This window comes from Reinekea sp., from assembly GCF_046710285.1.
In the GTDB taxonomy this organism is placed as follows: Bacteria; Pseudomonadota; Gammaproteobacteria; order Pseudomonadales; family Natronospirillaceae; genus Reinekea.
On the sequence record NZ_JBKEGY010000005.1, the window covers coordinates 1 to 193,744 of the forward strand.

Sequence of the window (193,744 nt, forward strand, 5' to 3'; positions counted from 1 at the left end):
AAGTTACTGATAGAAAGCCGCAATGCGCTTGACGAGTTAACACGCATAACAGGTGTGGGTTCTATTTATCCATTCCAACGCTAGTTAAGCTACGGGTTGTTACGGGCCACCCAAAGGGTTTGTTTTTAACAAGTCGTTCAAGCACATCCATGTGTCACTCCACAGCGAGATCCCTCTCGCTGAGGCTTGTTAAAAATAAACCCTTTGGGTAACCCTTATTTCGTGGAGGGGTTATAGCTGTGATTCTAAGTGGGTACAAATTAAGAGCCCACGCACTGATAGACTCTTTCGAAAATAAAGTTTATTCAACAATTCGAGTTGTCACTTGATTTTTGCCCTGCGATTTACTGTCGTAACAGGCAATGTCTGCCTCACGAAGCAGGCGAGAGAAACCTATATTCTTATCTGCTTTAAATACTAAGCCAATGCTACTCGTCACTTTTTGGACTTCATCTTGGCTATTGATCTGACGAGCTATATCAGTGCATATTTCATTGGCAATTCGTTGCGCTATAGATATGTCATCTAACGCAAGAAGAACGACAAATTCATCACCCCCTAAACGTGCAGCGACATCATCATTACGAATGTATGTACGAATAGTGTTGGCGGCGGTAATGAGCGCATCATCTCCAGCTTCATGACCATGGGTATCATTGAGCGACTTAAAGTTATCTAAATCTATAAACATCATCGCCAAACCATGATTAGTAGTTGCGACCATTTGTTCAAATTGCTGCTCGAATTCGCTTCGATTAAATAGGCCAACTAACGGATCATGGGTTGCACGGTATTTCATTGAATAGGTTAGTTCAAAATTCATTTTCATCGTTGAGCAAGTTTGATCAGAAGCTCTCTCAACAACCAGTAGAAATAAGATCATCAAGCCCGACATGACTTTGTAATCGGACTCTGGCTGAAAAAATAGTACCAGCATTGTACTGACAATGATGGTCACAGAAAATAATCGGAACGTGAGTTTATCAACACCATGGGTCGCTACGGCTGCAGAAGTCACACCAACAACAATAAACATGATGATAACCTGGAAGGTAGGCGCGACTTTTACAAAAAATAGGTAAACTAAGGCGGTATAAAGCAGTCCAGATAAAAAGGTTAATATTCGGTAGCTATTTAACCAAAATACATAATCAATATTTTCAGTCTTCTGATGAAACTGATGTAAGTGAATTAAACGCACAAAAGCGAGCAACACGCCGAAGATTATCCAGCTAATATACTTTAGATCAGAAAACACCAGTTCAGCCTGAGAATAGCTAAAGACCATCAAGACAATAATACTGCTTATAATAGAAAAGGCGGCATTCGATAGTAAGAACTGTACTTTAGTTTTTAACAGCCAATGCGACTGCTCATCCAAATTTTTTTCCACAATATTTATATTTATTAGAGCTTAGTGTCAGTTTAGCTCAAATTTTCAATTTGAATAGTAAAGAAAGAGCCAACATTACATTTCGGCTCTTTCTTCCTAATTTTTTACTTTACCTACCCATTAAGGGTGAGTGCATTGCGCTACCCAGCCATTGTCGATATTAAAACAACCATCAGCATCTCGGAAAAGGTCGGCGGTTTGATTGCCTGCGCCATCATTAAATATTAAATTGGCCGCAGCCACACCCTCTTCAAAGGTATAGCTGAACCAACCGTCTCCCAGAGACGTCATCCCAACACCTGGCCAGGCCACCGCGGGGGCTGGTGCAGAGTTCCAATGGTATATATTGATACTCTCAGCCCAACCCGCAGGTTGTTCAAAGTACAGCGTCAACTGAACTTGAGGCAAATCACAGCTCTCAGTCCAAGTGTTACTCGCTATATCGTAGCAACCATCACCTTCTCGATAGAGATTTTCAGTTTGCGTGCCGCTACCGTCATTAAAAATGATATTAGCCGCCGTTGTTCCTTCTGAAAATTCATAGCTGTACCAGCCTTCACCCAAATCTGTCATGGCGATTCCTGGCCACTCTGGGCTCGGTGTTGTCGCTGCCTCCCAAAAATACACATTCACGGTTGACCAGCTATCTGGCTTTTTGAAGTACACTTTAAAACCGGGTTCAACTTCACTGACAAAGTCGGAACTCACCGTTAGTGATTCATCGTACACATAGTTGAAGCTATAGTTTGCCGACTCTACAGCCGATAAATTTATGTTGGCACCCGACGCTATGACGGGTTCTGCAACATCAAGATCTACTTGGCCGTCTACAATCACACGCTCCCAAGACCAATCATCATTGGCAAGCTTAAAGTTGTAACTGCCTGCCGCTAAAGGCAGTGTCGTGGTGTAGCTATTGTCGCCCATATAGGTAAGCGCATCGGTGCTACTCCAACCGTTCATATCGCCTTTAACATAGAGCGTCTCACCAACAGGCCCCAACTCTTGGTCAATAAAGTGCAGAATAACGGGTTGGCCGTCTAGCTCTGTCGATATCAAATAGAAGCTATATAAAGCCGTTTCCGGAAAGTTATGCGTTAAATTGCCTGGGTTAGAGCCAAGAACAAGCCCGTTCGCGGTAACCTGCCCACCAATATTCACCGGCGACCAATTACTATCCGCGTACTTAAACTCAACATCGCCTTGATCAACAACACGCGTAAGTTTATAGGTTTGATTCCCCACATAGGTCATTGCATCTGCACTCCAGCCGTTAAGACCACCGCGCACATTTATATCCTCTCCATAAGGTGCCGGCGCCATTGGGGCTAACGGTAATTCAACTGCAGACAAACCGGTATCGTTGTCTTGGTTATCTACTTTGCCACTGTTATTGATAAATAAGGAGGCATCTAAACCACCCTCGGCATTCTCGCTAGAAAGCGCAACAATGGTTGAACGACCAATCTGCACCGGCTTATCAATGGCAAAGGTATCATCGGTTTTATCGACAAAGTAAAGCAACTGGCTATCACTATCTTCATTCCATGAGAACGAAAAGCTATTGTTTATTGCTCTAATTGGACCTTGTAAGCCACCGTTTTGATCTGCAACATATAAATAATCTCGTTGATTCCCATTTTCGTAATCAACGACGACAGATTCGGGCACTCGGGAGTCTATGACCAATGAAACTTGCTGCTGAGTTGCTTTACTCCGGCCATTCTCAAGCGTGGCGCGAACAATGACATTGGTTCCATCAGCAAGATCATCAGTATGCCAAAACAACTGATAAGGCGCCGTTCGATCCGTTGCTAATAATTCAAAGCTAGAACCATTATTCAAAGAAACCTCAAAGGTGGCTTCGTAGGTTGGCAATATGGTTAACGGCTCCATGAGCTCAAGTGCAATATCAACGCGACCGGCAACGGCCGAACCATCACCAACTCCCTCAATGGTGAACTCAGATTTAGGCGACCACTTTGCTGCCTGAGACGCCTGATAGATGACAAAATCAAAAGGTGCGACATCAATGGTGATATTGCCTGCGTTGTCACGTTTTAATGTATCTTCACCGACAATGGGGAAATATTTTGCTGCACTGGCTTCTAGCGTTAAAGAACGTGAACTGGCTTCAGAGTTAAACACAACCATGTATTCACGCTGGCTTTCATCAACACGAGAGAACGCATACAAACCACCATCCGTTTCAGAATATCGATTAATATGTTCACCATAGCGTAAGCCTTCATGTTGCTTATAAATATCAGCGTACTCAGAAATTGCTACAAACAGCGGGTGCGTGGGGTCAAAATTATCATCCGCAATACTGGCCGCAGAACCAATCAGGTTATTATCGTTATATTCATCAACCAATGAAGGGAACATATCTTCGCGAGCATCTTTATCGCCACCGTCACCGGTAAAGCCCTGCTCATCACCGTAGTAGATGACCGGGATGCCACGAGCAAAAAACATAAACGCATTAAACAATTTTGCGCGCGCTAGCTTTTCATCGTCAGTGGCATTGGGTTGGCTGTTTTGAATAAACATCCCAATACGGCCCATATCGTGATTACCACCGAAGTTCATCAGCAAAGACGCATCTGAATCGGCATCGGAGTAAACATCGTCTTGAGCAAACAAGGTGGCAAGCGCTTGTGAACTGCCATTACCTGCGAATACAGAGCTGGCCGCGCCTTGGATACCGAAATCTAACACCGAGGGTAACTTGCCCACCGTGGTAAATTGGCTCAAATACTGAGGGTTACCATCGTAGACCTCGCCAAACATAAAGAAGTTAGGAATACCTTCGCTTTTTGCATGCTCGATAATCGCAGGCGAGAACTCTTGCCAAAACTCAATATTGACATGCTTCACCGTATCAATACGGAAGCCATCTGGCTTAAACTCCGAGACGATATTTTTAAAAATATCGATCATGCCGGTCACAACTTCAGGCTGATGTGTGTCTAAATCATCAAGGCCGCTAAAATCGCCATATTCAGAGTTTTCACCCGAAAAAGTAGAATCACCCTGATTATTATAGTATTGAGTGTCATTTAGCCAAGCAGGCACCTTAACGTTTTCCATCCCCTCAGGAATAAACGGCGTTAAACCATTACCCGCCGCCTTTTCAGCTAACGAAACATAGCTGCACGGCTCGCCATTACTGGTACCATCGGCGTTATGGCATTCTTCATATTTAATGACATCGGCCGTATGGTTCGTAATGATGTCAAAGTAGACCTTCATGTTTCGATCATGCGCCGCATCGATCAACGACTGCAGATCATCATTACTGCCCAAGTGTGGATCGATCTGGGTGAAATCAAGCGTCCAATAACCGTGATACGCCGCACTATCACCCTGCATAGCCTGATTCTTCAAAATCGGCGTCATCCAAATTGCAGTAATACCTAAATCTTTTAAGTAATCTAAACGAGACTCAAGACCCGCCATATCACCACCGTGATACATGCCCTTATCAAACAGGTCAAAGCCGTGAATCATCTTATCGCCGCCTAGCCCACCCATATCATTACTCAGATCACCATTTTCAAAGCGATCCGGCATAACGAAGTAAAAAACGTCATCACGAACATCGCGTTCTAAGTAAGGGGTTTCGAGAAAACAGCCAGTTAACGCGACAGTAGAGGCTAAAGCACAGCCCACCGCGAGCTTCCGCATCATTGCATTCATATCATCACTCCATCTTTATTGTTTTTAGAAAAGCTATGACCTTGCCGAGACAACATTCCTTCGAGTCAATCCAGCCCAACTTAAGCAGTATAAATTGTAACCAGTTAATGGCATGGTTGAACGTGAGTGGGCAAGGGTTGAAAAGGTGGGGTAGTGGAAAATCGGTTTTGGGCTACGGGCTGCGAGCTTCGGGTAAAGGAAAAACTGATAAACCCGTGAGCTATACCCTGTCAGCGCAGTTTTTCTTGATTTTGCTGAAAGCTGACAGCTTCCGCCGTATCTTTTGACCTTACCCGCAGCCAGCAGCTCGCAGCCTTAAACAAGGCAGTTCAGATGCTGGCGTGGGTGAGGGGGTGAATTTAAAAGTGAATGATTGTTTGAGCGAAGCGAGTTGTTATGGACGGCTGATAAGCTGCAAGTGAAACCGATAGTGGCCATCGCGCCTGCGCAAGCTTCGGTCGCTCCTACGGGTTTGCTATGGGATATTGAGTCTGGGTTTACTTTGTCGTATCAGATGCTGGCGTGGGTGAGGGGGTGAATTTAAAAGTGAATGACTGTTTGAGCGCAGCGAGTTGTTATGAACGGCTTAAATTTACACCGGAATCCAAAAGCCAGCATCGTGCCACCGCATAATAAACACGGTGGCTAACTATCGCGCCTGCGCAAGCTTCGGTCGCTCCTACAGTTTACACCGGAACCCAAAAGCCAGCATCGAGCCACAATAGAATAAAGCTGCAATCAAAAACCCAGAAACAAGTTCAACCTTGTTTCTGGATAAGTGGGCAATTATTTATTTTATTCGCCGTTGTTATTAGGGCCCTCGAGTGAGGATACCGTAAGTAACGATGCCCTCACTTTTTGGCGCGTGATCTTTGTTACGTATTTCTTTGTGAATGTAATCAAGTCCAAGATCTTTGCGCATATGAGCGTTTAAATCGCCAACGTGCATAGTCGGACGCTTGGTTACATTGAATAAAACTTTTATTCGAGCAAAAGCCGTTAGTAAGTTCATTAGTTTTCTCCATTGAGATGAGTAATGAACCGCAAATAAAAAGTGATTTGTAATTTTGGACTTGCAAGATACCAAACCGCTTTTATTCGCGGTTCGGTTTAGCGGTTAAGCTAATTGAATCGCGTTTTTGCTGAATTAATTTCAGGCACGAAGGAGCCCTGACCATTATTTGCGGTCAGCCACATTGCATTGGTGTTTCGATGCATTAAATTCATGTGGTACTACTCCAAGTAACGCGATAATTCGCTGGTATATATGTTGACAAAGCCAACGAGAGATAGAATAACAAGCTGAGCGATTCTGGCAAGCCTTCAACTACAAAAATTTCGAACAATATTAAATTATGTGATCGGTCTTACAATTAATCTGAGCACCGGCTTTAACAAATGAACCTATGACAGATGAATGCTAGGCCTATCGGTAAAAATCACCTCATTGATTGGCACTTGTAATAGCCCAAAACCAACGTAATATCATGCTACACTTTGGGTTTTACTAAGCGGGTGCATTCATGCTGTATACCTACCCTTCCAATAAACTTGAAAACCTTGTTTTGGTGCTCGATGAATTATTGAAAGTTCCTCATGATCAGCCGCTGCAACCCGACACAATACTCGTGCAACACCCTGGTATGCAGCATTGGTTGAGCATGGCGTTAGCTAACTTACCCAGCCGCCAACTGTGCATGAATGCGGTCTATCCATTACCGGTACGTTATTTTTGGGATTTGATCCGCAACATTCTTGGGCCAGATATTGTCCCGGATAGATCAGTTTATAGCCGAGAAATATTAGCTTGGCGTATTTATCATTTGCTGGGTACGCAAGCGATTATTGACCAACCTATCATGGCAGAGCCGACTCGCTATTGGCAAAAGCAACTCAGTAATTCGCAGGCGAATCGCCGTTTTCAACTCAGTGAACAAATAGCTGACTTGTTTGAGCAATACTTAATGTTTCGACCCGACTGGATAGAACAATGGGAAGCGGGTGAAACGCCTCATTGGCAAGCTTACCTGTGGCAACAACTTGTCGCTCAAGATGCAAAGCACCCACTTGTTTTAATGAAAGCCGCCAGCCAAAAAATACAAGTACCTGCTGAACCCCTACCCAGTACTTTCTATGTTTTTGGGATAAACGCCCTCGCACCCATTTGGTTGGAGTTTTTAACTGACGTGACCAACAAAGCGGGCGTTGATATTCACCTGCTCTATTTAAACCCCAGTGATGACTATTGGGACGGCCTTGTATCGGAAAAGCAGCAAGCTAAAGCCCGTGCAAAATGGATTCACCAAGCCTCAGAAGATGAAGAGCTCGCCACGTTAACCGAAGTAGGCAACCCACTACTGTCAAGTTTAGGCCGCCAAGGACAAACCTTTGTTCGTATGTTATCTGATAAAGCCCATTTTGATATTCCCGCCTTTAGCGAACCAGAAGGTGAAACATTTTTATCAAGACTGCAACGCGATATTCTAACCTTGAATGACGCTCGTGAATTACCAATAGCCAATGCGATTGACGATACCATCACCATTGCCAGCGCACACAGTGCCTTCCGTGAAGTCCAAGGCCTGCACGATTGGCTGCTGCACCAATTTAATAACGATGCCAGCTTAACACCCAAAGATGTATTGGTGATGTGCCCGAATGTTGAAGATTACGCACCCTTTGTGCAAGCTGTCTTCGCACGCAGTTTTGCCCAACTTGATGACTCCGTACCACCATTGCCCTGTTCTATTGCTGACCGAAACCTAAAAGATTCGGACCCTACCGTCGCTGCTTTTTTACAATTGTTACAACTACCCGATGCTCGCTTTGAAGTGAACCAATTAATGAGCTGGCTACGTGTTCCCGCGATTGCCGATAAATTTACGCTGTCGGCCAATGATCTCGCTATCATTCAACAATGGTTAGAACTGGCGCACGTCCACTGGGGTTTAAATGCACAGCACAAACAACAATGGGTGAAAGGCGAACAGACAGATCATTTTACTTGGCAACAAGGGCTCGACCGCCTGTTGCTGGGTTTTGCTTACGCCGATGAGAATATCTTTATAAATGACACACTATTGCTGCCTCCGGTAGAAGGCGCGCAGGCACAGCTTTTGGGTAAGCTGATTCAAATTATCGAGCAACTGCAAAATGCACGTGGTGCCTTAGCGAAACCAAGAACACCAACACAATGGCAAAAATACTTAATTGATCAATTACAAATTGCTTTGTTATCAAGCGATGATATTTTTGCTCGCAGCAACCATTACATTTTAACCGCGGTCAATGATTTTACCGAATACGCCAACAAAGCCAACCTTGTCGACGAGTTAATCCCTTTATCTGTCGTGCGCTCCGTGCTCGAAAATGCCTTTGCCAGCGCAGAACAAACCGGTAGCCAATTTATGACCGGCCAAATTACCGTTTGCTCAATGGTACCAATGCGTTCTATTCCGTTTAAAGTGGTCGCCATTTTAGGTTTAAACGATGGTGAGTTCCCACGCGCGCGACCGCCTTTGGGATTTGATTTAATGGCACATACGCCAGCCCGTTTGGGTGACCGGTCTCGACGTGGCGATGACCGCTACTTATTTTTAGAAGCTATTCTGTCTTCGCGACATGCCTTGTATTTAAGCTATCAAGGTTTTGACATCAGTAAAAATGAAGCGCAACCGCCTTCGCTGGTTCTTGATGAGCTAATCGACTACCTAAAGCAAGGTTACCAATTCAGTGAAGACCATATTCATCAATTACCCTTGCAGCCGTATCACTGGCGTAACTACCAAGGCAAGTTCGCTTCCTTTGACCCCAATTGGTTAGCGGTAGCACAGCAGCAAGAAGCTGATGAAAAATCAAACCAGCTAGCCCCAGTTGAACTCGAAAAACAATGGCAGGTGAAACAGTGGATCGCTTATTTTAGCCACCCAGCCAAATACTTTGCTGAGCAACGGTTAGGTTTGTATTTTAATACCTATGATGAAAACAACCTTGAAGATAACGAACCCTTTAGCTTATCGCATTTAGATCGTTACTTTATTCAGGCGCAGACCATCGAACAGGCACTCTTTAACGCTCACGATGACTCTGCTCCAAGTATTTACCAGCTTAAATTAGCAGCTAGCGAAATACCCACACATGCACTCGTGAAAGATGAAATAGCCAACTGGCAACAACAAGCCGTTGAGTTCACAACATTATTGAAAAGCCTTGGCGCAGACACCATTGAAAAGGTTCACCATGTAACAACAACGGACCCTTTTACAGTAAGCGCCGACTTACCCATGACCCGCAGTAAACAACTACTGTTTTGGCGGCTGGCAAATTGTAAAGGCAAAGACTTGGCAACCTTATGGATGAATCACTTGGTCGCCAATAACTTACAACCTACAGAAACAATCGGCTTGTTCCGTGGACCAAAAGATACCTATGAGTTAATTCGTTGCGAACCGTTAACACAATCACCGAATACATTACTCAACCATTTCTATAATTTACTAAAGGCAGGTCACCAAACCGCCTACTTTATTAATGCTGACCTTGCCCTAAGTATATGTCGTGGAAAATTTGATGAACGCAGCTTCGCAAATGATTGGCAAAGCGGATTCAACGCCCAAGGCTATGTTTACGACCCTTATATTTATCACTTTTGGCAGCAGCGACCAAATTTTGAAGCCACTGAACAAGCGGTTCTCGATGCTTATGGCAGCCTGATAGATTGCACATCAATAGAGAAAATTGAAAGCAGCCAGCTCAACGTGGAGGATGTGTAATGGAAATTCTCGATAGCACCACCCTGCCACTGCAAGGCTCACACCTAATAGAAGCAAGTGCAGGCACCGGTAAAACGCATAATATATTACGCATCTATTTGCGTTTACTGGTCGAAAAAAAGCTACCCGTCGATAAAATATTAGTGATGACTTTTACCAAAGCAGCGACCGCTGAACTGCGCAACCGATTGAATCACTTTTTACGTCTAGCCCATGCAACTTGGTTAACCAGTGAAGATATAGACATTAAAGCGCTTAGCCAAAGGGTGCCCGAAAAACAAGCCAAGCTGATACTCGAAAACGCCATACTGCAACTCGATGAAGCAGCTATTTATACCATTCATGGTTTTTGTAAGCGCGCCTTAACCCAACATGCGTTCTTTAGCGGTATTAGCTTTAATGCGAATATGGAAGCCGACACCAGCGAACTAACATTGGCAGCGGCACAAGATTGGTATCGCGAATTTCAATCTGATGATCGCTTTGAAATACTTTATGAAGCCTGGCCTACGCCTCAATCCTTTATCAATCATTGGTCCAATGCCATTCAAGCCAGCGAACCACTGCCCAAGCCGGTAATGCATGACTTAGATCAGCTTGTTCAAGGGCTTGCGACCAGTTGGCAAGATGAACGAACCGCTTTTGATAAACATAACTTGAGCGGTAGTCGTGCAAAGCCGGAAACCAAAGCCCTGAACCAATCTGATATCGATACTCTCGATGCCATTTGTGAGGGCAAACTATCACCGAACCAAGCTTACTTTGCCAGCGATACCGTTAAGCGCTGTTTCAATACCGACAAGAAAAAAATAGCTATGCCAACGGCCATTGCATTGGTGCAAGCCATACAGAGTAACGAGAAAGCAACGTTAATTCTTATCGCCTTAGGCGGCGTCGAGTTTATTCAAGCGCACATTAATAAAAACAAAGACCGACTCGATCAGCTTGATTTTAATGACCTAATTATTCAGCTTAAACAAGGTCTGGTCGGTGACAACGGCGAAGAACTAGCCAAAGCCTTACGTGAACAGTTCCCAGCTGCGTTAGTCGATGAGTTTCAAGACACAGACCCTGATCAGTACACCATTTTAAAAGAAATATATAAGCAAACTGATGAGTCATTTGTTTGTATGATTGGCGACCCTAAACAGGCCATTTATGGTTTCCGGGGTGGGGATGTATTTGCTTATTTACAAGCAGGCCAACATGTTAAGCATCGTTGGACCATGAACACCAACTATCGCTCTAGCCCATCGGTGATTGAAGGCTGTAATAAAATATTTTTAGGCGACCAAGCCGATCTCAATACCGACACCTTTGGCTTTGGTATTGATTATCGTCAAGTATTACCCGCACCGAAAAAAACTAACCCTATTGCTAGTGACGCAAGCACTCGCAGCCCTGTGCAATGGGTAAACTTAGTACCCGACTCTGATAAACCTGCAACTAAGGCCTTTCAATCGGTCATTGCCGATTGGTGTATCGCAGAAATTATCAACCTAGTCAGCACCGTAACGCTTGATACTAAACCGGTTGTTCCGGGTGATATTGCCCTATTGGTTCGCGGCTATCATGAAGCAGAGCTACTGCAAACCAAGTTACAAGCTGCGGGTTTAAATTCGGTTTACCTCAGTGCCCGTGCCAACGTATTGCAGTCTAACGAAGCAGCCTCATTATTCAGTTTGCTCACGGGTATCTGGCAGTTTGAAAACGACCGCAAGTTTATAGCGGCACTGGCCAGTGATTGGATAAAACTCTCTGACTATGAACTCGATCAAATTCAACAAAATGAACACTTTTGGGCAAGGTGGCAAGCGCAGTTTGAACAATGGCGTGAAGATTGGCAGCAACGCGGCCTTATGAGCATGCTGCTGAGTATTATGCAAAAGCATTTTAAGTCGACACAGTCAGATACAGATCGACAATTAACAAATATGATTCACTTGTCAGAGCTGTTGCAACAAGAAAGTAGTCAGTACAAAACACCCGATGCTTTGCTACATTGGTTTAGCCAAGCTCGCGAACAAGAAAGCAGTAGCTATGCACAACAGCTACGCTTAGAAAGCGACGATGACTTAATTAAAATAGTCACCATGCACGGAGCGAAAGGTTTGGAATATCCGATCGTCTTTATTCCTTTTTCTGCTTATCATGCAAAACCTAAAAAAGCACCGGCGCTGTATCGCTACCACGATAGAAGCACATTCGAAGCCAAGCTAACGGTCACCCCAACCGATGAGCAAATTTACTTTACCGCCGAAGAAGATAAAGCCGAACGCATTCGCCTTTTCTATGTCGCCGCTACGCGCGCTATTAATCGGCTGTATGTTTGTGTGGCTTCTTTTGCTTCGTTTTCAGATTCTGCGATCGCCGCAACGTTAAAATGCCAAACGTTCGAAACCGAAGAAATTACTGGTAAAGTTTCAGCCCAACAACATGCGAGCGTGCTTACCGTTAGTGAGCCTGAAGTAATACCTCGCGCCATAGCGACTGAACAAAGCGTACCTACATCAACACCACAAAAATTTAACGGCCATATTGAACGTGATTGGTGGTTAAGCTCTTTCTCTGCGCTCACGCGTCACGTAAATCATAGCGGCCATAGCACGCCCGACCGAGATGACATAGAGAAGGTTGAAACCCGACCCGAAGACTTACCATTACGCTTTCGCTTAACAAAAGGTGCCGAAGCAGGTAACTTATTACACGATGCATTTGAACATGCAGACTTCACCGCACCCGATACCCTATTGCTCTATCAACAAGCGAAAGATCGCTACAGCAGCCTAGCTGAAAGCTTCGAACACGATGAGTTTGCCGACTGGCTGAATGACATGCTCAAAGCACCCTTTACCCATGGCGGCTCATTGGCAGAATTAACCAACGCCCAAACCCTACGAGAAAGTGAGTTTTATTTCCCGATGAAAGGCGCACCCGTTAGTCAACTTGCAGGCATCGTCAGCCAAAACCGAGGCTACGACGTTCAGCTCCCCGATAGACACAAACTCAAAGGCATGATGCATGGCTTTATTGATTTAATTTTTGAATACGAGGGCAAGTACTTCGTTGCCGATTATAAATCAACTCATCTGGGCGATCAGTTAAGTGATTATAGTGTCAGCGCCATGCAACAAAACGTTCAAGATGCCTATTATGATGTGCAGTATTTACTCTACGCATTGGCACTGCACCGCTATTTAAAATTGCGCTTACCTAACTACAGTTTTGAAAAGCATTTTGGTGGCGTGTACTATTTTTATTTGCGCGGCATGAGCGCAACGACTTCAACGGGCGTTTACTTTGATGCGCTATCAAGCGAAATTTTACAAGCACTCGATGCGGTTTTCAGCCACCAGGGCAATGAGGAGCTGATTTAAATGGATACAAGAACCTCACCCTTCCAGCCGATAGACATTGCCTTAGCAAAACGTATCGGTGAATGGCATGACACTGAAGACGCTTTATTGTTGCAAACAGTTTTAGCCACCAGCTTTGCGCTGCAACAAGGGCATACCTGCTTATCACTTGAAGATTGCCTCAGCGAATCACCTTATAACGAGATGAACCAATTTGGTTATGAAGAATTTCCGAAGGTTTCCGAATGGCTCACAAAGCTACAAGCCTTTGACCTCAGTGCAACCGGGACATCGCCTATTGTTTTACACAATAAACGTGTTTACTTGCGTCGATACTTTCAATTTGAAACCGAACTTGTCACGTTTTATGCCCAGCGGCGACTAGAACGCCACACCCTCTCAAACAAACAAGTTAAACAAGCAAGTATTTATTTAGACCAGTACTTCCCTCGCTCTGAGCAAATTGATTGGCAACGTGCCGCCGCAATCAACGCCCTATATTCGTCACTCAATATTATTACTGGCGGACCAGGCACCGGCAAAACCCATACCGTGACTCGAATACTGGCAACGCTTGCTGGCATCTCTGAACAAAAACCGATTATTAAACTCGCCGCGCCCACCGGCAAAGCAGCACAACGCCTAGCAGAATCAATCCGGCAAGCAAAGCAGTCAATGCAGCTGGATATGTTGACCAGTGACGCCATTCCCAATGAAGCCTACACCTTGCATCGATTACTGGGCGTTATTCCCAATTCAATTCACTTTCGTCATAACGAGAACAACCCAATTGACGCTGATATTTTACTAATCGATGAAGCCTCAATGATTGACCTCCCGTTAATGACCCGTCTGGTTCGCGCTATTAAACCCAACACACGACTCATTATTTTAGGCGATGCCGATCAGTTACCTTCAGTGGCCGCAGGCAGTGTATTAACCGATTTAATTGAACGCCCGCACCCTGGTTACAGTGTCGAACGCATTAAGCAGCTAAAAGAACTCGGCATAAATATCGAGAGCCGCCCAGCCACAAGTGAATTAACCTCCCGCAACGACCTAACAGAACTTTCATTCAGCCGTCGCTTTGCTGGCGGCAGTGGCATCGGCAAACTCGCGAGCTGCGTGATCAACGGCGAGGCAAAGCCTAGCATTCAATTATTTGAATCTGAAGATGATTTAGAGTGGCTACCCAATACCCCCATTCAAAAAGTATTGCGCGAATGGACCAGCAAGTATTATCGAGACATAGCCAAACAACCATCACTAGCAGAAGCCTTTGAACAGCTAAAACAATTCCGAATTCTTTGCGCCCATCGCGAAGGCGATTTAGGCGTAGAAGCCATCAATGAGTTCATCCTCAATCTACTCAACCACAATCGAACACCTTTTTACCAAGGCCAGCCGATTATGGTGACGCAAAACCATTACGGCTTAAAACTATTCAATGGCGATATTGGCTTAGTCTGGCCGAACGAACATGGCCAATTAATGGTCTGGTTCGAAGCAGAGAAAGAACCCAGAGCCATAACCCCAGGACGCCTGCCCAGCCATGAAACAGTCTATGCCATGACTATTCATAAAACCCAAGGCTCAGAGTTTTCACACGTTGCCATGGTACTACCAGAAAACACCTCAGCAATCGTCACCCGAGAACTAATTTACACCGGCCTAACTCGAGCCAAAACAGCCTTTACCTTAATGGCTAACGAACTGGTATGGAAAAAAGGCATTACCAGCCAAGTCACCCGCTGGGCAGGTTTATCGAATCGATTAAACATTCACGAGGAAGAAAAATGAAATTCCAATTTGTAGAACAATTCACCGTCCGCGATTACGAATGCGACTCACAAGGCATCGTCAATAATGCGGTCTATCTAAACTACTTAGAGCATGCCCGTCATGTCTTCATGCTAACGAAAGGCGTAGATGTTCCCGCACTGGCAAAACAAGGCCTCGACTTAGTCGTCATACGCGCAGAGCTGGATTACAAAAAATCTTTAGTGAGCAACGACAAGTTTTACGTAGGCATAAACTTCTCAATGAAAGACAGAGTCCGCTTCCAATTTCACCAATCTATATTTCGCAGTCACGATGATGCATTAATGGTCGAAGCCGTTGTGTTAGGAACGGGCGTAAACGAACGCGGCCGCCCGAAAGTACCTAGGGAGATTGTGGAGAAGTTGATGTCTTGAACGAAGGTAAAGCTGTCAGCGAAATGAGGAGATGTTCTGGGCTGCGGGCTGCGGGCTGCGGGTAAAAAAATAACTGACTAAACCCGGGAACCATACTCTGCCAACGTACTATTTCTTTGCTTTTTCTGAAAGCTGACAGCTAACAGCTGAAAGCTTTTTTATCTTTCGCCCTCACCCGCAGCCAGAAGCCCGCAGCCAATAACCGATTTTACTGTCCCCCAAAGCGATACCCTAGGGCAACCCCAAACAAATGGCTGATCGAATTGGCATCCTTCGTTTGACCTATGTGCTTATCGAAACCATAACGTCCAGTTAGAACAATTGTATCAAAAACAACCTTTATGGCTTGGACTTCAACGCCAATACTGTTGGTACTTAATGCTAATAGCTGTTGCCGATACTGACCTAACTTAGCCGTTGCCAAAACCGCATAGCTAACGTCTGAATATTTTTCAGACTCAAAAGAGGCACCCAAACCCATAGCCGCGGCATAAACAGGAGTGGAGAAATCAGGCCACTCGTTTTGCCCTAAGACGGTCAGCTCAGATTGAAAAACTAAACCTTTGCCATCTTGTAAGGGTTTATTCAGAAGGTAGAGCGCATTGTAGCCTTGTAGCGTTTGTGAGGTATCAAATGCATCTTTCGTAAACTGATAAGAAGCCCCAACTGATACGGCCGCAGTTGATTGCGATGTTGAACGCTTGACCACTACCGGCTTTTTAGCTTCAACCTGCGGGGTTGCTCCGGTCGTCTCTTGCTTAGATTCTCCTAGCGCAAATTGATTTAAACATGCACTGGCATTTGCAGATAAAAAGTCACTCAGAACTTTACCGTTATTAGCAGAGAAAGCGGCCAGCTGCTGAGACTTCTTCGCATCGTCAAACCTGCATTGATCTTCAATAACGACTTTCGCTTTTTTAGCATCTATTACCGACAATTGGTAAGTACCACTTGGATAAAAACGCGAGCGTGATTGATCAGGGACCAAGGTAAGCTGCACAAGCCTTACATCCAACACATAACGCCCTTTTTTAAGGGCACGCTGCAAGTAGTCTGGAGATATATTTCGAATCGTACCTTTAGCAATAAAGCGAACTTGATATTTTTTTTGATAGTATTGCGCCAAACTCGAAACAATGGCGCTGCTTGAGTCGGCAAGCGTTATTGACTGAGATAAACTCCTATTACCCTGATGCAGATTAGCGACAGTTGCTTGATCTGCCTCTGGCACTAAACTCAAAACGGTGTTGGCGGAGTTGTTTGCTGTAAACAACAGGCTGAAATCAACCACCTTAGCGCCATTTGAAAGCACAAAGTCTTCACCCGCTAATTTAGCAAGCTTATCACTATTAGATTTATTACCGGTTAGCGCACAGCCTTGAACTAGTATTGTAAAAGCAATGACAACAACTAACTTAGAACTGAATAACTTCAACCATTTACCTTTCACTGATCAACCCCTTAAAAAGTTAGCAGCACAAGGCTTAATTGAATAGAACTAATATCTTCAGAAACGTCTGGGTCAGGGTCAATTGCAATTTCTTTAAACGTTAGCGACTGAAGCGAGACTTCAACTGAAAGTCGCTCTGTAATGCCCTTGCCAAAACCAAGCATGTAGCCAAAGCCCGTTGCCATTTCTGCGGTAGAAAAGCGATTCTTCATTGCTAGGCCAGCGCCAGCTTTTAGGTAGGTATTATAAAAACCAATAGGAGAGTAGGTGGTATTTATGCCAAGTAGCCCCGAGGTGACCACCATTGAACCGGCATCAACATACCAATTATGGCTGACCATAACGGCGACTCTATATTCACTGTTAAAGCTATAGCCGGTAGATAAATGCGTGTGTATCGGCAGAGTGGTCAGCCCACCCGTTAACTGATCGTTTTTAATTTGTTCTTCAATATATATAGGCGACAGACCTATTCCGACGGAATAGCTCGGACCTTGCTGGTCGGCTTTGGCAGTGGGTACAAGCAAAAGAAGTGTTGTAAAAAGGGCTAAACAGACAATCCATGTTTTCATAATAAAGGGCGTTACTTAAGAGTTTCCATTGCCCCATACCCTATTCTCATGCCTATATCACGTCAACCACTGTTTAAAGATTTTCTAAAGCAGTCAGCAATATCATTAAATGTAATTAGCCAGCTTGATAGAAAAGGGAATTATCTTGCAGGTTTTGCACTTGGGCAAGCGAATGATTAACTATGTCGCGTGTGGTTAAACCACATTTACCACATTGTGATGCTGTTCCTAAGATTGCATTGACTTCTCTCAAGCTAGACGCGCCATTAGCAACAACCTGTCTAATTTGGCTATCTGTTACACCGCGGCATAAGCATACGTACATATTGGCAAACCTAAGAAAAGTTAAGATGTACGGATATTAAACCAAATGACACTCATTCTCAATAGAGAATAAGTGTCATTTCAATGAAATCTACAATTGAGACTGAATATAGTTACCAAGCCCAATTTTTTCGATCAACCCAAGCTGCTTTTCTAACCACCAGGCGTGGTCTACTTCAGTATCATCAAGCAGTTTTTCAAGTATTTCACGAGTGTGATAATCTTGCTCTACTTCGCATAACTTAATGGTATCGACAAGCGCAGTGCGAACTTCGTATTCAACTTGAAGGTCATTATTGAGCATATCAGGTACGGTTTGGCCTATCTTAAGGGGTTGCCTTGTAACCATATCGGGGAAGCCCTCCAAAAACAGAATTCGCTCAATAAGTGCCTTTGCATGGCCTTTTTCATCATCAAATTCATGCGAGATACGCTCGTATAGCTTTGTTATGCCCCAGTCCGCATACATCTCAGAGTGTATAAAATATTGATCCATTGCAGTCAATTCTAGAGCTAAGACTGTATTTAACGCCTCGATAATTTTATTATTACCTTTCATATCTGCTCTCCTTCCTAATTTGAAGCCATTTGGGATTGTAAGTAATTTTGAATGCCCGAATGTTGAATTAAATATTGTTGCGATTCTATCCAGTCTACATAGTCTTCCTCATAGCCTAAGATGTCCTCAAGCAGTTCGCGCGAGACATAGTCACCTTCTTGCTCGCATAGGTTGATCGCTGCCTTAAGTGTCACTATATACTCCAATTCGACACTCATATCACAGGCAAGCATTTCCTCGGTATGCTCGCCAATTTTCAATTTTCCCAAGGCTTGTAGGTTCGGCAGCCCCTCTAAAAACAAGATGCGCCCTATCAACGCATCCGCTTGTTTCATGTCTTTAATCGACTTTTTATAAGCCTTTTCATTCAAAGCTTCTAAGCCCCAGTTTTTAAACATGCGGGCGTGCAGGAAAAATTGATTTATTGAGGTGAGCTCATTCATCAAAACTCTATTTAATTCTGTAATAACTAAGCGACTGCCTTGCATTTAGACTTCCCCCTTTCATTAATTGCCTCCAAAATAGGCGAATTTAAAGTATTTTACAAAGAATCCGTTGTTTATCACCTTTAAATGATAATGATTGCTGTTTACATTCAATAGGCATTCTCATATTATGCCGTCGATCTTAAGAAACGGCACAGCGGTATGAGCGCGATATATATACAAGTAAAACAGACAACAACAATTGCACATAAACTACGGCGAATAACCTTTTTCAGCCCTGACTTTACAGCCATCCCTGATTTATTTGCTGGGTTACATATCAAGCTTTTCTTCAAAAAAGAGAATCAACCAGCGCTCACGCTGCCAACGAAAGAAAAGGGCCGAGTGCGATGGCCCGAGCCGCATTTGAAGCCAATTGCTCGCACCTATTCTATTTATCACTTTGACGCGCTCAAAAAAGAACTCACTGTCGATTTCGTACTGCATGATGCCGCCGGTCCTGCCTGTGATTTTGCACGCAACGCGAAAATAGGTGATGAAATAGGCTTCGCAGGGCCCGGCCCGGTGAGTCTTGTGAATCGACAATGTGAGCATTTTATCTTTGCGGCCGATTTGTCAGCCCTACCTGCCATTAGCAGTGTGATCGACTCATTAGGCGCGCAGCCTCACCTTCAGGTGTTTTTAGAATTAGAAGAACCAACTTCAGCTGCCGCATTAATCGCTGAGTACCTGCCTAACCACGCCAAAAACATCACGATTACCCAGCAAACATTTATGCCGACAAACACGCTATTAGACACCGTGATGAGCTCAATTACAGCGCTCAAGATTGAGCAAACCAGCATAACCATTGCGGGTGAGCATGAAAGCGTTGTAACACTACGTGATGCAGTCAGACAGCTTGGCGCACCTAAAGATAATGTATACGCCGTTCCCTATTGGCGGCACAACCAAGATGAAGAAACCTACCACCAAACCCGTCACAATGTGATGGACAGCTAATACTGTCAAATCAAAAGGACAAACCTATGTTAATAAATCCAAAAGCCATTTTAATTAGTTGTTGTGCATTAATGACGTACACCGTTGCAGATACATTAATGGATGCACAGGGTAAATTTGAAATAAATAAAACGCCAAAAACTATTGTCACCTTTGACCTAGCGCCGCTTGATACTTTCGATACGCTAGGCGTCAAAGTTACTGGCGTTACTAAGCCACACACCATCGGCTACTTATCTAAATTCAAATCTGATGATTACACCGATGTTGGTAGTTTTTTTGAGCCCGATGTTGAGATGACAGCAGCAATTGAGCCCGACCTAATTGTGTTGGGTCCGAGAACTGCTAATTTTAAAGACCAATTTTCTGACATTGCGCCAACGTTCGATTCTTCTGTTTGGGGCGAAGGGTTTTTAGACCAGTTCTATACCATGACAGAAACACTAGCAACCTTAGTCGATAAAGAAGCCGAAGCACAAGTAAAACTCGACAACATTAAAACTAAGGTAAATGAAATACAAGCAGCCGCACCTTCAGCGGGAACAGTACTCTATATACTAACTAATGGCGGTAAAGTCTCTGCATTCGGTCCTGGCTCACGTTACGGCTGGGTTCATGATGACTTAGGTCTCATTCCAGCAGTCGACGATGTCGAAGAAGCCACTCATGGCGAGCCAATTTCATTTGAATTCATCAAAGACGCGAACCCTGACTGGCTTATTGTTTTAGATCGTGATTCTGCCATTGGTACTGGCGAAGGTGGTGCACAAGCACTACTCGACAATGAAATAATAAAGTCGATGGACCTTTATAAGAACGACCAAATAATTTATGTTGATGGTGTGTCTTGGTATCTAGTTTCTTACGGTCTAACCGCTGTGAACACTGCCGTCAGCCAAATACACAGCGCCATTGTTAAATAGTCGATAAATGTTACGTATAACCTTTGCAGTCTTACTGGTCATAGCGCTGGCTATGATCAGTTTGTTTATAGGTGTCATAGACATTACGGCGAGTGATGAAAACTTTGCCATGCTAACCTTGACGCGCATCCCGAGAACCATTGCCGTCTTACTCACTGGCATGTCGCTCGCTGTTGCCGGTGTTATTATGCAAATACTAGCTCGCAACAAGTTTGTCGAACCAACAACAACCGGCACAGTCGAGTGGGCAACGCTCGGTATTTTGCTGATTATTATCTACGCACCTCACGCTAGTATGATGACCAAACTGATTGTGGCGTCTTTGTTTTCCGTTATCGGCTCCGCAAGTTTTCTATTTTTATTAAGCCGAATAAAATTACGTTCTACTGTCATTGTGCCACTCGTTGGTATTATTTATGGCGGTATCATTTCATCAATTGTGATGTTTATAGCCTTTAAATACGACCTAGTGCAATCCATCTGGACCTGGGTTCAAGGCGACTTTTCGATGATATTAAAAGGTCGTTACGAGCTCCTTTGGATCAGCGCCCTCTTATGTGTTCTCGCTTATATGACCGCTAACCAATTTACCCTTGTCGGTCTCGGTAAAAGCATGTCAACTAACTTGGGGCTGAACTATAAATGGTATATGGCTTGGGGGGTTTTAATAGTCTCGCTGATTTCAGGCATTACCGTGGTAACCGCCGGTATTATTCCGTTTCTGGGTTTGGTTATTCCTAACTTAGTCAGTGCGGTACTTGGAGATAGCTTAAAGAAAACACTACCCTGGATTGCAATACTAGGCGCATTACTGGTACTCGTTTGCGATATAGCCGCCCGTGTTATTCGCTTCCCCTATGAGATTCCTATCGGGATTATCATGGGCGTTATTGGCAGTCTAATCTTTTTATCCTTTATCATGAAAGCCAACAAACGCTATGCATAAACACCCAATGACAATCGGTCAACTCATACGATCGCCGGCGATGCGGCTCCTCTTTCTAATCACGTTATTGATCATTGCTATTGCGTTGTACTTAACGTGGGACATGAAAGCAAGCTTAGCTTTTACTTTAAAATATCGCAGTAAAAAACTAGCGACCCTACTCATTGTTGGAACGGCGGTAGCCATCTCTACCGTTTTATTTCAAACCTTAACGGAGAATAAAATTCTAACGCCGGGTATTATGGGCTTTGATTCATTGTATGTCTTAGTTCAAGGGCTCTTGGTTCTAACGTTGGGAGTTTCTGGGTTCAACTCATTCAACCCCTATGTTAAATGGGTCGCCGAAACCAGTTTAATGATTGCTTGTACGGCTCTACTCTACCGAATGTTCTTTCGGCAAAGTAGTCAATCTTTGCAGTTTTTATTATTGGCAGGGATTGTATTGGGCATTTTATTTAGCAGCGCCAGCGGCCTTGTTTTTAGGCTACTCGATCCGACGGAATTCAGTGTTTTACAAGATTCATTGTTTGCAAGCTTTAGCATGGTCGATCCTACGATGCTGGCTATATCAATTGTCGTCATCGCTACGCTAGTGTTTTATATTTGGCGAAAACATGCCATTTTGGATGTCATGCTGTTAGGGCGTCATTGCGCAACCAACTTAGGCGTTAACCTGAATCGAATGACAAAAGAGCTACTAGTCATCGTGGCGATACTCGTTAGCGTTTCAACCGCCCTTGTTGGGCCGATAACCTTTTTTGGCCTACTGGTTGCTCACCTCGCTTATCGACTAGCCGCTACCTACCAACATAAATTTTTATTACCCTCCGCTGCTTTACTAGGCATGCTGGTATTAGTCGTGGGTGACTTTAGCTTGCAACATATTTTCAGCTTCAGTACTCAGCTGAGTATTATTATTGAATTGTTTGGCGGAATTTGTTTTCTGGCCCTCATTATGTATCGAGAAAAAACATGATAGAACTCAAAAACATTTGTTTGTCTTATGATCGGTCGCCTGTACTAAAAGACATTAACATATCCTTGAAAGATCGCGGCCTAACCTCCATAATCGGCCCAAACGGAGCAGGGAAGTCTTCACTGCTATCCGTTGCTAGCGCTCAAGTAGATGCATCCGAAGGCAGTATTACATTTGATGGACAACCCCTTGCGTCTATTCCAAGAGAAGTATTATCAACGCAATTAGCCTACCTTCGTCAAGACAATCAAATAGGTGCACGCATATCTGTTTTAGACTTAATATGCTTTGGGCGCTTTCCTTATCATCGTGGCCGACCAAGCACAGATGATTGGAAAAAAATTAACGACACTGTAGAGTATTTTCAGCTTGGTGAAATTCAACATCGATATTTGGATCAACTTTCAGGAGGGCAGCGTCAGCGCGCTTTTATTGCCATGGTATGGGCCCAAGACACACAATACATATTCTTAGACGAGCCGCTGAACAATCTAGACATGAAGCACAGCGCCAGCATTATGAAATATCTAAAGCAGGCCAGTTACGATTTTAAAAAGAGCATTGTGGTTGTATTGCACGACATTAATTTTGCCTCGCATTACAGCGATGAGATAATTGCCATGCGCAATGGCCAAATTTACCAATCGGGCACATCGAATACAATCATGAACAGTGAATGCTTATCCCCGCTCTATGACATGCCGATTCAGATGGCGAATGTTGAAAACACGCCAGTGTGTTTATATTTTAAATAAGTAGCTGCACTACAATAGTATGGATCCGATATTAGACATGACTATAGTAGTGCAAACTGGCTCAAAACCGGTTTACTGCAGACTATTCTCATTGTATATAACTGGCATCTTACCTTGCCACTCCTTCCAGACTGCATCATTTGACATAAGCTGAGTCATAAACTCTGCAACGTTAATTCGACTTATAAAATCTGAACTAAATATGGGCCCACGCTGAGCAGATGCGAAAACTTTAATTGGGCTCACTTCAAGCTCATCAATTAACCCTACAGGCCTAACGATACACCATTGCACTTTTTGATCGTTTTGGTTTATTAAATACTCTGCTGCAAGTTCGTTATCGCGATGCGGCGGCAGTATATATCGCAACGCAGTGAGCACGGCTCGATCTGCGCATTTGTTTTGATCTTGGCCATCTGGATGAATAACGCCATTACTCCCCATCAATACAAAGCGGACTGGTTTGTCGACATTGCTCTTCTCTAATGCTAAGCGATACATGCGCTTCACTATATCTAATACTAATCTTCGTGGATGCCCCCAAATACCCTTAGCCGATAAGTTATGACCAAGACAACAACCGATCGCATCGCAGCCTTCCAGCAAGCTTACTAATTCACTATCTGGAATGTCGCCAATACTGCCAATCTTTAACGATAACTCAGGGTGTTCCAATAGCGCTTTAGTCAATAAGCCCTGACTACGTGCAATGGCCACAACTGTGTGTCCTCTTTGCAATAACTGTTGCGCTAAGCGCCGCCCTGTTGCACCTGTAATGCCCGCTATAAATACTTTCATATTCACCTACTTTAGTTGCTTCAAACAATTGAGCAGACTATATTCATACACTAACCAAACAAAAAGACCCCAAAGTGCATGAAAGACATACAAATTGGTATAGGTTGGAACTCCATTGATTTTGATTGGAATCGTGCTAGAACGTTTTTAATCGTTGCGGAAGCGGGTTCTTTGTCTGCAGCGGCGAAGCTCACGGGACAAAACCAACCCACGCTAAGCCGGCAGCTTGCTGCCTTAGAATCTGAACTCAAAATTACACTTTTTGAACGTGTTGGTCGTGGCATACAACTGACCGAAAGTGGTGAACACCTATTGCAATATGTACGCTCAATGGCAGAAGCTGCAGGTCAGTTTTCCTTGAGAGCTTCAGGCCAATCTGAATCTCTCGCGGGAAAAGTTATCATTACTGCGAGTGAAGTGGATGCCGCTTATCGGTTACCGCCTGTCATACAACGAATTAGGAAGTTAGCTCCAGAAATACAGTTGGAAATCTCGGTAACCAATCAAATCGCCAACCTACAACAACGCGAAGCTGACATTGCGATTAGGAACAAACGCCCACAGCAACCAGAATTGATCGCACGGAAACTGACCGAAGAAAGCGTTGGTTTATTTGGTCATGCAAACTATATAGAGCACCTTCAGAAAACAAATTTTACCGATGTTGAAATTATTGGCTTCGAGGATATTCCCGCAATGATTCAAGTTCTCAAAATTTTCGGTTGGCCATTGAGCAAGGAAAATTTTCCTGTGGTCACTCAATTTCAGTGGTTACAAATTCAATTGGCAACGCAAGGTAATGGACTGACTCTATTGCCAGTGGATATTGGCAACCAGATAGGATTAATACAAGTTTTACCAAACTTAGGGGCTATTATGGAGTTGCCACTGTGGCTAGTTAGTCACAGAGAGCTACGCACTAACCCCCGTATTAAGTTTGTATATGACCATATCGCTGAGTTTATTCAGGCCTAGATTTAGAGTAGCCCAACTACCTATTCATTCCTGTATCAATGCGTATTCGCAGTCGCTATTTTACTTATTCAATTGTTTTAATGGTAACACCCGCGTACTCACTCAAACGTGGTACCAACTTATCACCAAGTAACTTTGCTGGCGTCCAAAAACCACCCGGTTGATCGGCTGCTATTTCTGTTGCTAAAACAGTCGCCGCTTGGGTTAACATTTTAGCGGTTGAGCCGTAACCTGGGTCTTGATCGCCATGCACTTCCACTGCGATGCGCTTTCCTGAAGATGTTTTTCCATAATGCACAATCGTAAAATAGCCATCTACCTGCGCTTGCTCTGAAGGGCCCGTTCCGGGTTTCGGCAACACAAATTTTTCCAACACCCAGCGTATAGGGGCAACTGCTGAACCTATGGCGACAAAACCTAAGCCACGTGCCATGTTTTTAGCACGCTTTTTAGCTTTTGACCCTTCGCCCATGTGCATCGCTTCACTGTACATGAAGTTCTCGGGAAATAATGAAGGTAACTGCATTGCACTGCGTAACACTACCTTGGTATTTATGCTTGCCATCATAAACGGTGCTAGCCAACCCTTGGTAACATCGTCTTCTACAACTTTGGTTAGGAATTTCTGTTTGACCTTGGTAAGCGAAGGCGCAATAGCGTATGGGTTCATCAGTGTTTTTCGCAGGTCTTTATCAACTTTGGCTTTTTTCACAATATTAATCATGCTCGCCATGGTGCCGCCCGACAAAGTACCTTGCATTCTATTCACACGCATATCAATTTCGAGGCAAGGCTCACCAAACTTCTCTATTGATTGCTGCTGCAGATAGTAAGCGCCTAAATCTGAAGGTAAGGAATCAAACCCACAACAATGCACAATACAAGCACCGCTGTTTTGCGCCACTGTTTCATATTTCGCCAGCATATCGGCAATAAAGTTTGGCTCACCGGTTAAGTCACAATAGTGAGTACCATTTTCAGCACAGGCTTTGACTAACCGTTCACCGTATTGATCGAAAGGCCCGACTGTTGAAATAACAACATTCGCAGACTGAGCCAACCCTTGCATATCGGCCTCGGTCATTGAGTCGGCCACAATCATTGGCGTATCGAGTTTAAGATTTAGACGTTTGGAAACCTCGGCTTGCACTGAAGTCAATTTAGCAAGTGAACGCCCTGCAACAGCAATGCTAAGCTCTGGAGCATGGTTATTAATGTATTCGGCTAACCGGCGATAAGTTATTTGACCGACAAAACTGGTCGCACCCATTAAAACGATATCGTATTTTTTGCTCATAAGAGTTCTCTGAAGCTGAGGTTGAATTCTAGTTAGGGAGAACAGTGCCAGAAAATACCTGAGGTATCTAGCTAAGAGTCCAAACAACGTGCCATTGCAGGTTTGAGTATGGGTATTTTTGGAATTGTTACGTTGGGGTGGCGGGTGATACGAACAATCGCGTCTTCACTCCGTTTCGAACGCTCCTACATAGAATTCGGCTGCAGCACCGGTTAATATCAATTTTTCTGTAGGAGCCGTCGGAGCAAAGCGGAGAGGCGACAGCTAGCCCGATGAATATCAGGCTAACTCAGTTCTAATCTTTAACCCGAAGCCCGCAGCCAAAAACAGCCCTACTCAACCGTAACCGATTTGGCTAGATTACGAGGCTGATCAACATCGGTCCCTTTGATAATTGCCACGTAATAACTCAACAACTGCAAAGGAATGGTATACAAAATTGGTGCGAGTGCGTCGTCAATGTGGTCTAGCTCAATAAGCTTGAACCCTTCACCCGCTTCAAAGTGTGCGTTCTTATCGGCGAAGACATAGAGCTGGCCGCCGCGTGCGCGCACTTCTTCCATATTGCTGCTTAGCTTTTCTAATAAGTCGTTATTAGGTGCTACAACAATTACCGGCATATCATTATCGATCAACGCTAAGGGTCCGTGCTTGAGTTCGCCTGCTGCGTAGGCTTCTGCATGAATATAGCTAATTTCTTTTAGCTTTAATGCACCTTCCATTGCAATTGGGTACTGTGCGCCGCGACCTAAAAATAAAGCATGGTGTTTATCGGCAAAATCTTCTGCTAGTGCTTCAATGACCGGCTCTAAGGTTAGCGATTGTTGTATCTGCGCTGGTAGTTCACGCAAGCCTTTCACGATTTTAGCTATAACAGATTGATCAACTCCACGATGTTTGGCAATGCTTAGCACCAATAACATCAAACCCACCAGCTGCACGGTAAAGGCTTTACTTGATGCCACGCCAATTTCAACGCCTGCGCGCATCATGTAGGCTAAATCTGATTCACGCACTAAGCTTGAGCCTGGTACGTTACAAATTGCAAGCGTAGAAGCATAACCTTGTGATTTCGCTTTAGTTAATGCCGCCAAGGTATCAGCTGTTTCGCCCGATTGTGAGAGCGTTACGAATAAAGAATTTTTCGGAACTACCGAAGTACGGTAACGGTACTCAGAGGCAATTTCTACCTGACAAGACACCCCCGCAATTTCTTCAAACCAATAGCGCGCCACCATGCCAGAGTTGTAAGAAGTTCCGCAGGCAACAATTTGTACATGATCAATACCAGATAATAACTCGTTGGCACCCGCTCCGAATGTTTCAGTGACAACACCCGTTTCGGTTATACGACCTTCTAAGGTATTGGTGATGGCCGTTGGCTGCTCATGAATTTCTTTCATCATGAAATGTTTGAACGGGCCTTTGTCACCCGCATCATGGGTGACATCACTGACTTTTGCTTCGCGCGTTACTTCTGCATCGTTAATATCAACAATACGAACTGAACGGCGGGTAATTTCAGCAACATCGCCTTCTTCTAAATAAATAAAGTTTTGTGTCACTGGCAACAAGGCCAATTGGTCAGAGGCAATAAAGTTTTCACCAATGCCTAATCCAATCACCAAGGGTGAACCAGAACGTGCAACAACCATACGCGAAGGATCACGACGATCAATCACAACCGTGCCATAGGCACCTTCTAACTGCTTACGTGTTTTTTGCACGGCTTCTAATAGCGAGTCCGAAGTTTGTAACTCAAGCTCAATTAGATGCGCGATCACTTCTGTATCGGTATCTGAAGCAAATACGTAGCCTGCTTCTTGCAGGCGCTTACGCAATGGGCCATGGTTTTCAATAATACCGTTGTGAACAACCGCAATGTTTTCACCCGAAACATGTGGGTGTGCGTTTTTTTCATTCGGCTCGCCATGTGTTGCCCAACGGGTGTGAGCAATACCTGTTCCGCCCAGTACCGGAGTATCTGCAATGGCATTGGTCAATTCACTCACTTTACCCACACGACGAACACGGTTTAATTCTTCACCATTAATAATAGCAATACCGGCTGAATCGTAACCACGGTATTCTAAACGTCGTAACCCTTCGACCAAAATTTCAGCCACATCACGTTGCGCCACTGCGCCAACTATTCCACACATATTTTATATCCTTATTAAATTTATTTAGTCTGCTTGGTCGGCTTTTGCCAATGACTGAGTGTCACTTGGCGCGCTCTACCTACAGTTAACTGATTAGCCGTTGCAGTTTTAGTAATCACAGAACCTGCACCAACAAAAGCACCATCTTCAATCACAACCGGTGCAATGAGTGTTGAGTTAGATCCAACAAAGGCACGCGATCCTATTTGGGTTTTAAATTTATTTACACCATCGTAATTACAGGTGATGGTGCCCGCGCCAATGTTAGATTGTTCACCTATTTCGGTATCACCAATATAGCTCAGGTGATTCACTTTACTGCCGCGGCCAATTTTTGATTTTTTAGTTTCAACGAAATTGCCAACCTTGGTGCCATCGGCTAATTCTGTGCCTGGACGAATACGAGCAAAGGGCCCAATGGTGGCACCTTCACCGATAACTGAATCGTCGATCATGGTGTTCGCTTCAATAACCGTGCCTTCACCAATGGTGGTATTTTTTATAACGCAATTTGGGCCAACTACAACGTTTTGGGCTAAGTTAACCTTGCCTTCAAAAACGCAGTTTACATCGATGATGCAATCTTGCCCTATGGTCAGCTCGCCACGTACGTCTATGCGGTTTGGGTCTAATACGGTGACGCCTTCTTCCATTAAAGACTTGGCAATTTGTAACTGGTGCCAGCGCTCTAATTCGGCCAACTGCAATCGGTTATTAACACCTAAGGTTTCTTCTTCGTGAACTGGGTGAACTGTTTTAACGCTCACGCCTTTCGCAACGGCCATTTCAATAAGATCAGTTAAATAGTACTCGCCTTGGGCGTTGTTGGTTCTTAATAGCGGTAGCCAATCGTGCAGAGCCCATGCAGGTACAGCAATAATGCCGCTGTTCACTTCATTAATTTTCAGCTGTGCTGGGTTGGCATCTTTGTGCTCAACAATGGCGCTGATTAGACCGTGCTGATCACGAACAATGCGGCCATAGCCTGTCGGGTCTTTAACTAAAACAGATAGCAAGCCCATGCTGGTGTCTGATACTTGATTGATCAATGCCTGCAATGTATCTGGTTTAGTTAAAGGCACATCGCCATACAACACCAACACAACACCTTCTTTAGACAAGTTTGGCAGTGCTTGCGCAACCGCATGGCCAGTGCCTAATTGTTCTGCTTGGGTGCAAAATTTGACGCTTTGGTCAGCAAAGTGTTCTTTAACTAACTCTGCACCATGGCCGACAACCATGTTGATGTCATTCGAAAATTGACGCGCAGTATTGACCACATGGGCACAAAGTGGCTGGCCTGCAAGCTTATGCAGCACCTTGGGTAATGATGATTTCATTCGTGAGCCTTGTCCAGCGGCTAACACTACAACACTGACATCCATATCAATCTCCTAATAATGATGAATATAACAAAAAATAAGTTGCAGCATTGTAGTGCCTGAAAATGTGAGTGCAAGACAACTTTTGTCAATATTTTCCTGACGTAAAGCCACCAAATACGACTATTAACCCCAACAATATTTTTGGGTTTAGCCGCTGGCTAGAAAAAACCAACCTTTGCCCTAGAAACTGGGCGTATTTAGCCGATTCACGCGTCAAAATTTAGGTAGGCGCATATTCTTTCAAAATCACTTTGATTCGAACAGCGTATTCGTCACTAAAACGACTAACAACAGCCGCCGCTGCGCCAAAAACCCGCCAAATGGCGCTATTTCGCAACGAAAAGTACCCTTTGAACCCCGTCACACGTCTAAAAGAGGGTTTTACATACCATAGCCTCATCAAATCAAACGAAGAACCATTAGGTAAAACATTATGAACATTCAACTTACTTTATTAGCCTCTGTTTTAACTCTCGCTTTATCGGGCTGCCAAGTTGAAGGATTAGCAACGCAAGGAAATGCAGCCGATGATACAGACACAACGGTAACGGTAACCAAACCAAATTCAAATACGCCTCCGGAAGCTGAGCCAACAGATCCGGACGTTGGAAATAACGACCCAATAGCCACAGCAAGCGTTACCCTGTATTGGTCTGCGCCGCTAGAGCGTGTTAATGGTCAAAGTATGGATATGACTGAAGTCGGTGGCTATGAAATTCGCTACAAGCAAGACAGCGACGACAGCTACACCAACGTGGTTATTGATGACAAATATACAGATCAATACACGTTCATAGACCTTAGCGATGCAGATGCATATCAATTCGAAGTGGCGGTGTTTGATTCAGATGGTATCTATTCAGATTTCGTCATAGCCATGGCGAATTAATCTACAGTATCCAAACGGATGTGCCTCGAAAAACTCGAGGTGCATCACACATCGCCCGCCTGCCTTGTCACACTGTTGAAATAAAGTTCAACTTTTCCCCAAAAAACGAATATCATCACAGTACTGCCCGTAAAATGGGTTAGAATTCATTAGAATTAGTACAGAGGTGCATAACACGTTGTTTAGATTTCTTTCAGCTTTCATTCTTATATCAGCCCTAACCGGGTGCGATGTGAGCGCCTTTGGCACTCAATCGGGTGATGTATCGCTATATTGGCAAGCGCCTACTCAGCGCGCTAACGGCGTTAAAATGGAACTTAGCGATATTGGCGGCTATGAAATTCGTTATAAGCACATTAAAGACAACAGCTACAGTACAATTGTCATTCGTGGCAATGCTCAATCTAACTTTGTAATTTCTAACGTCCCCGTCCCAGAAAACTACGTTTTTGAAGTAGCTGTATTCGATACCAATGGAATATACAGTGACTTTGTAGTAGCTAGGTAATAACCCAAAAATAAAAATACCGACACTTTCTCAATTAAATGTAAAAAAAGCCGTCACTCGTAATGAACATGCCTTCTAGCTGATATATACTCCAACCACTTACATGGATTAAACGTCTTACGTTTTGTAATGAGACCGTATTAATGGATTATTTAACGGTTAGCCAAACAGCCTTTCTTTCTGCTTGTCTAGCAACCCTAATATTATGCTTAATCACGCTTTACCAAGCGCTTAAAGACCCTTGGAAAGGCATTTTATTGATTGGCTTGTTTGGGCAGTTGTTTTGGGCAGCCGCGTTATTTTTTAGTTATTTAAATGAATTTGTTGACCCAACTCGATTACTCATTGCTGAGTATTCACGTTACACCCTATGGTTAGTCACCCTCGGACTATTTATACGCAAACGAGCCGCCTTTCGGCTTTGGCCTAAACAACTCATTGCTCTGTTTGCGACTATTTTGGTGGTTAACGCCATAACGGCGGTTCAAATTCTTTATCCTGGCAGCAATTCCAGCACACTGCTGAACTTATGCTTCTTGTTTTTATCAATGTCTGGGTTAGTGTTAACCGAGCAAGTCATACGCAACTTGAATACCCATCGTTACTTAAAGCTACTTGGCCTATGCCTAGCCCTGTTGTTCATCTTTGATTTATTTGCCTATGGCCATCGGCTCGTTAACGGGTCTATTCCAGCTTATGTCTGGCAAACGCGTGCAGCTTTAGCGCTTGTTGCCTCTATTGCATTAAGCATTGGCAGCTTAATTTTTAAATTACATACATCGACCAGAGCACTGTTTTCAGTGTCACGCCCTGCGGCTTTCTTTTCATCGGCGGCGTTAACCTCAATTATACTGGTACTAATGGGGTCATTGGGGAGCTATTACGTTAAGCAGCAAGGGTTTTTAGCTAGCTACCTGTTTACGTTGTTTTTAATAGTCGGTGTTGCAATTATTATTGCACTGCTAATTTCAAAACAGTTTCGGCAACAGTTCGATGTATTTGTGAGTAAGAATTTCTTTTCTTTAAAGTACGACTACCGCTTAGAATGGCTATCTGCTATTCGCAAACTCAGTGACCTTAACGCAGCCGATGCCGACAACTACTATGCAAAGTTATTAAGGATATTATGCTCCGCACTGAAAGCAAACAAGGGCGCACTCTGGATCAGTAATGGCCAGATGATTACGCTACAAACATCGAACTTATCTTTTGATATCCCGGTCACTGAAATATCGGTTAGCGAACCCTTTGTAAAGGCAATGCTAAAAGATAATTGGATTTTTGTACCTCAGTCACGCACACCCAGTATGGCTGAAAACAATGCCTTACTACCCGATTGGGCAATGGAAAGTGAAAAAATTTGGGCCATTACACCATTGATAGTGCAAATGAAAATGATTGGTTTTGCCATCATTGAGCGCCCATTAGGCAATATAGATATAACCTATGAAGACCGTGATTTAATGACCAACCTATCTACACAGCTTTCAAGCCATATACTACTTCATCAACAAGAAAGCCAAATACTCGAAACTAAACAATTAGAAACTTATGACCGGCTCTCTTCGTTTATCATGCACGATGTCAACAACGTCATTGCACAGCTTGCCCTAATTGGTAAAAACGCTGAAAAACACAAAGATAACCCGGCATTTATTAACGACATGATTAAAACTGTTGATAACTCCGTCTTGCGTATGCGCAACCTCATTCAAAAATTCAACCCAACAAGCTTGTTAAATAATGAATCACTAAGTTTACAAGCCATAGTCATAGACGTTGTAGAGTCTTGCTCAGATAAGAAGCCAGTACCTACACTAGAACTCAATGCTGATATTCAAGTATTAGCTGACAAACAAAAACTGACGCTGTCTATTAAAAACTTAGTCCGCAATGCACAAGAAGCATCGGCCGACGACCAAGACGTAATTGTTAGAATTACCAACAATAAACTACAAATTATAGATTCCGGCGAAGGCATGAGCCAACAATTCATCAACGAAGTATTATTCAAACCTTTCCAAACAACTAAAAGCGAAAACGGCATGGGTATTGGCGCGCATCTTACCAAAAGTTATTTAGAGCATATCGGTGCCACCCTAGACGTAAAAAGTGAACAGAGCAAAGGCAGTTGCTTTACCGTTACCTTTGCAGGAGCAGAACATGACCAGCTTTGATAAAACAATTTTAATCATCGAAGACGATGAAGGCTTACAAAGCCAGTTAAAATGGCATTTCGATGATTTCGATTCAACTATTGTCACCGCTAGTTCATTAACCGAGGCCATTGCTGCCGTGCGTTTGTACGAACCCAGTGTTGTTATTCAAGATTTGGGCTTGCCCCCTGACGAAGAAGGCGTAACAGAAGGTTTTAAATGCATACGAGAAATATTAAGTATAAGGCCAAGTACAAAAATAATAGTACTGACCGGCAAAAACGACCATAGCAACGCATTGCGCTCTATTGAACTGGGCGCCTTTGATTTTTATCTAAAACCTGTCGACACCGACATGCTCGATAAAGTAGTCGCTCAAGCGTTCCGGCTAGCCAAATTAGAGTGGGAAAATAATCAAGAAATACCCGATGCAGAACCTATACAGGGTGTGATTACCGCCGATACCAAAATGAAAAATATTTGCCGCATGGTGCTAAAAATTGCCAGCTCGAATATAACCGCAACACTATTGGGTGAAAGCGGAACAGGCAAAGAAGTATTAGCCCGTGGTATTCATAGCAATAGTGGCCAGGCCGATCAGGAATTCGTCGCCATAAACTGTGCCGCCGTACCCGAAAATTTAATGGAAAGTGAGTTGTTTGGCTATGAAAAAGGTGCTTTTACCGGTGCAGCGAAACAAACCATTGGTAAAATTGAACAAGCTGATGGCGGCACGTTATTTTTAGACGAAATTGGTGATATGCCGCTACAGCTACAAGCCAAGCTACTGCGCTTTTTACAACAGCGTACCATTGAGCGCGTAGGTGGCCGTAAAGAAATACCAGTCAACTTAAGAATTGTGTGCGCCACCAATAAAGATTTAGATGCCATGGTAAAAGAAGGCACCTTCCGCGAAGACTTGTATTACCGTATTTGTGAAATAGAGGTGAAAATACCTCCCTTGCGTGACCGCGGTTCCGATGCGTGCCTTATCGCTAACCATCTAGTCGACAAGCATTCGCAAGGTTACGCAAAGAAATCACTCAAATTAAGCGACGATGCCCTAGTGGCCATTAACGATTATTCATGGCCAGGTAATATTCGCGAGCTTGAAAACAAAATAAAGCGCGCGCTGGTACTCAGCGACGGAAAAATGATTTCAGCATTTGATCTAGATTTGAACATAAACAATGAAGCCCCTAGAGCAGATTTAATAAACCTTAAAGAAGCTCGAAAGCATGCAGAAGTATCGGCCATTACTTCGGCCTTAGAGATTAGCCAGCAAAATGTTTCTGCAGCAGCGAAATTGCTCGGGGTAACCCGGCCAACGTTATACGACATGATGAAAAAGTATAACTTCACAACGGATAATAATTAGAAGGAAGTTTTGATGTACTTTAAGAATATTGGAATTTTATTCGCTTTGACTCTGACGCTAGTTTTGAGCGCCTGTAACTCAGAGAATGCCACTGAAAAAGCAGATGGCTTCATAAAACGAAGTATTGCCTATGAAAAACAAGGCCAATACCGAGCGACGTTAATTGAAATACGCAACGCCATTCAAGCCGAACCTGAAAACTTAGACCACATTCAGCGTTACGCTGAAGTGCTAATAAAGATTGGCAGCGTACTTCAAGCCGAGAGCTTATTAGTAAGCGTGAACAACAGAACCGAGGCACTGAACTTACTATTGGCTAATGCCCTACTTAAACAAGGTAAGTATATTTCTGCCGCTGCTATACTTGGGCAGCTACCCGCTACTGTTGCCGATCAAACGTCAAAAGAACACTTAGAAGCACTTGTCGCCTATTTTTCTGGTGATCAAGCAACGGCGTTCAACAGTTTTAGAGCCCTTGCTGGGCAACAAGACACACCGGTAGACGTTGTATACGAGTTTATAAATTTATTAATTCAAAACCGACAGTTTGCTGAAGCAAAACAATGGTCTGATCAAATTTTAGCGAGCAACCCAAATGACGCAAACGCGCTTTATTACAGTGCAAAACTCGCCTACGAAAGCAATCAGCTTACGGCGGCAGAATCTCTGTTAACTAAAGCCCTCATTCAGCTACGTGAAACCGACGTATTGTTACAAGAGCGAGTACAGGTACTTGAACTACTCTCTACAACTTTAACCGCCTTAGGCCGGTCAACCGAAGCATTTGTGTACCAAAAAATAATTCGTGAAGCCAATCCTGAAGCCTTTGCTGCACAGCAACAATATAAAGATGCATTAGCCGCAGCCAGCCAAGGTGATTTAGCCGCAGCCAAAACTGCCTTTGAAGATATATTAACGCAGTTTCCGAATAACCAACAAGCCGCCTTACTTTTGGGTTTAATTCACCTAGAAGAAGGCGACACTGCAACGGCTGAAGGCTTGTTAAGTGAAAACCTAGACGCAGAAACAGCACCAGTCTCACTCATTCGAGCCACTGCATTGGCGCAATCTGAGCAAGGTAAGTCTGAAGAAGCGCTGGCGGTATTAGAGCGCGCTCTACTGGTAAGACCAGACGACTCAACATTGCTTGCCCTGTTCGGCATTATTTCTATTAATAGCGGTGAAGAGCGTCAAGGTTTAGCTTCCGTTAGCAAGGCCTTACAGTTAGAGCCCGATAGAACTCGCTTACATTTATTGCTCGCTCAATATTATGTAGATCAAGATCAAACAGATTTAGCCTTGGGCCATTTGCGCCAAGCCTATGCTAAAAACCCAAAAGATTGGTCAACCAGCGGTTATTACCTAGCAACCTTACTTGAAAGTAGAGAGCAAGCTGAGGCCGTTAGTGTTCGCGACAGCCTTTATCAACAATTCCCGAATGACCCAGCAAGCTTGTGGCTTGTTGCCATGACAGATTATAAAATGGGTAAGCTAGACAATGCTAAAAGCAATCTAAAAGCGCTGCTAGCCATCGACTCTAAAAATCTCAATGCTCTCAATGCCCTGGCGGGAATGTATCAACAATCAAACGAATATGATATGGCTGCAGACTTCTGGCTAAAAGCCCTGCAAGTTAACCCCGGCAACCCAAGTTACTTACAATCTCTCGTGCAAAATAAAGCACGCACCCACAGTTTTGCTGAGCTTACTGCTTGGATAAGTAAACAAGCGAACACGCACAAAGACATTGCCTTGCCTTTGAACTCAGTTTTGGTTGAGCTTTATGTTAACTCAAAAAACATGGACCAAGCGCAAGCAATTGCCGACCAGTATAAAAATACCGACCAACCTTATGCCCGTGGCATGCAAGCCAACTTATTACGCGGTCATGCTCTTTTAGCTGCAGAGAAGCAAGAGTGGACTGCAGCCGTTGGCCATTTAGACGAAGCACTCAAAATACTTCCGAACGACACCAAACTCACTCTACTGGCTGCGCAATTTGAATTCAGTAACAGCCAAGGTGACCTCGCTTTAACGCGTATCGACGAACTGCTCAAACTAAATGAGCGCAACTATCCAGCCGTGATTGTGAAAACTCAAATCATTGAAAAGTTAGAGAATTTAAGCCAAGCCTTTGGTTATATTGATGACCTCTGGCAAGCCCAGCCTCATGGCGCCATATTAAATGCTTATCTGTATTACTTAAAAAAGGAGCAACCTAATAACGTTGAACGTGAGCTAAAACGCTTAGTCGCCATGGAGCCTAATAACGATAAAGCCCATGTATTAATCGCAGATTCCTATTTATCACAAGGCAAGCATGTGGAAGCCATCGCCTCTTATGAACTGGCATTGGTTAGTAATCCGCAATCGATTCCGGCTTTGAATAACCTAGCTTGGCTACTAAAAGAAAACAAAGTAGACCGAGCATTAGACTACGCAACCAAAGCTGCGCAACTAGCACCAAACTCAGCTAACGTGCTTGATACCTTAGCTTGGGTATTACACTTGCAAGGCAATAAACAGCAAGCGTTAGACGCAATAAACAAAGCACTAACGCTAGAACCAGACAACACCGAGTTACAGCAGCATAAAGCGCAGATTCTGGGGAAATAGGTTTTTTAGTTTGTAGTTAAAAGTTTGTAGTTAGAAGTTTTTAGATTAGAGCTTTAGAGTTAGCACAGTTGGGTTACCTAGCTGTGCTTTTTTATTAGGTTTGCTATGGCGGTTAAATCTTTCTCTTGTACTGAGTCATGTACGGGTAGTGTGAAAAACCGGCTTGCGAAGCTGTTCGCGTTAGGCAGCTTGCTTTCACTGTGCCACATAGAGGTGCGAACCCCATCCACTAATGGTAAGGCAGTAGCGTACATTTTACTGGCACCGTAAGGCTTTAATGCTTTTATTAGGGTTTCTTTTTGCTCTGCAGATTCGCAAACAACTGGGTAGCGCAGTAAACGCCCTCTTCTTTCACTGGTCATGGCTTTAAAACCATTCACCGGGCCTAGGCAATTATCAAGTACCTGTTCTGCCAGCGCAATGCGTTGCTGATATGCCTGCAAATTAACATTGAAAACGGCATGGTTTTCAAATGGAAAACCCGCCAGTTCGGTCAGTTCATGGTACTGAGTATGGCCAAGCTTTAAAAAAGAGAGCTTAGACAACCAGTAATACACATTAGGGTGTGCCAGGCGATTTATTAGCTTAGCTTTCACCCGCCAACGAGTAGAATCACTGCTGGCACTTTTCACCGGTATTTCAACTACCGGTAAAGAAGCTTTTACCGCAACCATGCCCCCACCCAATAAACTCACCGCCTTGCCACGACCAAACGAAAAACAAACGTAATCACTGCTAAAATTGGCTTCGTTGTTTGAACAAGGGAACCACTGAGCGTTATCTTCAATAATAGACACTTGGAGGCAGGTACTCAGTGCAGACCGTATCTCTGCTAAGCGCTCTTTAATACCCATAAAATTAATACAGATAACCGCCAACGTATTAGTCGAAAGCGCACTGGTTAATTCTGCCAAGTTGTAGCTCGGATCATTTTCGGCAATATCAACAATCACAGGCGTATAACCCGCAAATAACGCCGCCGAGATAAGGTCAGGACAGCAATAGCCAGGGATAATCACTTCCGGTTTTGCAATGTTCACGTGCTGCGCTTTTTTATGCAGCAGCGCATACGCTAACGCCGCCGTACCCGATTGCAACCAATGCAAGTTATAACCCGGCCAATTAAGGTTGTGCTGAGTCTCCACACCTGCGGTATGGGTCATTATTTTGCTGCCAGCAGGCGGCAATATTCTTAACATCATCTTGCGGAAGGCTTCCATGTTGTCATGCGGGTGCCGGTTGCGAACTTCAACATCGAGTCCATTAAGGCAATATTGACCTGCACAAAGAAGTAAACCAGTTTAATAGGCCCAACACTTTGTAACTTGGGGCTCAAATGCGCCAACAGCGCCGTCACATAAAACAAAATTTGCCCTACAAGCGCCATTTGATACACCCAACCGTGATGCACCACAAAAGAAGTCACGATCAACAGCGCCATTAAAAACCACGGCACTCCCCAACGCATGAGTTTATGGCTAAAGACTTGCAAAGAGAACAAACCAAATTTGAACGGGTTTAGTACATCTAGGTGGCGCGAAAGCCCGGTAATGCCGCGCAGTACGGTTCTGACCTTGCGCGCATACTCTTTAGAAGGGTCTTTTAAATCTTCATAAAAACCCAGTACATCGGGTGCTGATATACTCTGTTTACCTGCACGGGCGCAATTTAGAGCGGTGTTAAAATCTGAAGGTGAGTGAATATCCCAATCGGCGCAAATTTCAGTACGTGCCGCAAAAAAAGAGCCACTTAAACCTACTAAGCCAGCCAGCTTGCTCTCTTTATTGCGCAGCCACATTTCGTATTTCACGTAAGCGCCTTCACCAGCCACCTCACCCGACTTACTGACAAAACGGTCTTCACTGGATACCGCGCCAATATTTTCATTTTGGAAATGGCCATCCAGCTTGGTTAAGGCATTCGGCTCCATAATGGTGGCTACATCGGAAAATACCAAAACTGAGCCTTTTGCGGCTTTTATGGCCGTGAGCTGAGCGTTCTCTTTACCTAGACGCTCGGTCGCGCGCACAAGCCGCACACCTTTAGATTCGTATTTGCGCACTATGTCATCGGTGCCGTCGTCACTAGAATCGGAAGCGATAATAAGCTCGTATTGGTCTTTATCGAACTCTAAAGATAATAAGTTTTCAAGCTTCTGCTTAATACGATGCTTTTCGTTATAAACGGTCACAATAAGGGAGTAAAAATGCGGGGCTTGTACATCGTCAACAGATTGCGACGGCTTGACTGATTTAGTTAAAAGATGCAAAACAACCGGATAAAAGAAATAGCTATAGAGCGAACAGACTAAAAGGACCCAAAATAGGAAAACCAACATAGTAAACTCCTTGTTACTGAATAAATCCATTTCGAAGGGGTACCCATAAGCCCCCTTCATAAGGCATAATAGCGCAATTATATATAAACACGGATGTTGTTTACATGACTAATTCTAGTCCATTGCAAAGGAAGCGAGTACTCCACGTAATATCTGGCGATTTATGGGCCGGCGCGGAAGCTCAAGCCGCCACACTTCTCAAACACCTAAAGCCCTTATGCGATGTTTCTGCCGTGTTGTTAAACGAAGGTGAGCTGGCCAATAGGCTTCGCGGTTACAATATACCCGTAACCATACTAAACGAGAAAACGCTTTCAAGCTGGCGCATATTTCTAGCCCTACGCCAGCACATAAAGCAGCTAAAGCCCGATGTAATTCACACCCACCGACAAAAAGAAAACATACTCGGCGCACTCGCCAATAGCACAACAGTAAAAGCACGCTGCGTACGCACAGTACACGGCGCACCCGAGTTTATCGGCAGCTTTAAAACCCAAATACAGCGCAGCTTCGATAGCTGGGTAGGCAACCACCTACAAGATGTCATCATTGCGGTATCAGATGAGCTAAAAACAAACCTCACAGGCACCTACCCAGAACAAAAAATACAAGTCGTCATGAATGGTGTTGATGTAGAAGAGCTCAAAGCAAACGCAGGCATTACAGATTTTAAAAAAGCAGAACCTGATAAAATACATATTGGTATTATTGGCCGTTTAGTGCCTGTAAAGCGTGTCGATATATTTTTAGAAACTGCGGCGTTGTTTAAAAAAGAGAATAGGACAGAATACCATTTTCATGTAGTGGGTGATGGGCCATTGGAAAACCAGTTAAAAGAACAAGCCACATCGTTAGATATAGATAACATAGTAACCTTTCACGGGCATCGAATTGATGTGCCCAGCTATATAAATTCTTTAGATGCGGTGGTTATGTGTTCTGATCATGAGGGGTTGCCAATGGTGGCGTTAGAAACATTGGCATTGGATAAAAAATTAATAGCTCATGCTATCGGCGGACTGGCAGAGCTAAAAAGCTACGCTCACGTCTTTTTCGTCACTCAAAATACAGCTAATTATTATCACGCTGTAATAACAAAGAAATCGTCGAATATAGTGCACAAAGTATTTACACATACATCAATAGAAACTAGCACTAAAACAAATAGTTTGTATATTTAATTCTGGAGAACAAATGAATAAACCAAAAATCTTAATGCTATCTGACATTACGGGCCTTGGGCCAGACTACCATGTTGGTGATGAAGCAATGGCAGAAGTAGCTATTGACAGATTAAAAGCCCTAGTTGGCGCTGAAAATTTAATACTAGGGTGTGCTAGCCCAGAAAAAGTACCAACTACATATGGTATTAGAGCCTTTTCTTTTTATCACACGCCCTCAAAAGAATTCAAAGCACTACTATTTAAAAAACCTCTTTCATTTTTTAAAGCTATCTTCACTAATATATACCAAGTCATAAAATGCGATAAGGTGGTTATATGTGGAGGCGGCAACATGACAAGTGAATGGCCTGGAGTGTTAGAGGCTCGACTACGACTATTAAAAGTTGCCAATTTTTTCAAAAAGGACGTTTACTTTGTAAGCCAAACAGTTGGTCCATTTACTAACAACCATAGAAAGCAAGTCGATGCAATTTATGCTCCCGCAAAATGGATAGGAGTCAGGGACAAAAACTTTTCGCATACACAAGTTAGTCACAAAGTCAGTTTTGCATTGGACGATGCGTGCTTCCTCGAAAAAAAGCACAATGAGTATACAAAAGACATCAGCAATAAAAACACTAACTATGCCTGTGTAGCGATGAGAAAATTTGGCCCTATGAGTGATGATGACACTCGAAAAATTGGCTCATGTATCCAACAAGTAATTAGTAAAGACAGCCTAAATACAGTTTTCATTCCGCATCACGCCCCAGAAGGCACGGAAGGAGACATTAAACTTATAAATAGCATAGAAGATTTATGGGAGGAAAACACCCTTCATATTGTCAATCCCATTCCATTGGCGTCATCACTTAAAGCACTTACCGCAGACAGCGAGTATGTTATTTCAATGCGCTACCACCAACTAATATTTGCACTATCAATAGGTGTGCCTTGTATTGGTATATATGTTAACGAATACACAAAGGCTAAACTCACGGGCTCATTTGAGTCTCTAGGGCTAGAGCCTCTGGTGACTCATTACAACGACGTAGAATCCAATTTACCCATGCTTGTTCAAAGAGCCAAGGCCAATAGGCATTCCTTTGAAAGTGCAGCAAACTCTTTTTTGCAGAATATGACTGCCGATAGCATGAAACCATATGAGCTCCTTGCAGCAGAGGTATCCTAACTGTGCTTGTTACTAATCATAATGGTGTATTATGTCTGGTTTTTTAGTTCTTTTTCATTGCGAGTCTAACCCTGGATTCGCAGCATCTAGCCATGAGCATACATTTCTCAAAGTCGCACTTCACTTTGTAAAAGAAATGGAACATGTTCATTATGCTTATAAGACGTTAAAAGATGGAATGTCCCCATCGCTTCCCGACGATCTAACTAATGTTATTGAACTCAATACTTCCTCTAATGACCAGAAAGATAAGGACTTCATTTTTCAATATATTAAAAAGCATAACGTTGAATTTGTACTGGGATTCGATCAGCAAGTTGATCGGCCACTTTACAAAGTTATGCGGCAAGCAGGAGTTAAGCACTTTGTATCATACTGGGGTGCTCCTATTAGTTCGATAAATTCGCCACTGAAGCTTATTTTCAAAAAAATAGAGGTTGCGTTAAAAAGCAAAGGGCCAGATCACTATGTATTCCAATCTGATGACATGCGTAAAACAGCATTTCTTGGGCGGGGCATTCCAAAGCATAAAACCTCTGTAATTCGCACTGGAATAGATACTGAAAAATACAAACCCGATATCGCGCAAAGTAACTATGTTTTCGACCAGTTCAATATACCCGCCGAGCGCAAAATAGTGTTTTTCTCAGGCCATATGGAACGACGCAAAGGTGTCCACATTATTTTACAAGCTGCAGATACTCTTATTAACCATACAGGCTTTGGGGATGTTCACTTCCTTATTTTAGGAAATAAACCGGGACAAGAAAAAGCATTTGAAGAGTACTTGTTAGCACCCAACGTCAAAAACCATGTTACTTTCGGAGGTTATAGGAAAGACATTCCCAACCTGTTAAAAGGTGTGTCGGTAGGAATGATTGCATCAACTGGCTGGGATTCATTCCCTATGTCATCTTTAGAGATTGCTGCCACACAAGTTCCTTTATTAGTTTCCGACCTAGACGGGATCAGAGAAACAGTGACAGCCGAAACTGGCCTAAGGTTTACCGCTGGCGACTCTGATGATGCTGCTAAAAAACTAAGAGTCTTGCTCACAGATGATAATCTGAGGGAAAATTTAGGCAGAAATGGGCGTATGCGAGTTATCAGTAATTTTTCTCAACAGAAACAGGCAAATGAGTTGATTGCCGTATTCAAAAACCTAAAGAGCGAACGATAATTGTCTTCATCTAAACAAATTTTTACGCATTCTTCAATTTACGCAATAGGTAATATTAGTAGACAGCTAATTAGCTTTGTCATGCTGCCTATCTATACTAATTACTTAACTCCTGAAGACTATGGTGCGGTCGCCTTACTTATTTTCTTAGTGAGCCTGATAGAAATTATTTTTGGCGGTCAGCTCTTTCAAGCGGTTCCAAAGTATTACCATCAAAGTAAAACAACAGATGAGAAAAGAGCAGTGGTTAGTACAGCGCTGCTTCTAACTACTTTTTTTAGTTCATTTGCATTTATTATTATTGCTGTTTTCCGAGAGCCTACCTCTACATTTTTATTTGGCACCAACAACTACTCGATTTATGTAGGTCTTTTTTCTTCTCTAATTCTATTGCATGCATTTGAGCAATATGGTCTAACCTTTATTCGCATCCTAAAAAAGCCGTGGTTATTTCTTTGGCTAAGCATGGCTAAATTAGTAACCCAGCTTAGCTTGAATATATTACTCATTGTTTATTTTGATCTTGGCCTTCTTGGTATCGTCACTAGCAGCATTATATCTTCAATATTAATTAGCGCTGTACTAGTCGGGTTCATAATCAGAAAATGTGGTTTTGACTTCAACCAAAAAATCGGCAAGACAATGATAAAATTCAGCTGGCCTTTATGGTTATCTGGATTAATTGGCTTATATATCGGTAGCTCTAATCGCTATTTTCTAAGAATTTTTAGTGATCTAACTGAAGTCGGGTTATTTGAACTGGCTGTTAAGTTTTCGGCGATAATATCATCCCTAATATGGCTGCCATTCTCTCAGTATTGGCAGACTGAACGATTTCAGATTGCCAAAACAGATGCGGCTTACACCACATACAATAATGTTTTTAAAAGTGTAAGCGTGCTGCTATTTTCATCTGCAATAGGAATTGCATTGTTTACTCCAATCGTCATCGAGTTCATGAGCTCAGAGCTGTTTCACCCTGCAGCGAAGGCTGTACCCTATTTAGCTTTGGCCGCGGTGTTCGGTTCTCTTACTATTTTCCATAACTTCAGTTTCATTCAAAATGAAAACACTATCGAGATTACTAAGAACAATACCTTTGCTGCGATAATACTGACTTTTTCGATGTTCATATTTGTCCCGACATATGGGTTTGTCGGGGCCGCAATTGGAGCAATGATTACATCTATACTGCATTTTGTTGCGACAGCCTATAGAAGTAGGTTTTATTACGACCTGAAACTTAAATACAATTTTCTATCTATAGCGCTTGCAGGCTACTGGGCTACTATTTTACTGAGTGATTACTTTACACCAACATCCATACTTCATAGTCTATTAGTAAATGCTGTACTATTCGTTGTATCGTCAGGTATTTTTGCTTTTTCAATCTTAAGTCGCAGCAATAAAAGCTTTATTGCAAATAAAATCAGAGGCATATTGGGGTAGTAGACTCTTGGCTAAATTGGGAATATTCCTACTCAACCGAACAAGGTCCATATTAGGTAACACTCTGAGCCAGCTAAATGTGTCAATTTATTGGCTCAAACCATCAATCTGGGGTCTATTATTATACTTGCATCACATTTCCACTGACCTTTCTTTGCGTAGCACTTGTTACTGGCTACAATATAGCGACACCAGTTAAGATGAGCCCGCCAATGAATACTTTTACTGCACCCTCTCTAGTTGTTCTTTCAATATTGCTTATGCCTTCCGCAGGAGCGGTAACACGAATAGCAGGTACTCCAGATTTCTCGTTTACAGATAGTTTTGAGACTGACGCTAAGCCGACTTTTTGGTCCGATTCTACATATGCCTACAGGAACTCGGCTTGCCCAGGATCATCAACATATGGTAACTCTTTATTATTCAAATACTATCCAGATACTCCAGAAAAAAACTCTAGTTTCGCCGAGCAACGGTTCGATATACCCAACTCTGTTCAACTCGAAATTAGCTACTCCATATATGTTCCTGAGAACTATGTTACGTCCACTCGAAATCACAAAAATTTCTTTTTATGGTCAGGAGCGTACGGGGTCTCAAATTCCAACATTTCCTTAGGCAGCGAAAGTTGGCCAAATAGTAACGGAGCATCACCTTCGCTATATATAGGCGAAGATGGAAACAATTATGGACATGCAATGAATAGTTACAAGGAGAATTTATATACCAACAATGCAGGGCAGTGGATCGACGTTCATATTTATGCGGAACTAGCCGATGAAGAAGGAGACTACGGAGTGTTCAACATTTCTAAAAACGGTTACCTGATTAACGGTACCGCACATCCGAACGTCAATGAAAATTATGGAGCACCAGATATATCCAATCAAGTAGCTTACTCCTCAAGAGGGAACTACATTTCGAGTGGCTATTTACTGGGTTGGGCGAATGGAGGCTTTAGTGAACTTACTGAGTTCTGTATCGACAATTTTTCTATAAAGGCTAACGAGACAATCAAAGCTACTGTTGGCCAACCTGAAGTCGCAAGCAAACCAATACTAATTGACAGTTCGGTAATAAAAGTCATAGGCGACTAGGCTGTAAGTTTCACTTTATTTTTAATGGTAATCTGGCGGCAAGCTGCCTAGCCAGACTATCATTTAACTAAATATCATCGTCTTAGACTAGTTTCAAAATATCTCCGCTTTGAATCACCTACTGTAAATCTGTCTATAAAAACTACTGTTATCGATATTGATTCACCAAAATACTTGAACGCCTCTTTCTCAATATAGCGTTGAATGTCAGGATCATTTACACCCTCGACGTCAATAATCAACTGACCTATAACTTCTTGTCTAGCTTTGTAGTTAATTAATATTGACTCTCTTTCGGCAATATTTTTAAAAATATAGTAAATAGTCAGAGCAGGAAACTCTGCTCCGCGACCGATGACTTTGAGGCCTACTCTCCCTTCGATCTCTCGTATTATTCCATGGTTTAATCCACAGCTACAACCGCTGCTGTCAAAGCGCACAGAATCACCCAATCGGTATCTAATAATCGGGAAAGACTTTGACTTCAAATTAGTAACTAAAAGAGCCCCATCGACATCTTCCTCCAAAATCAAATTCTCCTCCATTATGTGCAACTTCCCCTCTACACATTCAAAAGCAATTAGACCTGCTTCCGCAGCACCATATTCTGATACCATTTTGCCACCAAATGCCTTTATAATTTCAGGTTGATAGGCATCAAAGATCATCTCCGATGTCCCCTTTACCATCTTGATAGCCGCAAGACTGGATGAGTTATGAGTATTATAAGTTTTGGCAATTTCATAAATCATCGAAGAATAACCTTCTATATATCGAATACGCTTCCTGTTAGAAAATAGTTCATTGATACTATTAACACTATACGAAAAAAGTCGAGTGCGATTTGATAGCTTATCTAAAAGGCTTACTCTAATCCGTTTTAGCCCTTTAATATCGAAGCCCCAGAAATACAAACTACTCTCCCAAGGCTTAACCCCATACCAATCATAGCATCTCATTTGACTAGCCCTATTGCAGGAATCCCACTCCTCATCGCGAGGAAACTCAAGTGACTCTCCAGAAGTGCCAGACGTCTCTGCCATAAATATTTTTTTAAATCTAAAGTCACTACGAATCAGTTTATTTTTTTCAAGTAGATCTCGTTTTTCTGTGATAGGTAATTTTGATAAATCGGTAAAATCATCGATTTCATTTGGGATAAAGCCGACTTCATCGAATTTTTGACGATAATATGGTGAATAATCATATACAAAAGAAAAGAACTCACGGGCATTATAGTTTTTCACTTCTTTCAACTCATCAGCAGTAAACATCTCCGTTTTTTTTAAGCTCTTATAAATCTTAAATAACGATGGATTTCGAAGCTTAGCGCCCAGAATAAATATTAATTTATAAATCATTTTTAAACCTATCAAAAAACTAGTTTAAGAGTTATTCCTCGGTATATTTCCTAACAGTTCAACACATGAACCAAATTTTTCGCCAATTTTTCTATAGCTATAATATTTATCGATTAAATCAATTCCGTTTTGAGACAATTTCTCCCCTAAGCCCTTCTCATTTATGATTCTATTAATCTGCTTGGCAAACTCTATAGGTGTTGAAGCAAAAAGGACATCCTTCCCATCGGTAACATTTATACCCTCGCAAGCAACAGGATGTGCAACTAAAGGAACACCCATAGCTAATGCATCTAGAACTTTTAGTTTTGTACCGCCACCATCCCGTATTGGACAAACATAAACAGAAGCTTTCTCCATAAATGGAAGTATATCGTCTACGAAACCATGTGCTTTAACGCTCTTATTCGAACTAGCCAATCGACTTAGACCGTTAACGGTACCCCTACCTATTATATCTACTTTAATTTCACCAATACTTTCCGCTATTACAGGATATATGTCACTTGCAAACCATTCCATCGCATCCGCATTCGGATACCAATCGAGGCCGCCGATAAAGATAATGCCTTCAACTTCAGATATGTCATAACACGAAGTACGTTTAAAATAAGACATATCAACCCCATTTGGTATACATTCAGCTTTACATGCTGCGATTTTTTGAAGTCTTTTAGAATCAAGCTCCGAACAAGTTATATTCAGCTGAACACTGGGCGCATACTTTCTCTCAATTCGTTTCATTTTCATAGCTTCCAGAGAGTATATAAGCTTCCCAATAATACCGGCTTTTGATGCCCGACGACTTAACATCTCAGACTCAATATTGTGGTGATTTAAAATCACCGGTAAACCAACGTTAGGTATTGATCTCATTAATCCGACTGTATCAACATAAATTACGTCATAAGAATTCTGGGAAAGAGACTCTTTTATGGCTGCACTAAATATTGGATGACTATAAAAAAGTTCATCATATGCTTTAAATTGAAGGGTTGAACGAATTACATTAATAAATTTATTTAATTTCCGCGCTCTTGCTCCTATTATAGAAATAGACTTAACCGTTACAAACTGATTTAGGGCTGTAGTAACTTCCGCGACTCCTTTTTGCTCAGATTGATAAGTGGATAGCAGAGTGGATTTGCTTGCCAAAGATACGAAATCGATATCGTGGTATTTAGAAAGTTCTCGTAGCATGTTGAAAGACCTTTGAAATGCCCCTCCTTTTGCAGGGTACGGCGAGAAATGGCTCACCCATAATACTTTCATCAAAACTCCTTGTTTTTGAATAAACGCTAGGCAGAATCAACTGCGTAGTTTTTTACTAGACTTCAAATCATGTCTCATTTCTGTCATGCGTTTTATTAACATTTTTAATATTCTTATGCGCTGCCATGACTGCATAAGAAACCCATAAAAATGGGTAGTATGCGACACTTACAAACTGGCCAGCAATAACAAAAGCTAGCACTCCTTTACTTAGACCATCTCTGATATTATCAAAAACTGGATCTTCTTTCTTTTTTGGAATGATACAAAAAATTATAAACAGGCAGTAGATTAATAGAGCGGGTATACCACCATCTGTACCAACTTGTACAAAAATATTATGGGGTAACTCTGCGACACGTTCACCACGTTGGTTAGTAAAGTTAATATCATCAGGGTAAACATCAGTGTAGTAAGGTATAAAGTTATATAGACCAACACCAGTGAATGGATGCTCTTTAATCATCTCTATACCATTTTCCCAGTACAGTAGTCTTTGTACAGATGTGCCATCTTCACCCATATTTGAAAAACGATCTTTTTGCTCGTCTGGCAACAAAAAAAGTAAAGCAGAAAATAAAAACGCAATAATGGCTAATACTTTTGGACTGTAGAGTCGTCTCCAGTAAAAAATAAACAACAATATACCTAATGCCAGCTGGCTACCTCGGCTACTAGCGCCCATTATTGTCATTATCGGTGTGATAAACATAAGAGCCAATATAAACTTTTCCCATCGATTACTGTTCGACCAAAATACCTTAATAAGGTAGAAACCCAGTGCAACAAGCAAAAGCATCTGTATAGCTAGCTCACCAGAGTTTTGAAAATATCCTTGCGGCCCCATTAAGCCCCAGCTAGTAAAACCAAAACCTCGCATAGCCCAATTTTTTGATGTACCGATACTTATTTTTAGCGTACAGAGCAAAAAAATTATTATAAAAATATAGAACCGCTCTCTTGTTGTTACTGTAATAGTTACAACAAAGAATACAATAATCCATTGAAAAAACTGAATATGGTTCTTACTTGACCATTCAGGGTAATAGGCGAAAAATCGAGATAATTCAATTTGAAGAAAAAATAAAACAATGAGTACCGTAGGGTAGTTTATTTTAAAAAATGATTTCTTATCAAGGATGGACAACCCTAACGCACCCAAAATAAACAATTGGGACCAAGGTAAAATATCAATAGCCGGGTAAATAGTTTGTGGGCGAAAGTATTCAAAAAACAAAAAACCACAAGCACACCAAAACGCTGGATGCTCACTCCAAAAATAGCGCCACATGGTTTTTATTTTTAAAAAGTAGAAATCTTCTACTTTAAAATCTTCAGGCTTAGCTTTTGCCATAACGCACCAGAATTTTTGTAAATTCTACAACCAACGCCTCGACCTTTTTAAAAAACACATCATTTGTACAATAAGGGTCGTGAATAAAAGGCTTCTTGTTATTATTACTCATCCCTAATAACACAATAGGAACGTCTACCGCCGTCAAGTGATACATTGCTATATGCTTTGGCTCCATCGCAACAATAACATCTCCTTTTTCTGGGATATATTTAGAAGCTTTGGTTGTATTATGCTTTGTTAAATCCAGTTGAACACTACTGGCAAATTCAATTGCTCTTGGGTCTGCAGGGTCTCCCCCTCTAGTATCTAAGCCAAACGAAATACTATTTACCCCAGCATTTTTTGCTACAACTTCCGCCAACGGGCTTCGGCAAATATTACCGGCGCACACAAATACATATCGGTTAGGTATAAAATCCAAATTATCAATCGAGTACTTATTGTAAAAGCCCAATATCTGCAGCACTTTGTGATAGTAATATTTTAAGAAGCCTTTTTTAGATCCATAGTTGTCATCTAAATAGCTTTCTATAAAACTGGGAAGCCAAATTCTCACTGCTGCTGTTTCTCCAAAGCTATATAGTGCTTACGCAGATTGCGCTGTATTTTTTTATGAGCACTTGCTCGTTAAATTGTGTTTCTACTTTTTGGAATGCTTTATTCACTCGAGCTTCACTGTCTTTAGCTGCGTTTAGTATTGCCGTCGCTAACTGCTCAGGCGAACCTACCTCAACCATAAGCCCGTCAACGTTGGGTTCAATAATTTCTTCTGGGCCGCCACACTGGGTAACAACTATGGGCAGCTTTGCCGCCATGGCCTCTAAGGTAGATATCGAGAAACCTTCTTCTTTTGAAGATAAAGTAAATACATCTAGCTGTGCTAAAAACTCTGGGGTGTTGTCTAAAAAGCCTAAAAAATGAATATGTTTTTCTAGGTTTAATTTGGTAACAAGTTCATCAAGTTCAGTTTGCAAAGGCTTTTTAGAATGCCCTGCTATTAAAAAATGTGTGTTTGGGTTTTCTGCTACAACCAGTGCCGCTGCTTTAATTAGGTTTTGGTAGTCTTTTGCGGGGCGAATATTGCCTATGCTTCCAACTAAGATTGCCTCTTTTGGCCAGCCATATTGCTTTCTGAGTTGGCCGGAATCTTCTACGTTGTAGCGTGCTACGTTAATACCATTATGTATAACGCTGAGTTGTTGTCTGGAAAATAGGTTGCGGTTGGCTAAGTAGTCTGCCAATTGCCCGCTAACTGCTATCACTTTGCGTAAGCCTTTTTTAAGTAGCCAGCGCTTAGTGCCTATAAAGCGTTCATTGGGGTTTACATCAACTTGCCCATGCAAGGTTGCAACAACAGGAGTACCTGTTACTAAACTGAGAATAGCAAACGTTAACGCAGAACCCAATAAGTGCGCTTGCACATACACAACGTTCTCATGTTTTAGCAACTTGGCTAGCTTTAAATAATAAGGAAGTGACAAAAAGCCGTATGGCTTAATAACTTGAAAAGGAATGCTTCTAGCTTGTAATTGGTTTTGTACCCAACCCGGGCCTTTTATGAGTGCTAAATTTTGGTGCCCTTCAATATGCATTTTTTCAGCTAAGTCTAAAAATACAGTCTCAGCCCCACCCGGGCCAGTTGTATCTATAACATGCAGTATTGTAGGTTTTTGCTTAACGCTGGTCATTCCATTGATCCAGTTATTGTAGAACGGGTATTTTACCTACACTAATCTGGCCTGTCTATGAACAAACACCCATATCACTGCTGCACTTCAAAACCTCTATAGTGTAGAATTGCTTTAGTTTTTAGTGAACACCTTATCGAATGGAATCGAAAATGCGCAAAATATTGGTCTTAGATGCCGCTCAACGCAGTGCCCTTGCTGTTACTCGCTCAGTTGGCAAGCTAGATGATGTACATATCACCACGGCCGACAGCACCCCCGAAGCCTTAGCTGGGTATTCCAAATACTCTCAACGTTACATTCAAGTGCCATGCTCTAAAGAGAATGCTATTGGCTTTATAGAATGGGTACAAAATAACTGTCTTGATGGTCAGTTTGATTTAATAATGCCGGTGACTGAAATTACCAGCCAGCTTTTGCTCATGCAAAATTTTAGCTCTGAGCAATTGCCCATGGCTTTCCCAAGCTATAACACGGTGATGCAGCTAGCCGATAAAGCCAATTTAGTGCGCCAAGCCAGTCAAGCAAACATTGCCGTACCAGAAACGCTCTTTTACCAAAACGCTAAAACGCTAGACACCAAAACCGTTAGCTACCCTATTGTGCTCAAGCCTGCGCAATCAAAAATCTATGACCAAAATAAGTGGATAAGCACCACGGTTCGTATTTTACGGTCAGAGCAAGACTTACTCGCTGCATTAGAAGCAGATACCTACCTAACCGAGCACCCCTTCATGTTACAAAGCTTTATACCTGGCCACGGTGCCGGTGTATTTTGCCTTTACCATCATGGTAAGCCGGTAAGCTACTTTGCCCACCAACGCTTACGTGAAAAGCCCCCTGAAGGTGGGGTTTCAGTTTTAAGCCAAAGCGTGGCGGTGCCCGAAAACTTAAAACAAGCCTCAGAAAGCCTACTCTCCAGTGTCAATTGGCATGGTGTGGCCATGGTGGAGTACCGCATTGACCCGCAAGGCAAGGCTTACTTAATGGAAGTGAACACTCGCTTTTGGGGATCGTTGCAGTTAGCCGTAGATGCTGGAGTAAATTTCCCTGCCTTGTTAGTGAAAATGCATTTTGGTGAACCCGTGTGTAAAACAACCCATTTTAAGATAGGTCAAAAGCTGCGTTGGCTTTTGGGAGATGTAGACAGCCTCTATATATTTTTAAAGCGTAAAAATAGTTTGATGCAGAAAATTGCCCGCATTGGGCTGTTTTTAAAGCCTACTTTTTTTAACCAACGGCATGAAGTGAACCGCTTTGGTGATTTTAAACCCGCTTGGTTTGAATTTAAGCTCTACATCAAATCGCTTAAGGGGTAATTTATGATTAATACATTAAAAGCAACCGTAAAAGCTGCCCGTAACTGGGTTAAAGCCAATTACGGGGCACACACTAAAACCATGGACGACCCACGCCTTTGGGTGCTGATGTACCACCGCATTTTGCCAACAACGGACCCTCGGTTTAACTTAGAAGAGCCTGGCATGATAGTCACACCAGAAACCTTTGAAATGCACATTCTTGAACTTAAAAAACACTTTGATTTAATAAGCTTAAGCAGCTGGGTTGCTAAACAGCAAGCAAATGAACCACTGCCCCAAAAAGCTTGCGCCATTACATTTGATGATGGCTGGGCCGATAACTACGAGTTTGCACTGCCCATTCTAAAAAAACATAACATCAGCGCTACTTTGTTTGCCGTTAGCGATAAAATAGGTACTCCATTCCGGTTTTGGCCAAACATTGTCAGTGAGCTCATTGCCTTAAAAGCACCTGAGTTAAACTCGCAACCATTATTGCAGCCAGCGTACCAATTAAGCTTAGAAGCCTTTTCAAAAGAAAAGAACGCCCAATGCATTGATAATTTGAAGCTATATTCAGAGGCTGAAATTTTTGCAGCGCTTAATGCCATTAACTGGCAAAGCCTGTTACAAAACAGCACGCATAGAGCGCTGATGAATTGGCAAGAACTCAAAGAGTGCGATGAATCTGGTTTTATGAAAGTTGAAAGCCATACCTGCACGCATCAGCGGTTAGATAAGGGTTTAAGTACCGAAGCCTTGCAAGTCGAAATTATTAATAGCCGCCAAACATTAGAGTCTAAGCTGGATAAAAGCATTGAGCTTTTCTGCTTCCCCAATGGCGATTACAACCAAGAAGCGCTTAATTTAGTTAAACAAAACTACTTAGCCGCAGTGACCACTAAAAATGGTATTAACTCTTCCAGCAACTTTAATAGGCATGAAATAACACGCATCGCCATTCATGATGATGCCAGCAATAGCCGCATCAAATTTTTAGCTCGGCTTGCTGGTTAGTTTTGCTTTAAAAATAACGGCAACCACGCTTCTTTATTGGCTTGCAGGGCTAGTTTTTCACTTTCGCAATACTGGGTTTGGCAGGTTCGGGTTAAATAAACAAGGGCTACATCGGTGCGGCCATTTAAATACCCCATAAATTGCGCATGTTTTGCGGCCATTGCGGCCACTTCCATGTTACCGGCAATGCGGTAACCCCATACAACCAACCTAGCCTTTGAACCATTTTGGATGACACTAAAAACCAATGGGGTGGCATCAAGCTGAATCACATCTGAATATTGTTTAACTTTGTCGTTGGCTAACACGTTTTGATCGCTCACCAGCTCTTTACCTTGATGTTGAGCGTAATAAGCAAGCTGTGAATACTGCCAAGTGCTACCGTCAATTAATTGGGTTGAATGAGTTATTGCATCCATGCCCGTGTAGTGCGGCAACCAAGCTTCAAACCCTACTTCAGCTTCATATTCTGCATTCACAACTTCGCTCGGCGCTAAGTTATTTTGATAGTTCATATAAAGTGGTAAAGACAACAAAACCAGCACACTTGCCACCAGGGCCGCCAATGGGTTTGCGTTTTTTGTTTGTTGGGTTGGTTTCACTGAATAGTTTTCGGAACTGTTGGTTTTTTCTGGGAAATTGCGTATCAGCATTAAGTAAACAAAAAATATAGCCGCAAAAATGTACCAACCAAAACTACCATGGTCATAAACAAGGCTATTTTGCATTTTGGAATAGTAGGCGATCATAATAAGTGCCGTTACTCGTAGCCAGTTACCCACCACCGCTAGCGCCACCAAAATTAACATGCTTATTACGGCATATTTAGCGGGCAACCGACGGTAAAATGCATTGATGCCTGATAAACTCAGCGCCATCATAAAAAAGGCTAAACCAGAGCAACTGCCGGCTATGACGACCGTTCCGTAGGGCAGCGTAAATGAAAACTCATCGATGTAAGCAGTTATACCTACTAGCCTAACTAAAAAGGTTGAGGCCTCTGTTGTTAAAAATCTCAGCAGCGGGTTCACTAGATCCCAAATTGGAATAGAAAGCGACATCAGCAAAAACACGGGAATTAATCGCAAAGCTAGTCGTATTCCTACAATAGGTAATGCCAGGGTAAAAATAGCGATAGGCCAGGAAACTTGCTGCAGCACTTGAATTTGCGTGGCACCCCCATAACCCCAAAGTACTGCAGGCAGTAAAGCAAACAAGGCATAAGTTTTACGGGGTCGCCAGCTTGCTGATTGCTGGTACATTTGCGTGCAACAATAGTAGAGCGATATTAAAAACAACGGGTAACCATGGGAATAGGCTGCATCCCACTGGGTCCATTTAACATGCAACGATGTTAATGTATCTAGATATAAGCTGAAAGCTAAAGCAGTTATTGCCACCAAAAATAGTAGCATGCTCATGGCAGGCCGATAAACGGGTTTCATAGTGTGGTCCATCACATTAGGCGCTTCTTTCTGAAGGCGAATTCTGTATAATTCGCCCAGTCTACTAAAGAAATTTAATTTAGTCAGCAATCACGGATTGATTAAGCACTCAACTTACGAGTAAGCGCTCTACCCCAGGTAAAATGGAATTATGCCGACACAAGCAAATCTAAAATCTCAAATTAAAGCACTCAAAAAAACCAAGGGCGCTATTTCTAGCCAATTTAAAACGGCAAAAGAGAACCCAAGCCTATTGGCTCAGCTTAAAACACAAATGCAGGCTATAAGTAGCCAGATAGCAGAGCTAGAAACGCAATACAAAGCTCAAATATCTAACCCCAACTCCTCTACAGATGTTGAAAACAATGCGCCTTGCTTTCCTAGCCAGTTTACTGCGCCCGAGCAAGATTTAAACGCCCCCTTTATTATTGAAACCTTAACGCAAGAGCAATGGCCACGCTGGCAACATTTTTGCCAGCAAGCACTGGCGACATCTTTGTGTCACGAAACCACACTCTATGCAGCCATTGAACAAGCATTTGGCCATAAAACCGATATTTTGGTGGCTATATGTGACGGTGAAATTGTAGGTGGACTACCGCTCACAAAATTAAGCAGCCGTTTGTTCGGTACCTTTTTAGTATCTACCCCTTACTTTAATTATGGTGGCCCCCTAACAAGCTACGTGAATGTATTTGAGGCGCTTATTAAGCACAGCAAACAGCTGTTAGATGGCCATAAAGCCTCACACGCAGAAGTTCGTACTACGGTTGCCAACATAGACCTTCCTTTTGCCGATAAAAAAGCTTCAATGATCTTAGCACTACCTAAAACAGCCGAAGAACTCGATGCCAAAGTAGGCAGCAAAGTTAGGGCTCAGGTGAATAAAGCAAATGAACACAACCCTAGCGTTGCTTTTGGACACCATGACTTACTAGATGATTTTTATAAGGTTTTTGCTCGCAACATGCGAGATTTAGGAACCCCAGTTTATTCGAAACAGTGGTTTGCTACCTTGTTAGATCAACTGCAATACAACGCGACCATTATTGTGGCTTACGTGAATAATAAGCCGGTCGGCACTGCTTTTTTAACTGGTCACCGAGATATGCTAGAAGTGCCTTGGGCTTCTACAATAAAAAGCGCCAATGCCATGAACATAAATATGTGGATGTACCGTCAAATATTGGGTTTTGCGATTAAAAAAGGGTTTATGTATTTTGACTTTGGTCGGTCTACTATAGATGCAGGCACTTACAAATTTAAGAAGCAATGGGGTGCTCAACCTGTTGCTCACTATTGGTACTATGCATCAAAAAACGGCAATGACATTGCGCAAACCAACCCAGATAACCCTAAATTTAAGCTATTAATAGCTATTTGGAAACGCCTACCCATTTGGTTTGCAAACCTTATTGGGCCACGGGTTATTAAAAATATACCTTAAAAATTATATTCTTATAATAAATCGCCTAATTTGGTAGTTATTACTTCAAATTGGGTAGTTTATGTGACAGAGTTAGCATACGTTTAAATTGAATTGACGGTTAGAATGTTACGGACAACACTCACGGATCTGACAGTAAGGATACTGGCCAGCCGCCCTATTAGCGCGGTAATGGCACCTTTGCGTGCCAATGTTATTCCTGTATTCATGCTGCACCGTATAGAAAACAAAGACCTCGGTATTTCTGGCCACTCTGTTGAAAGCATTGAAACAGCCCTTCGCTTCATTAACGAGCACGGTTATCAAGGTGTTTCTATTGAGCAAATTAGTGATGCTCTCGCTAATAACATTCCACTACCTAAAAACTCCGTTGCTTTTACCTTAGACGATGGCTTTGCGGAACAAGCCGAAGTTGCCTTACCTCTTTTTGAAAAACATAAAATACCCGTCACGCTTTTCTTAGCCACAGATATGCTAGACAAAAAAAGCTGGTCATGGGATTACAAGCTAGAGTACATAATTCAACACACCAAACATAAACAAGTGAAAACCATTCTTGCAGGCCAACCCTTTACGGCCGATATAGCTAGCTATGACCAAAAGCGTAGCTTTACAAGGAAAATCCGTTGGTTTTTAAAAGCTTATTCCATTGGTGAAACACATAAGTCTGTACAGCACTTGGCGCACAGCTTAGACGTACAGGTGCCTATAGAAGCGCCAGCCCAATACAGATCAATGACTTGGCAGCAAGCCAAACAAGCGGAATCAAATTACGTGCAGTTTGGACCTCATACCTGTGCACACAACGTGCTTTCACAATTAAGCGGCGAAGAAGCCAAGCAAGAAATTGAGCGTAGTTGGCAACGCATACAAGAAGAGCTTAGCAATCCATGCCCAGTGTTTTGTTACCCAACAGGCCGCCCTAATGTAGATTTTGGCATGCGTGAAAAACAAATTGTGGCTAACGCGGGGTTTAAATCTGCACTTTCAGCTGAGTCAGGCTACATTGACATTAAAAACAAACATAAAAACGACATATATTCACTAAATCGCTTTGCATTTCCAAATACATTGACCGATTTCAAACAATACTGCAGTTGGATAGAACGCGCTAAAAACTTAGCCTTGTTTCGCTAATCGCCGAAAAATAGAAAGCCGATAACCCATGACCTATCAATTTAAAATTATCGACAACTTAGAACAAAACCCCCAGTTAATTGAACAATGGGCTCAATTACAAGAGGGCTGCTATGACCAAAACTTTTATCACGATTGGCGCTGGAATAATGGTTTAAAAAAGCACCTACTACCCGAGCTTCGCTGGATAGTTTGTCTAAAAAAGGAAGCGCTCATTGCAGTACTACCGTTTGAATATAATCAAGAAACCAACGTAATTTCGCTACCAGTACATTCGCAAATAGATCTTGTTGATTTAGTCATAAAGCCTACACACTGCACGCCCAATTGGTTTAGTTCGTTATTAAGTTTTTTTGATGACAACTTTATAGGTTGGTGCCAATTTAGTATACGACCTGCTTTAGAAAGCTCGGCCATTTTTAAGCTACATACCCAACACCGGGGTTTAAAGCACTTTGATCCCTACTTAAAAAATGCCAGTTTTGATGTATGTGAAAGCATTTCGTTAAAGATGATATCTAAAAAACATTTAAAAAATGTTGGCCGATTACAGCGTAAACTAGAAAAAGAACAGGGCGAGTTGCGCTTTAGCCATGGTATTTACTCTGATCAAGATGTGACTTGTATCTTAGAAATTGAAAATAAAAGTTGGAAAGGCGCTCAAGGCGAGAATACCAGCGTTTTACTCGACCCAAATTTAGAAGCTTTTTACCGCTTTATAGCAGCCGAATTTTCAACCACTGACGATTGCTATTTAAGCCTTTGTAGATTAGGCGATGAAACCATTGCAGGACAATTTGCTTTGCGCAGCAGTAACCGTCTCAGCTTAGTTAAAATCTCTTATGACCCCGACTATCAAAACTACGCGCCTGGTAATATATTGTTGAGCGATACCTTAGCCTATACCGCTCATGGACCTCTTAATGAAGTTAATTTGGTGACCGGCCCCGATTGGGCCGACCGTTGGCATCCTCAAGTACAGATGGTACATTGGTTAACGTTTTATCGGGCCAATACTTCGGGCTATGTTGCGTGGTTAAAAGCACAAACAAAAGATAGTTTTAGACCCATATTGGCCAAGTTTAAAAATAAGGCAGCACACTCATGAATATTCGTTCCATTAGGCCCATTCGAACTTTTATTTTCAGTGGGTTACTTGCTGGCGTATGCCTAGCAACACTTATAGCCTTTGATTACCGCTTTGGCAGTCAGGAAATTGTGTATCAACTTACTTATGGCTCTAAAAAAGAACTACTTATGCAGCTAGTAGAGAACGGGCTTTATATATTTTTTCTTATGTTCGGTACAGCCCTTATTACTCAGCTACTTTACCGAGTTAGCCAAAGTTTGGGCCGCATTACGATATTTTTCAGTTTGATTCTTGCTGTTTTTATATTGCACTACAGCCCCTTATTGGCCATTGTGTTCTGTATTTGCTGGCTACTTAATTTAATGCTTATACGAGGAGCTCGTTTGTGAAAAATTCTAAACTCGCATTAGCTTGTCTCGCGCTGGTTATTATTGCCAACTTCAGTGCAGCTGAGAATAACGCTTTACTGTTTGGTGGCGGCCCGAACCCTCAAAATTCCCAATTTTCAATTGAATCGAATGTTATTTGGTTTGACCAAGTGCTCAAAGAAAGCAATTTCGACAAGGTAATTACTCAGTTTGGCAGCAATAAATCTAATCCATTTGAAATAAGCTACACCGAACCTCAGCAACAAAATAGAAATAACTTATTAGACTTAGTTTTTAATTCTGATACAGATGAGCAAACGCGCTACAGACGCGCCTACATTGGCAGCAACAATCAGCGCACTATGGAAAAGAAAGACTTAGTTGCCACCTTAAACGAGCAAGTAGCTTCATTAACAGACAATGACAGCCTATTTTTAACCTACAGTGGTCATGGTGGTCGCAATCAGGGCGGGTTAAATAACTTTCTTTATTTGTGGAACAACACTGAACTTTCTGTTGTTGAGATGGGCGAAGCTTTTGAACAAGCAGATTCAAACAGCACTATTAGATACGTTTTACCACAGTGCTATTCTGGTGGCTTTAACCGTTTGGCCTTCACAAACTTCAACGCTAAGCAGGGTCTAAAAGTAGGTGCATTGGTTTGTGGCTTTACCGCCGTCGCAGATGATCAACTTTCAGAAGGTTGCACCGAGAGCATTAACACCGAAGATTATCGTGATTACGCCTCATACTTTTATGCTGCCCTCACTGGCAGTAACCGCAACGGCACGCCTGTCACAGAATCTACAGACATTGACCAAGATGGAACAGTATCGCTTAGTGAAGCCCACATATATGCTTACCGTTATGGACGTAGCTCAGACATTCCCCGATCAACCAGCGAAGACTTCCTGTTAGCAAATGAACACTGGAGTGAGCGTTGGTCTTCTGCTTACAGTGCATCATCCGATAACGAGTTCGACCAAACAGCCGCCATATTAGCCTTCGATTTTGAAAGCCAAATAGGCACTCAAAACTTTTTAACGGAAACCGCGCAAAAATTAAAAGCAGCTCAAAATCAAGCTGATGCGGTTCACCGTGAGTTCAAATCTGTAAGCAGTAAAATGAGTCAGGCCCGTGCAGCATTATTGCCGGATCTTGTTTTACGATGGCCACAACTCAACAACGCTAAAACTGAGCAATATCACCAAACACTCAGTGATGAAAAGCTCAATATTAATCAATGGCTTGCCTCGCAAGAAAGCATGTTAACGCTGATACAGTTAGAGAAAGAGCGAGTTGAATTGGTCAATCAAAATATAGATACCATGCGTGAACTGGCAAGATTTCAGCGTATTCAACGAATGTTGAAGTTGAGTCGATTATATAACCGGCTGAAGAACAGTGATAATCAGCAATGGGAAGAGTACCAAACTTTATTAGCTTGTGAGCAGTGGGTTCCGCCAATTCACTAATACTCTGGCTTTTAGTATTTTTTAATATCGAGGTTAGAAATGCTGCGACGAAACGCAATAAAAACGTTAACAGTTTTAGGCTCCTGTCTATCTGCAGCTCCTAACCTATTGGCTTTCTCGCCAAAGTCTAAAAAATTTGATGATAGTCACAATTCAATTGGTTTAGCAGCACTAAACAAATTAGGTCTTGCGTCTGTCGTAGAAGGTATGAATTTCTATACGACCAAGAACAATGAAATTAATTTTAAATTGATAGAAGAGACAAATACTAAACAAGAGCAGAGCGGCGAGCTTATAAATATAGACGGTTGGTGGTTAACCAGAATTGAAGCTATGGTAATTGCTTATAGCTTTGTGGTGCATCGAGGTATCTTATGATTACCGATATAGACAGCATCAAAAAGTTTGGTGAACATCTGTTCGATTTTTGCATTATTGGTGCCGGTGCCGCGGGTATAACCTTAGCGATGGAACTTAAAGATAAAGGGTTTAGTATCGCCTTACTCGAAAGCGGCAATAACCTTCTCGAGTGGGAAACTCAACAACTTTATGAGACCGAAACCACAGGCATCCCTAGACAACCTCAAATAAGCACCCGTTTAAGATTTTTTGGTGGTACAACCAACCACTGGGATGGACGTTGTGGCCCACTTTCTGAATCTGACTTTTCAGAAAGAGATTGGGTGCCACATTCAGGTTGGCCGATTACGCGAACTGAACTTGACCCCTACTACAAGCGCGCTACTCAATACATTGATATTAATTCTGAAAGCTTTGATTACACTTCGCTTAAAGAAAAGAACATACCACTACCCACATTAGGTGATGACTGGAATTTCCATGTTTGGCAGTACAGCGCGCCCACTCGCTTTGGCCTAAAATACGTACAACCCCTTAAAGAAGCGAACAACGTTCATGTGTATTTTAACGCTAACGTAACCAATATACTGCTCAACAATCAAGGGACTGAAGTGTCTACGGTAAAGGTCGCTTCACTTAAGGGTTTTAGTCGTGAGTTAAGGGCCAAAAAATTCATACTCAGTTGCGGTGGTATTGAAAACGCAAGAATTCTGTTAAATGCTAATTCGCAAATGAGTGAAGGGCTTGGAAATCAAAATGACTTAGTCGGTCGTTATTTTATGGAGCATTTACGAACTAAATTAGTGGCTGACGTTACAGGGAACCCCTACGCCCTTAACCAAACGTATAATGAGTACACGTGGCAGAATCGCCGATATTTATTAGGGTTAGAAGCTACGCCTAAGCTCCTACAAGAAAAAGAAATTTTGAATTCAGGCTGCTGGATGGAGTACGTACCTAATACCTACTCACCTACACGTTCATTCACTCATATTGTCGGTGGTAACACGAGCGGTTCTTCATTTTTTTTACACGCGAAAGAAGCGCTAATGGGCGCTCAAGATATCTACTTGAATATTCGGCGCAAGCTAATTGCTCCGGGAGCACCCATGATTGATAAGTCATCAAATACAATAGTCATTGAAACGGAGCAAGCCCCCAACCCTAATAGTAGAATCACACTAACAAACACGATAGATGCACTTGGCCAAGCGGTCGCAAATATCCATTGGGAAGTAACCGGCCTCGATTTAGAAACCTCACGAAAAGCTTCGCTTGCCATTGCACAGAAATTCACAAAAGATCATGGCATTCGTATAAAAACACCTGAGTGGATGAACAATGTAAACGATGACGCAAAGCCCAGCTTTACTGATGTTGCTCACCACATGGGAACAACTCGTATGTCGCGCAACCCTCAACAAGGAGTGGTAGACGCACAGTGCAAAGTATTTGGTATAAATAACTTATATATTGCTGGAAGTTCAGTATTCCCGACCTCTGGCCATGTTAACCCGACAATGACCATCGTAGCACTCGCCATACGACTCTCCGATCACCTTACTTTAAACGGAATAGGCTAATGTTTATTGTCGTAGAGGCTATATTACTTTCTATAGTAGAAATTTTTCTAGTCAAATGGTGCTTTAGATCTTTAAGGATTAACCCTTCAAAATCTCTATTTTTGGGCTTGGCTACATTTATAGTGGCCCTTTATATCGTTCTAAATGTATTAGGATATTCACAGCAATCAAGTTCGTATACGTTTACCTTCCAACTTACCTATCTTAGTTTCTATGCCGCAATTTTAGTGAGTGGACTTAATAAATTAATCTCTCTATGCTACAAAAAAAGTGATGTGGAGAAGCAACGATGAGCGAGCTGTATTTCTCTATCGTCATCCCTTCCTATAACCGTCCAGATTTGGCATTAAGAGCGATCAAGAGTGCGCAAGCAAATATGATTGAGGGAGATGAGCTCTGGATCATTAACGATGGCTCAACAATCGATTATAATGCCGTTTCGGTTTATTGTGATCAGCAAAGTTCATTGCACTATGTATTAGTTGAAAATGGTGGTGTCTCTCATGCTCGCAACATTGGAATCGAAAACGCCAAAAACGCCCATATAGCACTACTAGATGACGATGATGAATGGATAACTGGCCATCTTGCTGCTCATCGTGCTGCATACAAAGCAAACTTATCATTAGTAGCGGCATTTTCTGATTTCTTTAACGGCCCTAATGATGACCAGCTACTGCCAAATGGAATTAGTCGATGGTCTACACATAAAAGGGATCATCGAAATGCTTTGTCATTATTAGAGGTAAGCAGCACCCGCTATTCAGTTTACTATGGGGACTTATATCTTGATCAGCTACAGGCTGATCATATTCTCCCTTCTGCGATGTCATTTAATAAACAGCTGATTGGCAGTGAATTACGATTTGAATTGGGATTGAAACGCAACGAAAGTTGGCTATTTAGTTCTAGTTGCTGCAAAAAAGGCCATGTCGCCTTTGTCGACGCATCACTTGCAATACAGCATGCTCCTGAAATTCATCGAGCAACAAATATAAGCGCAGAAGAGACCATGCTTTCTCGTATCTATGTCATGGAAAAGCTCTGGGGTCGAGATGAAGATTTTCTAATGGGAAACCTAAAAGATTATAATCGCTGGTACTTCAATGACTTTTATGGCGTATTTAGGGGAGCACTCTCAACCCTAAAATTATCTTTGCTTTGGCGTGCGTATCGGATCATGGGCATCAAGAGGTTCTTATTTCTTTCTTTCGAATCATGCATTGCGATACTAAAAGGTAAAAAGCCAATTACTAGAAATTCTTAGTAGTACGTAAATTTCAAAAAATCATAACTTGAAAATATATGTTTATAAAATCACTAATCATAACAGTTCTAATTAAGTATCAAGACGCTTGAATCTAAATCTTTTTATAGCTAGTCTAATTTTTCGTAAAAACTTATCATAACTAAGATACAAAAATTTTAATATTGGGCTTTTTATCCATTTCATCGTATTAATTTTTATATTCTCTACTGCTATTCGCTCCTTATAATTTTTATACTTACCTTGACCTTCAAGAAAGTCAAATAAGTTTACTTTATGGTCTTTAAAAGCACTTTCAAGCACATAACCTATGTGAAGCGTTCCCAGGGAGATCCGCTTGTCGTAATTATCGATAAACCCTATTTGTATATTGTAGACAGCGTTATCAATACGTACATTTATCATGACGGATAGTGGCTTTTTGTCTAATACAAGCATGCTACTGTAGCTAAAATCTAAACTAGAATTTTCAGATACAAGTGACTTCAAGAATAAATAACTTTTTCCACTGAATGCATCATGGCCCCAACGTTGTTGATGCCACCGATTAATCTCTTCAACGTATTCATCGAGATCACTAGGTAACAACCACTTTAATTCAACATGGCCTTTCGATTCTAAGAGCTTTCGTCTATTTAAAAGCTTCAATCTAGTGTGCTTTCCTAAAGATGCACAATATTGTTCAAAATCTCCACTACTATCAATCGCATATGAAGAACCACCATACTCTAATCGCCCATAGCATTTTCTTGCTTCCAACCATTTAGAAACCACACTATTCTCTGCTGACTCATAGTCTATATCTTCACGATACCATTCATCCCACTCAATATGCATATCAATAAAAGATAGGATGCTTTTAACAACCTCCTCCCAAATATCACTTTTCAGAATAAAACTAAGATACTCAGCACGAATTCCTGAGCCTCCTCTGACACTTTTCCCCATGTATTGAAGACAATTCGAGCGCAATAATCCTTTAAAGTATCTAATAGATTCAACATAGAGTGGCGCAATACCGACTAACTTCCCGTCCTGATAGACAGCAATAATATTTAGCTTTGATCTTTCTGTTTTACGTAGCTTCCACCAATTGGCCATCCAATACCAAGACATGAATAAGGGGTCGGCATTCGAGTCATTAAGCAAGTTTTGCCATTCCTGTTCAGCCTGGAAGAATTTCTCTTCACTCCACGCTTCAGTGCGAAGCTTCGTTTCAGGTTTGACAGCCTCACTAATATTCATTTTCAAACTCGCCTGACAAATATAGTGCTGTATCTATTCAATTTGTTCGACGTTAAAAATGAATAAGGCTCCATTCCGTAATAGTACTTCCACCAGTCATCTGGCACATGCCTACGCGCATACTCATGTATTTCTTTAACTCTATAATTAAGCGGCACCATTTTATTCCGCTCGACTAACTTTCCGCGCATGTCTAGTGACATGCCATCTATAAAGACAACCGAGCTCTCTTTTGCCGTTTTAAGGCCATTTTCAAAAGCTTGCTCTGCTTGTTCGTCGTCCAAATGAAATAAAACATTCTGCATTAGGACAATATCGGCTTTGGGGTACATTGCCTCTAAATCATCGGTCACGATATTTGCAGGAAAGAAGGTTATTTTTTCTTTCAGTTCAGGTTTAACAAAATATTCATTGTTCTCACGATTGAACGTTTTGTTAATAAAAGTATCTGTCACACCTAATCCGTGGACTTCTTGTTTTGTATATCGCCCACTTTTGCTACGCGCAATTGTTTCCTCATGCAGATCACAGCAATGAATATGAAAACTCAAGTTTGGAAACCTTGACGCCAGTGTCGATGAAACCGTATACGCTTCGGCGCCGATAGAACCTGCAAGAATGTTAATTTGCAAGGTACTACCTTGGTCTAAGCCTCTTAGTACCTCCATGACCGGCCCGCATAAGGCATCGAGCTGCCCCGGTGACCTGTTAAAGGCGGTATAAGTATGCTTTTGGCTACGCTGAGTTAGCTTGTTGATATTTGCATGTTTTTTCTTGGCAAAGGGAACATATAAAGTGTTGAAGTATAAAACTCTTCGTAAGTCTTTCAGCGCGTTTTTACAAACACCCAAAATTCGTTTTTTTAACTCAGCTTTCTGTAACGGCTTAGCGGCCGATGTCATGATGATGCCACTCTACTATTCCAAGCTAATGGACGTGCCGTATCGGCTACTTGTTCTGCACGAGCCTTTAAAGTAGCAGTGCATACCAAGGTTTCGTGGTGGTGCAGTGTCAAATCTAACTCAACCTCCTCTTTTGAGCTTGTGTTAGTAATCTTTGTAATAACGCCCTTACATTGAAGTGTTTGTTCTGGCAGCACACTGGAAATAACCTTCCATGAAATATTGGTTATAAAGTTATCTACAAAAACTTCGTTCGCATATCTGGAAAAAATATTGCCGATGAGCCCACGTTGAACCAATACATCTGGGTGCCCTTCTTCTTGAGCTGCTTTTGAGTCATAGTGAATTCGATGTCTGTTCCAGGTTACTGCGCTGTACATAAATATTTGGGTTCGACTGAATTCGAAATTGAGGATAGGTAACTCAGTACCTGTTTGCATTTGGTCTGTTACTTTCAAGGCCAGATGATACTTATCTTTTAACATAAGTCGCAATCTCCTTAGCTACTTTTTCACCAAACTGGTTTCTAAAGTATGTCTCTACTTTTACTAAGTATAGTGTTCCACTTCTGCCTTCTTTTTTTTCTATAGAACGAACGCCGGAAGTCACTGTTATTGTATCGCCTTCCAAAACGTACTGACTAAACTCATAGTCACTCGAACCGCCCACGGTTTTGGTCGTGGGGGTATCTGCAAATAGTTCAATTGGGGATAAATCACTCGGTAATTGTGCAACTGGTACACTTTCATAGGCTAAAGATTGGCAAAATAATGTAGGCGCGATCATTAACCCTGGGTCTTCGGTGTTTTTGTTAGCCGACTGATGTTTAACTTCAACATCTCCAGTCGCCTGAGAAAAGCGCATTATGTCTTTCGCTGTAACCTGATAGGTGAACTCTCGAATTGGTTGTATATAGTTTTCCATTAAACCTACTCCATCTACAAATTTAGATATTGGCGAATATGGCTCTTATTTCCTAAATAAAGGTAGTCTCCTTGTACATCCCAATCTGATGGTTTTAATTGATCATCTCCGCCGAGCTGTAACTCTCTTTGTTCCATAAAGTATTCATACTCTTTTACCGATAACCGCTTTCTGCTTTCAAGCTCTTTTGCGGGATTAAACTGCGCTAGCCAATCGTGATACCCAGCAATGGGCTGAATCGATGTCATAGAAGCAGCACAGCCGCTGCCATAGGAGAATAAGCTTATTGGACGGTCTAACGGTAAATTGGGGCTGGTCAATAAATTTATTAACGATAAAAATAGTGACCCTGTATATATATTCCCAACTTCGGCGTTGAGGTTTAACCAGGGTTCTGTTTTTTCTTTAAAGCTGTTGCGGAAGCTTGTAAAGTTTTCAGACTCTTTTGTTATTTCGGTATTAGAATCTACTTCAAAGTGACGCATATGTGCTTTGGTGGCCATCTTCACAAAAGGTACGTGATAAAGGCATGCACTGAATTCTTCTAAATTGGGAAGGTTTGGGCCAGCATCAGCGATTGTTTCAGTCATGGCTTCTAAGTAGCACTGAATTGAGTAATGACCATCGGCGAAAGCTTCTTTGGCATAAAGTGGTCGCCAAAAGTCCATGACATTTTTAGTAAAGTAACCATTGATGTCTCTATTGAATTTAACGAGCTTTGGCGTGTCAGAAACCACCATTGCCACAGCGCCTGCACCTTGTGTTGGCTCTGCTGCAGACCCTACAGCGTAATTAGCGATATCGGCAGCCACTATGAGTGCTTTTCGCCCCTTAGCCCTTCCTGAGGCTATCCAGTCGCCTGAGGAGGTCATTGCGGCCATGGCACCAAAGCACGCATGCTTCGTTTCATAGGTTATACAATTGCTGGGTAAGCCTAATGCTTGGTGTATATACACCGCGACTGGTTTGCTGTGATCGACGCCAGTCTCTGTGCCTACCACCAACGTGCCGATCTCCTCTGGGGAGATATTGAACTTTACTAATGCTTTTTTTGCGGCGTTTATCGCTAGGTAGACGGTGTCTTCGATGGGACTGGCTATAGCCATTTTTTTCTGGCCAAGCCCGATTGTAAATTTTTCTGGCTCGATACCTCGAGCAATGGCGAGATCGCTCAAATCGATGTAATGGCGACTTGTATGAAATGCAATGGCTTCCAATCCAATATCCAAAATCGTACTCCTTTACAATTTGTAGTATGGTCAAATTTGTTTACAACAGATTAAAACCTATACTATTTATTCATACTAGAGCGATGCACTATCGAATGTCAAAACGTTTAGGTGCAACAGTTTTTTATTTACTACGCGCGAATGCCCTAGGTAAATACTCCTCATTTTAACAGGCTAACTTGAGGTTCCTTTGAAACGTTATGAGGTCTAAAGGTTGAGTTTATCTAAGTACATGATTCTTCTAGGAATTTTATTTTTGGCCGCACTAGCATCGCTCGCAGCCTTTGTTATATACATTGAAAGGACGGGCCCGCACTCATACATAATTGATGATATTGAAGGCCAAAAATATTTAGTTACAAGCGAAGGGGAAATTCGATATCAAGCTAATTTAAAGCCTAATTCTGTGCCAGTACTATTTTTACATGGTTTTAATGGCTCTATGAATAATTGGGAGTCGGTCTGGAATACCGTCAGTCATTGCACCAGTTCGGTACGCCTCGATATACCGGGGTTTGGTAAGTCTGAATGGCAAAGTTCCGATTACTCTCTGTCTACTCAAAGTCGTAATTTAATAAATTTTTTACAGGCGCTAGGTATAGAGAAAGTTCATATTGTTGGAACATCCATGGGGGCTAGTTTGGCTGCTTGGTTCAGTGCTTATTATCCTGAATACGTTGTTACAACAACCCTACTTGCCCCTTCTGGTTGGCCAAGATCGATGTCATTGAGTTCTGTTGAAAACTTGATATATCACGAATCGAATTTAAATGCTTTTTTAACAAAAATATCAAACAGTAGTTTGTATCGTACAGTGTTCCCAAATAGTCGGTTATTACAAGCCTTAACTGTTACTCGCTCATATAATGACGAATGGGTAAAAGCGCTCAGTCTAATTCAATCACCAACAAATCTAATTTGGTCAGAATCCGATACTAGAATGCCCATTCAATACCAAGAAAAAATAGCAAACAACATACTAAACAGTCACGTTATGTTGGCCAAAAAAGAGGCCGGTCACGATATACCTGGGAAGGACCCAGAAATTGTTAGCAGTATTTTTTGCCACTAATTAGTCAACAAGGAAATATATTATGAGTTTGTCTAAAAAAGTTTTCTTCCTCAGTGAAGCTTATAAATTGCATGGCTTACCGGGGTTTATACGCACCTTAGCCGCGGGTATTCGATACAAAAACTGCAAGCGCCTAATTCTAGTTGCGCTGAGTAACCCTAGGCGAATAGAAAAAGCAATCACTGCGTCTAAAAATCACGATTTCCATTTTGCCACGCCAAATGAACTCAGAGAAATGAAAGAAATTGATGAATATCAAATTGCCGACATTGATATTGAGCGCGTCGAAAAAGATATAGCGCGTTGTTTGGTCCAATGGGATGGCGATAAACTAACGGGTTATGCTTGGGTCTGGGTCAGCAAGCTTGCTTACATCGATGATGGCGTTTATTTAACCCTCCCAGATGACGCTATCTATAATTATAAAGCCCTTACGCTGCCAGAGTATCGTGGCCTCGCTTTCCAGGGTCTTCGTCACTTAAAACTTTTAGAATTGCTAAAAGGTGAAGGGGTGAACCGGTTATTTGGCTTTGTAGACCATTTTAATATTAGGTCATTACAGGGTGTTAAGAAGAGCGGTTACTCGCCCGTGGGCGAATTGGTGATTCGTAAGACCAATAACCAGGTGACATCGAAGCTCAAGCTTCAAACTGACTTTTGGCCAGGCAAACCAATATAAAACTAAAGTAAATAAATGATAGACCTTTTTTTAACCCAAGTTATAGGATCAAATTTCTATCGAGCTATCTGGCAGTGTTAGCCAATATTCTTTTCTTTTCTTAAAAGGCTTTCGCTTGTTCCAATACCTTAGCCCTAAGTATTGATAGCCAACTTTCTCGCCTGAGCGTATAGAGGGGAAATTATTCCAGTTGACGCTGACAATTAACCCTAACTTTCCATTACATTTTGCGTAGTTCAAACCTTCGCTTACAAATAACCTACGCAAACCTAGACCTCTGTGGTCTGGGTGCAGCCATAAACCATACTCACATATCCAATTATCTGAGAAACAAGCATATAAGCCACCACCATGGTGATATGATTTAAGAGCAAACCAATCGATACCGACTAGAATATCATCACGAAATGCACCAAAGCATATTGCAGTGCCCGCCTTAACCCTATTCGCGTCTTCAATATTTGCTGTGATGACCCTTTCGGTACTTAGTTTTTCTAACTCATCAAAATTTAATTGCTTGATGATGACACTAGTTTCACGGTTATCCGAAAGCTGCATAGCTTCTAGCTTGTATAAACGCTCTATCCTTGTAATTTTTAGCCTAGCAAGCACTGAATTTGCTATTTCAATGAGCAGCGCCATAAACCCGAATGATTTAAACGTTTGGACATAGCTATTCATTAAACTTCTCTTTTTTTGAGGGAGTATAAAAATTTAAGTATTGGGTTTTTAACAACAACAACGCTGACTAACTCACAACTCTGGTTGGCAATTTTTTCTTTGTAATTTGAGTTTTTACCCTCACCTGCCATAAAGTCATAAGTGTTGATTGTAGGGTTTAAAAAAGCTGCTTCAATGGCATAACCAAAGTGAAGGGTACCTAAGGATACCCCTTTCACTAACGACTCTAAAAAACCGCCTTGTAAGTTATAAGTGCGCTCGCCTATTGTTATATCTAACAACAAAGAAACTGGCTTAGTGTCTAACTTTAATACCGATAAATTAACTACATGGCCTTCTTCAGGTAATCGAGTAAGTAATTTTTTGATAAATTCAAGGTTGCTACCTTGGTAGCAAGGCTTTCCCCAACGTTCTTGATGAAAGCTATTTAATAATTCTATAAAGCCATTTATGTTCGGCCATATGTCTTCTATTTCTACGGTGCCTTCTGCGGCCAATCGCTTTCTGCGGTTTACTAGTTTTAAACGCGTATTGCTACCCAGTGCGCTTGTGTAACTTTGAAAAGTGTCCGTTTGTGTATCTACCGAATAGGCAGTAGCTCTATCACGCTCATAAACACTTTGCCCGTTTTGCGTTGCAGAGCTCTTAAGAGCAGTTAGGTGGGGCGAGTTAACGGGTATATCTGCAAGGAGCGCTTCGCTACGGTTCAGTTGTATTAAAGTCGAAAGCCAATCGTCGCTATGCATGGGTGGCTGAAAATACTCGCTGCGTATTGATCTTAAACCTGGCCCACCTTGGCCAAACGGTACCATTGTGGTGATAGGTAAAAACTTTTTTACGCGGTGTTTGGCAAAATATACTTTGTTCGTTTCATCTATTGAAAGCTTAGAAGATGAATTAATGGTGCTCACCCAAGTTTCATGCCAAGCGGAGTACCATGCTTTAGTTTGAAACAGGGTTAGTGCATTATTTTTTTGGAAATACTCATCGCGCTTCAAACTAGGCTCCAACTCACTCACAAGCGATAACTTGCGGCAACTGTCCATGATAAGGGTGATGAGGTTAGTAAATCATCTCGAATGGTCGCCGTTGCAGCCCAGTGCGTACTGAATATCTTTTGAATACCAGCCGATAAGCTCTGGCTATGACTCTCTTCCTCTACTCTATCCATAAATTGTAATGAAAGCTGAGTGCTGGCTGAAAAGCTAAAAATGGTTTGTACGTTCCATTGTTTATAGGTTATTGCAATATTTTGGCTAAAATCGGCAACTTCTGTAAGGCTTTGTGTTTTACCAATGGCGTAGCTTACCGACATGTTGAGTGAGTCGGTTGGTTTAATATTACTCAAACCAATATTGAGTTGATCGGCCTCTACGTATTGTTGTTGCTCAAAAGTTGTTTCTAGGCCAGCTATCTCAAACAAGTCGAGTGTGTCGGTAATGCTTCGGCTAATGCTGGTGCTGAGCATAAAGCGATTATGAGTATAATTATAGGCTGCACTGCCGGTTAGGCTTTCGGTTGTGCTGTCGTTTATCTCAGTTTGGTTCACCGCACTTGATAGTGCAATGCTGTAGCGTGGTGTTTGGAAATTTCGATTTAGATTAATACTGGCGACGCGTTGACCCGAATCTGAAAACTGCAAGCCCGCACCGCCTTGCCAAGACACTCGAGGGCTAGTGCTTAGCAGTAAGCGGTAGTTATATTGTTCGCTGCGGTCACTTACTTGACTATTCTCACTACCGTCTTCAGGGAACTGCTTTACTTCCCGGTACTGAGTCAGTGCGCTCAGTTGATGTTGAAGCGTACGAGATTGAGGGATTGTTACCGATACATTTGCTGAAGCGCTATCGGCAACGGTTAGTAAACCTGTATCTAGCCGATCAGTTTCTTGGTGCCCATAAGAAAGCCCACCAGTTATTAACTCTGCCGGCAGTGACCAAGTGAGTTGGTTCTGGCTCTGCCAAGTATCGGGTATAAAATCAGACTGCGATGCAAAAACAGTTGAAGCACTGCTTTGCACGGTGAAGCGTGGATGCAGATATTTAAAGCTAACGTCAGGGCTCAGCTGAGACTGAACCGGGTCGCCGCTGTTAACTTGCGCACTAATTCCCGCGGCCCATTCCGTTTGTGATAACACCCAAGGGGATAGAGCCATTATAAATACAAACATTGCACACTTGGCTACACGGTCTGTCATGGTGTTAATACCTACTGTTGATATACCACGCCAGAGACATTCTCTGCACCCAAGGCTTCGACGGAATCTTCTATGCTGTCTAAGTTAGATTTACCGTATGGCACTGTTAAAATAGTATGATCAACATACTTTGTTAACACTCTAGCTTCACTGCTTACTAGCACAGGCGGTGCATTGATAACAATAAAGCGTTCTGGGTATCTGTTGCGCAATTCATAAAGCAAGTTTTGCATCTCTTGCGAGGAAAACTGCTCTACGGCTGAAGCGGGGTTGTTGCCTGCTGGGATAACATTAACGCGATCTATGCCCGACGGATAAATAATATCTTCTATTCTCATATTACCGCTTTGCATGTAATCGGTAATACCTTCATCTAGCTCTGATGATACTAATTCGGCTAAATTAGTGCCGTATGGGTTACAATCGACCAACAAAGCAGAAGACTTCACATCTAATGAAAAAGAGATGGCTAGGTTTAATGCAGTTACAATTGAGGAGTCATCGGCATCGACAGAACTAATCATGACGGCAATATTACCCGATTCACCATTGCCAATAAGCTTAATACGCAATTCACGGAACGCATTCAATACTGCACGATTCTTCATTCCTGAATAGACTAGTTTTTTACGTCGCATTTCACTTACCAATATCGGGTTTGGGTTTTTAATATCTTTTACTGAGCCTTTGCTTTCAAATAGGTGCTCGGTTTTCTGCACTTCTTGTAATGCTACTTGAAGAGGGCTAGTTTCTTTGCTTTTCGTAAGCACAGGCTTAGTTTCTGTCGTCGCTTGTCGACTGGCTTTGTTCTTTTCAAATGCTTTAAATAGCTTATTGCTATCCATGAAATCTCCAAATTTTGCGATTTAGCGGCTTAGCCATTCAATAAATTAAGTGCAGGTACCGTAATAAATGCGCTCACATAAAAGCCCAAATAAACAATGATTATTCCGGCAAGAATTAGCAGTGACTTTAAGCTAGCAAGTTCTGTTATGGCACTGTTATACATAGGTATCGAGGTCATAAACTGAATGTGCGGTGGCAGGTTATCAGCCATGTAGCTAGCCGATCTGACTTTGTTGTCTAAAAAAATCATGACAGCAATTACGCCTAACGGAAATAAAAACCCTAGCAGTGGGCCGAGCAATACAAAATGCTCAAGTTGCAGCCCATTTGAATGCAGTGGGTAAGATGCAGGCTCATGTATTTTGTACGTCACTCCCTGACCTTCGATATCGAGTGTCATGGTCAGTCTTGCGCTCTCTCGGCGCTTTAACATGTCTTCGTATACATCTTTGGTGACTGAGTAATCGCGCGTTAGCTCTTTATAAGTGGCTTGCTTGGCTGCTACGGTTTCCGCATTGGCAAGCGAACCTTGCAATAGCCGCTCATTGGTTGAGAGCCGTTGCTTAGCTGCCGTTAAGTTGGCTTTGGTTGTGCTAATTAACTCCTTCAAGGTTGTATGAGCTGGGTTTTCAATGTTCGCATATTCTTTATTTTTGCTCGCTTCTTCTTTTTGCTGCGCTATTTGAGTTTTCAGAGACGCAATTTGGTCATTCAGGCTAACGATATCTGGATGGGTATCTAAGTAGCTTAAGCGAAGTGCAGATAACCGCTGCTCGTAATCTTCTAACTGTCGCTCTTGAAAGCTTTGAGGGCGCTCTCGTTCAATCGCCAAAAACTCAGGCTCTACCGCAAGTTCAGATTCGAAGCTGGATAATTTGGCAGTTAGGTCTTGAATTTCAAACTCTAATATTTGAATATCATTTTTGTATTTTGATACCTGATTGGCCACACCGGCTTCTGTTATTTCTATATTTTGTGAAGAGAATTCTTTAAGTTTTGTTTCTGCTTCTTCTAACTGGCTTTTATAGGTTTCTACCTGCGCGGTAATAAACTCATAGGCACTGGATGATTCTTCACGCTTTTTACGAGCCGTTTCTGCGATAAAAGCCTGAGTTGTTGCGTCGATAACGTTAAATGCAGTGTCTGCAGAGTTGGTAGAATACTGCACGGTTACGTAGTCATTACTGGCTGAAATTCTCATTGCATTACGTAAGCCTGCAATTTTCACATCAGGGTTATCTAGGCCAGCATTGGTTGCAACTGTTCTTAAAATTCGATCTGTAAATATAATATCCCGAGCTTCTTTTGATCGGTCTATTTTGGTGATCTCTGCTTTACCGTCTAGTAAATTACCAATAATGTTGGTGACATCGGCGTACAGCACAACTTTTGACGTGTAGCTTTTTGGCATAACAAAACCGGCAGCAAGTACGACCGATGAAATCAAAATAAACGCGGCGACAATGTAATAGCGATATTTAAGAAATTCTACTTTGAAGGCGTGGAGAACTTCTCTGATGTTGGTTGGATCCATTAAAATTCACCTCGCCAAATTTTCTTCTCAGGAATGGTGATCAAATCTCCAGGCTGTAAAATGTAGTTAGTTTTTACATCGCCCGATTCTAAAATATCATTGACTCGAATAGAGTATTCTTTATAACCCTGCTCTGTTAAGCGGTTTAAAACCGAACGGTTAGCTGCGCCAAATGGGCTAACGCCACCTGCGGCAAGCACTAAGTCCATCACCGTCATGCCTTCAACATAGGCAATTGAAACCGGCTGGTTAACTTGCCCCATGGCCCGTACTCGAAACTGATATGCGGTGCTAACAGGCTGGGTAACTGAAATAGTCACTTCTGGGTTTTTAATCACTTTTTTAAGTGCAGAACCTACCACAGAGGCAAGTTCAGACGGGGTTCGTCCTTCGGAGCGTACATCGCCCATCAGTGGCATGGTAATAAAGCCATCAGGGCGGACTATGGCTTGGCGACTTAATTCTGGGTTACGCCATACATCAACTAACAGCACATCTCCTATGCCAATAACGTAAGGCTGCTGCTTGTAGGTGAGTTCAGGTGCGGTTTTATTAATACTGCCGTTACTGGCACAACCCACTAACAAGGCGACAAATGCAATTGCCAACCAATTAAGATTCTTATAAATGTTCATTATTTAGTGCACTCCCTTGCCGAGCAATACTACTTCCACTGTTTGTATCATAATTAGAAAATCCATCATAAAGCTGTGGTTTTTCGAATAATATAGATCGTATTCTAGCTTTCCTTTGGCATCTTCTACGGATGCACCATAAGGGTAATTTAATTGTGCCCAACCCATCAAACCTGGTTTTACGGCATGGCGGTGCGAATAAAAGGGTATTTTTTCAGACAACTCTTCAACGAACTCTGGCCGCTCAGGGCGCGGGCCAACAAAGCTCATATCGCCTTTTATTACATTATATATTTGTGGGATTTCATCTAGGCGCGTATTTCGGATAAAGGCGCCAACTTTGGTTATTCGAGAGTCGTTAGCGCTAGCCCATACGGCTTTACCGCCTTTTTCTGCATCTTGGCGCATTGATCTAATTTTATAGATTTTGAAGGTCTTGCCATGCAGCCCCACTCTAACTTGTGAATAGAGTATTGGACGCCCAGTTTCAAAGAACACCAGCAATGCGGCCAGCAATACAAATGGCATTAATATTAAGCCAAGTACAATACTGACAAAAATATCAAAAAGACGCTTTATGATTTCACGTGATTTAGACACACTGAAACCATCAGCAAAGATAATCCAAGAAGGGTTAAGCAAACTGAGTTTTACTTGATTAAACTCTCGTTCATAAAAACTAACGGCGTTAATGACATCTACGCCTCCCATTTTACAGCGTATAAGCTCTTCAAGCGGAAATACATAACCATCTGATTTACGACGCTCTTCTTGGGCGACGACAATTTCACTAATGTTATTCTCGACACAAAAGGCCAGCCAATCGTTTGGCTTATCAATGCATTTAGAGGCGCTAACTTCGCGATCTGCCGCTCCAATAAAACCAATCACCTTAACGCCTAAAGTCGCCTTTTCTTTTTCATAGTCACTTTGCAACTGCTTTGCCGATGCACCCGTGCCCACCACTACAATTCGGCGGGTTAACTGCTCTGAGTTCACCAATTTACTGAAAAAGTGCCGTATTGCTAAAGTAAAACCCGTAGAGAGCATAACTACCCAAAATAAATTACTGCCGCCAACGTAAAATACTGGCCAAATTTCAGCAAGAATTGTGAGAGCGAGCGCTCCTAGAAAGCAGTATGCCACTAAAGTTCGGAAAAACATGGCCAAGAAGCCTTCACGCATTAGTGCAAGGTATACGCCCATAGCAAGGGAGCCACAGCTAAGGATAAAGGCATATATTAGCGCGACGACTGGGCTGTACTGAACATGGTCGTCAGGGACGAGATTAAGGAGGCCTTGAATTTTTTCTAAGACATAGAAGCTAAAAAAAAGAATGGCGAATTCAAGCACACCTAAGATGATATAGGGGAGGTGCAAATAATGTTTACGAATACGTATATATGTCAATGCTAGCGATCCTTGCTTTTGGAGTTATCGAGGCCATCCCGCCACTTTTATCCTCTCAGAGAGAGATTGTCATATTTTGCGCTGAACGCATAAAAACTACAAGTCCCAAATGCCGCTTAGCGCATGCAATTCAAATTAAAACAGAGTAGAATCCGCGCAACCCAGCCTCGGAGCTTAATCAATAAGCGTTACCGAGCCGTCATTTTGTTACAGGATGTAAAAATGCACAAAGCCAAGGATTCCGGCCACTCAGTTATTCATGCAATGTCTGTAGATGTTGAAGATTATTTCCATGTTGCCGCGTTCGCAAAGACGGTGAGCCCATCTCAATGGGGCTCAATGCCTTCCCGTGTAGTTAATAACACTAATAGATTACTTGATATTTTTGATGAAAAGGGCATTAAATCTACCTTTTTTGTTTTAGGTTGGGTTGCAGAGCGCGAGCCTGAATTAGTGAAGCGAATTGCCAGTCGAGGCCATGAAATAGCCTCACATGGCTATAGCCATCAGCTTATTTACAGCCAAGCACAAGCGGTTTTTCGTGAAGAAACCTATAAGTCTAAGGCTATTTTAGAAGATATTATTCAACAGCCCATCTACGGGTACCGCGCCGCTAGTTATTCTATTACTAAAAAGTCACTTTGGGCTCTCGATATTTTATCTGAACTGGGCTTCACTTGGGATTCCAGTATTTTCCCTATATATCATGATAACTACGGTATTCCTGATACACCGACTAACCCGTACCAAATTAAACTGCGGAACGGGAAATCGCTAACCGAATTCCCTATTACCGCAGCCAATGCCTTCGGGCTATCTATTCCTGCGGCTGGCGGTGGCTATTTTAGACAATTCCCCTACGCTGTTTTCAAAAAACTCTTCCAAATAGCCAGCAACAATGGCCAAACTCCAAAGATTTTCTATTTACACCCTTGGGAAATAGACCCAGACCAACCGCGCTTTGAAGACGCCAGTTGGTTTTCACGCTTTAGACATTACACAAATTTAGACAAGTGCGAGTCTCGCTTAAACCGGTTAATTGATGATTTTCAGTTTGGTACTATGACTGAAAGCCTTGCTAACTTTGAACAAACAGACACCTTTACCAATATAGACAGTGGTCTCATTAAACTGGTTTAGCCGATCAGCTATTTTGACAACGCTGGCATAATGGATAAAATTGAGCTGCCCGAGTACGAAGTACCTCTTTGGCGCTTAAAGTAAGTAAAATAGGAACAACTATGTACCTCGAACACTTTGGGTTTAAACGCCACCCATTTCGTATGGCACCAGAGGAAGACTTTCTCTACATGAGTCGCCAGCACTCACGTGCCTTTGTTTTTATGGATTCTGCCGTTTGGAGCCCGGAAGGGTTTGTCGTTATCAGTGGCGAAATTGGCTCTGGTAAAACCACTCTTCTCAAGAAAACCATTTCTGATCTACAAGAAAGCGTTCAGCTTTTTCACATTGCCTATACTAATTTGCAAGGTGACGACTTATTTCAGGTCATTATGCAGCAAGCGGGCATTCGTATTGCTGAAGCGAACAAAGTCACCATGCTGTTTGCCATTAATGACCATTTCAAGCATATGGCCGCACGTGGCAAGCCGGTTTTGCTGGCCATAGATGAAGCCCAGAACTTAAGTCATGAAAACTTAGAAGATATTCGCATGTTAGCGGGTATGGAAGGCCCCGACGGCCCTATTCTTCGCGTTATATTGCTGGGGCAGCCAGAGCTTAAAAAGCATATTTCAGACATTCCACAGCTCACTCAGCGTGTAAAGTTATTTTTCCATCTCGAAGGTTTATCACCGGAAGACACCAAGCACTATATTTATCATCGCTTAGCCGTTGCGGGTTTCAATGAAACTAATTTGTTTACCGATGACGTGGTGAGCATGATTCATGAACAGTCTGAAGGCATTCCCCGGTTAATAAACAAAATTTCAGATGGCCTGTTGCTGTGCGCGTTTGCTGAAGATCGCAAAAAGTTACAAGCATCTGATATCGATGAAATACGCGATGACCTACTGGTATCAGATAATAATTTAAAATCGAACACCACCAAATCTTCAGTTGAGCCCACTAAAACAAATACAAACAGTCTAGACAGCGACAATGCCCTCAACCGCATCGCGGATGTACTAGAGCGCTTAGAAGCGAAACTATTTCCAGAAGATAAAACAGAAAGACCTTCAAAAATTAAAATATTTGAAGAAGCTAAGCGTCGGTTGCAAGATAAGAGTTAGCCACAAGAAAAAACTGAGCCTACTTTCTGGCTCAGCCTTTCGGTTTCGAATCAATCATGTCTCGATTTATTGACACCACTAGGCCAATTGATACCTAATTATGCCTTTAATAATGTAACGAGTAGCACTATGGTTAGTTAATAATAGTAATAATTAGGCTACACCATGAAATTGATCTCTTTATTAGGCAACTCGCAAAAACTCGATGGCGGCGCTATGTTTGGCAACGCTCCTAAGGCCATGTGGGAACGCTGGTATGAATGCGATGATCTAAACCGTATTCATTTACAGTGTCGCTGCTTGCTGGTTCAGCACGAAGGCAAAAATATTCTTTTTGAAACCGGTGTCGGTGCGTTTTTTGCGCCTAATATGCGTGAACGCTATGGGGTACAAGAACCACAGCATGTTTTATTAGCGTCACTCGCTGAGCATAAAATAAAACCAGAAGATATTGATATTATTGTCATGAGTCATCTGCATTTTGATCATGCCGGCGGAATGTTAAGCTCGTACAGTGACGATACGCCACCTAAGTTAGTATTTAGCAATGCGCAGGTAATTGTCAGCGAAGCTGCCTGGCAGCGCGCTATCATGCCGCATGCGCGAGACAAAGCTTCTTTTATTCCTGAGCTTAATAAGCTATTAGAAACATCGGGTCGCTTGCACCGAGTTCAAGGCACACGCAGTGAGTTGCTGGGTGATGAGTTTCGCTTCCATTACAGCGACGGCCATACCCCTGGCATGTTACTCACTGAAATTACGTCAGATGAAGGTCCCGTCGTTTTCGCCGCCGATTTAATCCCTGGCACGGCATGGGTACACGTACCTTTAAGCATGGGTTACGATCGCTACCCAGAAATACTCATTGACGAAAAGCGTCGCCTACTGGCCGATTTGAACGCCAGACAAGGCAAGTTATTCTTCACCCACGATCCGTCAATTGCCATGGGTACGGTTCATCTAGGTGATAAAGGGAAGTTTGGTGTCGTGGAGAAGATAGAGACAGTTTAAGTAATTAGATTGCTCTTAAAAGCTGTGTTTTTGCACGACAATATTTAGAACCATATTGACTCTGGGGGTAGAACCCCCAATTAGACTCCTTTTTAATAGCAATGAGCGCTGAAAAAAGTGCATAATACTGCGCCAAAACTATAATGCATGGGCCGCCGACTAGCTCAGCAAACAAGGAGTATCAATGAAAATTGCTATAGCAGGGACTGGCTACGTAGGGCTTTCTAATGCCATGCTACTCGCCCAACATAATGAAGTTGTCGCGATCGATTTAATCGAAGAAAAGGTGAACATGCTTAACAATAAGCAATCACCTATTGAAGATGTAGATATAACCGACTTCCTACAAAATAAAGCACTTAATTTTTCGGCAACACTCGACAAGCATAAGGCATACGCCGATGCAGAGTTTGTCGTTATTGCAACCCCCACCGATTATGATCCTGATACAAACTACTTTAATACTAAAAGTGTAGAGTCAGTAGCGGCTGACGTTACTGCCATCAATCCTCACGCGACAATGATTATAAAGTCAACTGTACCTGTAGGATACACCGAACAATTAGTCAAAAGTACAGGCAATAAAAATATTATTTTTTCTCCGGAGTTTCTACGTGAAGGAAAAGCGCTACATGACAACCTTTACCCGAGTCGCATTATTGTTGGTAAGAAAAGTGAGCGGGCCGAAAAGTTTGCAGCTTTGCTACAACAAGGAGCCGTGAAAAAAGAGATAGCTGTTTTATTTATAAACAGCACTGAAGCTGAAGCGGTAAAGCTATTTTCAAACACCTACTTGGCAATGCGAGTTGCCTATTTTAATGAGCTAGATTCTTACGCTGAAACACATAAACTAGACTCTAAACAAATAATTGAAGGTGTATGTTTAGATCCGCGTATAGGTAACCATTATAACAATCCGAGTTTTGGCTACGGGGGCTACTGCCTTCCAAAAGATGCCAAGCAATTATTGGCTAACTTTCAAGATGTGCCCAACAACATTATTGGCGGCATTGTCGATGCAAACACAACCCGAAAAGATTTCATTGCCAATTCGATCATGAAACGTAATCCAAAAGTAGTGGGTATCTATCGACTTGTTATGAAAAGTGGTTCTGATAACTTCAGAGCTTCAGCTATTCAGGGCGTTATGAAACGCCTAAAAGCAAAAGGCGTAGAAGTAGTTATTTTTGAACCTGCTTTTGAGGAGTCTGAATTTTTCAATTCAAGAGTACTAACAAGCTTGGCTGACTTTAAAGCCATCTCTGAAGTAATTGTTGCCAACCGCCTTTCAGATGATTTAAAAGACGTAACTGACAAAATATACACCAGAGACTTGTTCGGCAGTGATTAGAATTATGAAGCCATATTTTGCACCCCTTTGCTTAAGTAATGAGCAGAGTCTTAAGGTGTATTTAAACTTATAAGCGAGAGTATCTAAACTATGAAAATACTAGTCACGGGAGCCGCAGGGTTTATCGGCAATGAGCTTGCAATAGCGCTATGCAAGAAGGGTCACAAGGTTGTAGGTATTGATAATTTAAATAATTACTACACACCTCAACTAAAAAAAGATAGGCTAGCGCGGCTAAGCTCTCAGCCTCTATTTGAGTTTATCGAAATATCAATTGAAAACCGCGCTGCCATGGAAGGCTTAGAACAAGAACATAAATTTGACCGTATTTACCATTTGGCAGCTCAAGCCGGTGTTCGTTACTCGATTGAAAACCCTGCTGCCTACATCGATAGTAATTTAGTTGGCTTTGGAAACATCTTAGAACTTGCACGAAAACAAAGTGTTCAGCACCTAATTTATGCCTCTTCAAGTTCAGTATATGGCGAGAACAAGGTTCAACCATTTTCCGAACACCATGCTGTAGATCACCCGGTGTCACTGTACGCTGCAACTAAAAAGGCTAATGAAGTGATGGCCCACTCCTATAGCCATTTATACAACATTCCAACGACCGGCCTGCGCTTTTTTACTGTTTACGGCCCATGGGGCCGTCCAGATATGGCCCCATTTTTATTTACAAAAGCCATATTGAGTGACGAGCCAATAAAAGTGTTTAACCAAGGTAATATGCTGCGCGATTTCACCTACATTGACGATATTGTCAACGGTGTGTTACAAAGTGGTGACCTACCACCAATAGAAACCAAACAAGTAGACACTGATAATCAGGAGCAAAAGCGATCTCCTGCAAGCAGCAACGCCCCCTATCGCGTACTAAATATAGGCAATTCAAACCCTGTAAAACTCATGGATTTTATTGAAGCAATTGAAGAAGCCTCAGGCAAACAGGCAGCAAAGAAATACATGGATATGCAGCCTGGCGATGTACCGGTTACTTACGCGAATACAACGCTGCTACAGGAATTAACGGGCTACAACCCAAGTATGGATATTAAAAAAGGCATCTCAAACACCGTAGACTGGTATCGAAAGTACTATCAGATTTGAAAGCTGCAAGTTTTAAGCAAAAAAAACCACGCTATATGCGTGGTTTTTTTATTTGTTGTAACTATGCTTTGCGACGGCGTGCTGCGCCCAAGCCTGCAATGCCTAATGCTAACAAAGCAAACGTAGCAGGTTCTGGAACTTCAGTCAGCGTTACGTTGTCTAGGAACCCGCCTAGCGTATTAGCTGTGCCGAATGCTTCAAAACCTAGGCTCATCTCACTTGCTGTTGCAACTAGCAATGTTGAGAAGTTTGTCCAGCTATTCATATCACTGCGTTGCTCTGAAACAGCCATTACTGGGCTAGAGTTCACATCGAACATAGTTTCCCAATATACGTTTATGCCATTGTCATCGCCGCTGTTGTTAGTACGTGGGCGATACCAGAATGACAACTCGTACAGTCCGCCTGTCGATAAACCATTGAACGACTGAGCCATAAATGAATTGGTTGAACCGTTGCTGCCACGAACACGATGAGAGTCCAATTCTACGTATTGATCGCCGTGCTGTGCGTTAACAACTGTGCCGCTTTGTTGAATTTCAATGCCCGTGCCTGAAACCGTGCCCCAGCCATCAATAGAATCAAATACTTCCCAGCTAGACCCACCATTGTTGTCTACACTATCAAGATCGGGTGTTTCAAATGATCCGTTTGTCATTAGGTCTGCACTAGCTGCCGCTGCGATAGTAAATGCGAAAGCTGCTGCACTTATTTTAAAAATTGTCTTAATGCTCATTGGTAATCCCTTACTGGAAATTAGTCGATAGTGTGTCTATCAATCAGGTGCAAAGCAATTATCAGGCCAATAGATAAGAGCCCAATATATAAGACTATTAGCCCACTTTTGTTAACGAGGTGTAAGTTTTACCGACAATTTTTTGTGATGAATATCACAAAGCATAAACCTTAGATATTTTTTCTATAAATCAGCATATTTTGGTTAAAACCCGACCATTTGAACCAGTTTAATGCTGGAATTCCAGCATGAGCCTGCTGAAAACTGTAAAAAAAGCTGACAGGGGGGGGTGAATAAGCTGCAAGTTTTTAGCTGCAAGTAAGTTCAAATGCGAAAAGGGCAGCCGTTCTCTCCTATCTCTTGACCTTACTTGCAACTCGCAGCTTGAAGCTCGCGGTCGCCCAAAGGGCGACCGTTCTATCTCTATCCTATCCCTCCCCCAACAACCATGCTAAACTACTGTACAAACAACCAGCAGTGATATCCATGCAACGAAAAATAATCCATATTGATTGCGATTGCTTTTATGCGGCGGTTGAAATGCGTGACTTTCCGCATTTGCTGGGCAAGCCCGTAGCGGTGTCGGGTACGAGTTTGCGGGGGGTTTTATCTACCTGCAATTATGAGGCGCGGGCCTTTGGCTTGCACTCTGCCATGCCTACCCACAAAGCGGTGGCTCTATGCCCACATGTCATTCTTCAGCCACATCGCTTTGATGCCTACCGTGAAGCTTCTGAGCGTATTCAGGCTATCTTTTTACAATATACCGATACCATTGAGCCACTCTCGCTCGATGAAGCCTTTTTAGACGTTACCGGCTCAGATCTTTTCTCAGGCAGTGCCACCTTGTTAGCTGAGCATATTCGCCAGCAAATAGAAAAGGAGGTGGGCATTACTGTGTCGGCGGGTATTGCTCCTAATAAATTTTTGGCCAAAATCGCTTCCGATTGGAATAAGCCTAATGGCTCTTTCACGATTAGCCCTGCTCATGTTGAGCGCTTTGTTTATCAGTTGCCGGTTAAGAAAATATTTGGTGTTGGCGCAAAATCTGCCGAACGGCTAAAGCAGTTTGGCATTGAAACCTGCAGTGATTTACATGGTTATTCTGTAACAGAGCTTATTAACCAGTTTGGTAAAAGTGGTTTGCGATTATATGAGCTTAGCCGTGGCATTGACGATCGCCCGGTTAACAATGACCGTACACGTAAGTCATTGAGTATCGAGCATACATTCAATACTAACCTGCCCACTCTAGGTGCTTGCTTAGGTAAGCTGCCCAACCTTTATGAAACACTCATATCGAGATTAAAAAAGAAACAAGATTTAGGCATTCGTAGCTTGTTTATGAAGATAAAGTACGCTGATTTCCGCCAAACCACCATTGAGCGATGCTTACCGTTAGATTCACAAAGTTATCAATCGCTACTGCTATCAGCTTTGAAAGACCACCACCAGCCGGTGCGGCTGATGGGGTTAGGTGTGCGCTTTAAAGACGATGATAAAAACCAACTTAGCTTATTTTGACGAGCGTTGATCACGCATTTGGTCAAACATATCGGCGTTTATTGTACCTTCGACTGGGGTGATTTTTTTATGCAATGCTGTTTTTGATAGCATGTGTGCTGTAATGGGCGCTGTTAAAAATAGAAACAAGGTAATGAGTATTTCTTTAACAGTAATGCCCTCTACTTGCCCTGAAAAAAATATAATAGAACCAATAAGTATTGCACCAATGCCCAAGGTACTGGCTTTAGTGGGTGCATGTAAACGCATATAAAAATCGGGCAACTTGGTAAGGCCAATTGAGCCTATCAATAAAAATGCGCCGCCAATTAATAAAAAAACTGAAGCAATAATTTCATTCATGGTTGCTACCTAACCTATTCAATGATGTCGCCGCGCAGCAAAAACTTGCACACGGCCGATGTACTGACAAAACCCAGCATGGCAATAAACAATGCGCCTTCATAATATAAAGGCGAACCCATATACAGCCCTAGCAATACAATAAGCGCAATGGCGTTAATGTACATGGTGTCGAGCGCTATAATACGGTCTAGCATGTGTGGGCCTTTCATAAAGCGCCACATATTTAACAGAAGTGCAACGCCAACAATGGCACCGACCAACATAACAACGATATTTAACATTGAAATATCTCCTTCAGTGGTGCTTCATACCGGGTCTTAATTAAATTTATGAGTGCTTGCTCATCTTCAATGTGCAAAGCATGAACATACAAGACTTTTCGATCTGCCGATAACTCAGTACTGACTGTGCCTGGTGTTAACGAAATTGTGCTTGCTAACAAAGTAATTGGCAATGGCTCGGCCATATCTAATGGAATGGCAATAAACCCTGGTTTTAACTTTGACGTTTTACCTAGCACTTGCTTGGCCACGGTAAAGTTAGAAACTACGATATCTGAAAGCATGATCAGAAAATATTTAAACGCCTTGCGGTGCTTTTTAACGCGCATACCTTCACGCTGAAAACCTCCAACTACCGCTGGTATTCCAATAGATAAAACCACAGCTAAAAGTATATTCGCCATAGAATAACTGCCGGTGAGTAAAATCCAGATCACGAATAAAAATATGAAGTTAAAGAAACTGGGCCGTTTCATTTTTTTTCTAGTGGCCATGTGAAACTCCCTCACCGTCGTCAATAACTTTCTGAATTACAGCGTTGCTAGTAAATAAATCATCTGCGGCTTTTTCAGTGTAAGCCGTCACAGGGCCAGCGAAGATTGTTAGTACGGGTGTTGCCATTAGTAGCAGCACAATTGCGGCAATTTGAATGGGTGCCGATTTTTCTTTACCGGGTTTATTGCCTGATAAATGCCAAAAGATTGAAGTGCCTGCTCTTGAAAACGCAATTAATGCCATCAAACTTGCGATCAATATTGTCGACCATACCCACAACTGCTCTGTGCCATCAGTTACACTCACCAATATATATGCCTTGCCAATAAAACCAGACAGCGGCGGTAGGCCAACAGCGGCAATTGCACAAAATAAAAATAGTATGCTTAAGATTGGCGCTTGGGCCATGGGCTTTGAAAACACAAAGCGATCTTGCGCTGCGCCACGCTGCGTTGATATTAGATCGGCGAGTAAAAACAATGCCCCTGCAACCAAAGTTGAATGTATTAAGTAATACAGCCCTGCCGACAGTGAATTGCCATCGTTAACAACAAAGCTCAATAACAAAGTACCCACCGATACCAAAACGATATTAGAGGTAAGCATTTTTAATGACGGAGCAGCCAGAACACCGATGGCCGCGAGAATTAACGTGCCTATCGCCATAGGCCATATCCACGGTGTGGCCATATTTGCTAAATCACCGGCACTGTCACCGTATACTGAGCCGAAAACTCGGTAAATACTGTAGATACCTACTTTGGTCATGATCGCAAATAATGCAGCTACCGGCGCCGCTGCCGCCGTATACGTTTTGGTTAACCAAAATTGCAGCGGCAGCATAGCTGATTTGATGCCAAACACTAACAGCAGCAACAGACCACCTGCTTTAGCAAGCGTTTGTTGTTCGTCGGTTAAGTAGGCCATATTATCAGCCATGTCGCCCATGTTGAGCGTACCTAAAGTTCCATACAAGGTACCTAGGGCAATTAAGAAAAACGCAGAACCTACTAAATTGGTGAATACGTAGTGCACACTCGCTGCTGTTTTAGCTTTACCACCGCCATGTAAAAGCAAAGCGTAAGAAGCTATCAACAACACTTCGAAGAATACAAACAGGTTAAACATATCACCGGTCAAGAATGCCCCGTTTATGCCCATTAGCTGAAACATAAACAACGGATAGAAAAAACGACCCGTGCGTTCATCGACAGCCGAGCCATACAATATTGCACAAAATGCTAGAAACGCGGTTAGAGCAACCATCAATGCAGATAAACGATCGGCTAGTAAAATAATACCAAAGGGTGGCTGCCAGCCACCAAGTACATAGACTTGTGTTTGTTGGGAGACAGTATTGATTAATAAAACGGAAATAACCAGCAAAGCTACCGAGCCAATAAAAGCGATCCAGCGCTGTATGACGAGACTATTCGCGATACTCGGCATTAACATGATTACGCCTAAAAATGCAGGGACAATTATTGGCAGTATAGAAATATGGTCCATTAATTACCCTCCCGATTACGATCAGGTAAGTCAGGTTGGTTGCCATCTACATGGTCATTGCCTAAATCACCTCGTGCTCGTATCGCGAGTATCACGGCGAACGCTGTCATCGCAAAGCCAATGACAATAGCGGTTAACACCAATGCTTGTGGTAACGGGTCAGTAATGTTTTCATTTTGTCCTAAAATGGGCGCAGAATTGACCGCTAAGCCACCACTTGAAAATAGGAACAAGTTCACCCCGTAAGACAGCAAGGTAAGGCCAACAACCACCGAGAAAGTCGAGCCTCTTAATATTAAATACACACCGCAACTGGTTAAGATGCCAACACAAAAGGAAAATATTAATTCCATTACAGCTCTCCTTCTTCACGAAGGCGACTTGAGCTTGTCAGCCCGCCTAGATTTGCCAAAATTAACATCACTGCACCAATCACTGTTAAGTAAACCCCTAAATCAAATAACATGGCACTGGCCAATTCAATTTCTCCAATAATTGGGAAGTCGATATAATCATGCCAGCTGGTTAAAAAAGCTTTGCCGAGCAATATTGGCCCTAGACCCGTCGTAAGTGCTATGAGTAAACCGCTACTGATAAAGGTTAGATAATTAATTTTAATTCGGTTATGCATCCATTGTGTACCATGGGCAATGTATTGTTGGATGATGGCGATTGAGGTAATTAGACCCGCGATAAAACCGCCGCCAGGTAAATTGTGACCACGTACAAATATGTACAGAGAAACCATAATCGCTAGCGGTAGAAGTGCTTGTGAAATAACGCTAAACATCATTGGATGTTTATCTTTGGACCAAGGAAGCCCACTGGCACTGGTTGACGGCATAGAAACTCGCATGCCCGCAATAAGCTTATAAATACCAATGGCGGCAATGCCGAGGACGGTAATTTCACCGAGTGTATCGAAACCACGGAAGTCGACCAGAATAACGTTAACGATATTCGTACCACCGCCACCGGTTTTTGCGTTTTCGGTAAAGAACCAAGATATGGTTTCAGTTGATCGCGTCATCAAAGCATAGTTAATGGTACCCACGACACCGCCAATTAAAACGGATATTGAGAGGTCTCTTACTATGCGGCTCGGTGAGGAGTAGTTCACAATCACTTGTGGTAAAAAATGCAACGCAAGTAACAACAAAATAATGGTTACCACTTCAACGGACAATTGCGTGAGGGCAAGGTCGGGTGCGGAATACAATGCAAATGTAATTGAGACGATCAAACCAACAATAGACAGCAACAACAAGGTTAATATTCTAATGTAGTGCCAGGCCACCGTTGCTACTGCAGAAACACATAGCAAAATAGCACCGGATAACATAACTGTATTAGTCGGCAGATGCGGCCTGAGGCCCGCTGTTGTAGTTAACCCCACCATTGGCACTATGGTCATCGCTAGGGCAACCAATACGATGAAAAACAATCCACGTTGCAGTGAGCCATTTTCAAACCAGTTTATAAATCGTCGGAAGTAATCACGCAATTGCTTAACGGCTACGTCAAAAATTTCGCTTTCATTGCGTTCAGGAAAGCGGGATTGAAAACTAAACAAGCTCTCGCGGTTAATATACAACACGGCACCACCGGCCATGGCAATGGCACTCATGAGTAGCGGCATATTGAAGCCATGCCATAGCGCCACATGGAAATCTTCTGGATAGCTACCTACAACTGACATCGAGGCTGCTTTTAGTATACCTCCGATGAAGAAGTCAGGGAAAACACCGACGACAACGCACAAAACAACCAGTATCTCCACCGGTACCCGCATATAGCGCGGCGGCTCATGTGGGATAATGGTCTTACTTTTTATATCATCGCCAAAAAATACATCGTGAATAAAGCGCAATGAATAAGCAACGGCCAGTGCCGCGCCGATAGTTGCAAACACAGGGATCATCCAACTCAGCGAGCCGATTGTGCTTTGCTCTATTGTTTCGGCGAAAAACATTTCTTTTGATAAGAAACCATTGAGTAACGGCACCCCAGCCATCGAAGCAGACGCAACCATAGCCAGTGTTGCAGTGTGCGGCATGTAACGCCATAAACCAGATAAAATACGCATATCGCGTGTGCCGGTTTCATGATCAATAATGCCTGCTGCCATAAACAAAGACGCCTTAAAGATGGCGTGGTTGATGATATGAAAAATCGCCGCAATGGCGGCTAACTCAGAACCCAGTCCGAGCAATAAGGTAATTAAGCCCAAATGGCTGACCGTTGAATAAGCCAACAGCCCTTTTAAATCATGTTTAAACAAGGCGACGTAAGCACCCACTAACAAGGTCATCAACCCGGTCAGTGTGACAATTAAGAACCAAGCTTCAGTACCGGCTAACACAGGGTACATTCTGGCCAATAAAAAGATACCCGCTTTCACCATGGTAGCGGAGTGTAAGTAAGCACTTACGGGTGTGGGTGCCGACATGGCATGGGGCAACCAAAAATGGAACGGAAATTGAGCCGACTTAGTAAAAGCCCCCAAGAGCACTAAAATAAGCATTGGGAAATAGGTGTCGCTGTTGCGCAGTAAGTCGCCGCTGCTTAATACTGCATCAAGGCTGTAAGACCCAACGGTTTGACCAATCAGAATAACGCCACCCAATAGCGCTAAGCCACCGGCACCCGTTACCGCCAGCGCCATACGTGCACCTTTACGGGCCTCGCTTTTATGATGCCAATAACCAATTAACAAGAATGAGGTTAAGCTGGTCAGCTCCCAGAAAAACCACATTTGTAATAAGTTATTCGACAATACAATGCCAAGCATGGCGGTCATAAATAAAAGTAAGTAAGCGTAAAACTGCCCCATCTTATCTTTATCGGATAAATAGTAACGTGCGTATAAAATAACTAGCAGCCCGATGCCTAGAATAAGAAAAGAAAAGAGCATCGCTAAGCCATCTAAACGAAAAGAAAATTCCAAGCCAAGGGCTGGCACCCAGTCTATTGCGAAACGGATTGATTCGCCTGCAAACACCGCGCCCATATTTGCTAATACAATGATCAGCGCCAACGCTGGGAACAAACTCGTTGCACTGGTACAGATATTTCGACCATAGCGGCTTGTTAACAACGGGGCTAAGCTACCAACAAAAGTCAGTAACGGGATCCAATACAAATTCAACACAGTATACTCTCCAAGCATTTTCTTGTGTTTTTGCGCCTAAGCAGGCTTCAAAAATGGCAATAATACGGTATAGCGTAGATGAAAAATTAACATGGTTCGATTGTTTTTTAATAAAATGACTATAACCAGACACACTCAGTCGCTAAGGTTTGACCATCAACAGTGCGTTCTATCCATTCAATGAGGCGCTCAGATTCCTGCTCAACGTCTGTTTTTTGAAAACCAATGACAGTGATCGCTATACGAGCTTTGTCTATCTCAACATAAGGTTCAATGCTTAAGGCTATGTTTACTTGCCCCTTTAAATAGGCACGTAGCACACCCATGGCGCGATGTAATTCAGTGCTATTGGCTACATTTGGAACATAAAGGGCCATCTGGATCAATCGGATGTGTATTTTCACTGTTTTTATCTCTGTTTTTCTGTAAAAGTGATCGGTGTCAGGCTTAAATTACAACTTGGTCATGGGTAAATGTCATCGTTGTGACGGGGCCATTGGAAAGCTATCAAAATTGGTCTAATCTGGGTAGCACTGATCTCATTTTGCTTAATTAGGAAATAACATGTTCAAAAACTTAAAAGCCATTGGTATTACGGACGTTGAAGCGATAGAAAAGTATACAGTTCGCACCGAAGGCAATCATGATGTTTTAAAAGTTTACTATAAGCGCGAAAAAGGCGATATGTTCGCACGCAGCGAAAAATTCAAATACCCACGTCAAAGCAAGCGCGTTAAAGTAGACAGCGGCAGCAACAAATACAATGCAACGTCTGAAATTGCACCAACATTGCGTTATGTCATTGAAGAGCTCGACAAAGTAGCCAATAAAGTTGTCTTAGCCGAGGTTGACCCTAAAACCAGAATTTTGGCCGACCTTCGTCATCTAGAAAAAGTCGTCAATTCCAAAATCAAAGAAATTGAAGCCGATCTCGCAAAGCTTTAGTTTTTAAGATTACTCCATTACCGCGCTCTGATATCATTTAGCTATCTCGCGCGGTTTTTTATGTCCGCCGTACACTCAAACAGAGAAATACTACGTGCTCGACTACCTACTGTTTTCCATCGAAATTTCACTACCTATTGCCATCGTTATTATGCTGGGCATTTGGTTTAAACGCTTAGGCATCATTAACGATGCTTTTACCCAAGCCGGTTCTAGCTTGGTCTTTAAAGTCACCCTGCCTAGCTTGTTGTTTATCAATATTGTTCAAACCAACGCCTCATTGGCCAGTGGCGGCACGCTCATTGCGTTTGCAGCCGCCATGAGTGTGGGTTGGTTTGTAGTGCTCTCTGTCGTCACTTACTGGGTAACTAAGCACCGTGATGAGCGCGGTGTGTTTGTTCAAGGCTCTTTTCGCGGCAACATGGGTATATTGGGCTTAGCCTACGTTTTAAGTGCCTTTGGCCAAGAAGCAGGGGCATTGGCGTCGCTTTATTTGGCGGGCATCACGCTGGTTTATAATATATTGGCGGTGCTAACATTAAACCGCTGGGCTTATCAGCAAGGCGACGACTCTGCGGTAAAATCAACGGTCTACAGTTTAATTAAAAACCCATTAATTATTGCCATCCTCATCGCCTTTAGCTGGCGTGCCACTGGCATTCCCGTGCCTAACTTTGTGATACATTCGGGTGAATATTTGGCTCAGCTCACCCTACCATTGGCTTTGTTGTGCATTGGCGCGAGCTTGTCGTGGAGTGGGTTTATTTCATCGGGGCGCGTGACCCTAATTGCGACAACTTTTAAGTTAGTTTTAATACCCTTTTCTTCGGTTGTTATTGGTCATTACTTAGGTTTTGAGGGGATAGACCTAGGGGTTATGTATTTAATGATGGCCACACCAACAGCCGCAGCGAGTTATATGATGGTGCGCGCAATGGGCGGCAATGCAAATATGGCGGCCAGTATTATTGCGTTTTCAACAGTGATGAGTTTGTTTACAACAAGCATTGGATTGGTCGCGATGAAAGCTTTAAATTGGATATAGAGTACAAGGGAGGCAGTAAAACAATCAGCCAGAGCGCCAACAATAGGCGGTGGCTGATCAAAGACAACGACTAACTAATGACCTCCAGTTTACGAATCTGCTACCCTACTGACAAACGACATATTTTATTTAACAGATGAGATTTTCTAACCCATCCTATGGCCATTAACCGTTTACCTCCCCTTAATGGGCTCAAAGCCTTTGAAGCTGCTGGCCGTACCGGCAGTTTCCAAGGGGCTGCGCGTGAACTTTATGTGACACCTTCTGCGATTAGCCATCAAGTTAAAAGCCTAGAAGAGTTTCTCGGTGCTGACTTGTTTGAGCGTAAAGTCAGACGAATTGAACTGACCCCAGCAGGTAAGGATTACCTAATTGCGGTTTCGCACGCCATTAAGAGCATTGAAATGGCGACCGAAAAGCTAATTTCGGCAAACAGCGTAGAAGAATTAAAGCTGTCGGTTGTTCCAGCGTTTTTGGATCGTTGGCTCATGCCGCGCTTGTCTGACTTCACCCGTCGGCACCCAGAAATAGATTTAGACATATCTAATTCAGGTTCCAATAATGAGCTTGATCACAACGATGTTGATATGGCGGTCTATTTTGGTAATGGAGACTGGCCCGAAGTTGAATGCCAACATTTACGCTCTTCCGTGCTTGTGCCGGTCTGTTCACCCTCATTTTTGGCGCAGAACCCCATTCATGAGCCACGCGACGTTCTAAAATATCGCTTATTGCAGGTTAAAGATCGCCCTGATGAATGGCAAAGTTGGTTCGAACTTTCGAATATAAGCTTTAAACCAGCCCAACGCCTAATGAATATGAGCAGTGGCATGTTGACGGCTCAAGCGGCTCGCAACGGCATGGGCATAGCCTTAACCGACCCCAATCTCACTGCAGAAGAGATAAAACGAGGCACGTTACTCATACCTATTGAGTTGAGCCTTGAGTTGCCAAAGTCTTTTTACCTAGTGCATCGCAAAGATGTTGAGATGACCCGCGCGATGGAAGTTTTCCGTGCTTGGCTAAATCAGCAGATGGGAATTGCGCCTTAAACTGGCGCTCGTTTCCATTTGACGCTATATTTGACGTCAACAAAAAAGAAACTGTCTGATGAATGCACCACAGTACGTTGCCGCCGTAGACTTAGGCTCCAACAGCTTCCATCTCGTTATTATGAAAAACGAGAGCCATGGCCTGACATCCGTTGATTGTCGGCGAGAGCTCGTGCGCCTTGCTGCCGGAGTAGATGGCGGCAAAGTTAACCATGAAACCAAGTCTCGAGCTTTACGCTGTTTATCACACTTTCATGACCATCTAAGTACCTTCTCTTCTATTGCCGTTTCTGCTGTTGGCACCAGTGCCTTTCGCAATTTAGATCAAGATAATGGCTTTTTCGAGCTAGCTAAAGCGACATTAGGTCATGATATCCGCATACTTTCTGGTGAAGATGAAGCTCGCTATATTTATCGTGGTGTTTCTCAAGGCCAACCAGATCAAAAACGATTCGTCATCGACATTGGCGGCGGCAGTACTGAAATGATCTACGGAGAAGGCCGCGAACCTAAGGTGGTTGCCAGTTTAGAGCTGGGTTGCGTTACCTTAACCTCACGCTTTCTCGATTATGACAAGTTGCCGCAAGAACAATTAAACCAGTGCATCAGCTATGTAGACGAACAAATAGCTACCATTGCAAAACGCTTCGAAGGCATCAACTGGGAAGATGCCATGGGCTCTTCTGGCACGATTAAAGCCGTCAGTTGGGCCATGCACAATTTGGGCATTGCTGAAGAAGGCATTATTCGGCGTAAACAATTAGACAGATTACTTCCCGTTTTAACTCAAGCTGAAAACCAACATCAGTTATCACACCTGTTAGAACTCAACCCTCGTCGAATCGCCGTATTTGGCGCCGGTTACATTATTTTGAATCGTTTGTTTCACGGTTTTAATATTGAAGAACTGCGAATTTCAAATAAAGCCATACGAGAAGGCCTGATAGACGAGCTGGTAGCCCCAACCTACACTGTCGATTAACCCGCTTATTCGCTGATACTCACTCAAGGAGATTAACGTGCTGCTCAATTGTGATCTTGGTGAAAGTTACGGTCAATGGCAGCTAGGCAACGATGCCGAAGTGATGCCTCATATCGACATGGCCAACATAGCTTGCGGCTTCCACGCCGGTGACCCTACTACCCTTGCTAACACCATTGCCCTAGCCAAACAGCATCAGGTTAGTATCGGCGCGCACCCTTCTTACCCTGATCTAGCCGGTTTTGGTCGACGCAGCATGAAGCTCACTACCAACGAACTAACTCAACTTATGCATTACCAAATTGCCGCTCTTGAGGGTATGGCTAAATGCCAAAGCATGAGCCTTAGTTATGTTAAGCCACATGGCGCACTTTATAACGACATGATGGCCGATGAACAATTACTTCGCACGTTACTCCAAGCCGTAGCCAGCTACCCCAGCGATTTAAAATTTATGTTGATGAGCACAGCCGCGCACCAAAAACACCGTGAGCTGGCGAACAGCATGGGTATAGAATTGTTATTCGAAGTTTTTGCTGATCGACGCTACACCGAAGCGGGCTTATTAATGCCACGAAGTGAAGTAGGTGCGTTGCTCAATACTGCCGACATGCTAGAGCAGGTGACATTGATTGCCACTAAGCAAAAAGTTATTACCGCTGACGGCTCTTTATTGCAGATACCGATGGATTCATTATGTGTACATGGCGATAACCCAACCGCCGTTGCACAAATTAAACAAATTCGTAAATTGGTGACGCCATGAAACTTGAGGTGGCGTCAGAAAACTCGGTTATTTTATACATTACCGACAAACCAAGCCGTGCAACTATTCGGCAAATGCATTCGTTAAGCGATTTAATTCGCCTTAGCTTAACCGATGTTTTGATCGACCTAGTGCCTTCTTACACCTCTATTTTAATTCACTTTGATCCACTAAAAACCGATCACCGCAGCGTTGGCCAAAAAATAAAGGAACTGCTTCCTTCCCTTAAGGATCACCACAGCCACCAGCTCACCGGTAAATTAGTGCGCTTACCCGTTTATTATGGGGAGGAAGTCGCTCTAGATTTAGAACGCATCGCTCAACACCATAAGCTTAATCCTGAAGAAGTCGTCACGGCTCATTGCCAAAAAATTTATGATGTTTATGCCATTGGCTTTGCGCCGGGTTTTGCTTACCTTGGTGAAGTAGAAAAACACATTGCCATGGCGCGGTTAGAAGCGCCTCGAGCTTCAATACCGGCGGGCTCGGTGGCCATTGCCGATAAACAAACGGCTATTTACCCCGCAGCCACGCCAGGTGGTTGGAATATTATTGGTCGCTGTCCAAGTGTTTTATTTGACCCCGATGCAACCCCAAGCATGCCGTATCAAGTTGGTGATCAGGTTCAATTTATGGCCATCAACCGGCAAGAGTTTTTAGATTTAGGTGGCACACTATGAAGTTATTTAGTGTGTTGCAACCTGGTCCGCTGACTACCTTCCAAGACTTAGGTCGCACTGGGCAAATGGCCCTAGGCCTAACCGAAGGAGGCCCAATGGATGTGCGTAGCTTTGTGATCGCCAATCAATTGGTAAGCAACGATATCAACAAAACCGCCCTAGAGATCACCTTAGGGGGCTTAACGTTGCAGTGTCTTGCGCCCTGCTCTGTTGCGGTGACTGGTGCGTTTAGTCCTGTCTCTATTAACGGTAAGCCACAGTCACTTTGGAAAACGTTAAAGCTTAAACCTAACGACACTCTCGAGATTGGTTTCGCCGCTTTAGGTGCTCGTTCTTACTTGGCGGTAAGTAGCGGCTTTGACGCGCCAGCTTGGTTTGAAAGCTCAGCAACCGTCGTGCGCGAAAATATAGGTAAGCCTCTGGTTAAAGAACAACAATTGAGCGGCCATGAAAGCTATCACTGTGAAGAGCTATCGCTACCCTACTTACAACAGCCTCAGCTAAAAAAACAGGTCGAGCTTCGCTACATTAGAGGCTATCAAGCTAAGCAGTTTCCTGAACTAGCGCATTCGGTATTTACCACTGGCCAATACACCTTAAGCAAACAGATAGATCGAATGGGGTTTCGCTTAGAGGGAGCTGTTATTAATTCAGACTTACGCGAGCTTTATTCTGAAGGTATTGCGCGAGGGGCAATTCAAGTTACTGGCGCTGGCCAACCCATTATTATGATGCGCGACCGTCAGACTATTGGTGGGTACCCTAAGCTAGGTTCTGTTATTAGCCCAGATTTAGACAAGCTAGCGCAATTAACTCAGGGTGCGACGGTAACTTTTGTGCCTATCTCAGCCGATGAGGCAATTAGAATTTATCGCGATTATTGGCAAGCATTGCTCGACCTGCTTTGAACTTTGCAAAGCAAAATTTCTGACACCACGCTGCTCCATAAATACTTCACAGCGTAAATAGGGTTCAGCGGCCTACCGCTTCTAAAGTTAGGAGCTGAAGTGCCTGGCATAAAAAAACCCGAATTAAATTCAGGCTTTTTTTAGGCATTTTAAACAGGTTGATTACTCAACCAAATACTGTTCAATTTGCTCTAGGTCTTTAACCGATAATTGGCCGGCTTCGTTTTTAAGTCTCAATAAGTTCAAAACATAATCATAACGAGAGTTGTTTAAGGCATTTTGTGCACTAAACACAGCAACTTGTGCATTTAGAACTTCTACAATATTACGAGTACCGACATCATAGCCAACTGTGGTTGCCTTCAACGCACTTTCACGTGATTTTAACGCTTGACGCTGCGCCTCTACGTTTTGAGCATCGGCCCGAACGGTTCGGTAGTAGTTGCCGACCATCACTTGCTTAGCACGTTGCTGTGCAATAAGGGCTTGCTCGGCGATGTTGTTATTGATGCCTTTTATTGCGATATCGGCTTCAGTTGCACCGCCGGTGTAGAGAGGTACGCTAATATTAACTCCATAGCTTGCGCTCCAATGAGTTTCATCGCCGTAGTCAGTCGGGATTTTATCGCCAAAGCTATCGTTATATTTAACTGAAATAGAACCCGTCACTGTTGGCAATCTATTTTGTTTTGTGGCATTTAATGCAAGCTGACCGCTTTCAAGGTCTTTCTTGGCTTTCAAAATAGTTGGATGATTTTCTTTTGCGAAGTCGATCCAATCTTGCATGCCTTCAAGCGCTGGTGCTTGAATTGGAAGGTCATCAGATAAGTCCATTGCACCAGAGAAACTTTCACCTGTTGCTATAGATACAGTCTGCATTGCGATATCGTATTGTGCTTGAGTACGAATAAGGGCTACTTTAGATTGATCAAGTGTTGCGCTGGCATCGAGCACATCGGTAATGGTCACTAAACCAACTTCATAACGCTGATTGGTTTGATCATATTGACGCTCAACCGCTTCAACTTGCGCTTTTGCTACAGCTAATGCATCTTGAGCGCGCATAACACTGACGTAGTTTTGAGCAACGTCGACGATTAGCTGCTGCTCTTTTATTTTAGTGGAGATATCAGCGGCAGATGCGTTTACTTTTAATGCATCATACGCACTGAAGGCCGCCAAACTAAAAATAGTTTGTTGCAACGAAATACTGGCGTTGACACTTTGAGCTTCGAAATCGGGAAGAAGCGCATCTTTGCCACTCTCGCTGCCAACTCCATAACCCGCAGAAGCCGAAACCGACGGCAGTAACCGAGCTAAACCACTATCAACGTTAGCTTCTGCAATTTGTTGTTGTAACCGAGTAATCTCAAGCCCTGTATCATTCGAAAGAGCTTGTTTATAGGTGTCTATAATTGATTGAGACGCGCTGGCTACTCCGGTAGCGGCGATCAAACTCAGACAGGCGATCCATTGTTTAGTCAACATGCGTAATTCTCGAAAGTCAGGTAAATTTATAATGTCATTATGGCTGAGCATTATTTGTGAAGCCAGCTCTATACTGAAGCCCCAAAAGTCACAAATAAAGCATTCTATCGCTACATTTACGAAATGATAGCGCATTTAGACTAATATTTTTGTCACTTTCTACTCAGCACAATGATTCATCTTTTGCTAAGATCATCCGCCCAATGCTCAAACCCTTGCACAAGGCTTAACTATGCAGCGCGACACCGATAACTTTGAACACAAGATTTTAGCCAACGAATCGCTGTACAAGGGCTTTTATCAAATGAATAAACTGAGCATTGCTCATCAACGTTTTGAGGGCGGCGAACAGCGTATTGAGCGTGAACTCCTAAATCGGCCTAATGCCGTATGTGTGTTGCTGGTCGACCTTGCTGCCGGTAAGTTTGTCTTCGTTGAGCAGTTTCGCGTTGGCGCTATGCATACACCAAACCCGTGGCTCATTGAGTTAGTGGCTGGCTTGATCGATAAAGACGAAACTCCTGAAGAAGTCGGTCGTCGTGAGGCGATGGAAGAAGCCGGAGTTGAACTAGGCAGAATGGAGTTCATAACCAAGTATTTCCCTTCACCCGGCGGCACTAATGAATGGATATACCTCTATGTCGCCGAAGTCGACAGCCGACAAGCCTCGGGCATTCACGGCTTAGCCGAGGAAGGCGAAGATATTCGCGTGCTGACGCCTTCAATTGACGAAGGCTTAGGTTGGTTAGCAGAGGGTCGTATCAACAATGCGGCCAGTATCATTGCTTGCCAATGGCTACAATTAAATCTAGATCGCCTAAGACTCACGTGGGCATGAAAAAATACATCCCCGATGTCGCTAAACACGCTGCCATGTGTGAAGCAAACTTTGTGCGTTTACAACGTTTGCTGGGTGATGCGACCCAACCGCACTACCACTTTAGCTGGACCGACAGCCAAGACGGCGTAATTGATGTTGCTATAGAGATCATTGAGCGATTTAAATATACAACCACGCTTAAACTCACCAAAACACTCCATTATTTACCCAAGCACGCCAGTTCAGTTGAGCTAATTGTGCGCTTGTATGATGACGCGCGTATGGCGGAGGTCGTCAATCTTGCGCAAGGCGAGCAACTCGCTGGGGTTTATCGCTATCCTAACCATCAAATGTATCAAATTGATGAAAAAGCCCAAGCTAATCATTATTTAGGGGAGTGGCTGAGCCATTTACTTGCCCATGGGATGAGCAAAGAAAGTTGGACTCCAAGCTAAGTTAGGCTAAAGTTAAGAAAACTAGACTATAAATGCTGACTAGATCACGATTTTCGCTGACATTTGTGCGCAATGGATGACATTGCCTATATTGTTTGTGTATAACTATAAATAACCAAACACATGGAATAATGGCCACAATGGAAAAAGCGTTTACGCTGGTCCAAATTACAGACCCCCACCTCCACGCCAGTTCAGAAGGAACTTTGCTGGGGATGAACACCGAGGACAGTCTCAAGCTTATCGTTAAGCGTGTTCAAGAGGAAGTCTCAAACATAGATCTCATCTTAGCCACTGGCGATATTGCCCAAGACAGCAGTGTCGGTGCTTATGAGAACTTTGTGTCTTTTGTCGAACCCCTAAAAGCGCCCATGCGTTGGATTCCCGGTAATCACGATAACCGCGAAAATATGGCAACCGTTGCCCAGGGTACCGACTATGCGAACGCCATTACTGAGCTTGGTAACTGGGTTGTTGTTATGCTCGATTCGGTAGTGCCCAAAAAAGTATACGGTAGCCTTGCCCAAGACCAGCTCGACACTCTCAAGCAAGCTCTCGAACAGTTTACCGACAAATACATACTGATTGCCTTTCATCACCATCCCGTTAGCATGAAAAGCCAGTGGATTGATAAAATAGGCGTTAAAAATTCTGACGAACTCCAGAAAATAATCGCGCCGTATAACAACATTCGTGCAATTGTTTGCGGCCATGTTCATCAAGCCAGCGATGTCGTCATAAACGGTTTTCGATACATCTCCACACCTTCGACCTGCGTTCAATTTTTACCTGAAAGCAAAGATTTTGGTATTGACTCATCTGGCCCTGGCTATCGAACGCTCACGCTCAACCCCAATGGTGAAATAGACACTCATGTTTCCCGCATTGAAGGCGTCGATTTTAAAATCGATTATACCCAGCAAGGCTATTGATTGGTTTAATCCTCAAATAAGCGATCTGCTTTCTACCAATAGCCTGTCGCTCGCTTTTCCGTTATCCTAACCCCCTTGATTTTATTAAGTTTTTTGAAGAGGCAACCTGTCGTATGAGTAAGAACAACTACTCAGCTGAAGCTATTGAAGTACTCAGTGGTTTAGACCCCGTCCGTAAACGTCCGGGCATGTACACTGACACCACACGGCCAAACCATTTAGCTCAAGAAGTGATTGATAACTCAGTCGATGAGGCCATTGGCGGCTATGCCGACCAGATTGACGTGGTGCTTTATAAAGATAACTCCCTCAGCGTCACCGACAACGGCCGTGGTATGCCAGTAGATATCCACCCCGAACATGGTATTCCGGGTGTCGAGCTCATTCTGACTCGCTTACACTCAGGCGGTAAGTTCTCGGGTAAAAACTATCAATTTTCAGGTGGTTTACATGGTGTAGGGGTATCCGTTGTAAACGCCTTATCTACTACGCTCGAAGTCACTGTTAAACGTGACGGCGAATTACATCGCATGGGCTTCCAAAATGGTGATAAAGCCACTGAGATGGAAGTCATTGGCAAATGCCTAAAGAAAGAAACCGGTACAACGCTGCGTTTTAAGCCGGATGAATCTTATTTCGATACCGGAAAGTTTTTAGCAAGTCGATTACGCCATGTATTGAGAGCCAAAGCAGTCTTATGCCCTGGCCTAACTATCAATTTCTTCAATGAAGAAAAAGACGAAAAAGATACTTGGTATTATGAAGACGGCCTAAAAGACTATTTACTCAGCGCCACCCAATTCTATGAAACACTGCCAAATGAACCCTTTATTGGTTCCTTTTCAAGTGAAACCGAAGCGGTCGATTGGGCGATTCAATGGTTACCTGAAGGCGGCGAAGGCATTGGTGAAAGCTATGTCAACTTAATTCCAACTGCGCAAGGTGGTACGCATGTCAATGGTTTACGCCAAGGCTTGCTCGATGCCATGCGTGAGTTTTGTGAATACCGCAGTTTATTACCACGCGGCGTAAAATTAAGCCCAGAAGATATTTGGGACAAGTGTTCGCATGTGTTGTCGTTTAAGATGCAAGATCCGCAGTTTGCTGGCCAGACTAAAGAGCGCTTATCGTCTCGACAAGCCTCTGCTTTTATTTCGGGTGTTGTTAAAGACACCTTCGCCTTATGGTTAAACCAGCACACTGATGTTGCTGAACTATTAGCTGAGCTTTGTATTAGCAATGCCAATGCGCGTATGCGCAAAGCGAAAAAAGTTGCCCGTAAAAAAGTTACCAGTGGTCCTGCTCTACCCGGCAAGCTCGCAGATTGTTCTGGCAACGATGCCATGGCGGGTGAATTATTTTTGGTGGAAGGTGACTCAGCTGGCGGCTCAGCAAAGCAAGCACGTGATCGTGTTACTCAAGCTATTTTGCCACTTCGAGGTAAAATTTTAAACACTTGGGAAGTCGACAGCAGTGAAATTTTAGCCAGCCAAGAAGTTCATAACATTGCCGTTGCTTTAGGCGTAGACCCCGACTCAGATAACATCGACGACCTACGTTACGGCAAGGTATGTATTTTAGCCGATGCCGACTCCGATGGTTTACACATTGCCACGTTATTGTGCGCCCTGTTTGTACGCCATTTCAGAAAACTTGTAGAAACCGGCCACGTATACGTAGCGATGCCGCCATTGTTCCGTATCGATATTGGCAAGGAAGTTTACTACGCACTAGACGATGACGAACGCATTGGAATTTTGAACCGTTTAGAAGCAGAAAAGAAACGCGGTAAAGTTCAAATTCAACGCTTTAAGGGCTTGGGTGAAATGAACCCAATGCAATTACGCGAAACCACAATGGACCCAAACACCCGTCGCCTAGTTCGACTTACCATAGAAGACGGTGACCAAACCGATACCATGGAAATGATGGACATGCTGCTCGCGAAAAAGCGTTCAGGCGATCGTAAATCATGGTTAGAAAGTAAAGGTAATTTGGCCGATATAGAGACTGCGGTTGAGTTGGTTGAGTAATCCTTACAACTTAGTTTATGCCACAGAACAGAGGCCTGATTAGTGAAAATTAACAGGCCTTTATTATCGCAGCATCACTTTGTTTCTCCCTGCTTCCTTGGCCTTATACATTCTATTATCCGCGACTTCTACCACGGTTTCATAGTTTTCGCCATCGGGGCCGACTTCTGAAACGCCTAGACTGGCCCTATAAAACTAAAATTAGAACGGCATAACTTCTAGTCACTTTACCTCACCTAATTGCCAATCATAAATCCTCTAATTAATTAGTATGATTCTTCAAATATTGTGACTGATTTTCAATCAATTGGTTTGAGCAATCCAAGACTAACGACTAAAGTAAATATGACCAACGGCCGATATATCTTCCACGCTAAACAACATTCTGGAACCGCTATGTTCAAATCGATCAAAACGCGAGTGTATGCGCTTGCCTTACTGCCTTTGTTAATTATCGCTATTACAGCGATTTATTTATCGTCTAGCTCGATAAACATGCTTGGTGCAAACGTTCTAAATACAACCGAGGATGCCATTATGGCGGCGGAGCGCAATCGGCTTAAGTCACTGTTAGATTCTGCGTCAAGTCTAATTGAGCCTTACATCGCGATGCCAGGCGATTCAGGGAAAGCAGAAGCAATCGCTCTACTTAAAAACTTTGTTTTCGATGAAGGCATTGGATATATCTATGGTTATGACTATGACGGAACAAGACTCTTATTAGGGCCATCAGAGGCAGGCCTTGGAGAAAGTTTCTGGGACCTTCAAGACCAAACAGATCAATATTTACTTAGAGATATGGTGAAGATAACTAAGGGCAATAAGTCTGGCTTTTACACCTATCATTTTCCTAAACCTGGTGAAGATGAACCGAGTCCTAAGTTTGCTTATGTCGCGGGCATTGATAAATGGAACATGTTACTAGGCTTAGGTCTGTACTTTGATTCTATTGATGGTGTATTAAGTAATATCAATCAAGACCTTTCTACTGCGCAAACCTCAAGCGTTTCCAAAACTACTTTCAGTATTATTTTAGTTATTCTGATCACTGCAATCATCGCCACATTTGCGATTCGGAAAATATTGGTTTCATTAGATAAGCTTGCGGAGTCAGTCGATGGACTCGCCAGTGGCAAGGGCGACTTAACGATGTCATTGCCATTAAGAGGTATCACTGAACTTGATCATATTGCTTCAAGTTTTAATGCATTTATCAACAACCTTGCCGATGACATTAAAATCCTCAAAACGGCTAGTGATGATTTAAAAGCAATGTCTTCTTCTGCCGGCACTGCGCAATTACAACTTTCCAACGAAGTAGAAAGCCAAAGAGAAAACACTCTGCAAGTTGCCGCTGCAATTGAGGAGATGAGTTCGACCGCTTCCGAAATTGCTGGCAATGCAGAAAACACCAGCAACATTGCTGACACGGTTCATGCTGAAATAAACCAAGTGCTGGTGCAGGTAAACACCTCAACGGATCGAATTACAGACTTAAGTAACGTATTGAACAGTGTTGATGGCTCAGTGGGTGAACTTGTCGAAAACGTGCAGGGAATTCACCAAGCCCTAGACGTTATTCAAAGCATATCTGAACAGACTAACTTACTGGCTCTCAATGCGGCGATTGAAGCAGCACGTGCTGGTGAGCAAGGACGAGGCTTCGCAGTGGTTGCAGATGAAGTGAGAACATTGGCCCAGCGAAGCCAACAAAGCACCATTGAAATTGGAGAGATTCTTAATAAGCTGAGTGAAAGCAGCAAACGCTCATCGGAAGAAATGGCAACCACCACTGATAGTCGCAGCGCTGTTATCGAAGCCATGAACACCATTAAGACGCTCGTGGAATCTACGACCAATTCGATCAAGCAGCTCACTGAAATGAATACCATGGTAGCGACTTCTGCCAATGAGCAATCAGCAGTCGCATCTGATATCACAAGAGCGGTTTCTGAGATAGCAACTAGCTCAGAAGAAATCAAGCAGGGTACCGAAGCAACTCAAAACCAATTTATTGAAGTAAGTCGATTAGCTGGAATGGTCGATGAAGTTTCTTCAAGGTTTACGGTTTAGTTAAATTTGCGTTTTAAATATGGTAAAGCCCAATGCTAGGCATTGGGCTTTTGTTTACTAGAACTAAGTTGAAGTTAATTTAGAACAATGATTTGAACAGGGTTGTAAGTCGTTTCAATAAACCCAGTAAGTGCATTTGTATTATGTCCTACAACTTTAACACCGGCACTTGCGTTTGGCGCTGCTGTTTGTACATGCACACCAACATACAATTCTGAACTATTGCTTTGGATATCACCAATATTGAAGTCGCCTTCACCTAAATCGATCGCCTTAATTTTATCATCACCAGCTTCTATGACATAGACAGAATCGTATTGATAATAAGTTGTCCAGTCTCCAGGAGTTTCATAACCCCTATCACTGCCTACAAAGTAGATATCTCCATTTGGTGCGATATCTAAATCCATCAGGTTACCGACTGTTACATTATTGCCACCATCATTGATCACGCCATCTGGAACAACTTCATCAACAGCATAGCCATTTGCAAGGTCAATTGAATAAAGACCACCGGTATATTTTTCAACGGTATCTGAGTTGCCATAGTCGCCGCTAGCGACAACATACAACTTATTATTTAAGTAAGTAATCTCTGACGCATTGCGACCCAGCAGTGCGATTGCTTGAGTACCGTTAGTATTATCAGAATCCGCATCAATGATCGTGTTAGTTGTCGTATTAATAACCACAACTGCAGAGTTATCCTTAGCATTAAAACCATCGAGGCGAGTGAGTACTACAAATAATTTGTTACCGACTATTTCCATGTCAGCCATATGGGGCTTCGTATCCGCACCTGCAGAAAAAGTAGAAAGATCTATTTCATCGATCAAAAAGTCATCTTCAACTTCTGCTAAAGGATTAACCAACCAAAGCATTGGAGAATCTGTTCTTGATATATAAGCTCGATCCTCACTCACGAAAACCATACCCGCTGGGTTGGCACTGCTGTCATCTCCTAACACAGAGTATTCTAAACCGAGAGAAACAACGCTAGTCTCTGAATTTAGTTTCACACTGGTAAGCGTATCGTATTCATATCGACCTAAGCGATAAAAGTTATCACCGTTAACTGCAATGGCGATGTCGGCAGGGTTTGTGGTATGAACTTGCTTTTCAATAACGACATCAGACTCATCTTCCGTATCACCGATAAAAATTACATCACTCGTCCCATAGCCAGGGACCACTGCAGCAACCATCAGATTAGCTTCAAACCCCTCTACCGATGTTGACCCTTCGCTTAATGGATCACAGGCTGACAGTGCTAAGAGTGCACTAATTATTAGTATTTTTTTCACGGTTTTTCTCCAAATTTATGTTCGTAAGTTAAGGTATAAGTTCGGCCCGGTAAAGGCTTACGGCTATAATCGAAATGGGCTCGATCCAGAATATTGTCAACACCAAACGTCAGGCTCGAGTTTTCATGCTGCCAACGCACTTGTGCATTGAGCTGGTGTTTTTCAGGCGCTTGCGTCGAGTTTGCTCGATCAAAATACAGGCCTGCTTCATAAAGGTAATTAAACTGAGTATTCCATTGTTCAGACAGTTGGTAATTTAGGTTATTATTGAGTGAAATCGGGTAGTAACCTGGGACTCGCTTCTGATCGTATGCCTTTAAACTCGAAGTGGCTAAGCTGTAAGAATAAGCCCCTTGGTGCTGAAGCTGAAACCGACCTAACTCTGTGCCTACTTGCCATTCATATCCAACAAACTGAGTGCTATCTAAATTTATATATCTGCCCATTCCTTGTGCGTTATACACTGGTGTCATGGTATTTTTACTGTCACGAACATAGACGCTGGCTTCAAGTTTAACAATGGCTAACTCTGCATATACGGTCAGATCAAATGAGGTCGCAGACTCATCTAAAAGCTCAGAGTTGCCCGAAAAGGCACCTTGATTACCAAAGCGCTCAACTAAATTTGGGACCCGATATGCTTGTTGAGCATTGACTTGCATAAAATAAACCTCGTTACCCACACGCAACCCAGCATTGCCACCGATACTGCTTTTCTGCTCAGTTACATCGCCACTATTATCGGTCAAAGATAACAGTCGGACATTCGACATGAGCGTAACTAGATCAGAATAAAAAACTTCTGCGCCAAGGCTATTGGCGAATTGGGTGCGAGTTGCATTGAGAGTTTCACCCTTATCGGAATCATCAATAATAAATTGATCATAGCTGATAATATTCGCTGCCGTAATCAATCCAAAAGGAGCACTGTAGACCGAGCTATGATTTAGCTGGCCGCTACTCAATGTGTCTTCACTGTCGATTTTATATAAACTCGTTGAGCCATCAGTATTATTAAACAAACCTGTGTCCTCTTCTAAATCGAATCGCAAAGAGGTGTCTATATTGGGTAACCATTGATTCACATTTAGCGTTGCGAGGGCAGATAATTTTTCTTGAGCGTAATAGGCTTTATTCGTTTTCGTATTATGACTATCGGGGAGTTGCTTAACATCTGAGTAGTATGAAACAGCAAAGCCAGCATTACCATTATTGGTTTCTCGAGTCACAGACGCTCCCGCTGCTCGCGAGCTAAACTCGGCATTATTTCTTGTATCAGGGTAATCGTCTAACGAATTATTAGCGGTACCATTATCGTTAATATATTCAAATGCATTGCCGGAGTATTGAAGTGCGGCGTAACCATTTACAATATAACGGCCATATTGCTGATTGACCGTCGCAGACATTCGGCCATGCTCAAAACTCCCCAACTCCAGCAACAGACTGGCCTCATTTTGAGAAGATTTTTTTCGAATAATATTAATCGCGCCACCCGGACTGCCCATGGCTAATTGCCCAGGCGAACTCGATTTATACACTTCAATACGTTCGATATCGGCCAATAGAATACTCTGAACGTTTGATCCACCGCCCCCCGCATTCGATTGCAAAACACCATCAATAAATACTTGAGTTTGCTGACTAGGAGCCCCACGTATGCTTAGACTTGAATAGGCTCCGGTTTCACCAGTGCTTTGTAATTGAATACCTGGGGTAAGTTCTAAAACATCGGCAACGGTGACGTCATTGGCATGAAACTGCTCACTCGATATAACCGATACGGCGGCGTTACTGAATTCTGGGGAGGTTTCATAGGCAGGTGTAATTTCAGAATAAACCACAGGCAACTGGCTTTGCACCGGAAGCGGATCATTTTGTTGTTCTGAAAATAGACTACAGGATAAAAATAGCAATCCTGCAGAAATAAGGAATTTCTGCGACATGCACCCACCGTACTGATAAATGAATCAGGCCGGTATCCGGACTTGAAAAAGCCAGCGAAGCGCTGTTGAATTGAACCCTTCCCGCGTTTGCAGTGGTTAATTTCAATTCAATGGTTTACTCTTTCTCACCGTTGCGGGGGCAGTACTGGACTTGAACCAGTTTCCCGTTTAAACAACTAGGTCACCTGAATTTTGCAGAGAGTATAGAGTGAATCTCGATACAGTCAATCCTTTAGTTACTGAGCCACAGCCCAAAAACCGGGCTATTCTCATCACTATTGGCGTATCAGTCTTGCTGCATATGGTCATATTAAGCCAAAATTTCCTAGAGACTTCACAGGCCGCTAAATCCCATACCAATGAGAAATCCGCCACCCTCTCATTAACTGTTATTAAACCGAGACCTGTCATAGATCGAGACAAATCAGCTCAAGATAATCCAGTGAAATCTGATAGCGAGAGTGCAGAGTACTCCGAGCCCAGTAGAGAAGTTATTACGACTGCGACCAAAAGTATTGCAAGCGCTAGCCCCAAGGTGAAGGTTTCAACACTTAGCGATGAAGCAGTTAAACTCATTGAGCCCAGTGAAGTGATTCACCAAAAGATTCAACAGGCCCTTCCTGAAACACCACTTGAAACTATTGCCAGTGAAGAAAAAGTCACTCCAACGTCAAGTAACGCACAAAAATTAATAAACCATATTGAATCAGTTGAACAAACAGAAACAGAAACAGAAACAGAAACAGAAACAACGACTGCACAACTGATTGAAAAAACAAGTATTATTAAATTTTCCTTACCTCGCTTTAAAGGGAACACACCTATTGCCATCACGCCCACCCTCGCACAGCGTAAACGTCAGTTTGGTCGAGTTATTGTTCGCGGCTACGTGAATGGGCTAGGCAAGCTTGAGCAAACAACGGTATACCAAAGTTCCGGCTATGAAATTCTTGATGATTCTGCCTTAGAGCAAGCAAGTCAATGGCAATATGCGCCTGCTTCTAATGGTTTTGAAGCTTCCGGGCATTGGGTAGAAATACCCATAGAGTTTCGCTAACGACTCACAATCAGCTCTAATAGAGATTTTAAGTTTACAGCCACTGTATATTAACAATAAGGATCTTGAATGGCTTCACTGCAATCCAACATTAAAACGGCACTCAAAAAGAACTTAGCACCTGGTCTAGCGTTGCAAACGCTAGCCCTAAGCATTGCTCTTTGTTATTTTTATGTCCCCTCTACAGAGTGGATCTTTATTGCACTTGGCGATTTAAAAAGCTCACTTAGCTGGAAATATGCAATGATTTCTACCGCGCTTTTTGGCGGCATCATTCCATTTATCTACTTGAAGATGAGTGGACAGATTACAGGAAATCCAACAAAGGTATTTCTCTTCTATGCATTGTTTTGGGCTTATAAAGGCATCGAAATAGATTACCTTTATGCACTGCAGGCTCAATGGTTTGGGGAAGGAAATACAGCGCCGATATTGGCGAAAAAAGTAATCGTCGACCAGTTCGCCTATGGCCCTCTTTGGGCCGCACCGAGTATGGCGATTGCCTTTCTTTGGATGGAGTCTAATTTTAATTTGAAACTATGGCTAACACGTCTAGATCGCGAGCTTTGGTTTATACAAATACCCACGACCTTCGTTACCAATTGTTTAATTTGGTTGCCGGCTGTTACGATTATTTATGCTATGCCAACACAATTACAAATACCGCTATTCAATTTAGTGTTGTGCTTTTTTGTTTTACTGCTTTCAGCCATTAGTGTACGTAAGCAACCCTAAACTTAGGCAGCAGAATAGTCGCCTAAGTTTTTCAACCAAATACCTTTTATTGCGCGCTTAATGACCATGACAGCCTTCGCAGCTTCTTCAACGAGGACCATTGCATAAACCCATACATAACTAAGTTCGAAGTAAAAGGCGGCCAGCATGGCGGCAGGTATCCCTAATGCCCACATGGCGACCATATCAACACCTACGATGTATTTACTGTCGCCACCGGCACGTAAAATGCCGACAATAATCGTCATGTTGAGAACTTTTAACCAAAAACTCAAGCACATGACCCACATCAATTGCATGCTTAACTGATAAAGTGGTTCCGACGGACTAATGAGCCAAGGTAAAAATATAGGGCTGCTGGCAAGCAAAACTAAACCTACAATTAAAGAACCTAAAGGTGCAAAGAAGCTGAATTTACGGGCTAAATATTTTGCCGTATCGAATTTATCTTGGCCTAGGTTCTGGCCAATCAGCACCGAACAGGCCGTTACTAAACCAAAAAATAACGAGTGGTATAAACCTTCAATAGGGCTAATTAAACTCAGTGACGCCAGTGCATCGGTGCCCTTAGCTGAGGCTATGCCATGATAAACAAACGACCCAAAACCCCAGAGGGTAAAGTTAAGCGTTAAGGGCCAAGCAATGGTATAAAACTGCTTGGCGTGTTTAAGCACTTCTTGTTTAGCTTTTAGCAATCGGCCTAGAGATAGTAGGTGGTGGCGTCGTGCGAGAATCCAAAAGAATAAAAGCACTTGAATCAAGCGCGCGATATCACTGGCAATAGCAACACCGCTTGATCCTAGCTCTGGAAAAAACCAAATACCATGAATTAGCACATAATTAAGCGCAATGTTAATAACTATCGCAATGGCTGCCAAAATTAATGGCAGCATGGTTTCGCTACGAGCCCGTAGCGCGCTTTCATAACAGATAAGAATATGTGTTAGAAATAACAGCGGTACCGTAATGCGTAAGTAAGAAGTACCTAGTGCGATAAGGTTCTCATCGTCACTTAGCAATGAAAGCAACTGCTCCGGCATGACGGTAAACAACAACGCCACAGGTAACATCAATACAAGCCCACTCACCATGCCCAACGCAAGTATTCCCTGGCTTGATTGAGTTGAGCCACGCCCATAATATTGCGCAACCAGCACAGATACTGCCGAGCCCAAGCTCGCCATAACCATGACTAATACGAAATGGAGCTTAGCTCCAATACCAATTGCTGCGACTGCTCCCGCGCCAAGCCCCGCCACCATGAATACATCGGACATGCCTAACAACGATATCAATACACTTTGCATTGCAACTGGCAACGCTAGCTTAAGAACTTGGCTTAATAGGGATTGCGGCATAAGCAGCGCCTTTCATGGGGATTATAAAAAGAATGCAGAAGTTTAGGTTTATACTGGAGAAACGCTATGGTTAGAACTATTATTGGCATGTTAAAAACTATCATCCTTCAAGCCACCAAGGAACTAAAACAATGAAGTTTTCAAATCATTTAGAAATTGGTGAAGAATGCTTTGAAATATTTCTAACCAGCGATGTATTGCCTGAAATGACCTTGCATCAAATTCACATGGCGGGTATTGCACATTTAAAGCCACCTTATGTTATCGAACGTACTCAGCTCAATTTGCATACCTTACTTTTTACAACATCAGGGCAAGGTAAGTTAACAACAGAAGCAGGCGAGCAATATATAGAACCCAGTTCTATGACCGTCCTGCCTGCCAGAACCAACTATCGCTTTGAAATAGACGATGATCATTGGGATATGTGTTGGATACTGTTACCGGAAAAAATAAATTGGCAAGCCATTGTTCCCAGCAAAGCCGTTATCAGACCAACTGCACAGGCTTTAAACATATTCCACCTTTGCCATGTGATCGATCAAGAACGGAATCTTGACGGCTCTTTTCGAGAGCAAAGTTTGCAACAACTGGCACGCTATATTGAAATAAACCTCAAAGCGCATCCCACCGAAAAAGAGGACCGCCTCACAGCCGCGTTTAGCCAAGTGAACCAATCGCTACACAAGCCTTGGACCGTCGCAGACATTGCCCACTTAACCTACTATTCGGAACCCCACTTGTATCGGCTCTGTAAAGAACGCTTTGGCAAAAGCCCAAAACAAGTAATCCGTGATTTGCGCATCGATAGAGCCAAGCAATTACTAACACTGACCGATTGGCCTATCACTGAGTTAGCCCAACGGGTTGGCTTTTCCGATGCCTTCAATTTTTCAAATCGCTTTAAAAAAGAAGTTGGCACAAGCCCAAGCGCTTTTCGACTGCTTGAACGAAATATTGCGCATAAGTTGACATAACACAGCGACAACTGTCTGATTCGTGCATAATATACGCCCGTATATTAATTATGGCATCAGCCGAATCGAGGTGTAAGTGCACTATATTGAGAAAATACATCACCATGCCCAAACACGCCCGGACATTAATGCGATTTCACAAAAGCTGGATGATACGTGGCGTCACGTTACTTGGCGCCAACTTTGGCAGCAAGTTGAGCTGACCGCTCGCCAACTGCAAGCAGACGGCGTAGCACAGGGTGACCGTATTGCTATTTTTGCAGACAACTCAATCGAATGGACCATCGTTGATTTTGCCTGTATTTATCTTGGAGCCGTTAGCGTACCGGTTTATGCAACCTCCAGCCCAAATCAGCTGCAATATATACTCGACCACAGTGGCGCCAAAGTGCTGTTTGTCGATGCGAAACTTATTAATACTTTTGTTGAAGCAAAACCGAAGCTTAGCCAAACCATCAATGCAATAAGCTTCGGTTCGACAGAACATAACTTGCCAAGTTTTGAACATTGGCAGCAATCTGGTTCAGTCCGTGTCAAAGCCCTGAGTATTTATAAGCCTAACAAAGAAGATCTATTAACGATCATTTATACCAGCGGTACAACAGGTGACCCAAAAGGCGTGATGCTTAATCATGGAAACCTAATGGCTGTGATTAAAGTACATCTAGAAAGCTTAGACTATTCTGACACTGACCGATCACTTGCAGTGCTGCCGTTAAGCCATGTCTATGAACGGGGCTGGACTTTCGTTACTCTTTATCTTGGAGTCCACAATCACTACCTTGCTAATGTTAATGAATTACAGGCCTCTCTTTTAGACGTTAAACCTCACGTTTTCTGCGCCGTACCCCGAATTTTTGAAAAAATTCACGCTGGCATTTTTGCTAAAGCCAAAAAGGCAGGGGTGGTCAACCTGGCAATTCTCAATTGGGCTAGTTTTCGTGTCTTACGCAACCAGCGACTACTTCAACAAGGTAAAAAACTAGGCGTTTATCGCAAAGCATCCCAAGCTATTGCGGTTAAGTTGGTCGGGAAGAAAATCCAACAAGCACTCGGCGGCAACATTCGTTTTATGCCAAGTGGTGGCGCTTCCTTAGATCCAGAAATCCATGGTTTTTTCTTGGGCCTAGGCGTAAATATCAAACTTGGTTATGGTATGACAGAAACCTTTGCCACCGTCTCCTTTATTCCTGATACTGGGTATAAACTCAACACGGTTGGAAAACCCATTCAAGATATCAGCATTAAAATAGACCCCAAAGAGGGTGAAATTTTGGTCCGCAGCCCATGCATGACATCTGGCTACTACAAAAACCCAGAAGCCACCGCAGAGCTTTTTCAAGATGGCTGGTTAAAAACAGGTGACGCTGGCAGTATTGATGAGCAGGGTAACTTGGTATTCCGTGAACGTCTGAAAGAACTCATGAAAACATCGGGCGGGAAGTACATTGCCCCGCAGCAAATAGAAGGTGTGCTCATTAGAGAGCCGTTATTTGAGCAGGTAGCGGTTATTGCTGATAGCCGTAAGTTTGTTTCGGCACTCATTGTGCCAGCTTGGCAGCTTCTAGAAGAATACGCACAAAGCATTAATATTACTTATACCGATCGTGTCGAACTATTACGACATTCGAGCATCATTGAGCACGTAAAACAGCGTTTAGAATTAGTGCAGCATGAACTTGCGAAATATGAACGTGTAAAGAATTTCACGCTGCTTGTACGTGAATTTTCTATTACCGAAGGAGAAATAACGCCAACGCTAAAGTTACGTAGGAAAGTCATTTCCGCTCGTTTCTCCGAATCCATCGACAAAATGTATGGGTTATAAGACAGACAGACAATGCGGATCGGTCCCAATTAATCACTGGGGCCGATTTTGCTGGCTCGCCTTATATTCACATCTAGGATCTATATTTTCTAGAAACCACTCATAATCATGAGCATGCAATATCCCCAAAAAAGGATGTTTCAAACCCTTCACATTATCAAAACCCTTAAGCGCCTGATAGTAGGGAGTTTCTAGCTGCTCATCCCAGCCTGATACATTAGGTGAGGAGGCGTATGCACCTAAAAAATACTTCACAACAAGCTCTTCGTTAACCTAGACCAAACTGTAATTATTATTTTGACCAATTTAGGACAATATCGTTATGACTCACAATACCGACCACTATATCATTTTCTATCACGGGGGCAGACACTAACCCATACCTTTCAAATAAGCGTGCGCAATATTTGACGTTCATTTCAGGCCGAACACTCACAAATGGTTTAATCATAATTTCATACAGGTTAACGCGCTCGGGTGAGCGATCTGTAGCAATAACCGCATGAGCAATATCTGACAATTGCACCATGCCATATTCATCATGATCATCTCGACGCTTTATAATCACTTTCCGATAGCCTTTATCGTGCATTAATTCCAAGGCTTCAGCGACCGTCATTAAACCATCAACAACTTCAAAGCGTTGATTCATAACTTCTCGGCATGTTAATGAGCCAGCAGTCATATTTTCTCCTCCACTATATCGGATAATTCCTTTATTTGATGAGAAACCCCCAGTGCGTCTTCAACATCAATTTGAAAGACTATTCCAGTGCCGGGTGTCATATCAAAGTGTCCTGTGTCAGCAATAGTTTCTAATATCGTTTTTGCTAGGTGTTCTTCAACTAAGAACAAAATCACATCTCGCTGAGTATCTAAGCTTAAACCTAAGAAGGTTTTCTTTGCTTTTACGCCTTCACCACGAGCATTATTTATAATCGTTGAGCCCGTTGCGCCTGCTTTACGTGCACTTTCTACGACTATATCGGTTTTTGAGTCTTCGACAAACGCAATCAACAGTTTGAAACGCATAGCAGTACCTCTTCTATAAATTGACCGTTGCCGGCATGTTATTACTTAAACGAACTTTCATCTCGCTTAGCTTTAATTTCTGACAGTTTGGCGTAGGCCATCACGGTCATTATTGGGAATAGACTTGCAAACGCAATGAGACCAAAACCATCGATCATTGGATTACGATCCGGAATGGTTTCAGCCAAACCTAATCCGAGTGCAGCAACCAGCGGCACGGTCACAGTAGAAGTTGTCACGCCTCCAGAATCGTAAGCAAGAGGAATAATCATTTTTGGAGTGGTGAGCGTTTGTATGATCACAATGACATAGCCACTGATAATAAACCAATGAATTGGATAACCCATTACTATGCGCCAAGTGCCTAATGAAATGCCGATGGCAACGCCTAATGCAACCGATATGCGTAAGCCCCAAATACCAATCGCACCACCGGAGACTTCTTTGGCTTTGATAGCAACCGCAATCAATGAAGGCTCGGCTATGGTTGTGCTCGCTCCGATAGCAAATGCAAACAGATACACCCAGGCATAAGCTTGCCATTCGATACCTTGGCTCATTTCACCAATAAAACTCGGTGCTGTCAGCTGTGCGGCCATCAGTTTCCCAACTGGAAATAAGGCCCGCTCAAGGCCAACTAAGAAAAAAGATAAACCAATTAATACCAGGAAGAAGCCAAATAATACCTTTGGCATATCGGTTATTTTTTTTCGTATCACCAGTAATTGAAAGCCAAAAATAATACTCACAATTGGAATAACATCAAAAACAGTTTGTTTAATGGTCCTTAACAGCTCAAATAGCAACTCCATCATATCGGTCCACTGTAAATGATATTAATCGCAACACCATAAAGCATCACGAATATGATGGGCGTTAAGGATGCCATTGCGATGAGCCCAAAGCCATCGACCATGGGATTTCGTCCTTTGATAGATGAAGCTAACCCAATACCAAGCGCGGTGACTAATGGAACCGTGATGGTCGAGGTTGTCACGCCACCGCTGTCATAAGCAATACCGATAATTTCTTTTGGCGCAACAAGCGTCGTCAGTACCACTAATACGTAACCGCCGATGATTATGTAATGAATTGGCCAGCCTTTAAGAATTCGCATAACACCGATTAACAAGGCAATGCCGACGCTTAAAGCAACCGTAAGACGCAATCCAAAGGCGTAGCTTCCTTTGGCCTCCTCGCTATTGGGAATCATACCGCCAACACCCGCAACTTCGGCAGCCTCTGCAGCCACGGCAATCAAGGCCGGCTCAGCCACTGTTGTGCTAAAACCCAACGCAAAGGCAAAGCACAACAACCAAAACAAACTTCCTTTGACGGCAAAGGCACGAGCCATAGACTCGCCGATAGGAAATAAGCCCAGTTCGAGACCCTGAATGAAGATCGTTAGGCCAAACACAACAAATAAAGCACCAACGATTAAGTTCAAAACATCGGGTAAGGGTTGCTGAAGCACTAAAAACTGAAAGAATAGAATGACGATGACAATCGGGAGTAAATCACGAAAACTGTTGAACATGTTTCTCAAAAAACCAATCATCCGCTAAGGGGTCTCTCTCTCTCGTTTATATAAAAGTAATCACTAACTAACTCGGACGTTTTAAAGCCGTAATCTCGCCAAGCGACGCAAAATTGTCTCCGCCTAATCTCGAGATAGGGTCAAGATTAGTCGAATCGATAGTAAAGGGCGTATCGGTCAGCAGCGCATCGTTTACATAGAGATGCTTGACCTTTAAATAAATAACAGCTTGCGGCCCATTTCCGACCAAATGAATATCATGATAGCGACACGCCATCGCAATAGGTGCCGCTTTTATGCGTGGTAGCGCGAAGTTATCCTCTGCCACTAGCGTGTGCTCAATGTTGTTTAACTCTGACTCACCCGCGGCCAAATCGCGCGCGGTTTCATTCACTGAATCCATAAGACCAGTATTCGCGATATGGATGACACAATGGTGACGCATATCAATATTCTTCCAAGTATCTTTCTTAGTTCCATCTCGCTTATGCCCTACTGCAATCATCAGGATCGCGGGGTCACACGACACAACACTAAAATACGAAAAAGGCGCCACATTTAAGCTGCCATCTTCATTTTCGGTTAACACCCAGGCGATAGGTCTAGGCACGACGGCGTGAGTCAATAATCGATATATTTGTGGTTTTTCTAAGTCGGCAAGGTCAAAACGCATGTTGATCACCCATTAAGTTGCATGAAAAGAGTATAAGGCAATGTCGGGCCCATGACTAAAGGTTGCGTATATTGCTACCAAGAGACACTTATACGCTACTTTTAATATTTTTATTTATTATTAAGCTATAAATAAAATACTATTGCGATATCAACATTAGGAGCACACTGATGCTATACAACTATAAGAACCGTCACGTTACGCCTCGACCAGACAAAGAACTTCGTTTAGAAAATGGTCGTTTTGGCGGCTACTGCTCATTATTTTTAGGCGGCTTAAGTTTGCTTGCTGTTTTGGCTTATTTATTTCCTTCTTATTTGACTACCACTGAACTGCGTGCCGTATACGATGCTAGCAGCTTACAAAGTCTATTAAAGTACGGCATGTGGTTATCGCTTGGGTTTGGTATCTCGAACTTTATTATCAACAAGAAGAAGCGCCTAGGCTTTGCTGGTGCATCTCTTACCTTAATTGCTATGGGCTTAGGTGGCTATGTGGTTCCTGTTGGGCCAGTTGCACCCAAACCACTCTCATTAGGAGTAGATTGGCTCATTATTGCGCTTTTAGGCTCTATCGTAATTTTCACCACGCTTGAGAAGTTATTCCCGAAGTACCGCGACCAAGTTATTCTGCGCGACGAATGGAAAACAGATTTCTTCTATTTTTGTGTCAATCACCTCCTCATCTCAATTATTTTATTGGTGGGTAACTATACGGTGAGTTACTTCGATTGGGTGGCCAATGAAGCCGTACATCAATATGTACAGGCCCTGCCAATTGCAGTCCAAGTTTTACTGCTAGTGATATGTGCTGACTTTGTCTTGTATTGGGAGCATCGTTTATTCCACGAAAACAGTAAACTTTGGCCTTTCCATGCTGTTCATCACTCTGTTGAAACTATGGACTGGTTAGCGGGCTCTCGCTCTCATGTTGTACAAACCTTTGTAGAACGCAGTATGGTTTTGGTAATGTTGCATTTGCTTGGTGCTGACAAAGCCGCATTAGATATTTATGTGCTCATTGCCGCAATTCAAGCCATTGTTATTCACTGTAACTTAAAGCTGCATTGGGGACCTTTAAAGTACCTTATTGTTACGCCGCAATTTCACCATTGGCACCATAGCTCAGAAGCCCCAGCTATTGACACCAATTACGCTGCGCATACCACATTGTTTGATTGGCTGTTTGGCACCTACCACATGCCTAAAGGGGTTTGGCCGGCAGTATATGGCACAACTCGCCCACTACCGCGCGGTTTCTTTAACCAGTTTTGGTATCCGTTTCGTAAGTTCTTCAACTAATACAAACTAGGCGCTTTGAAGTCAGTGGCTACATAGCTTGTTATGAAAAGTTGACTGAACAAAAAGCGCATTAACCGTTATACTCTGTGAATTCTAATTAAAACGGCTCTTTTACTACTAAAGAGCAAACACAGAGGTAAAGGTTCGTTGAAGAATTTCGCACTATTGATAAATCCGCAGGCAAATGGCGCTTACTTTAAAGATACGTTACTTGTTGCGAGCGCTGAGTTTCAAGCCGTTTTTGGTGAGCAAACTCTTGAGCATCGAGTCATAGGTAACTTACAGTTTTTAGTTGCTTCTCTTGATGAGTCACTACTAACTCAAGTACTGCGGCTGTCATTCGTCCTAGGTGTTTTTGAGATCGATGGTGACCAATTTATCCCTATTGATGTTGCCAGTAAGTACAACCTTCACGAAGATTTCGTTTTTGGATCTAAGTACCGAGGTAAAACCAATGAACATTTAACTCAGCTATTGCTGAATGTCGGATTATCTTACTTACCTAAAGGTACTGAACAGCCAACCTTACTAGACCCGATGTGTGGTCGTGGTACAACCATGCTTTGGGCTATGCGCTATGGTTTAAGCGCTAAAGGTATTGAGCAAGATGTAAAGGCCATTGAAGATCTTCGTCAAGGGCTTAAGAAATGGACCAAGCTGCATCGCCAACGTCATAAAATGATGGAAGGATTTATAGGCAAAGCAAACAAAAAAGGCTTGGGGAAGTTCTTAGAGTTTACCGTTGAAGAGCAGAATTTTAGAATCATCAATGGTGACAGCCGAGAAGCTGCTACGCTGATCAAAAGCGAAAAATTTGATCTAATCATTAGCGACCTGCCTTATGGCGTTCAACATTTTACCACCGATAAAACTCGCAACCCTATTTCTGTATTAGCCGAATGTATTGCCGATTGGAAAAAGCTACTCAAGAAGGACGGTGTCATCGTTTTAGCCTTTAACAGCTATATACCAAAACGTACTGACCTCATTGAATGTTTTGAAAACAACGGGTTAATAGCGCAAAGCTTTACTGCGCCTCACCGCATGAGCGAATCTATTGTTCGTGACATTATTGTGTTTAAACACGCTTAAGAAACAATGGTATCGATGGCGGACATAGCCATCGATACCTGATTAGACCTTCACTAAATTTTACTGACGATCGACTAAATCATAGCCTGCAGGTACGTCAAAGTTACTTTCGTGAGCTGTCGCCATTGCAACCGATTTGATTTCATAGACATAACGAACCAGTGGCTTTTTCTTCCAGCTGTCCATTAACTTGTCTGTACTCTTTTTCGCAAAGTTACCAAGTAATTGCTTACCAACGCCTTCAATACCACCCTCTAAATTAAGCTTGTCAGATTGGGCTTGCTTTTCAGCCTGGCACGCTTGAGAGTTTCGAGTCCATTCAAACTTAATCGATATCGGGTAGCCTTTCACTTTCGCTAGCTCTTTACCAATGACGCCCCCAAATTGATTTTCTTGGTTGTTAGTATCGCCCGTAAACGCAGCAATCGCCTTATACCCTTTTGGTCCTAATAGCCGAACTAATGGATCGCTAGTGACTGTTTTGGAAATAGAGTCTTGGAATTGACCGTGAATATCCCAAACCTCATTAATATTGGCATTTGGCGTGGTTGTCCAAAAGTCAAAGCTAATTAAATTTACGTCTTTTTGTCCTTGAGTATCTTGGTATTCGGTTGTCCAAAGTACCTGATACTGCTCTACATCAAAGCCATTGAGTTTACGCTTTTTACCTGTTTGAGTAACGTTAAAATCATTGGTCACTAAATCAACCTGACAGCCAAGCTCTTCATAGTCTTGATATTCTTCGGTATCGTCACTTTCATCTGATTCTTTGAGTTGATCAAGAAATGAAACTTCATTGCAGCCACTTAATTCGCATTCAGAGTAACGCTCTTTTTTATAATCAACACTGTAGGCTTTGTTTAAATCTAAACGGGCGATAGTCGCTTCATCTGAGTTTGCCCACTTCATCAAAAAACTGTCGAACTTAATGTCGTCTCGAATTGAGCGTTTCTCTGGTGTTGTATACACCACTTGTTCACCATAAAAATCTGGAAGCAAACTACCATTAATAGAGAACTCGGCATTAATTTTTGCAACCGCAACTTTAGGCGAGTTATCAACTTGTTGAGTTTGGCATGCCGTCGTAACGAGTCCGGCTAGGAGGATAGGGAAAGCGTGTTTCACAGTGGAGTCCTTTTAACTGTTTGAGGTGAATTTTAACCGCGCTGATTTTACAAAATCCAGCCACTAAAGACAGCATTATAATTAGCCAAACCACTATTAATTGTTATTTCAGAGTGGAAACTCCTTTTCCCACTAAGAAACTGAGAAGTAAATCACGTTTTAGTTTAGTCTGACGTTTTAAGTAGTTCGGTCAATGCACCACTTTCAACCAGGCGCTTAGTGTCACTGTAGCCACCAATGAGGGTTCCATTCACAAACACCTGCGGAAATGTATTAAAACCAGACCACATTTTAATAGCTAAGCGCGGCTTCCAGAAATTAAAGTAACTACCATATTCTAAGTACTTAAAGCTGACATTTTGAGCGTCAAGTAGTTTACGGGCCTTTTTTACAAAGGGGTTTTGTTTCATACCGACCACCACCACAGTGGTGGCTTCAACGGCAGCAATAACTTCATCGACAACATCGGTGTGACCTCCACCCAGTTTCTTCAGTATGTCAGTATGAACATTTTCTATCGCTAATAGTCGTCTAGTCATTTTAATGTGCTTATAAGTGGGTGTGTGTCCAGCATCATGAGACCTAATGTGATTTATTTCTATCCACCTAAAGTCACATAATGAGTTTTCCTAGACATTTCTTCTATATTCACCACCTACCTCATAGAGAGCATGGCTAATTTGCCCTAAGCTGGCATGTTTTACTGAATGCATAAGCTGATCAAACAGGTTGCTTTGAGCCCTTGCGCATTTTTGCAAGCTAACGAGTTCAGCCTGAACAGTTGCACGGTGTAATTTATGAAAGCGCTCAAGCTCGGTAATTTGTTGATCTTTCTCAGCCAGTGTCGATCGAGCTAGTTCAATAGGTTCATCTGGCTCAGTTGACTTGCCTTTATAGGTATTCACGCCAATTAAAGGCAGTTCGCCAGAGTGTTTTTTATGCTCGTAGATCATCGACTCATCTTGAATTTTGCTACGTTGATACATGGTATCCATTGCGCCTAACACACCGCCTCGATCACTGAGTCGATCAAACTCGGTATAGACAGCCTCTTCAACCATATCAGTTAAATATTCAATCGCGAACGAACCCTGTAATGGGTTTTCAATTTGGTTCAAACCGAGTTCTTTGTTGATAATTAGCTGAATCGCCACAGCGCGACGTACGCTTTCTTCAGTCGGCGTAGTAATGGCTTCATCGAAGGCATTGGTATGCAAACTATTGCAGTTATCGAACAAGGCATACATGGCTTGCAAGGTGGTTCGAATATCATTGAATTGAATCTCTTGGGCATGCAATGAGCGGCCAGAGGTTTGGATATGATACTTCATCATTTGCGAGCGAGCATTGGCGCCATAGCGATCACGCATGGCACGAGACCAAATTCGCCGAGCCACTCTGCCGATCACGGCATATTCAGGGTCCATACCGTTACTAAAAAAGAAGCTTAGGTTAGGTGCAAAATCATTCACTTCTAGGCCACGAGCACGGTAATACTCAACCAAGGTAAAGCCATTCGCTAACGTGAAGGCTAACTGCGTAATGGGGTTCGCGCCGGCTTCGGCAATATGATAACCGCTGACACTGACGGAATAGAAATTGCGAACGCTCTCGTCAATAAACCAAGCTTGTACATCGCCCATTAGGTGCAGTGCAAATTCGGTGGAGAAAATACAGGTATTCTGCGCTTGATCTTCTTTTAATATGTCAGCCTGCACGGTTCCACGTACACGCTGTAAAGTCTCTTTCTTGATGGTTTGGTATGTCGTTTCATCTACCAACAACTCACCACTCACGCCAAGTAAACCTAGCCCTAAACCATTATGACATTCAGGTAAGTCACCGTGATAGGTTGGCGGCTGCTTACCGGTGATCGATTTAATTTTATCTTGTGCGGAATCCCACTGATCGGTTTCTTTCAGATGTAATTCTATTTGCTGGTCAATGGCGGTGTTTAAAAACATGGCCAATATAACCGGTGCTGGGCCATTGATGGTCATGGAAACGGAGGTTGTCGACGCACACAGGTCAAAGCCGGAGTATAGCTTCTTCATGTCATCTAAGGTCGCGATTGAAACACCGCTGTTGCCTACCTTGCCATAAATATCAGGGCGCTGATTGGGGTCTTCGCCATAAAGAGTAACCGAGTCAAAAGCAGTTGATAAACGCGCAGCTGCTTGCCCTAATGATAGATAATGAAAGCGTCGGTTAGTTCGTTCTGGTGTGCCTTCACCAGCAAACATTCTGGTTGGGTCTTCACCCTCACGACGATACGGGTAAACTCCGGCCGTGTATGGGAAGTGGCCCGCTAGGTTTTCTAGGCCAGTAAACTTAACACGCTCACCCCAGTCGGTTTTGCTATTAGCGACTACCTTTGGAATTTTATTTTGACTTAAACTCTCACGATAGTTATCGCCTTCAATGGTTTTATTGCGTACTTGGTATTGGAATTTTTCTGAGCTAACTCCGGTCATTCTTTCGTGCCAAGAAGAAATGGCCGCGCGACTGTCTTGATCGAGTTGAGTTATCTGTTGATTGTACTTTTCGATCAGCGGCGCGAAGGCATCACTGTTAGTGCCAGGCTCAATAACTTGCAGTGGTTCACTCACCGTTATTCCTAAGACCTTGATGCTTTCAAATAAATGTTCTGCTTGTGCGGCAATGCCTGCTTGCTGCTGAACTCGTTGGTTCATTGAACGGCCTTGTTCAGCAATTTCAGCTAAATAGCGTTGTTGTTTGCCAGGGATAAGTATGTGGCTTTCCGGTTGGCCTGCTGGCAAATCAGCTTGCCAGCTTTGCTCTGTTTTTTCTGCGACTAAGGCACACAAGGCGTTAAACAAACCGTTCACACCGGGGTCTAAAAAGTGGCTAGCAATGGTTGCAAATACCGGAACTTCACCATCGGCTATTGCAAATTCATTGCGGTTACGTCGCCATTGTTTGCGGACATCACGCAGTGCATCGTCTGCGCCTTTGCGATCAAATTTATTAATCACGATCCACTGCGCTAGATCGATCATGTCGATTTTTTCTAACTGGCTTGCCGCGCCATACTCTGGCGTCATGACATAGCCGGGTAAGTCAACTAAATCAACAATGGCGGAATCACTTTGGCCAATACCCGCGGTTTCAACAAAGATTAAATCAAAACCTTGGTGACTCATCGCGGTGATCACATCGCTTAATACTTCGTTTGTCGATAAATGCTGGCGGCGTGTTGCCATGCTGCGGAACACCACATTAGGCTGACGTAAACTGTTCATGCGAATACGGTCACCCAATAACGCGCCCCCTGTACGTCGTCGTGTTGGGTCTACGGCTAATACGGCAAATTTTCGATCTGGGAATTGCGTGGCAAAACGTAAAACGAGCTCATCGGTTAAGCTAGATTTACCGGCACCGCCGGTTCCTGTTAGACCAATGGTTGGACAGCCGCGCGTGGTTTCATGCACTTTCGCAAGTTCTTGCTCAATCAAAGTAATTTCACGGGCGTGCTGTAAGTGAGGGTGGGCGTTTTTTGATAGCTGTTCTATGCGGGTTGCTTTTTGCTGCTTACAAATATCAACAACGTCGTCGATCATGCCGACCAAGCCCATTTTCATGCCATCGGTTGGGTGGTAGATACGCGCAACACCATAGGCATGTAGCTCAGCTATTTCTTCTAAGGTGATGGTTCCGCCGCCACCGCCAATAATAGTAATGTGCTCGGCACCGGCCGCTTTAAGCAGGTCGACTAAATATTTAAAAAACTCACAATGACCACCTTGGTATGAGCTGATGGCAATGGCATCGGCGTCTTCTTGCAGAGCAGCTTTTACAATATCGTCAACACTGCGGTTGTGACCTAGATGTATAACCTCACAGCCTCGGTCTTGAATTAGTCGCCGCATTACGTTTATGGCTGCATCGTGGCCATCGAACAGGCTCGCAGCAGTGACCACGCGTAGTGGTTGCACGTCACTCATATTTCTCTCCGGTCTTGTTACGCTACGCTGGGTAAGCTGCGTATTCTTTTGTTTTTGTTTGATGACCTAGAGTGGCGTTTATCTATACGCTAAGGGTTGCCTAGTCGTATTCGTAAAAACCTTTACCACTCTTTTTGCCGTAGTAACCGGCATCAACCATTTGTTGTAATAATGGACAGGGTCGATATTTACTGTCTTTAAATCCGTCTTGCAGTACGTTCATAATAAATAAACAGGTATCTAAACCAATCATATCAGCGAGCTTCAAAGGGCCCATGGGATGGTTCATACCAAGCTTCATCACGGCATCTATATCTTCGATAGTCGCAACACCCTCATAAAGCGTGTAAATGGCTTCATTGATCATGGGCATTAGAATTCGGTTGGACACAAAACCAGGGTTATCTTTCACTGTAACCGCGGTTTTGTTCAGCTTTAAGCTAATTTCTTGCAGTGCTTGGAATGTTTCATCGCTAGTTTGTAGGGCACGAATTAGCTCTACTAACTGCATCACCGGAACAGGGTTCATAAAATGCATGCCCATAAAGCGATCTGGGCGCTTAGTTGCGGCTGCCATGCGTGTTAATGAAATAGCGCTGGTGTTTGAGGCTAGAATCGTATGGTCTGGGCAAATACGATCAATACTTTGAAATAAGGCAATTTTAGTGGGTTCTTCTTCGGTAACGGCCTCTATTACTAGGTCACACTGGGCAAAGATGTCCATTTGTGGGCTGGTATGGACGCTTGTTAAGCCGGTTTTGGCTTGTTCAGCGCTGATAACCCCTTTATCAACACACTTTTGTAGCCCTGCTTGAATTTTAACGATGGCATTTTGCAGATGGCTTGGCTGATTATCAACAAGCTGCACTTGAAATCCGTTTTGCGCGAAAACCTGAGCAATACCACTGCCCATGGTGCCTGCGCCGAGTACACCTACCTGTTTGATTGTCATATTTATTTGCTCCTGCCGAGATTATTAGCCAAGCTACTTGCGTAACAGCCTAGCTTTCGTTTACGTTAGCGTCAACTTGTTAGGGATTGAACCTAAACAGTATCCAGTAAATAATTCGCAACAGACCTGACACTCATCAACCCGATAACAATTAGTAACGAGCCTTATGACTAAAAACGATCAAAACGATACCTTTAGCATCCGTGATTTAGCTGATGAATTCGACATTACCACGCGAACCATTCGTTTTTATGAAGATAAAGGGCTGGTCCTTCCTACTCGACAAGGCCAGCGACGAATTTATCACAAACGTGATAAGGCTCGCTTAAAGCTCATTCTTAGGGGTAAAAGGCTCGGATTCAGCCTAGATGAAATTGTACGCTTAGTCAGTCTGTATGAGACGCCAAACGACAAGCTTCCGCAATTACAAGTGTACTTAGAAACGCTTCAAGGTCATAAAAAAACCTTATTACAGCAAAAAGAAGACCTTGAACAAACTTTAATAGAGCTAGAAAGTGCTGAAAACGAATGTAAGACGGCTATTGCTAAGCATGGAAAGGTTGCTGAACCTGAAGGTTAGATTTAAGCTTGAGTCATTCGCTAACTTTCAACCCTAAGGAACGCTTGATGCCGACATTTGATATTGTCTCTGAAGTCGATAAAGAAGAATTAAGAAACGCAGCCGACAACGCCAATCGTGAGCTAGCCACCCGCTTCGATTTTCGTGGCGTTGATGCCAGTATTGAACTCGTCGGTGACGACACCATCACCCTGAAGTGCGATTCAGACTTCCAAGTACGACAGTTAGAAGAAATTGCGGCTAAAAACTGCGTTAAAAGAGGCATTAGTGCCGCTTTTGCTGAAGTTGAAGACGAACCGGTTCATACCGGTAAAACCTTCACATTAAACATGAAGTTTAAAAATGGTCTTGAACAATCAACCGCTCGACAAATTGTGAAGCTGATTAAAGAAAAAGGTGCAAAAGTTAAAGCCACAATTCAGGGCGATAAAGTTCGCGTTGAAGGAAAAAAGCGTGATGACCTACAAGGCGTTATGGCATTACTGCGCGAAGAAAAAATTGATCAAGATTTACAGTTTAATAATTTTAGAGACTAGCCATAAACTATGCGGTGTATTCCCGATCATACACCGCATCACTGTTGTCCCATGAATATCTCAGAGGTTAGGCAGGCTTCAGCGGCTCATTGCTTGAAATTTCGGTCGCTCGGGATGCCGCCCAATACCCCCGTCCATGGGGGCTTGATTGAAACATCCATGTTTCAATCACCCGAATTCCAAGCAATGAGCCGCTTCTAAACTATGGGGCATATTATTTTTAACTAAACCCGCCCTACTGCAACTGATCTGGTGCGTCTAACCCGTATCTTTCAAAAATCTGAGTCACTTCGCCAGATTTTGCCATATCTAAAATAGCTTGTTCAAACGCTGGGAAGTATTTGGAGCGTTTAGATTCTTTTGGAATACTGACAAAACGTCCGTTATAAAAATTTTCTACATACGCAGCTCGTCTTGCTAAAGGTACAATATTGATCCGGTCCATATCATGTGCAGATGATGTTACAACGGCATCAACCGTACCAGACTCCAACGCTTCGACCAGCTCATTCGTACTTGAATACTCTACCTTATTAATCTGGGTATTCTCGGCAAATTCAGCCGAATAAATACTGCCTTCCAATGCGCCTACTTTTAGTGGGTTCAATTCCGCTTGAGTACTGACATCCCCGGCAAATGAGGGAGATAAATAGTAGTAAACCTTTCTGATTTCATAGCCATAGGCCACTTCATCTAAAAACTGTGCTCGTTCTGAACTCATGGAATGCCGAAGCAATAAATCAACTTTGCCGGTCTCGGCCATGACAATCGTTTCATCCCAAGTTTTGTGCTGCCAGTTAACACTGTGTCCAATACGCTTTAAGGCCAGTTCAACAATATCGGCAACAGGTCCGATACAGGCTAGCCGAGTGGGAATGAGTTCTGGTGACCGATCTCGACAATGCACTTCAAAAGTTGCAGCCTGTAGTGCGCTGCTAGAAATGATATAGAGAGCTGAGCTTATTATTAAATTCAGTAGAGATGACGCCTTCACGGGCTAATCCTTATAGTTTTTATTTTGAGAAAGGAATGTAACGCAGTGAAACCGCAGATAAATTATAAAATCATAGAAACTTTATTATGCTTTTTGGCTATTAAGTTCATAAAGTTCATTACCAAATACATTAGTGAAGGCTAACTAAAAGTATTTTGATATTTTACTAACTTTATTGCTAAAAAATATTGTTCGGGATTGCGGATTATGATGTTTTGGTGCCGGCAATGAGGCGGCCAATTCAATAGCTTGCTTTTGGGTAAGCCAAGCAGCTGGTTTTTGCCAATAGTGTCGCGCTGCCGCTTCAACTCCGTAGAGCCCCGTACCAAACTCAGCAACATTCAAATACAAATTTATGATGGTCGACTTTTTTAATTGGCGCTCCATTGCTAAGGTCAGAACAACTTCATGCCATTTGCGTAATGGGTTACGTGAGGCACTTAGAAATAGATTTTTAACGGTTTGTTGTGAAATTGTGCTGCCACCAAAGAGAAACTTTCGCTGCGACCAGTTGTAAGCCATCACGTCTTTAATAGCCTGTAAGTCTATGCCGTTATGTGAGTAAAAACGTGCATCTTCTGCCACCACAACGGTTCGTCGCATGAGCCTTGGAATTTGTCCGTAGCTCACCGGAGTCCACCTAAGTGGCGGTAGGTCAGGGTTTTGTTCGAGTTGAAATCGATAGCTTTTTATAAAGCTAGATTCTGGAATAGTGCCACTTGCCAACTCTTCCCAATTGGGCCAAATAGTCGCCAAATACGCAGCGTCAATGAGGGCCATAAACAGCACTATGCTTGCCAGCCATTTGACTGTCTTTTTAAAACTAAATAGTTCCCATTTAAATTGGAGTCTTTTCACTGAGTGCTTTCTGCTGCTGATAAAAAGAGATTAGTATACAGTTTCTAAGCAACGTTGTTGGTCCTGGCTCACGTTTAGACCAGCTATTTTACATTGACCAAAGGTCATTTGGAGTTTTTGAAAAAATCAACGCCGCGAAGCATAGAAAGTACCAGCTCTTTCGCATCAAACTTAGTCAACGCCTCATTTGCACCCACCTGCTGAGCCTGGCTCACACTGATCTCACTTGATAAAGACGTGTGTAAAATAATGTAAGCACCTGCCAATGCTGGTGCACTGCGCACTTCAAAGGTGAGTTCATAACCATCTAATCCTGGCATTTCAATATCAGAAACTAATAAGTTAACGGGATGCCCTGCTGCGGCTTGTTCATGCATGTGCACCAACGCCTTTTTGCCATCATTGGTTACATGAAAGGGAACATTTAACAAACCTAGTACATCGGTCAGTTGTCGTCGTGCGGTCGATGAATCATCGACCACTAGAATATTCATTGGTTTTAACTGTTCTCGTTGAATATCGGTGACCACCGCCATGGCGGCACGCGGATCTGGCGGATAGATATTATTAAGCAGTAACTCCACATCCATCAACTGAATGAGCTTATCTTCTATTTCGACGGTACCGGTAATAAAAACATCTCGGCCTAGTATTGGATCTGGTTGTTTAATTTCTCGCCAATTCGTTTCTACGATTTTATCGATTTGACGAACGATAAAACCAACAACTTTACGCTGACAGTCAGTCACAATAATAAATGCATTTTGCAGCTGGCTTTCAGTCATTGGGCCAAGGCCGATCACTTCACCCATATCAATAACAGAGATCGTTTGATCGCGTATGGTCAACGCGCCTTTGACGCCTACTGCTGTGTTCATCATAGGGGTCACGGGGCGGTAGGGCACGAGCTCTCGTATTTTGAGGGTTCCAAGCGCAAACTGTCGCTTATTCTTTAGGCTAAATAGCAATAACCCTTGTGAATAATTGGCTTTTGAGGTCACGATAACTCCGGTTGATAAACTTTTACTTAGTATAGAGGTAATCGACCGACTCGTGTTAAAGATGAGGAATATTTGCAATTCTGTTAATTAAACCAGAGGATGCTGTTTGGCAGCACCCTCACTGGGATAGCACTAACGACTCTAACCACCTCTATGGTTTTGTTGTCCGTTTCCTCTCGAACCGATATGAGCTTCTAAATACTCAACAAACTCAGCAGTCTGAGCTGGCGATAATACCGTATTGAGTTGATCTGTTAAGGCCACGGTTGCTTCAGTTTGACGAGCTTCACGCAACGCTGCCATTTCCTCTGTACTAGGTTTGGTTGAGTTGGCGCGCATTTCCTCACGCTGAGCGCTCATTTTCGCCCGCTGTTCCTCACTGAAAGTGTCCATCACCGCTTTGACTCTGACTTGAGTCTCATCATCTAGACTCAGTTGATTAAAGATATAATCAAAATTTAGGCGCGAGGACATGCCATTAGCTCGGTCGCCTTTTTTATGCATCTGACTGTATTTTTGACCGTTGTCGTTTTTAGCTTCTCGACCTTCGCTTTTGGCAAAGGTCACACCAGCTGAGGTTACTAAGGTTACTGCGATCAAGCCGGCAAGTATCTTATTGTTCATAGTCGTATCTCCAAATTGTAATTGATTAAGCGTGGAAGAGGGGAATCTTCGTTTTGCTTAGTAGATACTTTAGGCTTTAAACGTGCAATAAATATGGAGGAAATGTGCAATGACTCTGCGCTGACAATTCATTTATCTTCAAATCGATACCCTGCGCCATAGACCGAGTAAATATAGTCATGATCTGGGTCTAATTCGTTGAGTTTTTTACGTAACTTCTTAATGTGACTGTCGATAGTTCGATCACTGACGACTCGTCGATCATCATATATGCGGTCAATGAGTTGATCTCGCGAGAGAATTTGCCCACTACGCGCCATCAAGGTATTGAGTAAGTTAAGCTCCACCAATGTTAATTCGGTGTTTTTACCGTTGTAGCTGACTTGAGTATTCTGCTGGCTAACTAAAAGGCCAGCCTGCTCTGGTCTATCGAGCGTTTGTACTTGAGTTCGTCTTAGAATTACCTTGGTACGGGCGACTAACTCACGCAACGAAAAGGGTTTACACAAATAATCGTCAGCGCCAAGCTCAAGACCTATTAGCCGATCAATTTCTTCTACCTTTGCCGTCGTCATTATAATTGGGACGCTCGACTTGGCTCGAACTTCTCGGCATAAGGTAATACCATCAACACTCGGTAGCATTAAATCTAATACAATGAGATCTGGTTTATTTTCTTGCAGCCATTGCTGTGCCTGACGACCATTGTGTATAACTTCTACTTCGAAGTTTGCTTGAATAAAGTAGTCCCGCTCTAGCTGCGCTAAACGGACTTCATCTTCAACAATTAGAATCAGCGGCATTATTTCTCCAGTTTTTGCATAGGCAAAATAATTTCAATTGAAACCCCACCTAGATGACTGTGTTTGGCCTGTACGCTTCCTTTATGTGCGATGACGATATTTTTAACGATCGCTAATCCTAGGCCTGAACCACCTGTTTCACGATTGCGCGAGCCATCGACACGATACAGTCGATCGAATAGTTTGCCTAGCTCGTTATCGTTCACGCCAGGTCCTGAGTCAGACCACTGCAAGACAATTTGATCCTCCTTGATGCTGAGCTTTATATGTAATCGCCCTGGTGCATCGGTATAGCGCAATGTATTTTGCAATAAATTTGAGATCAGTTGCTCGCAACGCTGCTCATCGGCCAGACAAACTATAGGTGTGCTCGGCAGCTCTAATTTTAATGTGATTGATGCTTGAGCTAATTGATGCTGATACTGCTCAACGCTGCTTTTTATGAAGCTAGTGACATCAATAGTATCAAACCGATATTGCAACGCGCCGGCTTCAGAAACCGATAGTTCGTTGAGATCATTTACCAAACGTCCAATGCGGCTCGCCTGCCAATGCATACTTTTGAGCCATTCCTCATTCACTTTGCGAACACCGTCTTGTATCGATTCTATGTCTGCTAGCAATACGGCGATAGGCGTACGAAGTTCATGGGCGATATCGGTCACCCACTGTGATCTAGATTTTTGATTTTCAGACAGGGTTATTGCGAGGTGATTGACATCTTTTGCAAGCTGGCCCAGTTCATCTTTACTGCTGTGCTGTGCTTGTGATTGATAGTTTCCTGCTGCCATAAGCCTTAAGGCTGACGATATTTTTCGCAATGGCCGAGCTATAGCGCCAGACAGTAATATGGCAAACAAGCCCGAAGTCACAAGAACGACAAAGCCAATCCATCGTATTTGCGTTTTAAATTGATCTCTAAATAGATTATCAACTTGTGCGTCGATTCGGTCATTAGGTTGATAGCCTATATAGCCAACCGCTTCATTTTGTTTACTGATGACGGGTAGCCATACCCAACGACTTTTTGTACCTTCGCGGCCAATTATCATGTTTCCTTGTTCGGATTTGAAAATCAGTTTATCTGCGTAAGGTGGACGCATAGCGCTTCGGCGACGATCGGTTGCTATTCCGATGTAACTGTCAGACAGCAACTCTCTCCAGCGCTGCGGTTCCGCTTTCAGATCATTCCAATGACCAACTTCTTGGTGATATTGTGCAAGAGAGGTCAATATAGGTTGTAAACGGCGGGCTTCTTGACGGTTGACGTAATCCGCAAAGTTTTGGTTAAAGCTGGCACCATTCAACCATAAGACAGCTAAAATCAGTAAGGTATTAACCAGTAAAATACTGAGGAACAACTTGGTACGTAACGAATAGAACACTGATAACCCCACAAACGAAATAAACACCTGAAGAGCGTTAGTGTAACGAATAAATGTGCAAACAAAGTGAAATTACATAAAAATGCCGATGCGCTTATGATTGATCATAAGCGGCTTAAGGGGTAATTGGGCTTGGCTGAGTTAAGAGCCGTCGCTCACCAAAGATGAGACATCTGTAAACTGCGCCATCATCTGCTCTAGTGCGGTGGCATTTACCAGTTGATATAGACGATCTTCTCGTGTGATCGTCCCTTGAACATAGCCACCGGCCATGTTGGTATCAAGAGCGCTCACATCAAAGTACTGTACACCTTCGACTTTATCGACGGCCATTCCCACTCTACTTTCAGGGAAATCCAGTACCAGCATGAAGCTTGGGTCTCCAACACTGCCATTGCCTTGCATTTGCAAGACGTCAATCACGGCGAGTGTTTCACCACGTAAGCTAATTAAACCCATGACACCTATGGCATGGCTCGGTACTGGGTTCAATGGTTGCCAGGGGACAACTTCTTTGATTAACGTCGCAGGAAACCCGAGTGGCTCACCATTTAGCTGAACCACGACCCACATTTCAGTTGTAGACATTCGATATCCCTTACTGTGATATTGCTTGAAAGCGTAGTAAAGTGTCTGCCAATTGGCAACTTGTTGATTGCCAATGACCAGTTTAACTAAACTATCTACCCTATCTTTAATTTATCGGCTAAGGCTCTCAAAAGTTTATGTCCTATTTGCGAAAACTAAACAAGGCTTACGCACAATTATCAAAAGCCAAAAATTTTGATGATTTACTGCGCACATCAGTAAAGTCCATCCAAAGTACCTTAGGTTTCGATCGTGCCGGCATTCTTTTATTTGATGCTGAAACGAATGAGCAAGTGGGGACTTGGGGCATAGACGCAACGGGCAAGCTCCGCAAAGAACACGGCTTACGCTACCCTATAACGGACGATCTAATCACCTTGCAGTCGAATGAGGTCATTCGCTTAGTTCGTAACAAGTCGCTAAATGATCTCGGCGAAGTTCAGGGCGTTGGCTGGCATGTTCAAGCCGTGATCTTTTCAGGTGATGACCTATTTGGCTGGTTATTTGTCGATAACTTAGTAAAGGGCAAAGATATCACTAAGGAAGAATATGAGGTACTGGAGACGTTCTCTACCGTGCTCGGTCAATTGATTATTCGCACTAAAATCGAAGATACCTTACTTGAAGCTCTAGACTCTTTGGCGACCCATGAAACCCGTACTTCCGACGCTTTAAGCCAAATTCAACAGTTAAAAGCCCAGATTGTCGGCAGCCAAAACATGGTAAAACTGGGCGAGAAGCTATCCGGCTTGGTACCGATGAGTACGCGTTACATTGGAAATCTCGCTAACTTTGTTTCTCTATTATCACCTAGCCAGTTTGATGCCTCTAATTTAGATTTGCTTGATTCGGCTAAAACCTCGGCCAATAGGCTTTCAAGAATATTTAAATTTGTTGACGCTCGAGTTCACGAGGCCACAGACAATGATCAACAACAATTAGCGACTTCTGTCGTGGAGGATTACTGGAAAACTCAGTTCCTGCCGATGTTTCGCAATACACCTCATGAGCTAACCATTCAATCAAGCCAACCAGATCAAGTTATCAATATACCTTTAATCTTATTAACACAACTAGTTAAAGAGTTGCTCACAAACGTCCTCTCTCATGGTCTAGAATCCACCCCTAGAGGCTTTGCTTATATCAGCATAGCTTCCAGTGACACAAAACTGACGGTTGATATTGAAGACTCTGGCAGTGGTTTAGAAGAAAGCCAGCTAAGCGAAGTAATCAAACTCTTTGTCACCTCTAAGCCCAATGAAAACCTCGGAACCGGCCTAAACGTCGTCCAACACTACTTAGAACGCTGGCTAAACGGCCAACTCGTACTCAGCCAATCTGAACACGGCGGCCTAAAAGCCTCGCTGATAATACCGATTGAAGTAATTAAACCGCGGTAAGTCGGTTTTTGGCTTCGGGCTGCGAGCTTCGGGTAAAAGAGAACTGATAAACCCGTAAACTATTCCCTGCCAGCGCATCTTTTCTTGATTTTGCTGAAAGCTGACAGCTTTCTCCTTGTCTTTTGACCTTACCCGAAGCTCGCAGCCCAAAACATCTTTTGATTTCACTTGCAGCTCCAAACTATCAACTTACAGCTTCATCCAACTGTGGCACGATGCTGGCTTTTGGGTTCCGGTGTAAATTTAAGCCGTTCATAACAACTCGCTTTGCTCAAACAGTCATTCACTTTTAAATTCACCCCCTCACCCACGCCATCATCTGATCTTTCTTGCTTAAGGCTGCGGATAAAGTCAAAAGACAAGGAGTAAGCTGTCAGTTTTTAGCTGTCAGCTTTCAGCAAAATCAAGAAAAATTGCGCTGGTAGGGTATAGTTTACGGGTTTATCAGTTCTCTTTTACCCGAAGCTCTCAGCCCGCAGCCCAAAACATCTTTTGATTTCAATTGTAGCTGGCAGCTTCACCCTTCAAAAAGTTACTATACTGCGACCTTTGGTAGCGTCTCGCTATACTTTGCAGATTGTTCTTTTGATCACCTCGTCCAAGGCCTATATTCCTTTTCAAACAGGCACACAAATAAAAAGGAAGGTGTTTTATGGCACAGGCAATGAGCCAAGTATTTAAGTTTATCAGCAGTAATCCAGGCTACCGCCCATCTCTTGGCGTTATCTCTTCTGTCATCCAAAGTACAACGATGGTTTCTTGGGGCGCGATAAGTGAAGACAATGATTCTCCTTTTGTGCCGCAGTTAGAAGAAATGAAAACAAGCTGGCCTGATGCGAGCTGGACACCTTTATCTCAACAACAGGCTTCGCTGTTTGATAAAGCGTTTGAGCGTGAACGTGGCGCTCGTGAAGATTTTTTACTCTCGATATAATTTAGTTTTGCTGTACTCGCGCTAGCCGAGAGCAACTTGCTAGTAACATAGCCTCGTAAGAGGTTCTGTACTCCTCGACCTTTGGGCTCCACTTGGAGCCCGTTTTTTTTGCATCTTTATTTAGAATGTGTTTTGCCAAGCACGACAACACTTTGCGCTAGTAACAAGTAACTGTCATTAACCATAAGTTGCTCGGCAGGTAATAACCCTTCGTTTCGGGCGGTATCACAAAGCGCTTGCCAACCACTGGTTGGGTTCGCTGGCAATACAAATTCGATATCTTCTTGGCTGGCGTTAAACAACATTAAGTAATACTCATCGCATAGGTGTAAATCGACTGCGGGGTCTTTAATGGTGGTCGAAATTAACATTCCAATGACTTGAAGTTTTGGATTGTTCCAATCGGCAATTTCTAAGGCTTGACCATCCGTTCGATACCATCTTACTTCGTCGGTAGCAAAAGGTGACTCTCCTATCAATTGATCATTTAACAGCAAGTCATTAAACAATGAACTGCTCTTTCGCAGCGCGATCATTTGCTGAACAAAAGCTTCTAGTTTGGTATCACGGTGATGCCAATTGAACCAGCTTAGTTCGCTATCTTGGCAGTATGCATTATTGTTACCTTGTTGCGTTCGACCCATTTCATCTCCGCCGAGAAAATGGACGGCTCCTTGAGATAGCATCATGGTGGCGATGAAGTTTCGTTTTTGCTTTGAACGTAATTCTCGAATTTCTGGGTTGTCGGTTTCGCCTTCAACGCCATAGTTATAACTTAGGTTATGGCCGTGACCATCTATATTATGTTCTTTATTCGCCTTATTATGTCTTTGGTTATAGGACACTAGGTCATGCAAGGTAAAGCCATCGTGATAGGTAACATAATTAACTGAGGCAGAGGTATGCAATGTCCCTTTATGAAAGACATCATTTGAGCCCATTAACCTTGTTGCAAAATCAGCTGTGACGCCTAAATCACCTTTCCAAAAGCTTCGCACCGTATCACGAAATTTATCGTTACATTCATACCATTCTTCTGGGAAATTACCCAATTGATATCCGCCACGACCTATATCCCATGGTTCAGCAATTAGCTTCACCTGCGCTAGCATAGGGTCTTGGTGTATTGCTTTGAAAAAGGCTGCATTGCGTGAATAATCCCAAGCTTCACGCCCCAAGCTCGCCGCGAGATCAAAACGGAAGCCATCAATATGATACTCGTTAACCCAGTGACGCATGCTGTCCATGACCAATCTTAAACTATAGGGGTGATGTGTATTGACAGAATTTCCACAGCCCGAGTTATCTATAAAGTGGGTATAGTTGTTTGGGTGATAACGGAAAAAATCACGCGCATGTAAGCCCTTGTTCGTTATCACAGGCCCTAACATGCCACTTTCAGCGGTATGGTTGTAGACCACATCCATGATGACTTCAATACTGGCTTCGTGCAGTGCATTGACCATTGTTTTAAATTCAAGCACGGCATCTTCTTTAGCATATCTAGGTTCTGGTGCTAAGAATAAGGCTGGGTTATATCCCCAATAGTTGGTCAGGCCAAGCTCGCCTAATCGGCTTTCAGGCATAAAGGCAAAGCAAGGCAGTATTTGCACTGAGGTAATACCAAGACGCTTTAAATGTGCAATGCTGGCTGGGTGTGCCACACCTAAATAGGTACCGCGAATGTTTTCTGGCACCTCAGGGTTAAGCATGGAAAAACCCTTAACGTGCATTTCATAAATTATAACTTCGCGCCATGGGACATCTGGCTTCGGAGCGCTCCATTCAAAATACTCTCCACGCGGAACTCGCGCCTTAGGAATATGTTTGGCGTTGTCTTGTTCGTCGAGAATTATGTCGCCTGGAATATCAACATTATGTGCATATAAATGACGGTTAAACTCAAGCGGGCCAGATATTTCAACCGCATAAGGGTCAATAATAACTTTGTTTGGGTTAAACCAATAAGCTTGTGTAGGCTCAAAGGGCCCATGTACTCGATAACCATAACGCTGACCGGGTGCAACATTCTTTACGTGTGCGTGCCATACATCGCCGGTCCGTGCTGGCATTGGATTAATTGCGGTTTGCTGATCAAATTCATCAAAAAAACATAATTCAATTTTAATTGCGTGCGGCGCATAAACGGCAAAATTAGCCCCGCCGTTAGTAACCTGAACACCAAGAGGGGATGGCCTACCTGCGGCCAAGCTCTCCTCTGAGATAAAACGTGTCATCATAAATAGATTTGCCTGAATAGCATCGCGCTATTGGGTTTAGAAGTTATATTTTATATAAATCGTTGCCATCGGCGGCACTTTTATATCTAGCGTAAACGGCATGCCGTTCGAAGGTTCACTGATACTCTGAAAAATATCACCGGCATCATAATTGCTACCACCATAATGGTGTGAGTCTGTGTTTAAAATAACTTTGTATTGGCCATCATTGGGAACACCAATACGATAATGATCGTGCGGGATTGGTGTCATGTTAGTCACGGCGATGACAAAGTCTTTGCCATCACTTAAGCGGATTAAACTAAACACGCAGTTCGCGGCATCATCATGATTTATCCAACGAAAGCCTGATGCATCGCTGTCGCGCTGGTGTAGAGCTGGCTCATCTCTGTGCAACCGGTTGAGGTCACGAAATAAATTTTGCACACCTTTATGGTTCTCGTATTCTAACAGATACCAATCAAGTTCTGCGCGATGATTCCATTCTAAGCCTTGGGCGAGTTCGTTACCCATAAAATTAAGCTTTTTACCTGGGTGCGCAAACATGAATCCATAATAGGCTCGTAAGTTTGCAAACTGTTGCCACTCATCGCCTGGCATCTTCTTTAAAATTGAACCTTTGCCATGCACGACTTCATCATGAGATAAAGGTAAAACAAAGTTTTCATTGAACGAATAGACCATCGAAAAGGTTAGGTCATTGTGATGATAACTACGATGGATAGGGTCTCGCTTCATATACTCCAGTGAGTCATTCATCCAGCCCATGTTCCATTTAAAACCAAAGCCTAAACCACCGGCAAACACAGGTCGCGTTACCCCATCGAAGGCGGTTGACTCTTCGGCAATGGTAATCGCTTTAGGGTATCGGCCATATATGGTTTCATTTAAACGCTTAACAAACTCGATTGCTTCGTAATTGTGGTTTCCACCGTCAACGTTTGGAATCCATTCGCCCTCTTCTCGCGAGTAGTCTAAGTACAGCATCGACGCTACAGCATCAACGCGAATGCCATCAACGTGGAAGTATTCTAACCAAATAACGGCTGAAGAGATTAGAAAGTCACGAACGGTAAAACGACCGAAATCATAAATATATGAGTTCCAATCGGGGTGCCAGCCACGACGCGGGTCTTCATACTCATACAATGGCGTGCCATCAAATTGAGCAATACCATGGGGGTCTGCAGGGAAATGCGCAGGAACCCAATCGACCAAAACGGCTATACCATTTTGATGGCACTGATCGACAAAATACTTGAAATCATCAGGAGTGCCATAACGGCTCGTTGGCGCAAACAAACCTAGCGGCTGATAGCCCCAGCTACCATCAAATGGATGCTCGCTTACGGGAACAAACTCAACGTGCGTAAAGTTCATTTCTTTTAAATAAGGGATTAACTCTTGAGCTAATTCACGATAGGCTAAAGGCTGTCCATCTTTATGTTTCCACGAACCAACATGCACTTCATAGGTCGACATTGGTGCTTTGGTCGGCTCAACAAATGCTCGATTTTGCCATTTTTCATCATGCCACTCGTATGCATCATGGTCGAAAACAATCGAATTAAAATGCGGATGCTGGCCACAATAAAAGTTATAAGGGTCGGCCTTATGTGGCAATAGGTGTTCGTGAGCGTCTTTCAGCTCAAACTTATACTTATCACCCGCTTGAATGCCGGGAACAAAAATACGCCAAATGCCATCACTATGACTCTGCATTGGATGGCGTCGGCCATCATAGTTATTAAATACACCAATCACACTGACAGATCGAGCATTGGGGGCGTAAACCGCAAACCGCACACCCGCTACTTCGCCCTCTTCAGTAGGAACAGAGCACATCTGAGCGCCCATATTCTTGTATAGCGTATCAGAATCACACGGGAAATCGGTCATCGCACGGTCAACAAACTGATAAGCATCAACAACATTCCACTGATGATCACCCGAACTGACAGCCAAGCTATAGAGCGGGCGCTTTTTTGCAGTGATAGTGCCTTCAAACACACCACAATCATCCACAAGGGTCATATCAGTCAAAAGGGTCTTACCATCAAGAGACATCACCGTAACTTTCGTAGCATCCGGGATAAATGCCCTAACAAACCAACCACTGTCTAAAGCGAAGATTCCAAGTACATCAAAGGGTTGTGCTTCAAGCACATTACTTAAGCGGCTAGCGACGGACATAAAAGGAAGACCTCTCGTCATAGAATGGTTGTAACTAATATAGCCTATTGAGCACTAAGTTGGGAGTTGTAAAGTGGGGGTGGTGGATAGGGGGAAGGGCTGTTTTGGGCTGAGGGCTTCGGGCTACGGGTAAAAGACTGATACTAGGCAGGGGAAAGTGTCGGGGTTAATCGTTAATCTATCGCGCCTACGCAAGCTGCGGTCGCTCCTACAAATAAAGCGGAGGCCACAGCCCACCGCTTTTGACTTTACTCGCAGCTTGCAGCTAAAAACTTGCAGCGATCTTTACGCCCCTTTCAACGCCGCTATGCGCTTTTCTAGGCTTGGATGTGAGGCGAAGAATTCTGAGCGTTTGCCGTTGATGCCAAAGGCAACTAGCTGGCCATCTAGCTCGGGCTCTGCGCTTTGCTTTAGTCGCTCTAGGGCGGCGATCATTTTCGGTGCTCCGACTAAGTTGGCTGAGGCAGCATCGGCACGGTATTCGCGTTGGCGAGAGAACCACATTTGTATAATGCTGGCTAACACACCTAGTATCATTTCTAAGACAAACACCACCGCTATGTGTGCAAACATACCTAAGCCACGACCTTGCTCACCGCGTGCTACAAAGCTACTGATTGCTCCGGCGATTAAACGCGCAAAAAACATGACGAAGGTGTTTAAAACGCCCTGAATTAGCGCCATGGTGACCATATCGCCGTTTGCGATGTGACCAATTTCGTGGGCAATAACGGCTTCTTGTTCATCTTGGCTCATATGCTGCAACAGCCCTGTAGAGACCGCGACAAGTGACTTGTTTTTGCTCGCGCCGGTCGCAAAGGCATTAATACTGTTACTCGGAAAGATAGCGACTTCTGGCATTGGAATATTGGCTTTTTGCGATAAACGCTGAACGGTTTGTAGCAACCAACGCTCCATCGGTGTATTGGCGGCAGTAATAACCTTTGCTCGAGTTGAGCGAATCGCCATCCACTTCGATAGCAGCAAAGAGATAAAACTACCACCAAAGCCAAAGACGAGGCAAAGTATGAGTAAGCCCGAGGTATCTCCTAAAGAAACCCCAAAAATCGGCAAAATAATGTTTAAAAATATACCTAACACCATAACAATGGCGATATTGGTGCCCACAAATAACAATGTTCTTAACATGTCGAACCCTTTTGAATATTACATAGATAACTTTCTATAACCTTATTTTGAGGCAAGTCGCCAAAAAACAAGATAGGCCGAAAGTCATCACTTCTACATTGCTCTAGAATCATAGGCCCAATGCAGCAGTGCTTGGCGCTGTTTACGACGACAATCGTGATCGTAAGGTTGGCAATTTTTTCTAACCGCACCGGCGTGTCGGCGAAACGCACGCCAACGCCTAATTTGTCGGCTGTCATCGTCGGTTCGACGACCCATATAATAGCGACAATACCATTGAAACCAGCCACGAGGGTCCTGTTCGTGTATCCAGCCCTTCTTTTGCCATTCACTTAATGGCTGTGAGGCATCAATTTCAAAAAAGTTTAATGAAGGATCTTTACGTAAGGCGGCAAGCTTGGCGCTTTTGAACCAATCACTGGGGAATTCTTCGATACATCCATTGAGGTACATGCCGCCAAAAACACCCAATTCAAGCATCTGCTTGGGGGTTAGATCTGGTAGGAAATCTGGATCAAACTGCTCCCCCATTGGCGCTGCAAGCGTATAGCTATAATTGGTTTGAAAGCTGTCATTGACGGTTATTTTCTTCATATTCGGTTTAGCAGCATCAGTTCGCTAGGATGCGGTGATAAATAGAAAGACTGATCAATGTATTCGTCCGGATTTCTGCGAAAATGGTGACGTAGCAAAGTAATCGGCACGATAAGCGGTACCAAACCTTGTCGATATTGCTCAATAATGTCGTTTAACTCTTGTTTATCTTCGCTGTCTAACGCACGTTTTAAATAGCCTTGAATGTGCTTAAGGGTATTAACATGACCTCTTTTTGAGGCCATTTTTTTCAAAAGCTGCATCATCGCTGTTACGTATTGCTGTGCAACCTCCTCAAGGGAGTCTTTAACATTCTGCGCCAGTAAAGCGCCCAACTCTTTGGCTAAGGTTTGGTCATGACTCATGAAAATATATTTATGTTGCGCATGGAATTTTTGCAATTGGCCGATGGTATAGCCTTGCTCGACCATTTCTCGCCAGCGAGCATAAACAAACACGCGTTGAATAAAGTTTTCACGCAAGTGAGGGTCTTCTAAGCGGCCTTCTTCCTCTACCGGTAAATTTGGAAAGTTTTCAAGCAACTGCTTTGCATAAATACCGACACCATTTTTGATTGGCATCGACTTATTATAAACCTTTACTCGCTCCATGCCGCAGCTGGGTGAGCTGTGCTTTAAAATGTAGCCACACAAATCTTGATGCCAATGAACTTGTTCGTCTGCTTTAGCTTTTAAAGCATCGGTGACATCAATAGAAGCATCTTTAACGCCTACGCATCGCACGTCACCGTCTATATCGACTAAACGAATTGGGGCTCTTGGTATTGTTAGGCCAATACTCACCTCAGGGCAAAAAGGCACAAATTCGAAATAACCCCCCAATACTTCTGTCGCGTACTTATTGAGTTTATGCCCAGAGTCAAAGCGAACTTTCTCGCCAAGCAAACAACTGCTGATGCCAATTTTTATGGAGGTAGGTTGAGTCATATGCGCCACTTTTGTCAATTATTATGATTTTATACGAATGTAGACCCTGTTTAGATCTATCCTAAATTCACTAAAGCCCCTGCTCAATCATTGCTTTAATGGTTTTGGCCTTTACGAAGTGGTCGAGCTCATGGGTTTCGATCCACCAAGTGGCCACCTCCATCAGTAACTTAGGATTGTCGTTTTTATTTTTAAAAAAGGCATAAAAAGACAAGCCTACGTTGTCGCCTTTTTTGATTATTTTTGCATCACATATATCAATAATGGTTTGTCTGAAAGCTGGATTCATTACCTAACCTTAATCGCTCAAAAATCTAAGTTTAACCTTGGAATCACGTTAAGAATAGACCATAAAAGCACCTAAAGCCGGTTCGGCTGAGTCTTGCAATAACACCCTTGTGTTTCCAATGGTGAATACCGTTGATTAAGCGACTCATTGAGGTACGCCTCAATTAAGCTATTGTCGGCATTGCAGTAATTTGCATCACTAAATGGCCCGGCATAAAGCACCTGACCAGAAGAATCTGAAACAATCGCCATGGGCGTTGATGGTACCAACGCTAGACTCGCTTCATCTAGCGCTTGTACATTTACCTCAAAGAACTCTACTTCACTGTATTGGTTTTGCAGTTGCGTCCAATGCAACGATGAGGCGAAATTGCAATCACAATTTGGCTCCGTCACTCGAATAACTTGAATGCCGTCACTCGCTGCTATGCTAAATACCTTCTCAATCTCATCAAGGTAGGATTCGACTGTTGCGTAATTCGACAGCACAGACTGCTCTTCATCGAACACCTGCATTCGCTCGGTGACGAGGTTAAATAACAAAAACACAATCAAGGCAGCCCAAACTAGAACCCCTATCGTTAAAAAAATTTTAGGTTTTGAATTTTTGAATACTTTCATTGAGCGCCTTAAATCGTTTAGACACATCTATTAACTGCTCATTGCCTTTGACAATACTCTGTGCCATTTCACTAGAGGCATCGGTTATGGATATCACTTGTGTATCGATATCTTGGTTGACCATTGCCTGCTCTTCTACCGCACTGGCGATACTGACGGTACTTTGGAAAATATCATCAATTTGCTCGCCCAATTTCGACATTTGCTTAACCGCCGATTGATTCAAATCTCGACTCCCTTCGACTTCCTCAACGGAACGCTTCATTGTAACCATTGCGCCACTTGCACCTTTGGTTAAGCTCTGAATGAGCGTGTCGATTTCTGTAGTAGCTTGATGCGTTCGCGTTGCCAATGCTCTAACCTCATCAGCGACGACGGCAAAGCCGCGCCCTTGCTCTCCGGCACGAGCAGCCTCAATGGCGGCGTTGAGTGCAAGCAAATTCGTTTGTTCAGCAATACTTTGGATTGACTCTACCATGGCCGATATTCGAGCGGTCTCTTGGTCAACTATTGACAAGGTTTCACTAGTCTCAGAGATATATTGTGAGGCTAAGCTAATTTTTTCAGCGGAAAGTCCGACTGCTTCAATGCTTTCATCCTTGAGTGTTGTTAGCTCATTGGCTTTATTTTTAACAAAAACCACGATTTCGGACAACGCCTGAACGGCCTCAGTCACTTGGCTTGTTGATGATCGGATCGAACTCAACTGATCTTCTTGATCAACGACTCCCCGGTTAAGTACCTCGTATGAATCTTCTAGCACTTCTAGGCTTTCACTTAATACTTCGGTTGTTTCTGATGCATTAGAGATCACACCTCGAACCGAGTAAATCAGTTTTTTATATTGGCCAATCAATTCATTATTAGTGTCATCAATTGCCACGCTGAGATCTATTTGGCCAGTATCCGCTAACATATATTCATTAGATTGAATTATTTTTTGAGCCGTTTGCATAATAGGCTGGGTAATAAAAGCCATATAAACAAGTACTATCGCCTCTACTACAACGTAAGCGGCATGAACAAAGATAAACATAGGAATACCAACACCTGAGACTAAGGTGCTGTTAGCCTCAAAGAGGAAGATAGAAGCGCCACTGGCCTGAATAGCAGCGACTCCAATATGATAAACGGCGGCAATAGCAGCACCGACAATAATAGGAGTTATTCTCTGAAACGCATAGAGTATGGCTAACATTACAAAGTAACCAAAGTGTATTTCAATCAAGCCATGAGCAAGATGAACCTGCAAGGTCACGAATGACATAAATGCAAAAGCCATAACACTTTGCGTTAATACTGAATAAGGACTCAATTTTTGCAGCATTATCGGCCCTAAAACTAACAAGAGCCCCAGCACCAACGCTGATATTACTCCGCCATATACGGCCCCCAATACAAGCGCCAAGACAAAATTGGCCAACAATACACCGGTTAAGCCATTCATGACATATCTGTCATAGTTATTTACTATTCGGAACAATCGACCAGTTTGCATAAAAAACACCTTGCTTGAAAACTACTATTAACTTATAGACGCTATCGCCCTCTATCTTGATAACTTTAAAAATCAGCCAAAAAGCAGTAGCCTAGGCTAAGTATACGTCCAGTTGTTGTATTAAGATTCAAATTTGAAAAATATTAATGGTGTTCGACCGCAAAAAAGGTTAAAGCACTGGTAAGCAAAGGTTGATTACAAGATAAATTTACAGCGGAAGAAAAATTCACCTTAACCCACATTAAAGCTTCTAGTTATCCTTGTTTTCGATAGTCAGCGAGCTTGGCCTTTGTTAAGGTAACCTTTTAATTAGACTCAAATAGCATTGTGAACAATCGGTTTTATAAAACAATAAAAAATAACCTCGCGATCATTTCTTTTTTAACGATTAGTTTTCTCGTACTTATCGGGCTACTGCTATTCGCCAACAAGCAATTTTATGCCCTAGAAATGACATCAATTCAAGAAAAGGCTAGCCAACGGCTGTCCGTCTATCAAAATTCGCTGCAAGCCAGCATACAACGCTTTGAGTATTTACCTGCCGTTTTATCAAACGACCCACGTATTCAGCGCGCACTACTCAATTCAGAATCAGGAACGGCAGTTTCGTCGCTATTAAGCAATATTAACAATCGCTCTGGCGCTGATGAAATATTTGTCATGGACAGCAATGGTAATACCATCGGAGCTTCTAACTATTTAACGAAAACAAGTTTTGTTGGCCAAAACTATGCGTTTAGGCCTTACTATCAATCAGCAAGAAACGGAGAACAAGGCTTCTATTTTGCCGTAGGTGCAACGACGGGTAAAGCAGGGCTGTTTTTTGCAGAACCTATCATAGTCGACCTTGAGTTTATTGGTGTTGTGGTTGTCAAAATCACTTTCGATAGCTTAGAAGCCAACTGGGCGCAATCTGGTGAAAAAATATGGCTCAGTGACGAACATGACATCGTCTTTCTATCGTACAACTCACGCTGGTTATACCATGGACTAAGACCTCTAAGTCCACAAGAAAGCAGCCACCTTATTGATACCAAGCAATATGGTGAACACTCTGTCGCTATCTTAAAAACTCGATTAGATTCTAGCGCCCACCCTATCGTTAACTTGCCAATGGTCGGCGATCATATTTTATTCCAACAACAGATCCCCGGCATTAAGTGGCACCTAAATTGGTTGTACCCCACAAGTCAGATTGAATCTGCCGTTGCTCGCTCTGTATATTCTATAGTTTTTGCCTACATGATATTAGTGATAGCAATATTATGGATTCGTGAACGAGTACGTAATGCGCAATCGCAATCAAAACTAGCTACTCTGATTGCCCAGCGCGAAACACACCAACGTGCCATTATTGAAGGTACCGATGCGGGTCTTATTAACTTAACACACGATGGTAAAACGACCTTTGTTAACCCACAGGCAAAACGTTTATTTCGGCTAGCAGAAAATGAACTGCCTGACATTCACCGACTGGTCACTGGTTGGCGTGGAGTTTACTCAGCTATCGAAGCTATCGACTCCATTGGCATAAGATCTGATGGCTCTTCCTTTCCTATCTTGGTGACTTCTAGTGCTATTGGTTTGTCTGAACCACATGAATACCTCATCACTATTCACGATGTCAGTGAGTTAAAACAAGCACAGCTTGAGTTGGTTAAAAGTAACGATGAACTTGAACAACGTGTTGTTGCCAGAACGGAAGAGTTAAAACGTGCTGAAAAAGAACTGAGCCACTCCCAGCGCTTAGCGTCACTTGGGCGGATGTCCTCGGCAATCGCCCATGAAATTAATCAGCCGATCACAGCGCTATCAAGCTATGCCGCTAGCAGCGAATTACTGATTCAACGCAATCAGCCCGAAAAAGTTCTCTCAAATTTAAAGAAAATCACCGGTCTTATCGAGCGATTATCTTATATAAGTCGACAACTTCGAATGGTATCTGGCAAACGCAATACAGGGCTTGCCACCATAAAACTATTACCTGTCGTGCAATATGCACAGGATGTTTTGTCTGCAAATCTAACTCAAGCTGGTATATCTCTGAACATTGATGTCAGTGAGCAGGCCAGTGCAATGGGCAATAGCATGATGCTAGAGCAAGTAGTCGTAAACTTAATTAAGAATGCAATTGATGCTGTTAGTTCAGTAAACAATCCACAAATTACAATCTCAGTTGAATTAGGAAGCTCGGCATTGGTCAGAGTAAGTGACAATGGCATTGGCTTGACGGCAGACGAGATCACCCATATTTTTGAGCCATTTTATTCTGCCAAACAATTTGATGAAGGGTTAGGCTTAGGGCTAGCCATTAGTTATAGCCTTGTCTCTGATATGGGCGGACAATTAAAAGTAAACAGTCAACTCGGTGAAGGCACGTTGTTTACCATTGCCCTTGCAAGGTGAGGTACCAAAAATTGGACAAAAACAAAAATTTATTTCACGCCATAATTGTTGATGATGACCCAGCTATCCGCGAATCATTGGAACAATGGCTTGAACTGGCTGATATTCATGTACAAACCTACAGTAATGCTCTCGACGCACTTAAAAATATCGATAGCACTTACTCAGGTGTCATTATCAGTGATGTCAGAATGCCTGAGCTAGACGGTATGGCCTTTTTAGGGAAAGTACCGGATAACATTCCCTTCATTCTGATCACTGGGCACGGTGGTATTGCTCTGGCGGTTGAAGCGATGAAAGCAGGCGCCTACGATTTTGTCGAGAAGCCTTATAAACCAGAGCGTTTAGTTGAGTTAGTAAAAACCGCCTGCCGTCAGCGACAATCTGCAATGAAGGCACGGCAAAGCAATGACCATCTTTTAGGCTTGTCTGGTATCGAAAAAGACATTATCGGTAACTCTGAGGTTATTCGTAAGCTGCGCCAACAAGTTTTGATGTTAGCGCAGATCAATGCGGACGTAATTATTCATGGCGAAACAGGTACCGGTAAAGAATTAATCGCACAATGCCTACATAAATACAGCGTGCGAAATAAACATGCCTTTGTTCCTATCAACGTTTCTGCTATTCCTGAAAATTTGATAGAGTCAGAACTCTTTGGCCACGAAGCCGGTGCTTTCACTGGCGCGACGAAGAGCCACGCTGGGAAATTTGAATACGCCAATGGCGGTACGTTGCTACTTGATGAAATTGAAAGTATGCCGATGTATTTTCAAGTAAAAATACTGCGTGTATTGCAAGAACGAGAAGTAACTCGGCTGGGTTCACATAAGTCGAAAGCGCTTGATGTGCGTATTATTGCGGCGACCAAAAAAGACTTAAAAGTAGCCTCGGCAGAGGGAGAATTTAGAGAAGATTTATACTATCGGCTGTTAGTATCTGAATTACATTTACCGCCACTGCGTGAGCGTAAGGAAGACATCACTTTTTTGTTTCAACATTTCCTAAATGAAGCCGCCCTTAGCAATAAGTTAGTTGCACCCGACATTCAACTTGATGATCAATTAGCCCTTGAGTTACACGATTGGCCAGGCAATGTTCGCGAACTAAAAAACACTGCAGAACGATATTTGCTAACTCGCAACATCAGCGGAATATCTCTGCAAGAACTTTTACAAGTAGGCAATACAGGCGCACAAACCATCAATTCTGAAAGCTCTTTAACAAACCGGCTTGAGTATGTTGAACAGATGCTAATTGCTGCAGAGCTAAAACATCACCAAGGCAACATCAAAGCAGTGATGGATGTGTTGGACTTACCACGTAGAACCTTAAATCAAAAAATGCAAAAGTACGATTTGAAGCGTGAGGATTTTTTGGTCTGACAAGTTGGTATTTAATTGCTTGTGGTTAAGGACCGATGCGGAATTGGCTTTGAAATATTGGTCGCTGCGAGTACATCCTTGTAAGCTCAGCGAAGACATCCATGTCTTCGATGCCCTATATTTCAAAGCCAATTCCACATCTAAAGCAGTAAAAATTAAAAACACCTCACAACTACAAATGAGCTGAGGTGTTGTAAGACTAGGGCGTTCATTGGCATGGATGCCAATGACGAGCCCCCATAGACGGGTTTACGGCGCCCCTAGTTTTACAGCACCTCAGCTCAGACGACCACTGCCTAGAGGATTACTCATAGACAGTGGTACTACAAAATGCCACACGGTTAAATCAAAGACGGCAACCACAGCACAATACTCGGGAACATAATCAGCACCGCAATAGTTATAACATCGGCGACAAAAAACGGTGTTGCTCCGCGAAATACATCTTGCACTGAAATGTCTTTTCGTACACCGGCTACCACAAAACAGTTCAGCCCGATGGGCGGTGTTATTAAACAAAGCTCTGCCATTTTCACGACAATAATACCGAACCAAATTGCGCAGCCTGCGGCCGATACCCCGAACGCGGAGTCTGCCGCTGTTACCATGTCACCTCCGTTTAGAGCAATGATGGCTGGGTAAACCACCGGCAAGGTAAGCAGTAACATGCCGATGGCATCCATGAACATGCCTAATACTGCGTAGGCCATTAGGATAAACAGCAAGGTGATGAATGGGTTTTGGTCTATTCCAGCTATCCATGCCGAAAACGCATTGGGTAAATCTGCAAAACCTAAGAAGCGAACATAAATGAGAACGCCCCAAATGATCGTGAAGATCATCACTGTTAATTTTGCAGATTCCATTAATGCGCCTTTAAGGCTTGGCCAGCGCATGCCTTTATATAAAGCCATGGCTAAAATAACCAATGCACCTAACGCGCCCGCTTCCGTTGGCGTACCCACGCCACCATAAATACAAATCATGATGATGAAGACTACAAAGAAGATCGGTAATGTTCCGGGAATTGCTTCAAAGCGCTGTTTCCAACTAAAGCCTTTGACAGGCGGTCCTAAATCTTTTTTCCATACCGCCAAAAATACAACCAAACCTGCGTATATCAGCGCCGAGACTACACCGGGAATAAAGCCAGCCATGAGTAAGGTACCGACATCTTGCTCAACAATGATGGCGTAAATAACCAAAATTGCGGATGGCGGAATAAGGGAAGCCAAGGTACCACCGGCAGCTACCACACCTGCTGCGAAGCGTTTGTCATAGCCAAGCTTTAACATTTCAGGAATAGCGATACGCGCAAACACAGCCGATGTTGCAACCGATGCTCCAGACACTGCGGCAAAACCAGCGGTTGAGAATACCGTTGCGACACCTAAGCCACCGGGCAACCAACCTACCCACCGTTTGGCTGCTTCAAAGAGCGATTTGGTTAGACCTGCGTGATAGGCTAAGTAGCCGATCAAGATAAAAGTAGGGATCAAACTTAACGATAAACTGGTGGCTTTTGAATGCGGTACGGTGCCCGCCATTTTCACTGCGACCATGAAGCCTTTCTCAAAGCCCATCTTGGCAGAGAATATCCACACTAGCCCTAAAAAACCAGCGCCTGCTGTGGCAAATGCAACGCGCACGCCTAACAAGACCAATACCAGCATGACCGCTGAGACCATAACGCCAATTTCTAATGGCTCGGCCGATGTCATAAATTCAATCATGACACACCTCCGTCTAAGCTTTGCGCTTCACGGGCTGCTTGCGTTGCGGCATCTTCAATCAGCGGCACGGCTACAGGAGCTTTATTTGGGTGTAAAATAGCAATGCTATATGCCCATAATTGAAAAACTAAACGCAGTGCCAAAAAGCTGAGTGCCACTGGTACTATTAACTTCGCAGGCCAAATGGGTAAGCCTATATCCATCGAGCTATCGCCATTGGTGAAGGCTCGATAAAAGTGCAAATAACTGCCATAAATTAATACCAAGGTAATCAGCAGCATAAAGAAAACAGACACCCATTCTGATATCCAAAGCTTTCTACCTTTCATGGCGCTGAGCAGAATATCCATTCGTATATGCCCGCCTTCACGCTGGCAATAGGCAATACCGACAAAAGCAAAAATAGCCATACACTGCTCAACCCAGTCGATATAACCCGTGACCGGTAGGTTAAAGAGCCAGCGACCGAGAATATTGGTCACTGCCAAACCCACTAAGAATAAAATTGTAATGCCGCCGAACAAGGTAAATAGACTTTCTAACTTAAATAGCCATTGGTCTGCTTTACTGACAGCGGAAGAATCTTCAAGAACGGTCGCCGATCCTGACATGTGAAACCCTCTATAGAATTGCGCCTCATGAGTTGAGGCGCATTAAGACATGCGTGCTACTTCAATGTTTCTAAGACGAGATCATAAAGCTCTTGTGCGGGGAGCTTTTTCTTATTCATGCTGTCAATCCAAGCGTTGTGCACAGGACCAGCGGCTTGATCTTTAAATGCTTTTAACTCTGCGGCAGACAAAGTAATGCGCTCAACGCCTTTTTCGTCTAGCTTAGGTCCCCAAGCCGCCATGGTCTGATTGTTGTAGTAATCAACATAGTGCGCTAATGATTCATCCACAGAACCTAATAAGGCATCACGGTATTCAGGCTTCAAGTCAGCCAATGAATCTACGTTGACTACCACAGGGCAGTTTACCGTGCCTGGGTTTAGGTTAGTCGTCCACCAATCAGCAGATTCAACGGTACCAAAAGACATATGTGCGTGAGGTGCAAAAGAAGCGGCGTTAATAACACCTGAATCTAATGCTTGGCGAACTTCCGTTGCAGACATTGAGGTTGGTACGGCACCGGCAATGGTCAAAGCTTCGCCAATCCCGCCTGTGGCCCGAATTCGTAGACCTTTAAAGTCACTTAAAGAATTTGGCGCATCGCCCACGCCGGCAATGTTGTACTGAGGCAATGGTGAAGGCATTAATAATTTTGCGTTCCAGCGCGCTAAGTCTTTTACGACTGCTGGGTGGTTATAAACAGCCTTAGAAACAGCAATTTCTTGCTCTAACGTCGAGACGCCCATAAAAGGTAATTCTAAAACGGTTATTGATGGGTTTTTGTCTGGGTGATAGCCAGCACAAAATTGAGCCATTTCGAAGGCACCAAAAGAAATACCATCTAAGTTTTCTGTGTTACTCGATAAACCGCCATAAGAAATGTTCAACGTGAATTCACCGTTGGTCTTGGCTGAGACTAACTCGGCGAGCTTTTCTACGTGTTCGGTAAAGGCGCGACGCTTACCCCAAAGTGAAACGTTCCACTGGGTGTCTGCAAATACTTGAGGGGCTGTAAAAGAAACTAATACAGCGGTAGTGACCGCCAACTTAGTTGTCAGTTTCATAACGTAATCTCCGATGTTTATTGTTTTTATAAGTCCAATCGATGCACTTTGTTGCACACGAGTCTTTGAGTAATAGCAAAGGCTATGCCGATTTCAGAAGATCGCTTGAGGGGCCCTTGATATAGGGGGTATGTGCAATAAGGGGGATCGGTAAGGTGCTATTTGGGTTCGAATTGAGCAATAGTTTGCGCATAGCGAAAGCGTCGTAAGCAATATTTTGCCTATCGATATGCAAAAAAGTATGCAGTGAGCCTTTCAATTCACACGGTTAGCCCTAATACTGTTTCGCTATCTTATCTACTGGAGTTGTCATGCAGTTCGAAGCGCCGCAATCTAAAGGCCAATTAATATGGCATTACCTCTGGCAAAACCGCTTATCATACGGCTTCGCGATATTTTTCATCTTTCTAGTCAACTGGTTACAAGTTGAAATACCCTTAATGGTTCGAACCGCGATTGACTTGCTCAGCGGCGATATTGTTGAAAACCATTCTGCACTTCTAAATTCTATTTTTATGATCATTGCGGCCTCTTTAGTGATGATTGTCATTCGCACCCTTTCGCGCGTACTCGGGCTGAACCCAGGTCGCTTTGTAGAAGCACAATTAAAAAATGACTTATTCGCCAAACTGAACCGTTTAACCGACAGTTTTCACGGTACAAATAACAGTGGTAAGCTCATTTCGATTATCAATAACGACATAACCGGCATCCGGTTATTCTTCGGCATTGGTTTTATGCAAATGTTTAACATTATATTTGCACTGTCGTTAACGCCTATTTATATGTGGCGCTTATCGCCTTCGTTGACACTCTATTCGTTTTTACCGATCGCTTTTGCCTTTACTATTTATCGCTTTGGTTTCGTTCGGATGCGTAAAATGTGGACAGACCGAATGCACAGTTTGCAAAACCTCAGTGAGCAGTTGGTGCATTTTTTATCGGGTATGGATGTTATCAAAGCAGAGAATATGGGCCCATGGGTTCAAAAAGAAATTGCTGAGGCAAACCAACATTTATTAGATGTCACATTGAAAATTCAGCGCATCCAAGTGTTTATTATGCCTGTGCTAGATTACGCCAACCAAATGATGAAAATTCTTATTTTGGGGCTTGGCGCCGTCATGGTGGTTAACGCTGAGCTGACGGTTGGTGAAATTACCGCGTTTTTATCTTATTCGGTCATGCTGGCAATGCCATTTGGTGGCTTAGGACGAATTTTAAGCGTGATTCAGATGGGTATGGTCAGCTTAGAAAGTGTGATGACTATTTTAAACACCAAAGTCGACCCCACTAACCTGCTGAGATTAAGCGAAACAGAATCTAAAGACATTCAGCGCTCTACGTTAACGGTAAAGAACCTTACTTACCGATACCCAACCAGCGATTCTGAAGAACCTACTTTGAAAGGTATCAGCTTTGAGCTACCACAAGGTAAAAAGTTAGGCATACTCGGCTCTGTTGGTTCCGGTAAAACAACCTTGGTGAACTGCTTAAACCACTTACAAGATATCGATACTGGCACCGTTTTTTATGGTGACCATGATATTACTCAATGGTCACGCCACGATTGGCACAAACAAGTTCGCACGATAACTCAAGACCCTTACTTGTTTTCTGCGACCTTACACGACAACATAGAGTTTGGTGCCCAAAGCAACTCTGCACATCAAAGCATGACCGTTGCTGAAGCTATTGAAGCGGCCCAATTAACCAACGATGTCGCACGCTTCTCTAACCAAGAAACGACCATGGTCGGCGAGAAAGGTATTATGCTCTCTGGCGGACAAAAGCAACGAGTGAGTATCGCACGAGCACTCTATACCCCTGCGAATATACTCATACTCGACAACGTACTTTCAGCAGTCGACTACGATACAGAGCGCGCTATTATGTCGGCGCTAAACGATAAGTTAGTTGACCGTAGCTTAATCGTGGTGTCGCATCGTATTTCGGCATTGCAAGAAATGGATGAAATATTAGTATTAAAAGAAGGTGAAATTATAGCTCGTGGTACGCATGAAGAATTACTTAAGTCATCGAGTTACTACAAGCAGACTTGGGATTTACAACAAAATGATCAGGAGGCCAGCGCATGAGTAAGTTAATGAAATCTGACTGGCAAATACTGGGTAGTTTTTGGCATTTCGCAGCGAAATACAAAACCTATATCATTGTTGGTTTAGCCTCGATGCCGTTCAGCGTAGCGGCTAACTTATTGTTCCCTTGGTTAATGATCAAAATAATTGATGAACAATTAACTACAGGCCAGTTAGACCAATTGCCGCTCATGCTTATTTACATGACTGGCGTTTTAATCATGAACTACATTAGCGATGCGGTGTACAGCTATACACTACGCATGGTTGGTCAACGAACGCTTTTTGATATTCGGCAAACCCTCATTGCACGCATTATAAAGCTGCCTCGCAGCTACTTTGATAAAACCCCAACAGGAATAACACTGTCGCGCTTAACCAGTGATTTAGAATCTATTGGCGATAGCTTTGTATTAGGTGTTTTAGGCATTGTCAAAGACTCCATAAACACCCTTGGGTTGCTTATCTTTTTGTATGTCATCAATTGGCAGCTCGCTACCGTCATCTTGGTGTTGTTCCCGCCTATTTTGATGATTACGCAATACGTTCGTAACAAGCTGCGCACTCTGTATCAAATTACCCGTTCTTCGTTAGCGCGCTCAACGGGTTACTTGCAAGAATGTATTCGGGGTATTACCACGGTTCAGCTATATGCCGCTGAACATGAAGTGGAAGAAAAATACACCAAACTAACCGATGAATTTTTACACGCGCAAGTAAAAGCCAATGGTTGGGATGCTGCTTTGTTCTCAGTGATCGCTGGTATCACCACCATAGCGATGGCGTTGATTATTTGGGCGGGCTCAAGCCTTGTATTGACTAGTGCGGTTAGCTTAGGGGTGGTTATTGCGTTTATTAACACCTTAGAAAAAATATTTGTTCCAGTTCGAGACTTTACTGGACAGATCACGGCTATTCAGCGTTCATTCGCAGCTTTTGAACATCTTGATGAGCTGTTCAATGAGCCTTTAGAAGAGACAGACCAAAACCTTTATTCCGATACAGAAATTGGCAACAAGCTGGATGTTTTTGAGTCGATTGAATTTAAGTCAGTATCCTTTCGTTATAAAACCGATGACCCTTACGTACTTAAAAACGTGAGTTTTGCACTGGAACAAGGCCAGCAGTTAGCGCTAGTCGGCAGCACCGGCTCGGGTAAATCAACGGTCATGCGCTTGTTAACTAAAACCTACGAAGGCTATGAAGGCAGTGTGTTAGTTAATGGCTTGGAGTTATCTCGTATTCCTAAGCAGTCGCTAGAAACTCTGTTTACTATGATGCAGCAAGACGTATTCTTGTTTGATCAAGATGTCAGCTTCAACATTGGCTTAGCGAAGGTTGATCAAACTGCTATTGTAGACGCTGCTAAATACGTTTACGCACATGACTTCATTGAATCGTTACCGAACGGTTATAAAACTCACTTGCAAAGCGGTGGTGATCAACTCAGTGCAGGGCAAAAACAATTAATTTCATTTGCCAGAGCAATGACCAGCCAAGCACAGCTATTGCTATTAGATGAGGCCACCAGCTCAATTGATTCGGTAACTGAAAGCCTAATCCAAAAAGCACTTGAACGCGTGTTTAAAGAACGTACCGTGATAGCCATTGCACACCGGCTAAGCACCATTCGCGAGTCTGACCAAATTTTGGTCTTAGAAGCCGGTGAAATTGTAGAGCGCGGTACTCACAGTGAATTAGTTTCAGCACATGGCGTGTACGCGGGTCTTCTTCAAGAAGAGTTGGTGTAATCTCACTCATAGAAGCAGTCGTTAAAGAAGCCTTAAAAATTATCACGCACCCGGTTGTGGTCAGCCATACTGGCACTCACGGCCACTGCGAATCGCCAAGAAATATTCATGATGAACTCATGCAAGACATAGCCGCAACCGGCGGTGTTATTGGTATAGGTTTTTGGGATGCCGTGTGTGAGTATTCCCCCAAAGGCATCGCATCGGCCATTCAAGCTGCCGTTGAGTTAGTGGGCGAAGACCATGTAGGTTTGGGGTCAGACTTTGACGGTTCGGTTCACACTGAAATGGATGCTTCAGAATATGCCGCCATTACGCATGAATTGTTAGCGCTTGGCATGTCAGAGGCAATCATAACCAAAATCATGGGAGGTAATATTCTACGTGTGTTCAGCGAGCGCCTGCCGAATAACCGTTAAAAAGTAAGCATAAAGAACGATAAAAGGAAATAAACAGGCTCACTATACTTTATTGGGCCTGCTTTAAGTCACTAAAGTACATAACAGACTCCAAAACAATGGTAGTCACCAGACATTAGTCTATAATCTCGATAATTCATTGGCTTTCCACAGACTGGTTTATGGCAAATAGACTGACCTTAACATTGGCTCTTATTGCGTTTCTCTTAACGAGCTCATTTACGCTAGGGACCAGCGTGTGTGACCAGGTTATCGATATAAATGACTATAGTGAAGTAGCTGAGTTTGAAGGGGAATCTAATGATGACTTTCTAAGCTCGCTTATTTTGCTAACCCCTGTAACCAGCCAACGCTTTACCAGCGAACAACACGCAAGAACACCTACTAACCTCCGCACTATATATAGACTGATCAGCTTTCCAAAACTTCCTCAAGCTCCGCCCAAACGCACCTGAGCTCAGGATATCTAACCCCAAGACAAACGCCTACTGTATAAATTTAACTACTGAACACCTAGGTGTGGTTTTTTTAACGAATAACCCATTGAGTCTCTTTGTCGTTCACTCTATTGGAGGTGCGTATGATTAAAAATGGAATACATTTAACCAGTGTCATCAAACTAGCCATATACCCCATACTGACCGTAGGTTGCCTTTTCACGTTGTTTGGATTTGCCTCGTTGACAGTTTTCCGTGACAACTTGCATTCTATTTTCTTTGAACTAGGCGCGCTATATATGGGCTGCGCTCTAATTCTTTGGAGTGCCACTCGGCGAGTGATCGTTAGTATTCGCATTAAAGTGGCGCCACTATTTGCTGTCTTGTCATGGTTGATCGTAGGGTTACTTTCTGCTGTACCCATTTCGATAGTGACTCATGTTGACTTTATGCATGCGGCATTTGAATCTTTTAGTGCATTAACAACCACCGGCGCTACCATTTTATCGGGGTTAGACAGCCTGCCGCCTAGCTTCTTAATCTATCGGCAATTTCTGCAATGGCTTGGAGGCTTAGGGATTGTTATTTTTGTCGTAGCAATTTTACCTAACTTGAATGTTGGTGGCATGAAGTTGCTCAAGTCAGAAGTGCCCGGACCGATTAAAGATGATAAATTGGCCGCTAGAACCATGAAAACAACTCATTATTTATGGTCTGTTTACGTGTTCATTACTGCCTTGTGTGCGATAGCCTACTATGCTGCCGGAATGGATATTTACGATGCTTTTGCTCATAGCTTAACGACGGTATCTACAGGTGGTTTTTCTATTCATGATGCAAGCCTAGGTTGGTATCACAGTGAAGCAATATATTTAGTATCAGATATTTTTATGATCATCGGCGCTTTAAATTTCGGCATTCACTTCAAATTGTTAAAAACTAAAGACGTTAGATTATTATTTCAAAATGAAGAATCGCGTGTTTTCTTATTATTATGCCTAACAATTTCAATAATCTCTTTTTTACTGTTAATACAAAATGATGACGGTATAAGCAAATTAAAGTCTCTCAATCATGCCACTTTCATTGTCATTTCTTTTATCACTAGCACCGGCTTCGGTGCGGAAAATTTTGCAACATGGCCTATCGCTATTCTGTTTTTATTGATTATTTCCAGTTACCTTGGTGGATGCTCTGGGTCAACTGCAGGCGGCAGTAAGATTATACGCACCATCATTATTTTTAAATTAGTCAGAAGAGAAATAAAGCGCCTAATACATCCGAAAGGTGTTTTTGCTATTAAATACCAAGGCAAATCTATAAGCAGCGATATCGTTAGGAATACAACTGCTTTTATATTTTTTGTTATTTTATCATCACTAGCTTTGACTCTGCTCTTAATGACAACAGGGTTAGACTTATGGTCCTCCCTTTCAGCTGTTAGTTCATGCCTTAATGTTCTAGGCCCTGCTTTTGGTGTGCTGTCAGATAACTTCCAACCTGTCAGTAATACTGGCTTAGCTATTTTAACATTTGCAATGATACTGGGTCGGTTAGAATTTTTAACAGTAGTCGTACTGTTTGCTCCCAAGTTTTGGCGATCATAACAAGTGTGTTGTTATTACTTCACCAGCTCGCCTAGCAAAAAATAACGAATCCGTTTGATGTATTATCAAAAAACACTATTACACATATTGAAACTAAGTCCGCAGCATTTGAGCTTATACCTGATGCTAAGTGCGCCCTAAATGCTCAGTACCGAGGTATCCGATAGAATTAATTCTAGCAATACTAATATGGCTGAGGTGGTAGATATCAAAGGATATTGCCTCTCGCTCACACCGTAGTTAAACCGGTTTCAACTTTAGCTTTATTTAGGAATACTTCAGGTGCTGTTTATCGGCTATGAAAGCAACTTACCCACAGCACTTTTTATATTTCTTACCACTGCCACAAAGACAAGGCTCGTTTCGCTCAGGCACTTTGTCTAAGACCACCGTCTCAACTTTGTTTAGCGCGGTGGTTAGTTCAGTAATCGATTCAACGGCACCTTCATTGCGATCCAGCGTGATTTGCGCAAACAAACCTGCCTCGGTCACTATATGCGCTAACTCGTGCTGACGCTCTTCAGAAGTGACCACTAAATTCAACGGGTACTTCTTACTGCCTATTTTTTGGCTAGGATTGGTTTGAAAGCCAAGCTGAGTGTGATGCTGACGCGATTCTTGACGGCCTTTGAAGAAAAACTTATCTGCCATACTGCTACCTTTATCTGAATTCAATAATAAGGCGCACTCGGTAAATTCGGGCAAGCCATTTTGCGGGCGCGCAATATACCATGTGACGCATCATTTAGGTGATTTTTTAACCTAAATCACAATATTCTAAGCTGAGATGCTGTAAAACTAGGACGTTCATTGGCATGGAAGTCAAAATAAAAAAATAAAAAATAGTTACCCCTTTTCCCACCCTGAGTCGTTTAAGTCATACAAACCACACAATGAGACTTAACCATGAAGCTATCAACCCCACTAAGCCTACTGAGCATTGCTATTATTACCGCTTGCGGAGCAACTACGTCACACAATGATATTAGCCATGCAGAATCTAAAACAGCGCGCTCTGAACTCGCTGAAGTTATCGCAACTGCACCGGCCACGACCCTTCAAAAAGCCGTTAAACTAGCACCTACCGCTAATTATGAATCGGATGCTGTTTCTGGCGAAGTCATGGCTTTAGCCCAAACACCTTTGCTTGATCGAACCATTATCGATAACGACATGGGGCTGCCCATCGCAAACGACGAAAAATACGCCAATACCGACATATCGCCAATCAAGATAGTCATCGACGAACCCGTCAGCACCTTTTCGACCGATGTTGATACGGCAAGTTATACCAACGCCCGCCGTTATTTAGAGCACGGGTCGCTACCACCGGCTGACGCAATTCGAGTAGAAGAGTTCATTAACTACTTCGATTACGGCTTAAAAGCACCCACAGACATGCGAGAGCCCATTGCGATAGAAACCGAGCTCACCATAACGCCTTGGAATGAAAACACACAGCTCATGCGCGTTTCGCTGCAAGCCTATAAAAGCAATATGGCTGATTTGCCCCCCTTGAACCTTGTGTTTTTATTAGATGTATCCGGCAGTATGGGTAACCCAGACAAACTTCCCCTAATGCAGAAATCATTCAACTTATTAGTCGATCAGCTGCGACCGCAAGACCATGTATCTATCGTCGTATACGCCGGTGATTCTGGAGTAGCACTTGAGCCGACGGCAGGCGATCAAAAGCAAACCATCATCAATGCAATTAACCAACTGCGTTCCGGTGGTAGCACCCATGGTAGTGCAGGTATTCATTTAGCATACGAGCTGGCACAAACGAACTTTGATAAAGATTCAATTAACCGTGTCATCATCGGCACCGATGGCGATTTCAACGTCGGAACGGTTGGCATCGATAGCCTAAAAGACCTGATTGAAAGCAAACGAGAAAGTGGCGTCTTTTTAAACGTGCTTGGCTTTGGTACCGGCAACTATAATGATCACCTCATGGAAGAGTTAAGCAACCACGGCAACGGCGTTGCGTATTACATTGACAGTTACCAAGAAGCTCGGAAAATATTTTCAGAACAACTCACCGCAACCTTACAGACCGTTGCGAAAGACGTGAAAATACAGGTCGAATTTAACCCAAAAAATGTCGCGGAATACCGACTCATTGGCTATGACAATCGCCAGCTTAATCGTGAAGATTTCAACAACGATAAAATAGATGCCGGTGAAATGGGCTCAGGCCATACCGTCACCGCATTGTATGAAATTGTACCCACACAAGGCGAGTTTCGTTTTAACGACCCACTGCGCTACACAACTACCCAAACGAAAGCAGCGCAACCAATCTCTTCAGAGTTAGCCTTCGTAAAAGTTCGCTATAAACTGCCAAGCAACAGCCACAGTGAACTGATGAACATACCCGTCAAACAGGTTGTAAACGATGCTTCCGATACCATGGACTTTGTTACCGGCGTCGCCGCATTTGCCGAACAGCTTCGTCAAAGCCCCTATGTGCAAAACTTCAACTATGCCGATACTGAAACACTCATTCAAACAGGATTAGAGAATGACCGTTGGGGATATCGTCAACAACTGCTACAGTTGGTGCGAAATGCGCAAAGCTTACAAGGAAATCAATGAGCCTAGCTAACCCATTAAAAAACTGGTGGCAATCGAAGAACCCATTTTCGAGCGCCACCAACTTAAGCGATGCTGAGTTGTTATTGCAGTATATACACAGCCAGCACCCCGATATTATTGAAGCCTTGATTAGCCGTCATGGCGATGCATTATATCACTTCTTAATAACCCTAGCCGACGCTGTGTTAGCCGAAGATGTCTCGCAACACACCTGGTTAAAAGTGATAGAAAAGCCAACCGCCTATCAAAGTAAAACCGCCAAGTTTCGTACTTGGCTATTTACGCTTGGCCGCAATGGACTCATCGACGAACTAAGACGCCTAGCCCGCTGGGATTGGCAACCCATTGAAGAACACGAAGAAGCGCTAACCGACCAAGCCGATACTTTTTCAGTATTAGAGCGAGAAGGATTGCAACAAGCCTTCGACGACGCATTAACAGCCCTACCCTTTCCACAACGTGAAGCGTTAATGCTACAACTAGAAGGGTTCGCCCTAGAAGACATCAGCCTAATTACCGGCGATGGTTTTGAAACCATCAAAAGCCGCATTAGATTTGCCCGCAAAACGCTGAAAGAACGCTTAGAGGTGATAGCATGAATAACGATACCCCAAAAAAGGTCACCCTAGAACAACTCTATCAACAGCGCAAAGCCAACCATACTTTGCCCGCCGCATTGCGCGAGCAATTAACACAGCAAGCCAAAAAGAAAAAAACAAAACGCATAACGCGCTGGCAACTAGCCCTACCGATCGCCTTCGCCAGTATTATGACCGTGGTACTCATTGTGCCAAACCGTGAGCAGTTTAATGAAGACCTTGCATTCGTTGCCGCACCTCAAAGCTTACCAAGCACCAATGCGCCTAGTGCAGCAAATCGAAGCAGCGAAATAAGCTCCACATTCACCATCGCAGCCGAACAAACAGAAAGCGACCTAAGTTATGAAAGCGCGCCTGCCGAGGCAAAAGCCAAAGCACTGAAATCGACAGATAGCGCACAACCGTTAGAAGAACTCATGATGTCCGATAGTGTGAATGAAATCACTGCCGCTGACGCGATAGAACAACCTGAAAGCCCAGTTATTCTATTGGTGATTAATGGTCCGCTTGGGCAATTTGAAAACTGCGATCAAGAACCCATTGAACTCGACGCGAAGACAGATTTGGAAGGCTGGGTTAAGGCGACATGGGTTGAGGGGGAGTGGTTGTTTGAAAGGACTGATGATGGAGATTGTTATTAGCTTCGGGCTGCGGGTTTTAAAAAAACCGGTATCGTTGTTAGTGTTCACAGGGCTATAGTATGTGTTAGCGCATAACAAAGCTGCCATTGATAGTGCTCTGTTGAACGCTGCAGACAACCGCGTAGCAATTAGGCCCAACTATTGCGGTTTTTTGCAAAAGGTATGACGAAGTGTGGGGGCCGTTGCTGTGCCTTGTTAACCCAATAGAAGTTTTCTTAGTTCTTGTTCTTGACGCATAACAAAGAGGATATACACAGTATCGCTCTCAATCTTATAAAAAATACGGCAAGGATTAACTATAATCTCCCTATAATTCAATGATTTTAATTCAGATGGTTTACGCCCAGACATTGGGTGCTGCTCAAGCCGTTCAGTTTTATTGAAAATTGTTTTAACAAGCTGTTTTGCAGCAGCAACATTACTCAATGCAATATACTCAGCAATATTTTCTAAATCACTAAGGGCAGGCTCAGTCCATATTACTTGAGCCACTTAGACATTTTCTCTTTTGCTTGCGTTTGGGTGAATACGCGATTTTCTAAAACGGCTTTCTCACCTTTTGCGATACCCTCTAGAATTTGCATTCTACGTTGCATAAAGTCATAGTCCTGAACATCGACTAAATATGCTGAAGGCTGGCCATGCTCAGTGATTAATACAGGTTCTTTAGATTGATGCAGTTCGGCAAGTATCTTAGTTGCGTGCCTTTTCAGTGTTGTAACTAGCTCAACTTTCATAAATATTACCTAATCAAAAACATCTTACAGTGATACTATAGTGATACTTTCGTGATAGGTCAAATACAGGGGTGAACGCTCAGCCCTAGGGCTTCTTGATCATGGCAATGCCCATCCAGATAAACCAGATGATCCCGGTAATTCCGAACAAATCACGCAATATCGAATCTGCGCAGAACAGGGTTAGTATACCGATGGCTGCTTTTACCAGCGTGAACGCAGACAGAGCCTTTGATAGCAAACCGTGACGCCAGCTTACCGCTCCGAGTACGAACATCCACACACCACCAATAAATTCGATACCGCCACCCAGACTTTCTATCAATAAGATTCTGGCATAGTAGATCGCTTCGGCCGCTGCAGGGTTAGCGGTGCTTAAACTCGCAATTAGCTCACTTGAACTAATGCCGATCATGCCGGTGCACAACAAAACCACAACCCAAAAGTAGCCAAATAGCGTGGCCATAGCCATGGCTGGCTGAGACACCTGCTGGTAAAGGCCTCCAATGACATAAACGCAAAAGCACAGTAAGCAAGAAAAAAGGACATAGCCCAAAATGTAGGTAAAGTTAAACAACCCTTTGTTTTCAATGAGGTAAGCAATCTTTTCTGCCGTGCTCACATCGGCCGGTGTGCTTAACACAGCACCATAGATGGCAAAAAGTGTAATATAGCAAAGCGCCATACCGATAAAGGCTACGCCAGCAAGTGGTTTTAGGTTGCGTTGGCCCTGGTTCGTTTGGTTAATCATTGTATCCATCTTTCTATTTCCTCAGCGTTGATCTCAAGTTGATGACGCCATTTTGCGCCTTTCTGCCACTGTCTTCGTCCTCTCCCCGTGAGAAGGACAGCAGAAGGGTAAAGTTTTTAGTCCTGTTTGAGGTTTTTAAATGTTGATGGGCGGGGTTTGTGTCTGCATCGGTATATCTCCCCTATAACTACTCTGCTTTGCCCATCGCATTTGTCTAACTATCTCGTCAAGGCGAGTTGAGGCATCGAGGAAGCACTCAACTCTGCTTTGGTTTTCTTAATACTATTAATATGGCTACTTACCAACGATACCCTAAGGAAATACCGATCGCTGTTGCATCAAGCTTTACCGATTTGCCATACAGCGCCACATTAGAGGTAGCGTAGCGCAGATCAACACCCGCGGTGACTTTATCGGTCAATAAGTAGTCGACACCGCCGTTTAGCCATATCCCAGTGTCCATGTCTTCTTCTTCTGTCGCTCCTGATCCGTCATCGTTTGTCTGCGAGGCATACGCAAAGTTAATGCCGCCACCGATATAAGGTTTAAATTGGGATGGCAGGTCAAAGACCTTTCTTAAACCAAGGTGCGCCTCTGCCATATAGGTACCTTTTACTTGGCTATTGGTACCGTCTTCACTGCCCGATCCAAATAAGTCGAGGGCAACACGCACACCTTGAAACCCGGTATTAAAATCAGTCAGTATACCTATTGCGCCATGGCCATCTTGTGCACTCCAGGCATTGTCATCAATAGTCTTACCGCCAAAGTAGGCTTTAGTGGTTACGAATGAGTCATTCGCATGGGCCACGGTTAGCATGGCCGTGGACAGAGTGACAGCAATGGCAATTGATAGCTTAAAGGGTTGTTTCATTTTAAAATTCTCCGGTTGAGTTAAATGTTAATCAATGATGGAATAATGACGGTCGGAAAAAGTGCGCCAACTAACAGTGTTAACTGGCGTTGACCGTTTCGTTGTCCATTGAGTCCATCTTCTTTTTAAAGTTTTCATCAAAAGTTGATGGGGCTATTTTTAGCCTTTTTGCCGCTGTCTTCGTCCTTTCCAATTGAGAAGGACAGCAGAAGGACAACCAAAGAACAGGTTTTTAAGAAATTTCTAAGGAATTCAGGATGTTTATAGACGGGATAAGCGTAGGCATAGGACTTTTGTTTCTATCGCTGCTCTATCTGAATCCGGTCAATCACCAATCAAGTAAGCTCGCGGCAGGCGTCATTATCATACTCAGTTGGCTGATATCGGGCTCTTACATGTTGGATCATGGCGGCCTATTCGCCAGGCTATATATCGCCTCAATTCCGGTGGTCTTTTTCTTGTTGCTACCGATGATTTACGGGTATCAGCAGTTGATGGCCGCCCATGGCAATCAGCCTGGCTTCCCTAAACGAAGCATTCATTGGATCCCTATTGGCTTTGCTGGTCTACTCAGCCTTTCCATTGGCTTAATGCCGACGGAAGACTTCAATAACATGTTTTTTAACGACACAGAGCAGCTTTCACTTTGGGTGGCTATTAATTCGGCTGGGTTTGCCCTTCTCTTGGTCAGCTGGACGATCCTCAGTGTTTTTTACCTCGGCAGAATCGTGATCAATACCAAGGCGTATCACCAACAGTTGAATAACGAATTTGCAGACCATGAAGGCAAGAAGCTAGAATGGCTTATCGGCTTTACGAGCTTGTTGGTGCTTACATGGTTTTATGCGCTCGTTGTTTTGGGCGCAACCTCCACTCTAATGTCACCGTTTATCAGCGAAACCGTGCTTTCTTTGCTGGTCCTTCTGCTTATTTGGATTTTTTGCATTCAAACATTAAACAGAAGACCGGCGTTTTCCCATATAGAACCAGAACCCCGACCAGATTCTGAACCGGAAGAAAGCCCAGAGCAAAAATACTCTAACTCCTCGATTGATGATGAACGCCTTAAACGCATCGCGGGTAAGATTGAACGAAAAGTGATGGGGGAAAAGTATTACTTAAACCCCGACATCGATGCATCAACACTCGCATCGGAACTCGGCATTTCCGTTCATTATTTATCACAAGTTTTTAGCCAAGAAATGCAGACGACTTTTTACGGATACATTAATGATGCTCGAATTGAGGCCGCGAAAGAAGCGCTAAAAACCAGTCAACAATCTGTTTTAGACATCGCTTTTTCCGTCGGTTACAACACTCGCTCATCATTTTATAATGCGTTTAAGAAGAGAACAGGCATGACTCCGAGTAAATATAAGTCGTCTTGAGCTGCTATTGAGTGAGACCGAGCTAGGCAAATCACCTGTTTAGGCCAAACTGTAAGCCTTGGCGGTTTGTCTTCGGCCTAAACGCCAGCATTCAACGGTGCCTATAGGTTAACGGCTAATTATTGGCGAACTCCCAAGCCGACCACTCATTCTAAGTCCATCTTTCATATTCATCCCCATCAACATGAGGTTGATTGCCCCAGCAAACAATTCTAGGCATTGCACCATATAGAATTGGGTATCAAAGCTACCTGCCGATGCCCAGCGATCAAGAACAATTGCGCATGGAACCAACACAACTATTCCATTCACACCAACAAAAGGCATTCTCTTCTTCTTTCTTTCAACAAGTTTTCCATTCCTAGATTTCGACAAGACAAACCCACTACCACCTGTTAATGCGATAGAAGGTACGAGAATAAACAATCCAGGCCACACAATTAGGCTTTTCACAATAACGATAGACTCAGCAGCCCCTATAAGTTCTACAATGATCGTTGATGAAAAAAACAAAGCTATACATGCCATGGCAATAACGGCGGATATTCGATGAATTATTAAGATCATGATGCTCTCCAGAGGAAAAGTTGGTAACATATTGTCATTGTGTGCGCGAAAGTCCAAATTGTCAACATGCTGTCATTACTTGTAGGATTACAAATGAAGGTATCTCATAAAGGCCAAGTATTTACTAAAATTGTTCTTGAAGTGTTTAAGCTGGGAGGCTTCTTAATACGTGAAGGTGACCAGATGGGGCTGGAATATGGGGTTACGAGTGCCCGATGGAAAATTTTGGGTGCACTTTACATAGCTGGTGAACCGCAAACCGCTTCGCAAATAGCCAGAAGAATGGGACTGACACGACAGGCGGTACAACGACTAGTTGATGCGATGCACAAAGATGGTTTCTTGTTATTTCATCAAAACCCCGACCATAAACGTGCAAAGCTGATAAGCCTTTCAGATTATGGAAACGAAATATATTTAAAACTGTATGAAGAGCAATCAGGGTGGGCAACTTCCTGTTCAGCAGGCATCACTCAAGAAGAACTTAAAACGACACTGTCTGTTCTTAAACGCATTTCAAACAATATTGATTAACAACGCCACACTGACAAAACTTGAACGTGAATGAGTGCTTAGCCAAAAAGCCCTGAACGGGCTGAGTACTGCAATTCCTTAGAGTTACAAAAGTTCAATCCTACTACCCGCTGCTACACGGCCTAGCTTAATTGGCTGGAGGAATATTCCAAAATTCACCTTCCCGAATTTGGCAACCGTTTTTAAGAGCCTAGGTTCCGCAGAGCCATTGTTACCATGCGGCAACGCTCAGTCTGCTTGGTAGGCTTAAACAAAACACCACCAACTTTAAATGGTATCGCTTTTTAGAATATCTAAAGAAAGAAACTCAGATGCAATTACCAAGTTCGGTCTAAACCTAGTCGATGTAAGTGCTGCGACGTATTTTTCGTTTAGCCCGTCCAGATCTGCCGTTGTGATTAAATGAACCTGACCGTCATCCATATACGGTATCTTAAATTCAGATTTAACTTGAAGATAAGCTCTCAATAACTCACTTAAGAAGCAGTCTAGTTCTTCGCTTGGAATGATATACTTACTGCCCACTTAGGATACCACGCATAAACTTGAACTATCTCGCTCAACTCATACATCAGTGATATCGTCGAGTCTAAAGAAGCGCTGAGTTTTTTGCCACTTGCAATCTTTCCGTCTTGGACATAAATTGCGAACTGCCTATCGCCACTCAATCCCCGGCATCTACATCGCAAGAATCAACAACAATTCCAGAAGTCGACTTGATCGGATAACAGAAAATTTCACTAGCGTGCCTATTTTCATATAAGAATTCTAACGCTTAAGGCAGGCGCGCGTATTTTTGCCTCGCCTGTCTTTGATTGTTAGAGTTTGACTCGATTACAGATTTCACTTCAGCCAATGACTCTACTGAGTGAGCCGGCGCCTCTATATTATTCGGCCATGAATGAAAGCCCTTCAGCCATATAGTTTGCATTCCTGCTTTCCGAGCACCAACTATATCATTTATTGGGTGATCTCCGACATACCAGCATTGTTCAGGTATGAACCCGGCATCAAAAACTGAATGGGTAAATATCTTACTATTAGGTTTACTAATGCCAGCTGCCTCAGAACTAACTAGCTGATTAATATAGTGATAGGCAGATAAACTTTTGGCCGTAGCCATTCGAGAACCGTCCGCACCATTAGATATTATTCCGAGATGATACCCTTCTTGAGCTAAGTGAGTTAGCGTTTCATTTGCACCGTTCATTGGAATAGCGCATTTAGGGAAACAGTGTATCCAGTGATCTCGAATATCTTCAACCGATACTTTAGAACTATGGATAATTTCTTTGTGAAGTTCATGTGATACAGCATCTTTGATGCTTTTGTAAGATGAACCTGCTGGCAAGTAACCACCATTGTCCTGTGAAAAAATGATATTCGAAATTTCTACTGGACTAACATCCACTAGCTCTTCGGAATATCTTTCGAAGAACCTTTCTGAGTATGCCAAAATGCTTTTATTTCTATGAACAAGAGTATTATCGAGATCAAAAAATACAGCTTTACTCATAGTTCTCCTAAAAACTCGAACGCCCATATATTCAGCGAGTTGGCGAGTCCGAAGCCCACCGCGTATGCGGTTTTCCTTGGGCTTGAACAACAATTTTTTATTATGAGATTCAATGTTACCATTTGGAAAAGTCATGATGTACAAATGAAGGAGACAATGAATTGCTGGCACCATCAAATTTTTCACCACAATAGGGACAATAAAGTACTTTTATTGCTACTGTCTCGATAGTCTGGCCTTCTTCTTCTAAATGGTGATTTTCCTGTAGGTCTATTTCTGTTGCCACTCTATTCAAACTCAGCACAAAGTAACCTTCGGCTTGTTCATACCAAGCCTCTGCCAATTTCATATTTTCGCAGCGATGAAGATCTTTCATTCACTCAAATCCTAATAGCTCATAATGCTTGCAGCAGTTGCGCGGTTTTTCGCGTCGACTGCCTTTGATTGTTATATTTCGACGTACTCGCTTTTGATTAGACCAAAGCACTTAAGATCATGAAACTGGTTTTTCCAGTATCCACTTTGCCGTCTAAGTCCCTCTTCCTTGAACCCTAGCTTCAACAAAACCGCCTCAGATCCGAAGTTTCCCGGTATTGTGTCTGCTTCAACTCGATTAATCATGTTACAAGGAAGTTTCCCTGAAAACGCAGACTTCAATACTATGCTTACAGCCTCCGTCATTATTCCTTGGCCCCAAAATACTGGTAACAAGTCATAACCAATGACTCCTGATTTCATATTCTTACTCCATGAATTGAAACCACAAGTCCCTACAAACTTTTCAGTTTCTTTTAGCCTTATTCCCCAGCGAATACCAGTTCCGGCTTCAAACCGTTCCTTCATTCGGTTTATAAATATTTCAGCTTGTAGGTCATCTCTGAATTCTTCGAAATCATAGAATTGGATGACCTTTGGATCGGAAAATAATTCAAAGATAGACGCGACATCATTGGTCGTAAGTTGTGTCAGCCTTAACCGCTCAGTCTCTAAATTTGGAAAGTCCAATCTAGTCTCCCAAAGAAATATAACATTTTATTCAACGTCCCAGAGACGTATATACCCGAAAGACGCTTTATACTGAGCGTTCTTCTTAATTTTTTTTTATAGTCCAGTCATACTGTAGCTTTCCATTAATCTTGTCAATTTCACAACATTAAAAAGCGTCGTACAGACATATAAATGTGAATAAAGGTCTCAACAACCCATTTTTTTTAAGAAGTTGGATGTTTTTGTAGCCTGCCCTTAAAACTATTATTTCGCGCTAAAACGTCGCTGCGATGTACATGCCGGGTGAACAGGTCGAGGAGACTCAAAATCGAGGGATTCTCTGTGTTTATGTTTTTGGCTACGGACTGCGGGTTAAAAGCAAAAAACGGTACCGTGGTTAGCCCCTAGGCTCGCAATTAGCCTTGATCGGGAATCTGAGGCATGGATGCCGAAGCTTAGCGGGGCATGGACGCACGAACAGCGACCGAGTAAGGGTGATTGGGAGACTGGGGGCGGTTTTTGGCTGTGGGCTGCGGGCTTCGTGTTTAAAAAACTAAAAAAGTACCGTGGTTAGCCCCTAGGCTCGCAATTAGCCTTGATCGGGAATCTGAGGCATGGATGCCGAAGCTTAGCGGCGCACGGATGCGCGAACAGCGACCGAGCAAGGGTGATTGGGAGACTGGGTGCGGTTTTTCGCTGAGGACGGTTTTTGGCTTCGGGCTACTAGCTACGGGTTAAAAACAAAAAAACGGTGCCTAGGCACAGCGGGTCATAACTGTTCGGCTGCTGTGTAGTTCATTTTGATATTAAACACTTTCACTGCCTGCCTTTATACTGCGGTCATTCTATTAAGGAGCGAATGATGAAAATTGCAAATAGTGTCACAGATTTAATCGGCAATACGCCTTTGGTTAAGCTAAACCGTTTAACGGAAGGCTGCAAAGCAACCGTAGTGGTTAAACTTGAATTTTTTAACCCGGGTAAATCTGTTAAAGACCGTATTGGCGCTGCTATGATTGCCGATGCTGAAGCCAGCGGCGCTTTGAAAGCGGGCATGACCATTGTAGAGCCAACTTCAGGTAATACCGGCATCGCGCTCGCGATGGTCGCTGCATCGAAAGGTTATAAGTGCATACTGACCATGCCAGAAACCATGTCGAAAGAACGTCGCATGTTGTTAAAAGCCTATGGCGCAGAGTTAGTACTCACTCCTGGCCCTGACGGTATGGGTGGTGCCATTGCTAAAGCAAATGAAATTGCCAGCGCAGACCCAAGTGCCTTTTTTGTGCCACAACAATTTGAGAACCCAGCCAACCCAGAAATTCATGCAACAACAACCGCAGAAGAAATATGGAACGACACCGACGGCACGGCCGATATTTTAGTGGCAGGCGTTGGCACAGGCGGCACCATTACAGGGGTAGCCAGAACTTTAAAAGCGAAGAACCCAAACTTCAAAGCGATTGCCGTTGAACCTACAGCATCACCGGTTATTTCTGGTGGCGCAAAAGGGCCACACCCAATACAAGGTATTGGCGCTGGCTTTATTCCAAAGAACTTAGACGTCAGCTTACTAGATGAAACGATTCAGGTAAGTAACGAAGATGCCTTTGCCACAGCACGAGCCATGGCTAGCAAAGAAGGTTTACTCGTGGGCATTTCGTCCGGTGCAGCTGTTTGGAGCGCATTAGAAGTCGCCAAACGCGAAGAGAACGCTGGGAAATTAATAGTCGTTATTATTCCATCTTTTGGCGAACGTTATTTATCGACGCCGTTGTTTGCTGACTTGGTTGATTAAACACTATCACACTGGGTGCTCTTATTAGCTTACTGTTAATGAGCACCTTTAATTTTCCTTCTTTTCCTGTTTACCCTTTTACTTTGCCACACCAAATAAATTAAAACCAAAAATATTTCACAAAAACTAACTCACTGATCACACCTAAATTTGAACTACGTCGCAAATATTAAAAAAGTACTATTTTTTTATCAATGAGTCTCTTTAGACAAAATGCACTAAATCAAAGCCAAAGTGTAAGTTAATTCGACACTCGACAAGTTGTCCAAAACTCCATATCCATCATTTTTCTTTAAAACACAGATATATCCAAGTTTTCTCTTTTATTATCAAGTGTCGATTTTTTTTACTAACGCTCAGAAACCTGTCTTTTTTCTTTCAAGTGATCTTTCTAAGGGTGTTAGTTATTTCAATGCTCTGCTGATAAAGTCCCGTGTTGAAAAATTTATCTAGGATAGATCACACATGAAATATTTAGCCCCCTCGACAATATTAATCACCACTTTACTCTCTGGTACTGTCACCGCCGCAATCATTGATATTCAAGAGCTGGCTCTATTTAACTATTCTGATTCAATCGGCACTGTTCTCGAACACGATGAAATTGGTTATGACTATTCAGATTTCAGTGATTATGGTTTAACCGTCGAATTCGAAAACAACCTAGATAGCAACAACTTAGGTTCATTCGCATGGACAGTCACAAATAACGGATCTGAATCGATACTTGGTATGCATTCATCGGTTTTTTGGGATGCCGAGCTAAGCCAATACGATAATTCATTCACCAATGAGTCTGGAGAGTATGTCGGCAATACGGAAGCCGTTAGCTGGGAAATTGACGAGCCTGGCAATACCTCGGGAGACCTAATCTGGAACATGCTCGACTACGCAAAAGGTGATAACACCAATGCACTGGAAGGTACTGAAGATGATGTTGCCTTCTCATTAGGCTTTTTTCTAGAAAAATTAGACACCGGTGAATTTTTCGAGCTGACCTTTCAGGTAAGTGAATCAAACATTGGCGGACTCCGTCATTTTGATGAGAACAGCAATGAAGAATATTTTTTCAACGGATTTTTAACTTATTTTTCAAATGTTGATGTCGCTGCGCCTAATGAAGTACCCGAGCCTGCATCTTTAGCGCTATTTCTACTTGGCATAGCCGCTCTTTACCGTGTGCGTCGAACTTCAAACTAGCATTGTGTTACGGGTATTCACTACTTAAATCGGGATGTTTCAAAAGGAGCTTTTTATGACACCCAAAAAAATATTTGCCAAACTTTCTCGCCTGTCATTGCTGATGTTGATGTCTATACCAACATTGGTTTTTTCTGCTACAGAAGTTGACAACGGGCTTAGTTGGTTAGAACAGCAAATAGATGGTGTTGGCTTCTATGCAACGACCAATGAACTGGTCTCCCCGATAGATTCTACCTACGCAACAATGGTGTCGTTAGACAATAATTTAAAACCGCTAGAGAGCTCAAGCATTCAGATTTTTGTAGATACTAGTGCCAGCGATACCATTAATTTAGCTAACGCTATTTCCATTAAAATTCGAGCGGGTCTTGATGTAAGCGAGCAAGTCAACACAGTGTTACAACGCCAGAATTACGATGGTGGCTTTGGTAGCGGCCCTAACTCTGAGTCTACCGTTATCGACACTGCTCACGCAGTTACAGCGTTGCTTGTCTCAGGTAATATTGATAACAACGCTTTAAATCAAGGCTTAAGCTTCCTAATTTCAATGCAAGGGTCAGATGGTGCATGGCGATACAGTGACGGTATTCCGTCAGTATATCTAACCGCATCTGTGACAAAAACCTTATGGATGGCTCGCGGATTAACACAACAAGATGCGACCACCGCCGTCTTTCAAGCTAGGCAATACATTTTATCCCAAGTAAACGGCTCTACAGGTTTATGGTCAGATATAGCAACCAGCGCTACCGCCATCAATGCTATTTTTCCGACCTATCCTGATCCATTGACGATGACTCCTTATTTATCACGCTTAAAGCAACAACAAAGTTCTGACGGCAGTTGGGCAGGCAAGGTGTATGAAACGGCATTGGCCATTCAAGCGTTAAACGCCGATGCTGCTGATGCGATATTATCAACCGTACCGACGGTTATTCTGGGTAATATTGTCGACAGAGACAGCTCCGTATCCATTCAAAGCTTTAATGCAATACTTGAGTCCGCACTCAATACTTATAATTTAGATGGAACCGATGGAGACTTTATATTTAATAATATAGAAGGCGGAAGCTATAACTTAGTTGTAAGCGCTGAAGGCTATGAACAAAAAATAGTTTCAGATATTACGGTGGTTCCAAACACAACCCGTACCCTGGCGGTAGTTCAAATGAGCGCCGTTCCCACTTCTGCAATACTGTTGGGTAAGGTTCTCGACTCCACATCCAATGCGGCTATAAGCGGTGCTAAGGTTACTATTTCGGGTGCGCATAATACGGAAGTGCTGACTGATGCTAATGGGTATTATCAAATACCAAATATTGTACCAGGCGCTTTATCTATTCGAGTAAATCGTGAAGGCTATCAAGTAGTATCTGCGCAAGCCGAAGCCGTAGCAGGCCGCACGCTTAGCTTTAACCCATCATTGAAACCTAATAGTAATCCAGGTGCAGACCCCTTAGCGGGAACACCTTCTACATCTAGTGTGCTTTTTAATGTTGTTGATGTGCATGGAGACCCCGTTAAGTATGCCGCGGTTCGTGGCGATTTTAGCGGCAACTCTGAGTCAATCTATCTGTCAACAGGCGGTTATGGCCATGTATCCAAAGTGTTCGATGTCAAAGGCAATTTAACCTTTACTGTTTCAAAAGTTGGATACAACGTTGTTGCGAGTCAAGTTTCCATTGTTATGGGCCATAACTTCAACCTTAATGTCGTGTTGCAACCTGCAGGGGCTGATGAGGTTGGGACAGTAGATGACTCACATGAACCACAAGAAAACTTGCCGACGAACTCAGAGTTTATCATTACCGTCCTTGACCGGAATAGTGGGAGCCCTATCGAAGGCTCTTCGGTTTCAGTGAGTGGTTCTCAATCGTTATCTTCAATAACCAATGCAACTGGCCTTGTGGCTTTTTATCAGTTTGGAACTGAAACAGTCCACATCTCTGTTGAAAGGGATGGCTACTTAACTGAATCGGGAAATGTAGAATTATTTGCCGGTAACCGTTCAGCTCTGCAAGTAGAATTGCTACAAGATGATGCCGTTGATACTCGAACATCGACCCTCACGGCCCTACTCTTAAGCGAATCCACTCAACAACCTGTATTGGGTGCAACAGCAGAACTTGTGGATAGCCTTGATGCTCCTCTCTATGTTTGGAGCTCCGCATCTGAACACGAAATACTTCTTGATGGGTTGATTCCCGGTACCTATAACTTAAATATTTCTGCACCAGACTATTTTGATTTTGTACGCCCAATACAAGTTACGCCTGGGTCTAATGTTGCGCTTGGGGATATCTTATTAGAAGAACAATTACCTAGCCCTAAGCTATTCGGCCGTATTATTGATTCAACGACACTAGCGCCTTTATCAGGTGCACTCATCGCGAGCCAAGTCAGTCAACAAACGGCAATCACCGATGAGTATGGTCACTATGTACTGGAAAACTTAGCCTTAGGTGAGCAATCAATCATCGTTGCGGCTTCTGGTTATGCGCGGCAATCACATTTAATTCAATTAGACCGCCCTATCGCGCATCAGTTCGATGTTGGGTTAGCGCTCTCTACTGGTGTTGGCGTCTCTATAGACCGTTCAGATTTGGAATTTTTAGAATTTGGTGCTTATCAAGAAGTAATTGAAAATGTTGTCTTAGTAAATAACACCGCGACCGACAAGTTTGTACATCTCGAATTTAATTTGTTTAACCAAGACAATGAAATGATGATCTATACACGCGGGTTAGATGAAGCGGGCAATGTAGTACAAGCCACCGGTATTAAGGTGCCTGCAAATAGCTCAGTCACCTCTCAGCTCCGTTGGGAGTCTCAAAACCTTTTAGCTGATACTTATCAGGCAGCCTATCGTTTATTGACGGCGAATTCTGGCGTCGGTCCGAATAGCTTGGTGTTACATGAGGTATTTAAAGACGTTGTCATTGAAGCAACCCACAATATCCAAACAAGTAACCTACTGCATGTCGGAAATACATTAGATGTTGGTGAGCTCACACTTTTTGAGCCCACCATTGAGCTAACCAATGGATCAAACACAGATGGCAACCTGACCGTTTACTATCAAATCATAAATCCGAGCGGTTCTATCATTGCTAAATCTGAGTTGTTGAGGGACGAATGGCATCCAAACACGCAAAACCTAACACTCGATTTGCCGCCAATGGAAGTCTTGATACTGAGTGAAGGCAGTCATCAACTGGAAGTCGTATCAACGCTTTATGGCACTCAACATAAGGTGATGAGTGAACCGCTATTAGCATCACCTTCAATTCGTATAGACGTAACACAATCTTTGAGTGACGACCTTGTCTACCCAAATCAAGAAAAGGCAATCACGGTTAATATTCAGTTAGAAGGAAAGGAGTACTTCGGTGAATAATTCTCAACGTAATACAGCAATAACGACCCTTGCACTAGCGACGACACCAATGTTGAGTCTCGCCAATGACGTACTGGGTAAAGATTTTACAATAGCGTTCCCGACTAACTACGAAGGCTCAGGCATTCCGACGCTGTTTTTCTCAGCGCAAGAAAACACAGAAGTAAAAGTGACCATCCCAGGCTTAGCCATTGAAGAAACGCTACAGGTGTTAGCGGGGGAAGTCGGCACGCTCGCTTTACCGCAAGCGGCAAACCGCTTGGGTTCGGGTGAGATTAAAGATTTAGGCGTGTTTGTTGAATCCTCTCAAGATATTTCTGTCTATGGCATGAATGAGGTGAGGTTCACCACCGACGGTTTTACCGCATTACCAAACGATGTACTGGGTCGTGAGTATTATATTCTAAGCTACTACCCTCTTAATCGAAATAATTGGCGATTAGATTCAGAACTTGTCATTGTTGCAACCGAGGACAACACCCAAGTTCAAATAATTCCAAGTGTTGACATCAACTCAAGCTTTTTAGCTCATGAAGTTCAACAGATCACCTTAAATAAAGGTCAAACCTTTCAGCTTGGTTCGTACGAAGAAGACGTATCGGGCACTTTTATTCGCGCTTCTTTACCGATTGGCGTATACGGTGCACACGAGTGTGCCGACGTCCCTTCTCGAGATAGCCGAATTGGTTGGTGTGACTACTTAGTAGAGACCATGATTCCGGTGAATAACTGGGGCTATCATTATGATCTTATTCCACTTGCAACACGCCTTTCAGGAGATGTATTTCGTGTAATGGCGTCTGAAGATAACACGCCTGTCGATGTGAACGGACAGGTCGTGGCGATATTAGCAGCAGGTGAATTTTATGAGGCCGTTATCAACGGCCCTATGTCAGTGGCATCGAGCAAACCTATTATGGTTGCGCAATATGCGATGGGGCAAGGCGCAGATAACATCAATGCCGATCCATTCATGATGAACATTGTTCCGTTTGAACAGTTTTTAAGTGAATATTTATTTACGACACCTGCGGATGGTTTTGTAAATAACTTTGTTAACGTTGTCGTTGAGGCTGGAACCAATCTTTTACTTGATGGTAATTTAGTAGATATATCAAACTTCAACGAGATTCCGGGTAGTAACTATATTGGTGGCCAACTCTCACTGAGTATTGGCCAGCATGCTATGGTCGCAGATAAACCATTTGGTGCTTATGTCTATGGTTTTAATGCTTACGACTCTTATGGCTACCCCGCTGGTCAAGCCTTCGCGGATATTTCACCACGCGTCGATACTTATGCTCCCAATATCAGTTCATTACGACACATCGGCCATCAAATGGCAGGTTACGTATCGGATAATGAAGACCTTAACGCCAATGGCATTCTAGACCTAGGTGAAGACTTAAATGGAAACGGCCTAATTGACGGGCGCAGTGAAGATGCAAATTTCAATAATGTTTTGGACCCCGGTGAAGATCTAAATGGCAACGGTGTACTCGATAAAGATGTTGGTTTCGTTACCTTAAAACTTGCTGACGGCTCACAAAATGTTGAACTCGATATTCGTTCCGTGACCAGCTCACGCTATCCTTTATTCGCGTTTGGCGTTAAAACAATAGATCCTAGATTACCAGGGTCTGCAACACTTATCGCCGAAGATCTTTTTGGCAACCAAACGAGCATTCCAGTTGAAGTGCCCTCTGAGTCTGCACTTGTCGATGTTAAAGTCGTTAGTGTGGTCAACGGTGATCGCGTTGTCGTTAATGAAGCTAGTTTTTCAAAAGTTCCTGACAGTATCGTGTCGACTCCAGATGATGTAACCATTACATGGTCGTTTGATAAACTGTTATCCAGTGAGCTTCAAGCGTTTGATTTTGACGTAGCATTGTTAGCACCAAGAGAAGGTGAGCAACGCATCGTAACTAAGTCACTAACCCTTTCTTATTTAAACAAGCCGCACAGCGCTAGAAAGGTCAAAACACTGGGGCCACAGTCAGTTTTGGTGGCTTCATCGGCGTTCGCGCTGAATTTAACAGCCAACACCAATAATGTGGGACCTAATAGCGACATAATCATTACTTCGCAAATTGAAAACTTGTCAGACACTCTATTTGATGCCGAGCTGCAATTAGAAATTATAGGACCCAATGGAGAATCTTTAGCGGCGACTGTGATCGATGTACCCCAACTAGATGGCGGTGCCACAACCAACATTAATTGGGATTGGAATTCCGCAGGCCAATTTGCGGGTGAATATACGGCGAAGGCAACATTGCTACGCGAAGATCAAATTGTTAATGAAACAAATTATCTTTTCCAAGTAGTACGCGGAACCGATGTTCTTTACCCCCTAGATATTGATGCCGCTATTGGTTTGAACGCCGGAAACGGCATCATCATAGAACAGGTTGATTTTAGTGCTACAGATATCGTCCCGGTTTCAGTCCAGATCAATAACGTAACTCAAAATGAAATATTTGGTGGTGGCCGATCTGTTGTGCAATTGGTTAATTCAACTGGCCAAATTATGGAGTCTCATGAAAAGGCATTGAGTTCTGTCGCACCGGGCGAGTCACTGACGATTAACCAAAGCTTTCAACTTGACGATATAGCAACCGGTGTCTACACCGTTTGGATTTATCTTTACGATGCAGACGATAACTTAGCTGGTGTGAGTAGCTATACAATCAATATTTTAGAGAACAGCAACTCAGTCGTTACGGGCTCGGTCAGTGCACAGCACCCGGAGCTTCTCAGAGGTGATGATCAAACTTGTCATGAGACTTTTGTAAACTCAAGTGTTCGAGACCAAGCCAATGTTGAAATAACATCGAATATTTTGGATGTTACGAATCAAGTATTAACAGATTCGGGAATCAAGCTGATCACCATACCCGCGCTTGATGAAATCAACGAAGCCTATATAGGCTCAACCGCCGCCGGGCTGAGTACAGGGCAATTCGCTTGTGTCGTTAAGACGACTAATGCAGGTATAGATAAAACCTTAGGCTTAGCACTATTCGATGTCTATAACTTAATCGCGGTACCCGGAAATGCGCAAACACTCGAAGTAGGCGATACGCTGACACTCGATGCGACAGGCAGTCGAGAATCCGACGGATTATCACTCACTTACCAATGGACACTAATTGATAAACCAGACAATTCATTAATTGAAATTACGGATGAGGTAGATCCCATTCAATCTTTCCTAATTGATCAACAGGGAACCTATAACTTTGAACTTTCAGTTAATAACGGAACAGAAGAAAGTTTACCTAAGTTAGTGAGCATCACAGTAACCAACAGATTACCGAATGTTGATGCCGGCCCAGATCAATTGATTACATTGATGCAGAACGTGCAGCTAAATGGTTTAAACACCACCGACGATGACAACGATTTACTAGAGTTTGCTTGGTCTTTTGTTTCAAAACCAGAAGGCAGCAGCGCCCAACTAGTTGAGCCCGATACCGGTTCGCCATCTTTTGAGGTAGACGTAGAAGGTGTCTACATTGCGGAGCTAACCGTAACCGATGACGCTGGCGGAGTCGCCAAAGATCAAGTGATCTTGAGCGCTGGAAATCTAGCGCCAGTAGCCGATGCTGGAGCAACTCTGTCGGGTCAAGTCGGCGACCGTGTCACCCTGGATGGCTCATCAAGTTTTGACGTGAATGGCGACCAGTTATTTTATGACTGGCAGATGATTAGTCGACCGCCTACAAGTACGGCCAAATTGATCAACGGTAAGTCAGCTCGGCCCTTCTTCGATATCGATGTACAAGGCGATTATATTTTCGAGCTTATCGTTAGCGATGGCGCAATGAACAGTGATGCAGATAGAACAACGGTCACCGTTGGCAATGTGCCTCCCGTCGCGAACGCCGGCCCTGATGGCAGCTTAGTTCGCTACAGCAACAATTACTTAGATGGTAATGAGTCGTTCGATGCTGACGGCGATGCCCTGCAGTATCAATGGAGTATTATCAGCACACCGCGTTATTGGTATCGCCCTACATTATACGAAGCCAATACAGCGACGCCTTATTTTAGCCCAAGCTACGACGGTGACTATGTCATCCAGCTTCGAGTGTATGACGGCACTGTGTGGAGCAACGCGGATACAGTGACCTATACAACAGCCAACGTTGCGCCGAGTGTAGATGCTTATTTAGATACCTACCAAACTATTTATTCGGGTGACCGTGTCGATATCAGCGCATATACCTACGACAACAACGGTGACAGCGTATCAGTAAAATGGGAGCTCATTGAAAAGCCAGAGGGCAGCTTAGCCGTTATTGAAGACCCAGAGTACCGATACACATCTTTCATTGCCGATGAGCCTGGTGACTACATTGCTCAAGTTACGGCGAGTGATGGCGAGCTACAAGATGTAGACACCGTTTATATTTATGGAGCCGAAGCCTGTATCAACAATTTGGACATTCGCCCGAAATCCGGCAAGGTGCAATTAACTTGGGAATACAGTGATGACACCACCTGGGTTGATATTTATCGCTCAACAAATTTTGAAGGCCCCTATGAATGGGTGGGCGATACCAACAACACTTACTCCGTTTACATAGACGAAGCGGTTACCAATGGTACCCAATACTACTACCGATTTGAACGAGAATTCTTTTCAGATGATTATGGTGAGTATGGTGGTTATGAACCTCATTTCAGCGACGAGCTCTATTTTGGCGACTACGGCGACTATGGAGATTACGGTGACTATGGTGACGGTGATTACTATTTTTACCGCAGCTGTGAATCTCAGATCATTTCGAGCATTCCCGATCGACGCGTTCTCTACAACTTAGTGCCCGATCTTCGCGGCTTAACTGTCGAAGAGGCAGAAGCCGCAGCAGCGATTGACAGCTTTACTATTGGCGAAGTTATCTTTGTTCGCACCAACGCAGTCGAAGCAGGTCGAGTTATACAGCAAGATTCACCAAGAAACAGCCGGTTACCTCGCGGCAGCCAAATTAACCTATACATCGCTACTTGGTAGTTTACGGAAGGCAGGCCTTCAACAGCCTGTCGATTTAAAGGAAATATAAAAAATGAACGTTTCACTTTTTGACATCATTCGACACAAAATTGCCATTTGGGTTGTCTTTCCATTGTTATTGGTGCTATCTGTTGCGATGTATCAATACGCTTATTATTCGCCAGCTGCCGTGGCCATTGAACTTAACCAAGCGCAACTCAATAGTTTGCGCTATGGGCCCGCACTGGAAAAACAAACACCCCTTGATGAGTTGGGCACTACGCTACAGTCAGTCAAAGAACTCACCAACTTAACACTTTCCGGTGTTGATGATTACCAAGAAAGCAAAAAACTGTCGTTTGATGAAGTTTTACAATTCATGGGCGTTAAAACCGATTCAGGTATGAACTTAACTGAGCTTGAAACAAAGCTCGACCGGATTATTGAATTAGAAACGGTCGCGCTTGATTCTTTTAATGACATGCATGAGTACTTAATTGAAATAGATGCCGACAGTGTCATCTTCGAACGACATGACGTCGCTGTTGAAAAGTTTATAACAGCGATGCAGCCCGTTAAAGATATTCGTAGCGCATTTAATACTGCAAGTAATTTAGATGAACAACAACGCCTATTAAACGAACTTGATGACTATTTAAGCACTCAACAATTTAAAAAGACGCACACCGCAGAAGATTTTGAAAATGGTTCTCTACCCTTTGGACCGCGCAACCTTCAAGCACGCGAACCGTTACTTGATTTATCTTCATTAGAATCAAGCCTGTATGACCCTGTAAACGTTGCTTCAAACTCTCTAACCCAAGATATATTACGCGGCCTCACAGCACCGTCGCCAGAGCCAAACGCAGAAGACTTAGCGGAAACCGAAGAAGCCCCACAAACGCAAGAAATTATCGACTTAGCTGAAAGCTTAAATAACGATCCTGTTGAGATTTACAACTGGGTTTATAACAACATTTATTCTATTCCTAGCTACGGTGCTATCCAAGGCGCACAGTACACCATGGACCTAAAAGCCGGTAACCCATTCGATACCTCCGCCCTACTACTGGCCCTGCTTCGCGCAGCCGGTACCCCAGCACGTTACGCATACGGCACCATCCAAGTACCTGTAGAGCAGGCAATGAACTGGGTGGGCGGCGCAGAAGTACCAGAAGCAGCAACCAACGTCATGTTACAAGGCGGTATTCCAACCGTTTTACAATCGTACAACGGCGAAATTACTCACGTAAAAATGGAACACATTTGGGTAGAAGCCTGGGTCGACTATGAACCAAGCCGAGGGCTAGTCAATAACGAAGGCGATCATTGGATACCGATGGATGCATCGTTTAAGCAGTATGATTTTGAAGCAGCTCAAGATCTTGAGATGCTTGTCCCATTTAACCCTGACTCATTGATCAATGGGTTGATGGCCAATACCAACACTAATGACAATTCATTTGCGGTATCCGGCATAGACCATGATTTAATTGAGCAAGCTTATCAAGATTACATGACTCAATTAGAATATGAAATTAGTCAACAATCACCTGACGCTACTGCTGCAGATATTCTCGGTGTAATGGAAATACCTATTAAACAAAGAGCTCCACTTAGCGCAGGACTACCCTACCATGTCATAGATAGATCTACGCAATTTCAGAATATTCCTGATAGCTTTAAACATAAATTTCGAGTTCGCTTAGACTATAACTCATGGGGAAGTACAGCGATTGATGAAACATTTAATACCGTTACACTTGCTGGAAAGGATATAAGCCTAAATTTTAGACCCGCATCGCAAAGTGATTTAGATTTAATGGCTAGCTATCTTCCAGATTGGCAACCAGGCCAAGCTGTAGATTTAGATAGTTTCCCAGATACTTTGCCAGGCTATTTAATCCATATGAATCCCGAATTATTAATAGCTGATGAAGAAATCTTGGCTACCGGTAGTACGCCAATGGGTACGGAACTTTCTAGCACCTATATGCTTTATAACCCAGCGTTTGGTTGGTCAAATTCAAATAACAAACCAGTTGCAGGTGAGTACATTTCTATCATTTTAAACTTACAAGGTATCAGCTCATCTCATATGCAAGACATTAGTCAATCTGCAGAAAACTCTATACTAGAGCTTGATACTAATGGACTAACAAATATAACCAAACATGATTTGATTGGCCTTGAGACGAAGTCGAACATAACATCCTATATGGCTATGAATGACTTTATTGGCAATATTACTGCACAACAAAACGATATCATTCAATATAGATCACCAAGTTATGGACAATTTAACTCTTCAATTAGTACAACCTATTGGTTTGGCATTCCGCGCAATACTAATTATGGTGGGGTTGTTATGGATGTGGATAACCTCAGTACTATCTCAGCATCAAAAATCGGTGACAATGAAAAACTCTCAATATTTACTATGATGAGTGGGTATCGAGCCAGCCTATTAGAAAACTGGATACCAGAGCAATATTACAACGAGGCAGGGACTGAGGCTTTACAGGGAATGAGTGCCGCTAAAGCATTAAGCTTAGCCTCACAATCAGGCCAAACGCTATATACACTCGACAAAAGTAACATGGCAGAGCTGGGTAATATTACAATTGACTCAGATGCCCGCACAGAAATTCGTAACGCATTATTGTCCGGTAGTATAGTGACCGTGCATGCCACGCCGTTAACAGTAAACCGGTGGACAGGCAGTGGTTATGTTATACAGTCTCAAAATGGAAGTGCGGCTTATAAAATAAGTGGAGGTTTTAATGGTGGCTTCTTGGACACCGCGAAAAGAGGATTACAATCTGTAAGTGAATCATTGCAATCAGCCATTGATTATTTTGGTCCTGCATACGCTCTTTCGGGACCAATTCGAGCAGCTCTAGGAAAGCTTAAGCGATGGGTAGACAACTTTATTTTACTCATTGAGGCCGTACAAAACTGTGGTCCGGCGGGTCTTATCTTAGCGATACCTATTTTAATAGCGATGATGATTGGAATCGCCTTCATACTCAAATTTGTATCTGCCGTTGGCGGTGCAGTCTGCGCAGGGGTAGGTTTCGCCTCGGGCGGTGTAGGTGCTTTTGCTTGCATGGCAGTATGGTTTACCGTCGCGACAGTCGCAATCGCAGATATCATGTCATCCATGTTAGAGAATACTGCAAATTATATAAACAACAGCAATGGGCTACTTTGTAGTGCGGGAGCGCCTTAAGATGATATTCCGACTTATTAGTAATAAATCATTCGGCAGTATGCCTCAAACAGATCGCAAAAATTTTCTGAAGAAAAACATGCCAAAAATGGGCTTTGGCTTTATGTTTCCTAATGTGCTTATTTCTCTATTTTTGAGCATTCAAGGAACAAAGGTTTTGCAAAACACCCCTGTTTTTAGTGAGTATCGTGCAATAGTATTCTATATTCTATTTACACTTTTCCTATATTTTGGTTACCTACTCATCATAAATTTAGTTTCAACTAGTAGAATTCGAAATATAATTGACGAAAAGTAATAGGCAAAGTCGATTTTGCTATCTTACTGGTTGAAAGGTAGCAAAATCACAAAAAAATTTAGACTATCAGAATGATTATAGACTTATGACTCGATCTTCCTTCTTAGAACTTAATTAGAACTGAGGATTGCTACTCCATATAAATCAGGTTAGAAGCAAATATGAAGTGTTGTAATTGTGGCGTTAAGCTGCCGATATCAGGTGTGATATCTCCAAATTTGAAATGTAAAACTTGTGGAATCACTCAACGCATATCCTATAAATATACGCTGATCATGACATTGGCAATTATTATAACGTTAAATTTGCCATATTTAGCTCTATGGATAAAGCTGGTCTCTAGTATTTTAATTGGGATGTTGTACTTAATTTATGCTAGAACAGTTAAGCTTGAATAGCCAATATGATGAATATTTGCTAGCCATGATTCTCATATATTTTGTAATTTCCGCACTAATTACGCTACTAATCTGGATGAAATATTTTCGGGTTAGTTTTTTAAAGTTATTTATCAAAAGAAGAAAAACTGTAGCGCTACTAGGAGTAAATGAGATTGAATACGAACAACCAACAGAAAGGTATAACCTTATTTATATTTTCCCTGAGCTAGTAGTAAGTGCAAAGGGTGAAACTCAATCTATACGGCTTAGAAAAAACTACTCGACATCAATAATAAACCCGTTTGGAGCCGAAAGAGCGTCAAATGAGTTTACATGGAGAACCTTGAAGGTTGGTCAAGACATTGAATTAGTTTACTCCTAATTTTCTACTGAGCCTGTTTTTGTTAGGAATAACTAAATGGACGCTATGTACTGAACACCTCAAGTAATTGGAATTGCTTAATTTATGAGCAATTTTTGGGCATGGTAAAAATAATTGTACTACTGATATTTGCTTTAATCGCAATGACCAATTTCAACATCTCACTATTGTTAATGAGTAACGTACCTTCTGTTATTCAGCACTTAGGATTCTCAGCTTTAGTTACGCTATTTATTATGCTTTTTATTGGCCACAGTGTTGTCTACCGTACAACAAAAATATCTAGGGGTCTACCTGATACAAAAGAGCATTTGATAAGCTCTTTTGTATTCCCATTTTTGTTCACAATCCCTGCAGCATCAGATCTCCATACATTGACCGTGCTAATGCCTAGTGCTATCGCGACAATATTCCTAATTATTTTCGACCAGAAAATATGCACATTTTTTAACGATCACAGACACCCATATTATAGTAATATCGGCCGCAATGGAGAGACCTCAAATGCTATGTTCAATACTTTGCGATACCAGTATTGGTCTATGACCTTGCTATTACCTATAATACTGGTTGTAGCGCAGAATGTATGGAGCAGTCAATAGTTTTGCCTAAGCCTGAAATAAAAGACAAACAAAAGTCTATTTTTAAGAAAAAGATCCCAAAAGCCCATTTTTATGAAACGGGTGGATGGTGGAATATTGTGGCTATAACGGTTGTGATCGTCCTTATATATTTGGAATCTAAATTTGGTGGTTAAGAATAACTAAATGAAAACGCTCTTAATTTGGGAGTGTGGCCAAGACCTTGGTCACATCTCTCATCTAGCTACCATAGCAAAAGTGCTTCACGATTTAGGCAGTGATATCTTTCTGTGTGTAAAGGATGAGGTAAATATTGCCAACGTTTTTCAGAGTATACCTTACAAGCTCATACCATTTCCGAAATTAAATGCTCCAATCAGTCATCGCCCTACTTTTTCAATGGCTGATGTATTAATTCGTAGAGGCATGTCTGATAAAATCACCTTGAGCAAGCAGTTTAAAAAGTGGCAGGCCGTCTATCAAGCTGTTGAGCCTGATCTTGTTGTTTATGATTTTTCTCCCACCGCGTTATTTTCCTCAGTGGGTCTTGATTTCAAAAAGGTCATCATTGATTCCACTTGGGGTGCTGCTCCGCCTGGTAAACCATTTTTACCGCTCAATTTATGGCAGCCTATGCCTGAAGATCACATACCCAGCAGCGAACTAAAATTAATACAAACCATGAACTCAGTGCTAGAAAATGCTAGCCGGCCGAAATTACAATACGTCAGTGATATTTTTAACGCAGATAAAACCTTAATTTCTAATTACAAAGAACTGGACATTTATGGGCCACAAAGGCAAGACGTTAACTATTTAGGCCCTATATTTTTTAATACTTCGGGCGAAGCTATTACTGTTGGCTCAGGAAAAAAACGTATTTTTATTTATTTAAAAGAAGATCGTAAAATATCAACACTAGCGTTACACTCAATTGTTAAATTTCCGCAGGTAGAGGCACACTTCTTTATTCCCAATGTGAGTCTACATCTAAGAACATCATTAGAACGACTAGGGTTTTCTGTTTATAGCAAACCTATTGCCCTTCAACGTTATATATCAAAGTTTGATTTAATACTTTGCCACGGAGGTACCGGTACGACCGGAGTAGCAATAAAGACCGGTGTACCTGTATTGGTTTTCCCTACACAATTAGAACAACGGAACGTAGGGGAGCTGATCGCTCGCAGTGGCGCAGGTTTAGCAGTAGATGAATACGATTCTATTGAATCAATCTCTACTAAGCTGGAGGCCCTTCTTAGCGAAGAACGATTCAAGATGAGTTGTAAAGAAATCCGCCGGTCTGTGCCCACTAGCAACTCAATTAACACTCAAATTAGGGCACTGTTGCAACCCTTGTGCGTTTAATATTTTTTATTCTAGATTCGTAGAACCATGCAACAGCGGCTAACAACAAAACAATCAATATCGCCAAAGCTGTTGACGTGAAGTTATTTCTATTTACCAACAACAAATCATTTAGTGGTTTTAATAAGTATATTAGTAATACTTGCACCGAAAAAACCTGTAGAGAATTGCGACCCATTGCATTTAAGATAGGCAGCCTAACGTTTCTTTTCACCAAATAAGATATTGAATAGATAAGAAACGAAAAGTTTAGAAGACTCACAAGTCTGAGCCAGCCTAGATTTTGCCTGCTTACGCTTGCCTTAGTCACAATGGGTAATTCCAACCATTGAGATTTTAAGGAATATAGTAAAACGCATACTCCCAGTAAAACTATAGTGATTAATGGCCGTTGAAGAACTTTAAGAAAGCCAGCTTGTTTCGTAATAGCAATGCCTAGCCCTACACCTAAGACCCACAGCACTTGCCAACTAAACCAGTTAAAGTAGCTATATTGACAATCACCACATAGATTAAACATTGAGAATCGGCGAACGGTAATATACGGATCAAAGTACCAGAGCAGTAGGCTGGCGCAAATAGCAATCCAATAGAGCTTTAGTTTAGAAAGCCAAAGTAACAATGGTAGGAGTAGCATAAACCCTGCATACATAGGAATAATATCAAGATGCTTGGGTTGCTGTATTAATAGCGCTTCCATAAAGAGTGTACGTAGGGCGTCAAGCTGTAAGGGTCGCAGCCATCTAACCCAGCTTTCGCCATAAATAGGAACTGTTAAGAAAAGAACGCTAATAATACTCATAGTAACAATGTGATATTTGTATAGCGTCAAAGCTCGATACAGCGGTTTTAGCGAACCATTTGAACCATTAAGTGAACGGCTGTAAATCAAGCCTGCAGTAACGGCAGATAACAGCACAAAACCTTCGGCCGCACTAAAATAACCAAAGGGCTGCCAAGTGTATTTCACCCACCAGCCATTCAAGTGATTGATTGTCATGAGGGTTAATAAGCAACCTCGAATCAAATCTATTCTGTGATCACGCTGTTGGATAGCTAAATGCTCCTTAAACTATTTTGCCAATATCCCTATAGAACCTAGAAGCGCGGACTTAACTGCTTGCGCATCAACTTTATATCACACACATTGGCTTGATGCATTTACAGAACAGCAGATTTTATTGCCGTTCAATAACCCCGCATACTCTTTAATAATGGAAAACCGCCCCAAACCTTACCAAATCTCTTTAATTTTCAGGACCGAATTAATGTCTATTTTGTTCCAGCCACTAAACGTTGGCGCTTACACTCTCAACAACCGCATCATTATGGCGCCACTCACACGCTCACGCGCGAATAGCCCGGGGCGCATACCGAACGAATTGATGGTGGAATATTACCGTCAACGTGCCAGCGCCGGAATGATTTTAACCGAGGCGACTTCAGTTACGCCGATGGGAGTGGGTTACCCCGATACCCCGGGCATTTGGTCTAACGAGCAAACAGAGGGCTGGAAACCCATTACTGAAGCCGTTCATGAACGGGGCGGCAACATTTTTATTCAGCTTTGGCATGTGGGTCGCATTTCAGACCCGCACTATTTAGGTGGTGAGTTACCCGTTGCGCCTTCGGCGATTGCCGCTCCTGGTCATGTCAGCCATATTCGTCCGTTTAAAGATTACGTTACCCCCCGCGCTATGGCGATTGAGGAGATCAAAAACCTGCAATCCATTTATAGACGCGCGGCAGAAAACGCCAAATCGGCGGGTTTTGATGGTGTGGAACTGCACGCCGCCAATGGTTATTTGTTTGATCAGTTCATGCATGAAAGTAGCAACAAACGAACCGACGAATACGGTGGCAGCATTGAAAATCGAGTCCGTCTCCTGTTGGAAATTATCGATGTGTTAGTTGACGTATGGGGTGCAGACAAAGTGGGCGTTCACTTAGCACCAGCAAGTGATGGCGCTGGTCTAGATGATTCAGACCCACGAGCATTGTTTACCTACGTCGCCAAGCAGCTCAGCACTCGCAAAATTGCCTTTATTTTTGCTCGTGAAGACACCAGTACTGAAAACACGGTCGGCCAGCTAGTACGAGAGAATTTCGAGGGCGTGTACATTGCCAATCAACAGCTAACAAAAGAAAGTGGAGAGCAACTCATAGAAAATGGCAGAGCCGATGCCGTCAGCTATGGTCAGTTGTTTATCGCTAACCCCGATTTAGTAGAACGCTTTAAACTTGATGCGGCGCTCAATACGCCCAACCGTGAGACTTACTATTTTAACGAACAAGTGGGCTATACCGATTACCCCTTTCTTAAAAAGAGTGACTAAGGCTAGTCGTTCATTGCCATGATTAGGCTCCGCGAATGTCTATCCATTGGAGTGCTTACTAAAAAAAATTTGACACCTTTAAACGATAGCAATAAAAAACCCTCCGTCTTAGCAACAGGAGGGTTTTAACGGATAAAGCAACAAATTAAAGACTCATCTGTTCAGTCACTATACCCCAGCTAAATTCACACACTGGGCAGAGTCATTATTCACGCTAAGTCAAAACGGTCTGCGTTCATGACCTTGGTCCATGCCGCGATAAAGTCATGCACGAATTTTTCTTGGTTATCATCTTGTGCGTAAACTTCCGCATAGGAACGCAAGATTGAGTTTGATCCAAACACTAGGTCAACTCGCGTCGCGGTCCACTTAACCGTATCTGTATCACGCTCCCGAATTTCATACAGGTTCTCACCTGTTGGAACCCAAGCGTAATTCATGTCGGTTAGGTTGACGAAAAAGTCATTGGTCAGCGCACCTTCACGATCGGTAAAAACGCCATGTTTCGTGCCTTGATAGTTAGTCCCCAAAACACGCATACCCCCTAACAATACCGTCATTTCTGGTGCCGTTAAACCCATCAATTGGGTACGATCGAGCATCAGTTCTTCGGCGCTAACCACATAGTCGCGCTTTAACCAATTCCGATAACCATCGTGCAGAGGTTCGAGCACGTCAAAAGAATCAACATCAGTCAACTCTTGCGTGGCATCACCACGACCCGGTGCAAAAGGGACTGTCACTTCCATGCCCGCTGCTTTAGCTGCCCGCTCAATACCCACATTGCCGGCTAATACGATCACATCGGCAACGCTCGCGCCACTTTCGGCGGCAATAGCTTCGACGACCGCCAATACTTTGCTTAAACGTTCTGGCTCGTTACCTTGCCAATCTTTTTGCGGCGCTAAACGAATACGTGCACCATTAGCTCCACCGCGCTTATCAGAACCGCGGAACGTTCGAGCACTGTCCCATGCCGTAGCGACTAACTCGCTAACGCTTAAACCGCTGTCAGCTATTTTCGCTTTTACTGCTAAAACGTCATAATCTGTGTTGCCCGCTGGCACCGGGTCTTGCCAGATTAAATCTTCTTTTGGTACGTCAGGGCCAATATAACGAGCCTTCGGTCCCATATCGCGGTGGGTTAATTTAAACCAAGCACGCGCAAAAACCGCAGAGAAGTAATCCGGATCGTTATAGAACTTATCCGATATTTTACGATACTCAGGGTCCATCTTCATGGCCATATCAGCATCCGTCATCATTGGATTATATCGAGTTGTTAAATCTTCTACATCGACGGGCTTATCTTCTTCTTTAATGTTGATCGGCTCCCATTGCCAAGCACCGGCAGGGCTTTTTTTCAGTTCCCATTCATAGTTCAGCAACAATTCGAAATAGCCGTTATCCCATTTGGTTGGGTGGGTGGTCCACGCGCCTTCAATACCACTGGTGACTGTGTCCCGGCCAATGCCTCGCTTAGTTTTATTCATCCAACCGAAGCCTTGATTTTCTAATTCGGCTCCTTCAGGGTCAGGGCCAAGTAACCCCGCATCACCATTACCATGAGACTTACCCACGGTATGACCGCCTGCGGTGAGTGCAACTGTCTCTTCATCGTCCATTGCCATACGTTCGAATGTAACGCGTATATCGTGAGCGGTCTTGAGCGGGTCTGGATTACCATCAACACCTTCTGGGTTTACATAAATTAAACCCATCATAACCGCTGCTAATGGGTTTTCTAGGTCACGCTCACCTGAATAGCGACTGCCTTCACTGCCACTTGGCGCAAGCCATTCTTTTTCCGCGCCCCAATAAGTATCTATTTCTGGAGACCATATATCTTCACGGCCAAAGGCAAAACCGTAAGTTTTCAAGCCCATAGACTCATACGCCATGGTACCGGCATAGGCAATTAGATCGGCCCAGCTCAGCTTGTTGCCATATTTTTTCTTAATCGGCCAAAGAATACGACGCGCCTTATCGAGGTTAGCGTTATCAGGCCAAGAATTAAGAGGTGCAAAGCGTTGATTGCCAGTGCCTGCACCGCCACGACCATCAGCAATGCGATAGGTGCCAGCAGAGTGCCAAGACATGCGAATCATTAAGCCACCGTAATGACCCCAGTCGGCAGGCCACCAGCTTTGACTGTCGGTCATTAAGTCGATCATATCTTTCTTCAGAGCGGCGACATCTAAGCTTTTAACAGCTTCTTGATAATTAAAGCCTGCTGCCATCGGGTTAGTCTTGCTATCATGTTGATGCAGAATATCTAGGTTTAGGGCTTTAGGCCACCACGCCATATTGGTCATACTGGTTTCAGTTGCACCACCGTGCATAACTGGGCATTTATTATTAGACATAGGTAAAACTCCTATATTTCGAATGAAAAATCTATACATCTGCGCGCAAGGGAACGACCCTCTCACGTGACACTATTCATCACTTCGACTGATAACTAAAACCAATTATAACTATGCTGCTAATAGCAAAAATCTATCAATCTGACAAACAGGATGAATAAGGCCAATGACATTACATTAGCCAAATATAGAATACTTAACCTAAATCAATCATTCTGCCTGTCCTTGTGCTTGATGGATTTCAACCTGTACCTCGAATAACTTGCACAACATTCATATAGAGACGCGCCATTTTCAAAAAAAAAGCCCTACATTAAAATAGGGCTTTCATCGCTAAATAAAATGAGTCAATCTATTTAGGTAAATACGTTTTACCCATTAAATATTGGTCAACGGCCTGTGCAGCACCTCGACCTTCATTAATAGCCCAGACAATGAGACTTTGGCCGCGACGCGCATCACCACAAGCAAAAACGCCTTTAACGGATGTGTCAAATTCGCCGTAGTCTGCTTTAGCGTTCGAGCGACTGTCTTTTTCTACGCCTAGATCATCAAGGATTTTACCTTCTGGACCGAGGAAGCCCATGGCAAGTAACACTAGATCAGCGGGGTAAACTTTTTCACTGCCCGCGACTTCGTATGGAATCATTTGTCCTTCTGGGTTTTTCTTCCACTCAACACCGATGGTGTGAACGGCATTCACTTGGCCGTTATCGTCTTGTTCAATTTTTTTGGTCATCACCAAGTATTGGCGCGGATCTGCGCCCTGCACAGCAATAGACTCTTCCTGACCATAATCAACCAACAGTTTCTTGGGCCACTGAGGCCACGGGTTGTTGTCTAAACGGGTTTCCGGCGGCTGCGGCATAATCTCCAGCTGAATAACAGAGTTACAGCCATGACGCAACGAGGTACCCACGCAATCGGTTCCGGTATCACCACCACCAATAACGACAACGTCTTTGCCTTTGGCAGAAATGTAAGCGCCGTCTTCATGCTTAGAATCTAATAAACTCTTGGTGTTTTTGGTTAAAAACTCCATGGCGAAATGCACGCCTTTCGCATTACGCCCCAGCACAGGTAAGTCACGCGGAACGGTAGCGCCTGTTGCAATAACCACTGAATCGAATTCATCTGCTAAACGCTGCATCGAAATGTCTTTGCC

165 protein-coding genes, 1 pseudogene and 1 riboswitch are annotated in these 193,744 nt (G+C 43.1%); of the genes and pseudogenes, 80 read left to right on the forward strand and 86 right to left on the reverse strand.

The features are described 5' to 3' along the window. Positions 1 to 301: 301 nt before the first annotated feature. The 3 genes from ACI882_RS05040 to ACI882_RS05050 all read right to left on the reverse strand — a co-directional run bounded on the left by ACI882_RS05040 (position 302) and on the right by ACI882_RS05050 (position 6,107). On the reverse strand, positions 302 to 1,381 hold the full coding sequence (locus tag ACI882_RS05040; RefSeq protein ID WP_411743051.1) for a GGDEF domain-containing protein: 1,080 nt from the start codon (positions 1,379 to 1,381) through the stop codon (positions 302 to 304). Between the two features lie 132 nt (positions 1,382 to 1,513). Next, the gene (locus ACI882_RS05045; RefSeq protein WP_411743052.1) at positions 1,514 to 5,095 is read right to left on the reverse strand and encodes an alpha-amylase family glycosyl hydrolase; all 3,582 of its coding nucleotides are present in this window, start codon (positions 5,093 to 5,095) and stop codon (positions 1,514 to 1,516) included. Between the two features lie 811 nt (positions 5,096 to 5,906). Beyond that, entirely contained in the window at positions 5,907 to 6,107 is a 201-nt protein-coding gene (locus tag ACI882_RS05050; protein WP_411743053.1) for a hypothetical protein, read from the reverse strand. A 511-nt stretch (positions 6,108 to 6,618) separates the two neighbouring features. On the opposite strand from ACI882_RS05050, the gene recC reads away from it, so the two are divergent. The 4 genes from recC to ACI882_RS05070 are packed head-to-tail and all read left to right on the forward strand — an operon-like array spanning position 6,619 to position 15,418. Continuing rightward, positions 6,619 to 9,867, forward strand: coding sequence for an exodeoxyribonuclease V subunit gamma (recC, locus tag ACI882_RS05055; RefSeq protein ID WP_411743054.1), 3,249 nt, complete (start codon positions 6,619 to 6,621; stop codon positions 9,865 to 9,867). Next, positions 9,867 to 13,244, forward strand: coding sequence for an exodeoxyribonuclease V subunit beta (gene recB, locus ACI882_RS05060; protein ID WP_411746313.1), 3,378 nt, complete (start codon positions 9,867 to 9,869; stop codon positions 13,242 to 13,244). Before recC ends, recB begins: the two co-directional genes overlap by 1 nt. Then, entirely contained in the window at positions 13,245 to 15,023 is a 1,779-nt protein-coding gene (recD, locus tag ACI882_RS05065; RefSeq protein ID WP_411746312.1) for an exodeoxyribonuclease V subunit alpha, read from the forward strand. It begins immediately after the preceding gene. Further along, the gene (locus ACI882_RS05070) at positions 15,020 to 15,418 is read left to right on the forward strand and encodes an acyl-CoA thioesterase (RefSeq protein ID WP_411746134.1); all 399 of its coding nucleotides are present in this window, start codon (positions 15,020 to 15,022) and stop codon (positions 15,416 to 15,418) included. Before recD ends, ACI882_RS05070 begins: the two co-directional genes overlap by 4 nt. 208 nt (positions 15,419 to 15,626) lie before the next feature. Here the strand turns inward: ACI882_RS05070 and ACI882_RS05075 are convergent, their stop codons facing one another. The 5 genes from ACI882_RS05075 to bfr (ACI882_RS05095) all read right to left on the reverse strand — a co-directional run bounded on the left by ACI882_RS05075 (position 15,627) and on the right by bfr (ACI882_RS05095) (position 18,811). Beyond that, positions 15,627 to 16,868: a hypothetical protein gene (locus tag ACI882_RS05075; protein WP_411746133.1), complete on the reverse strand. Its 1,242-nt coding sequence runs from the start codon at positions 16,866 to 16,868 to the stop codon at positions 15,627 to 15,629. Positions 16,869 to 16,879: 11 nt separating this feature from the next. After that, entirely contained in the window at positions 16,880 to 17,440 is a 561-nt protein-coding gene (locus ACI882_RS05080; RefSeq protein WP_411746132.1) for a hypothetical protein, read from the reverse strand. 115 nt (positions 17,441 to 17,555) lie between these two features. Next, entirely contained in the window at positions 17,556 to 17,765 is a 210-nt protein-coding gene (locus ACI882_RS05085) for a bacterioferritin-associated ferredoxin (protein ID WP_411746131.1), read from the reverse strand. Positions 17,766 to 17,855: 90 nt separating this feature from the next. Then, on the reverse strand, positions 17,856 to 18,323 hold the full coding sequence (bfr, locus tag ACI882_RS05090) for a bacterioferritin (protein ID WP_411745971.1): 468 nt from the start codon (positions 18,321 to 18,323) through the stop codon (positions 17,856 to 17,858). 14 nt (positions 18,324 to 18,337) lie between these two features. Further along, the gene (bfr, locus tag ACI882_RS05095; RefSeq protein WP_411745970.1) at positions 18,338 to 18,811 is read right to left on the reverse strand and encodes a bacterioferritin; all 474 of its coding nucleotides are present in this window, start codon (positions 18,809 to 18,811) and stop codon (positions 18,338 to 18,340) included. A 159-nt stretch (positions 18,812 to 18,970) separates the two neighbouring features. Here bfr (ACI882_RS05095) and ACI882_RS05100 point away from each other — a divergent pair, with 159 nt between their 5' ends. Genes ACI882_RS05100 through ACI882_RS05120 form a run of 5 tightly spaced genes read left to right on the forward strand, consistent with a single transcriptional unit; the run spans position 18,971 to position 23,371 of the window. Next, on the forward strand, positions 18,971 to 19,771 hold the full coding sequence (locus ACI882_RS05100) for a siderophore-interacting protein (RefSeq protein ID WP_411745969.1): 801 nt from the start codon (positions 18,971 to 18,973) through the stop codon (positions 19,769 to 19,771). 26 nt (positions 19,772 to 19,797) lie between these two features. Then, positions 19,798 to 20,694, forward strand: a complete 897-nt coding sequence (locus ACI882_RS05105; RefSeq protein ID WP_411745968.1) for a siderophore ABC transporter substrate-binding protein — start codon at positions 19,798 to 19,800, stop codon at positions 20,692 to 20,694. A 7-nt stretch (positions 20,695 to 20,701) separates the two neighbouring features. Beyond that, positions 20,702 to 21,640: an ABC transporter permease gene (locus tag ACI882_RS05110; protein ID WP_411745967.1), complete on the forward strand. Its 939-nt coding sequence runs from the start codon at positions 20,702 to 20,704 to the stop codon at positions 21,638 to 21,640. After that, the gene (locus ACI882_RS05115) at positions 21,633 to 22,616 is read left to right on the forward strand and encodes an iron chelate uptake ABC transporter family permease subunit (RefSeq protein WP_411746311.1); all 984 of its coding nucleotides are present in this window, start codon (positions 21,633 to 21,635) and stop codon (positions 22,614 to 22,616) included. Before ACI882_RS05110 ends, ACI882_RS05115 begins: the two co-directional genes overlap by 8 nt. Then, complete coding sequence (locus ACI882_RS05120; protein ID WP_411746310.1) at positions 22,613 to 23,371, forward strand: ABC transporter ATP-binding protein; 759 nt, start codon at positions 22,613 to 22,615, stop codon at positions 23,369 to 23,371. Before ACI882_RS05115 ends, ACI882_RS05120 begins: the two co-directional genes overlap by 4 nt. Before the next feature lie 72 nt (positions 23,372 to 23,443). Here ACI882_RS05120 and ACI882_RS05125 read toward each other — a convergent pair whose 3' ends face one another. Further along, positions 23,444 to 24,169, reverse strand: coding sequence for an NAD(P)-dependent oxidoreductase (locus ACI882_RS05125; protein WP_411746309.1), 726 nt, complete (start codon positions 24,167 to 24,169; stop codon positions 23,444 to 23,446). Between the two features lie 78 nt (positions 24,170 to 24,247). On the opposite strand from ACI882_RS05125, the gene ACI882_RS05130 reads away from it, so the two are divergent. Next, complete coding sequence (locus ACI882_RS05130) at positions 24,248 to 25,144, forward strand: LysR family transcriptional regulator (RefSeq protein ID WP_411746308.1); 897 nt, start codon at positions 24,248 to 24,250, stop codon at positions 25,142 to 25,144. Between the two features lie 64 nt (positions 25,145 to 25,208). On the opposite strand, the gene ACI882_RS05135 is transcribed toward ACI882_RS05130, so the two are convergent. The 3 genes from ACI882_RS05135 to glmU form a co-directional block, all read right to left on the reverse strand. Beyond that, positions 25,209 to 26,441, reverse strand: a complete 1,233-nt coding sequence (locus ACI882_RS05135; RefSeq protein WP_411746661.1) for a saccharopine dehydrogenase family protein — start codon at positions 26,439 to 26,441, stop codon at positions 25,209 to 25,211. Positions 26,442 to 26,773: 332 nt separating this feature from the next. Further along, the gene (gene glmS / locus ACI882_RS05140) at positions 26,774 to 28,603 is read right to left on the reverse strand and encodes a glutamine--fructose-6-phosphate transaminase (isomerizing) (protein WP_411745941.1); all 1,830 of its coding nucleotides are present in this window, start codon (positions 28,601 to 28,603) and stop codon (positions 26,774 to 26,776) included. Between the two features lie 20 nt (positions 28,604 to 28,623). Continuing rightward, positions 28,624 to 29,988 (reverse strand): bifunctional UDP-N-acetylglucosamine diphosphorylase/glucosamine-1-phosphate N-acetyltransferase GlmU, encoded by a 1,365-nt coding sequence (gene glmU, locus ACI882_RS05145; RefSeq protein ID WP_411745940.1) that lies wholly within the window; start codon positions 29,986 to 29,988, stop codon positions 28,624 to 28,626. A gap of 433 nt (positions 29,989 to 30,421) precedes the next feature. Here glmU and ACI882_RS05150 point away from each other — a divergent pair, with 433 nt between their 5' ends. The 5 genes from ACI882_RS05150 to ACI882_RS05170 all read left to right on the forward strand — a co-directional run bounded on the left by ACI882_RS05150 (position 30,422) and on the right by ACI882_RS05170 (position 37,535). Further along, a complete protein-coding gene (locus ACI882_RS05150; protein ID WP_411746662.1) occupies positions 30,422 to 30,877 on the forward strand; it encodes a fibronectin type III domain-containing protein in 456 nt (151 codons plus the stop codon). A gap of 232 nt (positions 30,878 to 31,109) precedes the next feature. Beyond that, the gene (locus ACI882_RS05155; RefSeq protein WP_411746663.1) at positions 31,110 to 31,385 is read left to right on the forward strand and encodes a hypothetical protein; all 276 of its coding nucleotides are present in this window, start codon (positions 31,110 to 31,112) and stop codon (positions 31,383 to 31,385) included. Between the two features lie 143 nt (positions 31,386 to 31,528). Continuing rightward, positions 31,529 to 33,562 (forward strand): XrtA/PEP-CTERM system histidine kinase PrsK, encoded by a 2,034-nt coding sequence (gene prsK, locus ACI882_RS05160; protein WP_411746664.1) that lies wholly within the window; start codon positions 31,529 to 31,531, stop codon positions 33,560 to 33,562. Further along, positions 33,549 to 34,919, forward strand: coding sequence for a PEP-CTERM-box response regulator transcription factor (gene prsR, locus ACI882_RS05165; protein ID WP_411746665.1), 1,371 nt, complete (start codon positions 33,549 to 33,551; stop codon positions 34,917 to 34,919). The genes prsK and prsR overlap by 14 nt, the downstream gene beginning before the upstream one ends. 12 nt (positions 34,920 to 34,931) lie before the next feature. Beyond that, entirely contained in the window at positions 34,932 to 37,535 is a 2,604-nt protein-coding gene (locus tag ACI882_RS05170) for a tetratricopeptide repeat protein (RefSeq protein ID WP_411746666.1), read from the forward strand. A gap of 77 nt (positions 37,536 to 37,612) precedes the next feature. On the opposite strand, the gene ACI882_RS05175 is transcribed toward ACI882_RS05170, so the two are convergent. Both ACI882_RS05175 and ACI882_RS05180 read right to left on the reverse strand, forming a co-directional pair. Then, the gene (locus tag ACI882_RS05175; RefSeq protein ID WP_411746667.1) at positions 37,613 to 38,737 is read right to left on the reverse strand and encodes a DegT/DnrJ/EryC1/StrS family aminotransferase; all 1,125 of its coding nucleotides are present in this window, start codon (positions 38,735 to 38,737) and stop codon (positions 37,613 to 37,615) included. Further along, entirely contained in the window at positions 38,734 to 39,873 is a 1,140-nt protein-coding gene (locus ACI882_RS05180) for a glycosyltransferase (protein ID WP_411746668.1), read from the reverse strand. Before ACI882_RS05180 ends, ACI882_RS05175 begins: the two co-directional genes overlap by 4 nt. 104 nt (positions 39,874 to 39,977) lie before the next feature. Between ACI882_RS05180 and ACI882_RS05185 the strand changes: the two genes are divergently transcribed. The 5 genes from ACI882_RS05185 to ACI882_RS05205 all read left to right on the forward strand — a co-directional run bounded on the left by ACI882_RS05185 (position 39,978) and on the right by ACI882_RS05205 (position 45,954). Beyond that, complete coding sequence (locus ACI882_RS05185) at positions 39,978 to 41,054, forward strand: glycosyltransferase (RefSeq protein ID WP_411746669.1); 1,077 nt, start codon at positions 39,978 to 39,980, stop codon at positions 41,052 to 41,054. A 13-nt stretch (positions 41,055 to 41,067) separates the two neighbouring features. Beyond that, positions 41,068 to 42,228 carry a polysaccharide pyruvyl transferase family protein gene (locus ACI882_RS05190; protein ID WP_411746670.1) on the forward strand — a complete coding sequence of 387 codons (1,161 nt, stop codon included), beginning with the start codon at positions 41,068 to 41,070 and terminating at the stop codon, positions 42,226 to 42,228. Positions 42,229 to 42,259: 31 nt separating this feature from the next. Beyond that, positions 42,260 to 43,408 carry a glycosyltransferase family 4 protein gene (locus ACI882_RS05195; protein WP_411746671.1) on the forward strand — a complete coding sequence of 383 codons (1,149 nt, stop codon included), beginning with the start codon at positions 42,260 to 42,262 and terminating at the stop codon, positions 43,406 to 43,408. After that, positions 43,409 to 44,857 (forward strand): lipopolysaccharide biosynthesis protein, encoded by a 1,449-nt coding sequence (locus tag ACI882_RS05200; protein ID WP_411746672.1) that lies wholly within the window; start codon positions 43,409 to 43,411, stop codon positions 44,855 to 44,857. A 698-nt stretch (positions 44,858 to 45,555) separates the two neighbouring features. Further along, the gene (locus tag ACI882_RS05205) at positions 45,556 to 45,954 is read left to right on the forward strand and encodes a hypothetical protein (protein ID WP_411746673.1); all 399 of its coding nucleotides are present in this window, start codon (positions 45,556 to 45,558) and stop codon (positions 45,952 to 45,954) included. 74 nt (positions 45,955 to 46,028) lie between these two features. On the opposite strand, the gene ACI882_RS05210 is transcribed toward ACI882_RS05205, so the two are convergent. The 5 genes from ACI882_RS05210 to ACI882_RS05230 all read right to left on the reverse strand — a co-directional run bounded on the left by ACI882_RS05210 (position 46,029) and on the right by ACI882_RS05230 (position 51,632). Then, entirely contained in the window at positions 46,029 to 47,315 is a 1,287-nt protein-coding gene (locus ACI882_RS05210) for a phenylacetate--CoA ligase family protein (RefSeq protein WP_411748442.1), read from the reverse strand. A gap of 24 nt (positions 47,316 to 47,339) precedes the next feature. Continuing rightward, complete coding sequence (locus tag ACI882_RS05215; RefSeq protein WP_411746846.1) at positions 47,340 to 48,587, reverse strand: glycosyltransferase family 4 protein; 1,248 nt, start codon at positions 48,585 to 48,587, stop codon at positions 47,340 to 47,342. Between the two features lie 67 nt (positions 48,588 to 48,654). Continuing rightward, a complete protein-coding gene (locus ACI882_RS05220; protein WP_411746845.1) occupies positions 48,655 to 49,941 on the reverse strand; it encodes an O-antigen ligase family protein in 1,287 nt (428 codons plus the stop codon). Further along, positions 49,928 to 50,500 carry a hypothetical protein gene (locus ACI882_RS05225; protein ID WP_411746844.1) on the reverse strand — a complete coding sequence of 191 codons (573 nt, stop codon included), beginning with the start codon at positions 50,498 to 50,500 and terminating at the stop codon, positions 49,928 to 49,930. The genes ACI882_RS05220 and ACI882_RS05225 overlap by 14 nt, the downstream gene beginning before the upstream one ends. Before the next feature lie 19 nt (positions 50,501 to 50,519). Further along, positions 50,520 to 51,632: a glycosyltransferase gene (locus ACI882_RS05230; protein ID WP_411746843.1), complete on the reverse strand. Its 1,113-nt coding sequence runs from the start codon at positions 51,630 to 51,632 to the stop codon at positions 50,520 to 50,522. A 152-nt stretch (positions 51,633 to 51,784) separates the two neighbouring features. On the opposite strand from ACI882_RS05230, the gene ACI882_RS05235 reads away from it, so the two are divergent. Both ACI882_RS05235 and ACI882_RS05240 read left to right on the forward strand, forming a co-directional pair. Next, positions 51,785 to 52,951 (forward strand): ATP-grasp domain-containing protein, encoded by a 1,167-nt coding sequence (locus ACI882_RS05235; protein ID WP_411746842.1) that lies wholly within the window; start codon positions 51,785 to 51,787, stop codon positions 52,949 to 52,951. A 3-nt stretch (positions 52,952 to 52,954) separates the two neighbouring features. Beyond that, positions 52,955 to 53,950, forward strand: a complete 996-nt coding sequence (locus ACI882_RS05240; protein ID WP_411746841.1) for a polysaccharide deacetylase family protein — start codon at positions 52,955 to 52,957, stop codon at positions 53,948 to 53,950. Here the strand turns inward: ACI882_RS05240 and ACI882_RS05245 are convergent. Continuing rightward, complete coding sequence (locus ACI882_RS05245; RefSeq protein WP_411746840.1) at positions 53,947 to 55,395, reverse strand: archaeosortase/exosortase family protein; 1,449 nt, start codon at positions 55,393 to 55,395, stop codon at positions 53,947 to 53,949. The two genes, ACI882_RS05240 and ACI882_RS05245, sit on opposite strands and share 4 nt — an antisense overlap. A gap of 151 nt (positions 55,396 to 55,546) precedes the next feature. Between ACI882_RS05245 and ACI882_RS05250 the strand changes: the two genes are divergently transcribed. From ACI882_RS05250 to ACI882_RS05285, 8 genes are all read left to right on the forward strand, one after another. Beyond that, complete coding sequence (locus ACI882_RS05250) at positions 55,547 to 56,842, forward strand: FemAB family XrtA/PEP-CTERM system-associated protein (protein ID WP_411746839.1); 1,296 nt, start codon at positions 55,547 to 55,549, stop codon at positions 56,840 to 56,842. Between the two features lie 171 nt (positions 56,843 to 57,013). After that, the gene (locus ACI882_RS05255) at positions 57,014 to 57,979 is read left to right on the forward strand and encodes a polysaccharide deacetylase family protein (protein WP_411746838.1); all 966 of its coding nucleotides are present in this window, start codon (positions 57,014 to 57,016) and stop codon (positions 57,977 to 57,979) included. Between the two features lie 28 nt (positions 57,980 to 58,007). Continuing rightward, positions 58,008 to 59,087: a GNAT family N-acetyltransferase gene (locus tag ACI882_RS05260; RefSeq protein WP_411748443.1), complete on the forward strand. Its 1,080-nt coding sequence runs from the start codon at positions 58,008 to 58,010 to the stop codon at positions 59,085 to 59,087. Next, positions 59,084 to 59,458, forward strand: a complete 375-nt coding sequence (locus ACI882_RS05265; RefSeq protein ID WP_411748444.1) for a hypothetical protein — start codon at positions 59,084 to 59,086, stop codon at positions 59,456 to 59,458. The genes ACI882_RS05260 and ACI882_RS05265 overlap by 4 nt, the downstream gene beginning before the upstream one ends. Continuing rightward, positions 59,455 to 60,912, forward strand: coding sequence for a hypothetical protein (locus tag ACI882_RS05270; RefSeq protein ID WP_411746914.1), 1,458 nt, complete (start codon positions 59,455 to 59,457; stop codon positions 60,910 to 60,912). The genes ACI882_RS05265 and ACI882_RS05270 overlap by 4 nt, the downstream gene beginning before the upstream one ends. 39 nt (positions 60,913 to 60,951) lie before the next feature. Further along, positions 60,952 to 61,290: a hypothetical protein gene (locus tag ACI882_RS05275; protein ID WP_411746915.1), complete on the forward strand. Its 339-nt coding sequence runs from the start codon at positions 60,952 to 60,954 to the stop codon at positions 61,288 to 61,290. Further along, positions 61,287 to 62,855, forward strand: coding sequence for a GMC oxidoreductase (locus tag ACI882_RS05280; protein ID WP_411746916.1), 1,569 nt, complete (start codon positions 61,287 to 61,289; stop codon positions 62,853 to 62,855). The genes ACI882_RS05275 and ACI882_RS05280 overlap by 4 nt, the downstream gene beginning before the upstream one ends. Before the next feature lie 289 nt (positions 62,856 to 63,144). Then, on the forward strand, positions 63,145 to 64,122 hold the full coding sequence (locus ACI882_RS05285; RefSeq protein ID WP_411746917.1) for a glycosyltransferase family 2 protein: 978 nt from the start codon (positions 63,145 to 63,147) through the stop codon (positions 64,120 to 64,122). A gap of 72 nt (positions 64,123 to 64,194) precedes the next feature. On the opposite strand, the gene ACI882_RS05290 is transcribed toward ACI882_RS05285, so the two are convergent. From ACI882_RS05290 to ACI882_RS05310, 5 genes are read right to left on the reverse strand one after another with little or no spacing between them, the layout of a single operon-like run. Beyond that, entirely contained in the window at positions 64,195 to 65,367 is a 1,173-nt protein-coding gene (locus ACI882_RS05290; protein ID WP_411746918.1) for a GNAT family N-acetyltransferase, read from the reverse strand. Positions 65,368 to 65,369: 2 nt separating this feature from the next. Beyond that, positions 65,370 to 66,269, reverse strand: coding sequence for a CheR family methyltransferase (locus tag ACI882_RS05295; protein WP_411746919.1), 900 nt, complete (start codon positions 66,267 to 66,269; stop codon positions 65,370 to 65,372). Continuing rightward, positions 66,266 to 66,754 carry a hypothetical protein gene (locus tag ACI882_RS05300; protein WP_411746920.1) on the reverse strand — a complete coding sequence of 163 codons (489 nt, stop codon included), beginning with the start codon at positions 66,752 to 66,754 and terminating at the stop codon, positions 66,266 to 66,268. The genes ACI882_RS05295 and ACI882_RS05300 overlap by 4 nt, the downstream gene beginning before the upstream one ends. Continuing rightward, complete coding sequence (locus ACI882_RS05305; RefSeq protein ID WP_411746921.1) at positions 66,741 to 67,193, reverse strand: MaoC family dehydratase N-terminal domain-containing protein; 453 nt, start codon at positions 67,191 to 67,193, stop codon at positions 66,741 to 66,743. The genes ACI882_RS05300 and ACI882_RS05305 overlap by 14 nt, the downstream gene beginning before the upstream one ends. A gap of 14 nt (positions 67,194 to 67,207) precedes the next feature. Then, on the reverse strand, positions 67,208 to 68,422 hold the full coding sequence (locus ACI882_RS05310; protein ID WP_411748445.1) for a hydroxymethylglutaryl-CoA synthase family protein: 1,215 nt from the start codon (positions 68,420 to 68,422) through the stop codon (positions 67,208 to 67,210). Between the two features lie 256 nt (positions 68,423 to 68,678). On the opposite strand from ACI882_RS05310, the gene ACI882_RS05315 reads away from it, so the two are divergent. Together ACI882_RS05315 and ACI882_RS05320 are read left to right on the forward strand one after the other, a co-directional pair. Continuing rightward, positions 68,679 to 69,494, forward strand: coding sequence for an alpha/beta fold hydrolase (locus ACI882_RS05315; RefSeq protein ID WP_411746362.1), 816 nt, complete (start codon positions 68,679 to 68,681; stop codon positions 69,492 to 69,494). Positions 69,495 to 69,516: 22 nt separating this feature from the next. Further along, positions 69,517 to 70,173, forward strand: coding sequence for a hypothetical protein (locus tag ACI882_RS05320; protein WP_411746363.1), 657 nt, complete (start codon positions 69,517 to 69,519; stop codon positions 70,171 to 70,173). A gap of 48 nt (positions 70,174 to 70,221) precedes the next feature. On the opposite strand, the gene ACI882_RS05325 is transcribed toward ACI882_RS05320, so the two are convergent. Genes ACI882_RS05325 through ACI882_RS05355 form a run of 7 tightly spaced genes read right to left on the reverse strand, consistent with a single transcriptional unit; the run spans position 70,222 to position 77,476 of the window. Then, complete coding sequence (locus ACI882_RS05325) at positions 70,222 to 70,854, reverse strand: N-acetyltransferase family protein (protein WP_411746364.1); 633 nt, start codon at positions 70,852 to 70,854, stop codon at positions 70,222 to 70,224. Beyond that, entirely contained in the window at positions 70,854 to 71,852 is a 999-nt protein-coding gene (locus ACI882_RS05330; protein ID WP_411746365.1) for a GNAT family N-acetyltransferase, read from the reverse strand. The genes ACI882_RS05325 and ACI882_RS05330 overlap by 1 nt, the downstream gene beginning before the upstream one ends. A gap of 17 nt (positions 71,853 to 71,869) precedes the next feature. Next, on the reverse strand, positions 71,870 to 73,051 hold the full coding sequence (locus ACI882_RS05335) for a hypothetical protein (protein WP_411746366.1): 1,182 nt from the start codon (positions 73,049 to 73,051) through the stop codon (positions 71,870 to 71,872). 11 nt (positions 73,052 to 73,062) lie between these two features. After that, positions 73,063 to 73,896 (reverse strand): hypothetical protein, encoded by an 834-nt coding sequence (locus tag ACI882_RS05340; protein ID WP_411746367.1) that lies wholly within the window; start codon positions 73,894 to 73,896, stop codon positions 73,063 to 73,065. A gap of 29 nt (positions 73,897 to 73,925) precedes the next feature. After that, positions 73,926 to 75,431: a hypothetical protein gene (locus tag ACI882_RS05345; RefSeq protein WP_411746368.1), complete on the reverse strand. Its 1,506-nt coding sequence runs from the start codon at positions 75,429 to 75,431 to the stop codon at positions 73,926 to 73,928. Further along, complete coding sequence (locus ACI882_RS05350) at positions 75,431 to 76,066, reverse strand: XrtA/PEP-CTERM system exopolysaccharide export protein (RefSeq protein WP_411746369.1); 636 nt, start codon at positions 76,064 to 76,066, stop codon at positions 75,431 to 75,433. The genes ACI882_RS05345 and ACI882_RS05350 overlap by 1 nt, the downstream gene beginning before the upstream one ends. A 3-nt stretch (positions 76,067 to 76,069) precedes the next feature. Beyond that, positions 76,070 to 77,476 carry a TIGR03013 family XrtA/PEP-CTERM system glycosyltransferase gene (locus ACI882_RS05355; protein WP_411746370.1) on the reverse strand — a complete coding sequence of 469 codons (1,407 nt, stop codon included), beginning with the start codon at positions 77,474 to 77,476 and terminating at the stop codon, positions 76,070 to 76,072. 222 nt (positions 77,477 to 77,698) lie between these two features. Here ACI882_RS05355 and ACI882_RS05360 point away from each other — a divergent pair, with 222 nt between their 5' ends. The 5 genes from ACI882_RS05360 to ACI882_RS05380 all read left to right on the forward strand — a co-directional run bounded on the left by ACI882_RS05360 (position 77,699) and on the right by ACI882_RS05380 (position 83,197). Then, positions 77,699 to 78,616: an XrtA system polysaccharide deacetylase gene (locus ACI882_RS05360; protein WP_411746371.1), complete on the forward strand. Its 918-nt coding sequence runs from the start codon at positions 77,699 to 77,701 to the stop codon at positions 78,614 to 78,616. Positions 78,617 to 78,717: 101 nt separating this feature from the next. Next, positions 78,718 to 79,725: an ExeA family protein gene (locus ACI882_RS05365; RefSeq protein WP_411746372.1), complete on the forward strand. Its 1,008-nt coding sequence runs from the start codon at positions 78,718 to 78,720 to the stop codon at positions 79,723 to 79,725. Positions 79,726 to 79,890: 165 nt separating this feature from the next. Then, positions 79,891 to 80,736, forward strand: coding sequence for an MBL fold metallo-hydrolase (locus ACI882_RS05370; protein WP_411746373.1), 846 nt, complete (start codon positions 79,891 to 79,893; stop codon positions 80,734 to 80,736). A gap of 184 nt (positions 80,737 to 80,920) precedes the next feature. Next, entirely contained in the window at positions 80,921 to 82,087 is a 1,167-nt protein-coding gene (locus tag ACI882_RS05375; RefSeq protein ID WP_411746374.1) for a nucleotide sugar dehydrogenase, read from the forward strand. Positions 82,088 to 82,177: 90 nt separating this feature from the next. Beyond that, entirely contained in the window at positions 82,178 to 83,197 is a 1,020-nt protein-coding gene (locus ACI882_RS05380) for an NAD-dependent epimerase (protein ID WP_411746375.1), read from the forward strand. Positions 83,198 to 83,258: 61 nt separating this feature from the next. Here the strand turns inward: ACI882_RS05380 and ACI882_RS05385 are convergent, their stop codons facing one another. Continuing rightward, entirely contained in the window at positions 83,259 to 83,933 is a 675-nt protein-coding gene (locus ACI882_RS05385; RefSeq protein ID WP_411746376.1) for a PEP-CTERM sorting domain-containing protein, read from the reverse strand. A 486-nt stretch (positions 83,934 to 84,419) separates the two neighbouring features. On the opposite strand from ACI882_RS05385, the gene dinB reads away from it, so the two are divergent. Then, complete coding sequence (dinB, locus tag ACI882_RS05390; protein ID WP_411746377.1) at positions 84,420 to 85,457, forward strand: DNA polymerase IV; 1,038 nt, start codon at positions 84,420 to 84,422, stop codon at positions 85,455 to 85,457. Here the strand turns inward: dinB and ACI882_RS05395 are convergent. The 7 genes from ACI882_RS05395 to ACI882_RS05425 form a co-directional block, all read right to left on the reverse strand. Beyond that, on the reverse strand, positions 85,449 to 85,799 hold the full coding sequence (locus tag ACI882_RS05395) for a Na+/H+ antiporter subunit G (RefSeq protein WP_411746378.1): 351 nt from the start codon (positions 85,797 to 85,799) through the stop codon (positions 85,449 to 85,451). The two genes, dinB and ACI882_RS05395, sit on opposite strands and share 9 nt — an antisense overlap. Before the next feature lie 14 nt (positions 85,800 to 85,813). Next, positions 85,814 to 86,083, reverse strand: coding sequence for a K+/H+ antiporter subunit F (locus ACI882_RS05400; RefSeq protein ID WP_411746379.1), 270 nt, complete (start codon positions 86,081 to 86,083; stop codon positions 85,814 to 85,816). After that, entirely contained in the window at positions 86,077 to 86,577 is a 501-nt protein-coding gene (locus ACI882_RS05405; RefSeq protein ID WP_411746380.1) for a Na+/H+ antiporter subunit E, read from the reverse strand. Before ACI882_RS05405 ends, ACI882_RS05400 begins: the two co-directional genes overlap by 7 nt. Then, positions 86,567 to 88,087, reverse strand: a complete 1,521-nt coding sequence (locus tag ACI882_RS05410) for a monovalent cation/H+ antiporter subunit D (RefSeq protein WP_411746381.1) — start codon at positions 88,085 to 88,087, stop codon at positions 86,567 to 86,569. Before ACI882_RS05410 ends, ACI882_RS05405 begins: the two co-directional genes overlap by 11 nt. Continuing rightward, positions 88,087 to 88,440, reverse strand: coding sequence for a Na+/H+ antiporter subunit C (locus ACI882_RS05415; RefSeq protein ID WP_411746382.1), 354 nt, complete (start codon positions 88,438 to 88,440; stop codon positions 88,087 to 88,089). Before ACI882_RS05415 ends, ACI882_RS05410 begins: the two co-directional genes overlap by 1 nt. After that, positions 88,440 to 91,235 carry a monovalent cation/H+ antiporter subunit A gene (locus ACI882_RS05420; RefSeq protein WP_411746387.1) on the reverse strand — a complete coding sequence of 932 codons (2,796 nt, stop codon included), beginning with the start codon at positions 91,233 to 91,235 and terminating at the stop codon, positions 88,440 to 88,442. Before ACI882_RS05420 ends, ACI882_RS05415 begins: the two co-directional genes overlap by 1 nt. Before the next feature lie 122 nt (positions 91,236 to 91,357). Further along, positions 91,358 to 91,642, reverse strand: coding sequence for a hypothetical protein (locus tag ACI882_RS05425; protein ID WP_411746383.1), 285 nt, complete (start codon positions 91,640 to 91,642; stop codon positions 91,358 to 91,360). A gap of 160 nt (positions 91,643 to 91,802) precedes the next feature. Between ACI882_RS05425 and ACI882_RS05430 the strand changes: the two genes are divergently transcribed. The 7 genes from ACI882_RS05430 (at position 91,803) to ACI882_RS05460 (ending at position 97,616) form a co-directional block, all read left to right on the forward strand. Then, the gene (locus tag ACI882_RS05430) at positions 91,803 to 92,183 is read left to right on the forward strand and encodes a DUF3461 family protein (protein WP_411745050.1); all 381 of its coding nucleotides are present in this window, start codon (positions 91,803 to 91,805) and stop codon (positions 92,181 to 92,183) included. 94 nt (positions 92,184 to 92,277) lie between these two features. Next, positions 92,278 to 93,228, forward strand: coding sequence for an AEC family transporter (locus tag ACI882_RS05435; RefSeq protein ID WP_411745049.1), 951 nt, complete (start codon positions 92,278 to 92,280; stop codon positions 93,226 to 93,228). A gap of 158 nt (positions 93,229 to 93,386) precedes the next feature. Further along, positions 93,387 to 94,280, forward strand: coding sequence for a transcriptional regulator GcvA (gene gcvA, locus ACI882_RS05440; RefSeq protein WP_411745048.1), 894 nt, complete (start codon positions 93,387 to 93,389; stop codon positions 94,278 to 94,280). Positions 94,281 to 94,338: 58 nt separating this feature from the next. Then, on the forward strand, positions 94,339 to 95,262 hold the full coding sequence (locus ACI882_RS05445; RefSeq protein WP_411745047.1) for a hypothetical protein: 924 nt from the start codon (positions 94,339 to 94,341) through the stop codon (positions 95,260 to 95,262). 37 nt (positions 95,263 to 95,299) lie between these two features. Beyond that, a complete protein-coding gene (locus tag ACI882_RS05450; protein ID WP_411745046.1) occupies positions 95,300 to 96,028 on the forward strand; it encodes a 5-oxoprolinase subunit PxpA in 729 nt (242 codons plus the stop codon). Next, positions 96,025 to 96,708 (forward strand): 5-oxoprolinase subunit PxpB, encoded by a 684-nt coding sequence (pxpB, locus tag ACI882_RS05455; RefSeq protein ID WP_411745045.1) that lies wholly within the window; start codon positions 96,025 to 96,027, stop codon positions 96,706 to 96,708. Before ACI882_RS05450 ends, pxpB begins: the two co-directional genes overlap by 4 nt. After that, complete coding sequence (locus tag ACI882_RS05460; protein ID WP_411745044.1) at positions 96,705 to 97,616, forward strand: biotin-dependent carboxyltransferase family protein; 912 nt, start codon at positions 96,705 to 96,707, stop codon at positions 97,614 to 97,616. The genes pxpB and ACI882_RS05460 overlap by 4 nt, the downstream gene beginning before the upstream one ends. A 162-nt stretch (positions 97,617 to 97,778) precedes the next feature. Here ACI882_RS05460 and ACI882_RS05465 read toward each other — a convergent pair whose 3' ends face one another. Then, a complete protein-coding gene (locus tag ACI882_RS05465; protein WP_411746384.1) occupies positions 97,779 to 99,239 on the reverse strand; it encodes a TolC family outer membrane protein in 1,461 nt (486 codons plus the stop codon). Between the two features lie 97 nt (positions 99,240 to 99,336). Between ACI882_RS05465 and ACI882_RS05470 the strand changes: the two genes are divergently transcribed. From ACI882_RS05470 to parE, 4 genes are all read left to right on the forward strand, one after another. After that, positions 99,337 to 99,942, forward strand: a complete 606-nt coding sequence (locus ACI882_RS05470) for an NUDIX domain-containing protein (protein WP_411745042.1) — start codon at positions 99,337 to 99,339, stop codon at positions 99,940 to 99,942. Continuing rightward, positions 99,939 to 100,379, forward strand: a complete 441-nt coding sequence (locus ACI882_RS05475) for a DUF1249 domain-containing protein (RefSeq protein ID WP_411745041.1) — start codon at positions 99,939 to 99,941, stop codon at positions 100,377 to 100,379. The genes ACI882_RS05470 and ACI882_RS05475 overlap by 4 nt, the downstream gene beginning before the upstream one ends. 140 nt (positions 100,380 to 100,519) lie before the next feature. Further along, a complete protein-coding gene (cpdA, locus tag ACI882_RS05480; protein ID WP_411745040.1) occupies positions 100,520 to 101,311 on the forward strand; it encodes a 3',5'-cyclic-AMP phosphodiesterase in 792 nt (263 codons plus the stop codon). Positions 101,312 to 101,424: 113 nt separating this feature from the next. Beyond that, entirely contained in the window at positions 101,425 to 103,344 is a 1,920-nt protein-coding gene (parE, locus tag ACI882_RS05485) for a DNA topoisomerase IV subunit B (protein ID WP_411746385.1), read from the forward strand. Positions 103,345 to 103,407: 63 nt separating this feature from the next. Here the strand turns inward: parE and ACI882_RS05490 are convergent. Beyond that, positions 103,408 to 103,521: pseudogene (locus ACI882_RS05490) on the reverse strand (GGDEF domain-containing protein); the annotation flags it as partial. Positions 103,522 to 103,740: 219 nt separating this feature from the next. On the opposite strand from ACI882_RS05490, the gene ACI882_RS05495 reads away from it, so the two are divergent. Further along, complete coding sequence (locus ACI882_RS05495) at positions 103,741 to 105,417, forward strand: methyl-accepting chemotaxis protein (protein ID WP_411745331.1); 1,677 nt, start codon at positions 103,741 to 103,743, stop codon at positions 105,415 to 105,417. 74 nt (positions 105,418 to 105,491) lie between these two features. Here the strand turns inward: ACI882_RS05495 and ACI882_RS05500 are convergent, their stop codons facing one another. Together ACI882_RS05500 and ACI882_RS05505 are read right to left on the reverse strand one after the other, a co-directional pair. Further along, entirely contained in the window at positions 105,492 to 106,721 is a 1,230-nt protein-coding gene (locus ACI882_RS05500) for a hypothetical protein (RefSeq protein ID WP_411745330.1), read from the reverse strand. After that, on the reverse strand, positions 106,718 to 108,667 hold the full coding sequence (locus tag ACI882_RS05505; protein ID WP_411745329.1) for a TonB-dependent receptor: 1,950 nt from the start codon (positions 108,665 to 108,667) through the stop codon (positions 106,718 to 106,720). Before ACI882_RS05505 ends, ACI882_RS05500 begins: the two co-directional genes overlap by 4 nt. 9 nt (positions 108,668 to 108,676) lie before the next feature. After that, a riboswitch (cobalamin riboswitch) is annotated at positions 108,677 to 108,871 on the reverse strand. Positions 108,872 to 108,875: 4 nt separating this feature from the next. Between ACI882_RS05505 and ACI882_RS05510 the strand changes: the two genes are divergently transcribed. Together ACI882_RS05510 and ACI882_RS05515 are read left to right on the forward strand one after the other, a co-directional pair. Beyond that, positions 108,876 to 109,724 (forward strand): energy transducer TonB, encoded by an 849-nt coding sequence (locus ACI882_RS05510; protein ID WP_411745328.1) that lies wholly within the window; start codon positions 108,876 to 108,878, stop codon positions 109,722 to 109,724. Positions 109,725 to 109,793: 69 nt separating this feature from the next. Then, a complete protein-coding gene (locus ACI882_RS05515; protein ID WP_411745327.1) occupies positions 109,794 to 110,459 on the forward strand; it encodes a hypothetical protein in 666 nt (221 codons plus the stop codon). Between the two features lie 2 nt (positions 110,460 to 110,461). Here ACI882_RS05515 and ACI882_RS05520 read toward each other — a convergent pair whose 3' ends face one another. Then, positions 110,462 to 111,817, reverse strand: a complete 1,356-nt coding sequence (locus ACI882_RS05520) for an MATE family efflux transporter (protein ID WP_411745326.1) — start codon at positions 111,815 to 111,817, stop codon at positions 110,462 to 110,464. Between the two features lie 131 nt (positions 111,818 to 111,948). Between ACI882_RS05520 and ACI882_RS05525 the strand changes: the two genes are divergently transcribed. After that, entirely contained in the window at positions 111,949 to 112,794 is an 846-nt protein-coding gene (locus tag ACI882_RS05525; protein ID WP_411746386.1) for a helix-turn-helix transcriptional regulator, read from the forward strand. Positions 112,795 to 112,870: 76 nt separating this feature from the next. After that, positions 112,871 to 114,622 carry an AMP-dependent synthetase/ligase gene (locus tag ACI882_RS05530; protein WP_411744983.1) on the forward strand — a complete coding sequence of 584 codons (1,752 nt, stop codon included), beginning with the start codon at positions 112,871 to 112,873 and terminating at the stop codon, positions 114,620 to 114,622. A gap of 33 nt (positions 114,623 to 114,655) precedes the next feature. Here ACI882_RS05530 and ACI882_RS05535 read toward each other — a convergent pair whose 3' ends face one another. The 6 genes from ACI882_RS05535 to ACI882_RS05560 form a co-directional block, all read right to left on the reverse strand. Beyond that, on the reverse strand, positions 114,656 to 114,877 hold the full coding sequence (locus tag ACI882_RS05535; RefSeq protein ID WP_411744982.1) for a DUF4862 family protein: 222 nt from the start codon (positions 114,875 to 114,877) through the stop codon (positions 114,656 to 114,658). A gap of 37 nt (positions 114,878 to 114,914) precedes the next feature. Next, positions 114,915 to 115,307 carry a CBS domain-containing protein gene (locus tag ACI882_RS05540; RefSeq protein ID WP_411744981.1) on the reverse strand — a complete coding sequence of 131 codons (393 nt, stop codon included), beginning with the start codon at positions 115,305 to 115,307 and terminating at the stop codon, positions 114,915 to 114,917. Beyond that, positions 115,304 to 115,654: a P-II family nitrogen regulator gene (locus ACI882_RS05545; RefSeq protein ID WP_411744980.1), complete on the reverse strand. Its 351-nt coding sequence runs from the start codon at positions 115,652 to 115,654 to the stop codon at positions 115,304 to 115,306. The genes ACI882_RS05540 and ACI882_RS05545 overlap by 4 nt, the downstream gene beginning before the upstream one ends. A gap of 41 nt (positions 115,655 to 115,695) precedes the next feature. Beyond that, entirely contained in the window at positions 115,696 to 116,466 is a 771-nt protein-coding gene (locus tag ACI882_RS05550; protein ID WP_411744985.1) for a DUF1538 domain-containing protein, read from the reverse strand. Then, positions 116,466 to 117,191, reverse strand: coding sequence for a DUF1538 family protein (locus tag ACI882_RS05555; protein ID WP_411744979.1), 726 nt, complete (start codon positions 117,189 to 117,191; stop codon positions 116,466 to 116,468). The genes ACI882_RS05550 and ACI882_RS05555 overlap by 1 nt, the downstream gene beginning before the upstream one ends. 67 nt (positions 117,192 to 117,258) lie before the next feature. Beyond that, complete coding sequence (locus tag ACI882_RS05560; RefSeq protein ID WP_411744978.1) at positions 117,259 to 117,864, reverse strand: flavin reductase family protein; 606 nt, start codon at positions 117,862 to 117,864, stop codon at positions 117,259 to 117,261. A gap of 170 nt (positions 117,865 to 118,034) precedes the next feature. Between ACI882_RS05560 and ACI882_RS05565 the strand changes: the two genes are divergently transcribed. Together ACI882_RS05565 and ACI882_RS05570 are read left to right on the forward strand one after the other, a co-directional pair. Further along, positions 118,035 to 119,165 carry a sterol desaturase family protein gene (locus ACI882_RS05565; RefSeq protein WP_411744977.1) on the forward strand — a complete coding sequence of 377 codons (1,131 nt, stop codon included), beginning with the start codon at positions 118,035 to 118,037 and terminating at the stop codon, positions 119,163 to 119,165. A gap of 147 nt (positions 119,166 to 119,312) precedes the next feature. Then, entirely contained in the window at positions 119,313 to 120,257 is a 945-nt protein-coding gene (locus tag ACI882_RS05570; protein WP_411744976.1) for a TRM11 family SAM-dependent methyltransferase, read from the forward strand. A 60-nt stretch (positions 120,258 to 120,317) separates the two neighbouring features. On the opposite strand, the gene ACI882_RS05575 is transcribed toward ACI882_RS05570, so the two are convergent. From ACI882_RS05575 to ACI882_RS05590, 4 genes are all read right to left on the reverse strand, one after another. Beyond that, positions 120,318 to 121,382, reverse strand: coding sequence for a hypothetical protein (locus ACI882_RS05575; RefSeq protein WP_411744975.1), 1,065 nt, complete (start codon positions 121,380 to 121,382; stop codon positions 120,318 to 120,320). 164 nt (positions 121,383 to 121,546) lie between these two features. After that, positions 121,547 to 121,921 (reverse strand): glutaredoxin, encoded by a 375-nt coding sequence (locus ACI882_RS05580; RefSeq protein WP_411744974.1) that lies wholly within the window; start codon positions 121,919 to 121,921, stop codon positions 121,547 to 121,549. Positions 121,922 to 122,011: 90 nt separating this feature from the next. Beyond that, on the reverse strand, positions 122,012 to 125,347 hold the full coding sequence (locus ACI882_RS05585) for a methylmalonyl-CoA mutase family protein (RefSeq protein ID WP_411746753.1): 3,336 nt from the start codon (positions 125,345 to 125,347) through the stop codon (positions 122,012 to 122,014). Positions 125,348 to 125,447: 100 nt separating this feature from the next. After that, complete coding sequence (locus ACI882_RS05590; RefSeq protein WP_411745377.1) at positions 125,448 to 126,299, reverse strand: 3-hydroxybutyryl-CoA dehydrogenase; 852 nt, start codon at positions 126,297 to 126,299, stop codon at positions 125,448 to 125,450. Between the two features lie 166 nt (positions 126,300 to 126,465). On the opposite strand from ACI882_RS05590, the gene ACI882_RS05595 reads away from it, so the two are divergent. Next, positions 126,466 to 126,879 carry a MerR family transcriptional regulator gene (locus tag ACI882_RS05595; RefSeq protein WP_411745378.1) on the forward strand — a complete coding sequence of 138 codons (414 nt, stop codon included), beginning with the start codon at positions 126,466 to 126,468 and terminating at the stop codon, positions 126,877 to 126,879. Positions 126,880 to 126,926: 47 nt separating this feature from the next. Further along, positions 126,927 to 127,415 carry a YajQ family cyclic di-GMP-binding protein gene (locus ACI882_RS05600; protein WP_411745379.1) on the forward strand — a complete coding sequence of 163 codons (489 nt, stop codon included), beginning with the start codon at positions 126,927 to 126,929 and terminating at the stop codon, positions 127,413 to 127,415. A gap of 235 nt (positions 127,416 to 127,650) precedes the next feature. On the opposite strand, the gene ACI882_RS05605 is transcribed toward ACI882_RS05600, so the two are convergent. From ACI882_RS05605 to ACI882_RS05635, 7 genes are all read right to left on the reverse strand, one after another. Beyond that, complete coding sequence (locus ACI882_RS05605) at positions 127,651 to 128,409, reverse strand: substrate-binding periplasmic protein (RefSeq protein ID WP_411745380.1); 759 nt, start codon at positions 128,407 to 128,409, stop codon at positions 127,651 to 127,653. Positions 128,410 to 128,553: 144 nt separating this feature from the next. After that, complete coding sequence (locus ACI882_RS05610; protein ID WP_411745381.1) at positions 128,554 to 129,189, reverse strand: transglycosylase domain-containing protein; 636 nt, start codon at positions 129,187 to 129,189, stop codon at positions 128,554 to 128,556. 182 nt (positions 129,190 to 129,371) lie between these two features. Beyond that, the gene (locus tag ACI882_RS05615; RefSeq protein ID WP_411745382.1) at positions 129,372 to 130,268 is read right to left on the reverse strand and encodes a chemotaxis protein; all 897 of its coding nucleotides are present in this window, start codon (positions 130,266 to 130,268) and stop codon (positions 129,372 to 129,374) included. Between the two features lie 141 nt (positions 130,269 to 130,409). Then, positions 130,410 to 130,892: a Spy/CpxP family protein refolding chaperone gene (locus ACI882_RS05620; protein ID WP_411745383.1), complete on the reverse strand. Its 483-nt coding sequence runs from the start codon at positions 130,890 to 130,892 to the stop codon at positions 130,410 to 130,412. Positions 130,893 to 131,020: 128 nt separating this feature from the next. Then, positions 131,021 to 131,695, reverse strand: a complete 675-nt coding sequence (locus ACI882_RS05625) for a response regulator (RefSeq protein WP_411745384.1) — start codon at positions 131,693 to 131,695, stop codon at positions 131,021 to 131,023. After that, complete coding sequence (locus ACI882_RS05630) at positions 131,695 to 133,080, reverse strand: ATP-binding protein (protein WP_411746754.1); 1,386 nt, start codon at positions 133,078 to 133,080, stop codon at positions 131,695 to 131,697. Before ACI882_RS05630 ends, ACI882_RS05625 begins: the two co-directional genes overlap by 1 nt. A gap of 141 nt (positions 133,081 to 133,221) precedes the next feature. Then, positions 133,222 to 133,668, reverse strand: a complete 447-nt coding sequence (locus ACI882_RS05635) for a chemotaxis protein CheW (RefSeq protein ID WP_411746755.1) — start codon at positions 133,666 to 133,668, stop codon at positions 133,222 to 133,224. Between the two features lie 137 nt (positions 133,669 to 133,805). Here ACI882_RS05635 and ACI882_RS05640 point away from each other — a divergent pair, with 137 nt between their 5' ends. After that, positions 133,806 to 135,068 (forward strand): GAF domain-containing sensor histidine kinase, encoded by a 1,263-nt coding sequence (locus tag ACI882_RS05640; RefSeq protein ID WP_411748446.1) that lies wholly within the window; start codon positions 133,806 to 133,808, stop codon positions 135,066 to 135,068. 652 nt (positions 135,069 to 135,720) lie between these two features. Next, complete coding sequence (locus ACI882_RS05645) at positions 135,721 to 136,002, forward strand: hypothetical protein (protein WP_411746305.1); 282 nt, start codon at positions 135,721 to 135,723, stop codon at positions 136,000 to 136,002. A gap of 116 nt (positions 136,003 to 136,118) precedes the next feature. Here the strand turns inward: ACI882_RS05645 and glgX are convergent, their stop codons facing one another. From glgX to ACI882_RS05685, 8 genes are all read right to left on the reverse strand, one after another. Then, complete coding sequence (gene glgX / locus ACI882_RS05650) at positions 136,119 to 138,242, reverse strand: glycogen debranching protein GlgX (protein WP_411746304.1); 2,124 nt, start codon at positions 138,240 to 138,242, stop codon at positions 136,119 to 136,121. Between the two features lie 36 nt (positions 138,243 to 138,278). Beyond that, positions 138,279 to 140,435 carry a 1,4-alpha-glucan branching protein GlgB gene (glgB, locus tag ACI882_RS05655; protein ID WP_411744234.1) on the reverse strand — a complete coding sequence of 719 codons (2,157 nt, stop codon included), beginning with the start codon at positions 140,433 to 140,435 and terminating at the stop codon, positions 138,279 to 138,281. Between the two features lie 285 nt (positions 140,436 to 140,720). Beyond that, the gene (gene htpX / locus ACI882_RS05660; protein ID WP_411744235.1) at positions 140,721 to 141,584 is read right to left on the reverse strand and encodes a protease HtpX; all 864 of its coding nucleotides are present in this window, start codon (positions 141,582 to 141,584) and stop codon (positions 140,721 to 140,723) included. Between the two features lie 93 nt (positions 141,585 to 141,677). Then, complete coding sequence (locus tag ACI882_RS05665) at positions 141,678 to 142,178, reverse strand: hypothetical protein (protein WP_411744236.1); 501 nt, start codon at positions 142,176 to 142,178, stop codon at positions 141,678 to 141,680. Beyond that, positions 142,175 to 143,125 (reverse strand): YbgA family protein, encoded by a 951-nt coding sequence (locus ACI882_RS05670; protein ID WP_411744237.1) that lies wholly within the window; start codon positions 143,123 to 143,125, stop codon positions 142,175 to 142,177. The genes ACI882_RS05665 and ACI882_RS05670 overlap by 4 nt, the downstream gene beginning before the upstream one ends. 70 nt (positions 143,126 to 143,195) lie before the next feature. Beyond that, a complete protein-coding gene (locus tag ACI882_RS05675) occupies positions 143,196 to 143,414 on the reverse strand; it encodes a DUF6500 family protein (protein WP_411744238.1) in 219 nt (72 codons plus the stop codon). A gap of 71 nt (positions 143,415 to 143,485) precedes the next feature. Next, positions 143,486 to 144,034 carry a DUF6436 domain-containing protein gene (locus ACI882_RS05680; protein ID WP_411744239.1) on the reverse strand — a complete coding sequence of 183 codons (549 nt, stop codon included), beginning with the start codon at positions 144,032 to 144,034 and terminating at the stop codon, positions 143,486 to 143,488. Beyond that, a complete protein-coding gene (locus ACI882_RS05685; protein ID WP_411744240.1) occupies positions 144,006 to 145,532 on the reverse strand; it encodes a methyl-accepting chemotaxis protein in 1,527 nt (508 codons plus the stop codon). The genes ACI882_RS05680 and ACI882_RS05685 overlap by 29 nt, the downstream gene beginning before the upstream one ends. A gap of 450 nt (positions 145,533 to 145,982) precedes the next feature. Here ACI882_RS05685 and ACI882_RS05690 point away from each other — a divergent pair, with 450 nt between their 5' ends. Together ACI882_RS05690 and ACI882_RS05695 are read left to right on the forward strand one after the other, a co-directional pair. Then, positions 145,983 to 147,938, forward strand: coding sequence for an ATP-binding protein (locus ACI882_RS05690; protein ID WP_411744241.1), 1,956 nt, complete (start codon positions 145,983 to 145,985; stop codon positions 147,936 to 147,938). An 11-nt stretch (positions 147,939 to 147,949) separates the two neighbouring features. Further along, positions 147,950 to 149,323: a sigma-54-dependent transcriptional regulator gene (locus tag ACI882_RS05695; protein ID WP_411744242.1), complete on the forward strand. Its 1,374-nt coding sequence runs from the start codon at positions 147,950 to 147,952 to the stop codon at positions 149,321 to 149,323. A gap of 341 nt (positions 149,324 to 149,664) precedes the next feature. Here ACI882_RS05695 and ACI882_RS05700 read toward each other — a convergent pair whose 3' ends face one another. Genes ACI882_RS05700 through ACI882_RS05710 form a run of 3 tightly spaced genes read right to left on the reverse strand, consistent with a single transcriptional unit; the run spans position 149,665 to position 152,731 of the window. Continuing rightward, positions 149,665 to 151,056 (reverse strand): TRAP transporter large permease, encoded by a 1,392-nt coding sequence (locus ACI882_RS05700; RefSeq protein WP_411744243.1) that lies wholly within the window; start codon positions 151,054 to 151,056, stop codon positions 149,665 to 149,667. Further along, entirely contained in the window at positions 151,053 to 151,667 is a 615-nt protein-coding gene (locus ACI882_RS05705; protein ID WP_411744244.1) for a TRAP transporter small permease subunit, read from the reverse strand. Before ACI882_RS05705 ends, ACI882_RS05700 begins: the two co-directional genes overlap by 4 nt. 56 nt (positions 151,668 to 151,723) lie before the next feature. After that, positions 151,724 to 152,731: a C4-dicarboxylate TRAP transporter substrate-binding protein gene (locus ACI882_RS05710; RefSeq protein WP_411744245.1), complete on the reverse strand. Its 1,008-nt coding sequence runs from the start codon at positions 152,729 to 152,731 to the stop codon at positions 151,724 to 151,726. Positions 152,732 to 153,042: 311 nt separating this feature from the next. Between ACI882_RS05710 and ACI882_RS05715 the strand changes: the two genes are divergently transcribed. The 4 genes from ACI882_RS05715 to ACI882_RS05730 all read left to right on the forward strand — a co-directional run bounded on the left by ACI882_RS05715 (position 153,043) and on the right by ACI882_RS05730 (position 159,044). Continuing rightward, complete coding sequence (locus ACI882_RS05715; protein WP_411744246.1) at positions 153,043 to 154,830, forward strand: ABC transporter ATP-binding protein; 1,788 nt, start codon at positions 153,043 to 153,045, stop codon at positions 154,828 to 154,830. Beyond that, complete coding sequence (locus tag ACI882_RS05720) at positions 154,827 to 156,581, forward strand: ABC transporter ATP-binding protein (protein ID WP_411746303.1); 1,755 nt, start codon at positions 154,827 to 154,829, stop codon at positions 156,579 to 156,581. Before ACI882_RS05715 ends, ACI882_RS05720 begins: the two co-directional genes overlap by 4 nt. A gap of 8 nt (positions 156,582 to 156,589) precedes the next feature. Beyond that, a complete protein-coding gene (locus ACI882_RS05725; protein WP_411748448.1) occupies positions 156,590 to 157,000 on the forward strand; it encodes a dipeptidase in 411 nt (136 codons plus the stop codon). 580 nt (positions 157,001 to 157,580) lie between these two features. Beyond that, positions 157,581 to 159,044 (forward strand): TrkH family potassium uptake protein, encoded by a 1,464-nt coding sequence (locus tag ACI882_RS05730; RefSeq protein ID WP_411744608.1) that lies wholly within the window; start codon positions 157,581 to 157,583, stop codon positions 159,042 to 159,044. 309 nt (positions 159,045 to 159,353) lie between these two features. On the opposite strand, the gene ACI882_RS05735 is transcribed toward ACI882_RS05730, so the two are convergent. Next, positions 159,354 to 159,695, reverse strand: a complete 342-nt coding sequence (locus ACI882_RS05735) for a PBPRA1643 family SWIM/SEC-C metal-binding motif protein (RefSeq protein ID WP_411744607.1) — start codon at positions 159,693 to 159,695, stop codon at positions 159,354 to 159,356. 255 nt (positions 159,696 to 159,950) lie between these two features. On the opposite strand from ACI882_RS05735, the gene ACI882_RS05740 reads away from it, so the two are divergent. From ACI882_RS05740 to ACI882_RS05750, 3 genes are read left to right on the forward strand one after another with little or no spacing between them, the layout of a single operon-like run. After that, the gene (locus ACI882_RS05740; protein WP_411744606.1) at positions 159,951 to 161,645 is read left to right on the forward strand and encodes a vWA domain-containing protein; all 1,695 of its coding nucleotides are present in this window, start codon (positions 159,951 to 159,953) and stop codon (positions 161,643 to 161,645) included. Then, positions 161,642 to 162,244, forward strand: coding sequence for a sigma-70 family RNA polymerase sigma factor (locus ACI882_RS05745; RefSeq protein WP_411744605.1), 603 nt, complete (start codon positions 161,642 to 161,644; stop codon positions 162,242 to 162,244). Before ACI882_RS05740 ends, ACI882_RS05745 begins: the two co-directional genes overlap by 4 nt. Further along, positions 162,241 to 162,885 (forward strand): hypothetical protein, encoded by a 645-nt coding sequence (locus ACI882_RS05750; protein WP_411744604.1) that lies wholly within the window; start codon positions 162,241 to 162,243, stop codon positions 162,883 to 162,885. Before ACI882_RS05745 ends, ACI882_RS05750 begins: the two co-directional genes overlap by 4 nt. 195 nt (positions 162,886 to 163,080) lie before the next feature. On the opposite strand, the gene ACI882_RS05755 is transcribed toward ACI882_RS05750, so the two are convergent. From ACI882_RS05755 to ACI882_RS05770, 4 genes are all read right to left on the reverse strand, one after another. Further along, positions 163,081 to 163,377, reverse strand: a complete 297-nt coding sequence (locus ACI882_RS05755; RefSeq protein WP_411744603.1) for a type II toxin-antitoxin system RelE/ParE family toxin — start codon at positions 163,375 to 163,377, stop codon at positions 163,081 to 163,083. Next, entirely contained in the window at positions 163,365 to 163,622 is a 258-nt protein-coding gene (locus ACI882_RS05760; protein WP_411744602.1) for a type II toxin-antitoxin system Phd/YefM family antitoxin, read from the reverse strand. The genes ACI882_RS05755 and ACI882_RS05760 overlap by 13 nt, the downstream gene beginning before the upstream one ends. 85 nt (positions 163,623 to 163,707) lie before the next feature. Beyond that, complete coding sequence (locus ACI882_RS05765) at positions 163,708 to 164,382, reverse strand: hypothetical protein (RefSeq protein ID WP_411744601.1); 675 nt, start codon at positions 164,380 to 164,382, stop codon at positions 163,708 to 163,710. A gap of 289 nt (positions 164,383 to 164,671) precedes the next feature. Continuing rightward, a complete protein-coding gene (locus ACI882_RS05770; protein ID WP_411744600.1) occupies positions 164,672 to 165,247 on the reverse strand; it encodes an OmpW family outer membrane protein in 576 nt (191 codons plus the stop codon). Positions 165,248 to 165,504: 257 nt separating this feature from the next. Between ACI882_RS05770 and ACI882_RS05775 the strand changes: the two genes are divergently transcribed. Continuing rightward, complete coding sequence (locus ACI882_RS05775; RefSeq protein ID WP_411744599.1) at positions 165,505 to 166,635, forward strand: helix-turn-helix transcriptional regulator; 1,131 nt, start codon at positions 165,505 to 165,507, stop codon at positions 166,633 to 166,635. A gap of 108 nt (positions 166,636 to 166,743) precedes the next feature. On the opposite strand, the gene ACI882_RS05780 is transcribed toward ACI882_RS05775, so the two are convergent. Continuing rightward, positions 166,744 to 167,202, reverse strand: coding sequence for a hypothetical protein (locus ACI882_RS05780; protein ID WP_411744598.1), 459 nt, complete (start codon positions 167,200 to 167,202; stop codon positions 166,744 to 166,746). 93 nt (positions 167,203 to 167,295) lie between these two features. On the opposite strand from ACI882_RS05780, the gene ACI882_RS05785 reads away from it, so the two are divergent. Continuing rightward, the gene (locus ACI882_RS05785; protein WP_411744597.1) at positions 167,296 to 167,736 is read left to right on the forward strand and encodes a MarR family winged helix-turn-helix transcriptional regulator; all 441 of its coding nucleotides are present in this window, start codon (positions 167,296 to 167,298) and stop codon (positions 167,734 to 167,736) included. 267 nt (positions 167,737 to 168,003) lie between these two features. Here ACI882_RS05785 and ACI882_RS05790 read toward each other — a convergent pair whose 3' ends face one another. From ACI882_RS05790 to ACI882_RS05805, 4 genes are all read right to left on the reverse strand, one after another. Then, positions 168,004 to 168,261: a hypothetical protein gene (locus tag ACI882_RS05790; RefSeq protein ID WP_411744596.1), complete on the reverse strand. Its 258-nt coding sequence runs from the start codon at positions 168,259 to 168,261 to the stop codon at positions 168,004 to 168,006. Positions 168,262 to 168,511: 250 nt separating this feature from the next. After that, positions 168,512 to 169,252 carry an HAD family hydrolase gene (locus ACI882_RS05795; RefSeq protein WP_411744595.1) on the reverse strand — a complete coding sequence of 247 codons (741 nt, stop codon included), beginning with the start codon at positions 169,250 to 169,252 and terminating at the stop codon, positions 168,512 to 168,514. A gap of 115 nt (positions 169,253 to 169,367) precedes the next feature. Further along, positions 169,368 to 169,628, reverse strand: coding sequence for a YgiT-type zinc finger protein (locus ACI882_RS05800; RefSeq protein WP_411744594.1), 261 nt, complete (start codon positions 169,626 to 169,628; stop codon positions 169,368 to 169,370). Between the two features lie 71 nt (positions 169,629 to 169,699). Beyond that, positions 169,700 to 170,257, reverse strand: coding sequence for a GNAT family N-acetyltransferase (locus ACI882_RS05805; protein WP_411744593.1), 558 nt, complete (start codon positions 170,255 to 170,257; stop codon positions 169,700 to 169,702). 841 nt (positions 170,258 to 171,098) lie between these two features. Here ACI882_RS05805 and cysK point away from each other — a divergent pair. From cysK to ACI882_RS05845, 8 genes are all read left to right on the forward strand, one after another. Further along, on the forward strand, positions 171,099 to 172,037 hold the full coding sequence (gene cysK / locus ACI882_RS05810; RefSeq protein ID WP_411744592.1) for a cysteine synthase A: 939 nt from the start codon (positions 171,099 to 171,101) through the stop codon (positions 172,035 to 172,037). A gap of 465 nt (positions 172,038 to 172,502) precedes the next feature. Further along, positions 172,503 to 173,237: a PEP-CTERM sorting domain-containing protein gene (locus tag ACI882_RS05815; protein WP_411746302.1), complete on the forward strand. Its 735-nt coding sequence runs from the start codon at positions 172,503 to 172,505 to the stop codon at positions 173,235 to 173,237. 55 nt (positions 173,238 to 173,292) lie between these two features. Further along, a complete protein-coding gene (locus ACI882_RS05820; protein WP_411744775.1) occupies positions 173,293 to 176,637 on the forward strand; it encodes a carboxypeptidase regulatory-like domain-containing protein in 3,345 nt (1,114 codons plus the stop codon). Next, positions 176,630 to 181,657 carry a PKD domain-containing protein gene (locus ACI882_RS05825; protein ID WP_411744776.1) on the forward strand — a complete coding sequence of 1,676 codons (5,028 nt, stop codon included), beginning with the start codon at positions 176,630 to 176,632 and terminating at the stop codon, positions 181,655 to 181,657. Before ACI882_RS05820 ends, ACI882_RS05825 begins: the two co-directional genes overlap by 8 nt. A gap of 52 nt (positions 181,658 to 181,709) precedes the next feature. Then, on the forward strand, positions 181,710 to 184,868 hold the full coding sequence (locus tag ACI882_RS05830; RefSeq protein ID WP_411744777.1) for a transglutaminase domain-containing protein: 3,159 nt from the start codon (positions 181,710 to 181,712) through the stop codon (positions 184,866 to 184,868). A 670-nt stretch (positions 184,869 to 185,538) separates the two neighbouring features. Continuing rightward, the gene (locus ACI882_RS05835; protein WP_411744778.1) at positions 185,539 to 185,928 is read left to right on the forward strand and encodes a hypothetical protein; all 390 of its coding nucleotides are present in this window, start codon (positions 185,539 to 185,541) and stop codon (positions 185,926 to 185,928) included. Positions 185,929 to 186,514: 586 nt separating this feature from the next. Then, positions 186,515 to 186,685 (forward strand): hypothetical protein, encoded by a 171-nt coding sequence (locus ACI882_RS05840; protein WP_411746301.1) that lies wholly within the window; start codon positions 186,515 to 186,517, stop codon positions 186,683 to 186,685. Positions 186,686 to 186,695: 10 nt separating this feature from the next. Next, positions 186,696 to 187,877: a glycosyltransferase gene (locus ACI882_RS05845; RefSeq protein ID WP_411746300.1), complete on the forward strand. Its 1,182-nt coding sequence runs from the start codon at positions 186,696 to 186,698 to the stop codon at positions 187,875 to 187,877. On the opposite strand, the gene opgC is transcribed toward ACI882_RS05845, so the two are convergent. After that, entirely contained in the window at positions 187,846 to 188,931 is a 1,086-nt protein-coding gene (gene opgC, locus ACI882_RS05850; protein WP_411748449.1) for an OpgC domain-containing protein, read from the reverse strand. The genes ACI882_RS05845 and opgC overlap by 32 nt on opposite strands. 214 nt (positions 188,932 to 189,145) lie before the next feature. On the opposite strand from opgC, the gene ACI882_RS05855 reads away from it, so the two are divergent. Next, entirely contained in the window at positions 189,146 to 190,213 is a 1,068-nt protein-coding gene (locus tag ACI882_RS05855; protein WP_411744877.1) for an alkene reductase, read from the forward strand. Positions 190,214 to 190,422: 209 nt separating this feature from the next. On the opposite strand, the gene katG is transcribed toward ACI882_RS05855, so the two are convergent. Beyond that, positions 190,423 to 192,579: a catalase/peroxidase HPI gene (katG, locus tag ACI882_RS05860; RefSeq protein WP_411744876.1), complete on the reverse strand. Its 2,157-nt coding sequence runs from the start codon at positions 192,577 to 192,579 to the stop codon at positions 190,423 to 190,425. A 352-nt stretch (positions 192,580 to 192,931) separates the two neighbouring features. After that, positions 192,932 to 193,744, reverse strand: an 813-nt coding sequence (locus ACI882_RS05865) for an FAD-dependent oxidoreductase (protein ID WP_411748447.1), incomplete at its 5' end; no start/stop codon positions are given.

Excerpts from the sequence above, each read along its gene's own strand:
- ACI882_RS05565 (WP_411744977.1), top strand. The coding sequence starts at position 118,035 with ATGCTATACAACTATAAGAACCGTCACGTTACGCCTCGACCAGACAAA.
- ACI882_RS05170 (WP_411746666.1), top strand. The coding sequence starts at position 34,932 with ATGTACTTTAAGAATATTGGAATTTTATTCGCTTTGACTCTGACGCTA.
- ACI882_RS05230 (WP_411746843.1), bottom strand. The coding sequence starts at position 51,632 with ATGACCAGCGTTAAGCAAAAACCTACAATACTGCATGTTATAGATACA.
- ACI882_RS05185 (WP_411746669.1), top strand. The coding sequence starts at position 39,978 with ATGACTAATTCTAGTCCATTGCAAAGGAAGCGAGTACTCCACGTAATA.
- ACI882_RS05340 (WP_411746367.1), bottom strand. The coding sequence starts at position 73,896 with ATGGATAGCAATAAGCTATTTAAAGCATTTGAAAAGAACAAAGCCAGT.
- ACI882_RS05785 (WP_411744597.1), top strand. The coding sequence starts at position 167,296 with ATGAAGGTATCTCATAAAGGCCAAGTATTTACTAAAATTGTTCTTGAA.
- ACI882_RS05130 (WP_411746308.1), top strand. The coding sequence starts at position 24,248 with ATGAAAGACATACAAATTGGTATAGGTTGGAACTCCATTGATTTTGAT.
- ACI882_RS05380 (WP_411746375.1), top strand. The coding sequence starts at position 82,178 with ATGAAAATACTAGTCACGGGAGCCGCAGGGTTTATCGGCAATGAGCTT.
- ACI882_RS05125 (WP_411746309.1), bottom strand. The coding sequence starts at position 24,169 with ATGAAAGTATTTATAGCGGGCATTACAGGTGCAACAGGGCGGCGCTTA.
- ACI882_RS05345 (WP_411746368.1), bottom strand. The coding sequence starts at position 75,431 with ATGGATCCAACCAACATCAGAGAAGTTCTCCACGCCTTCAAAGTAGAA.
- ACI882_RS05210 (WP_411748442.1), bottom strand. The coding sequence starts at position 47,315 with ATGATTTATAAATTAATATTTATTCTGGGCGCTAAGCTTCGAAATCCA.
- recD (WP_411746312.1), top strand. The coding sequence starts at position 13,245 with ATGGATACAAGAACCTCACCCTTCCAGCCGATAGACATTGCCTTAGCA.
- ACI882_RS05555 (WP_411744979.1), bottom strand. The coding sequence starts at position 117,191 with ATGTTCAACAGTTTTCGTGATTTACTCCCGATTGTCATCGTCATTCTA.
- ACI882_RS05625 (WP_411745384.1), bottom strand. The coding sequence starts at position 131,695 with ATGCCGCTGATTCTAATTGTTGAAGATGAAGTCCGTTTAGCGCAGCTA.
- ACI882_RS05505 (WP_411745329.1), bottom strand. The coding sequence starts at position 108,667 with ATGTCGCAGAAATTCCTTATTTCTGCAGGATTGCTATTTTTATCCTGT.
- ACI882_RS05275 (WP_411746915.1), top strand. The coding sequence starts at position 60,952 with ATGCTGCGACGAAACGCAATAAAAACGTTAACAGTTTTAGGCTCCTGT.
- htpX (WP_411744235.1), bottom strand. The coding sequence starts at position 141,584 with ATGTTAAGAACATTGTTATTTGTGGGCACCAATATCGCCATTGTTATG.
- ACI882_RS05585 (WP_411746753.1), bottom strand. The coding sequence starts at position 125,347 with ATGAGTGACGTGCAACCACTACGCGTGGTCACTGCTGCGAGCCTGTTC.
- bfr (WP_411745971.1), bottom strand. The coding sequence starts at position 18,323 with ATGAAAGGTAATAATAAAATTATCGAGGCGTTAAATACAGTCTTAGCT.
- ACI882_RS05070 (WP_411746134.1), top strand. The coding sequence starts at position 15,020 with ATGAAATTCCAATTTGTAGAACAATTCACCGTCCGCGATTACGAATGC.
- ACI882_RS05560 (WP_411744978.1), bottom strand. The coding sequence starts at position 117,864 with ATGCGTTTTGACCTTGCCGACTTAGAAAAACCACAAATATATCGATTA.
- ACI882_RS05635 (WP_411746755.1), bottom strand. The coding sequence starts at position 133,668 with ATGTCTACAACTGAAATGTGGGTCGTGGTTCAGCTAAATGGTGAGCCA.
- katG (WP_411744876.1), bottom strand. The coding sequence starts at position 192,579 with ATGTCTAATAATAAATGCCCAGTTATGCACGGTGGTGCAACTGAAACC.
- ACI882_RS05525 (WP_411746386.1), top strand. The coding sequence starts at position 111,949 with ATGAAGTTTTCAAATCATTTAGAAATTGGTGAAGAATGCTTTGAAATA.
- ACI882_RS05175 (WP_411746667.1), bottom strand. The coding sequence starts at position 38,737 with ATGATGTTAAGAATATTGCCGCCTGCTGGCAGCAAAATAATGACCCAT.
- ACI882_RS05665 (WP_411744236.1), bottom strand. The coding sequence starts at position 142,178 with ATGAAGAAAATAACCGTCAATGACAGCTTTCAAACCAATTATAGCTAT.
- ACI882_RS05285 (WP_411746917.1), top strand. The coding sequence starts at position 63,145 with ATGAGCGAGCTGTATTTCTCTATCGTCATCCCTTCCTATAACCGTCCA.
- ACI882_RS05415 (WP_411746382.1), bottom strand. The coding sequence starts at position 88,440 with ATGGAATTAATATTTTCCTTTTGTGTTGGCATCTTAACCAGTTGCGGT.
- ACI882_RS05205 (WP_411746673.1), top strand. The coding sequence starts at position 45,556 with ATGAATAGTTACAAGGAGAATTTATATACCAACAATGCAGGGCAGTGG.
- ACI882_RS05305 (WP_411746921.1), bottom strand. The coding sequence starts at position 67,193 with ATGGAAAACTATATACAACCAATTCGAGAGTTCACCTATCAGGTTACA.
- dinB (WP_411746377.1), top strand. The coding sequence starts at position 84,420 with ATGCAACGAAAAATAATCCATATTGATTGCGATTGCTTTTATGCGGCG.
- ACI882_RS05265 (WP_411748444.1), top strand. The coding sequence starts at position 59,084 with ATGAATATTCGTTCCATTAGGCCCATTCGAACTTTTATTTTCAGTGGG.
- ACI882_RS05775 (WP_411744599.1), top strand. The coding sequence starts at position 165,505 with ATGTTTATAGACGGGATAAGCGTAGGCATAGGACTTTTGTTTCTATCG.
- parE (WP_411746385.1), top strand. The coding sequence starts at position 101,425 with ATGAGTAAGAACAACTACTCAGCTGAAGCTATTGAAGTACTCAGTGGT.
- ACI882_RS05045 (WP_411743052.1), bottom strand. The coding sequence starts at position 5,095 with ATGAATGCAATGATGCGGAAGCTCGCGGTGGGCTGTGCTTTAGCCTCT.
- ACI882_RS05740 (WP_411744606.1), top strand. The coding sequence starts at position 159,951 with ATGAAGCTATCAACCCCACTAAGCCTACTGAGCATTGCTATTATTACC.
- prsK (WP_411746664.1), top strand. The coding sequence starts at position 31,529 with ATGGATTATTTAACGGTTAGCCAAACAGCCTTTCTTTCTGCTTGTCTA.
- ACI882_RS05375 (WP_411746374.1), top strand. The coding sequence starts at position 80,921 with ATGAAAATTGCTATAGCAGGGACTGGCTACGTAGGGCTTTCTAATGCC.
- ACI882_RS05690 (WP_411744241.1), top strand. The coding sequence starts at position 145,983 with ATGACATCAATTCAAGAAAAGGCTAGCCAACGGCTGTCCGTCTATCAA.
- ACI882_RS05515 (WP_411745327.1), top strand. The coding sequence starts at position 109,794 with ATGGCTTCACTGCAATCCAACATTAAAACGGCACTCAAAAAGAACTTA.
- ACI882_RS05670 (WP_411744237.1), bottom strand. The coding sequence starts at position 143,125 with ATGACTCAACCTACCTCCATAAAAATTGGCATCAGCAGTTGTTTGCTT.
- ACI882_RS05745 (WP_411744605.1), top strand. The coding sequence starts at position 161,642 with ATGAGCCTAGCTAACCCATTAAAAAACTGGTGGCAATCGAAGAACCCA.
- ACI882_RS05325 (WP_411746364.1), bottom strand. The coding sequence starts at position 70,854 with ATGAATAGCTATGTCCAAACGTTTAAATCATTCGGGTTTATGGCGCTG.
- ACI882_RS05795 (WP_411744595.1), bottom strand. The coding sequence starts at position 169,252 with ATGAGTAAAGCTGTATTTTTTGATCTCGATAATACTCTTGTTCATAGA.
- ACI882_RS05765 (WP_411744601.1), bottom strand. The coding sequence starts at position 164,382 with ATGGATACAATGATTAACCAAACGAACCAGGGCCAACGCAACCTAAAA.
- ACI882_RS05360 (WP_411746371.1), top strand. The coding sequence starts at position 77,699 with ATGCACAAAGCCAAGGATTCCGGCCACTCAGTTATTCATGCAATGTCT.
- ACI882_RS05675 (WP_411744238.1), bottom strand. The coding sequence starts at position 143,414 with ATGAATCCAGCTTTCAGACAAACCATTATTGATATATGTGATGCAAAA.
- ACI882_RS05495 (WP_411745331.1), top strand. The coding sequence starts at position 103,741 with ATGTTCAAATCGATCAAAACGCGAGTGTATGCGCTTGCCTTACTGCCT.
- ACI882_RS05645 (WP_411746305.1), top strand. The coding sequence starts at position 135,721 with ATGGCACAGGCAATGAGCCAAGTATTTAAGTTTATCAGCAGTAATCCA.
- cpdA (WP_411745040.1), top strand. The coding sequence starts at position 100,520 with ATGGAAAAAGCGTTTACGCTGGTCCAAATTACAGACCCCCACCTCCAC.
- ACI882_RS05400 (WP_411746379.1), bottom strand. The coding sequence starts at position 86,083 with ATGTTAAATATCGTTGTTATGTTGGTCGGTGCCATTGTTGGCGTTGCA.
- ACI882_RS05835 (WP_411744778.1), top strand. The coding sequence starts at position 185,539 with ATGCTAGAACAGTTAAGCTTGAATAGCCAATATGATGAATATTTGCTA.
- ACI882_RS05815 (WP_411746302.1), top strand. The coding sequence starts at position 172,503 with ATGAAATATTTAGCCCCCTCGACAATATTAATCACCACTTTACTCTCT.
- ACI882_RS05550 (WP_411744985.1), bottom strand. The coding sequence starts at position 116,466 with ATGGAGTTGCTATTTGAGCTGTTAAGGACCATTAAACAAACTGTTTTT.
- ACI882_RS05735 (WP_411744607.1), bottom strand. The coding sequence starts at position 159,695 with ATGGCAGATAAGTTTTTCTTCAAAGGCCGTCAAGAATCGCGTCAGCAT.
- bfr (WP_411745970.1), bottom strand. The coding sequence starts at position 18,811 with ATGCAAGGCAGTCGCTTAGTTATTACAGAATTAAATAGAGTTTTGATG.
- ACI882_RS05760 (WP_411744602.1), bottom strand. The coding sequence starts at position 163,622 with ATGAAAGTTGAGCTAGTTACAACACTGAAAAGGCACGCAACTAAGATA.
- ACI882_RS05180 (WP_411746668.1), bottom strand. The coding sequence starts at position 39,873 with ATGTTGGTTTTCCTATTTTGGGTCCTTTTAGTCTGTTCGCTCTATAGC.
- ACI882_RS05320 (WP_411746363.1), top strand. The coding sequence starts at position 69,517 with ATGAGTTTGTCTAAAAAAGTTTTCTTCCTCAGTGAAGCTTATAAATTG.
- ACI882_RS05100 (WP_411745969.1), top strand. The coding sequence starts at position 18,971 with ATGAGCGCGATATATATACAAGTAAAACAGACAACAACAATTGCACAT.
- ACI882_RS05545 (WP_411744980.1), bottom strand. The coding sequence starts at position 115,654 with ATGCGTTTCAAACTGTTGATTGCGTTTGTCGAAGACTCAAAAACCGAT.
- glmU (WP_411745940.1), bottom strand. The coding sequence starts at position 29,988 with ATGGATGTCAGTGTTGTAGTGTTAGCCGCTGGACAAGGCTCACGAATG.
- ACI882_RS05840 (WP_411746301.1), top strand. The coding sequence starts at position 186,515 with ATGGAGCAGTCAATAGTTTTGCCTAAGCCTGAAATAAAAGACAAACAA.
- ACI882_RS05730 (WP_411744608.1), top strand. The coding sequence starts at position 157,581 with ATGATTAAAAATGGAATACATTTAACCAGTGTCATCAAACTAGCCATA.
- ACI882_RS05705 (WP_411744244.1), bottom strand. The coding sequence starts at position 151,667 with ATGTCAGGATCGGCGACCGTTCTTGAAGATTCTTCCGCTGTCAGTAAA.
- ACI882_RS05780 (WP_411744598.1), bottom strand. The coding sequence starts at position 167,202 with ATGATCTTAATAATTCATCGAATATCCGCCGTTATTGCCATGGCATGT.
- ACI882_RS05460 (WP_411745044.1), top strand. The coding sequence starts at position 96,705 with ATGAAGTTATTTAGTGTGTTGCAACCTGGTCCGCTGACTACCTTCCAA.
- ACI882_RS05405 (WP_411746380.1), bottom strand. The coding sequence starts at position 86,577 with ATGGCCACTAGAAAAAAAATGAAACGGCCCAGTTTCTTTAACTTCATA.
- ACI882_RS05820 (WP_411744775.1), top strand. The coding sequence starts at position 173,293 with ATGACACCCAAAAAAATATTTGCCAAACTTTCTCGCCTGTCATTGCTG.
- ACI882_RS05800 (WP_411744594.1), bottom strand. The coding sequence starts at position 169,628 with ATGAAAGATCTTCATCGCTGCGAAAATATGAAATTGGCAGAGGCTTGG.
- recC (WP_411743054.1), top strand. The coding sequence starts at position 6,619 with ATGCTGTATACCTACCCTTCCAATAAACTTGAAAACCTTGTTTTGGTG.
- glgX (WP_411746304.1), bottom strand. The coding sequence starts at position 138,242 with ATGATGACACGTTTTATCTCAGAGGAGAGCTTGGCCGCAGGTAGGCCA.
- ACI882_RS05050 (WP_411743053.1), bottom strand. The coding sequence starts at position 6,107 with ATGAACTTACTAACGGCTTTTGCTCGAATAAAAGTTTTATTCAATGTA.
- ACI882_RS05135 (WP_411746661.1), bottom strand. The coding sequence starts at position 26,441 with ATGAGCAAAAAATACGATATCGTTTTAATGGGTGCGACCAGTTTTGTC.
- ACI882_RS05150 (WP_411746662.1), top strand. The coding sequence starts at position 30,422 with ATGAACATTCAACTTACTTTATTAGCCTCTGTTTTAACTCTCGCTTTA.
- ACI882_RS05595 (WP_411745378.1), top strand. The coding sequence starts at position 126,466 with ATGACTAAAAACGATCAAAACGATACCTTTAGCATCCGTGATTTAGCT.
- ACI882_RS05640 (WP_411748446.1), top strand. The coding sequence starts at position 133,806 with ATGTCCTATTTGCGAAAACTAAACAAGGCTTACGCACAATTATCAAAA.
- ACI882_RS05395 (WP_411746378.1), bottom strand. The coding sequence starts at position 85,799 with ATGAATGAAATTATTGCTTCAGTTTTTTTATTAATTGGCGGCGCATTT.
- ACI882_RS05105 (WP_411745968.1), top strand. The coding sequence starts at position 19,798 with ATGTTAATAAATCCAAAAGCCATTTTAATTAGTTGTTGTGCATTAATG.
- ACI882_RS05720 (WP_411746303.1), top strand. The coding sequence starts at position 154,827 with ATGAGTAAGTTAATGAAATCTGACTGGCAAATACTGGGTAGTTTTTGG.
- ACI882_RS05685 (WP_411744240.1), bottom strand. The coding sequence starts at position 145,532 with ATGCAAACTGGTCGATTGTTCCGAATAGTAAATAACTATGACAGATAT.
- ACI882_RS05680 (WP_411744239.1), bottom strand. The coding sequence starts at position 144,034 with ATGAAAGTATTCAAAAATTCAAAACCTAAAATTTTTTTAACGATAGGG.
- ACI882_RS05715 (WP_411744246.1), top strand. The coding sequence starts at position 153,043 with ATGCAGTTCGAAGCGCCGCAATCTAAAGGCCAATTAATATGGCATTAC.
- ACI882_RS05600 (WP_411745379.1), top strand. The coding sequence starts at position 126,927 with ATGCCGACATTTGATATTGTCTCTGAAGTCGATAAAGAAGAATTAAGA.
- ACI882_RS05855 (WP_411744877.1), top strand. The coding sequence starts at position 189,146 with ATGTCTATTTTGTTCCAGCCACTAAACGTTGGCGCTTACACTCTCAAC.
- ACI882_RS05700 (WP_411744243.1), bottom strand. The coding sequence starts at position 151,056 with ATGATTGAATTTATGACATCGGCCGAGCCATTAGAAATTGGCGTTATG.
- prsR (WP_411746665.1), top strand. The coding sequence starts at position 33,549 with ATGACCAGCTTTGATAAAACAATTTTAATCATCGAAGACGATGAAGGC.
- ACI882_RS05290 (WP_411746918.1), bottom strand. The coding sequence starts at position 65,367 with ATGAATATTAGTGAGGCTGTCAAACCTGAAACGAAGCTTCGCACTGAA.
- ACI882_RS05220 (WP_411746845.1), bottom strand. The coding sequence starts at position 49,941 with ATGGCAAAAGCTAAGCCTGAAGATTTTAAAGTAGAAGATTTCTACTTT.
- ACI882_RS05120 (WP_411746310.1), top strand. The coding sequence starts at position 22,613 with ATGATAGAACTCAAAAACATTTGTTTGTCTTATGATCGGTCGCCTGTA.
- ACI882_RS05410 (WP_411746381.1), bottom strand. The coding sequence starts at position 88,087 with ATGGACCATATTTCTATACTGCCAATAATTGTCCCTGCATTTTTAGGC.
- ACI882_RS05445 (WP_411745047.1), top strand. The coding sequence starts at position 94,339 with ATGAATGCACCACAGTACGTTGCCGCCGTAGACTTAGGCTCCAACAGC.
- ACI882_RS05475 (WP_411745041.1), top strand. The coding sequence starts at position 99,939 with ATGAAAAAATACATCCCCGATGTCGCTAAACACGCTGCCATGTGTGAA.
- ACI882_RS05770 (WP_411744600.1), bottom strand. The coding sequence starts at position 165,247 with ATGAAACAACCCTTTAAGCTATCAATTGCCATTGCTGTCACTCTGTCC.
- cysK (WP_411744592.1), top strand. The coding sequence starts at position 171,099 with ATGATGAAAATTGCAAATAGTGTCACAGATTTAATCGGCAATACGCCT.
- glgB (WP_411744234.1), bottom strand. The coding sequence starts at position 140,435 with ATGTCCGTCGCTAGCCGCTTAAGTAATGTGCTTGAAGCACAACCCTTT.
- ACI882_RS05750 (WP_411744604.1), top strand. The coding sequence starts at position 162,241 with ATGAATAACGATACCCCAAAAAAGGTCACCCTAGAACAACTCTATCAA.
- ACI882_RS05620 (WP_411745383.1), bottom strand. The coding sequence starts at position 130,892 with ATGAACAATAAGATACTTGCCGGCTTGATCGCAGTAACCTTAGTAACC.
- ACI882_RS05710 (WP_411744245.1), bottom strand. The coding sequence starts at position 152,731 with ATGAAACTGACAACTAAGTTGGCGGTCACTACCGCTGTATTAGTTTCT.
- ACI882_RS05520 (WP_411745326.1), bottom strand. The coding sequence starts at position 111,817 with ATGCCGCAATCCCTATTAAGCCAAGTTCTTAAGCTAGCGTTGCCAGTT.
- ACI882_RS05465 (WP_411746384.1), bottom strand. The coding sequence starts at position 99,239 with ATGCGCTATCATTTCGTAAATGTAGCGATAGAATGCTTTATTTGTGAC.
- ACI882_RS05245 (WP_411746840.1), bottom strand. The coding sequence starts at position 55,395 with ATGAAACCCGTTTATCGGCCTGCCATGAGCATGCTACTATTTTTGGTG.
- ACI882_RS05830 (WP_411744777.1), top strand. The coding sequence starts at position 181,710 with ATGAACGTTTCACTTTTTGACATCATTCGACACAAAATTGCCATTTGG.
- ACI882_RS05470 (WP_411745042.1), top strand. The coding sequence starts at position 99,337 with ATGCAGCGCGACACCGATAACTTTGAACACAAGATTTTAGCCAACGAA.
- ACI882_RS05280 (WP_411746916.1), top strand. The coding sequence starts at position 61,287 with ATGATTACCGATATAGACAGCATCAAAAAGTTTGGTGAACATCTGTTC.
- ACI882_RS05385 (WP_411746376.1), bottom strand. The coding sequence starts at position 83,933 with ATGAGCATTAAGACAATTTTTAAAATAAGTGCAGCAGCTTTCGCATTT.
- ACI882_RS05215 (WP_411746846.1), bottom strand. The coding sequence starts at position 48,587 with ATGAAAGTATTATGGGTGAGCCATTTCTCGCCGTACCCTGCAAAAGGA.
- ACI882_RS05590 (WP_411745377.1), bottom strand. The coding sequence starts at position 126,299 with ATGACAATCAAACAGGTAGGTGTACTCGGCGCAGGCACCATGGGCAGT.
- gcvA (WP_411745048.1), top strand. The coding sequence starts at position 93,387 with ATGGCCATTAACCGTTTACCTCCCCTTAATGGGCTCAAAGCCTTTGAA.
- ACI882_RS05370 (WP_411746373.1), top strand. The coding sequence starts at position 79,891 with ATGAAATTGATCTCTTTATTAGGCAACTCGCAAAAACTCGATGGCGGC.
- ACI882_RS05190 (WP_411746670.1), top strand. The coding sequence starts at position 41,068 with ATGAATAAACCAAAAATCTTAATGCTATCTGACATTACGGGCCTTGGG.
- ACI882_RS05300 (WP_411746920.1), bottom strand. The coding sequence starts at position 66,754 with ATGTTAAAAGATAAGTATCATCTGGCCTTGAAAGTAACAGACCAAATG.
- ACI882_RS05250 (WP_411746839.1), top strand. The coding sequence starts at position 55,547 with ATGCCGACACAAGCAAATCTAAAATCTCAAATTAAAGCACTCAAAAAA.
- ACI882_RS05110 (WP_411745967.1), top strand. The coding sequence starts at position 20,702 with ATGTTACGTATAACCTTTGCAGTCTTACTGGTCATAGCGCTGGCTATG.
- ACI882_RS05845 (WP_411746300.1), top strand. The coding sequence starts at position 186,696 with ATGAAAACGCTCTTAATTTGGGAGTGTGGCCAAGACCTTGGTCACATC.
- ACI882_RS05365 (WP_411746372.1), top strand. The coding sequence starts at position 78,718 with ATGTACCTCGAACACTTTGGGTTTAAACGCCACCCATTTCGTATGGCA.
- ACI882_RS05350 (WP_411746369.1), bottom strand. The coding sequence starts at position 76,066 with ATGAACATTTATAAGAATCTTAATTGGTTGGCAATTGCATTTGTCGCC.
- ACI882_RS05260 (WP_411748443.1), top strand. The coding sequence starts at position 58,008 with ATGACCTATCAATTTAAAATTATCGACAACTTAGAACAAAACCCCCAG.
- ACI882_RS05235 (WP_411746842.1), top strand. The coding sequence starts at position 51,785 with ATGCGCAAAATATTGGTCTTAGATGCCGCTCAACGCAGTGCCCTTGCT.
- ACI882_RS05430 (WP_411745050.1), top strand. The coding sequence starts at position 91,803 with ATGTTCAAAAACTTAAAAGCCATTGGTATTACGGACGTTGAAGCGATA.
- ACI882_RS05195 (WP_411746671.1), top strand. The coding sequence starts at position 42,260 with ATGTCTGGTTTTTTAGTTCTTTTTCATTGCGAGTCTAACCCTGGATTC.
- ACI882_RS05335 (WP_411746366.1), bottom strand. The coding sequence starts at position 73,051 with ATGACAGACCGTGTAGCCAAGTGTGCAATGTTTGTATTTATAATGGCT.
- ACI882_RS05295 (WP_411746919.1), bottom strand. The coding sequence starts at position 66,269 with ATGACATCGGCCGCTAAGCCGTTACAGAAAGCTGAGTTAAAAAAACGA.
- ACI882_RS05580 (WP_411744974.1), bottom strand. The coding sequence starts at position 121,921 with ATGACTAGACGACTATTAGCGATAGAAAATGTTCATACTGACATACTG.
- ACI882_RS05085 (WP_411746131.1), bottom strand. The coding sequence starts at position 17,765 with ATGTACGTATGCTTATGCCGCGGTGTAACAGATAGCCAAATTAGACAG.
- ACI882_RS05240 (WP_411746841.1), top strand. The coding sequence starts at position 52,955 with ATGATTAATACATTAAAAGCAACCGTAAAAGCTGCCCGTAACTGGGTT.
- ACI882_RS05610 (WP_411745381.1), bottom strand. The coding sequence starts at position 129,189 with ATGGCCCTCATTGACGCTGCGTATTTGGCGACTATTTGGCCCAATTGG.
- ACI882_RS05255 (WP_411746838.1), top strand. The coding sequence starts at position 57,014 with ATGGCACCTTTGCGTGCCAATGTTATTCCTGTATTCATGCTGCACCGT.
- ACI882_RS05080 (WP_411746132.1), bottom strand. The coding sequence starts at position 17,440 with ATGAAAACATGGATTGTCTGTTTAGCCCTTTTTACAACACTTCTTTTG.
- ACI882_RS05115 (WP_411746311.1), top strand. The coding sequence starts at position 21,633 with ATGCATAAACACCCAATGACAATCGGTCAACTCATACGATCGCCGGCG.
- recB (WP_411746313.1), top strand. The coding sequence starts at position 9,867 with ATGGAAATTCTCGATAGCACCACCCTGCCACTGCAAGGCTCACACCTA.
- glmS (WP_411745941.1), bottom strand. The coding sequence starts at position 28,603 with ATGTGTGGAATAGTTGGCGCAGTGGCGCAACGTGATGTGGCTGAAATT.
- ACI882_RS05540 (WP_411744981.1), bottom strand. The coding sequence starts at position 115,307 with ATGACTGCTGGCTCATTAACATGCCGAGAAGTTATGAATCAACGCTTT.
- pxpB (WP_411745045.1), top strand. The coding sequence starts at position 96,025 with ATGAAACTTGAGGTGGCGTCAGAAAACTCGGTTATTTTATACATTACC.